Annotated in this window: 230 protein-coding genes, 2 tRNA genes, 1 other RNA gene and 9 pseudogenes (1 of these 242 running past the window's edge); 120 read left to right on the forward strand and 122 right to left on the reverse strand. The window is 71.5% G+C overall.

Annotated elements, in window-relative coordinates; genetic code table 11:
- On the reverse strand, positions 1–99 hold the start of the coding sequence (locus QA634_RS20630) for a GAF domain-containing protein (protein ID WP_050777505.1). The gene continues 546 nt to the left of window position 1, outside the view; the window shows 99 of its 645 coding nt (coding positions 1–99); its start codon is at positions 97–99; its stop codon lies beyond the left edge, outside the window.
- A gap of 151 nt (positions 100–250) precedes the next feature.
- On the reverse strand, positions 251–481 hold the full coding sequence (locus tag QA634_RS20635) for a hypothetical protein (RefSeq protein WP_012333813.1): 231 nt from the start codon (positions 479–481) through the stop codon (positions 251–253).
- 432 nt (positions 482–913) lie between these two features.
- Here QA634_RS20635 and QA634_RS20640 point away from each other — a divergent pair, with 432 nt between their 5' ends.
- From QA634_RS20640 to QA634_RS20655, 4 genes are all read left to right on the forward strand, one after another.
- The gene (locus QA634_RS20640; RefSeq protein ID WP_150108705.1) at positions 914–1,165 is read left to right on the forward strand and encodes a hypothetical protein; all 252 of its coding nucleotides are present in this window, start codon (positions 914–916) and stop codon (positions 1,163–1,165) included.
- 63 nt (positions 1,166–1,228) lie between these two features.
- Positions 1,229–1,396 carry a hypothetical protein gene (locus tag QA634_RS20645; protein WP_157182179.1) on the forward strand — a complete coding sequence of 56 codons (168 nt, stop codon included), beginning with the start codon at positions 1,229–1,231 and terminating at the stop codon, positions 1,394–1,396.
- A 135-nt stretch (positions 1,397–1,531) separates the two neighbouring features.
- Positions 1,532–1,780 (forward strand): hypothetical protein, encoded by a 249-nt coding sequence (locus tag QA634_RS20650; protein WP_150108706.1) that lies wholly within the window; start codon positions 1,532–1,534, stop codon positions 1,778–1,780.
- Between the two features lie 1,024 nt (positions 1,781–2,804).
- Entirely contained in the window at positions 2,805–3,488 is a 684-nt protein-coding gene (locus QA634_RS20655; RefSeq protein ID WP_168169168.1) for an FkbM family methyltransferase, read from the forward strand.
- 568 nt (positions 3,489–4,056) lie between these two features.
- Here the strand turns inward: QA634_RS20655 and QA634_RS20660 are convergent.
- From QA634_RS20660 to QA634_RS20680, 5 genes are all read right to left on the reverse strand, one after another.
- A complete protein-coding gene (locus QA634_RS20660; RefSeq protein WP_012333815.1) occupies positions 4,057–5,241 on the reverse strand; it encodes a tyrosine-type recombinase/integrase in 1,185 nt (394 codons plus the stop codon).
- 190 nt (positions 5,242–5,431) lie between these two features.
- Positions 5,432–6,028, reverse strand: a complete 597-nt coding sequence (locus QA634_RS20665; RefSeq protein ID WP_012333816.1) for a DUF1643 domain-containing protein — start codon at positions 6,026–6,028, stop codon at positions 5,432–5,434.
- Positions 6,018–6,473: a hypothetical protein gene (locus QA634_RS20670; protein ID WP_012333817.1), complete on the reverse strand. Its 456-nt coding sequence runs from the start codon at positions 6,471–6,473 to the stop codon at positions 6,018–6,020. The genes QA634_RS20665 and QA634_RS20670 overlap by 11 nt, the downstream gene beginning before the upstream one ends.
- A complete protein-coding gene (locus QA634_RS20675) occupies positions 6,470–7,165 on the reverse strand; it encodes a hypothetical protein (protein WP_012333818.1) in 696 nt (231 codons plus the stop codon). Before QA634_RS20675 ends, QA634_RS20670 begins: the two co-directional genes overlap by 4 nt.
- The gene (locus QA634_RS20680; RefSeq protein WP_012333819.1) at positions 7,162–7,362 is read right to left on the reverse strand and encodes a hypothetical protein; all 201 of its coding nucleotides are present in this window, start codon (positions 7,360–7,362) and stop codon (positions 7,162–7,164) included. The genes QA634_RS20675 and QA634_RS20680 overlap by 4 nt, the downstream gene beginning before the upstream one ends.
- Before the next feature lie 107 nt (positions 7,363–7,469).
- On the opposite strand from QA634_RS20680, the gene QA634_RS20685 reads away from it, so the two are divergent.
- Positions 7,470–7,712 carry a type II toxin-antitoxin system RelE family toxin gene (locus tag QA634_RS20685; RefSeq protein WP_012333820.1) on the forward strand — a complete coding sequence of 81 codons (243 nt, stop codon included), beginning with the start codon at positions 7,470–7,472 and terminating at the stop codon, positions 7,710–7,712.
- A gap of 12 nt (positions 7,713–7,724) precedes the next feature.
- Positions 7,725–8,096 (forward strand): helix-turn-helix domain-containing protein, encoded by a 372-nt coding sequence (locus QA634_RS20690; protein ID WP_012333821.1) that lies wholly within the window; start codon positions 7,725–7,727, stop codon positions 8,094–8,096.
- Between the two features lie 505 nt (positions 8,097–8,601).
- On the opposite strand, the gene QA634_RS20695 is transcribed toward QA634_RS20690, so the two are convergent.
- The 13 genes and pseudogenes from QA634_RS20695 to QA634_RS20755 all read right to left on the reverse strand — a co-directional run bounded on the left by QA634_RS20695 (position 8,602) and on the right by QA634_RS20755 (position 15,912).
- Positions 8,602–8,844 carry a hypothetical protein gene (locus tag QA634_RS20695; RefSeq protein ID WP_012333822.1) on the reverse strand — a complete coding sequence of 81 codons (243 nt, stop codon included), beginning with the start codon at positions 8,842–8,844 and terminating at the stop codon, positions 8,602–8,604.
- Positions 8,841–9,047, reverse strand: a complete 207-nt coding sequence (locus QA634_RS20700; RefSeq protein WP_012333823.1) for a hypothetical protein — start codon at positions 9,045–9,047, stop codon at positions 8,841–8,843. Before QA634_RS20700 ends, QA634_RS20695 begins: the two co-directional genes overlap by 4 nt.
- On the reverse strand, positions 9,047–9,391 hold the full coding sequence (locus QA634_RS20705) for a hypothetical protein (RefSeq protein WP_043701426.1): 345 nt from the start codon (positions 9,389–9,391) through the stop codon (positions 9,047–9,049). Before QA634_RS20705 ends, QA634_RS20700 begins: the two co-directional genes overlap by 1 nt.
- A gap of 231 nt (positions 9,392–9,622) precedes the next feature.
- A pseudogene (locus QA634_RS35920) lies at positions 9,623–9,727 on the reverse strand (helix-turn-helix domain-containing protein); the annotation flags it as partial.
- 3 nt (positions 9,728–9,730) lie between these two features.
- On the reverse strand, positions 9,731–10,669 hold the full coding sequence (locus QA634_RS20715; RefSeq protein WP_012333825.1) for a recombinase RecT: 939 nt from the start codon (positions 10,667–10,669) through the stop codon (positions 9,731–9,733).
- 19 nt (positions 10,670–10,688) lie between these two features.
- Positions 10,689–11,645 carry a PD-(D/E)XK nuclease-like domain-containing protein gene (locus QA634_RS20720; RefSeq protein WP_012333826.1) on the reverse strand — a complete coding sequence of 319 codons (957 nt, stop codon included), beginning with the start codon at positions 11,643–11,645 and terminating at the stop codon, positions 10,689–10,691.
- A gap of 6 nt (positions 11,646–11,651) precedes the next feature.
- Entirely contained in the window at positions 11,652–12,053 is a 402-nt protein-coding gene (locus QA634_RS20725) for a hypothetical protein (RefSeq protein WP_012333827.1), read from the reverse strand.
- 5 nt (positions 12,054–12,058) lie between these two features.
- A complete protein-coding gene (locus QA634_RS20730; protein WP_265576393.1) occupies positions 12,059–12,205 on the reverse strand; it encodes a hypothetical protein in 147 nt (48 codons plus the stop codon).
- A gap of 152 nt (positions 12,206–12,357) precedes the next feature.
- Positions 12,358–12,756, reverse strand: coding sequence for a hypothetical protein (locus tag QA634_RS20735; protein ID WP_012333829.1), 399 nt, complete (start codon positions 12,754–12,756; stop codon positions 12,358–12,360).
- Complete coding sequence (locus tag QA634_RS20740; protein ID WP_012333830.1) at positions 12,753–13,040, reverse strand: hypothetical protein; 288 nt, start codon at positions 13,038–13,040, stop codon at positions 12,753–12,755. Before QA634_RS20740 ends, QA634_RS20735 begins: the two co-directional genes overlap by 4 nt.
- 424 nt (positions 13,041–13,464) lie before the next feature.
- On the reverse strand, positions 13,465–14,346 hold the full coding sequence (locus tag QA634_RS20745) for a DUF3800 domain-containing protein (RefSeq protein ID WP_012333831.1): 882 nt from the start codon (positions 14,344–14,346) through the stop codon (positions 13,465–13,467).
- An 82-nt stretch (positions 14,347–14,428) separates the two neighbouring features.
- Positions 14,429–15,112, reverse strand: coding sequence for a S24 family peptidase (locus QA634_RS20750; RefSeq protein ID WP_012333832.1), 684 nt, complete (start codon positions 15,110–15,112; stop codon positions 14,429–14,431).
- 521 nt (positions 15,113–15,633) lie between these two features.
- Positions 15,634–15,912 (reverse strand): hypothetical protein, encoded by a 279-nt coding sequence (locus QA634_RS20755; RefSeq protein ID WP_265576394.1) that lies wholly within the window; start codon positions 15,910–15,912, stop codon positions 15,634–15,636.
- A gap of 107 nt (positions 15,913–16,019) precedes the next feature.
- Between QA634_RS20755 and QA634_RS20760 the strand changes: the two genes are divergently transcribed.
- The 25 genes from QA634_RS20760 (at position 16,020) to QA634_RS20880 (ending at position 27,927) form a co-directional block, all read left to right on the forward strand.
- On the forward strand, positions 16,020–16,307 hold the full coding sequence (locus QA634_RS20760) for a hypothetical protein (RefSeq protein ID WP_012333835.1): 288 nt from the start codon (positions 16,020–16,022) through the stop codon (positions 16,305–16,307).
- 1 nt (position 16,308) lies between these two features.
- Positions 16,309–16,458, forward strand: coding sequence for a hypothetical protein (locus tag QA634_RS20765; protein ID WP_012333836.1), 150 nt, complete (start codon positions 16,309–16,311; stop codon positions 16,456–16,458).
- A gap of 585 nt (positions 16,459–17,043) precedes the next feature.
- The gene (locus QA634_RS20770) at positions 17,044–17,457 is read left to right on the forward strand and encodes a hypothetical protein (protein WP_018261559.1); all 414 of its coding nucleotides are present in this window, start codon (positions 17,044–17,046) and stop codon (positions 17,455–17,457) included.
- Positions 17,450–17,725: a hypothetical protein gene (locus QA634_RS20775; protein WP_012333838.1), complete on the forward strand. Its 276-nt coding sequence runs from the start codon at positions 17,450–17,452 to the stop codon at positions 17,723–17,725. The genes QA634_RS20770 and QA634_RS20775 overlap by 8 nt, the downstream gene beginning before the upstream one ends.
- 42 nt (positions 17,726–17,767) lie before the next feature.
- Positions 17,768–18,154 carry a hypothetical protein gene (locus tag QA634_RS20780; RefSeq protein WP_012333839.1) on the forward strand — a complete coding sequence of 129 codons (387 nt, stop codon included), beginning with the start codon at positions 17,768–17,770 and terminating at the stop codon, positions 18,152–18,154.
- Positions 18,155–18,163: 9 nt separating this feature from the next.
- Positions 18,164–18,676, forward strand: coding sequence for a hypothetical protein (locus QA634_RS20785; protein ID WP_012333840.1), 513 nt, complete (start codon positions 18,164–18,166; stop codon positions 18,674–18,676).
- Positions 18,673–18,966: a hypothetical protein gene (locus QA634_RS20790; RefSeq protein ID WP_012333841.1), complete on the forward strand. Its 294-nt coding sequence runs from the start codon at positions 18,673–18,675 to the stop codon at positions 18,964–18,966. The genes QA634_RS20785 and QA634_RS20790 overlap by 4 nt, the downstream gene beginning before the upstream one ends.
- The gene (locus QA634_RS20795; protein WP_012333842.1) at positions 18,963–19,544 is read left to right on the forward strand and encodes an MT-A70 family methyltransferase; all 582 of its coding nucleotides are present in this window, start codon (positions 18,963–18,965) and stop codon (positions 19,542–19,544) included. Before QA634_RS20790 ends, QA634_RS20795 begins: the two co-directional genes overlap by 4 nt.
- A gap of 4 nt (positions 19,545–19,548) precedes the next feature.
- Positions 19,549–19,791, forward strand: coding sequence for a hypothetical protein (locus QA634_RS20800; protein ID WP_012333843.1), 243 nt, complete (start codon positions 19,549–19,551; stop codon positions 19,789–19,791).
- A gap of 2 nt (positions 19,792–19,793) precedes the next feature.
- On the forward strand, positions 19,794–19,982 hold the full coding sequence (locus QA634_RS20805; RefSeq protein WP_012333844.1) for a hypothetical protein: 189 nt from the start codon (positions 19,794–19,796) through the stop codon (positions 19,980–19,982).
- Entirely contained in the window at positions 19,979–21,427 is a 1,449-nt protein-coding gene (locus tag QA634_RS20810) for a replicative DNA helicase (protein WP_012333845.1), read from the forward strand. Before QA634_RS20805 ends, QA634_RS20810 begins: the two co-directional genes overlap by 4 nt.
- A complete protein-coding gene (locus tag QA634_RS20815; protein WP_012333846.1) occupies positions 21,427–22,476 on the forward strand; it encodes a hypothetical protein in 1,050 nt (349 codons plus the stop codon). The genes QA634_RS20810 and QA634_RS20815 overlap by 1 nt, the downstream gene beginning before the upstream one ends.
- A 61-nt stretch (positions 22,477–22,537) precedes the next feature.
- Positions 22,538–22,969: a MucR family transcriptional regulator gene (locus QA634_RS20820; protein WP_012333847.1), complete on the forward strand. Its 432-nt coding sequence runs from the start codon at positions 22,538–22,540 to the stop codon at positions 22,967–22,969.
- 53 nt (positions 22,970–23,022) lie between these two features.
- Positions 23,023–23,217: a hypothetical protein gene (locus tag QA634_RS20825; RefSeq protein ID WP_018261554.1), complete on the forward strand. Its 195-nt coding sequence runs from the start codon at positions 23,023–23,025 to the stop codon at positions 23,215–23,217.
- Between the two features lie 235 nt (positions 23,218–23,452).
- A complete protein-coding gene (locus QA634_RS20830) occupies positions 23,453–23,908 on the forward strand; it encodes a hypothetical protein (protein ID WP_012333850.1) in 456 nt (151 codons plus the stop codon).
- Positions 23,905–24,786: a hypothetical protein gene (locus tag QA634_RS20835; RefSeq protein ID WP_265576395.1), complete on the forward strand. Its 882-nt coding sequence runs from the start codon at positions 23,905–23,907 to the stop codon at positions 24,784–24,786. The genes QA634_RS20830 and QA634_RS20835 overlap by 4 nt, the downstream gene beginning before the upstream one ends.
- 117 nt (positions 24,787–24,903) lie before the next feature.
- On the forward strand, positions 24,904–25,128 hold the full coding sequence (locus QA634_RS20840) for a hypothetical protein (protein WP_150108708.1): 225 nt from the start codon (positions 24,904–24,906) through the stop codon (positions 25,126–25,128).
- A gap of 33 nt (positions 25,129–25,161) precedes the next feature.
- A complete protein-coding gene (locus QA634_RS20845; RefSeq protein ID WP_012333853.1) occupies positions 25,162–25,545 on the forward strand; it encodes a hypothetical protein in 384 nt (127 codons plus the stop codon).
- A gap of 105 nt (positions 25,546–25,650) precedes the next feature.
- Positions 25,651–25,818, forward strand: a complete 168-nt coding sequence (locus tag QA634_RS20850; protein WP_012333854.1) for a hypothetical protein — start codon at positions 25,651–25,653, stop codon at positions 25,816–25,818.
- 2 nt (positions 25,819–25,820) lie between these two features.
- Complete coding sequence (locus QA634_RS20855; RefSeq protein WP_012333855.1) at positions 25,821–26,024, forward strand: hypothetical protein; 204 nt, start codon at positions 25,821–25,823, stop codon at positions 26,022–26,024.
- A gap of 259 nt (positions 26,025–26,283) precedes the next feature.
- On the forward strand, positions 26,284–26,550 hold the full coding sequence (locus QA634_RS20860; RefSeq protein WP_018261548.1) for a hypothetical protein: 267 nt from the start codon (positions 26,284–26,286) through the stop codon (positions 26,548–26,550).
- A gap of 41 nt (positions 26,551–26,591) precedes the next feature.
- Positions 26,592–26,957, forward strand: coding sequence for a hypothetical protein (locus QA634_RS20865; protein ID WP_012333857.1), 366 nt, complete (start codon positions 26,592–26,594; stop codon positions 26,955–26,957).
- A 13-nt stretch (positions 26,958–26,970) separates the two neighbouring features.
- Positions 26,971–27,213 carry a hypothetical protein gene (locus QA634_RS20870; protein WP_012333858.1) on the forward strand — a complete coding sequence of 81 codons (243 nt, stop codon included), beginning with the start codon at positions 26,971–26,973 and terminating at the stop codon, positions 27,211–27,213.
- A 113-nt stretch (positions 27,214–27,326) separates the two neighbouring features.
- On the forward strand, positions 27,327–27,719 hold the full coding sequence (locus QA634_RS20875; RefSeq protein WP_012333859.1) for a hypothetical protein: 393 nt from the start codon (positions 27,327–27,329) through the stop codon (positions 27,717–27,719).
- A gap of 34 nt (positions 27,720–27,753) precedes the next feature.
- Positions 27,754–27,927 carry a hypothetical protein gene (locus QA634_RS20880; protein ID WP_012333860.1) on the forward strand — a complete coding sequence of 58 codons (174 nt, stop codon included), beginning with the start codon at positions 27,754–27,756 and terminating at the stop codon, positions 27,925–27,927.
- Between the two features lie 437 nt (positions 27,928–28,364).
- Here QA634_RS20880 and QA634_RS20885 read toward each other — a convergent pair whose 3' ends face one another.
- The 3 genes from QA634_RS20885 to QA634_RS20895 form a co-directional block, all read right to left on the reverse strand.
- The gene (locus QA634_RS20885) at positions 28,365–28,730 is read right to left on the reverse strand and encodes a hypothetical protein (RefSeq protein ID WP_012333862.1); all 366 of its coding nucleotides are present in this window, start codon (positions 28,728–28,730) and stop codon (positions 28,365–28,367) included.
- Positions 28,720–29,241 carry a hypothetical protein gene (locus QA634_RS20890; RefSeq protein ID WP_265576396.1) on the reverse strand — a complete coding sequence of 174 codons (522 nt, stop codon included), beginning with the start codon at positions 29,239–29,241 and terminating at the stop codon, positions 28,720–28,722. The genes QA634_RS20885 and QA634_RS20890 overlap by 11 nt, the downstream gene beginning before the upstream one ends.
- Positions 29,242–29,327: 86 nt before the next feature.
- Positions 29,328–29,813 carry a hypothetical protein gene (locus QA634_RS20895; protein WP_012333864.1) on the reverse strand — a complete coding sequence of 162 codons (486 nt, stop codon included), beginning with the start codon at positions 29,811–29,813 and terminating at the stop codon, positions 29,328–29,330.
- Between the two features lie 502 nt (positions 29,814–30,315).
- Here QA634_RS20895 and QA634_RS20900 point away from each other — a divergent pair.
- Positions 30,316–30,762, forward strand: a pseudogene (locus QA634_RS20900) (MucR family transcriptional regulator).
- A gap of 237 nt (positions 30,763–30,999) precedes the next feature.
- Positions 31,000–31,422, forward strand: coding sequence for a MucR family transcriptional regulator (locus QA634_RS20905; protein ID WP_012333865.1), 423 nt, complete (start codon positions 31,000–31,002; stop codon positions 31,420–31,422).
- A 208-nt stretch (positions 31,423–31,630) separates the two neighbouring features.
- On the opposite strand, the gene QA634_RS20910 is transcribed toward QA634_RS20905, so the two are convergent.
- The 44 genes from QA634_RS20910 to QA634_RS21125 all read right to left on the reverse strand — a co-directional run bounded on the left by QA634_RS20910 (position 31,631) and on the right by QA634_RS21125 (position 71,138).
- On the reverse strand, positions 31,631–32,233 hold the full coding sequence (locus QA634_RS20910) for a hypothetical protein (RefSeq protein WP_012333866.1): 603 nt from the start codon (positions 32,231–32,233) through the stop codon (positions 31,631–31,633).
- Positions 32,234–32,348: 115 nt separating this feature from the next.
- Complete coding sequence (locus QA634_RS20915; protein ID WP_012333867.1) at positions 32,349–32,576, reverse strand: hypothetical protein; 228 nt, start codon at positions 32,574–32,576, stop codon at positions 32,349–32,351.
- Between the two features lie 73 nt (positions 32,577–32,649).
- Positions 32,650–32,931: a hypothetical protein gene (locus tag QA634_RS20920; protein ID WP_012333868.1), complete on the reverse strand. Its 282-nt coding sequence runs from the start codon at positions 32,929–32,931 to the stop codon at positions 32,650–32,652.
- A complete protein-coding gene (locus tag QA634_RS20925; protein WP_012333869.1) occupies positions 32,928–37,043 on the reverse strand; it encodes a tail fiber domain-containing protein in 4,116 nt (1,371 codons plus the stop codon). Before QA634_RS20925 ends, QA634_RS20920 begins: the two co-directional genes overlap by 4 nt.
- Positions 37,040–37,432: a hypothetical protein gene (locus QA634_RS20930; RefSeq protein ID WP_012333870.1), complete on the reverse strand. Its 393-nt coding sequence runs from the start codon at positions 37,430–37,432 to the stop codon at positions 37,040–37,042. Before QA634_RS20930 ends, QA634_RS20925 begins: the two co-directional genes overlap by 4 nt.
- Before the next feature lie 75 nt (positions 37,433–37,507).
- Positions 37,508–39,472 (reverse strand): hypothetical protein, encoded by a 1,965-nt coding sequence (locus QA634_RS20935; protein ID WP_012333871.1) that lies wholly within the window; start codon positions 39,470–39,472, stop codon positions 37,508–37,510.
- Between the two features lie 7 nt (positions 39,473–39,479).
- Positions 39,480–39,974 carry a hypothetical protein gene (locus QA634_RS20940; protein WP_236728729.1) on the reverse strand — a complete coding sequence of 165 codons (495 nt, stop codon included), beginning with the start codon at positions 39,972–39,974 and terminating at the stop codon, positions 39,480–39,482.
- A 52-nt stretch (positions 39,975–40,026) separates the two neighbouring features.
- Complete coding sequence (locus QA634_RS20945; RefSeq protein WP_012333873.1) at positions 40,027–41,103, reverse strand: phage late control D family protein; 1,077 nt, start codon at positions 41,101–41,103, stop codon at positions 40,027–40,029.
- Positions 41,104–41,116: 13 nt separating this feature from the next.
- Positions 41,117–41,350, reverse strand: a complete 234-nt coding sequence (locus QA634_RS20950) for a tail protein X (RefSeq protein ID WP_012333874.1) — start codon at positions 41,348–41,350, stop codon at positions 41,117–41,119.
- A 4-nt stretch (positions 41,351–41,354) separates the two neighbouring features.
- Positions 41,355–41,780, reverse strand: coding sequence for a phage tail protein (locus tag QA634_RS20955; RefSeq protein WP_012333875.1), 426 nt, complete (start codon positions 41,778–41,780; stop codon positions 41,355–41,357).
- Positions 41,781–41,801: 21 nt separating this feature from the next.
- Complete coding sequence (locus QA634_RS20960; RefSeq protein WP_012333876.1) at positions 41,802–46,046, reverse strand: phage tail tape measure protein; 4,245 nt, start codon at positions 46,044–46,046, stop codon at positions 41,802–41,804.
- Positions 46,047–46,152: 106 nt separating this feature from the next.
- Entirely contained in the window at positions 46,153–46,701 is a 549-nt protein-coding gene (locus tag QA634_RS20965; protein WP_012333877.1) for a phage tail assembly protein, read from the reverse strand.
- A gap of 55 nt (positions 46,702–46,756) precedes the next feature.
- Positions 46,757–47,284 carry a phage major tail tube protein gene (locus QA634_RS20970; RefSeq protein ID WP_012333878.1) on the reverse strand — a complete coding sequence of 176 codons (528 nt, stop codon included), beginning with the start codon at positions 47,282–47,284 and terminating at the stop codon, positions 46,757–46,759.
- A 66-nt stretch (positions 47,285–47,350) separates the two neighbouring features.
- Entirely contained in the window at positions 47,351–48,637 is a 1,287-nt protein-coding gene (locus tag QA634_RS20975; protein WP_012333879.1) for a hypothetical protein, read from the reverse strand.
- Between the two features lie 83 nt (positions 48,638–48,720).
- On the reverse strand, positions 48,721–49,233 hold the full coding sequence (locus tag QA634_RS20980) for a hypothetical protein (RefSeq protein WP_012333880.1): 513 nt from the start codon (positions 49,231–49,233) through the stop codon (positions 48,721–48,723).
- Between the two features lie 36 nt (positions 49,234–49,269).
- Complete coding sequence (locus tag QA634_RS20985; RefSeq protein ID WP_012333881.1) at positions 49,270–50,040, reverse strand: hypothetical protein; 771 nt, start codon at positions 50,038–50,040, stop codon at positions 49,270–49,272.
- Between the two features lie 18 nt (positions 50,041–50,058).
- Positions 50,059–50,622, reverse strand: coding sequence for a phage tail-collar fiber domain-containing protein (locus QA634_RS20990; RefSeq protein ID WP_012333882.1), 564 nt, complete (start codon positions 50,620–50,622; stop codon positions 50,059–50,061).
- Complete coding sequence (locus tag QA634_RS20995) at positions 50,615–51,283, reverse strand: phage tail protein I (RefSeq protein ID WP_012333883.1); 669 nt, start codon at positions 51,281–51,283, stop codon at positions 50,615–50,617. Before QA634_RS20995 ends, QA634_RS20990 begins: the two co-directional genes overlap by 8 nt.
- Positions 51,276–52,271 (reverse strand): baseplate assembly protein, encoded by a 996-nt coding sequence (locus tag QA634_RS21000; RefSeq protein ID WP_012333884.1) that lies wholly within the window; start codon positions 52,269–52,271, stop codon positions 51,276–51,278. The genes QA634_RS20995 and QA634_RS21000 overlap by 8 nt, the downstream gene beginning before the upstream one ends.
- A 23-nt stretch (positions 52,272–52,294) precedes the next feature.
- Positions 52,295–52,714, reverse strand: a complete 420-nt coding sequence (locus tag QA634_RS21005; RefSeq protein WP_012333885.1) for a GPW/gp25 family protein — start codon at positions 52,712–52,714, stop codon at positions 52,295–52,297.
- A 3-nt stretch (positions 52,715–52,717) separates the two neighbouring features.
- Complete coding sequence (locus QA634_RS21010; protein WP_012333886.1) at positions 52,718–53,047, reverse strand: hypothetical protein; 330 nt, start codon at positions 53,045–53,047, stop codon at positions 52,718–52,720.
- A gap of 17 nt (positions 53,048–53,064) precedes the next feature.
- Positions 53,065–53,643, reverse strand: a complete 579-nt coding sequence (locus QA634_RS21015) for a phage baseplate assembly protein V (RefSeq protein WP_063826007.1) — start codon at positions 53,641–53,643, stop codon at positions 53,065–53,067.
- On the reverse strand, positions 53,640–54,434 hold the full coding sequence (locus tag QA634_RS21020; protein WP_012333888.1) for a hypothetical protein: 795 nt from the start codon (positions 54,432–54,434) through the stop codon (positions 53,640–53,642). The genes QA634_RS21015 and QA634_RS21020 overlap by 4 nt, the downstream gene beginning before the upstream one ends.
- Positions 54,431–54,847 carry a hypothetical protein gene (locus tag QA634_RS21025; RefSeq protein ID WP_012333889.1) on the reverse strand — a complete coding sequence of 139 codons (417 nt, stop codon included), beginning with the start codon at positions 54,845–54,847 and terminating at the stop codon, positions 54,431–54,433. Before QA634_RS21025 ends, QA634_RS21020 begins: the two co-directional genes overlap by 4 nt.
- 11 nt (positions 54,848–54,858) lie before the next feature.
- Entirely contained in the window at positions 54,859–55,884 is a 1,026-nt protein-coding gene (locus tag QA634_RS21030; RefSeq protein ID WP_012333890.1) for a major capsid protein, read from the reverse strand.
- Positions 55,885–56,004: 120 nt separating this feature from the next.
- Positions 56,005–56,676 carry a head decoration protein gene (locus tag QA634_RS21035; protein WP_012333891.1) on the reverse strand — a complete coding sequence of 224 codons (672 nt, stop codon included), beginning with the start codon at positions 56,674–56,676 and terminating at the stop codon, positions 56,005–56,007.
- Positions 56,677–56,718: 42 nt separating this feature from the next.
- A complete protein-coding gene (locus QA634_RS21040) occupies positions 56,719–58,164 on the reverse strand; it encodes a S49 family peptidase (RefSeq protein WP_012333892.1) in 1,446 nt (481 codons plus the stop codon).
- 12 nt (positions 58,165–58,176) lie between these two features.
- On the reverse strand, positions 58,177–58,428 hold the full coding sequence (locus QA634_RS21045; protein ID WP_012333893.1) for a hypothetical protein: 252 nt from the start codon (positions 58,426–58,428) through the stop codon (positions 58,177–58,179).
- 2 nt (positions 58,429–58,430) lie between these two features.
- Positions 58,431–60,035, reverse strand: coding sequence for a phage portal protein (locus QA634_RS21050; RefSeq protein WP_012333894.1), 1,605 nt, complete (start codon positions 60,033–60,035; stop codon positions 58,431–58,433).
- A gap of 3 nt (positions 60,036–60,038) precedes the next feature.
- Positions 60,039–62,117 carry a terminase gpA endonuclease subunit gene (locus QA634_RS21055; RefSeq protein ID WP_012333895.1) on the reverse strand — a complete coding sequence of 693 codons (2,079 nt, stop codon included), beginning with the start codon at positions 62,115–62,117 and terminating at the stop codon, positions 60,039–60,041.
- 63 nt (positions 62,118–62,180) lie between these two features.
- Positions 62,181–62,627: a hypothetical protein gene (locus QA634_RS21060; protein ID WP_012333896.1), complete on the reverse strand. Its 447-nt coding sequence runs from the start codon at positions 62,625–62,627 to the stop codon at positions 62,181–62,183.
- Positions 62,628–62,764: 137 nt separating this feature from the next.
- On the reverse strand, positions 62,765–63,445 hold the full coding sequence (locus tag QA634_RS21065) for a hypothetical protein (RefSeq protein ID WP_283026740.1): 681 nt from the start codon (positions 63,443–63,445) through the stop codon (positions 62,765–62,767).
- Positions 63,442–63,594, reverse strand: a complete 153-nt coding sequence (locus QA634_RS21070; protein WP_168169169.1) for a hypothetical protein — start codon at positions 63,592–63,594, stop codon at positions 63,442–63,444. Before QA634_RS21070 ends, QA634_RS21065 begins: the two co-directional genes overlap by 4 nt.
- A gap of 502 nt (positions 63,595–64,096) precedes the next feature.
- On the reverse strand, positions 64,097–64,633 hold the full coding sequence (locus QA634_RS21075; protein WP_012333900.1) for a DUF2493 domain-containing protein: 537 nt from the start codon (positions 64,631–64,633) through the stop codon (positions 64,097–64,099).
- 136 nt (positions 64,634–64,769) lie between these two features.
- Positions 64,770–65,174, reverse strand: coding sequence for a DUF7831 domain-containing protein (locus QA634_RS21080; RefSeq protein ID WP_012333902.1), 405 nt, complete (start codon positions 65,172–65,174; stop codon positions 64,770–64,772).
- Positions 65,175–65,176: 2 nt separating this feature from the next.
- Positions 65,177–65,719 (reverse strand): hypothetical protein, encoded by a 543-nt coding sequence (locus QA634_RS21085; RefSeq protein ID WP_012333903.1) that lies wholly within the window; start codon positions 65,717–65,719, stop codon positions 65,177–65,179.
- A gap of 4 nt (positions 65,720–65,723) precedes the next feature.
- On the reverse strand, positions 65,724–65,969 hold the full coding sequence (locus QA634_RS21090; RefSeq protein ID WP_012333904.1) for a hypothetical protein: 246 nt from the start codon (positions 65,967–65,969) through the stop codon (positions 65,724–65,726).
- Positions 65,966–66,205: a hypothetical protein gene (locus tag QA634_RS21095; RefSeq protein WP_018261519.1), complete on the reverse strand. Its 240-nt coding sequence runs from the start codon at positions 66,203–66,205 to the stop codon at positions 65,966–65,968. The genes QA634_RS21090 and QA634_RS21095 overlap by 4 nt, the downstream gene beginning before the upstream one ends.
- Positions 66,202–66,681, reverse strand: coding sequence for a GNAT family N-acetyltransferase (locus tag QA634_RS21100; protein WP_012333906.1), 480 nt, complete (start codon positions 66,679–66,681; stop codon positions 66,202–66,204). The genes QA634_RS21095 and QA634_RS21100 overlap by 4 nt, the downstream gene beginning before the upstream one ends.
- Entirely contained in the window at positions 66,678–66,959 is a 282-nt protein-coding gene (locus QA634_RS21105; protein ID WP_012333907.1) for a hypothetical protein, read from the reverse strand. Before QA634_RS21105 ends, QA634_RS21100 begins: the two co-directional genes overlap by 4 nt.
- A gap of 578 nt (positions 66,960–67,537) precedes the next feature.
- Positions 67,538–67,816, reverse strand: coding sequence for a hypothetical protein (locus tag QA634_RS21110; RefSeq protein WP_012333909.1), 279 nt, complete (start codon positions 67,814–67,816; stop codon positions 67,538–67,540).
- 257 nt (positions 67,817–68,073) lie between these two features.
- Positions 68,074–68,337: a hypothetical protein gene (locus tag QA634_RS21115; protein ID WP_012333910.1), complete on the reverse strand. Its 264-nt coding sequence runs from the start codon at positions 68,335–68,337 to the stop codon at positions 68,074–68,076.
- Between the two features lie 961 nt (positions 68,338–69,298).
- Positions 69,299–70,242 (reverse strand): IS630 family transposase gene (locus QA634_RS21120; RefSeq protein WP_085984469.1). Its coding sequence is split into 2 segments (ribosomal slippage): positions 69,299–69,906 and positions 69,906–70,242, totalling 945 coding nucleotides; the frame shifts between segments, so codons are not numbered across the junction.
- A gap of 179 nt (positions 70,243–70,421) precedes the next feature.
- Entirely contained in the window at positions 70,422–71,138 is a 717-nt protein-coding gene (locus QA634_RS21125) for a hypothetical protein (RefSeq protein WP_150108709.1), read from the reverse strand.
- 531 nt (positions 71,139–71,669) lie between these two features.
- Between QA634_RS21125 and QA634_RS21130 the strand changes: the two genes are divergently transcribed.
- Together QA634_RS21130 and QA634_RS21135 are read left to right on the forward strand one after the other, a co-directional pair.
- Positions 71,670–72,510, forward strand: a protein-coding gene (locus tag QA634_RS21130; RefSeq protein WP_085984499.1) for an IS5 family transposase whose coding sequence is annotated in 2 segments (ribosomal slippage) — positions 71,670–72,233 and positions 72,235–72,510 — 840 coding nt in all. Because the reading frame shifts where the segments join, the coding sequence is not laid out codon by codon here.
- 19 nt (positions 72,511–72,529) lie between these two features.
- Positions 72,530–73,533, forward strand: a pseudogene (locus tag QA634_RS21135) (IS3 family transposase); the annotation flags it as partial.
- A 253-nt stretch (positions 73,534–73,786) separates the two neighbouring features.
- Here QA634_RS21135 and QA634_RS21140 read toward each other — a convergent pair.
- The gene (locus QA634_RS21140; protein WP_012331380.1) at positions 73,787–74,785 is read right to left on the reverse strand and encodes an IS110-like element ISMtsp7 family transposase; all 999 of its coding nucleotides are present in this window, start codon (positions 74,783–74,785) and stop codon (positions 73,787–73,789) included.
- Between the two features lie 57 nt (positions 74,786–74,842).
- Between QA634_RS21140 and QA634_RS21145 the strand changes: the two are divergent.
- The 4 genes and pseudogenes from QA634_RS21145 to QA634_RS21160 all read left to right on the forward strand — a co-directional run.
- Positions 74,843–75,031: pseudogene (locus QA634_RS21145) on the forward strand (IS3 family transposase); the annotation flags it as partial.
- Positions 75,032–75,215: 184 nt separating this feature from the next.
- Positions 75,216–76,023, forward strand: a pseudogene (locus QA634_RS21150) (IS5-like element ISMtsp14 family transposase).
- An 81-nt stretch (positions 76,024–76,104) separates the two neighbouring features.
- Positions 76,105–77,211: a LacI family DNA-binding transcriptional regulator gene (locus QA634_RS21155; protein ID WP_012333913.1), complete on the forward strand. Its 1,107-nt coding sequence runs from the start codon at positions 76,105–76,107 to the stop codon at positions 77,209–77,211.
- A 224-nt stretch (positions 77,212–77,435) separates the two neighbouring features.
- A pseudogene (locus QA634_RS21160) lies at positions 77,436–78,461 on the forward strand (IS256 family transposase); the annotation flags it as partial.
- A 67-nt stretch (positions 78,462–78,528) separates the two neighbouring features.
- On the opposite strand, the gene QA634_RS21165 reads toward QA634_RS21160, so the two are convergent.
- Positions 78,529–79,746 carry an IS110 family transposase gene (locus QA634_RS21165; RefSeq protein WP_150108864.1) on the reverse strand — a complete coding sequence of 406 codons (1,218 nt, stop codon included), beginning with the start codon at positions 79,744–79,746 and terminating at the stop codon, positions 78,529–78,531.
- A 265-nt stretch (positions 79,747–80,011) separates the two neighbouring features.
- Between QA634_RS21165 and QA634_RS21170 the strand changes: the two are divergent.
- A pseudogene (locus QA634_RS21170) lies at positions 80,012–80,233 on the forward strand (transposase); the annotation flags it as partial.
- A gap of 111 nt (positions 80,234–80,344) precedes the next feature.
- On the opposite strand, the gene trxA reads toward QA634_RS21170, so the two are convergent.
- Positions 80,345–80,668: a thioredoxin gene (gene trxA / locus QA634_RS21175; RefSeq protein WP_012333916.1), complete on the reverse strand. Its 324-nt coding sequence runs from the start codon at positions 80,666–80,668 to the stop codon at positions 80,345–80,347.
- Positions 80,669–80,921: 253 nt separating this feature from the next.
- A pseudogene (locus tag QA634_RS21180) lies at positions 80,922–81,536 on the reverse strand (IS66 family transposase); the annotation flags it as partial.
- A 229-nt stretch (positions 81,537–81,765) separates the two neighbouring features.
- On the opposite strand from QA634_RS21180, the gene QA634_RS21185 reads away from it, so the two are divergent.
- The 3 genes from QA634_RS21185 (at position 81,766) to QA634_RS21195 (ending at position 86,236) form a co-directional block, all read left to right on the forward strand.
- Positions 81,766–83,148, forward strand: a complete 1,383-nt coding sequence (locus QA634_RS21185) for a redoxin domain-containing protein (RefSeq protein WP_265576397.1) — start codon at positions 81,766–81,768, stop codon at positions 83,146–83,148.
- Positions 83,149–83,519: 371 nt separating this feature from the next.
- The gene (locus QA634_RS21190; RefSeq protein ID WP_012333918.1) at positions 83,520–84,899 is read left to right on the forward strand and encodes a M16 family metallopeptidase; all 1,380 of its coding nucleotides are present in this window, start codon (positions 83,520–83,522) and stop codon (positions 84,897–84,899) included.
- Positions 84,900–84,943: 44 nt separating this feature from the next.
- Positions 84,944–86,236 (forward strand): M16 family metallopeptidase, encoded by a 1,293-nt coding sequence (locus QA634_RS21195; protein ID WP_012333919.1) that lies wholly within the window; start codon positions 84,944–84,946, stop codon positions 86,234–86,236.
- A gap of 893 nt (positions 86,237–87,129) precedes the next feature.
- On the opposite strand, the gene QA634_RS21200 is transcribed toward QA634_RS21195, so the two are convergent.
- A tRNA-Gln gene (locus tag QA634_RS21200) sits at positions 87,130–87,204 on the reverse strand.
- Between the two features lie 117 nt (positions 87,205–87,321).
- On the opposite strand from QA634_RS21200, the gene QA634_RS21205 reads away from it, so the two are divergent.
- Both QA634_RS21205 and QA634_RS21210 read left to right on the forward strand, forming a co-directional pair.
- Positions 87,322–88,083, forward strand: a complete 762-nt coding sequence (locus QA634_RS21205; RefSeq protein ID WP_012333920.1) for an SDR family oxidoreductase — start codon at positions 87,322–87,324, stop codon at positions 88,081–88,083.
- Positions 88,084–88,217: 134 nt separating this feature from the next.
- Positions 88,218–89,843, forward strand: a complete 1,626-nt coding sequence (locus QA634_RS21210) for a peptide chain release factor 3 (RefSeq protein WP_026190756.1) — start codon at positions 88,218–88,220, stop codon at positions 89,841–89,843.
- Positions 89,844–89,886: 43 nt separating this feature from the next.
- On the opposite strand, the gene QA634_RS21215 is transcribed toward QA634_RS21210, so the two are convergent.
- Positions 89,887–90,339 (reverse strand): response regulator, encoded by a 453-nt coding sequence (locus QA634_RS21215; protein WP_012333922.1) that lies wholly within the window; start codon positions 90,337–90,339, stop codon positions 89,887–89,889.
- 123 nt (positions 90,340–90,462) lie between these two features.
- Positions 90,463–90,930, reverse strand: coding sequence for a BLUF domain-containing protein (locus QA634_RS21220; protein ID WP_012333923.1), 468 nt, complete (start codon positions 90,928–90,930; stop codon positions 90,463–90,465).
- A gap of 237 nt (positions 90,931–91,167) precedes the next feature.
- Between QA634_RS21220 and QA634_RS21225 the strand changes: the two genes are divergently transcribed.
- From QA634_RS21225 to QA634_RS21240, 4 genes are all read left to right on the forward strand, one after another.
- Entirely contained in the window at positions 91,168–92,538 is a 1,371-nt protein-coding gene (locus tag QA634_RS21225) for a flagellar hook protein FlgE (RefSeq protein ID WP_012333924.1), read from the forward strand.
- Positions 92,539–92,609: 71 nt separating this feature from the next.
- Positions 92,610–94,481, forward strand: a complete 1,872-nt coding sequence (gene flgK, locus QA634_RS21230; protein WP_012333925.1) for a flagellar hook-associated protein FlgK — start codon at positions 92,610–92,612, stop codon at positions 94,479–94,481.
- A gap of 4 nt (positions 94,482–94,485) precedes the next feature.
- Positions 94,486–96,294 (forward strand): hypothetical protein, encoded by a 1,809-nt coding sequence (locus QA634_RS21235; RefSeq protein ID WP_012333926.1) that lies wholly within the window; start codon positions 94,486–94,488, stop codon positions 96,292–96,294.
- 74 nt (positions 96,295–96,368) lie between these two features.
- Positions 96,369–96,692, forward strand: a complete 324-nt coding sequence (locus QA634_RS21240) for a porin (RefSeq protein ID WP_012333927.1) — start codon at positions 96,369–96,371, stop codon at positions 96,690–96,692.
- Between the two features lie 82 nt (positions 96,693–96,774).
- Here QA634_RS21240 and QA634_RS21245 read toward each other — a convergent pair whose 3' ends face one another.
- Genes QA634_RS21245 through QA634_RS21255 form a run of 3 tightly spaced genes read right to left on the reverse strand, consistent with a single transcriptional unit; the run spans position 96,775 to position 98,726 of the window.
- Positions 96,775–97,248 (reverse strand): hypothetical protein, encoded by a 474-nt coding sequence (locus QA634_RS21245; protein WP_012333928.1) that lies wholly within the window; start codon positions 97,246–97,248, stop codon positions 96,775–96,777.
- Positions 97,232–97,582 carry a rod-binding protein gene (locus QA634_RS21250; protein ID WP_012333929.1) on the reverse strand — a complete coding sequence of 117 codons (351 nt, stop codon included), beginning with the start codon at positions 97,580–97,582 and terminating at the stop codon, positions 97,232–97,234. Before QA634_RS21250 ends, QA634_RS21245 begins: the two co-directional genes overlap by 17 nt.
- A 28-nt stretch (positions 97,583–97,610) precedes the next feature.
- Positions 97,611–98,726, reverse strand: coding sequence for a flagellar basal body P-ring protein FlgI (locus tag QA634_RS21255; protein ID WP_012333930.1), 1,116 nt, complete (start codon positions 98,724–98,726; stop codon positions 97,611–97,613).
- Positions 98,727–98,975: 249 nt separating this feature from the next.
- Here QA634_RS21255 and QA634_RS21260 point away from each other — a divergent pair, with 249 nt between their 5' ends.
- From QA634_RS21260 to QA634_RS21275, 4 genes are all read left to right on the forward strand, one after another.
- Positions 98,976–99,392: a flagellar assembly protein FliX gene (locus QA634_RS21260; protein WP_012333931.1), complete on the forward strand. Its 417-nt coding sequence runs from the start codon at positions 98,976–98,978 to the stop codon at positions 99,390–99,392.
- Between the two features lie 57 nt (positions 99,393–99,449).
- Positions 99,450–100,823 (forward strand): MBOAT family O-acyltransferase, encoded by a 1,374-nt coding sequence (locus QA634_RS21265; protein WP_012333932.1) that lies wholly within the window; start codon positions 99,450–99,452, stop codon positions 100,821–100,823.
- Between the two features lie 180 nt (positions 100,824–101,003).
- Positions 101,004–101,423 (forward strand): RNA polymerase-binding protein DksA, encoded by a 420-nt coding sequence (gene dksA, locus QA634_RS21270; RefSeq protein WP_012333933.1) that lies wholly within the window; start codon positions 101,004–101,006, stop codon positions 101,421–101,423.
- 253 nt (positions 101,424–101,676) lie between these two features.
- Positions 101,677–102,069, forward strand: a complete 393-nt coding sequence (locus QA634_RS21275; RefSeq protein ID WP_036270822.1) for a GcrA family cell cycle regulator — start codon at positions 101,677–101,679, stop codon at positions 102,067–102,069.
- Between the two features lie 136 nt (positions 102,070–102,205).
- Here QA634_RS21275 and flgH read toward each other — a convergent pair whose 3' ends face one another.
- The 4 genes from flgH to flgF are packed head-to-tail and all read right to left on the reverse strand — an operon-like array spanning position 102,206 to position 105,565.
- Positions 102,206–102,946, reverse strand: coding sequence for a flagellar basal body L-ring protein FlgH (flgH, locus tag QA634_RS21280; protein WP_012333935.1), 741 nt, complete (start codon positions 102,944–102,946; stop codon positions 102,206–102,208).
- Positions 102,947–102,951: 5 nt separating this feature from the next.
- Entirely contained in the window at positions 102,952–103,995 is a 1,044-nt protein-coding gene (gene flgA / locus QA634_RS21285; protein WP_012333936.1) for a flagellar basal body P-ring formation chaperone FlgA, read from the reverse strand.
- A gap of 18 nt (positions 103,996–104,013) precedes the next feature.
- The gene (gene flgG, locus QA634_RS21290; RefSeq protein WP_012333937.1) at positions 104,014–104,805 is read right to left on the reverse strand and encodes a flagellar basal-body rod protein FlgG; all 792 of its coding nucleotides are present in this window, start codon (positions 104,803–104,805) and stop codon (positions 104,014–104,016) included.
- A gap of 13 nt (positions 104,806–104,818) precedes the next feature.
- Positions 104,819–105,565 (reverse strand): flagellar basal-body rod protein FlgF, encoded by a 747-nt coding sequence (gene flgF, locus QA634_RS21295; RefSeq protein WP_012333938.1) that lies wholly within the window; start codon positions 105,563–105,565, stop codon positions 104,819–104,821.
- 264 nt (positions 105,566–105,829) lie between these two features.
- Between flgF and fliL the strand changes: the two genes are divergently transcribed.
- From fliL to QA634_RS21320, 5 genes are all read left to right on the forward strand, one after another.
- A complete protein-coding gene (fliL, locus tag QA634_RS21300) occupies positions 105,830–106,330 on the forward strand; it encodes a flagellar basal body-associated protein FliL (protein WP_012333939.1) in 501 nt (166 codons plus the stop codon).
- Positions 106,331–106,351: 21 nt separating this feature from the next.
- Complete coding sequence (gene fliM, locus QA634_RS21305; RefSeq protein ID WP_012333940.1) at positions 106,352–107,563, forward strand: flagellar motor switch protein FliM; 1,212 nt, start codon at positions 106,352–106,354, stop codon at positions 107,561–107,563.
- 35 nt (positions 107,564–107,598) lie between these two features.
- Positions 107,599–108,090, forward strand: a complete 492-nt coding sequence (locus QA634_RS21310; protein WP_012333941.1) for a DUF6468 domain-containing protein — start codon at positions 107,599–107,601, stop codon at positions 108,088–108,090.
- On the forward strand, positions 108,087–109,019 hold the full coding sequence (locus QA634_RS21315; protein WP_012333942.1) for a MotE family protein: 933 nt from the start codon (positions 108,087–108,089) through the stop codon (positions 109,017–109,019). Before QA634_RS21310 ends, QA634_RS21315 begins: the two co-directional genes overlap by 4 nt.
- Before the next feature lie 173 nt (positions 109,020–109,192).
- Complete coding sequence (locus QA634_RS21320; RefSeq protein ID WP_012333943.1) at positions 109,193–111,289, forward strand: methyl-accepting chemotaxis protein; 2,097 nt, start codon at positions 109,193–109,195, stop codon at positions 111,287–111,289.
- A 15-nt stretch (positions 111,290–111,304) separates the two neighbouring features.
- On the opposite strand, the gene QA634_RS21325 is transcribed toward QA634_RS21320, so the two are convergent.
- A complete protein-coding gene (locus QA634_RS21325) occupies positions 111,305–113,761 on the reverse strand; it encodes a type IA DNA topoisomerase (protein ID WP_265576399.1) in 2,457 nt (818 codons plus the stop codon).
- Positions 113,762–113,960: 199 nt separating this feature from the next.
- Between QA634_RS21325 and QA634_RS21330 the strand changes: the two genes are divergently transcribed.
- The gene (locus QA634_RS21330) at positions 113,961–114,377 is read left to right on the forward strand and encodes a hypothetical protein (protein ID WP_012333945.1); all 417 of its coding nucleotides are present in this window, start codon (positions 113,961–113,963) and stop codon (positions 114,375–114,377) included.
- 96 nt (positions 114,378–114,473) lie between these two features.
- Here the strand turns inward: QA634_RS21330 and QA634_RS21335 are convergent, their stop codons facing one another.
- On the reverse strand, positions 114,474–114,686 hold the full coding sequence (locus tag QA634_RS21335) for a hypothetical protein (RefSeq protein ID WP_012333946.1): 213 nt from the start codon (positions 114,684–114,686) through the stop codon (positions 114,474–114,476).
- Positions 114,687–114,937: 251 nt separating this feature from the next.
- Between QA634_RS21335 and QA634_RS21340 the strand changes: the two genes are divergently transcribed.
- On the forward strand, positions 114,938–117,298 hold the full coding sequence (locus tag QA634_RS21340) for a putative bifunctional diguanylate cyclase/phosphodiesterase (protein ID WP_043702583.1): 2,361 nt from the start codon (positions 114,938–114,940) through the stop codon (positions 117,296–117,298).
- An 18-nt stretch (positions 117,299–117,316) separates the two neighbouring features.
- Here QA634_RS21340 and QA634_RS21345 read toward each other — a convergent pair whose 3' ends face one another.
- Together QA634_RS21345 and QA634_RS21350 are read right to left on the reverse strand one after the other, a co-directional pair.
- Positions 117,317–118,309, reverse strand: a complete 993-nt coding sequence (locus QA634_RS21345; protein ID WP_012333948.1) for a GNAT family N-acetyltransferase — start codon at positions 118,307–118,309, stop codon at positions 117,317–117,319.
- A 188-nt stretch (positions 118,310–118,497) separates the two neighbouring features.
- Positions 118,498–118,893, reverse strand: coding sequence for a hypothetical protein (locus tag QA634_RS21350; RefSeq protein ID WP_026190752.1), 396 nt, complete (start codon positions 118,891–118,893; stop codon positions 118,498–118,500).
- Between the two features lie 269 nt (positions 118,894–119,162).
- Here QA634_RS21350 and rplU point away from each other — a divergent pair, with 269 nt between their 5' ends.
- From rplU to obgE, 4 genes are all read left to right on the forward strand, one after another.
- Complete coding sequence (gene rplU / locus QA634_RS21355; RefSeq protein ID WP_012333950.1) at positions 119,163–119,480, forward strand: 50S ribosomal protein L21; 318 nt, start codon at positions 119,163–119,165, stop codon at positions 119,478–119,480.
- A gap of 49 nt (positions 119,481–119,529) precedes the next feature.
- Positions 119,530–119,811, forward strand: a complete 282-nt coding sequence (gene rpmA, locus QA634_RS21360; RefSeq protein ID WP_012333951.1) for a 50S ribosomal protein L27 — start codon at positions 119,530–119,532, stop codon at positions 119,809–119,811.
- Between the two features lie 187 nt (positions 119,812–119,998).
- Entirely contained in the window at positions 119,999–120,649 is a 651-nt protein-coding gene (locus QA634_RS21365) for a GNAT family N-acetyltransferase (RefSeq protein ID WP_012333952.1), read from the forward strand.
- Positions 120,650–120,709: 60 nt separating this feature from the next.
- The gene (gene obgE / locus QA634_RS21370) at positions 120,710–121,741 is read left to right on the forward strand and encodes a GTPase ObgE (RefSeq protein ID WP_012333953.1); all 1,032 of its coding nucleotides are present in this window, start codon (positions 120,710–120,712) and stop codon (positions 121,739–121,741) included.
- A gap of 26 nt (positions 121,742–121,767) precedes the next feature.
- Here the strand turns inward: obgE and QA634_RS21375 are convergent, their stop codons facing one another.
- Together QA634_RS21375 and QA634_RS21380 are read right to left on the reverse strand one after the other, a co-directional pair.
- A complete protein-coding gene (locus QA634_RS21375) occupies positions 121,768–122,091 on the reverse strand; it encodes a response regulator (RefSeq protein ID WP_445928391.1) in 324 nt (107 codons plus the stop codon).
- Positions 122,092–122,210: 119 nt separating this feature from the next.
- Complete coding sequence (locus QA634_RS21380) at positions 122,211–123,959, reverse strand: sensor histidine kinase (RefSeq protein WP_012333955.1); 1,749 nt, start codon at positions 123,957–123,959, stop codon at positions 122,211–122,213.
- Positions 123,960–124,277: 318 nt separating this feature from the next.
- Between QA634_RS21380 and proB the strand changes: the two genes are divergently transcribed.
- The 11 genes from proB (at position 124,278) to QA634_RS21435 (ending at position 134,612) form a co-directional block, all read left to right on the forward strand.
- Entirely contained in the window at positions 124,278–125,399 is a 1,122-nt protein-coding gene (gene proB / locus QA634_RS21385; RefSeq protein ID WP_012333956.1) for a glutamate 5-kinase, read from the forward strand.
- 339 nt (positions 125,400–125,738) lie between these two features.
- The gene (locus QA634_RS21390) at positions 125,739–126,272 is read left to right on the forward strand and encodes a DUF3828 domain-containing protein (protein WP_012333957.1); all 534 of its coding nucleotides are present in this window, start codon (positions 125,739–125,741) and stop codon (positions 126,270–126,272) included.
- 118 nt (positions 126,273–126,390) lie between these two features.
- Positions 126,391–127,686 carry a glutamate-5-semialdehyde dehydrogenase gene (locus QA634_RS21395; protein WP_012333958.1) on the forward strand — a complete coding sequence of 432 codons (1,296 nt, stop codon included), beginning with the start codon at positions 126,391–126,393 and terminating at the stop codon, positions 127,684–127,686.
- Positions 127,687–127,692: 6 nt separating this feature from the next.
- Positions 127,693–128,310 (forward strand): nicotinate-nucleotide adenylyltransferase, encoded by a 618-nt coding sequence (locus QA634_RS21400; protein WP_012333959.1) that lies wholly within the window; start codon positions 127,693–127,695, stop codon positions 128,308–128,310.
- A gap of 141 nt (positions 128,311–128,451) precedes the next feature.
- Positions 128,452–128,817 carry a ribosome silencing factor gene (gene rsfS / locus QA634_RS21405; RefSeq protein WP_012333960.1) on the forward strand — a complete coding sequence of 122 codons (366 nt, stop codon included), beginning with the start codon at positions 128,452–128,454 and terminating at the stop codon, positions 128,815–128,817.
- 21 nt (positions 128,818–128,838) lie between these two features.
- On the forward strand, positions 128,839–129,327 hold the full coding sequence (rlmH, locus tag QA634_RS21410) for a 23S rRNA (pseudouridine(1915)-N(3))-methyltransferase RlmH (protein WP_012333961.1): 489 nt from the start codon (positions 128,839–128,841) through the stop codon (positions 129,325–129,327).
- Positions 129,324–130,616, forward strand: coding sequence for a murein hydrolase activator EnvC family protein (locus QA634_RS21415; protein WP_012333962.1), 1,293 nt, complete (start codon positions 129,324–129,326; stop codon positions 130,614–130,616). Before rlmH ends, QA634_RS21415 begins: the two co-directional genes overlap by 4 nt.
- Complete coding sequence (locus QA634_RS21420; protein WP_012333963.1) at positions 130,616–131,938, forward strand: S41 family peptidase; 1,323 nt, start codon at positions 130,616–130,618, stop codon at positions 131,936–131,938. The genes QA634_RS21415 and QA634_RS21420 overlap by 1 nt, the downstream gene beginning before the upstream one ends.
- A 140-nt stretch (positions 131,939–132,078) precedes the next feature.
- Entirely contained in the window at positions 132,079–133,269 is a 1,191-nt protein-coding gene (locus QA634_RS21425) for a divergent polysaccharide deacetylase family protein (RefSeq protein WP_012333964.1), read from the forward strand.
- A gap of 101 nt (positions 133,270–133,370) precedes the next feature.
- Positions 133,371–133,919 carry an RNA pyrophosphohydrolase gene (locus tag QA634_RS21430; protein WP_043701453.1) on the forward strand — a complete coding sequence of 183 codons (549 nt, stop codon included), beginning with the start codon at positions 133,371–133,373 and terminating at the stop codon, positions 133,917–133,919.
- 45 nt (positions 133,920–133,964) lie between these two features.
- Positions 133,965–134,612 (forward strand): DUF2939 domain-containing protein, encoded by a 648-nt coding sequence (locus tag QA634_RS21435; protein WP_012333966.1) that lies wholly within the window; start codon positions 133,965–133,967, stop codon positions 134,610–134,612.
- Here the strand turns inward: QA634_RS21435 and QA634_RS21440 are convergent.
- On the reverse strand, positions 134,606–136,102 hold the full coding sequence (locus tag QA634_RS21440; RefSeq protein WP_012333967.1) for a carbohydrate porin: 1,497 nt from the start codon (positions 136,100–136,102) through the stop codon (positions 134,606–134,608). The genes QA634_RS21435 and QA634_RS21440 overlap by 7 nt on opposite strands.
- Positions 136,103–136,463: 361 nt before the next feature.
- On the opposite strand from QA634_RS21440, the gene QA634_RS21445 reads away from it, so the two are divergent.
- Both QA634_RS21445 and QA634_RS21450 read left to right on the forward strand, forming a co-directional pair.
- Positions 136,464–136,898, forward strand: coding sequence for an Hsp20 family protein (locus QA634_RS21445; RefSeq protein ID WP_012333968.1), 435 nt, complete (start codon positions 136,464–136,466; stop codon positions 136,896–136,898).
- 85 nt (positions 136,899–136,983) lie between these two features.
- The gene (locus QA634_RS21450; RefSeq protein WP_012333969.1) at positions 136,984–137,235 is read left to right on the forward strand and encodes a BQ00720 family protein; all 252 of its coding nucleotides are present in this window, start codon (positions 136,984–136,986) and stop codon (positions 137,233–137,235) included.
- 60 nt (positions 137,236–137,295) lie between these two features.
- Here QA634_RS21450 and QA634_RS21455 read toward each other — a convergent pair whose 3' ends face one another.
- The gene (locus QA634_RS21455) at positions 137,296–138,054 is read right to left on the reverse strand and encodes an alpha/beta hydrolase (RefSeq protein ID WP_012333970.1); all 759 of its coding nucleotides are present in this window, start codon (positions 138,052–138,054) and stop codon (positions 137,296–137,298) included.
- Positions 138,055–138,161: 107 nt separating this feature from the next.
- Here QA634_RS21455 and QA634_RS21460 point away from each other — a divergent pair, with 107 nt between their 5' ends.
- From QA634_RS21460 to QA634_RS21470, 3 genes are all read left to right on the forward strand, one after another.
- The gene (locus tag QA634_RS21460; protein WP_012333971.1) at positions 138,162–139,457 is read left to right on the forward strand and encodes a glycosyltransferase family 4 protein; all 1,296 of its coding nucleotides are present in this window, start codon (positions 138,162–138,164) and stop codon (positions 139,455–139,457) included.
- Between the two features lie 237 nt (positions 139,458–139,694).
- Positions 139,695–140,216 (forward strand): translation initiation factor IF-3, encoded by a 522-nt coding sequence (gene infC, locus QA634_RS21465; RefSeq protein WP_012333972.1) that lies wholly within the window; start codon positions 139,695–139,697, stop codon positions 140,214–140,216.
- Between the two features lie 249 nt (positions 140,217–140,465).
- Positions 140,466–141,947, forward strand: coding sequence for an AMP nucleosidase (locus QA634_RS21470; protein ID WP_012333973.1), 1,482 nt, complete (start codon positions 140,466–140,468; stop codon positions 141,945–141,947).
- On the opposite strand, the gene QA634_RS21475 is transcribed toward QA634_RS21470, so the two are convergent.
- Positions 141,916–142,707: a HesA/MoeB/ThiF family protein gene (locus tag QA634_RS21475; protein WP_012333974.1), complete on the reverse strand. Its 792-nt coding sequence runs from the start codon at positions 142,705–142,707 to the stop codon at positions 141,916–141,918. The two genes, QA634_RS21470 and QA634_RS21475, sit on opposite strands and share 32 nt — an antisense overlap.
- A gap of 152 nt (positions 142,708–142,859) precedes the next feature.
- Here QA634_RS21475 and dapE point away from each other — a divergent pair, with 152 nt between their 5' ends.
- The 3 genes from dapE to QA634_RS21490 all read left to right on the forward strand — a co-directional run bounded on the left by dapE (position 142,860) and on the right by QA634_RS21490 (position 145,771).
- Positions 142,860–144,050: a succinyl-diaminopimelate desuccinylase gene (gene dapE / locus QA634_RS21480; RefSeq protein WP_012333975.1), complete on the forward strand. Its 1,191-nt coding sequence runs from the start codon at positions 142,860–142,862 to the stop codon at positions 144,048–144,050.
- Positions 144,051–144,103: 53 nt separating this feature from the next.
- Positions 144,104–144,685: a hypothetical protein gene (locus tag QA634_RS21485; RefSeq protein WP_012333976.1), complete on the forward strand. Its 582-nt coding sequence runs from the start codon at positions 144,104–144,106 to the stop codon at positions 144,683–144,685.
- A gap of 150 nt (positions 144,686–144,835) precedes the next feature.
- On the forward strand, positions 144,836–145,771 hold the full coding sequence (locus tag QA634_RS21490; RefSeq protein WP_012333977.1) for a class I SAM-dependent methyltransferase: 936 nt from the start codon (positions 144,836–144,838) through the stop codon (positions 145,769–145,771).
- Between the two features lie 140 nt (positions 145,772–145,911).
- On the opposite strand, the gene truA is transcribed toward QA634_RS21490, so the two are convergent.
- The 7 genes from truA to ffs form a co-directional block, all read right to left on the reverse strand.
- Positions 145,912–146,664, reverse strand: coding sequence for a tRNA pseudouridine(38-40) synthase TruA (gene truA / locus QA634_RS21495; protein ID WP_012333978.1), 753 nt, complete (start codon positions 146,662–146,664; stop codon positions 145,912–145,914).
- Between the two features lie 4 nt (positions 146,665–146,668).
- Positions 146,669–147,601 (reverse strand): methionyl-tRNA formyltransferase, encoded by a 933-nt coding sequence (gene fmt, locus QA634_RS21500; RefSeq protein WP_012333979.1) that lies wholly within the window; start codon positions 147,599–147,601, stop codon positions 146,669–146,671.
- Positions 147,602–147,614: 13 nt separating this feature from the next.
- On the reverse strand, positions 147,615–148,136 hold the full coding sequence (gene def / locus QA634_RS21505; protein WP_012333980.1) for a peptide deformylase: 522 nt from the start codon (positions 148,134–148,136) through the stop codon (positions 147,615–147,617).
- Between the two features lie 92 nt (positions 148,137–148,228).
- Positions 148,229–148,834, reverse strand: coding sequence for a recombination mediator RecR (recR, locus tag QA634_RS21510; protein WP_012333981.1), 606 nt, complete (start codon positions 148,832–148,834; stop codon positions 148,229–148,231).
- Between the two features lie 149 nt (positions 148,835–148,983).
- The gene (locus QA634_RS21515; protein WP_012333982.1) at positions 148,984–149,307 is read right to left on the reverse strand and encodes a YbaB/EbfC family nucleoid-associated protein; all 324 of its coding nucleotides are present in this window, start codon (positions 149,305–149,307) and stop codon (positions 148,984–148,986) included.
- A 55-nt stretch (positions 149,308–149,362) separates the two neighbouring features.
- The gene (locus tag QA634_RS21520; RefSeq protein WP_012333983.1) at positions 149,363–151,180 is read right to left on the reverse strand and encodes a DNA polymerase III subunit gamma/tau; all 1,818 of its coding nucleotides are present in this window, start codon (positions 151,178–151,180) and stop codon (positions 149,363–149,365) included.
- Between the two features lie 64 nt (positions 151,181–151,244).
- Positions 151,245–151,341, reverse strand: an RNA gene (ffs, locus tag QA634_RS21525) — signal recognition particle sRNA small type.
- A gap of 136 nt (positions 151,342–151,477) precedes the next feature.
- Between ffs and QA634_RS21530 the strand changes: the two genes are divergently transcribed.
- The 4 genes from QA634_RS21530 (at position 151,478) to recD2 (ending at position 157,644) form a co-directional block, all read left to right on the forward strand.
- Positions 151,478–152,473, forward strand: coding sequence for an alpha/beta fold hydrolase (locus tag QA634_RS21530; protein ID WP_012333984.1), 996 nt, complete (start codon positions 151,478–151,480; stop codon positions 152,471–152,473).
- 100 nt (positions 152,474–152,573) lie between these two features.
- Positions 152,574–154,928, forward strand: coding sequence for a penicillin acylase family protein (locus QA634_RS21535; protein ID WP_012333985.1), 2,355 nt, complete (start codon positions 152,574–152,576; stop codon positions 154,926–154,928).
- Between the two features lie 106 nt (positions 154,929–155,034).
- The gene (locus tag QA634_RS21540; protein ID WP_012333986.1) at positions 155,035–155,388 is read left to right on the forward strand and encodes a hypothetical protein; all 354 of its coding nucleotides are present in this window, start codon (positions 155,035–155,037) and stop codon (positions 155,386–155,388) included.
- A gap of 45 nt (positions 155,389–155,433) precedes the next feature.
- Positions 155,434–157,644: an SF1B family DNA helicase RecD2 gene (gene recD2, locus QA634_RS21545; RefSeq protein WP_012333987.1), complete on the forward strand. Its 2,211-nt coding sequence runs from the start codon at positions 155,434–155,436 to the stop codon at positions 157,642–157,644.
- A gap of 117 nt (positions 157,645–157,761) precedes the next feature.
- On the opposite strand, the gene QA634_RS21550 is transcribed toward recD2, so the two are convergent.
- Complete coding sequence (locus QA634_RS21550; RefSeq protein ID WP_012333988.1) at positions 157,762–158,265, reverse strand: DUF2244 domain-containing protein; 504 nt, start codon at positions 158,263–158,265, stop codon at positions 157,762–157,764.
- A gap of 53 nt (positions 158,266–158,318) precedes the next feature.
- On the opposite strand from QA634_RS21550, the gene nth reads away from it, so the two are divergent.
- The gene (gene nth, locus QA634_RS21555; protein WP_012333989.1) at positions 158,319–159,068 is read left to right on the forward strand and encodes an endonuclease III; all 750 of its coding nucleotides are present in this window, start codon (positions 158,319–158,321) and stop codon (positions 159,066–159,068) included.
- Between the two features lie 147 nt (positions 159,069–159,215).
- Here nth and pdeM read toward each other — a convergent pair whose 3' ends face one another.
- The 3 genes from pdeM to hrcA are packed head-to-tail and all read right to left on the reverse strand — an operon-like array spanning position 159,216 to position 163,609.
- A complete protein-coding gene (pdeM, locus tag QA634_RS21560; RefSeq protein ID WP_012333990.1) occupies positions 159,216–159,929 on the reverse strand; it encodes a ligase-associated DNA damage response endonuclease PdeM in 714 nt (237 codons plus the stop codon).
- 39 nt (positions 159,930–159,968) lie between these two features.
- Positions 159,969–162,509 (reverse strand): ligase-associated DNA damage response DEXH box helicase, encoded by a 2,541-nt coding sequence (locus tag QA634_RS21565; RefSeq protein WP_012333991.1) that lies wholly within the window; start codon positions 162,507–162,509, stop codon positions 159,969–159,971.
- Complete coding sequence (gene hrcA / locus QA634_RS21570) at positions 162,506–163,609, reverse strand: heat-inducible transcriptional repressor HrcA (protein WP_012333992.1); 1,104 nt, start codon at positions 163,607–163,609, stop codon at positions 162,506–162,508. The genes QA634_RS21565 and hrcA overlap by 4 nt, the downstream gene beginning before the upstream one ends.
- A gap of 175 nt (positions 163,610–163,784) precedes the next feature.
- Between hrcA and rph the strand changes: the two genes are divergently transcribed.
- Both rph and rdgB read left to right on the forward strand, forming a co-directional pair.
- Positions 163,785–164,498, forward strand: a complete 714-nt coding sequence (rph, locus tag QA634_RS21575) for a ribonuclease PH (protein ID WP_012333993.1) — start codon at positions 163,785–163,787, stop codon at positions 164,496–164,498.
- 3 nt (positions 164,499–164,501) lie between these two features.
- Positions 164,502–165,134, forward strand: a complete 633-nt coding sequence (rdgB, locus tag QA634_RS21580; protein ID WP_012333994.1) for an RdgB/HAM1 family non-canonical purine NTP pyrophosphatase — start codon at positions 164,502–164,504, stop codon at positions 165,132–165,134.
- A 33-nt stretch (positions 165,135–165,167) separates the two neighbouring features.
- Here the strand turns inward: rdgB and QA634_RS21585 are convergent, their stop codons facing one another.
- The gene (locus QA634_RS21585) at positions 165,168–165,593 is read right to left on the reverse strand and encodes an organic hydroperoxide resistance protein (protein ID WP_012333995.1); all 426 of its coding nucleotides are present in this window, start codon (positions 165,591–165,593) and stop codon (positions 165,168–165,170) included.
- 231 nt (positions 165,594–165,824) lie between these two features.
- On the opposite strand from QA634_RS21585, the gene QA634_RS21590 reads away from it, so the two are divergent.
- The 4 genes from QA634_RS21590 to QA634_RS21605 all read left to right on the forward strand — a co-directional run bounded on the left by QA634_RS21590 (position 165,825) and on the right by QA634_RS21605 (position 168,561).
- Complete coding sequence (locus QA634_RS21590) at positions 165,825–166,325, forward strand: MarR family winged helix-turn-helix transcriptional regulator (RefSeq protein ID WP_012333996.1); 501 nt, start codon at positions 165,825–165,827, stop codon at positions 166,323–166,325.
- A 156-nt stretch (positions 166,326–166,481) separates the two neighbouring features.
- Positions 166,482–167,597, forward strand: a complete 1,116-nt coding sequence (locus tag QA634_RS21595; RefSeq protein ID WP_012333997.1) for an alkene reductase — start codon at positions 166,482–166,484, stop codon at positions 167,595–167,597.
- Positions 167,598–167,676: 79 nt separating this feature from the next.
- A complete protein-coding gene (arfB, locus tag QA634_RS21600; protein WP_012333998.1) occupies positions 167,677–168,102 on the forward strand; it encodes an alternative ribosome rescue aminoacyl-tRNA hydrolase ArfB in 426 nt (141 codons plus the stop codon).
- A 189-nt stretch (positions 168,103–168,291) separates the two neighbouring features.
- Positions 168,292–168,561 carry a hypothetical protein gene (locus QA634_RS21605; RefSeq protein ID WP_012333999.1) on the forward strand — a complete coding sequence of 90 codons (270 nt, stop codon included), beginning with the start codon at positions 168,292–168,294 and terminating at the stop codon, positions 168,559–168,561.
- Here the strand turns inward: QA634_RS21605 and QA634_RS21610 are convergent.
- A complete protein-coding gene (locus tag QA634_RS21610; RefSeq protein ID WP_012334000.1) occupies positions 168,545–169,186 on the reverse strand; it encodes a transglutaminase-like cysteine peptidase in 642 nt (213 codons plus the stop codon). The two genes, QA634_RS21605 and QA634_RS21610, sit on opposite strands and share 17 nt — an antisense overlap.
- A 204-nt stretch (positions 169,187–169,390) precedes the next feature.
- On the opposite strand from QA634_RS21610, the gene QA634_RS21615 reads away from it, so the two are divergent.
- Positions 169,391–170,008 carry a ParB-like protein gene (locus tag QA634_RS21615; RefSeq protein WP_012334001.1) on the forward strand — a complete coding sequence of 206 codons (618 nt, stop codon included), beginning with the start codon at positions 169,391–169,393 and terminating at the stop codon, positions 170,006–170,008.
- 658 nt (positions 170,009–170,666) lie between these two features.
- Here QA634_RS21615 and QA634_RS21620 read toward each other — a convergent pair.
- Together QA634_RS21620 and QA634_RS21625 are read right to left on the reverse strand one after the other, a co-directional pair.
- The gene (locus QA634_RS21620; RefSeq protein ID WP_012334003.1) at positions 170,667–171,377 is read right to left on the reverse strand and encodes a L,D-transpeptidase; all 711 of its coding nucleotides are present in this window, start codon (positions 171,375–171,377) and stop codon (positions 170,667–170,669) included.
- 463 nt (positions 171,378–171,840) lie between these two features.
- A tRNA-Gly gene (locus QA634_RS21625) sits at positions 171,841–171,915 on the reverse strand.
- A gap of 181 nt (positions 171,916–172,096) precedes the next feature.
- Here QA634_RS21625 and QA634_RS21630 point away from each other — a divergent pair.
- The 3 genes from QA634_RS21630 (at position 172,097) to QA634_RS21640 (ending at position 174,729) form a co-directional block, all read left to right on the forward strand.
- Entirely contained in the window at positions 172,097–172,744 is a 648-nt protein-coding gene (locus QA634_RS21630; protein WP_012334044.1) for a Maf-like protein, read from the forward strand.
- Positions 172,745–172,751: 7 nt separating this feature from the next.
- Positions 172,752–172,949 carry a DNA gyrase inhibitor YacG gene (locus QA634_RS21635; RefSeq protein ID WP_012334045.1) on the forward strand — a complete coding sequence of 66 codons (198 nt, stop codon included), beginning with the start codon at positions 172,752–172,754 and terminating at the stop codon, positions 172,947–172,949.
- 64 nt (positions 172,950–173,013) lie between these two features.
- Entirely contained in the window at positions 173,014–174,729 is a 1,716-nt protein-coding gene (locus QA634_RS21640; protein ID WP_012334046.1) for a calcineurin-like phosphoesterase C-terminal domain-containing protein, read from the forward strand.
- Positions 174,730–174,739: 10 nt separating this feature from the next.
- On the opposite strand, the gene QA634_RS21645 is transcribed toward QA634_RS21640, so the two are convergent.
- Positions 174,740–175,531, reverse strand: coding sequence for a hypothetical protein (locus tag QA634_RS21645; protein ID WP_012334047.1), 792 nt, complete (start codon positions 175,529–175,531; stop codon positions 174,740–174,742).
- Positions 175,532–175,718: 187 nt separating this feature from the next.
- Between QA634_RS21645 and recO the strand changes: the two genes are divergently transcribed.
- Together recO and parC are read left to right on the forward strand one after the other, a co-directional pair.
- Entirely contained in the window at positions 175,719–176,459 is a 741-nt protein-coding gene (gene recO / locus QA634_RS21650) for a DNA repair protein RecO (protein WP_043702611.1), read from the forward strand.
- A 66-nt stretch (positions 176,460–176,525) separates the two neighbouring features.
- Positions 176,526–178,772, forward strand: a complete 2,247-nt coding sequence (parC, locus tag QA634_RS21655; RefSeq protein ID WP_012334049.1) for a DNA topoisomerase IV subunit A — start codon at positions 176,526–176,528, stop codon at positions 178,770–178,772.
- Positions 178,773–178,932: 160 nt separating this feature from the next.
- Here the strand turns inward: parC and QA634_RS21660 are convergent, their stop codons facing one another.
- Positions 178,933–180,711 (reverse strand): long-chain-acyl-CoA synthetase, encoded by a 1,779-nt coding sequence (locus tag QA634_RS21660; RefSeq protein ID WP_012334050.1) that lies wholly within the window; start codon positions 180,709–180,711, stop codon positions 178,933–178,935.
- Between the two features lie 308 nt (positions 180,712–181,019).
- Between QA634_RS21660 and QA634_RS21665 the strand changes: the two genes are divergently transcribed.
- The 10 genes and pseudogenes from QA634_RS21665 (at position 181,020) to rcdA (ending at position 190,538) form a co-directional block, all read left to right on the forward strand.
- Positions 181,020–182,318 (forward strand): O-acetylhomoserine aminocarboxypropyltransferase/cysteine synthase family protein, encoded by a 1,299-nt coding sequence (locus tag QA634_RS21665; protein ID WP_012334051.1) that lies wholly within the window; start codon positions 181,020–181,022, stop codon positions 182,316–182,318.
- Between the two features lie 110 nt (positions 182,319–182,428).
- A pseudogene (metA, locus tag QA634_RS21670) lies at positions 182,429–183,112 on the forward strand (homoserine O-succinyltransferase MetA); the annotation flags it as partial.
- Positions 183,113–183,278: 166 nt separating this feature from the next.
- Positions 183,279–184,649: a lipopolysaccharide biosynthesis protein gene (locus QA634_RS21675; protein ID WP_012334053.1), complete on the forward strand. Its 1,371-nt coding sequence runs from the start codon at positions 183,279–183,281 to the stop codon at positions 184,647–184,649.
- Positions 184,650–184,798: 149 nt separating this feature from the next.
- Positions 184,799–185,773 carry an NADPH:quinone oxidoreductase family protein gene (locus QA634_RS21680; RefSeq protein ID WP_012334054.1) on the forward strand — a complete coding sequence of 325 codons (975 nt, stop codon included), beginning with the start codon at positions 184,799–184,801 and terminating at the stop codon, positions 185,771–185,773.
- A 160-nt stretch (positions 185,774–185,933) separates the two neighbouring features.
- Positions 185,934–187,370, forward strand: a complete 1,437-nt coding sequence (locus QA634_RS21685; RefSeq protein ID WP_012334055.1) for a cytochrome ubiquinol oxidase subunit I — start codon at positions 185,934–185,936, stop codon at positions 187,368–187,370.
- A 10-nt stretch (positions 187,371–187,380) separates the two neighbouring features.
- Positions 187,381–188,388, forward strand: a complete 1,008-nt coding sequence (gene cydB / locus QA634_RS21690) for a cytochrome d ubiquinol oxidase subunit II (RefSeq protein ID WP_018261655.1) — start codon at positions 187,381–187,383, stop codon at positions 188,386–188,388.
- Positions 188,384–188,518: a DUF2474 family protein gene (locus tag QA634_RS21695; protein WP_283027521.1), complete on the forward strand. Its 135-nt coding sequence runs from the start codon at positions 188,384–188,386 to the stop codon at positions 188,516–188,518. The genes cydB and QA634_RS21695 overlap by 5 nt, the downstream gene beginning before the upstream one ends.
- A 7-nt stretch (positions 188,519–188,525) precedes the next feature.
- Positions 188,526–189,098, forward strand: a complete 573-nt coding sequence (locus QA634_RS21700) for a GbsR/MarR family transcriptional regulator (RefSeq protein WP_012334058.1) — start codon at positions 188,526–188,528, stop codon at positions 189,096–189,098.
- A 213-nt stretch (positions 189,099–189,311) separates the two neighbouring features.
- Entirely contained in the window at positions 189,312–189,533 is a 222-nt protein-coding gene (locus QA634_RS21705; RefSeq protein ID WP_043701474.1) for a hypothetical protein, read from the forward strand.
- Between the two features lie 474 nt (positions 189,534–190,007).
- On the forward strand, positions 190,008–190,538 hold the full coding sequence (rcdA, locus tag QA634_RS21710; protein ID WP_012334060.1) for a protease adaptor protein RcdA: 531 nt from the start codon (positions 190,008–190,010) through the stop codon (positions 190,536–190,538).
- A gap of 239 nt (positions 190,539–190,777) precedes the next feature.
- Here rcdA and rpmE read toward each other — a convergent pair whose 3' ends face one another.
- Positions 190,778–191,026 (reverse strand): 50S ribosomal protein L31, encoded by a 249-nt coding sequence (rpmE, locus tag QA634_RS21715; protein WP_012334061.1) that lies wholly within the window; start codon positions 191,024–191,026, stop codon positions 190,778–190,780.
- A 140-nt stretch (positions 191,027–191,166) separates the two neighbouring features.
- On the opposite strand from rpmE, the gene QA634_RS21720 reads away from it, so the two are divergent.
- Together QA634_RS21720 and sufA are read left to right on the forward strand one after the other, a co-directional pair.
- Positions 191,167–192,984, forward strand: a complete 1,818-nt coding sequence (locus tag QA634_RS21720) for an ABC transporter transmembrane domain-containing protein (RefSeq protein WP_012334062.1) — start codon at positions 191,167–191,169, stop codon at positions 192,982–192,984.
- Positions 192,985–193,125: 141 nt separating this feature from the next.
- Entirely contained in the window at positions 193,126–193,506 is a 381-nt protein-coding gene (gene sufA, locus QA634_RS21725) for a Fe-S cluster assembly scaffold SufA (RefSeq protein WP_012334063.1), read from the forward strand.
- A gap of 12 nt (positions 193,507–193,518) precedes the next feature.
- Here sufA and QA634_RS21730 read toward each other — a convergent pair whose 3' ends face one another.
- The 3 genes from QA634_RS21730 to QA634_RS21740 form a co-directional block, all read right to left on the reverse strand.
- Positions 193,519–194,580 (reverse strand): GGDEF domain-containing protein, encoded by a 1,062-nt coding sequence (locus QA634_RS21730; protein WP_012334064.1) that lies wholly within the window; start codon positions 194,578–194,580, stop codon positions 193,519–193,521.
- Positions 194,581–194,702: 122 nt separating this feature from the next.
- Positions 194,703–196,151: a DEAD/DEAH box helicase gene (locus tag QA634_RS21735; protein ID WP_012334065.1), complete on the reverse strand. Its 1,449-nt coding sequence runs from the start codon at positions 196,149–196,151 to the stop codon at positions 194,703–194,705.
- Between the two features lie 216 nt (positions 196,152–196,367).
- Positions 196,368–196,604 (reverse strand): hypothetical protein, encoded by a 237-nt coding sequence (locus QA634_RS21740; RefSeq protein ID WP_012334066.1) that lies wholly within the window; start codon positions 196,602–196,604, stop codon positions 196,368–196,370.
- Between the two features lie 219 nt (positions 196,605–196,823).
- Here QA634_RS21740 and QA634_RS21745 point away from each other — a divergent pair, with 219 nt between their 5' ends.
- Positions 196,824–197,708 carry an outer membrane protein gene (locus QA634_RS21745; RefSeq protein WP_012334067.1) on the forward strand — a complete coding sequence of 295 codons (885 nt, stop codon included), beginning with the start codon at positions 196,824–196,826 and terminating at the stop codon, positions 197,706–197,708.
- Positions 197,709–198,043: 335 nt separating this feature from the next.
- On the opposite strand, the gene gatB is transcribed toward QA634_RS21745, so the two are convergent.
- From gatB to gatC, 4 genes are all read right to left on the reverse strand, one after another.
- Positions 198,044–199,516, reverse strand: a complete 1,473-nt coding sequence (gene gatB, locus QA634_RS21750) for an Asp-tRNA(Asn)/Glu-tRNA(Gln) amidotransferase subunit GatB (protein ID WP_012334068.1) — start codon at positions 199,514–199,516, stop codon at positions 198,044–198,046.
- A gap of 293 nt (positions 199,517–199,809) precedes the next feature.
- Positions 199,810–200,109, reverse strand: a complete 300-nt coding sequence (locus tag QA634_RS21755) for a hypothetical protein (protein ID WP_012334069.1) — start codon at positions 200,107–200,109, stop codon at positions 199,810–199,812.
- 4 nt (positions 200,110–200,113) lie between these two features.
- Complete coding sequence (gene gatA, locus QA634_RS21760; protein WP_012334070.1) at positions 200,114–201,607, reverse strand: Asp-tRNA(Asn)/Glu-tRNA(Gln) amidotransferase subunit GatA; 1,494 nt, start codon at positions 201,605–201,607, stop codon at positions 200,114–200,116.
- Positions 201,608–201,643: 36 nt separating this feature from the next.
- On the reverse strand, positions 201,644–201,931 hold the full coding sequence (gatC, locus tag QA634_RS21765) for an Asp-tRNA(Asn)/Glu-tRNA(Gln) amidotransferase subunit GatC (protein WP_012334071.1): 288 nt from the start codon (positions 201,929–201,931) through the stop codon (positions 201,644–201,646).
- A gap of 679 nt (positions 201,932–202,610) precedes the next feature.
- Between gatC and QA634_RS21770 the strand changes: the two genes are divergently transcribed.
- A complete protein-coding gene (locus tag QA634_RS21770) occupies positions 202,611–204,419 on the forward strand; it encodes an ABC transporter permease (RefSeq protein ID WP_012334072.1) in 1,809 nt (602 codons plus the stop codon).
- Positions 204,420–204,517: 98 nt separating this feature from the next.
- The gene (locus QA634_RS21775; RefSeq protein ID WP_012334073.1) at positions 204,518–205,864 is read left to right on the forward strand and encodes an ABC transporter ATP-binding protein; all 1,347 of its coding nucleotides are present in this window, start codon (positions 204,518–204,520) and stop codon (positions 205,862–205,864) included.
- 61 nt (positions 205,865–205,925) lie between these two features.
- Here QA634_RS21775 and QA634_RS21780 read toward each other — a convergent pair whose 3' ends face one another.
- Both QA634_RS21780 and QA634_RS21785 read right to left on the reverse strand, forming a co-directional pair.
- Positions 205,926–206,156 carry a hypothetical protein gene (locus tag QA634_RS21780; RefSeq protein WP_283026755.1) on the reverse strand — a complete coding sequence of 77 codons (231 nt, stop codon included), beginning with the start codon at positions 206,154–206,156 and terminating at the stop codon, positions 205,926–205,928.
- A gap of 465 nt (positions 206,157–206,621) precedes the next feature.
- Complete coding sequence (locus tag QA634_RS21785) at positions 206,622–207,332, reverse strand: metal-dependent hydrolase (RefSeq protein WP_012334075.1); 711 nt, start codon at positions 207,330–207,332, stop codon at positions 206,622–206,624.
- A 50-nt stretch (positions 207,333–207,382) separates the two neighbouring features.
- On the opposite strand from QA634_RS21785, the gene ruvX reads away from it, so the two are divergent.
- A complete protein-coding gene (gene ruvX / locus QA634_RS21790; RefSeq protein ID WP_012334076.1) occupies positions 207,383–207,889 on the forward strand; it encodes a Holliday junction resolvase RuvX in 507 nt (168 codons plus the stop codon).
- Between the two features lie 41 nt (positions 207,890–207,930).
- Here the strand turns inward: ruvX and dprA are convergent, their stop codons facing one another.
- The 4 genes from dprA to QA634_RS21810 all read right to left on the reverse strand — a co-directional run bounded on the left by dprA (position 207,931) and on the right by QA634_RS21810 (position 212,254).
- Positions 207,931–209,106: a DNA-processing protein DprA gene (dprA, locus tag QA634_RS21795; RefSeq protein ID WP_012334077.1), complete on the reverse strand. Its 1,176-nt coding sequence runs from the start codon at positions 209,104–209,106 to the stop codon at positions 207,931–207,933.
- Between the two features lie 34 nt (positions 209,107–209,140).
- A complete protein-coding gene (gene plsY / locus QA634_RS21800) occupies positions 209,141–209,740 on the reverse strand; it encodes a glycerol-3-phosphate 1-O-acyltransferase PlsY (protein WP_012334078.1) in 600 nt (199 codons plus the stop codon).
- Entirely contained in the window at positions 209,740–211,032 is a 1,293-nt protein-coding gene (locus QA634_RS21805) for a dihydroorotase (RefSeq protein ID WP_012334079.1), read from the reverse strand. Before QA634_RS21805 ends, plsY begins: the two co-directional genes overlap by 1 nt.
- A 271-nt stretch (positions 211,033–211,303) precedes the next feature.
- On the reverse strand, positions 211,304–212,254 hold the full coding sequence (locus QA634_RS21810; protein WP_012334081.1) for an aspartate carbamoyltransferase catalytic subunit: 951 nt from the start codon (positions 212,252–212,254) through the stop codon (positions 211,304–211,306).
- Positions 212,255–212,437: 183 nt separating this feature from the next.
- Here QA634_RS21810 and topA point away from each other — a divergent pair, with 183 nt between their 5' ends.
- Positions 212,438–215,179: a type I DNA topoisomerase gene (gene topA, locus QA634_RS21815; protein ID WP_012334082.1), complete on the forward strand. Its 2,742-nt coding sequence runs from the start codon at positions 212,438–212,440 to the stop codon at positions 215,177–215,179.
- A gap of 7 nt (positions 215,180–215,186) precedes the next feature.
- On the opposite strand, the gene QA634_RS21820 is transcribed toward topA, so the two are convergent.
- Complete coding sequence (locus tag QA634_RS21820) at positions 215,187–215,375, reverse strand: hypothetical protein (protein WP_012334083.1); 189 nt, start codon at positions 215,373–215,375, stop codon at positions 215,187–215,189.
- Positions 215,376–215,630: 255 nt separating this feature from the next.
- Between QA634_RS21820 and parE the strand changes: the two genes are divergently transcribed.
- From parE to QA634_RS21835, 3 genes are all read left to right on the forward strand, one after another.
- Positions 215,631–217,679 (forward strand): DNA topoisomerase IV subunit B, encoded by a 2,049-nt coding sequence (gene parE, locus QA634_RS21825; RefSeq protein ID WP_012334084.1) that lies wholly within the window; start codon positions 215,631–215,633, stop codon positions 217,677–217,679.
- A gap of 413 nt (positions 217,680–218,092) precedes the next feature.
- Positions 218,093–219,250 carry a zinc-binding dehydrogenase gene (locus QA634_RS21830; protein WP_012334085.1) on the forward strand — a complete coding sequence of 386 codons (1,158 nt, stop codon included), beginning with the start codon at positions 218,093–218,095 and terminating at the stop codon, positions 219,248–219,250.
- A 73-nt stretch (positions 219,251–219,323) separates the two neighbouring features.
- On the forward strand, positions 219,324–219,728 hold the full coding sequence (locus QA634_RS21835; protein ID WP_012334086.1) for a DUF2147 domain-containing protein: 405 nt from the start codon (positions 219,324–219,326) through the stop codon (positions 219,726–219,728).
- Positions 219,729–219,948: the final 220 nt, after the last annotated feature.

Genomic DNA, 219,948 nt, shown 5'->3' on the forward strand with positions numbered 1-219,948 from the left:
CTCGGTGAGCACTTGGTCGAGATCCTCAGACCTCGGGGCGAACTCGCCGAAAACGGCCAGAACGCGCTGGCGCCCCATCATCTGCTGGTGGTCCGGCATCCTACCGTCCTCGCAGGGCTCGCGCCGACCGAGCGACGGCCCGAGCACGCCGGGAGGCGCGCCCGTCCCGCCGGCCCGAACGCGCCCATGCAATCGGGAAGGCACGAGGGCCGGCTTCGGGCCGGCTCCGGCGCGGCGGCGTCGCGCCGCCTCACCACCGGCCCGGGCCGGCGCGCCCATCCTCGCCGAGGCGGCGGCGCTCGTCGGCGATGACCGCCTCGATGAATTCCAAATCGCGCTGCACGAGCGCCAAGCGGCCGAGGGGCAGATCGCGGTAGCCGGCGCGCACCAGCGCCCGGCAGAGCTGGCGGCGATGGTTGAGGAGGCGGTCACGCGCCGCTTCGGCCTCGCGAAGGAACTGCTCGACGGCCGGTCGCTCCATGGTCCTCCACCCCGTAGCTGACGCGCCCCACCCGCGCGGGCGGCCACAGCCAGAACGCGGGACGCAACGATGGGTGCGACCTCGGCCGCACGCAACATGGGGTGCATGCGCGGCGCGCGCGGCGAGGCGGTCGCGGTCTCCTGCCCCGCGCCGGTCGCGGCCGAGGAGACGGATCCGTTCGAGGCGATGCCGGGGCGCGGGTGGTTCCGACGACGCCGGCGCGTCGCGGCCCTCGTCCAACCGTCAGCGCAGCCCCTCCCGTGACCGGCCGCGCTGCCCCGGACGATGCACGTTCCGACGTCGTGCATGAATGCAGCTGAGTATCCTTACATCACTCTTGCGGCACATGAGCAATTTGTAAGCTTCTTGTATTCTGGCTTGTAAATTGCGGTCGTGTACGAACGACGCTCGGCATAGATACGAGCACGTGCAATGCGTCGCCCGCAGATCACCCGCGACACACTCGAGAAGATTGTTTTGAGATACGTCAGGGGCAAGCATGCCTCGACCGTGGTGCAGGCCGTCGAAATAGGGGTGAAAAGAGGAAGCAATTCTCCTTCGCATTTTGCTCTCGTCATTCCAGACGGATCATCAGAAAATCTTGAGGAGATCGGAATGACTGCGACAGAGTGCATCCGGTGTCTGTACAGGTTTTATGATGTGATCGACGAGAAGCTGAATTAAGTAGGCGGGCAAGACGGGGCGGCCCGGCCATCCGTGAAGCTGACGCCCGCGGATCGGCGAGTCGTGAGTCACTTCGCGCGCGATCCGCCCGGCCTCGCGAAGGCTCCGCCGCCCGGGCCGGCGCTGGTGCTCGGCGCGAAGGGTGCCGGGTCGGAGGGCCGCGACCTGATGGCCGCGGCGGCGGGAGGGCGCGCCCGCGTTCAGCGAATTGCGATTCTGCCCGAAACTTGACGTCTGACAGTTTATCCGGGGCGCAAGTCGGCTTGACTGTATTCAAGGGCGACGCCCACGGCAAGACGCGTCCGTGGTCCGCTGGTCGGCGCCGGGTCCTTCATGATCTCAAGTTTAGGAGTCACGGTTTACATTATGAATGCGGGCATCAAATCGCTGAGAGACATTGAAGGTATGGTGCTTGCCCGTGTAAAGAAAATTCATAATGGGGACAAAGTTGTCGACGTACAGATCTTGCCCGCTGAGGATGGCAGCGATGTTCCAAACGTGATCGTGACGATGAGCGAACCAGAACCTAGTAATTCAGAAGTGATAATCGAGTGGATAAGGAACATTATTGTTGTGTTCTATAATGTTTACGAGATTGTCGATAACAAGCACTGATGACTTGCAAAGGATGAGTGGCGCGGTGCTGGTTGCACGGGTCCGCAGCGTGGAACCCGGTGCAAAACTCGATCGACCGGCGCCACGCCGGCGGGCCATCCGGAAGAGGGAGGGAGGCTGGCTGGGGCGCCCGCATTCGATTCTAGGACTGCCGGCGCCGAAGCACGCCACACTGATGGTCCGGCGCTCTGATTTCGCCCGGTTTCCCGGATCAAGCCGCTGCCCCTGTCCCGGCTCTGTGCAACGAGCGGCTTGCCTGTGACCGGGTCGAGTTGGACCGTCGGCGCCGCGCCGGCCTTGCGCCTCGCGGAGCGCGCAGGCCCCCTTGGTCTGCACGACGCTGCTGTGGCCGATCTGGGCGCGGACCATCTCCGTCGTCAGCGTTGATCCGAGCCCGCCCGTCGCGAGGCGCGCTGAGGCGAGATGCGGACGCCGGTGGTTTGGTCGCTGGGATCGGCACGTCCCTGGCTGCGAGCAGGGGGGCGCGCGCCGGTCGGGGGTGATCAGCGGGGCCGGCGGGTTCAAGGCGGTGATCATCCGGGAGGCCCTCGCGCCGGGGAAGGTGGTCTCGGCCGTGGCGCGCCGTCGCGGTCCGACGCCCCGCAGGTGCTCGGCCGGCGCTGGAAGGCGCGGCTCGCCCCGGAGCGCCCCGCGGCGGTGGCGCGGGCCCACGGCCCCGATGGCCTTCCTGTCGGCGGTCACCGCCGCGGTGCCGTCCCTCCTCGCGCGTCGGGGCGTGGCCCTCGACCGCTCGACCCTGGCCGTGTGTGGGCGCGCCGCACGCTTGCCGCGCTGCCGTGCTCGCCCGCGTCGCCGGGCGGCGTCCCAACCGCCGCCTCGACGAGGTGCTGCCTGGGCCTGCCCCGCCGCGCGAGATCTCTAAGACGTGGCCCGAAACCTCCGTTTACGATATAAGCCGAATCGCACAGCGATCTTACTGACGTGTGATTGATGTGCCAAAGCAGGACTGTGCATTCGCGCGCATTGTTAAATCATGTCGCCTATGCCTGGGGAGGTTTGTTATATGAGCAGCTATCTTCATGATCCGTTTCCTCGCTTTATTGACAGAAATCTGATCAAAACTATATTTGAGGTCGGCTCGCGCGATGCAAAGGACGCGGTAGCGGTTGCTGACTTTTACAATGCGGAAAAAATCTTCATAGTCGAACCAAATCCTGACGCCCTGGAAATTTGTCGTGCCACGATTTCGGGCCGCGGTAATGTGAAGCTGATCGAAGCTGCCGCCAGCGATGTTCCGGGAACTTTATCATTCTATCCTGTTGTCTCGAGTCATCAGCCGGACGGCACCGAGACTCACAACATCGGCGCGTCGAGCCTTTTGAAATCATCCGGTCGCTATGGTGAGACCTACGTCCAGACGGAGATCAAGGTTCCAGCCGTGCGCCTGGATGATCTCTGCCGCGAGCACATGATTCAGAGCATCGACCTGCTCTGCATGGACGTCCAGGGAGTAGAGGTGTCTGTGCTCCGTTCACTGGGAAGCAAACTTTGGGATGTGAAGTATATCATCACTGAAGCGACGGTCGTCAATCAATACGAGGGGCAAGATCAATTCCACCATATAGTTGAATATCTCGTGCATCGAGGATTTCGGCTTGCCGCGGTGAACATGGAAAATGGGTATTGGGGCTTCGGTAACATATTGTTCATTAATAGAGAGATTGAGGTTCCGATCGTCGGATCTTAACGCCCCTGCGATCTGATTGGTTGCCTAGTTCAAACCTCTCTTCGCGCGCGAAGCGGCGCAGTGAGCTCGGCGCCATGGCGCAGCAAGGGCCGTGCTCGGCGAGCACGGCCCTCGCAAACTCATGATTTGCCAAAGCGGCGATTGCGCTCATCGTCGCGCCCGACGCGATCAGGCCAGCCGAACCGCTGCGCGAACTCGCGGCAGCGGCCGCGGGCCGCCCTCGTCCGGCTCGGCGGGCGGGGTACGGATCGTGGTGAAGGCACGCCTCGTGACCGGGTTGGAGGCTGAAGTGCACTGCGCGGGTTCGTCGAGGGGCATGCGGAGCCTGCTGCAGGTCCGACCTCCCAATGGATCAGCGGGGCTCATGCTCCGGGATACGGCTCTGGCGAACGCACCCGCAAGGGCATGAGCCGGTGCGCGGAGGTTGTGCCGGCTTCTGTGGGTCCGATCACACCCTTTGTTCCGTCTTGTCCGCGTTCACGAGGCCCGGAAAACAAAGGAAAAATTGGCTGGGGCGCCAGGATTCGAACCTGGGAATGGCGGTACCAAAACACGCAATACTGATGTTCTAGCGCTTTGATTTCGCTTGTTTTTCCAGATCAAACCGCCGCCCCTGTGCCGGCTTTTGTGCGACGAGGGGCTTTCCGGTGACCGGGTCGAGATCGACCATAGGCGCCGCGCCAGCCCCGTGCGCCGCTGCGCGCCGGGCTTCCACCTCGAGAAACGCGTAGGCCTTCTCCGTCTGCACGACGCTTCGGTGGCCGAGCTGGTCGCGGACCATCTCCATCGACCAGCGCTCCTCCTGCAGGAGCCGGCACCCGTGGGTGCGCCGCAGGTCGTGCCAGCGGAGGTCCTGCACCTTCGCCCGTGCGGCCGCGTTGCGCAGCCCGCGGTCGAGATTGTTAAACCGCTCGCCGTCGTTCCGGTCCGGGCGGGGGAGGGCGGCTCGCCGCGTCGCGCCCCGCGTCGTGGTGGCCGCGCCATGGTGGAAGACGTAGGGGCTGGTCAGGTGCCGCGGCATCCGCTCGAGCACTCCGACAGCCGGGGCCAGCATGATCACGGTCCGCTCGCGCTTCCCTTTCGCCGCCTCGGCCGAGATGGTGAGGTGCTTACGGGCGAGGTCGACCTGCGCCCAAGTGAGGGAGAATTGCTCCTCCATGCGCAGGCCCGTGTAGATCGCGAACAGGATGGCGTCGCGCACGTAGGGCAGGGCGCCGTCGAGCAGGCGCGCCTCCTCGGCCCGGGACAAGTAGCGGGTGCGAGGCGGGCTCTCGCGCAGACCGCGGCGCGCCCGCTGCCTGATGAAGGGCGTGACCGGGTTGAGGTCAGCGTACTCCTTCTCGATCGCGAACGCGAAGATGGTCGAGAGGCAGGCGAGATCGCGCCGAACCGTCGGCGCGGAGGCGCCCGCCGTCCGGCGCGCGGTCTCGAAGGCGCGCAGGTCGGCCGGCTTGATCTCGAGGAGGAGCTTGCCGCGGAAGTGCTCGTCGAGCCAAGCGATGGACACGCCGTAGCGGCGGAGCGTGGATGGGCGCAGCGTCGGGCCGTGCTCGCGGATGAACTCCGCCATCACGGTGTTGAGAGTCAGCCGCGGCTTGGCGCCCCACGCTTGGGCTTCGAGTTCGCCGAGCCAGATTGCAAGACGCTGCCGAGCAACGCCTTCAGATCGTGTTCCGAGGGACGCGCGGAGGTCCTTGCCGTCCTTCTGGACTCGGCCCCACCACGTTTGCCCACGGAGGTAGATGTCGGCCATTCGAGCACCGTCCTCCGGCTCGTTTCCCACCACTGACGCACGGCGCGCAAATCGAACACCCAGCTTGAGCGAGGTCCGAAGGGCTGTCGAGCGCCAGGCACGCGGCCGGCCGCCGCCATTCGAATCCAGTGCCGCTCGGTGAACCCGAACTCTTCGACGAGACGCGCCGCGGTTACGTGCTGAGACACCGCTACACCTCCCCCTTCCACCACAGCGCCAGCGCCGCCCCGTCCGGCACGCGGCAGCGCCCGCGGGCCATCGGGTGGATTGGGCTGCCGTCGGCCGTGGTCCCGAAGCAGTGCAGGTCCGGCCAGGGCGCCTCGCCCGTCGTGATCTCCTCGACGACGTGGTCGGTCCACATCGGGTCCCACGTGCCGGCACCCCAGCACGCCACGACGCGCGCCGCGGCCTTGGCCTCGCGCACGATGGTGCTGAGGTTCTCCTGGATGACGTCCCGGGCGTACCAGTCCGGGCCGTTCTCCTGCCACCGCGACCACGCCCGGCACTCGGCCGGCGAGGGTGATCGGAAGGGGTAGAGATTGACAGCCGTGAACCCGCCGTAGCCCCAGGCGCGGGCGAAGTGGATCCACCGCCGCACGGCCGGATCGTCGACGCGGTGGTCCGCCGTCGAGGGGTTCAGCCCTACGAAGCAGACGTACGCGCCCTCGGCCCAGGTGCGGGTGAGCGTGAAGCGGTAGGCGCCGCAGCGCGAGAGCGTGGCGGAGCGCGCGATGGTGTCGGTGAAGCGAACGCCGAAGAGGTCCTTGGCGTGCAGGTCAGCCTGCATTGTCGGGCTCCGAGCTATGGGCTGCCGGCGCATTCTCGGCCGCGCACGTCGAGCACTGATCGGGGCCCGCCCAGCCGCATCCGCCCGGGCAGGCGTCCTCCTCGGTGCAGCCGCAATCCCGGGACACGTCGCCCAGGAGCGAGGGGATGCGGGCCGTCACGCCGTCCTCGGCTTCGAGCGCGCCGTCCGGCAGCACGTCACCGACCGCGAGGTCGAGCTCGCGCGTCAGCAGCTGGTCGGCGGCCTCGGCGGCCCGGGCGAGAATGTCGCCTAACTGGTCCTCGTAGACCCGGCGCTGTAGCCGCCACGACACGACGAGCTCGACGGCGATGGCGCCGATCTCGTCCTGCTCCTCGCGGGTGAGGCCGGTCCAGATATCGACGCCGTCGAGACGGGGGAAGGCGGGAGTGCCCGCGGCCTGGGCGGTTAGACGGGCGGAAGTCATGACCGCGCCTCCGGGGTAGAATTTTGCCCGAGCAAAAGGCGAATCGCATGCACCGGACCCCCATGGCGCTCAGCCAAGCCGAGGAACAGATCCTCAGCGTGGCCAGAACGATTCCCGGCGGCCAATACGTAACGTCCATCAACCTCACAACGGCGAACCAGGGAGCCAGCTTTTCCGGCGTTCTCATTGACGTTCAGAGAGACAGGGAAGAAGACGCAGCGGATGCGGTCAGAGCAATTCTGCGCCTGGTAGAAATGATCTTGACCACTTATGAGGTCGAGGCAGGCTCGGTTCATTAAGCGGATGCCTGTCATCTTGCAGACATTGTCGGGGATGTATATCACGAATCGACAGCCCGAGCGTGCGCTGGGCCATGCCTTGGAGAGTTTACGGTGCAGCGCTTGTCGATATCGCGAGCGCAATTTGAAGAATTCATATTCGAGGAAGCGCGAGCAATTCCCGGAGGAGAGTGGATTACTGCAGTTAGGGTCGCTCCGAATTCTTACGATGCAGAATTTTTCGGATTCGAAATCGATTTCACGGACGGGTACATCGACGTGGATGACCAAATAGCGCAAATGGTCGCCGAACTGATAATAAAAGCCTTCGAGATTTACGTAATTGGTGGCCATGCGTTTCATTAGATATAGATTACCGCTTGCAAGACTGTCGATCACGAGGGAGCGCGTCATGTCGCCCTCCCGACTGCTGCCCGCCCAGCCTCGGTGAGCGTCAGCAGCCCGAGCCAGCGCTGGTGATGGGGGTCGAGGGTGCCGAGGCCGAGAGCCACGACCTGATCGGCCCGCCGCCAGGACAGGTCGCTCGGCACGAGGCACTGGCCGGTGCGGGTCAGGATGGGAGGCGGGTCCCACGAGAAGGGCCAAGGCATCAGGCGGCGCTCCCCGCGTCGAGCGCTTCGAGGCTCAGGCCAACCGCCGATCGCAAAATATCGCATCCGCACTTGCAAATATCGCAGCACTCTGCGATATTATCGCAATGAAGCCGATCGCCTATACCCTCTCCGCGACCCGCGAACTGTCCCGGCTCCCCAAGCCGGCGCGCCTCGCGATCGTGGAGAAGCTCGCGCGCTACGCGGCAACGGGGGCCGGCGACGTCCGCGCCCTCACCGGGCGCCCGGGCGCGCGACTGCGGGTTGGTGACTACCGGGTAGTGTTCGTCGAGACGGACGCACAGATAGAGGTCCGCGCCATCGGCCACCGCCGTGATATCTACGACTGAGAGGACAACCCCATGACCGTGCAGATCATCACCACGCCCGGCGGCGAGGAGCTCGTGATCCTCCCGCGCCGCGACTACGACGCGCTGCTCGCGCGCCTGGGCGACGAGGCCGCCGAGGATCGCGCAGCCGCTCGCTTGCTCGACGCCCGAGCGGACGAGAAGGCCTCGGTCGAGCACTGGTTCGTCGCCCTGATCGCGGAGCACGGCTCGCCGGTCACGGCCGCGCGCAAGCACCACGGCTGCACCCAGGCCCAGCTGGCCGAGGCGCTCGGAATCTCGCAGGGCCACCTCAGCGACATCGAGCGCGGGCGCCGGCAGCTCACGCCGACGCAGCGCCATCAGATCGCTGCCGAGACGGGGGTTATAGCCGATTGGCTGGAGTGAAGGCGCGGTCATTACCGCCCGCCCTCCGCGTCGACGAGCGCCACCGCCCCCGCCGACGGGACCGCGATCGGCCCAGGCTGCGGCGCAGAAGCTGGGTCCGGCGCGGGCACATCGTTCGCCCAGTCGCCCTCCGCCGCCTTCAGCCGAGCGGTCTCCAGCGGCACCTGGTTGTGCAGGGGTCTGCATCGCGGCAACGGTCTCGACGGTCATCAGGCCGCCCTTCGACTCGTCGATGTTGAAGAAGCGGACGGCGCGGCGAGCGGCCGACAACAGGGTCTCTTCGCTCATCGTGGTGCCCTCTCTCGGTGAGCCCGCGCCTCAGCGATGGTGCGTGCAACGATCTCTTCGGCGGTGAGGACGATGCGGCCCTGGCCCGCGCACTCGTTGCAGCCGCGGCGCGAGCGGCGGCGGATGAAGACGACCGGGGGCCCGCCTGGGAAGCAGCAGGAGCACCAGCGGCCGTTGCCGATCAGGTATGGGTCGAACGGGACGGTGACGCGGAGGCTCATACCGAGTCCTCCGAAGGCGCGCACGCCTCGGCCCAACTCGCCGCCCGCCGCAGGTTGTCCGCCAGCTCGCGCGCCTCGGCGGGGCTGAGCGCCGCCCAGGCGTCGGCCGACATCGACCCGAAGTTGCGCATCACGCCGAGTTCGAGGGTAACCTCGCCGCCGTATGTGCTGACCTGGATGGCGCTGCCCTGCGCGGGGTCCTCGCCGGTGCGGTCGTGGTAGATGCTGGCGGCGCTCACAGCGCACCCCCGAGCAGCCACCGGGTGATGCCCGCGAAGACGAGCGCCGCGACCAGCGCGGGGAAGGTGCAAACGAGCGCGCCGATCCGCTCGCCGCGCGGTCTTGTGTCCTTCGTGGCCTCCAGGAAAAAGGACGCGCCCAGGCACAGGCAGACTGCGGCAAGACCGTAGCCGATCACGGCGACGAGGATGGTCCCGACCATCACCGCCCCTCCGCGCTCTGCATAACGACCATCGGCCCCAGCACCGAGCCGGGCCGGCGCATGGCGAGTGGCGTCGCCCGGGCCGCCTTCACCGCTTGCGGTCGGCCCGACCCTTCATCCGCCAGGAACCGTCCGAGCAGTGCGACGAGCCGCTCCGCCGAGCTCAAAGCCGCAACGGTGACGTCGATGTTCGCCGCAGCTCGCCGGGTCTCCGGGCAGTCCGCCGGGATCGCGATCCGCTCGGCGTGGCGCCGGCAGCGGTCTTGGTGGAGCGAGGCCGTCTGCAGGTCGCGCCCGAGAGCGCCGAGGTCGAAATCCGCGAGCGCGTCGGTGAGCCGGATCATCGGGCGATCCTCCCGGCGGCAGCTTCGACCACGAGGCCACGGACGTAGGCCCGGCCCTCGTCCGGCAGCGCGCGGTAGGCGATGAGGAGATCGTGCTCCTCGCCGGCCGGCGCGATCACGGCGTCGGCGGCGGTCAGGTCCCGCGGGTGAAGCCCGAGCGCTTCGGCGAGGCGCGGGAGCAGGGGGGCCAGGCGCGCGGCCGCCGCGCTCGATAGCAGAGATCGCCTTGGGGCCGAGGCAGACGGCGGCGGCGAGCTCGGCCTGAGTGACGCCGATGCGGCGACGGCGGTGGCTGATGCGCTCGCCGAGCGAGCGGAGAGGGATGTTGGAGTGCATCGCTCAGCCCTCCCGCCTCGCCGACCGGCGGCCTGCGGCGATCGCGTCGTTGCCCGGGAAGTCGTCGGCGGGATCGGGCTGCGCAGCGCCCGGCTTATCCCCGGCCTCGTCCTCGTCGGTGCCCTGCGCCTCCTCCTCGAGATCGGCGGCGACCGTCTCGCCGGACTCGCCAGGCTGGTGTTCGATCGTGTCGGCGAGCGGGTTGGCGACCGGCTGGAAGATCCCGGTCACCTGACCATCTTGCTGCTCGCGCCGCCGGTTGAAATCGTAGAGCTCGTCGTCGCGCCGCATCAGGTCGTCGAGGTCCGACGACAGCGGCAGGACCTTGCTGTGCCGGCGCGCCACTGTCTTGCGTGCCATCTCCTCCCACCACTGCGACCACGGCCCGCCGCTCTTCGCGCGGCTGACCTTCCGGACCTTCTCGATTTCCTCAACGGTCATCACCTCGCGGGAGCGCTCGCCGCTCTTCAATACCGCGATGGAGTAGGCGGCGACCGGCTTGCCGCGGTTCACCAGCACCGGCACGTGGACGATCTTCGGTTCATCGCCGAGCTGATACTCGAAGTGGTCGTTCTCGAAGACGACGTTCGCTTCCCAGGTCGCGATCTCGCCCGAGTTGCGGACCTTCTTACGGATGCCGGCGATCATCGGCATCCACTGCGCACGGCCGCTGAACTCGACGATCGCACCCTCGCGCCCGTCCGGCAGCAGACCATCCTGCGCTGCTCGCATCGCGGCGTTGAAGAACGACCGCCGCTCCAGCTTCAGGAGGTCCGGGTTGTTCTGGACAGCAGTGAGAAGCACGCGCTTGAAGCGCTCGACCGGGATGTGTGCCGGCAGGGCCGCGGCGAACTCGGCCTCCCGGCTCTGGATCTGCTCGCGCACCACGACGAGCGGGTTGGCGTTGTGCGGTCGCTCAGCGACAGCCGTGGATGCAGCCATGGAGTCCTCCTGTCGGGGTTCAGCGGGCCCACCAGCCCGGCATGTCGGAGAGGTCGATCTCGGCGAGCGGCGCGTGGTCGATCCACGGCGCGTCGAGTCCGTGCGTGCGGCGGGCCTGGACGAAGGCCCACAGGGCGGCATCGATCGTCTTCTCGGCGACCGCGACCACCTCGTTGCCCGGCGAGAGCGTGACGCCCCAGGTCAGCGGGGCGTCACCCGTCGACCAGAAGACGAAGACGAAGGCGTAGCTCGTCGCGGCCACGACCCGGGCGAGCCAGGCCGGGTCACGGTCGCCGTGCACGCGTCCCTCGGCGACGAGGCCCGCCAGTTGCGCGCGGGCCTGCAGGTAGGCCGCGGCCTGGACCGGGTAGCCATACTCGGCCATGGCGCGCAGGCAGTTCGCCTGGAACGACGTCGGGCGGCTCGGGCGGGTGCTCTTGAGATCGACCACCGCACGGGGCTTGAGGTAGTCGAACCGCGCCTTTCGGCGCACCTGCTCGCCGTCCACGGCGTCGGTCCAGAACACGGACACCTCGGATGCGCCGCCCGTGAAGGAGGCGGCGAGGTGCGGGTTTGCCAGCACCGCGCCTGCGGCCTGCTGCACCCGGTCGAAGTCCTCGCCAGGCAGCACGTCTTCACCGTTCGGCGCGAGCTTCGCGCGAGCCTTGGCGTCGAGGCGGGCGAGATCGTCGGGTCGGCGCACGAAGCGGGCGGCGAAGGACTGCTGCCCCTCCAGCACCAGCTTGTGCACCGCGCGGCCGATGATCTGCGACGGGGTTGGCTCGTCGGCGGGCCGGTTCGGGTTGAGCACCGAGCCGAACCAGTAGTCCGCGGGCTCGGCGGCGAGGCGCTTCAGGTCGGAGGAGCCGAGGGCCGGGTCCGCGTGATAGTGGGCCTCGTCGAGGCCGAAGTAGATCCCGTCCTCGAAGGAGACGGCGGTCGGGGCCGGCGCGGCGGCGCTGTCGGGGAGGAGCATCGCCGTTCACTCCGCCGCCTGCGAGCCCGGCGCCGCTTCGACCGGACGCGGCTCATCGGCCTCGACCTGCTCCCGGGTGCGAGTGCGCTCGAGCATCCGCCGGCTCTCGACCAGACTCGCCGTGGCGCCGCCGTTGTCGGTCCAGCGCACCCAGACCTCGTCGCCGTCGATCGCGCGGACGATCCCGCGCCGGTCGTGGATGAAGTCCGGGACGGCCACCTCGTCGCCGATCGCGAGCTTCGTCTCGGCGAGATCGGCGGCCGATCGATCGACGATGACGTCGGCGTGGCCGCCCTCGACCCTCGCGAGAATCGGGTCTCGGCTACCCGCCGGATGGCCGTACCCGACGACTGCCCGCACCAGGATCACATCGCCCCGCACCAGGGCCACATCGACCGGGATTGCCATCGCGCTCACTCCGCCGCCCGGGCGCCCACGCGGCGCAGGAAATGCGCGGTCTCGGCCCGCACGGCCTCCTCGTATTCGAGCGCGGTCATGCTCTCGCCCGCGGCCTCGTTGAGGATCCGGCTGATCACCCGCGCGAGAGCGACGTCGTCCACTTCATGACCCGGGCCACCCCAGAGGACTTGAATACGAGGACGCCCGCCGGCGACCGCGATGCACCGGCTGCTCTCTGAGAGCGGCCGGAACGGCGCTGGTGCGCCGAGCATGTAGAGGACGGCCGCGGTGGTGGCCTGGGAGGCGGTGCGGCTCATAGCGCACCCCGCACCTGCAGGTGGTACGCATCCCGACCCTCGGCCAGGAAATCGAGGCCACCGCAGTCCCGCGGCGCATTCTCGGCGCAGGCCTTCACTCCGTGCCGCCGCGCCGCCTCCTGCAGCCCGGCCGGCAGCTCGTTGCGCTCGTCGTCCTGATCGATCATATCGACCACCCGGCCGAGCACGGGCGCCGTCATATTGCGGGCGACTGGCGCAAGCGGGTCGGCGAGGTCGATCTCGTAGACCTCCTCGAGCACGGCGTAGGAGCGCTCGTCGGAGAGGAAGGCTGCGGCCGCGGTGAGCCCGTTGTCGACGAGCGTCTCCTCGATCCAGCCGAGACCGGTGTTGTCGCGGAAGTGCACCAGGTAGGTGCGGGCGGGTTCGCGCGTCACAGCACGCCCCCATCGATCCGGCCGGCCCGCAGGCCGCTCGCCGCCACGAACAGGATCAGCATCGCGATGGCGAGCACCAGGAGCGCCATCCGGAGCCAGTCCCGCTCCCGCGCCACGGGCAGCGGGTCGTTGGCCGGCTCGTCGTCCTCAGGCCACTCGGTCAGGCGCTCCCGCAGCGTGCGCAGGTAGGCCGGCTCGTCGAGGTGGCAGGGGGCGACGCGCTCGCGGCTCGTGAGGGCGCGGCCGTGGATCGCGATCAGGTCGGGTTGGGGGCGGGTGAGCACTGCGGGTCTCCATCGCTTCGGGGAGAGGCGATGGACACAAGGTACTTAGCGTACCCAGCGTGTCAAGTACGATTTGTACCCAACCTGGCCGTACTGGTTGTCGTCACATGTGACCGACACGACACCCACGGCCAAACTCTCGTGGATGGCGTGCTTGGCCGGACGCCACCTAGTGCATTGACGCCTTCAAAAGGTACACCGCGCGGAGCGATTTCCTCTTCAGTCTCAGACGGTTAGCGACCTGGCACCTGATGCGAATGTCGGCGTCTCTGCACTAGCTATTTGGAATTGACGCTCGCGCACGAGCACCAATAATGCATCTCGGTAGGCTCGCTGGAGCGCCTGGTCGCGCACGCGGCACCCGGGAGGACGTCAGCCCTTCGGATGGCTGGCTCTACGCCTTCCGGAACACAGGTCCAGGAGCCTACCGCCTTCTACCTGGTTCCGTTTTGTAGCCGTAGAAGCGGAATATTGCCTTCTGTTCCTCCGTTAATTCGGCAGTCCATAGAGGATAAGGCATAACCTTGAGACCGAAGTCTACAATACTGTTGTCGCGCATTGCCATTCTTGGCTTCAATAACTTTGCATACTCCGGCCTACAGGAGCCGTCCGGCTTTGGAGTGACGCTTTGAAAAAACGCGCTTGCCACGACGTCAGCAAGCATGAGGCCCGCGCGGGTTTTATGAGGGTAAGACTCAACAAGATCTATATCTACGACGCTCCAGTCTAAATCTCCCCTGTCAAGATATAAAGATTTTCCGATACTCTGAAGCCTCAGCCAATGCAGATATGCTCTGAACTGGCTGTAAGACATTCTATGACTCTCTGAGAACACAAATTTGACTTTGGCCCGAGGAGTGTCCTCTTTTAGATTGCGCAGCCCACAATAAGCAGTAACTCTTTCTAGCAACAGACGAGATGCCCAGCAATAGAACCAGTTCCTGGAAGGGATTTTTCCAGCCCTTTGATTTGTATGCTGGCGTATGTTTTTCTTGTTGCATGCAACTATAAACAAGCGCGCCGGCAAATCAGCAATGTTCTTACAAACGGTTTCTCTATCCCTATCCGAGCGCAGTCGGTTAAAATGCAGGTCTCTTTGCCCGGTAAAATCAAGCTGACTTAGAATATGGCGGACCCAAAGCGGAGGTGAAGCTTCACAGTCGGCACGGATCAGAACCGCCGATAATATGAACCACTCTGTGCCACCGTCGGGATCAATAGGTCGGACTGATCTCAACCCATCGTCGCCGGCCTCATCTATGAATGCTACATAACGATAGGAGTGCTCTGGGCTCTCAAAATCCATTCTAAATTCGGCATAATGCCGCCTCGGAAAGCACTACGCCCGGGTTGTCTGGATGCCCAATTCCCATTCAAGAATTTTCTATTCATTCGGCTGCCCTCATTGGCTTCTGCTTTGTCCTTCTTTCTATTTCTTTGCCATTAGGCACGCGCTGAACTTGCTTTCCCGGTACTATAAGGTGAATCATCCCGACTTCGCGGATGCGGACGTCTTTCATAGTCGGCGCGTTAAAGCTCTCCAGATCATAGGTGTCTGTCGTACTGCCGCGCAGTACCCGTTTCAGGTACCGCTTCCAGTCCGCCGTTACGACGAGCGCCACGTCGCCGAGCACCATCTCGACGGGCACAGCCATCTTCCGTACCAAGATCACGTCGCCTGGGTCGTACTTTGGCAGCATAGAGTTGCCGAGCACCTCGTAAGCCGCCACGTCGTCAGGCAATGGATAGTCAACCTCTACAACCGCTAGCTCGTCGTTGAAGTACTGCGCCACGTTGGTGTCGATCTCACCGCCGGCTCCGATCATGCCTTCAATGCGCACTCGACTGGTGCGTTGCAGGCCGCCTTCGCCGCTGACAAGCCATATCCAGGAAATATTGAAGGCGCGACCGTATTCTTTCGCCTCTTCGACTCCGTAGTCGCGAATACCGCCCTCCCGTGACTTATATGTGTTTTCATTCCAGCGGAAGTGCTTTGCGGCAGCTCGAGGGCTGTCGAACCCAGCGCGCTCGCGTGCTGATTTGAGTCGGGAGGCTCGGTCGGTTGCATCCATGAACAACTCGTACCCTGGATGCTGGGTACGTTTCGTCTTGCTATCGAATGGGTACTTATGGTACCCAGTGAGCATGGATAGCTTCCGTGCCCTCATCGTCGCTTATGGCCTCAGCGAGTTTGCTGCTGACATTGGCGTTCACGAGAACACCGCTAAGCAGATGCGGAAGCGGGATTCCGTGGCTCCCGAGTACTGGGATGCGTGGGTGCGTGGCGCCCGCGTTCGTGGGGTCGGCGGGGTGACGCTGGAACGCCTCGCGAGCATTGCCGCACAGAGGCGCGTTCGCGCAGCTCCCACCACCCCCGAACTGGCGGAGGCGCGGCCGTGATCGCTCGCCTCCTACTCGCTTGGCTGGACCGGCGGATCGATGCGCGCATTGAGGCGCGCAAGGCCGAGCGTCAGGCTGCCGCCGATGCCACCCGGTCGTTCATGATCGCAGAGATCGACCGAATTCGCTCCGCCGGCGGGCGCCCAGGCACCTGCCTGGAGACTGGCCGTGTCCGCGACCTCGGGCCCCGGCGCTACAGCAAGGAATCGAACGCCGCCCCGAACGTGTCGTCGAGGAACCCCTCGGCGTCCGACGAGACCTGTTTGGTGACCTCGGCCTCCCGCCAGTCGCGATCCTCGCAGGACATCCGATGAATTGCGGCGTCTACTCGCTCGTCCGTTGCAGTGCGGAGGCGCCTCAGGGCCGCCTCGCCCTGCTCGCGTCCTATCTTGGAAAGAAGTGTCTGCAGAAGACTGCGGATCGCGATGAGCGATCCTCGCGCCATCTCCGAATCCACTTCGCGGCCGCTCATGATCGCCTCCCTCGGCATGGGCAGTTGCGAGAGGGGCCGGGCCGCTACCCGGCCCCTCACCTGACTATGCTCGCGTCATCTCAGGCCACCCGCAAGGGAGACGCCGCATGACCCGCCCAGTGCAGGACATCGGACCCATCCGACTCTCCTGGGCCGGCAACACGCCGGTCCTCGCCATCCCCGAGGCAGGCCCCGCCGCCACGGTCGTGCTCACGCCTGAGCAGAAGGCGCAGCTGATCGCCGCGCTCGCGACCGGCCCCGGCGACGGCGCGCCGCTCTCGCACGGCATCCGTCCCGGTCCCCGTCCGCTCCGCGGCATGGCCGCCGTCCACGCGCCCGGCGAGCGGAGGCTCTCCGCCGACGGCGACCGCCCGCGCCTCGTCGAGGTGCCCTGACATGCGCGCCTCCGACCTCCCGCCCATCCTCGCCGCCCACATCGTCGTGTTCGCTGCGCTCGGCTGGTTCGTCATGGCCGTCCGGCCCGAGATGGTCGTCCCGGTCGAGCGGCACGGGCCGAGCGTGATCCTGTTCCGGGTGGCGCCATGACTGCCGCCGCTCACAATGGGGCCAGCCTCACGCCAGCTGGATATGCGCACCTGCGCGTCCGCGGCGTGGCGGGCATTGCCGTCGCCACCATGAATCGCCGGTCCAGCAATCCTGGCCCATCCGGCGGTGCGCCCGGTCCGGCAGCGACCGGCCCCTATCCGCTCCGGACCGGGCGCAACACCGCCGACTCCTGCGATCTTGGTTCGACCTTTCGCGCTGGCATGGCCGGCGCTGCGAAGCCCTGCCCGGCATGCAACTCCCCGGGCGGAGCACTGCCCTCCTTGGGCGTCGTCCCAGCGACTGCCCCCTCTCTCAACCGGGAGAGGGGGCTTCTTGGGACCGATTTCCACGCTCGCCCGCTCCGGCCGGCCCGAAGCGCGGCCGAGGCGCCCCGCTGGTCGAGCCTGCATGTCTCCCAGCGGGATCTGCTGTTCCTGCGCGACCGTCATCAGCCGGCAAGCAAAGCCGGTCGCGCCGTAGTATCTGCGTATCCGATCCACCTCCATCTACAAGCTCCTCTCACCTGTTCCAAGATGAACAGGAACGGATTTGCAGATGTGCAAAACATGTTCACGGGTTAGGCCAATGTCGACTGCGCAGGTCGCAGAAGCCCGGACTTGGCTGGACCGCATGGTCCAGTGGGAGAGCCGCGGGCCGGGCGACACGGACAACGCCCTCCGCCGCGTCGCGCGGCTTGCGGGCGTCAACTACGGCTCGGTGTGGTCGCTCCGCTACCGCGCCCCGAAGCGGATCTGGGCGGACGTCTACGTGTCGCTCGCCGCCGCCTACGAGACCGCCCGGCACCGTCAGCTTCAGGCGCTCCAGCATGACATCGAGATCACCGCGGCGATCACCGGGCCTCGCCACCCTGTTGTTGTGGCGGCTCGCTCTGCTGCTGGTGCGGCTGATCCCGATCCCGCGGGAGTGGTGGCCGAGGCTCTGGGAGCGCGAGAGGCGGCCGGACCGCGTCGACCCGCGGGGGCGATGAGCCGTGACTGACCTCGCCGCCATCCCGCTCGCCGATGTCGGGGCCGTCGGCGCCGGCCTGAGGATCACCACCGCCGGCGGCACCGCGACCGTGTCGCTCGGAGCCGAGGCCGGCGCCGTCGTGCTGGCGGTGGCCGCCCCGCGGCTCGGCGAGGACTGGCGCCTTCCGCTCTGGGCCGTCGAGCACCTCGCGCAGCAGTGCGCGCGGGCGCGGGCGGAAGCCGCCGAAATGGCGGCCGGCTGCGCGGCCCTGCCCGTCGATGCCCTCACCGATCCCTGACTAACCTCGGCGGCCCGGCGCCGCCCAACGTGGAGCAGTGCTGTGGCCGAGAAGATGGGCAAGGCGAGTCGGGGGGACACCGGCATCAATCCGAAGGTCCTCGATTCGCTCGTGCGCAAGTGCGAGGGCATCAAGGGCGAGATGGACGAGTGCCGGGGCGAGCTCGGCGCCGCCATCAAGGATGCGGAGGAGGCGCACGGCGTCCACCGCAAGGCCTTCAAGCAGATGATCGCTCTGCGGAAGATGGACGAGGCCGCCCGGGCCGACTACCTGCGCGCGTTCGACGACTACCGCGAGAAGCTCGGGCTGAACGCCCAGGCCGACATGTTCGACGAGCCGCCGCGGGCTTCGGCGGATCCGGGCGCGAAGCAGGCCGCCGAGAACGTCGAGCGGCTTAAGGGGATGAAAACGGCCGAGCCGGTGCACTGAGGCCGGCCGATGCGCAAGATCCTGGCCCTCGACCTCGCGACGCGCTGCGGCTGGGCCTGCGGCGCGCCCGGGTCCGAGCCGACCTACGGGACGAAGGTCCTTCCCTCGACGGGCGAGGACATCGGCCGCTTCGCCGACGCCTTCAACACCTGGCTCCTCGACATGATCACGCTGGAGGATCCCGGCGTGGTCGTCTTCGAGGCGCCGGTGATGAGCGGCACCACCTCGCTCGCGGCGGCGCGCAAGCTCTACGGCCTCGCCTGGCACACCGAGTTCGCCTGCCGGCTGCGGCAGGTGCGCGTGATGGAGCACCACCTGCAGTCGGTGAAGAAGTTCTTCGCCGGCAGCGGCCGCGCCGACAAGGCGGCGATGATCGCCGCGGCGGAGCGACAGGGCTGGGCGCCGAAGGACGACAACGCGGCTGACGCGCTGGGTCTGTGGGCCTGCGCAGTGCACCAGCTCGCGCCGCAGCATGCTGGTCGCTTCCAGCTCGGTCCGCTCGGGGCGGGGAGGGCCGCATGATCGCCGCCCGCCTCCACCCGCTCACCCCGGCCGAGGAGGGGCCCTGCCTGCGGCGCCTGGCGGCCGCGGGCTACCTGCTCGTCGCGAAGGCCGGGCGCGCCGGAATCGGCTTCGTGTGGCCGTCCCCGCCCGAGCCGCCGCCCGGCGTGCCGGCCGAGCGCGCCGTGTCGATCGAGCGGGTGCAGGCGGCGGAGGCGGCGGGCGTCATCGTGCCGTGCACGGTCATGATGGGCGCGGATCTGCTCGGGCCGCAGCCGGTGCCGGCGTGGCGGGCGCGGGGGCGGTCATGAGCTGGCCGTTCGACCCTCTGCCGCCCCTGTCGTTCGACCTGATCATGGGCGATCCGCCTTGGGCCTTCTCCCTGCGGTCGGCGAAGGGCGAGGCGAAGAGCGCGCAGGCGCAGTACGGCTGCATGTCGCTCGACGCGATCAAGGCTCTGCCGGTGGCGCACCTCGCCCGGCAGGACGCGCTTCTGTGGCTCTGGGCGACGCATCCGATGCTGCCGCAAGCTCTCGCCGTCATGGCGGCCTGGGGCTTCTCCTTCACCACCTCCGGCGTGTGGGTGAAGACCACCCCCGGCGGCAAGCTCGCGTTTGGCACCGGCTACGTGCTGCGCTCGGCCTCCGAGCCCTTCCTGATCGGCAAGTTCGGGCGGCCCCGCACGGCGCGCGATGTCCGCACCGTCATCGTGGCGCCTGCCCGGGAGCAAAGCCGCAAGCCCGACCAGCCGTACGAAGCGGCCGAGGCGCTGGCGACCGGCGCGACGCGGCGGGCAGACCTGTTCTCCCGGGAGACGCGGGCCGGATGGGAGGCCTGGGGCGCGGAGGCAGGACTCTTCGACCCGCCGGCCGTGCAGGCCGCGGAGTAGCGCCATGGCGAGCTTCCGCAGCCTCCCCGTCTTCTCTCCCGCGATCATCGGCGTGTTCCGCCGCGGCGAGGACGCCTTCCGGCTGACGCACGCGATCGGCGCCGTGCCGGACGCGGCGGCCGCCGCGCGGGCGCTCGGCGATCCCTTCAATCGCGAGCGGCACGCCCAGGCGCTCGCATTCCTCGAAGGCCTGCAGCCGCGCCAGCAGGAGCGGATCCTGGCCGCCTACGACCGGGAGGCTCGCTGATCATGGGTGACCTGGTCCACCTCCGTCCCCCACCCGACCAACGCGAGATCGTTGCGTTCGAGGCCTTCCGGTCCGCGCTCCTGATCGCGCGCGGCACGGGGCGCCTCAGCGACATGCGCACCGCCGTCGAGGCCTACGACGCCTGGGTGGCGCTGAGCCGGCAGCTTGAGTGCGAGCGGGGGCGCCGATGAGCGGACGCGTCGTTCCCTTCGCGGCGCCGGCCCTCGATGAGACGCTGCCGCACAGCGTGGAGACCGAGCAGGCCCTGCTCGGCGCCATCTTGAACAACAACGATGCGCTGTCGCTCGTCACGGCGCTCGTCGCCCCCGAGCACTTCTTCGTGCCGGAGCACGCCACGATCTTCCAGCAGATCGCGGCGATGGTCGGCGCAGGGCTGCAGGCCAGCCCGATCACGCTGAAGCCCTACCTAGGCGACGCCGACCTCGGCGGACTGACGGTGGGCGAGTACCTCGCCCGGCTCGCCGCGGAAGCGACCACAGTATCGGGTGCGCCCGGCTACGCGCAGATCATCCGCTCGCTCGCCACGCGTCGCGACCTAATCAGGGCCGCGCATCGGCTGCAGGAGCGCGCCCGCTTCAGCGGCGCCGAGGTCACCTCCGACGAGATCATCGACGGGATCGAGGGCGACCTTCTCGACGCGCGCGCCGCATCGCCGAAGGCCCACCTCGCCGGCATGTCGGCCGGGGAGGGCGCCGCGTGGATGCTGGAGCGCATCGAGGCAATGCGGGCCGGCCAGCTGGCGGTTCCGGCCATCTCGACCGGGATCCCAGACCTCGACCGCGCCACGGCGGGCGGCTTCGGACGCGGCCAGCTCTGGCTCCTCGCTGGTCGCCCGGGCATGGGCAAGACGGTCTCGATGACCGCGCTGTCGCGCTACGCCGCGCGCAACGACGGGGTGCTGGTGTTCCAGCTGGAGGTCACCCGCGACCAGATGATGGCGCGGTACTTCGCGGACCTCGCCTACGCCTCGCACAAGCCGCTGACCTTCGGCGCGATCATGCACGCCGTCGACCTCGACGACGAGGACATGTGGCGGTTGCGCGATGCGCAGAAGCGGTTGGACCGGCTGCACCTGCGGATCGAGTGCGAGCCCAGCATATCGCTCGCTCAGATCGCCGCCTCGGTGAAGGCGCAGAAGAAGCGCCTGGAGCGTGTCGGCCAGCGGCTCGGCGTGGTGTTCATCGACTATCTCAAGTTCATCAAGACGACCGACCGCTACAAGAGCAACCGCGTGCTCGAGATCGGCGAGATCTCCGGCGGCCTGAAAACGCTCGCCAAGGCCGAGGACATCTGCGTGGTGCTGCTCACGCAGCTGAACCGCGGCGTCGAGGCTGAGGGACGCGCCGATCGCCGCCCGTCGCTCGCCGACCTGCGCGATTCCGGCGAGCTCGAACAGGATGCCGACGTCGTCCTCTTCCTCTACCGCGAGGCCTACTACCTCGAGAAGAAGCTCAAGGCCTCCTCCGATCCCGAGATCGGCGCCCGATTCATCGAGAAGCGCAACGCGCTCGAGATGGCGCTGGGTAAGAACCGCATGGGGCCGACGCCCACGCTCGACCTGTGGGTCGACGTCGCCTCCTCCACCATCGCATCTCACGCCAGGGGGCCGGCCTGATGGCTCGCATTCGCACGATCAAGCCGGAGTTCTGGACCTCCGCCCAGGTGATGGAGTGTTCGCCGAACGCTCGCCTCCTGTTCATCGGCCTCTGGAACTTCGCCGACGACGCCGGCCGGATGGCGCTCTCGCCGAAGCGCATCAAGGCGCAGATCTACCCGTCCGACGATTTCACGGCTGCGGACGTTCGTCGAATGATCGACGAATTGGCGGCGAACGACCTCGTCAGCGTCTATGTTGTTGACGATGAAGAGTTTCTAGCCATCACGGGGTGGCATCATCAGAAGATCGATCGGCCGCAGGATCCCCGAACGCCCGAACCGCCAGACGGTCATTCGCCGAATGGACGTCGAACGTTCGGCGTAGGAAGGGAAGGGAAGGGAGAGGATAGGAAGGGAAAGGATCTTAAGGCGGCGGCCAATGGCGCACACCCCCCGCGCGAGGGTCGGACGCTCAACGCCGTGGCACCCCCGGTGCCGGGCCCGCAACCCGCCGATGCGCGGCGCCAGCCGCCTGCCGAGCCCGATCACGGTCACGCCGCCCCGCCACCCGCCAGCCGGCCGGCCACGCCGACCCGAGAGTGCGACACCGCCGCGGGCTTCGACCGGATCGCCGGCCGCTGCCGCGAGGTGCTGCCCGAGACCTGGGGTCTGCGCGTCGAGGCCGACGCCCGGCCCGTAGTGCAGCTCGTCCGGGAGGGCCTCGACCTCGAGTCCGAGATCGTGCCGGCACTGCGCGAAGTCGCCTGCCGCCGCACGCCAATCCGCACCTGGCCGCTGCTCGCCAACGCCGTCGCCGAGCGGGTGATGGCGCAGCGCTCCGCCCGCACTGCGCAGGGCCTTTCGCCGAAGCCGCCCGCGCCGCCGAGGCCGGAGGAGATGATCGACCTCGGTTCGCCCTACGGCGCCTACGGCGAGGCCGTGCTGAGGGTGTTCGTCGAGAAGTTTCGAGCCGACCCGACAGCCTGGATCGAGCACCTCGTCGGCCCGGCGCCTGGCCGCCCCGGCTGCCGCATCCCCGCCCGCCTGCTGCTCACCGAGGCCGCCTGATCCCGAATCCCGCCCCGCGGGCCACCCGCGGCCGCCGTGCCGCCCCACCCGGAGATCCCCGATGCCCGACCTCAAGACCCGAGACCTCGTCGCCCTGACCGCCCAGACGGTCGCCGCCTACGTCGCCCACAACCCCATCCGGCCGGCCGACCTGCCGGGGCTGATCCGCGACACCCACGCGGCGCTGGTAGCGCTCACGGCCCCGGCGCCGGCACCCGAGGCCGGGAGGCCCGTCCCGCCGGTGCCGATCCGCAAGACCGTGACCCCGGACGCGATCTTCAGCCTGGAGGACGGCAAGCCCTACAAGTCGCTGAAACGGCACCTGAATTCGCGCGGGCTGACCCCCGAGGCCTACCGCGCGAAATGGGGCCTGCCGGCCGACTACCCGATGACCTGCGCGTCCTACTCGGCGGCCCGGTCCGAGCTCGCCAAAGTGCTTGGGCTCGGACGCAAGGCGGCGCCGCGGCTCGTGGATGGGACCGAGGCGGCGTAACGAACCCGGCCGGCGCTGCGGTGCCGGCCTTGATCCACCTGGCGGGATGCGACATGAGCCGACCCTCACGCAAGCAGCGGACCCGGGCGAAGAAGCACCGCAAGGACGACCGGAAGGCCGTGCCGGAGGGACTGATCCGACCCGAGGAGATCGAGACGGCGGCCCAGCGCAAGGCCCTGGAGCCGGCCGAGCGCGCGGCGCAGATCGCCGACCCGACCTTCCTTGAAGTGCAGGGGAGGGTGGCGTGAAGGCCCACACTGAGAGGACCCGCCAGCGCGGGACCGCCCTCCACGACCCCTGTCTCGTCGGCAACGGTGCGTGGTGCTCGTCCTACTGTGAGGGCAAACCACCGCCGATTCTCGATCTCGAGCGCTTTCGCCGGGGCCGCAACGAGTGCGGCGGCAATGGGCGAGTCGTGTTCGCGGCCGAAACAATCGTTGCGAACGCGATCACCGAAGCACGGGTGCTGCGGAGGCGCTCACGGTGAACGCACCGGCCGCCATGCCCTTGACGTGCGCCGCACGTGAAGCCCCGGACCGGTCCGGGCCGGCAGGGGCCGGCACCGCGCGACCGTCCCGCCGCCTCGTCCGCCGGGCGAAAATGCCGTCCGGCCGGCGCATCACCGTCGACACGCGGTCCGGCCTCGTCTCGGTCGGCGCTGAGGCCGCGCGTGTCTCCCCTCTCCAGGCCAAGCTCCTCGTGATCCTGATCAAAGCTTCCCCACGCCCGGTTGACCGTAGCCGGGCCATCGAACTGTTGTTCAAGGGGCGGCGCTTGCAGGATCGCACCGACTATTTCCGCCGGATCCTCCACGAGACGCGCGCCGTCCTGCAGGGGCTCGGCGCCACCATCCTCTACGAACCGAACCCGGCGGGCTCAGACCTGCCCGGTTACCTGTCGCTCCTTGAGGCGCGGGCCGCGACCCGGGGGCGGTCATGAAGCATGCCGTGACCCGCCTTGCGCTCCCCCTCGACGCCAGGGCCGCCCTTGTGGCGGCCCGCCGCGTGCCCCAGCACCTGCTTGAGGATCCGATCGGCCGGGCATGGCTCGCCGTCCACATGCTGGATCACCCGACCCGCGGGTGGGACAGTGCCGATGTCGATTTCGCGCTGGAGCACGCGCACGAAATCCTGCGCGCGATCGGCGGCCGGATCGGCCCACGCAGCGACCGTGGGTTCTGGCCGGTGATGAGCTCCGATGCCGTCGCCCGCGGTCGGGTGACAGCGGAGCAGGTATCGTTCGTCGAGGCCGCGCTCTCGTGGCTGTCGCTCTACGTCGACAGGGAGCCCGAGGCCCGGGCGCTGCAGCTTTGGTGCGAGTGCGTCGAGCAGCGCCGGAGCTTCAGCGGCGCCTGCAAACGCCTTGGGCGGAACATCAATACCGAGAAGACGCGCCGTCGTCGGGGCTCGCTGCTGATTGCCGCCGGCCTGTGTCGCGACGACGTGCCGATCCCCGCCCACGTGATAGATGCCCGTAAGGCCCAGGAAGGCGCCGAGCGTCTCGCGGAGACAGAAGCCGCCCTCGCTCGCGCGCCGGCAGGGCAGGGGGTGCCGCAGGCTCCTCGTGAGCCTGCGGCCGCTCCCGTCCTCGACCCGGCCACCACCGAAGCCCCGCCTGAACTTTGGGACCGGATCCGTGCCGCCCTTTCCCAGCGCCGTCGCGGCGAGAGCCTGCGGGGGATCGTGAGGGCGATCCTCTTCGCGCACGTGAGGGTCGAGTTCGCCGGTCAGAGCACGGCCGTCGCTGAGAAGCGCCGCCAGTACCTTTTCCGGCTCGCCCGGCGCGAGGGGATGCTGGACGACGGGGGGCCGCGTTGATGTGCCCCGAGGCCCGCGCCGACATCGCGAAGCTGATCTCTCTCCTGGGCTCGGACCATGACGGCGAGGCGCTGGGCGCCGCCCGGGCGATCGGGCGCAAGCTCGCGCGGTTCGGCCTTGGCTTCTCGGACCTCGCGCTGGCGATCCGCCCCGCGGTGGTCGTCCCGGCAGGCCAAGCCGGCCCCGGAGGCCGCCGCGATCGAAACCGCCCGCCTGCGGGGCGCGGACGCGGCGCGCAAGGGCAAGCTCCGCATGGCGGTCCCCGTCTCCTACCGGCCCGAGAGCCCGAACGGGCACCCGGAGCTGGTGACCGCCTACCTCGACGAATCCGACGCGACCTAGGCCGAGCTGGCCGGTGGAGAGGAGCACTGACCTATGAGCAACGCGACGACCTCGACCCTGGTCGAAGGGGACATTATCACCATCGAGGCTGAAGTCCGCTGGCTGCACCAGGCGGATCAGAACCAGATCGCCGTCAGGCTCGGCGGGCAGGCCAACTACATCAACCGGAGCGCCATCGTCGGCGTCCGCCCCGCCCTCCGGGACGGTGATCTGGTCCGGCACCTCGACCACCCCGCCGAGGGGATCATCCGGGGCGTCTACGGCCGGCAGGCGTGGGTGTCCTGGCGCGATCACGAGCCGGACACGATCGTCACCACCGACCGCGTGGTCAGGCTTAAGACCGCCGTAGAGCTGGCCGTCGGCGCCCTTGCGGCCAGCCTCGTCGGGGACGCCCCCGCCGACCCGGCCGAGGGCTGATCCGATGACGGGTCTACCCATCACCAGCTCGACCCCCGACAGGTCTATGACGCGCACACGCTGGAGCTGGCCGTCTGCGGCTGAAAGGAGCCGGCCTGCCGGCAGATGTACTTCCTGCTCGGAGACGCCCAGGGGCGGATCTTCGCCCGCGTGCCGCTGATGGCCGCGGCTCTGGGCGACTGGACCATCGAATCCTCCGCGACGGTCGCGGAGGTCATGGAGCGCAGCCGCGGCGCGATGCTCGCGCGCGGCCCAGCCGCGGGGAGGACGTAGCCATGTCCCGCGCCCGGAAGCGCGTCGCGATCGGCGGGGACCGGCCGCCGAGCCACCAGACCTACCGCGTCGTCCGCGGCGAGTGCGGCGACACGGCCGACGTCGGTAAGCAGGACTATTCCCCCGATGCCGCGGCCGAGATCGCCCCCCAGAGGCCGCGAGGCGGCCCCACGGCTCCGGCCACGAGCCCCGCCGACGCCGCCTGATGGCCCGCGAGGGCATCCTGTTCGAGACGCTCGGCGTCCCCAGGAGGCGCTGCGGGGGAAGTCCTCATCCCGGGTGATCCGCGAGCCCGTCTGTGAGGAGTGCCGCGCGCCAGCGCCCTTCGGCTACGGCCCGCCCGGCCCCGACCAGCTCCACGAGCCTCGGCGCTGGTTCTGCCGTGAGCACCGAGCCGAGGGAATCGCTGCCTGGAAGTCGATGGGCGGCCGATCCGCCGCCGCGCGAGCCTGGAGGAGCTGTGAGATGACGACGATCCGCACCTGCGCCGGCATGGACGAGGACTGCCCGCCGGAGCGCCGGTGGATCGCCCGGCTGGGGAAGGAGATCCCGGCGGTGGCCGGCAGGGCGTTCGCGCCGTCCGCCATCGTCGTGTTCGCCGCCGACCCGGAGGAGCTGCTCGCCAAGGCGCGGGCGGCCGTTGCTGAGGAGGCGATGCTGGCCCGCCGGCAGGCTGCCCGCGAGGCGGCGAAATTCCCTCCCAGGCTTCCGCCCGGGCAACTGCCAAGCTAAAGCCAGCCCCGTCTGACCCCGCGCTACCCAAGGAGATTCGCGTGAACCCTACCGTACCCTGCTCGGACTGCGACGGCACAGGCGACACGACCGGCATCTTGCTCACCAGCATGCCGCCTCAGCCCAAGCCGAGCGCGCCGTGCTCCGGCACCGCGCGGGCGACGGCCGCGACCGGCGACGACCGGGAGGCCGCCCCTGTCCCTCCGGCGAGCCATTGGGACAAGCCACCGCCGATCACCCCCGAGCTGATCGAGGAGCTGCGCCACCGCGCCCGCACCTTCATCCGCCAGAAGTACCCGCTGACCTACGAGCGAGGCCTGATCGAGCTGATATCCACGCCCGAGTGGAAGGCGGCCTGGATCCTGGCCGAGATCCTCAAGGCCGACGCCGCCCCGCGTGCCGACTGAGCGGGACGTGACGATGACCGACGCGGAACGCGACGCGCGCGATCAGGCGCTGGCGGAGATCTTGACCTTTGAGATGCTGGCGGCCGGCGTCGAGGAATTCAAGCGCGCGCAGGTCGCGATCGCGGACGCGGACAAGACCGGCAATGTCGCAATCGGCTGCATCTGCGCCCGCGTGTACCTCGCGATGCGCGCGGCCGAGCCGAACGGGCCGGAGGCGTCGCTGCCGGCCCATGGTCTAACGCCGGGCTGCCAGTAGGCCGCCAATCCAGCGTTTGACGGATCGGCACAGGTTCCTCGGCCGCCCCGAGATTACGGACGGCAAGCCGGACGATCTGATTGGTGGCCGAGTAAAACAGACAAGAGGAAGTGATGAGCGAAGCATTTTGGAAGATCGTTGACGGTCATGGGCTCGATTGCATCCCGAGCGACGAGCACGAGGCACTGTTGACGATCTGCACCCGCCTCGTGCGCGCCGAGGCCGAGCGCGCCGCAGATCACCGCCGCGTCACGAGTGCCCTGGAACGCTCGAATGCGTGGCGCGAGCGGGCCGAAGCTGCGGAGGCCGAGCGCAACAGGCTGCGGGGGGCGCTGGAGAACAGCAACGCCCTCCTGGCGGCCATGCTGCACGAGAAGCCCGACGATGCGGAGATCTCGGCGCAGATCACCGAGAACCGGACGGCGATCCTTGGCCGCGCCGCCGTGGATCCGCCTTCGCGGCGGCGCGGGTTCGCGGTGAAAGACTCGTACTTTACGGACGACTGATCGCAGCGGCCCGGACAGTGGGACGGAGGATGAGATGTGGCTCGCGCATGCCTTCTACGCCGATGAGCACGGCAAGAAGTGGCAGGTGATCGACGCCGCTTTGACCCCTGATCAGGTTGACGGTGCGATCCGCCGGCACAAGCAGGAGGGCGGCTGCCATCTCGTGGAGCTGTGGCAGCACGCCGGTTGCTTCCACGCAATCGGGTGAGGCGGAGGCGGTTCCGCCCAGGAGAAAGGCCCCGGCTTGCGCCAGGGCCGATCCCGTCTCCGCTGCGAGCGCAGCCGCCGTTTCAATCCGCGCCCCGGAGGGCGATCCCCGCGCTGGCGGGGGAGAACGAGCCGCATCATGGCACTGCCGGCAAGGATCGCAAGGGAGAAGAAGATGCCACACTGCCTGTACGACACCGCCTGGGTCGTGGACGACGACCAGCGCGAGCTGGCCCGGAGTCACCTCCGGGCGCAGCCCTGAAACGCCCGAAAAGCCCCCTGCCGGTCAGGGCAGGGGGCCAGGGGCCTCGAAGGCCAGATGTCGCACGGGGCGCCCCCTTACGGGGCGCCCCTTTCCCGTTCGCCAGGATGCCCTTGGACGGCCCAGATTTGGCCCAGGGCGGCCGCGGATGAGCCAGAGAAGGGCCTGGGCGCCCCTTAAGGGGCGCCCCAGCCGCCGGACGGCTGGCCCCCGCCATTGCGGCCCTGCATCTCCCGAAATCGACGCTCGAGCTTGCGATCCTCGTAGTCGGCCCGGATCAGGGCCAGCAGCGCTTCGACGGCTTCCGCCTGGGTCTTGGTGCTCTCGGCAATCGCGACCAGCGCCTCGACCAGCGCCTTGACGGGCGCCGCGGCCAGCAGCTCGGCCGGGTCGATCGGGTGGGGGGGGACGTCCGCCTCCTTGCCCCCGCGCCGGTAAGCGGAGAGCCAGATGGCGATCACGACGACGAACATCACGGCGCTGGCGATCCCCTGGAGCCAGGGCGGCAGCGCCGCGATGGCAGTCTGGACTTCAGGCGGCATCGAGTGCGCGTCTCCGCTCGGCATAGCCAACGTCGAGTCCGGAACTCCAGACGTTCCACAGCTCCATGAGCAGGATCAGCCTGTAGATCCCGCAGGCGGCGCCGGGGACCGGGGAACTCCACGCCGAGAGCGTGACCTGAAGCCAGAGACCGCAGGCGAGGAACGCTGTCAGCGCGCGGATGTGGGGCGAGAACCGGAACCCTCGGTAGGTCCCGTTCACCGTCAGGGCTGCGATCCGCAGGCCGGCGACCGCCAGCATGAGAGCCCCCCAGGTTCCCTCGGGGGCGAGGCGGGCGAGGAGCGCCCAAGTCGGCTGGCACGGGAAGATGTCGGGCGGCGTCCCGAACGTCCAGCCGAGCTGAAGCAGCAGGGCCGCGGCGAACCACTCCGTCGCCCGGAGCCGGAAATGCCCCCAGATCCCGACCAGGAACCGGAGCAGCGCCGCCCGGCGCCGTTCCGCGCGCGCCCAGCGGGCGAGCGACGGGTCGAGCTGGGACAGCGCCCGGATCACCGCCCGCTCCGTCTCGCGACGGGACGGGCGCGCGGCGATCCCACCGGGGAGCGGAGCCGCCGGGGGGATCTGCCAGGGCATCTCGATCATGCCGCCGAGAGCTGCCGCTTCACGGCGTCGAGCACCGCCGCCTCGCTGGCCGAGGCGTCGAAGGGCAGGGCGCGGAACAGGAGAGGCACGAGGGCGTCGGGCCCGCCCGCCGCCCTGATGATCGCCGCGGGCGCGTGGGCCTGGAGGTAGCGGACGCCGGATGCGATGACCTGGGAGCCGAGGTCGACCGTCAGGGGCTTGCTTGGGGCGGCGCCCGCGACGGCGTTGGTCCCGTAGGCGATCCCGTTCCGAACCATCGTCTCGATCCGCGCCTGGGTGAAGATCAGGCCCAGGACCGGCGCGTACTGCGCGATGGCCTTGGCCAGGACGCCGGTCAGGATCGGGACCAGGAAGGCGGTCGCGATGTCGCTGCCGGCCTTGATCCAGCTGGACACGTCGAAGCTGACGGTCGTGTCGGCCGCCAGGGCCGGGGCGGTGAGGGCGAGCGCGAACAGCGCCGCGAGCAGGGGCAGGCGGATCATGGGGGATCTCTGGGCTGGAGGGGTGTGCCGCATCACCCGGCGGCGCGGGATGCCAGAAGGTCAGGATCGAGCAGGTCTAGCTGAGTTGATCCTGAGTTTATCGGCCTGACTGCCTCGTCTCTTCATGCCCATCGTGGGTCAAAATTCAATGGACTTGGTCATTCTAGGGGCCGCTTTCGAGCAGAGCCCGGTGAATACGCCGAAGATTCGGATCATCATAGGATGTTATTTTTCGAATCGGTTGTCGCCCGCCGATCACAGGCCACTTTTCTGCCTTCAGCGCCATTGTAACACGCCCGACATGGAAGGTTGTTCTACGGCCGACCGCCCAGAGCGAGCTGGCGCTGACGCCGGAGAGCGGCGGCACGAAGGCGCTGAAGGTGCCAACGACCCTCTCGACGACCCCGTCGACCTCGGTCCAGTCCTTGCGGAACGACTTGACGCTAACGTCCTTGATGACGCGCTGCGGAGAAAGCCAGTGGAAAGAATTCAGGACAATTACATGAACGTCAACTCGGAGTCTGCCGATGCTGGAGTCAAAGAAACTATAATTGTAGTTGTTGGTATTGTAATTGCCTGTGGGTCTAACAATTTGGTTTGACCAGACGATCTGCCAAACCTAATCGCTTCCGTCGGGGCCACTCTCGGTGATCTCGGAAAGCCTGAGGCGCCCCCAGTTGAGGAGACGCCGAAGGTGACCCCGGCCCAGGTCAGAAGGTCCATCACGCCGGACGCTCTGATCAGCTTCATCGACGCAAAGTCGTACAAATCGATGAAGCAGCACCTCACGAGGCAAGGTTTGACGTCAGCCGAGTATCGACAGAGGTACGATTTGCCCAGAGACTACCCAATGGTAGCGCCAAATTACGCGGCCCAGCGCTCTGAACTCGCCAAGAGCATAGGCCTTGGGGTCCGTCGTCGAGGAGGAGCAAAGGATAAGCCTAAGTAGTTCGTGCACCCCGATACGCTCGCCCCTCCCGCCAGCGCGAGCGCGGGAGGAGAAAGATGGCCGAGAGTGATCGATCCCTGCTCTGCGTACCAAAAGAAGTCCAAAGATAGAGAGAGAACATAACGGCTACATGCCGCAGTCGTGTGGCAACGATTGCTATCGCACTTGACTTTTCCAACTCGATTGCCGATCCAGCGCGCTTACATGCCGTTCAAAGCTACAACAGAGGTAGCCGATATGAGAGAGAAGGTTTGCGGCGCTGACGCGGTCGAGCTGACAGCTGCGATCGTCGCCGCCTACGTGTCGAAAAACGCGACCCCGGTCGCCGACCTGCCGGGGCTGATCGCCTCCGTGAACGGCGCGCTAAACCAGCTCTCCGCGCCGCCAGCCGCTGAGCCCGCGCCGCTGGTCCCGCCGGTGCCGATCAAGAAGACGGTGACGCCGGACTACATCATCAGCCTTGAGGACGGTAAACCCTACAAGTCGCTCAAGCGACACCTCGGCATCCGCGGTCTAACCCCGGACGAATACCGGAAGAAGTGGGGCCTTCCGCACGGCTACCCGATGGTAGCCGCGAACTACGCCGCTAAGCGCTCTGAACTCGCCAAGAGCCTCGCCCTCGGCCAGTCTCGCCGCCCCGCGAGCAGCGAGGGCAGGTAGCGCCGCGCCCGCCTGCTCGTTGGCGGTGCCGCGGTCCGCCTCCGGGGCTGTCGGCCGGATCGGCGAAGTCACCGTGACCTCGACGCCGTCTTCCTTCCGCGAGCAAGGCGTGAAAACCGTACTGCAGAGCCCCATCTGCGGCCCGCACGACAATCGACCAATGACATAGTGTAGACGTACTTCGATGCCGGGGCGCGCTCGCGGGATCTCAGCCCGCCAAGGCCTTGCCGCACGCGGGGCAGAGGTTCGGCGTGACCCGGGCGTCGGTCGCGCCCGGCTTCGGCGCCGCACGGGCGGCGACCAGCGCAGCCTCGACCGCCTCGGCGGAGATGAGCGCCTTGTTCAGCCCGTCCCCCGCGTAGAAGGACTGGCCGCGTGCAACGTCGCGCTTGAAGCCGGTCGTCGGGGCGAGGACCGGGAAGCTCGCCCACTCCTGGGCGAGCGCCAGCCCGAAGGCGACGTCGGTCAGCTTGCCGGCCGCCCACTTCTCGTAGCCGCGCCGCTTCAGCAAGTGGAACCCCAGCTGATCCTGAAGATCAGGCGAGAACTGTTCCTTGCCGGAGAGGCCAAGTTCCCTGACGAGCCCCTGAAGGGTCGCCTTCATGAACTGGTATCTGCCGGCTGCACTGGAGCCGAAGCGGTTCGTCCAGGCCGTTCCGCTCGCGATCACGTCCGCGATCGTCATCTGAACCAGCGGCGTCGGGAGTTTGCGCTGGTTATTGCCGTAGATGGTGCCGTACCCCTCCGGCGCCTCCTTCGAGGCGATGAAGTCGAGCAGGCGCGCCGCGGGGGCGGGGATGGACTGGTCCATGGACAGCCTCGGGATCAGGGGGCCGGGAGGGCGGGGAGGCCCGGCCGAGAGCGCCGGGCCGATCGAAAGGGGGCGCCCGCCAGCAGCACCGCGAGCGCCAGGGCGGGCGCGGTCATCACCGGGCGCCCTTGCCGCGCTGGACGGTCACGAAGCGGACGGTCAGGCCCCTCAGGGCCTTGGGGTCCGCGCTCGCCAGCAGCGTCTCCCCCTCGCCCAGGCAGACGGCCGGGCTCGCGGCCCCGCAGGGACGGGAGAGCTGGTCAAGGGCGACCTCGGGGGTGCAGGCATCGATCGGCGTCCCGGCCGCGCAGACCAGGGCGACCAGAAGAAGGGCTGACGGCATGGGGACCTCCGGGCAGCGGGCAGCAAAAAGCCGCCCGGAGGCGGCTGTGAGGGCGGGGGGATGGGACGGGCGGTTAGCTCGCGAAGAGGGCGGCGAGGTCAGCCTCGGCGTCGGACGCCACCCGGGCGCGGATCGGCGCCAGGGCCGCCTCGACCTGGGCGAAGAGGGCGTCGGCCTTGGCCGCCTCGGCCGGCTGGTAGACGGCGAGCGTCCCCATCCCGCCGACGCGGACCTCGATCGGGACGTCCGTGACGCCGGGGCCGGGGTAGCCCGCCGTGGCCTTGACCACGGTCAGGCCGGAGATGATCTGCTGCGCCCGCTGCTGGATGGCGGTCGCCTGCTCGAACTTGGTCATGGTCCTCTCTCCTTAGGTTGGCGGGTTTCGAGGGCGGCGAGGCGCGCTTCGAGGGCTGCGATGTGCGCCACCTGCCCCCCGATGAGGAGCAGGGCGAGCTGGTCGGGGCGGAAGCCGAAGCGGTCCCCGCCCTCCCATTCGTCGTGACAGACGAGGCCGTAGGCCCGCGGGTCGAGCCCGCGGGCCTCCGCCAGCGCGATCGCCCTCTGGACGGTCAGGCCGACGTGATGGCGCGCCCCGCCCCCCTTCTCTGCGACGGAGGAGAGGAAGCGGAAGGTTCCGATCTCGGACGCGAGATCCTGCGCCCACGCGACCTCGGCCGGGGCGAGCGGGGCGACCTCGGTCTTTTCCCGGGCGTCGGACGTGTTGATCGACCCGACCTGGGCGTAGACCGTGCTCCAGGGGTTCGCGCTGCTGCCGAGGGTCAGCCCCCCGGCAGTGTTCGGGGTCAGGGCGGTCGTGGAGAGCCACAGCCGGTCCTGGGACCCGTCGTACCAGCGGAAAATCCCGCTGCTGCCGTACTGCGTCCAATTGATCGAGCCGCCGCCGCGGTCCTGCAGGTAGACGCCGGCCGTCGTGCCGAGTGCCGAGAGCAGGCCGGTCGCGCTGACCGCGCCGGCAAACGACGCGCCCGTAAGATCAGCCTTCGTCGGGTCGCGATAACCCTCGTGAAATACCTTGTAAGCGACGGCACCCGCGGACCATCCTCCGACTTTCCAATAGTTATCGGCGTCGATCCCGAAGTAAGCGGCATAGTAACCGGAGCGGTGAAACTGCATATACGCCGCATCGGTCGATGCGCCGTTGCTCTTGATTTCAAGGCGGGCGAGGCTCCCGCTCGAAGTCGCCATCGCGCCGGTCGTGCCCTGGAAGCTCGCCGTGCCGCCCGTGAAGTTGGCGGACGTGCTGAAGGTCACGAGGCCGGAGAACGAGGCCACCGCCGCCGACAACGCCGGGACAGCGAACGTCGAGCCGTTCCAGGACCAGACGCTTCCGTTGGTGGTATCCCAGACACCTACGGCAGTCGCGGTCGCGTACTGGTAGATAATCCGCGAGGTGCCAACCTGGGCGTTCCACGGGTGTTTCTCCGCGGAGCGCGCATCGAGAGCGATGATGTCCGACGCGCTGGACGAGATCGCCGCGGAGAGCGTGAGCCCGGTGAAGGTCGGGCTGCTCCCGGTGGTCAGGCCGGAGATGTCGGCCTGGGCCAGGGCGACCGCTCCAGTCTTCCCGGCCACGGACGTGACCGGGAAGGCGATCGAGGCGGTCCCGACCGCCGTCACCAAGCCCTTGGCGTTGGCCGTGATGACCGGCACGACGGTCGTTGAGCCGAACGAGCCGACGTTGCTGTTGACGGTCGCCAGGGTCGTGGCGGCGGTCGCGTTCGCGGAGCCGTCGAAGCTGACCGACCAGGAGAGGTCCCCGGTCGCGGAGATGGACCGGGCCGCGGCCAGCTTGGTCGCCGTCGCGGCGTTGCCCGAGAGGGTGGCGACCAGCGTTCCGGCGACCGTGAACAGGCTGCCGTCCCAGGACCAGATGTTCCCCGAGGTCGAGTCGTAGACGCCGACCCCGCTCGCGGAAGCGTACTGGTAGACCTGCCTGCCGGCCGCGGTGGTCGCGAGCCAGAGGTTCTTGGCCGCCGCGGAGGCGTCGACCGAGAGGACGTTCGTGGCCGCCGTCGTCAGGGTCGCGCCGACCGTGAACGTGCTCCCGTTCCAGGCCCACACGGTCCCGGCCAGAGAGTCGTAGACCCCGGTCCCCGACGAGGACACGAAGGCATAGACGTTGCGCGAGGTGCCGGTCTGCGCGACCCAGGGGTGCTTCTCGGCGCTCCGGGCGTCGAGGGTCATCAGGTCGACCGCCGTGGTCGCGATCGAGGCGGACAGGGACAGGCCCGTGAAGGTCGGGCTGTTGCCGGTGCCCAGCCCCAGGACCGTCGCGCCGGCCGCCGCGGAGGCGGCGGTCAGGACGGCCCGCCCGGGCGTGCTGCTATCCGTGATCGCCGTCGAGCCGATGGCGATGGCGGTGGCGCTCGCGGCCGTGACCAAGCCCTTGCCGTTCACGGTCAGGGCGACGGAGGTCGAGGCCGAGCCGAAGCTCCCCGGGGCGCTGTTGACCGTCGCGAGGGTCGCCGCCGCGGAGGCGGCGGCCGACCCGTCGAACGACACGGACCAGGAGAGGTCCCCCGAGGCCGCGATCGAGCGCGGGGTGGCGAGCTTCGAGGCGGTGCTGGCGTTGCCCGAGAGGCTGCCGGTGATCGCGCCGCTCGCGGTCAGGCTCGTGACTGACACCGTCCCGGCGAGCGTGAAGGTGGTCCCGTCGTAGCCCCAGACGTTGCCGGAGGCGCTGTCGAAAACGCCGACGCCCGAGGCCGAGGCGTACTGGTAGACCTGTCGACCCGTGCCCGTGGTGGCGAGCCAGAGATTCTTCGCGGTCGCGGAGGCGTCCACGGACAGGACATTGACCGCGCTCGTGGTCAGCGTGCCGTTGACCGTGAAGGTCGAGCCGTTCCAGAACCAGACCGCCCCGGCAAGGCTGTCGTAGACGCCCGTGCCGGCGGAGCTGACGGTCGCGTAGATGTCCCGGCCGGTGGCGATCTGGGCCGTCCAGGGATGCCGCTCCGCGCTCCGGGCGTCCATTTGGAGCCCGTCCACGTAGCTGCTGACCAGCGGCCCGGACAGGTAGGCCCCCTGGAAGGAGGGCGCGTCCGTGGCCCCCAGGCCGAGCGCAGAGGCCCCCGCGGCCGCGCTGGCCGCGGTCAGGACAGCCCGGCCCGGGGCCGTGCTGTCCGTCACCTGCACCGCCGGGATCGCGACCGTGGCCGCGGCGGTGGCGTTCCCGGCCCCGTCGAAGGAGATGGACCAGGAGACATGCCCGGTGGCACTGATCGTGCGCGCGGTGGCGAGCTTGGTCGCGGTGTTCGCGTTTCCGGCGAGCGACCCGGAGAAGCTCCCGCTGATCGTCCCGGACGCGACGAGGTTGACGACCGAGACGGTTCCCGCGAGCGCGAAGGTGGAGCCGTTCCAGCCCCAGACGCTGCCGGTCAGGGAGTCGTAGACGCCGACCCCGGCCGGGCCGGCATACTGGTAGACCTGTCGACCCGTCGCGGTCTGGGCGAGCCACAGGTTGACCGTCCGGCCCTGCGCGTCCGCCTTCAGCACGTCGACGGCGGGAGAGACGATGGTCGCGCCGACGTGGAACCCGGTCGCCGGGGTCCAGTACCAGACGTCGCCGTAGGTCGAGTCGTAGACCCCGACCGATGCCGCGCTGGCGAAGGCGTAGGTGTCCCGGCCCGCCGCGACGGTGACGACCCAGGGGTGGACCTCGTGCGCGGTCGCGTCCGCGCGGATGATGTCGACCGCACTCGAAGTGAGCGGGCCGGCCGCGCTGACCGCGTTCGCGGTCAGGACGCCGCCGACGATGAACTGGGTCCCGTTCCAGCCCCAGACGTTGCCCTGGAGGCTGTCGTAGATCCCGACGCCGCTCGCGCCAACGTACTGGTAGGTATTCCGCCCGGCCGCGACGGTGGCGAGCCAGGGGTTCTTCGCGAGCGCGCTGGCGTCGATCGAGAGGACGTTGACCGCGGGCGTCGTGAGGGAGCCCGTGACCGCGAAGGTCGAGCCGTCCCAGGCGTAGACGTTGCCCGCGAGGCTGTCGTAGACGCCCGTCCCGGTCGAGGCGACCCAGGCATAGATGTTCCGCCCGGTTCCGGTCTGCGCGACCCAGGGGTGACGCTCTCCGGTCCGCGCGTCGAACTCGAAGCCGTCGACGTAGGACGACACCAGGGGGCCCGAGAGGTAGGCGCCCCGGAATGCGGGCGCGTCCTCCGGGCCCAGGCCGAGGGCCGCCGCGCCGGCCGCCGCGTCCCCGGTCAGGACCGCGAGGCCGGACGGAGAGGCGTCCGCGATGTCGGCCGCGCGGGTCATGCCGGGCGGGCCGATCGGCCCGCGCTCGCCCGTGTCGCCCTTCTCGCCCCGCTCGCCAGGAGCGCCGGGCGGGCCGATCGGGCCCTGCTCCCCCTGTGGCCCGACCGGGCCGACGAAGCCGGGCGCGAACGGCTGCCCCGCCGCCCGGCCGGGAGCCGGGCGCGTGACAATGATCTCGGTGATCACCTGTCGACGCCCCGCTCGATCGTGGCAGTGCCGTTGACGCAGCGGCGGGTCACCCCGTCGGCGAAGGCGCGAATGTCGAAGATGTAGGTCCCGGCCCGGCCCGAGCGCATCCGCGTGACGGGGCAGACGATCCCGAGCACGGTCCCGTCCCCGACGACCAGGAGGTCGACCCGCGGCACGCCGGTCGGGGTCGGGACGCCCGAGCTGGCAAGGTAGAAGTAGGCGGCCCCGTCGACCGACTCGCGCAAGGTCCCGCGGAAGGCCATCCCGGCGAGCGGGATCGGGGTGTTGTCGGCGTCGGGGAACTGAAGCGCGTCCCGCCAGTCCTCGTTGAGCGCCGTCGTGATCTTCGTGGTCAGAAGCGGCAGCTCAAGGATGCGGGTCGTCATGCTGGCCTCGTCGCGTGCGGATGGGCGCGCCGCCCGAGGGGCGGCGCGCGGGGTGCGGTGGCGGTCATGGCGGGGTCAGGGCGCGGCGGTGCCGACGTAGAGCCACGTTCCGTTGAGGTAGATCCAGAGCTTGTTGCCGGAGCTGTCGGCCTGGATGGGCGCGAACCCGGCCGGGATGCCGGTAGGCGTGCCAACGGGTGCCCCGGCGGTGACCGGGATCGCCGGCCAGCCGTCCGTCGAGGCCGGGGACATGCCCGAGCGCCCGAGGGCGACCGCGCCGCCGTTGGGGTTGACCATCAGGGGGCGCGTCCCGGTCCCGGGCTTGGCGGCCTGGATCCAGGCATACGAGCCGGAGAGGACGCCCGCGAAGATCGCGTCGTCGGTGCTCGCCCCGGACCCGACCCCGAACTGCGCGCAGGCCCCGCCGGCCTGCGCGTCGGAGAAGGGACGGGGCGAGCAGGCGACCGTCAGGTTGTTCGCCGGGCTCCGGGTGCCGAAGCCCGCGTTGCCGCCCATGTACGTCCAGTGCGCCCCCATGGCGTTGACGATCTGGTGCGAGCCCGTGGCCTGATTGGAGATCGGTCCGGTCACGTTGCCCGAGAGGTCGGCTTCGACCGAGAAGAAATCGCTCGCTCCCGGAGCGATTTCGACCCCGTATTTCTGCGTCTCGACGTTCGCGCTCATGCCGTAGACCGGCCCGACGCGGCCGCCCTTCAGGCTCCAATTGGAGACGCCGGGGGCGACGTAGAAACCGGAGTAAGTGTTCTCCGTCTTCCTTGAGTTGAAGCCGATCTGCATACTAGCCACGTCGACGTAGATACCGCCTTCGAGGCGGAACCCTTCGCCGCCGTTATTGATCGAGCGCCCGCCGAAGAAGCTGATCCCGCTCGTCTGTTGCGCGGTCCCCTTGACCCTGATGCCGGGGTATCCGGTCTGCTGACCGTTGGTCGCCACCCAGACGCCGTTGAACATGAAGGTGGCGGCGACCCCGGTTCCCTGTGGGTCGATCAGGATACCTTCGTAGGAATTGGTGTCGATGTACGTATTGACGACATGAACGGCCTGTATGTTCTGCCCGTTCTGTGGGGTAATGAGGATGCCCCGCCCGTTGGACAGAACATCGCCGCCCGTGATCTGGACCCCGCCGCTGTGGCGGATCTCGACGCCGGCCCGGGACATCGACCCGATGGTCGGCCGGGTGACCATTACGTCGGCGGCGTAGGTGCCGAGGTCGTTGTATCCGATCCGAATGCCGACGTAGCCGCCGCCCGCCACGAGGTCCGTGATGCGGGTCAGGAAGGCGTTCGGGCCGCCGTAGATGTCCACACAGACGTAGACGTTGACCGCGCAGGCCACGTTCTCGATCTGCGTGTTGTAGCTGTTACGGAGAGCAATGTTCGCGCCGCTCGTCCGAGCAATGGACGACGTGAAGTTGATATTCCTGATCCGCGTATGCGCGGGAACGATCGATGGAGTGCCATCCCCCACCTTAATGACATCGCCGTCGAAGGTCGAATTGATGCACGAAGGGTTCATTCCCTCGCCATCTAGCGTGATATTGCTCTTGAGGATCGAGAACGGCGCGGATAGCGCGTAGCAGTTCGTCTGGGACGGGAAGATGATCCGCCCGCCGTTGTTGCTGAACTTGGCGACCGCGCGGGCGAGCGCATTGTCGATCGTCGTCTCGCCCGGGAGGATGAAGTCGGAGATGTAGGTCGCCCGGCCCAGCAGCGTCTCGATGGTGTTGATCGCGGTGGCGCCGGCCGGCTTGGCGGAGAGGCCCGAGCAGTCGCCCGTCTCGATGCAGGTCTTGGCGGGCGCGATCGGGCGCAGCAGGGTCCCGTCCGCGAGGGAGCCGTCCGCGTTGCGATAATAAAGCTTCCGGTCCGCGACGTTGATCGCGACCTCGGCCGTCCCGAGCGGATAGGCCCCGGTCAGGGCCGGGATCGCGCCCGGGGCCGTGTAGCGCCGCAGATCGGCCGCGTGCGCGGGCAGGCCCGCCGCGAGCGCGACGAGCGCCAGGAGAAGACGACGGAGCATGGAGCCCTCAGATGGCCGGGGGGTTCAGGACGAAGGTGGTCAGGACGCCGCCGCTCCGGGCGGCGAGCGTGAAGGTCGCCGGGGTGGTCGAGCTGTCCGCGATCAGCGCCCACTGCCCGTCCGCGAGGTCCGCGGGGGCCGGGGGCGCGGTCTTGGCGAGGACCTTGATGATCGGCGGCATCTGGTTGGCGAGGGCCTGGGCCAGACCCGCCTCGAAGACGGCCAGCGCCGCGGCGAGCGCGCCTCCGGGCCGCACCAGCCAGTTCTCGAAGGAGGTGGCCACCACGTCCCGGTTGTTCGCGCCCCGGATGGTGCGGATCAGGTCGCCGTCCTGCATGACCGGGACGGGCGGCGGCTGGGGCGGCTCGCGCCCGGTGGGCGCCACCGCCCCGAAGTCGACCTCGTACCGCGCCTCCTCGTCGGTCAGCGCGATCTCCGAGCCGATCACTACCTCCTGGCCCGCGACCCAGCCGCCCGAGGCCGCCAGAACAGTGTAAAGCATCGTCGCCATCGGAAACCCGTCAGGTAAGAGGCAGAGAGGCGCCCGGCGCGCCCTACGGCGAGCCGGAGCCGGTGTTCCCCGAGGACGAGCTGTCGGACTCCCCGTCCGACGAGCGCTCGTCGCTCCCGGCCGAGCCCTGCGGTTGCTTCAGGGAGAGGGTCGTCTCGGCGCCGGACCGGCTGACCTTGTGGGTCACGCTCTCGATCCGGTAGGTGCCGTCGACCCCGGAGCGGCAGCCGCTCACGACGCAGGTGCCCTCGGCCTTGGCGGCGACCTCCAGCAGGATCGTGACCTCGCCCGACCCGCCCTCGCGCTCGCTCTCGGCCTTGCGGCCCTTGCCCGCGTCGGTCGCGTGATCCTTGGTCGCCCGGGGCGCCGTCGGCAAATCGAAGACCTCGGGAGCGCCGGGCGAGGCCCCGATCTCCACGTCCTCCTGCTTCCACTTGCCTTCCTTCCGGTCGTACCAGCGGACGCGGGCCTTCGCGTAGCGGGGCCTCGTCTCCTTCGGGGTGATCTTCCAGGAGATGAGGTTCCCGGGCCGGGTCGCCTCGACGCTCGGCATCGTGCCGCCGCCGGGCGTCGCGCCGCCCCCGCGGGCGGCGAAGACCGCCTGGTTGCCTTGGATCTTGAAGGTCGCGCCGAACTCCTCGGCCAGCTCCTGCCCGAGCTGGAGGAAGGAGCGCCCCTCGGTTGACCAGTAGGGGCGCTTGATCGCGCCCAAAGTCTTGTCGGCCTTGATCCCGGAGAGGCCGGCGTCCTTCGCCGCCTGCTCCAAAAACTCCTTTAAGGTTGCGTCGTCCTTGTGCTTGTGCTGCTTCTGCTTGGTCTTGCCGCGCTTGTCGACCGACTTGCAGGAGACGGACAGAGTCATGCCGCCGCCGCGCGCGCCGCTCGACTCGGCCTCGTCCACCACGCCCTTGAACACGATCACGCCCTGAAGCGCGATCTCGACCGGGTTGCCCTTGGACGGGAGGCGCACCTGCCCGTCCGTGTCATCGAATTCGAGGGTCGCGCTGTCGGACGAGCCCCCCGCCTTGTCCACGACCTCGATCGCCGTGATGTAGGGGTTCATCGCGTCCGAGGCGTCGTTTCCGTTGACGGTCACCCGCCACGCGGTTGCCAGCACCATCGGTGCGCTCCGGTCAGTCGTCGAAGAGGTTCACGACCTTGCGGGTCGTGGCGGCGGAGGCCGCGGGGAGGTCCGGCAGGACGACGGGCGTCAGCAGCGGGATCTCCGGGCCCCGGGCGGCGAGGCCCGGGTTCAGCTTCAGGGCGGCGGCGAGCATGGCCGAGGTGTCCCCGGCCCGGCCGTGCTCGCGCCACAGCAGGAGGTCCAGGACCGCCCGGCGGTCCTTGACGATGACGGTCTGGGACATGGGCTCACCCGAACAGCGAGAGCACGGCGTCGATCAGGTCGGCGCCGGTCGACTGGCCCGGGTCATCGACCCGCTCCAGCTTGAGGTCGTGCTTGACCTTGTAGGCGATGCCGTTCGGCGCGACGGCGTCCGCGTGGCTCTCCTTGACGGAGGTGATCACGAACCAGCCGACGACGTAGCCGTCGCCGCGCATCACGAACTGTTCGGAGCCGCTGTCCTTCAGGGCGCGGGCGGTTTCGAGCTGCGAGAGGCCCCCGATATGGAAGGGCAGGAACTCGCCCGAGAGGGTCAGGGTGTCGTCCCCGGCCCCCGCGCGCTCGTAGCCTTTCCGCCGGGACATTAGGTCATGCTTGGCGTAATCGTAGGCATCTTCCCGCTCGACGCCAGTCACGCTGAACGGGAACGTGTCGAAGATCAGGCTGCCCACCATATACTGCACGGCGCGCCTCCGTTAAGCGAAGTTGTCAGAGAGCGCGCCGCGCACGTTGACTGAGCCCGATCCACTCTCGCCGCCGCCCTTGCCGCCGGCCGCCGCGTTGACGCTCCCGAGCGAGGCGTTGGCCGAGGCCACCGCGCCGGGGATGCGCTGGAGCGCCGCGAGGGCCTGGTTGGCCTTGGCGATCAGGCCGTCGAGCCCGCCGGTCGACACCTGAGGGGAGACGGTGACGCCGGACAGGCCCGAGAGCTTGTCCTTCGCCGCGTCCGCCTTGGTCCCCAGGCTGTCGAGGCCGGACGTGTCGCCCTTGGGGGCGATCGCCGGCACGCCCGAGCCGGTCAGTCCGGGCTGCGCCTCCGGCGAGGCAGGCCTGGGCGTGTACCGGGATTGGATGCGCTGGCGCGCCGCCTCGATCTGGGCGGGCGTCAGGTCGCCCGATGCCGCCGGGGCGGAGGTGCGGGGGCGCCCGATCCCCTGCCAGGGGCCGATCCCGACCCGCTTGGCCCCGTGCCACGGGGTCCAGCCCCCCTTGGCCGCCTCGCGCATCGCGAAGTCGATCTGCTCCCTCCAGGTGTTCGGGTCGCGGACGTTGATGCCCTCGCGCAGGGCCTTGTTGCCGAGGCCCCCGCCCGTAAAGAGCTGGAAGTCCCCGAACGACCGGCCCTGGTCGCCCGTGTACTCGTTGAAGCCCTCGCTCTGCGCGACGCGCAGCGCGACCTCCGGGTCGATCCCGTTCCGGCGCGCCGCCTCGCGGATGTAGGCGGCCCGGTCGGCCTTCGAGGCGACGTGCCCGATCCCGGCGCCGCCCCCGACCGCGAGCGCCCGCCCGAAGAAGGAGCCGCCGCCGCCGCCCGACAAAGAGACGTAGGTCGAGCGGGCCCGGCCGGTCGCCGCCCCGGTGTCGAGGTCGAAGGAAATTTTGATGGGCTCGGAGAAAATCTCCTTGATCTTCTCCCAGAGGCTCTTGGCCTTCTCCTCGATCTTGGGGGCCTCCTTCGCGCCCCCCTTGGCGACGCCCTGCCCGGCGCTGCTGCCGGCCTCCTGGCCCGCGCTGCCGGCCTCAGGGGCCTTGGCCCGGATGCCGTCCGCGATGGCCTGCCCAGCCTCCTGGCCCGCCTTGGCGCCCGACTCCGCGCTCCCGGCCGCCGCCTTGGATGCCAAGGCCTCCCGGGCCGCCTCGCCGAGCTTCAGGCCCGCCCGCTGGCGCTCCTCGCCGGCCCTGATCCGGTTGTCGAGCGTCTGGACCTCGCGCTGGAGGCGGTCGAGGTCCGCGTTCGGCTGGCCGCGCATCGAGGGGCGGATCCACCCCTCGATGCCGGTCATCTCGGCCCGCTTGGCGTCGCGCTGCTGGCGCAGCTCGGCCACCTCCTCGCTGTCCTTCGGGGTCCAGTGCTTGCCGGCCGCGATGGCGCCGACCTCGTTGATCCCCTCGGCGATCCGCTCGCCCGCGCTCTGGCCGGCATCGCTGCCGGCCTCGGCCGCGTCGCGCCGCAGCATTTCCCAGCCGCGCTTGGCCTCCGGGGCCTTGGCCCGAACGCCGTCCGCGATGGCCTGCCCGGCCTGCTCACCCGCCTTGTCCGCGCCCTTCTCGACCCCCTTGGCGACCGCCTTGCCGGCGTCCTGGCCGGCGCTGGCGGCGTCGGGGACCTTGACCTCCGGGGGCTTGACCGGTGGAGCCGCGGGGGCGGCCTTGGCCGCTGCGCGGGCGTCCAGGGCCTCCCGGGCGGCCTCGCCGATCGGCAGCCCGGCGCGCTTCGTCTCCTCGCCCGACCGGATGCGGTTCTCCAGGACGCTGATGTCCTTCTGGAGCCGGTCGCTCTCGGGGTCGAACTCCCCGCGCCGTGAGGGGTGGAACTTCGCCTGCCGCGCCTCGATCTGGCCGCGCTTCTCGTCGCGCTGCCGCCGGAGGTCGGCCAGCTCCTCCTCGTCCTTGGGGGTCCAGTACTTGCCCCCCGCGATGGCGCCGACCTCGTTGATCCCCTCGCCGATCGCCTGCCCGGTCTTGGCGCCCGCGTAGGCCGCCGCGATGAAGGGGGTGATCTTGCTCAGGATCGCGCCCAGCCCCTCGGCCGCCCTGACCCCGAACATGCCGAGCGCGGAGAGCGTCCCCTTCAGGGTCAGGAACGCCGTCGTCGCGGTCGCGAGGTCGGTCGCCGTGCGGATCGAGCTGTCGGAGAGGTCCGAGAACTTGTCGGCCAGATCGCCGATGGCCTTCCACATCCCGCGCAGTCGCTCGTCGTTCGCCTGGGCGGCGCGCATGTAGGCGGTCTCGAAGGACCCCTTCATCTGGTTGTACTCGCCGTAGGCGCCCGCGTTGACGTCCTTGCCGAACTGCGAGGCGCGGTCCTTCGGCGTGTGCTCGAACGCCTTGCGGTCCTTCTCCAGCATCTCGGGGCGCAGGCCGAGCGCCCGGCCGCCGTGCTCCTGGCCGAACAGGTACTTGGCGAGCGCGGGCGTCAGCCCCTGCTTCAGGATGTCCATGAGCAGGCGCTCGCTGTCGACCGCGCCAGAGGTCATGTTCATGTAGTCGTTGACCGCCTTGGCGATCTTCTGGGCGTCCTGGGCGTTGACCTTGCCCTTCTTCCCCTTCTTCGCCAGCGTCTCCTGAAGGATCTCGGAGACTTGCGGCACGAACTCCGCCCGGTCCCCGACCACGTCCTCGTCGTTCAGCAGCTCGCCGATGCGCTTCAGCTGAGAGGCGTTCAGGCCCTTGCCGAACTGGAGGCGGACCAGATTGTCGAGGTTGTCCGCCGACATCTTCTTGCCGGGGGAGACGTAGTCGTCGTGGTCGAAGCCGGCCGCCGCCAGGGCGTTGCGGCCCTTGTTCGTCGGCACGGTCAGCTTGGTCGCCGCCGCCCGGACGAAAGTGCCGGCCATCGCGCCGTCGTAGCCCAGGCGCTTGAGCTGGGCGGCCAGCGAGTCCGAGAACTCCTCGGAGAAGCCCATCACCTGCCCGGGCGCGGCGCCGAACTTGGTGTAGCCCATGATGTCGTGGTGGCTCGCGCCCGAGGACTTGCCGAACTGGACCAGCCGGTTCGCCGCGTGCTTGGCGCTCGTCGCCGCAGCATCCGGGGAGGACAGGTCGTACTGCCGGCCCTTGATCCGCGAGATGATCGCCTCGGCGCCCTCGTCCATGGTGGTTCCCATGGCGAGCGCGTAGTCCTTGGTGTTCTCGGTGATGGCCGAGATGACCGCCACGGTCTTGAGGTGATCCGGCAGCGAGGACGCGACGAGGGTCTGCGCCTTCACGACGTCCGAGTTCGTGAACCGGGTGTCCTTGCCGATCTGGAGCGCCTGCGTGGTCAGCGGCCTCTGCGTGTCCTCGCTGATTCCCATGACCGCGCGCTGCCGGCGCGTCGCCTCGTCGAAGTCCAGGTAGACATCCCGGGCCTTCTCGTAGGTCCGCTTCGCCAGCTCGGCGGCGCCCAGCCCCTCCAGGGCCTCGACCGCGCCCCCGGCGATGGAGGTGCCGCCCTCCGCGCCGCCCTTCCGGGCCGCGCCGCCCGCCATCGAGCCGGTCGAGTAGCGCCGGCCCGCCTGATAGGTCGCGGCCAGCTCGGCCTGCCTCTGGGCCGCCTTCTGCGCCCGAGCGGCGCGCGCGGGGGAGCTCATGCCGTCGATCATGCGGCGGCTGGCGGCCTGCTGGGCCGCCGACTGCCGCCCGGCCGCGGCCATCCCGGCCGCGACGTCCCTGTACGCCTTGGCGGCGCTGGCCGCGCGCTGGGAGATGGTCGAGAACAGGTTGCCCTGCGTCCGCAGCGCCGCGTTGGCGCCGTTGGTCGCGCCGGCGATCGCGCCCTCGGCCGACGTGACCTGCTTCAGCCCCCCGGCCGCGGAGGCCAGGGTGGCGGTGAGCCCGCGGACCACGGCCTTCTGGCCGTCGAAGGTGGTCTTGAGCCCTTCGAGGGTGCGCTGGGAGGCCGCGAACTGCGCCTTCGCGGCGCGCAGCCGCGCCTGGGCCGCGTCGACCTCGCCGCTGGCCTTGAAGGCCGCGTAGTTCGAGCTGCCCGACGCCTTGGAGCGCGCGAAGAAGGCGACCTTCCTCTCGGCCGCGGCCAGCTCCCGCGACGCGCGCTCGACCTCGCCCTTAGCGCGCCGGAGCTTGCCGCCCAGCTCGTCCAGGCCCGAGGCCGCGTTCTTCAGCTTGTTGAGGCCGTCGCCGGCCTTGGAGAGCCCCTGGAGCGCCTTCGACGCCTGCCCGGCCGGACCCGTGACCTGATCGGTCAAGCGGATGATGAGCGAGGCGGTCTTGCTGGCCATCTGGGGGCTCTCTCATGCTATAGGCGCGCCATGCGCTGGGCGCAGCGCCACTCGCGGACGAAGTCGTCCCAAGGCAGCGCGTCCAATTCGGCGCGCGTCCCGCCGATCACGCGGAGGATGTCGGCCCGGTAGTCTCGCCAGAGGCGGGGGTCGACTCGCTGCCGTCGGTCACGGCGGGCGGCAGCATCCGGCGCGGCAAAAAATCCATGATCCGCGCGCCGATCCTGTCGTCGTCGTCCGGGTCCAGGCGCTCGATCACCTTGTAGGGGATCGGTGTTCCGTCCGGGGTGTAGAACACCGGGAAGCCCCGGAAGCCGCTCTCGGCCAGGGCGTCGAAGAACGCCGCGACCTCCGCCGCGGTCGGGCGGCGCAGGACCACGGTGTCGTAGACCCGGCCCTGGTAGGCGATCGGGCACTCCAGCGGGAACTCGGCCGAGCGGGGCTTGCCGCCCACGAACACCGGCTCCTCATCCGGCTCCGCCGGGGGCGGGGCGGGCTCCGCGGCCCGAGGTTTGACCGCCAGCGGGCGTTTGCCCCGGCGCCGGCCCTTCCCCGCCTCCGGGGCCGAAACGGCTGCCTGCGGGGCTGCCTGGGGCGCGGGCGCGGCCTTGCCGGCCGGCTCGTAGTCGCGGACGAGCGTCTCGAAGCTTTCCATCTGGTCCACCTGTTCCGTTGAGGCGGGCGGCGCCCCGGAGGCGCCGCCCGCCCGATCAGACGCCGAGGGCCGCGCGGTACTCGGCGAACACGTCCGTCCCGCCGTGGATCCACTCGCGGGTGTAGAACGACCACTTGAAGATCTGCTCGTTGTTCACGACCAGCTCATAGTAAGTCACTTCCATCAGCGAGTGATCGCAGTCGATCAGCTCGCCCGGGGTGTGCTCACCCGGCGACCACTCGCAGACGACGCCCTGGATCGTGGCGCGGACCGGCAGAAGACGATTGGTCTTCTTGTTGCGGAGCGTCGAGGCGTACGTCCACTTGTCGTTCGTGCCGGCCGAGAAGCCGAATTTCCTCAGCACGTCCAGGTCGACGCCCTTCACCGAGAACTTCGGCTCCAGCGCGTCGATCATCGGTAGCGCGAAGTTGACCGTGCCGGTACCACCGCCCGGGGTGTGCTCGGAGGTTTTGCGCTTGATCCCGGGCAGCGCCATCTTGTTGATCGTGAAGACGCGGGTGTCGTCGCTGTCGTCCGCACGACGAACGTCGACCTCCTCCATGATGAGAATGTCCTGGGCCACGGCGGGCTATCCTTCTGTCGAGAGGGGGCGGGGACCCGCGCCGGGCCGCGGCGCGGGTTGCTGGGGTCAGACCGTGGCGGTCAGGTTCCCGGTATTGGCGATGACGGTCGCCACCAGGGCGTCCAGCGCTGGGCGGTACTTCCGCACGTCGTTCTGCGCGACGAGGAAGATCGGCGCCTGCTGGATATAGCTCTGGATGTGAAGCATCCCCAGCTCGACCTGATTGGCCGAGTTAAGATCCTTCGAGAACACGATCTTGTACCCGAGGATGTCCGGCGGATCCGCCTTGACGTGGTCGAGCATGGCGAAGTCGAGGGACTTCAGCCAGCTCTCGACCACGCGCGGGGTGATGCGCTTGCCGAGGTACTTGCGAGTGATCTTCTGCTCCTCGACATCGATATAGTCCTGGCCGCGGACCTGATGGGCCTGCCGCCAGTTCTCGCTGATGTCGCACGTCTCCCAGCCGAGGAAGACGAAGCCGCCTTCCGCGATGGCATCGACGTTCGCGGACTGGCCCGAGACGATGATCGAGACGTCGGAGGCCAGCATCGTCTGGCCCTCGGTCGAGCCGTCGATGAGGCTGAACGCGATCGGGCGGCTGACGTCGGCGATGCCGTAGACCGGCTGGTTGCAGATCGTGTCGAAGGGCTTGCCGCCCAGGTTGTTGTCCTGGCGCACGAACAGGCCCGCCACGATCGGGCTCGCCGGCATCGTGGTCAGGGTCGTGACGTTGCTCACGGTCTTGTACGCGCGGACCGCCACGCCCACCGGCATCATCCGCATGGACGACATGGTTTCGCGCCCGGCGATCGCCGCGTCCGCGGAGCCCGGGGCGACGTCGTAGGGCATGAACGCCCGGAGGGTGTCGAGCACCGGCCCGATCGCCGCCATGACCGGGTTGGCGACGCCCGTGCCGTCCGGCTGCTGGGCGGTGTAGCCCGGGACGATGATCAGCCGCGGGACCGCCTTGACCACCTCGGCGGCGGTCAGGAAGGCGTAGAGGCCGGTGTTGCTGCCAGCGCTGCCGACGCAGTTCGCGAGCGTCTGGGAGAGCTTGGTCGTCGGGTCGGAGCTGGCGCCCTCGGCCACGCGGACCACGATCACGTCGGCGGCGAGCCCCTTCAGCTGCGCGTTGAGCAGCTGAAGGGCGTCAGCGAGGTAGCCGGTCCCGATCTTCGAGAGGTACGCGGGGTCCGTGCTGCTGAAGCGGATGGGCGTGTTGAGCGGGAAGACATCGGCGTCGGCGTCCGCCGAGGTCGAGAGGATGCCGACCTTCGAGAAGTCGGTCCCCGCGACGACGATCGGATCGTCGTCCGGCCGGGTCGCGATGTAGCCGAGGGTGGGTGCGGTCACGGGCGTGCTCCAAACAGAAACGCCGCCATGGAGGCGGCGTGCGGGGTGGGAGGGGCGCCCGGATCACCCGGGCAGGGGGAGGCTCAGAGGGCGGGCCAGCTCGCCGCCTCGAAGGCGGCCACCGCCGCCTCGGGTGTCGCCGCCGCGGCGATCGCGGCCTTCGCGGTCAGGCGGGCGCCCCGGATCGCGGCCGCGGCCGCGATCCAGGCCGCGGCCGCGGCGACGACCGCGCGGGCGACGCCCTTGACGTCCGAGGCTGGCGCGCCGGTCTGCGGGTCGACGTCGAGGCCGACCGTGGCGGCCAGGAGCGGGTAGTCGCCCGGGACGGGAGTCCCGGACATGGCGAGCGCCGCGCGGGCCTGGGCCAGCGTCTCCTGATATTCCATGGCCTGCCCGGCGCCGGGCGTGACCAGGGCGAGCCGCAGGGCCTCCGCCTTGGCGTCGACCAGCGCGGCGAGCTTGGCGCGCACGGCCGGGACGATCACGGCGTCGGGCACGCCGCGGGCGCGCAGAAAGGCGACGGGTGCGTCGCGGAAGCTCTCGGCCCCGTGATCGAGACTGAGCGCGGCGAGGACATCGGCGGAGGTCTGCGGCATGAGCGCGGGATCCTGTCGGAGGGCGAGGGCGGGGGCTTACGCCGCCGTGAGGCTCGACGTGTAAACGCTGTAGTTGTTCGGGTTGGCGCCGGCCGCCACGCCGGAAAAGACCCGGCCCGCGGCGTTCGCGCCGAGCGACCCGCTGAAGTAGAACGAGGAGTGGAAGCCCGCTTCGGTGCGGATCAGCGTGGCAAGACTTCCGGACGGGGCCGCGATGGTGACGTTGTTCGCGTTGATCTGCCCGGAGGTCTGGATGCAGTACGGGAACGTCACGTCCGATGACGGGTTCGGCAGCATGATGTCCAGGTAGCCGAAGGTGATATTGGCCGTGCCGGCGATGAACCCGCCCGGAACCCGGCCGTAGAACGGCAGCGGCGAGTTCAGCGCCTCGTTGCGGAAGGTCAACTGGCGCTGAGCCGACGCGTAGGGGGTCGAGTTGTCGGGCGTGTCCAGGGTCGCGCCGACGATGGTGATGTCCGAGTACAGTGCGCGGTAATAATTGAGCTGCACATCGCCGAGGCAGATGATTTCGGTCTTGCCGTCCAGGTAAAGGTTCTCGATCGCCTTGTCGAGGCTACGGTAGGGCGCTTGCAGTGCGCCGGACCCGGTCGTATCGGACCCGTTCGACGGGTCAACGAAGATCTGAAGCGACCGCGGGCGGTTCTGAAAATTGTTGATGATGTTTGTGATGTTGGTCACGTTGGTCGCGCCCTGGGCCACGACCTGATTGTAGAGCGTCTGCCACTGCGCGAGCGCGGCGTTGAGCGCGGTCGTCGAATCGGTCAGGGCGTCAACTACCGTCGTCATGTGCGGAGTTCCTTCGGATCAGAGGTTGAAGTCGCGCCGCAGGACGAAGCGCATGCTGTCGCGCCAGGACCCGGCCTCGGCGCCCAGCAGCTCGGCGATCGCCGCGGCCCACTCGGGGATCTCGGGCTCCAGGACGGCCAGCGTGAGCGCGTTGGTGGGGATCTGGTCGAGGACGAGATCCATCGAAAAGGCGACGTCCGCGAGCGCGGTCTTCGAGGCCAGCACGAACCCCGGCGTCGGATCCGACCAGAGCGCGAGCAGCGTGCCGTCGCTCAGGAAGAACCCGACCTCCCGGATCGCGTACTCGGAGGGGCTCGACGTTTTCGGGACCTCGGCCAGGACCCGGAAGCGCGCCTGGCCGGGGGCGCCGAGCTTGGCGCCGGAGATCACCGGGACCCGGATCACCTCGGTCTGGAGCGCCGTCGCATCCTTACTGGGCGTATACCCCACGTAGGAGATGCCGGACGGCACGCCGCGGCCGACCGCGACGCGGTCCACGACGGCCTGGAGGCCGTCGCCCTGCGCGCGCACGCACGCCGCCAGACCGGGCCGCGTGAGGGTGAGGACAAGAGGGTCAGACATCGGAGCTCACCAGCGAGAGGCGGAGGACGGAGCGGGCGACGAGGACGCCCACGGCGCCGATCGTGGCGGTGCAGCGCTCCAGGTTGTCGGCGTAGGCGGCGACTCGGACCCGGGAGCGCGCGACCGCGACGGCGGCGGCGCCGAGCCGCGAGTCCAGGCCGGCGGCCAGAACGAGGTCGAAGGCGCGGGACACCGGCTTGACCCGCATCACCGTCCCGAAGACCACCTTGACGGTCCGGGGGTCGATCAGCTCCCCGCCCTCGTAGAGCCGCGAGTGGACGTGGGCGGTCAGCTTGAAGGTGTAGGGGCGGCCCGGGGGGCTGGTCTGCCACCACTCCACGATCTCGGCGTCGATCCCGAAGGCCGAGAGGGCGATCCTCATCGCCCGGGGCGTGCCCTTGTAGGCGTGGACCTCCGGTGCGGCCTTGATCGCCGCGCGCCGGATCGGGGCCAGCCAAGGCGGGTCCCAGACGTCGACCGACTTCTCCCAGGCGACGTAGGGCTCGATCGCCTCTGGAGTGTTGTCCGGGTCCTTCAGGGCAACGATCTGCGCGGCCTCGGCGGCGCGGTCGTCCAGGCGCCCGTCCGTATCGGCGTGGGCCCGCTCCCGCGGGGTCGCGTTGCTCGGCAGGAGGTTCGGCCGCTTGACCGGATCAGTCACCGACCACCTCCACCGTCACGGCGACGTCCGTGCAGTAGGGGGCGCAGTAGGCAGGGTCGGGCGTGTCCGGGCTGATCGGGTTGCCGTTCACGTCGGCCAGCGGCGAGATCAGGTCCACCTGCTCGACCAGGATGGCCCCGGAGGCGTCGGGCACGTAGGCGGCCCCGTAGAGCATCTGGAGGAGCTGCGCCGCCCCAGGGCGGTGCTGGCGCTTGGCCTGGGCCGCGAACCGCTTCGCGGCCTCGGCCTGAACCACGCCGCGGTCCGCGCCGCCGCCGACGTAGAGGACCGCCTCGATCCGGTACGGGATGATGTTCGCGCTGGAGACGGTCACGAAGTCCGCGAGCGGGCGGCGGTCCTCCGCCCGCAGCGCGGCCTGGACGGTCGCGATCAGGTCGTCGGCGGCGGTCCCGTCGCCCGTGTTCGCGACGATCGGGACGTGAACGTGCCCGAGGGGCGCGAAGGGCGCCTCGGGCGTGCCGCCGTAGCTCATGGGCCCGTAGGCCGCCGCCGCCTTGACCCCGGCGACCCCGAGGGCGAACGAGATGTAGGCGCCCTCCGGGCCGGCGCCGGAGAGGCTTTCGGGCGCGAGCTGGATCCGGGCCCGGAAGTCGTCGTCGGACTCCCAGTCCGCCGCCGCGTCAGTCTCGAAGACGTAGGTCCGAGGGTTGGCGACCAGCGGCAGGCGGGCAACCGCGGGGGTCTGCGTCGCGCCGAGGTGGTCGAGGTAGGGCCCCCAGGAGGTCGCGAGCAGGACGGCGCGGGTCGCGTCGTCGTAGGCCGTGTAGACCAGCGTCTCGCGATAGGCGCCCGTCTCCTGGAGGATCGCGACCGTGTCGGTCGCGAGCGCCCCGACGTCGTAGGGGATGCCCGCCTTGTTGAGGCGGGCGGCCACGTCGGCCATCCGGGCCGCATAGATCGCGTCGAAGGTCGGCAGCGCCGGCAACGGGGGCAGGCGCGAGAGGTCGATGTCCGTAAAGCGGGTCACGCGCGGCTCCGGGGGTTAGACGATCAGGCGACGCGCGGCAGCTCTACGGCCAGAGAGCCGTTGACCGCGTAGATGTCGAGGGCGCGCGGTCCTCCCTCGACTGTATAGTCTCCGAGATGACCGCGCGGGCGGTAGTAGCAGATGACCGAGAACTTGAGCTGGCCCAGCTCGACGGCGTTGACCGTGTTGCCGGTGGCCGAGATCCGCACGACCTTCAGCCGCGGCTCCCAGGTCGAGATCGCCAGGACCAGCAGCATACGGTAGGCCGACAGCAGGGTCGGCGTGATGCGCCGCCCCAGCAGCTCGGTCAGACCGCCGCCGAACCAGCGGTGCATGACCCGCTCGCCCAGGCGGGTCGAGAAGATCGTCTGGACCGCCTGGGCGACGTGGGCGAGGTCCCGCGAGGGCTCGCCCGTCCAGCGGTCGAGCCCGCAGGAGGCCATCGGTCAGCCCTCGGCGCTCGGGGCTGCGGGGGCCGGCCCCTGGTCGGCGCCCGCGCGGAACGAGAACGCGGCCGGCTCCGCGCGCAAGCGCGCTGGCGCCGGGGTCTCATCGGCGGCGACCGGATCCAGCGGCGGCAGCGCCGCCCGCTCGGCCTCCGAGAGGCCGGCGATCGGCTGCGCCTCGGCCTCGACGGTGGTCGCGACGAGGTGGCCGAGATCGACCTCGTAGGCGACGGCGGCCGGGCGCGCGCGCACCAGATCGCCGGGCTCGACGCGCCGGCCGAGCAGGTGCGCGGGCGCGGCGTCGGTGACGCGGTAGAGGGTCGAGGTCATGCGGGCTCTCCTGGCGGTCAGGCTTGCGGAACGTCGGTGGTCTGGCTTCCCGCGACCACTCCACCGTGGCGATGGTCCTTGCCGATATTCTTGTCGTCGTGTTTGACCTTGGCGCCCTGGAAGACGTGCTCGCTTCCATCGAAGCTGTAGGTCTTGCCGTTGACGTCCCAAGTCACCTTGGCCTTCGCCGTAATGTGAATGGTCCCGTTCTTGATCGAGATGTTCACGTCATCTCGGTTGAACAGGACCGTCGTGTCCGCGTCCGGTGCGGGGTCCGGCCTGTCCTTGGAATGGGCGAAGGGTACGAAGGCGCCCTGCTCCTGGTCGCCGTTGGGCGAGAGCACCCAGCCCTGCTCGCCGACCTTGGCGCGGTAGGAGGTGACGCCCGTCGCGTCGAGGTTCTGGAGCCACGTCGACTTGTGCGGCTGCCCGTCCGAGCCGCCGTCCAGCTCGACCCTGACCCCCTTGCCGTGCTCGCTGTCGCTGACCTTGCCGGGGCGGATCAGGTTGGCGACCCGAGTCTTCAGCGCCTCGTGCTCGCGGCGCAGCTCCAAGTGCGCGTCGAGAAGATCCCTAATGGCGGCTTCGAGGCTCATGGGATCGGGGACTCCTGGCCGGCCACCTCGACGAGGTCGCCGCGCACGGTCTCGATCGTGATCTGGCTCGCCGGCGGCTCGGCCTCGGCGCCCGGGACGGCGCCCAGGCCGACCCCGCTCATCACCCCGCGGGTCTGCTGAAGGAGCGCCTGGGCCCGCTGCCAGGGCAGCAGGGTCGAGCCGGTCAGCAGGGACTCCAGGAGGTCCCCGTAGCGCGCGAGCGCGGGGTCCGTGCGCAGCAGGGCCACGAAGGCGTCCCAGGGCTCCGGGATCGCGTCCGCGCCGCGCTCCGGCTCCTGCATGGGGTCGATGGTGACGATGTTCTGCCGGACGGCGTACTTCACGCCGCGCTCGGCCGACCCGCCGCGCCGGCTGGTCAGCCGCTTGGGCCGGGGCGGGCCGCGGAAGACCCGGAACATCTCGGCCCAGGGGTCGGTCGGGTCCTTGAGCGCCTGCTCGACCTGCCACGCCATCACGTCGAGAGTCGCCTCCAGGCCCGCGTCCGTGTGCGGGATCTCGACCTCGAACTCCCCGGCCCGGACCTGGACCTGACCGGCGAGGGTCATCTCGATCACCACGTCGAGGTCGCGCGTCATGGCGCGCGAGGACTCCTTGTCCGGCTCCGCGTCGTCCTGGTCGGTGGAGACGATCAGGACCGGCTGCGGGCCGGTTTCCTGGGCGACCTGATCCCAGGGGACGATCAGCGAGTCGAAGACCCGGTTCTCGGCCAGGGTACGCCCGGACAGCGCCTTGACGAGGCAGAGGCGCAGGGCGAGGCAGACGAGGCTCACGGGGCCCTCTCCGCGGTCAGCATCAGGAGCAGGCCCCCCGCGTCGTTGGCGCGGGAGACAGCGACCGCGTAGGCCGCGCCGCCGCGCTCCAGCAGCTCCACGAGGTCGCCCTTGCGGACGGTCCAGGGGATCAGGGCCGCCTGCTCCGTCCCGATCACGACGCAGGTCTCCGCTCCGGCGACCCGGATCACGCCTTGGAAGCGGGCGCCGATGCCGTGGGCCGCGCCGCGGTCGTCATCGATCTGCGAGCGGCGAGTGTAGCGGCCGATGACCTCGACCGGCGTCCCCCGGTCCGGGTCGGGCCCCGGGCCGGTGTACTGGTTCTCGGCCCGCGGGGTGAGGCGCACGGCCTCCCCCCACTGCCGGTCCACGGCGGCCGCCACGCGGGCGCGACGCCGTGCGGCGAGCGACATGGCGGCGATCCTTACGCCGCGACGCCGCGCTGGAGCGCCTGCGGCATCGTGCAGACGTACAGGGGATAGCTGTACATCTCCAGATCGAAGTAGGTGTCGCGCTCCAGATCGGGCACCATCCACGAGTATTCGGCCTGACCGAGCGTGTTCACGAACTCGAATTTCTCGGCCGGGGCGAGTGCCCGCTGGAAGATGCCGGCGCCAACCGGGAAGAACTTCGCGGTCATGTCCGGTACCGCCACGGTCGAGCTATCGTCCGTGCCGCGGTAGTTGTGCCACATGATGTTGCCGTACTTGAAGCTGCTGAACGCCTTCATGAAGTCGTTCTGCAACTGCAGGGCCTGCATCGCGTACTTGTACGTCTCGCGGACCTCCGGGAGCTTGGTCATGGCGTCCCACCAGTTATCGTCCACGACCGCGTGGACGATAACGTTCGTCCCGCCGACGCCCTGAAGGCGGCGCAGGACTTGGCGGTTCACCTTGTTGCACTGCTCCAGGAACGCACCGTCCTCCGCGCCGGACCCGAACTGGAACGCGAACGGCGCGTCCTGGCTCTGCCCCAGCTCGTCGTACCAGTCGGTGATGGTCGAGCCGTCCGCGTCCACGACGAGCCCCTGGATCACGCCCAGGCGCATGTGCTCGTGCGTCAGGTCGAAGTCCTGCTTTATCTTGAGCTGACGGCGGGCGACCTCGCCCTGGAGCTGCTTCAACTCAGTCTCGCTGCCGTAGGCGCGGATGTTCTGAAGCTCGTCCGCGTAGATCCGGCTGGAGTCGGCCAGACGCACGGTGCGGAACGACCGGGCCTTGCGGCGGTCGCCGCCCTTCTGGGCCGGCGGCGCGCCGCGCGGGCTGGTCTGGATGAGCGCAGGGGCGTTCAGACGCTCCTCGATCCACACGTCCGTCGTGCGGATCGGGGTGTCCACCATCAGGCCCGGGATGCTGCCGAGGAAGCCGGGGACGTAGCCCATCCGGTCGACGGCGGCGGTGAGGGACACGGCGGAGAACGCATCGCCGCGGAAGACGTCCATGGTCAGCATGAGAGCAGTGCCCTTCAAACAAAAAGGGCGCCGCTGCTGCGCGCGCCCATGGGGCTACGGGGGAGGGTGGACTTTTGCGGAGGGTGGAAGGCGCGCCGGCCCGGAGGCCGGCGCCCGGGATCAGCGGACCTTGATGTTCAGGCGGCGAAGCTGCTCGATGCCCTCGGCCTTCTGGGCCGCGGTGATGCCGGCAGGCCAGATCAGGTCGACTCCGCGGACCTCGGCGGGGCCGGAGGTGATCGCGGTCGTCACCTGCTCGTCGGCCGCGTTGGAGATGACGCGGTAACCCGCGATGCCGGTGACGTTCTGGCTGCCGTCCGTGGCCGAGAGGTTCAGGGGCACGAAGCGGCGGTCGCTGGTGCTGCTCTCGACTCCGACCGAGACGGTGAGGGCGTCGCCGGCCACGTAGGCGGTGCCGCCGGCCGTGATCGTGAACTTGATGTCCTTGGAAAACGCCGCGCCGGTCGCGCCCTTGCCGATGTTCTTCCCCTTCGGGTTGATGACCTCGAAGGTGGTCGCGGTCAGGAAGACGATCCGGTAGTCGCCGTCGATCGCGGAGGCCAGGACGGGCGTCGTGCCGTCCATCGCGATCGTGCCGTTTCCGGTGTTGCCGGCATCGGCCGCGGCGGCGGCGGTCGCCTGGGCACCGACCGTGTAGGCGCCGAGGACGGTCCCGGGCAGGAGCGCGGTGTTGACCGGGACCTTCACGGCGTCGCGGGTCTGGAACGGGCCCTCGCTCTCGCTGACCAGGAAGGTCAGCGAAGCGGGGGTCTCGGTCTGGGTGTAGGCCATTGGTGCGGACCTTCCGATGAGAGTGAGGGGCGGGGTGAGGGGTTAGCGGACGCCCGGGATGCGGGCCGCTGCCGGCAGGCGCGCGTTCATCCCGGCCACGATCTCGTCCCAGGACGCCGCGGCGTCCGCCTTGGGGTCCGTCTGAGCGGCCGGGGGCGTGTCGGGGTCGAGGTTCAGGTCGGCGCGCCCGGCCATCCGGGCGTCGAGGCTGGGGCCCGCCGGGGCCGCAGCCTGGAGCCCCGAGAGGACGCCCTTGGCCGCGTCCAGCGACAGGTCGGTGGAGAGCGCCAGGTGGCGGGCGCTCGCCTCGCGGCCCTTGGCCTCGTCGCTGCCGAGGATCGCGCCGATGCGCTCCCGCTCGGTACTGGCACCGGCCTTGGTGCCCTCGGTCAGGCCCTCGGCCTTGCCGGCCGCGAAGCTCTCGGCGCGGGCGGTGTCGAGATCGGACTGGGTGAAGCCCGCAGAGGCGCCGGGCGTGGGGGTGTTGTCGGACATGGAAGCTCCAGTGGGTCGCGACGGGAAGGAGCGCCCGGCTGCGGGCGCGGCGGAAAGGTCGGCCAGCACCGCGTCGAAGGTGCCGATCGCATCGACGAGGCCCGCCTTGATGGCCTCCTCGCCCATGAAGGTGCGGGCCTCGGTGTCCCGGATCGCCTGCTCGCTGAGGCCCGGCCGCCCGGCCGCGACCGTCGTGACGAACTTCGCGTAGAAGCCTTCAACCTCCTTCTGGAGGTCGGCGCGGACCGCGTCGGGCAAGGGTTCGAAGGGGTTCCAGTCGACCTTGTGGTCGCCCGCGAAGATCAGGGTCGGCTTCATCCCCTCGGCCCGCAGGTACTCGCTGATGTCGAGGTGCATCAGGACGACGCCGATCGAGCCGGCGAGGCCGGTCGGGATCGAGACGATCCGGCTGGCGCCGGAGGCGATCGCGTAGGCAGCCGAGGAGGCCATGCCGTTGACGAGCGCGGTCACGGACTTCTGGGACGCCACTTGCCGGACGAGCTCGGCCGCCTCGAAGGCGCCGACCGCCTCGCCGCCGGGGCTCTCCAGGTCGAGCAGGATCGCCTTCGTCCGCGGGTCCGCGGCGGCCATCCGCATCTGGTAGGCGAAGCCCTCGTAGGAGATGAGCCCCGAGGACGCGCCGACCCAGCCGCCCCGGTTCACCCACTCGCCCACGAGGGTGAGGATGGCGACGCCCTCGGCGGTCCGGCGGAAGGGGAGCGGGCGCTTCGAACCATCCTCGGCCAGGGGGTAATCGCCGTAGAAGCGGCTGGCGCGCGGGGTGTGGACCTCGACCGAGCCGTCCGCGCGCTCGTGCCCGCGGAAGATCTGCAGGCTCTCGCCCGCGTCGTGCTCGATCCCGCCGACGTTGCCGCCCGCGGCCGGGCCGGCGGACATGCGCGAGAGGAGGAAGGCCGAGATCGTCTCGGCGGTCGCGGGCGCGACGAGAAGCGGCCGGTTGTAGAACCGGCCGGCGATGCGGTGATAGTGCATGATGCCTCGCGATCAGCCCGCGGTCGCGCAGAAGCGCGGCGAGCGGCCGGAAGTCTTCGCCGCACAAAGCTGCTGCTGGCGCAGCATCTCCATGCGGAGCGTCTGAAGGTTCGCTTGCGAGAACCAGACGTCTTCTTCGACGTCTCCCTCGCGGAAGCGGATGCGAAGCTCCTGCTGGCCGGCGACCAGGGCGAGGTAGGCGGTGCTCAGCGCCGCCGCGACCGCACAAGAATCGGTCGGGTCCACGGTCGTGATGTCGGCCACGGCTAGTTGTCCTCCTGCACGACCAGCTTGTCGGCCACCGGGTCGGGCGTCGGCGCCGGCCCGTTCTCCGGGAGCCCGTACTTCGCGCGCAGGCGCATCTCACGGGCGCGCTGCTTGTAGACGTCGTGGACGTCCCCGAGCCCCTGGTCGGCGCAGATCGCCTCGTCGGTCGCGACGCCCATGTCCCGGTAGGTCTGCCACGTCTTGGCGGTCTTCAGGTTGTCCGCCTCGGGCTTGGGCGTGCCAGTCCACCGCAGCGTCAGGGCGGGGCGCTTGGCGAGGAAGCCGGCGACCCCGTCCGGGAACGGCGTGCCGCCGCGCTCGATGTCCTCCTCCAGCCACGCCAGGAAGTGCGGCGTCGAGAAGGGCCCGACGATGTTCTCGCGCCGGTAGAGCGTGATCTGGAAGATCTCGCTCGTCGCCATACGGACCGACGAGTAGGTCGCGCCGGAATAGTCGCCGGTGCCGCTCTCGTAGGTCAGGCCGAGGCAGCGCAGGATCTCGCGCAGAAGGAACAGCGCCAAGTCCTTGAAGTCCGCGCTGCTCTGCGAGGTCGAGTGGAATTCCAGCTCCTGACCCGGGAAGAGGTGAGCAAAGCGCCCGTTGATCCCGAGGTCGATGTTGGTGCTCTTGTACCAGCCCTCGTTCATCGCCGCCCAGGCGTCGAAGGCGCTCATGCCGTCGCTCGCCATCCGGGCCTGCTCCTGAGGGGTCAGCAGCCCCTTCAGGATCTCCTCGGTCGGCTCGTCGCTCTTGATCGTCGCGGCGAAGACCGCCTGGATCAGGTTCGCGGTCAGCTTGCTCTCGGTGAGCTGGTCGAAGCGCCGGGCGGTCGCGAGCGCCGCCACCAGGGGCGAGATGCCCCGATACTGCCCGGGCACGCCGTCGAAGACGTGGACGATCCGGGGGCGCCCATAGCGGTCCCGGGCCTCGACCTCGATCTCCTGCTCGGTCCCGGTCGGGGTATTGCGCCGCCAGAACCAGTAGCTCGTCGGCATCCAGTCTTCGTCCATCTGGACGCCCTGGACGAGGCGCGGATAGGCCGTGCGCTGCGAGAGCCGGTGCGCCGGGATCAGCCGGACCTTCGAGCCGTATGCGCCGCCGGGGCGCCGCTTCCAGGCACACTCGCTGACGATCTCCCCCGGGCCGAACCAGGAGCGGAAGGCCGCGGCCTGCATCTGCGCGAAGGTGCGCCGCCCCTCGATGTCGCACTCGTAGGAGTTCGTGGCCCAGAGGTTAAGGAACCGGGCCTCGGCGCGCGCGCACCAGTCGGTGGCCTGATCCTCGTCCCAGCCCATGACCTCGGCGTCGAGGGTCAGGCGAGGGCGCAGGCCGACCCCGACCGTGTTCGCGACCGCTTGGTCGATGGCGCCCGAGATCCAGCCCGAGTTGTGGATGATGTCAAGCGCGCGCCCGGCCGCCCGGGTCCAGGCGGACCGGACGGTGTCGGCCGGATCCCGCGGCATCGGGTTCCAGCCGCGAAACACCGGGGACGCCTCCCCGCGCATGTAGCCGGGCCACCAGCCGCTCGATGCTTTCGGCCGAGGGCGATCCCCGGACGTCGCGGGCAGAACGCCGCCCTGCTTGATCCGGGGTACGATCGACATGGGCTATCTCCGATTGAAGCCGGCCGCGCGGGCCGCCATGCGAGACGAGAGGCTGTCCCGGAGGGATTTTTGGGCCACCGCCGCCTTCGCCGCCTGGAGCGGGGCCGCGGCGGGCGGGACGTCGTCCCCCACCGCCGGGAGCGGCGGGGGCGCCGTCTCGTCCCAATCGCGCATCACCCCATCGGGGATGCGCAGGACGTTGAGTAGGTAGCCAGCCGCCGCCGCCAATGCCTCGGAGTCGAGCCAGTGGTTGTCGCGGCTGACCTGGGTCCAGACCGGCTTGCCGGCGACGATCTCGCGGACCTCCGAGATCAGGTGCCGGCAGTAGCGCTCGGAGATGTCGAGCGGGAGGTGGAAGGAGCCCGGGCGTCCGACCGGCGTCTGGATCCGGCTCGACACCAGCGACTTGAAGTAGTCCGAGTCGAGGGTCGCCAGATCGACCGAGAACCGCGCCGCCTTCCCCTTCGTGTCGACTTCGTGCTTGCGGATCGTCATCGGCTGCGCCCGGGTCGGCATGCCCTTGGTCGGCACGACCAGCCAGTCGTAGCGGCGGGCGAAGGCGTAGACCCGGTGGACGTCCCCGGCATCCGGCTTGTCCGGCCGGAAGCCCGAGTCGATGAAGGCTTTCTCGACCCTCAGGCCGCCGTAGGGGGAGGTGAGCGCGTCCGCGAGGTCGTCCCAGACGTCCTCGCCGTCCGTGAGCCCCTGCAGCTCCTCCGCCTGGAGCAGCCAGGAGGCGCCGCGCGCGCCCCAGCCGCGGACGACGTAGAAGATCGACCGCTTCTGGACGTCGACCCCGGCGGTAAGGCGCATGACTTCGCGCGGCACGTCGCCCAGGCGATACGGGACGATCTTCGCCTTGATCGACTCGATCTTGGGGGCGTTCAGGGGCGCTTCGTTGTAGCATTCCCCGAAGCCGGCGTTGACGACCGTCTGGATGTTGGCGCTGTCCCCGCCCTGGACCGCCTCGACGTAGGCCGCGGCGCGGTCCCCGAGAGAGCGGAAGGGCGAGCAGAGGCCGGATACCCAGAAGCTGATCGTGTCGCTGGCGGGCGGCTCGCCCGTCACCGTCCCGTCCGCCGCGATCGCCTGCCCGGGCGCGACGTAGACGCCCGAGGCGTTCATGTCCGGCTTGTCCGCCTCGGTCAGGATGCAGCCGTTGCGGGGGCAGACGATGTGCGCCGTCTCGCGGGCCCGGGCCGGCGTCGTGTGCCGCTCGTCGCCCTTGCCCTCGTAGCCGAGGCACGAGAAGCGGGGGATGAAGCGCTCCTGACACTCCGGGCACCGCCACGTCCAGTGATACCGCGTGCCCGCCTGAAAGAGGCGCCAGACCTTCGACTCGAAGTCGTCGGCCGGCATCACCTTCCAGAATTCGAGACCCGAGACGGGGTCGATCTCCGCCTCCTTGGGGCCGCGCGAGGGCGTCGAGACGATCGCGTGCACGAAGTCCGCGTAGGTGTCGCCGCGGGCGTCGATCAGGCCGAAGGGGTCGCCCTGGCCGCGCACGTTCGCCAACATCTCGTCCGCCTCGTCCGTGACCGCGAGCGAGGCCGGGTCGGCCTTCAGGGCCGTCGAGGAGCCCGCGTGCGCGAGGCGCAGCGGGACGCCGCCGATGACCTTCCTCGTCTTCGTCATCCGCTTGCCGCGGCTGACCTTGTTGGCGAGCGTCGGGGCCTCGTCCAGCAGCCGCATGATCCGCGGCTCAAGCTGCTCCGTCAGAAACTGCCGGTTCGGGCCGACGTAGAGGATCGGGGCCGGATCCTGGTCGAGCCGGTGCCCGATCACGTCCAGCAGCGTCTCGGACTTGCCGCTCTGGGCGCCCATGACGCCGACCACCCGGCGGGCGCGGCGCTCCGCAATCGCCCGGCCGATCGGGACCGCGTAGGGCGTCAAGTACGGGTCGCGGGGGCCGGGATGGCCCGAGCTGGCGGGATACGCCCTGTTCTGCGCGCCCCAGGCGTCCGGGGTCAGCCGGGGGGTCGGGCGGACGAAGAGGGCGATCCGCTCCAGAAGCGCAGGAAGGTTCTTTCGCGCGTGCGCCCACCAGGTCGGCGCCGCGGCGGGCTGGTCACTGTCTGCCATCAGGGTGCCACGGGCCGGCGCGCGCGGAGCGCGCCGACCTTGCGAGGGAGGGAGCAGCGCCGGCTACCCGCGCAACGCGCGCGCTTCCCCGGCCGCTGCCTGCATCTTGTCCGCGACCAGGGTCAGCACCTCGTCGACGTGGGGCTGGAGCCGTTCCCGCTGCGCGATGTCCCGGGAGAACCGGCTCGGCATGTTCTTGAGCGCCGTCACCACCGCCCCGGTGAACTCGTCCATGACGCCCATCACGTCGAGGAGCGGGATCAGCTCGCCCTCGTCCTTGGCGATCCGCAGCTCGACCTCACGCTGCCGGGCCTGCTTGAGGCCGCTTTCGGCGGCGGTCTTGGAGCTGCGGCGGTCCTCGTCCCGGAGGAATTTGATGTAGCCCTGGACTGTCAGGATCAACGAGACTTTCCCCCGCACCGGAGGCGGGAACCAGCCCTCTTTGGCGAGCTGCCGGAGCCTCATCGTGCTCAACAGAAGCAGCCGCGCGGCCTGCTCCAGCGGGATCATCCCGGCATCTGACGGCTTTGAGTCTTCAGCCATTTGGACAGCCATTTCATGCAGTAAAGCCGGGATCGAAAAATCCCGAAAACGCGCCAAGAGCGCGAGCCTGGGACCCGCAACTTCCTGTACCAGCCAGACGGTCCCTAAGCCCTTCGGCCAGACTCGCCAGCCACCCCACCAGCCGAGCCAGCGAGCCCGTGGCGGTCGTCAGGGCCTTCCCGACAGGGGGAGGTACCGGGCGGAGGCGGACGCCCGCCAGCGACGCTCCTACGACGCGAGCGCGGGGAGCGGGGCGGGGGCGGCGGGCTCTCCCCCGGGAGGCCTGGGAAGGGGAGGCGGAAGCCGGCGGGGAGGCCGACCGCGCCGTACCGGGCCCGGGGCTGGGCGAAGACTGGGGAGGCGGCGGCCACCAGGGCGGTCCCGACCCCGAGGGCTGCGCCGCCGAGGGCGAGCACCCGGCGGTTGGGCGCCGCCTTGGGGTGGGCCGCGCTCATCCGCCGGCAGGCGTCCTCCGGGGTCAGGGCGACGGCGGCGACGAGGGCGAGGGCAGGGGAGCGCGAGAGCCCCTGGGTGCAGTGGATGAGCAGGCGCCCCGGGCGGAGGCCGAGGACGTCCAGGAAGACGCCCAGGTGGCGCGGGCTCGGCCCATCCATGCGCCCGTCGAACGCCGCCTCGATGTCGTGGAAGGCGAGGGGGAGGACGGGGACGGTGGGGATGAGGAGGGTGCCCCGGCCCGGGGAGCGGACCGAGACGACGAGGTCGGGCTTCCAGGCGTCGATGCTCTCGGCCAGGGCGTCGAGCGAGGTCGTGGCGATGGCGGTCACGGCGTCTCCTGGCGGGGCAGGCGCCAGTCCATGGCGACCCGGCCGCTGTCGGCGAGGAGCGGGAGCGCCCAGAGGGCGAGGGTCACGCCCACAACCCAGAGGGCGAGGGCGAGCATGTCGAGGGCGGCCTCCCGGGGGGGGGCACCCACGGAAGGCGCCCTTCAGGACGCCGCCCGGGACGGCGGCCCGCGCGGACTGGACCGCGGCTTGGTGGCTCCCCGGGGGGGCCCCGGGCGCCGGGGGCGCTAGGAGGGGCGTCCGGGGCTGCGCCCGGAAGGCCGGGGGGGGCGATCACATAGAGGGTCACCCCGTCCTCCCCGTAGGTGTGGGGGGCAGGCTCGCGCAGCTTGGGGACGTGCACCAGCTCCGGGGGCAGGTCGACCCGGAGCATGTGGCGTCCGCCGAGCGGCGTCCGGCACGCCTCGAAGCGCCCCTGAGCGTCGGCCCGGATCCTCAAGGCCATCTGCTTCGGCGACCATGCGACCGCGAAGCGGGGCCAGCCGTCGAGGCGGGCGATGGCCTCCGGGGCGAAGGTCAGCGTGACCTTCTCGGTGCCGCCGCGGACGCAGCAGGTCCCGAAAGCCACGGGGGAGGAGACGGTCGCCTTGGCTCGCGGCGCCAGCTCCTCGAAGTCGTCGTCGTCGAAGCCGGTCATCGCGTGCCCCTCCCGAAGCGGCCCGAGCGCGGGACGGGCCGCGGGGCGCTGGTGCGCGCGCTGCCCTCGGCGGCCGGGGCGGGATCGGCCCCCTGCGGGGCTTCAGTCCCCTGCGGGGCGTCCGCCCCCGTCTCCCCCACGACGTCCGGGAATAGCAGGGGGTTGTCCTCCAGCGGGGGCTCGTCCTCCTCCGGGACCTGGATGACCCGGACCTTCGCCGCCCGGGCTTGCCGCAGCAGGTCCGCCGTGCCGGCGCCTCCCTCGAAGGCGACCACCAGATCGGGGCGGACGAGGCGGAGCATCAGCCCGTTGCGGTCCGGGCCGGCGAGCTTGCTGCGCCCGACCCAGTTGGCGGGGCAGATCACCCGGTCGATCCCCCGGGCCTCGGCCCAGCGGTCCGCCAGCGTGTCCGCGCCGGTCGCCCCGCCCGTGACGACGAGGGTGAACTTGTGCTCCGCTGCGAGGGCGTCCAGCCGCTCGCGCAGATGGCGGGCCCGGGCGTAGTCGCGCCCGCCGCAGATGAGAACTCGCATGTCCGGTCTGGTCCCCGGGGCTGGTCAGTGGATCGTGCCGCCGGGCGGCGCGCCCTTCGGGGCGCGGGCCATCCGCGCCGCCATCGCCAGGAGGACGACGGCGGCGAGCGCATTCGAGAGGAAGCGCGGCATGGGTCTACCTGTCTGCCGGTTGAGGGGTGGGAGGGTCTAGAGCCGCCCGCAGGCGCTCCAGCGCCGCCCAGACCGCGGGGGCGCGGGCCGGCAGCTCCGCCCGTCCCGTCCCGATGTTGCGCTTCGGCCAGACGACGTCCCCGCCCGCGGCGAGGTGGTCCCGCAGGCGGCGGTAGGGCGCGACCCAGAGGCGGCGAACCGTCTCCAGGTCGTCGTCCGAGAGGTAGGCGGCGGGGTAGGTGGCCGGCGCCCGCTTGGTCACGAGGCCGACCGCGTTGGGCTCGCCCCGCATCTCCTTCGCCTGCCCGCCGAGGCCGACCCCGGCGCTGTTGTCGCCGTAGACGTAGAGGGTCGCTCGGTTGGCGCGCAGCGTCGCCCGGGTGATCCCGGCCTCGTAGCGCACCGGCACGGTCAGAAGCCGATCTTCCCGGCCATGCCGTTCAGGACTTCGACGTCGAGGTGGCCGACCTCGCCCTGGAAGGCGCCGTAAGCGGCCTTCGAGATCATCTCGTCCGGGATGAACAGCCCCGAGCGCTGGACCGCGATCGGGAGCCGCTTGCTCCCGGCCCGGGCGTAGACGTGCCCCCCGAGGTTGAGCGGGACGCGCGCCGGGAAGCGCCCGCCGCGGGTGAACGTCCCCGGGAAGACGTGCCGCTGGTTCCACGGGGCGGCGCTGACGCCCGCCCGCGTCTCTCGCGCGCCAAAGTATTTCAGGCGGATATTGCCGCCGGCCGACTTGATTTCGTAGGTCGGCGAGCCGGAGCTTGCCCGCTTCTTCTTCAGCGCCTTGCTAACCGTCCGCTTCTTCAGGCCGGTCTGCCCCGGCATGACTTGCTTGACGTGGGCGTGCGCGCGGTCGCCGATCTGGTTGAGCGCCTGGGTCGCGCCGGAGAGCGCGGCCTTCGGATCGACCTTCCAGCCGCCCCAGCCCTGCTTCGCGACGTTGATGCCCATCGGTCTACTCCTCAGCCGGTTGATCCGTCAGCGCGCGGAGGTGCGCGAGGACGAGCGCGGCGCCCATCGCGATCCCGGCCTCGAGCTGGCCGGCGCCCCAGGGGACGCGCTGCTGGGACGCGCGGATCGCGTCGAGCGGGTGCGGCGCCCCGGCGGCGAGCGCCGCGTTGAGGCCGGTGGCGAACGGGTCGGCCGCGGGCCGCTCCGCCGCCCAGGCGGCGAGCGCGGCTTCGAGATCGCGGGGGGTCACAGGACGTCTCCGAATTCCAGGCGCGGCCGATAGGCCGGGCGGCCGACGAAGATCGCCGGCAGGGTTTTGGTCTGGCTCAGGCCGTCCTCTCCGACCCAGTACCAAGTGAGGGACTTGCCGTCCCAGCAGCGGTAGGGGCCGGGCTCGAAGGGGCGCTTCGCGTGGAGCGAGGCCGGGAGGGCGTCGTATGCCTCCCGGGTGAACATCCGGTCCCACTCGTTCATCCGGGGCTTCACGACGGCCTCCGCATCAGGACCGCGCCGGGGACGTAGGTCGCGCTGCAATCGAGCACCGGCCGGAAGCCGCGGCGGCCCCAGAAGCGGGCGGCGACCGGGTCGAGGGCGACGAGCGAGCCGGACCGGAACAGGGCCGCCCAGGCGAGGAAACGCCGGATCGCGACGTCGGCCAGCCCGCGCCCGCGGGCCTCCGGGACGAGGGCGAGGTCGTGAAGCCACAGCGTCTCAGGCTGCGGCGGGGCGTCCAGCTCCGCGGTCAGGGGCGGCGCGGAGAGGTCCCAGGGGTGCGCGAGCAGGTAGCCGTAGACCCGGGCGCCCGGGGGGGCGACCAGGACGAGGCCCGTCCCGATCTGCCGGCGCGCCGCGAGGGCGTCGATGTCCTCCCAGAGCTGGGAGGGGTAGACTTCGGCCGCGAGCGCGGCGACTGCGGGGACGTCGGCGTGAAGCATCCCGCGCCAGTAGAAGGAGGCGGTCACTCGCCCGCCTCCCCGTCTTTGGGAACGAGCGACAGGTGCGGCCGCTTCCTGGCCGGGGTCAGGGCGTCCGCCTCGTAGACCGCGAAAGCCGGTATCGGGCCCGGCCGCGGGCCGGTCAGGATGCCGATCGCCTCCGCGAGTGCGGACAGGACCAGCCCCCGCTCCTCTGTCCCCGGGCAGAGAACGCATCCCATGCCCTGATCGTCCAGGGGGCCCAGGACCATCGCATCCTTGCCCTCGACCTGAACGGTGACGGTTACGGCGGTGTAGAGGCCCACGGGCTGGTCCCTCGTGATGGCGCCGCTGTTCGCCCGGCCCGCCCGAGGGCGATCCGTGGACGGGCGGGGCTTCGCGACGGGCCGGCGCCATGCGCCTTCCGCCGCTCGCGGCTCTCCCCGCTGGTATCTCGTTAGACGCTGGTCCGGGTGCCCCGGCGCCGCCCCTTCAAGGGGCGCGCCGCGTCGAGGTGGCCCGGGCGGACGCTATAGTCGCCGCTCGCGTGGCGCTGGAGCGTGTCCCCCGGGTGAAGGACAAGGCGCCGGTCGAGCAGGTGGACGATCAGCTGCCGGCCCTCGCTGCCGGCCCAATTGAGGGCGCAGACCCAGGGGTCGCGCTCCCGTTCGGGCAGCCGGCCGGTGAACGTCCAGGCGCCTACGACATCGGCACCGAGAGGGCGAGGCGGAGGAGGAGCGCAATCGCGGCCCCGGCCGAGACGAGAGCGAGGCTGACGATCAGCAGGCATGACGTGGCGTCGTCCATCTCGGGCATGGCGCCTCCGGGCGATCGTTCGCGAGGCCCGGCCGCGGCACCGCTGCTCATGGCCGGGCCTCGCTGGCGGGTGGAACGGCCCGCCGTCTCAGGGGGCCGCGAGGATCAGCGCTTGCACGCGCCGGTACTCGGTGGCCGCGTTCACGAACAGGACCCCGATCAGGCCGAGCCAGACGACGGTCGCAGCCACCAGGAGCGAGTAGAGCAGCCTGGCGCGGAGCGCGCGGTCCCAGGACGGGCGCCGGGCGACGCCGTAGTGGGTCACCGACTGCCCGTCTCCGAGGTAGGTGTCCCGGGCGTGGAGCCCGAGGCCGATACAGCCGAGGGCGTCGTGGATCAGGAAGGCAACGGCGAGGGGGAGACGCACGGGGCAACCTCCGGGGGGACGTAGGCCGGCGCCCGGGCGGCGAGCGGCTCGCCGCGCGCCAGGGCGAGGGTCGCGCGGAGCGCGCGGACCTCTTCGAGGACGACGGTGAGCTGGGCGTGCTGCGGGGACGCGGGAGGGAGGTGAGGCGCGCGGTCAGCAGGCGCTCCGTCATCTCCCCGAGCTGCATGATGACCTCGGTCAGGCCGTCCGCGTCCAGCTCGACCTCCTGCGCCCCGGGCGCGTCGTCGTCCGTAAGGTCAACCATCGTGCGGCGCATTGGCGATGTCCTCCCCGGAGACGAGCGGCTTGTACCGGCGGTCGTGGACCGAGACCTCGATCGCGGAATGCCCGCGGACGAGGAAGCGCCGGAACTCCAGGACCGCCTTCCCGTGGACGCGGCTCGCGTGAAGGACGACCTCGCCGCTCCGGGTCAGGGACACCTCGACCTCCAGCTCGCTCCCGGCCGCCTCGGCGGCACGAAGGAACAGCTCGAAGGCGCTCAGGGCGAAAGGGGCGGTCATGGCTGGTCCGGGTCCTCTGATCCTGGTCTGGTGCGCCCCGGTGCTGTGCGGGGAGGCCGGGGCGCACCTACTCGCGATCTGCCGGGACCAGACAGCGGGGCGAGGTCTCAGTCCGCGAGGGCGGCGACGAGCAGGATTGAGCCGTCGACCGCGATGGCGGCGAGGGCGATGGCGTAACCTGCGACCAGCGCGCCAGCCGTGAGGACGGTCAGGAGCGCGGATCGCAGGAGGCGCAGCGGCTATCTCATCGGCGGCTGGTGCATCAGCCCTTGGCGGGTAGAGGCTTCGGCAGCCGGGTTGAGAAGCGACCGACGAGGCACTCGTCGAGGTCGGGCGCGGACCGCTCGGCAGGGATACGGGACTTGAGACGGTCTCGAGCCAGTTGGGATATCGAGACGCGCGGGCTCACACCCTGGCTGAGCGCTTGGTGTTTCATCAGGGCACCGAGGAAAGAAGGAAGCCGTCCCGAGCGATGCCATGGGTGGCCGCATCGCATGCTCGCGCGCTCCTCAAGGGAGCGCGATCACGGCGATCCTGACCTGGGGCATCTGGTCGGAAGTGGTGGGAAGGCGCTGGCGATTTCGCACAAGCCGAGCCGTAACTCGGGCGGGAGAAAGCCCAAAAATGGGTCGGGCGGCAAGAGCTACGTTTTTGGAAATGCCGAAATTTGCGTTATGAAATTTTGTAACGCCGTACATCGCTGATTTTGTCAATTTTCTCAGAGGTTTGAACGCGATTGCGGACGCGATTTCCATAAAGGCAAATGCACAGAAAGTCGTTACGTCGATTTGTAACGCAGTATGTTTTTTGGCGCGGCGGCAGCGGTTTCGCGGGGGGGGGCGGCATACGGCTTGATTCGGCTTGGGCTCGGCGTCGGCACATCGCATGGTGCGCGCATGACTCACTTGCCCGGCCGCGCCTGAGCGGCCGGGCTTTTTCTTCAGCTTAGAGCATTTTCGGTTTAATCTGGATCATAGCCTGCCGCGGCGAAGAAGTTGGCGCACTCGTCGGGCGTGACGGTGTCGACGAGCCTCCCGATGGCCGACCAGAGCCCCTCGACGGTGCGCTCGGCGGCCTTGCGCAGGAGCGCCTTGAGCTTGGAGAAGGCCATCTCGATCGGGTTGAACTCGGGCGAGTAGGGCGGAAGGAAAAGCAACCGCGCACCCGCCGCTTCGATGGCGGCGCGCACGGCTGGCCCTTTGTGGCTGCCCAGGTTGTCCATCACGACGATGTCGCCGGGCTCGAGTTCAGGCACCAGCACGTGCGCGACATAAGCCTGGAAGGCGTCGCGGTTGATCGGACCGTCCAGCACGAAGGGTGCGGTGATCCCAGACAGGCGCAGACCCGCCACGAAGGTGGTCGTTTTCCAGTGACCGAGTGGCACGGGCGAGCGCAGTCGCTCGCCGCGCGGCGCGCGCCCACGCAGGCGGGCCATGTTGGTCGAGATCCAGGTCTCGTCGAGGAGCACGAGGCGCGCCGGGTCGAGATCGGGCTGGCCCTCGAACCACGCCTCGCGCGCCTCTCTCACGTCCGGGCGATCCTGCTCGGCGGCGTGGGCTGTCTTTTTCTGTACGTCAGGTCACGCTCATCGAGAAAGCTCCACAGCGTGCCCAGCCCCACCGTGAGATCCCGCTCATCCCACAGCCGGGCGCGCATCTCTTCCAGCGTGATGTCGTCGGTCTGTGCGATCAGGGCGCGCAGAAAGGCCTCGTGCGGATCAAGCTTCGAGCGGCGCGCCCGGCCCTGCGGACGCGCCGCCACCGTTCCGGTGGCCGTGAGGGCGGCCATCCAGCGGATCGAGGTCGCGATCCCGACCCCGAAGCGCGCCGCCGCCTGCCGACAGGAGGCCGCCGCAGCGGCATCCACCACGCGCTCACGCAGGTCCTGGCTGTAGGGTCGGCCCATGCATCGCTCCTCGTTCAGAGCGGTCAGTGAATCACCCCGAACTCGATCCGCAAACCCCGCGGTGACTCAGACCAAACCGAAAAAGCTCTAGCGTTACAGTTGCATTTTCTGGCGTGTCGACCGGCGCTTTGTGTGGCTGGGCTTATCGCGTCCCGCGCTCCACCTCGTCGCCGACAAGGTCAGCGGGCTCGTGCACCGCCCCGAACCCCCTGGGTAATTACGAGGGCGCGGTTGTTTCCTTCGTTGACCGACCCGTCCAGGAGGGCGATCTTTCGATCGAACAGCGCGACCAGAGTATCGATTGCCGCAGCGCGTTCGTCGTTGGCAAGCTGTGCGGCCAAGCGCTTCACGACGTCAATGATCGTCCCTTGGTCTTTGGTTCGTTCGAGACCGAGCTCACGAATATATGCCGTATGGTCGCAAAACAGTTCATTATGCCGGACAAGTTTGCGATTTTCGGACATGCGCGCAATTCGTCCATAGACATTCTCAATGAACCGTGCACTGGACTGTGTTGCTTCGGCTTCTCCGGTGGATTCGGGTGCGTCGAACAGAGAGGGCGGGTCGAGCCCTTCGCCCGCAAAGGGCAAAGCACCCGACTCGATCGCATATTTCAGGTGAAGCAACTCCAGATTATAGTGGTCCATGAAATTAGAGGTCGTCAGTACTCTGGTGAAGTAGCCAATATTTGGAGTATAGTCGATAAAATCTTGTTGATTGAGCTTGATCAACGCATCTCGGATAGGCGTTATCCCGAGGGAGTGGTGCTTCCGGCGAAGCTCGTCAGTTTTGAGCTGACTGCACACACCAAAACGATTGTAGATGATTTCGCGTTTAATAGTTGCATAAGCTCTTTCTGCGGCCGAGCCGTCTCTTGCGTCCATCTTGTCATCCACGCTGTTCGTGCACTTGAGCCAACCGTCACTGAAACCCGCTCGCGGGGACAGTTCGACGGGTCCGTAGATCAGTCCCGCTCTTCATCAGGCGATGGCGCACCCGCCGGGTCGGCGGGGTCCATCTTTTCGCGATCTGCGCAGGCCCTCGGCACCGGCGCCTCTTGAGCAGAGGCAGGACCGCACGACAGGCCGATGGCATTTCCGGCAGGCTTCATGGCTATCTCCGGTCATGGGAGGAGGCCCTGATTGGTGGACGTTGGATGCGCTAATTTAGTTAACAAAAAATTGCGAGTCACAATTCTCTCTCAAACCCCCTCGTGCTCGGCCGCGGCGTTGCAAGGGGGGAATGAAAGCCTCATTCAAACGGAAGAACCGAGTGCCCGCCTGCCCTTGCCGCTTTTTCCGTCTGCGGCAAAATGATATAATCTGTCAAAGTGGAGAGCCGAAAATGAAAGATTCGGTCAAACTGGAGAGCCAGGGCGTCTCTGAAAAGGGGTTCACAGGGGCGGTGTGAGCGCCCATGTGGTCGGGATGCGACACTTTGAACTGACCGATGCGCAGTGGGAGCGGATCGCCCCGCTGCTACCGCCGCAGAAGCCGCGGACGGGCCGGCCTGCCGAGGATCACCGTCGGGTGCTCAACGGGCTTCTCTGGATCCTGCGCACGGGCGCCCCCTGGGAAGGTCTGCCGACCCGCTACGGGCCTGTCGGCACGGTGTCGAGCCGGTTGTACCGCTGGCGCAAGGCGGGTGTGTTCGACCGCGTGCTCCGGCGCTTGAAGGCGCAGGCGGATGCTCGCGGCGAACTCGACTGGGACCTGCACTTTGTGGACGCGACGGTGGTGCGCGCCCACCAGCACGCTGCCGGCGCACGCCGGCTTGGCGCCCTCGGGGGTGAGGGCACGGTCGAGGGCATGGGCGAGGCGCTCGGGTGCAGCCAGGGCGGGTTCTCGACCAAGCTGCATCTGCGCGCTGAGGGGCATGGCAAGCCGATAGCGGCGGTCCTGACGGCTGGCGAACGCCACGAGCAGTTTGCGCTGGACGCGCTGGACGCGCTGATGGACAAGGGTGCTGTGCGGCGTCGGGGATGTAGCCGCCCCGCGCCTGCGTCCGCGCCGGGCGGCGGGAGACCGAGGCTACTCCAGCCCACCCGCCCGCCGCCGGCTCAAGCAGCGGCGGGTCGAGCCAGTCATCCCGACCCGCAGGGACCGGCCGCGTCAGCCCCACTTCGACACGGCCGCCTACCGGGAGCGCAACAAGGTCGAGCGGCTGATCAACCGGCTCAAGCAGTATCGCCGCATCGCGACCCGCTACGAGAAGCGGGCCGCCAATGGTACTCCCCCGGTTTCACGGACACCTCTGATACGCTCTTAACGGGCGGGGATGGCGCCGGATGGCGGAGACGAGACGGGAGTTACGCCCGAGTTCAAACGCGAAGCGGTCGCCTTGCTGGAGAGCAGTGGCCGATCGCAGATGCAGATCGCGGCCGAACTCGGGATCCAACCCTCCATGTTGCGGCAGTGGCGCACGGCGCTGCGCGAGGTCTCGCCTCGACCGCGGTCGGCAGGATCGGCGGGAGCGTCGCCCACGAGCCCCGTCGCATCCCCGGCAGATCAGGCGGCCGAGATCGCCCGCCTGCGGCGTGAGCTCGACCGGATGCCCATGGAGCGCGATGTCCAAAAAAGCGATCGGCACCTTCGCGGAGATGCCCAAGTGACGTTCGCCTTCGTCGAGCAGCATGCGCGCACCTGGCCGGTGCGTCTCATGTGCCGCGTGCTCGGAGTTCCCCCCAGCGGCTACTACGGCTGGCGATCACGCCCCGAGAGCGCCCGGTCGGCGTTCAACCGCCAGCTCCTAGAGGATATTCGGCGCATTCATGTCGGGCACCACAGGCGCAACGGCGCGCCTCGGATCCATGCTGCGCTGCGGGCCGAACGCCGATCGGCCAGCCGCGGGTGTGAGCGGGCGGGTAGAGCGCCTAATGCGCCGTTACGGCATCCGGGCCCTGGCGGGCCGCCGGTTCCGGCCCTGCACGACCGACAGCCGTCACGAGCTGCCGATCGCCCCGAACCTCCTGAAGCACGACTTCTCGGCGGTGGGGCTCAACACGGTCTGGCTGGCGGACATCACCTACTTGCCGACCAGGGAAGGCTGGCTCTCCCTGGCTGCCGTGCTCGATCTCGCCACGCGCAAGATCGTCGGCTGGTCCATGCGCGATCACATGCGGACCGAGCTGACCTTGGCTGCTCTGCTGATGGCGGGCCAGCGACAGCGGCCAGCTGTCGGGCTCATCTGTCACTCGGACTGCGGCGCCAATACGCAGCCGAGGCCTATCGCAAGCAGCTCGCCGGCATGGGGGCGAGGCCATCCATGAGCCGGACCGGCTGCTGTTACGACATCTATGGACGCCTCCCGCGGCAAGGTATTCCTCAGCGACGACCACGACCTTGGGTGCGTGAATCTATCCGGCCTGTCGGTGGAGCGATCACGCCCCTGGCCTCGATGGGGTCCGCTTCTTCCGTCCTCATAACGCTAGCGGCCTCGAAGGCCGTGTCGTAGGTCAGGATCGGAAGCGGCGGCCCACGCCGTGTCGCCATCGTCGGTCACCTCGCACGCATCGCCGCTCGCGCGACGATCTCGGTCGCCCGCGTCAGGCGCGGGCGTAATCCTCCTCGCGCCTCAGCATCGCCCAGGCTATCCGCGCGGTCTTGTTGGCCATCGCCACGATCCCCTTGTTGAACCCGCGCCGGTCGATCACCGCCTGGAACCAGCGTGAGCGCGGATCGGTCTTCGTGGCCAGGCGCAAGGCGACCGCGCGGGCGCCGTGCACGAGTTGGCGCCGCAGATAGTGGTTGGCCCGGCGTCCGACGCCCCCGAGGTGCGGCTTGCCGCCGGTGGAGTACTGTCGCGGCACCAAGCCGATCCAGGCCGCGAGTTCGCGCCCTGAGCGGAACTGGCGGGCATCGCCGACGCTGGCCTTGAGGGCGGTGGCGACGACCGGGCCCACGCCAGGCAACGTCATCAGGCGGCGGCAGACGACGTCTTCGCGGCAGATCGCCCGAAGTTGATCGTCGAGCCGCTCAAGCCGCGTCTCCAGGGTCTCCAACTCGTCGAGCAGGGCCGCGAAGGTGGCTCGCGCCATCGGCGACAGTCCCGCCTCGGAAAGTTCCGCCCGCACACGCGCTGGAAAGCGGGCCGCACCCTTCGGGTAGATGAGGCCGTACTCAGCCAGGAGCCCACGGGTATGATTGATCAGGTTCGTGCGTTGCGAGACCAGCCGATCGCGGACGCGATGAAGCGACTGCAGGTCTTGCTGCTCGGTCGACTTCACAGGCACAAACCGCATCGTGGGACGTGAGGCGGCGTCGAAGATCGCCTCGGCGTCGACGGCATCGTTCTTCGAGCCGCGCACGAACGGCTTGACGAAGCGCGGGTTGATCAGCCGAACCTCATGCCCGGCCGCGAGGAAAGCTCGCGCCCAATGATGGGCCGTGGCGCAAGCCTCCATGGCGATCACCTTCGGGGCGAGGCTGGCCACCAGCGCCGGAAGTTTGGTGCGCCCGACGCGCCGGGAGATCACCTGACCATCGGCATCGACGCCGTGAACGTGAAACGACTGCTTGGCCAGATCGATCGCGAGCATCTGCATGGCTCTTCTCCCTCTCGGTCTCGCCCAACCTGGGCGCGGAGCGGGAGGCGTCCATCCCATAACGCGCCGATGGAGAGCTTCTTCCACACGCTCAAGGTGGAACTGGTCCACCAGCGACGATCGGCGACCCGGGATGAGGCGCGGCGCGACCTGTTCGCCTACATCGAGGGCTACAACGACAGGCAGCGCATCCATTCGGCTCTTGGCTACGTCACACCCGAGCAAGCCGAGCGGAACGCGAGCTAACACCTGTGTCCGCGAAATCTGGGGAGGATCACCAACTATCTCGCCATAATCACGCTTCGCATTAACCATACTCTGACTCGCATGAGCTTGCGGAGACGCCCTAGAGCGTGTTATGAACCTACGATGTAGCGTGAGCGTTGCAAGGGCATGAGCACCGATGATGTAGCGTGAGCGTTGCAAGGGCATGAGCACCGATCGCGCCGCCTACCCGTCCGACGTGTCCGATGAGGAGTGGGCGCTGGTGGCGCCCTACCTGACGCTGCTGCGCGAGGACTCGGGCCAGCGTGACCACGATCTGCGCGAGGTGTTCAACGGCTTGCGCTACATCGTCAAGACCGGCGCGCCGTGGCGGTTCATGCCCCACGACCTGCCGCCGTGGGCAGCGGTCTACCAGCCGACCCAGCGCTGGTTGGCCGCCGAGTGCTTCGCCGATGTGGCCGGCGACCTGCGTGCTGTGCTGCGGCAGGCGGCCGGGCGTGAGCCGGAGCCCTCGGCGGTGATCCTGGACAGCCGGACCCAGCGCTCCTCGCCCGAGAGCGGCGAGCGGGCCGGCTACGACGGGGCCAAGCGCATGCGCGGGTCGAAGGTGCATCTGGCGGTCGACGCCCGGTCACGGGGTGGCGCTGCACGTCACGCCGGCGGATGTCGATGACCGCAGTCAGGTCGGCACGCTGACCTGCGTGGTCCAGGCGGAGACGGACGGGGGCGTGGAGAAGGCATTCGTCGACCAGGGCTACACAGGTGAGAAGGCAGCGACCGCAGCGCAGGCGAACGGGATCGCGTTGGAGGTGGTCAAGGCCCCGGAGGCCAAGCGCGGCTTCGTGTTGCTGCCGCGGCGTTGGGTGGTGGAGCGCTCGCTGGCCTGGGCGGTGCGCTGCCGCCGGCTGGTCAAGGACTACGAGCGTTATGCGAGCACACTGGCTGGAATGTACATGGTCGCCTTCGTCTGTGACATGCTCAGCAAGCTGGGACGCATAGTAGAAAGTTCATAACACGCTCTAGGGTGCGCTGCGGTACAGTTGCCGATTTTTCCGCCGGTGCTAGATAAAAATTTCATCAAACTGGAGAGCTAAGTGCGCCGCCCTACTATTGCCGATGTGGCCAAGGCTGCCAATGTCAGCGTATCAACAGTCGATCGTGTCCTGAAGCGCCGCCATCCCGTGCGGGAGGAAACCGCCGAGCTGGTACAACGTGCCGCGGAGGCCGTCGGCTATCATCTCGCTCAGACGGTCCGTCGCAGCGGCGAACAGGATCGGCCTGTCCGCACCCTCGGCTTCCTTCTCCAGCGGAGAAACGAGTTTTACGACACACTGGGGAAGCTCCTGCAGGAGACAACGGCTGCCTCGACGACCATCAGAGGCCGGTCGATGCTGAAGTTCCGGGACTACCAGGAGGAGGAGGTCGTCGCGGAACGCCTCGTCCAGCTTGGGCGGACATGCGATGCCGTGGCTGTCGTCGCCGCAGATCACCCACAGCTGACCGAGGCCATCGACATTTTGCACGAGAAAGGCGTGCCTGTATTCGCGTTAATTTCCGAGCTCACGGCGCCGAATCGTGCCGGCTACATAGGACTGGACTATTGGATGGTCGGCAAAACCGCGGCCTGGTTCCTCTCCAATATGTGCAGGACGCCGGGAAAGATCGCCATTTATGTAGGGAATCATCGCTTCCAGAGCGAAATTGCCAGCGAAATGAGTTTACGTTCGTATTTCCGTGAATATGCGAGGGATTTTCAGTTACTCGAGTCGGTGGTAACCCTCGATGAAGACGACATAGCTTATAAATATACAATTAATTTATTAAGAGAGACGCAGGATCTAGTTGGCATTTACGTCGCTGGCGGCGGCATCAACGGCGTCATCCGGGCGTGCCGTGAGGACCCGAGCACCTCGTCCCGAAACCTCATGATTATTGTAATGGAAGGGACTCAAGAGGCGGCTAAAGCACTCCTTACCGGTGAGATCAAAGTGATCCTGGCGCACCCAAAGAAATTGTTAGCTGACACCCTGGTCGAAGCGATGGCGAAATCAACGATGATTAACCAAGGCGCCTACTACGTGCATCCTAGAATTCAGTTCGATATACGGACACAAGCAAATTGGATTCCTGAATCTGAGTTGCTGAAGCCGTATAAGCCCGGGCTTCCATGGCGGAGGGACATACCACGGAACCCGACATAGAGGGGCGTATCGCCGCTGCCGTCATCAGACGGGAACTTGAGCGTCTGAGCAAACAGAAGCTGATCGAACTACGAATAATTTGAACCATTCGAGTATTTGGGAAAGGGGTAGCGTCCACGGACGAGGTGTAATTTTCAGGGGGTCCGGGGTGGGGCTTGGAGTGGCCATCGGAGCTGGCGGCTAAGGTGGAGTTTGCGGACTTCAACCCGAGCCGGGAGCACCCGATGACCGACGACAGAGTGGCACTGATCGAGGCCCTGCAGAAGGCCGACGACGGCAACTTCCTGCGCAGCCTCGCCGAGACCGTCCTGCAGATCCTGATGGAGGCCGACGTGGAGGGCCTGATTGGGGCGGGCCGCTACGAGCGCACGGGCGAGCGCAGCACCTACCGCAACGGCTACCGCGAGCGCAGCCTCGACACGCGGCTTGGCTCGCTCAACCTCAGGATCCCCAAGCTGCGCACCGGCAGCTACTTCCCAGGCTTCCTGGAGCCGAGGAAGACGGTCGAGAAGGCGCTGGTGGCGGTGATCCAGGAGGCGTGGATCGCCGGCGTCTCGACCCGGCGCGTGGACGAGCTGGTGCAGGCCATGGGCCTGTCAGGCATCTCGAAGTCGAGCGTGTCCAAGCTGTGCAAGGATATTGACGAGCGCGTCACGGCGTTCCTGACGCGTCCGCTCTCTGGCGCGTGGCCCTATCTGTGGCTCGACGCCACCTACCTGAAGGTGCGCGAGGGCGGGCGCATCGTGTCGGTGGCCGCCATAGTCGCCGTGGCGGTGGACACCGAGGGCCGGCGAGAGATCGTCGGGCTGCACATCGGCCCGTCCGAAGCCGAGGTGTTCTGGACCGACTTCCTGCGCAGCCTGGTCAAGCGCGGGCTCTCGGGCGTGCAGCTCGTGATCTCGGATGCCCACGAGGGTCTCAAGGCCGCGATCCGCCGGGTGCTCAAGGCGACGTGGCAGCGGTGTCGTGTTCATTGGACCCGCAATGCCCTGGCCTACGTGCCGCGCGCCCAGCAGACGATGGTCGCGGCGGGCCTGCGTCACGCCTTCCAGCAGACGGATCAGGCCGCGGCCCGCGCTGCGCTCCACCACCTCGCCGAGCAGCTGCACACCCGCTGGCCGAAGCTTCACGGCTTCATCGCCGAAACCTGCGAGGACGTTCTGGCCTACATGACCTTCCCGGCTCAGCATCGCACTAAATTGCATTCGACGGATGTGATGGACAAGACCGCCCGCACCTTTCGTGGTAGGTTTCTTGTCGCGCGGGCGACCTCGTGGCGAAGAGTGGAGCCTCGGCTGCAAGCTCCGTCGGGCCGCCTCATCCGAGCCCTGCCGGCTTGAGGCGTCCGCGCGCCGCCTTTGAGGGACGCGGCGTCCAGTGCGCCACGACCTGCTCGTAAGCCGTCTCCGCCCGCCGGGCGATCTCCATCTCCTGCTCGCGTAACGCCTTGACGTTGTAGGCGTAGGCTGGACCGCGCCGGTTGCCCTTCTTCTGCGGCAGACCGGCCTGCAGTTCGAGACCGCGCACCTTGGTGGCCACGAGGGCAGGGCGAGCCCAGAGATAGTCCGCCTCCTTGGTCAGCAGGTGCCAGCAGAGCACGGCGAGCTTGCGCGCCGTGGCCACCGCCGCGATCTGGTGACCGCGCCGGGCGCGCACCCGCACGAAGAACGCGTGCAGCGGCCCTGGGGCCTTGGCGGCGGCCCAGGCCGCCTCGACCAGCATCGCTCGGGCATGGCTTCGCCCCGCCTTGCTGATGCGGCCGTGCTGGGCGAGCCCGAGGCCGGATTGGCGCACGCGCGGGTTCAGCCCGAAGTAGCTCACCAACTTCTGCGGGCTGGGGAAGCGGCGCACGTCGCCGATCGCGGCGGCGAGCCCGGCGGCCACCGTCACGTTGATGCCGGTGACGGTGAGCAGGCGGCGCACCACGGGACTGTCGACCGTCGCTTCGCCGATCGCTCGATCGAGGACGGCAAGGTCCTCGCCCAGAGCATCGAACTCGCGCAGGTGCCGCCGCACCGCCGCGTGCTCGTCGTCGGGCAACGCCTGCCGTTCCAGCCAGGCTCGGCCGACCCGGCTGAACAGGTCGGCGTGCGGGCATGGCGGCACGAGGTGAGCGTGCAGGATCGCGTGGGTCTCGTTCTTGAGGCACGTGCGATGGCGCACGACCTGATTGCGCCGCGCCACGAGCCGGCGCAGCCGCTCGGTGGCCGCGTCCGGCGTCCAGACCTCCGGCAGGTAGCCCGCCGCATAGAGGTTGGCGAGCACGCCCGCGTCGATCTTGTCGGTCTTCACGTGCGCATGGGCGATCGCCTTCACCTGCAGCGGGTTGGCGATCACCACCCGCGCCACGTGCGGTTTTAGCAGATGCGAGACGGCCATCGCGTTGCCGGTCGCCTCGATCACCACCTCATCGCTGGCCTGCAGGGTGCGGGCAAAGCCCTCCAGTCCGCTGCGGGTCATGTCGACCCGGCCGGCATGCCTGAGCCGGCCGTCCTCCCACACCACCACCTCGGCGAAGGTGCGGTGGAGGTCCATTCCGATCACGCGTCGCATGCGCGCTCCTCCTGGTCAGGTTGCGAGGGGGAGCGGCGGGCGACACGACACCTACGGATCCGCGCTCACGGCGCAACCGGGCGAGTCGCAGAGGCGGCCAGCTACTAACACGAGCTCTCAGCTCATCGTATGCATCGGCCTGCCCGCACCTTCGTGCTCCCGGTGCCTCTGTCCCGGATGGTCGCACCATACGCCAAGCCCAGCAGGAGCTCAGCCGAACCGCGGCACCGCCATCCTCATACCGGTTACAAACCCGCTTGAACGCCTGAACAAGGAGATCAAGCGACGCGCTGATGTGGTTGGGATCTTTCCCAACACCGACTCGATCCAGCGCCTCATCGGCGCGGTGTTGCTGGAAGCCAACGACGAGTGGCAGCTGCAGCACCGCTACATGCAGGTCGAGGGCATGACCGGCCTCACGTCGGCGTTGATCGAGGAGGCGATCACTCTTCCACCGCAGGCCGCCTGACCGATGGCCGCTCCAACTCCACCCCCAAAGTCCACCTCGTTGACGGACGTGACCTGGAAAGGGGAGCCGGGCCGCAAGGCCCGGCTCTGGCGCAGCACCACGGCAGCACGGTCAGGCGATCGCGGACTGGATCCAGCGCAACAGGTCGCCCTTCGGCGCCGCCCCGACCTTCTGGCTGGCGAGCTTGCCGTCCTTGAAGATCATCAGGGTCGGGATCGGGCGGATGCCGTATTCCGAGACGATGCCGGGGTTCTCGTCCACGTTCACCTTGGCGATCTTCACCCGGCCCTGCATCTCGCTCGAGATCTCCTCGAGCACCGGCCCGATCGCCTGACAGGGACCGCACCACTCGGCCCAGAAATCGACGACGACGGGCTCGGAGGCCTCGAGGACATCCTGCCTGAAGCTCGCGTCGGTCACCTTCACGGTTGCCATCGCAAAACCCTCCTATGTCCGGGACGCCGCAAACCCGGCTTCACCGCGGCGTGAGTGCCGCTTAGCAAGCTGCGAGAGCCCGATCAAGCTGGATAACTAATGCAATTGAGAATATATGAACTCCAATATCCCAAGATATATTCTATGAAGGTTCTTGAGTTCGTTATTGCCCGCGCCCCTTGCGCGACGTAGGTTTCCCTGATTTCCTTGAGGGATGGGCCGCAGGTAAGCAACCACGCCCGCGGCAGCGGGCTCAGGCGCGGATGGTCTTGAGGATGTTCGCGAAGGTGCCGGCACCTGAGGGGCGAGCGGTGTCGACGACCGTACGGTCGTCCGCCTCGCCCGCGGGCGCCCACATGGCCCGACAGCCGTTCGTCACCTTCCGCTGCACCACCGCCGGGCGCAGGGCTCGCTCGCAGCCGTTGTTAGTGACCGCCACACGGTCGGGATGGCCGAGGAAGACCAGAAGCTGATCGCGAGCCCGGCCGATTTTAGCCTGCAGAGCGCGGGTCAGATCGCAACGGCTTGGTACGTGCAGGATGGCGGACAGACGCCGCTCCAGCGCCCGGCGCTTGGCCGCGAGCGTCGAGGCCGCCAGGCCGGTGACGCGCTCGGCCAGGCTGAACACCGACCCGAGCCAGAGTTGCAGGCGGAGCGGCACCGGGTCGTCGCTCACCTCGACCGTATAAGCGACCTCGCGCGCCAGATGCGCCAGGCAGGTCTGGTGACGCTCGCCGTGGCCCTGCTGGGCGGTGGAGCGGTCCGACAGCCGCACCGCGGGCCGGTGCCCGTCCATCATCGCGTGCACCACCGCGGCGGCTCGGGTCGGGGCAGCGTGATGCACCACCGCCTCGTCCGAGCGGAAGACCCCTCGCGCCGCTCCTTGCGATCAGTGGAGGGCGGCTTGGAGTAGGTGCGCGAGGTCTTCTCCGGCCGCTGCAGCCGCAGCACCGGCTCGATCAGCTCCTACTTGCTCAGGCGCTCCAGCTCGCTGCGGCTCATCCCACGAGGGAATCAGCGAAATCCACGCCGCGCGAGGGGCGTGGGCAATACCGAATTCAAGGCCATGCATGAAATATACTTTGGGATATATGATCGTGTATATTCCTGGTGATAAAACAATCTGTCCGATTGGCGACATTATAATCTATATTTTGGTATATGGTCTGCAATATGGAACTAAATATAATTCTATGACATCTTTGCAAGCTTCACGAACAAGCGCATACGGGTCGAGCACCGTGAGTGCTTCACTTGGAGCGACCGCCATGCCCCTGAAGGAACGACTGATCGGCGACCCCGCCGCGGAGATCTGCGTCCAGACCTTCCTGAAGGGCGAGCCGATCACGACCCTCGCGAAAGGCCGCGTCTATGTGGTCGTGTTCTGGGCGATCTGGTGCGCCCCATGCAAGGCGGCCATCCCGCATCTCACCGCCCTGCAGCTCCGGCATCCGCAGGTTCCGGTCATCGGCGTCGCCGTCGACTGGACGGATCTCGGCGAGATCGCGGCCTTCGTGCGCGATCAGGGCGACGCGATCGGCTACCGGATCGCGGCCGATCTGCCGCTCTCGCCCGGCGAGCGTCAGGGCACGATGGGCCGGACCTGGTGCCGGGCGGCCTATAATACCGCCGTCCCAACCGCCTTCATCATCGATTGCGACGGCCGGATCGCCTGGATCGGCGATCCCCTGGAGAGCGACGACCCGCTCGCCGCGGTGGTCGAGGGGCGCTGGGACCTCGCGGCGGCCCGAGAGAAACTGGAGGCGGTCCTGCAGCGCGACAAGGTGCGGGAGCTCCGGAGACTGGAGGAGACAGTCGAGCGCCATCTCGCCGCGGGAGACCGCACCGGCCTCCTGCAGGCCTACGACGCGGCGTTCGCGGCCGATCCCGGCCTCGAGCCACTCCGAGGTCTGGACAAGTTCGCGCTGCTGCTGGCCACCCGCCATGCGGCGGCCCTGGATTACGCGCGGCACCTGATCGGGGCGGTCGTCGTGGACCAGATTGAACCGCTCATCCGCCTCGGCACCATGCTGGCCAAGGCGGCCGAGCAGGGCACGCCGGCGCCGGACAGGCCTCCGGCCGCCGCTTTCTCCACACTCGTTCCGCTCATCTACCGCTTCAGCACCATGCTGGCCGAGGCGGCCGAGCAGGGCACGGCGTCGCCGGACTGGCCTCCGGCCGCCGCGAACCTGGCGCTGTCGGCGTTCACCCGGGCGGAGGCCTTGTTCGGCGAAGGGACCGACACCATCACGCGGGTGATTCTCGCGGACACCGCCGCCCGGGCCCTGCTCGTCGTCGGCCGGACCGCCGAGGCCGCCGACCGCGCCCGGGCGGCCCGTGCCCTCGCGCCCGCCGCCTTCGCCCTCGAGCCCGACATAGACCTGGCGGCGACCATCTCCCAACTCGACCAGCTCGTCGCGCACTGCGATGCGGCCGCCGGGCGCCGCGATGGAGCGACCTGCCGGCTCGACGAGGCGTGACCCGCGGGCGGGAAGCCGACGCGCGACATCCGCGCCGGTTCGACCGTGGGAGCCTCCCGGTCTCGTTCGACAAGGCAGACGAGGCGCTCCGGCCGGGCCGCGGCCGGCGCGCCGCGATCAGGAACGGTGCAGGTCCGGCATGATCCTCGGGCGAGGCTCTGGGCGCATGCAGGCCGCCCCGGCCCGGAGCGCTCCCGGGGATGCGGCGGATCAGCCAGGCCCCGAGGTCAGTACGACAACCAAGACGTGATGGACCGCCTTTCATCCGGATCGTGCCCGGCGGAGCACATCGATCCGAGAGGCTTCCGTTCACACGGACGCTCCTCGCTCATTACGGGCCGTTGCGAAGGCCCCTCTTCAAGGAAATCAGCATGAAACCGCGGAAGCACTCTCTCCCCCACCCGACCGGCAGACCCGGCCCCGCCCTGCGCCTCGATGCGGCGCCGCACGGGCGGGCCGAGGCGGGCGGGCCCGAGGTCGCGTCCTTCACCCTCGACAACGGCCTCGACGTGGTCGTCATCCCCGACCACCGGGCGCCCGTCGCCACCCACATGATCTGGTACCGCAACGGCTCGGCCGATGATCCGCTCGGCCAGTCCGGCATCGCGCATTTCCTCGAGCACCTGATGTTCAAGGGCACCGCGAAGCACCCGGCGGGCGCCTTCTCGAAGACGGTGTCGAGCCTGGGCGGGCAGGAGAACGCCGGCACCTCCTTCGACTTGACGAACTACTACCAGCGCATCGCCCGCGACAACCTGAAGACCATGATGGAGTTCGAGGCCGACCGGATGACCGGCCTCGTCCTCGACGAGTCCGTCGTCGCGCCGGAGCGGGACGTGGTGCTGGAGGAGCGCCGCATGCGGGTCGAGACCGACCCGAGCGCGCAGCTCTCCGAGGCGATGGCGGCCTCGCTCTTCGTCCACCACCCCTACGGCATCCCGATCATCGGCTGGATGCATGAGATCGAGGAGCTCAACCGCGCCCACGCGCTCGCCTATTACCGGCGATTCTACACGCCCGAGAACGCGATCCTGGTCGTGGCAGGCGACGTGACCGCCGACGAGGTGCGCCGCCTCGCCGAGGCCACCTACGGGCAGGTGGCGCCCCGCGGCGAGCGCCCGGTGCGCCTGCGCCCGCGCGAGCCCGAGCCCCGCGCCGCCCGACGCCTCAGCGTCGCGGATCCGAAGGTCGAGCAGCCCACGCTGCAGCGCTACTACCTCGCGCCCTCCTGCATCACCGCCCGGGAGGGAGAGGAGCACGCCCTCGAACTCCTCGCCGAGGTGATGGGCGGCGGGCCGACCTCCTACCTCTACCGCTCGCTGGTGATGGAGCAGGGCGTCGCCGTGAGTGCCCACGCCTGGTACGTGGGCGCGGCCAAGGACGACACCCGCTTCTCGGTCTACGCGGTGCCGGCCGAGGGCGTCTCCCTGGAGAAGCTGGAGGAGGCGGTCGACACGGCCCTCCGGCGCCTGCCCTCTCAGGCTCTCGCCCCCGAGGCGGTGGAGCGGGCCAAGACCCGGCTCGTCGCCTCGATGGTCTATTCCTCGGACAACCAGTTCAACCTCGCCAGGATCTACGGCACGGTGCTCGCCATCGGCAAGAGCATCGAGGAGGTGCGCCGCTGGCCCGCCGACATCGAGGCCGTGGAGGCGGACCGGCTCGCGACTGCGGCCGAGCGCTACCTCACCCCGGCTCGCTCCGTGACCGGCTACCTGATCAAGGCCCACGAGGCCGATGCGGCCGTCGCCTGACGGCTGCCGCCCGCCCCCGACCTGAACCAAGACAAGAGGTCCCCATGGCCGACCCCAGCATCCAGACTGCCGCCCTCGCCACCCCCTCTTCCCCGGTCAAGGCCAGGTCCGTGATCGCCGCAAGCGGTGTCGAGGCGTGGCACGTCGAGTCCCCCGTCGTCCCGCTGGTCGCGCTCGCCTTCACCTTCGAGGGCGGCGCCGCCCAGGACCCGGAGGGCAAGTCCGGCGCGGTGCAGATGCTGTCGTGGCTTCTCGACGAGGGCGCCGGCCCCTACGGCTCGGACGCCTTCCAGGAGCGGCTCGCCGCCCGGGCGATCGAACTGAACTTCCACGCCAGGCCGGACGCCATCGGCGGCTCGCTCAGGATGCTGGTCAAGCACGCGGACGAAGCGATCGAGCTTCTGGCACTCGCCCTCGCCGAGCCCCGCTTCGACGAGGCGGCGGTCGAGCGCGCGCGCGCGCAGATGCTGATGAGGATCCGCCGCCAGCAGAACGACCCGGGCGTGATGGCCTCGCGCCGCTTCTTCGCCGAGGCCTATCCGGGCCATCCCTATGGCCGCCCCTCCGGGGGCACGCTCGAGAGCGTGGCGAGCATCACCCGCGGCGACCTCGTGGCGCTGCACCGCCGGCTGATCAGCCGCGCGCGGGTCAAGGTCGCGGCAGTGGGCGCGATCGGCGAGGCGGCGCTGCAGCGGGCCCTCGACGCGGCCTTCGGCCGCCTCTCCGAGGGCGGACCGCTCGCCGAGGTGCCGCCGACGCGGATCGCCGGCCTCGGCCGCCGGGTCGTGGTGGATCTCGACGTGCCGCAATCGGTGATCCGCTTCGGCACCGACGGCGTGCCGTGGCGCGACCCGGACTACTTCCCGGCCTGCGTGCTCAACCACATCCTGGGCGGCGGCGCCTTCACGTCGCGGCTGTTCCAGGCGGTGCGCGAGAAGCGCGGCCTTGCCTATTCGGTAGGCACTTCCCTGGTGAGCCACCGGGCCGCCTCGATGACCTGGGGCTACACTGCCACTAAGAACGAGCGCGTGGGCGAGGCTCTGTCGGTGATCGGCGAGGAGATCGCGCGGCTCACCCGTGACGGGCCCTCCGACGAGGAGCTGCAGAAGGCCAAGGACAACCTCACCGGCTCCTACGCGCTCGGCTTCGGCACCTCGACGGAGATCGCCGGCCGGCTCGTCCAGGTAGCCTTCGAGGGGCTCGGCATCGACTATATCAGCCGCCGCAACGGCCTGATCGCCGCAGTGACCCAGGACGACATCCGCCGCGCCGCCGCCCGCACCCTCGGCGACGGCCGCCTTCTGGTGGTGGCCGCGGGGCGCCCGACCGAGATCTAGCTGTTGTTGCTATGGAGGTTGTCCATCCGAGGGTTGGGAGCGAGGCTGTGGTTGCCACACCTGCAGCCCGGCTCGCGGAGCCTCGGATGGACGCCCACCAGAATGCCCCCTCCGTAGTCGATAGCTCATCGTACCGCGGCTGGCGCAGGGCTGGACGGTGAGTGCGCTGGCGCTTGGGATCAGCAACGCTTCAGGCGCGCGGGCGCACGCTCGCGGCAGGGTCGGCCGGCAGGGCCATCGACGAACGTTGATGGAGGTCGTGAGGAGCTTGAGCGTACTTGCAATGGCTGCCGCGATGCTCGGCGGCCCCACTTTGCGGGTGCTGCACAGGCCGCGCCGGTCTCACCCCTGCTGAGCGCGGCTGTGGAGAGCGACACCGTCCAGAAGGTGGATTGGGCCTGCGGGCCGGACTTCCACCTCAACCCGTGGGGCCACTGCAGTCCGAATTGGTTGCTGATCATAGACCCCGAACAGGGTGCTGGTGTCCCAGCCGAGCCGATCGGCCTCGGGCCCGAACTCGTCCACGAAGCGGCGGCAGTTCTCCAGGGTGGTCGCCCAATCCTCCGGGAGGAATCCGGGGCAGGGCGCCTGGCCGGGCGAGAGGCTGGCGAGGCCGCGGGACCATTCGAGGACGGTGGGGGGAGGACGAATCAGCGGGGCTCATGCTCCCGGGTAAGGCCCTGCCGGAAGGTACCCGCAAGGGCCAGAACTGGTGCACTGAGGCTGTGCCGACAATTGTGCCGGCCTCGTCCAGGTGCAGCCGGCGCTACCCGGCAGTCGGCAGAGCGAAGCCTGTGCCGACCTGTGCCGGCTTCTGTGCGTCCGAAAACACCCTTTGTTCCGTCTTGTCCGCGATGTCCGCGCTCGCAAGCACAGGAAAACAAAGGAAAATTTGGCTGGGGCGCCAGGATTCGAACCTGGGAATGGCGGTACCAAAAACCGCTGCCTTACCGCTTGGCGACGCCCCACCGCGGGGATGCGGCTTCCATAGCGGCGCGCGCGGGGCGTGGCAACCACCCGGTGGAGCCGCGCCGCGCCCGGTGCTAAGCCCCGGGAGAGGGCCGCGAAGCCCAGGGAGGACGCCGATGAGCAACGGGCCGCAGAAGATCGCGCTGGTGACGGGGGCCGGGTCGGGCGTCGGGCGGGCGGTGGCCCTCGGCCTCGCCGGGGCCGGCTACGACGTCGTGCTCTCCGGGCGCCGGCCCGAACCCCTCGCGGCCGTCCAGGCCGAGATCGAGGCGAAGGGCCGCCGCGCCCTCGCCCATCCGACCGATGTCGGGGACGAGGCCTCGGTCGCCGGCCTGTTCTCCGCCCTCGTCGAGACCTTCGGCCGGCTCGACCTCCTGTTCAACAATGCCGGGATCGGCGCGCCGCCCGTGCCCATCGACGAATTGCCCGTCGCCACGTGGCGCGCGGTGGTCGATACCAACCTCACCGGCGCCTTCCTGTGCACGCGCGAGGCCTTCCGGCTGATGAAGGCGCAGTCGCCCCGCGGCGGGCGCATCGTCAACAACGGCTCGATCTCCGCCTACGCGCCGCGCCCGAACTCGGCGCCCTACACCGCGACCAAGCACGCGATCAGCGGGCTCACCCGCTCCAGCTCCCTCGACGGCCGCGCCTTCGACATCGCCTGCGGGCAGATCGACATCGGCAATGCCGGGACCGAGATGACCGCCCGGATGCAGAGCGGCGTGCTGCAGGCGGACGGCTCGACCCGGAGCGAGCCCGTGATGGACGTGCGCCACGTCGCCGATGCCGTCGTCTACATGGCGGGCCTGCCCCTCGACGCCAACGTGCAGTTCATGACCGTCATGGCGACGAAGATGCCCTATATCGGCCGCGGCTGAGGCGGCACCCGCCATGGAACGGGCGCCGCCCATGCGCTATGGGGAGGGGGAGCGGGGGCGCTGACGCGGCGCCCGCGGCACCCCATCTCCCGCTCACCACCCCGCCGCCCGCAGCCCCAGCCTGTCCCGTTCCGATGTTGATGCAGACCAATCCCACGACCGCGCCGACGCGGCCCGCCGACCCGGTCGCGCGCCGCCGCACCTTCGCGATCATCTCCCACCCGGATGCCGGCAAGACCACGCTCACCGAGAAGCTGCTGCTCTTCGGCGGCGCGATCCAGCTCGCCGGCGAGGTCAAGGCCAAGCGCAACCGCATCGCCACGCGCTCCGACTGGATGGGCATCGAGAAGGAGCGCGGCATCTCGGTCGTGACCTCGGTCATGACCTTCGAGTACGGCGATTGCGTCTTCAACCTGCTCGACACTCCCGGCCACGAGGACTTCTCGGAGGACACGTACCGCACCCTCACTGCGGTCGATTCCGCCGTGATGGTGATCGACGCCGCCAAGGGCATCGAGGCGCGCACCCGCAAGCTGTTCGAGGTCTGCCGCCTGCGCGACATCCCGATCGTCACCTTCGTCAACAAGCTCGACCGGGAGGCCCGCGACCCGTTCGACCTCCTCGACGAGATCGAGAAGACGCTCGCCCTCGACGTCGCCCCGGTGACCTGGCCGATCGGGCGCGGGCGCAGCTTCGCGGGCACCTACGACCTCGCCGCCCGCCGCGTGCGCCGCCTCGACGCGGCCGACGAGGCCGGGACCGTGCCGGTCTCCGGCTTCGACGACCCGCTCTTCGACGCGCTCCTCCCCGAGCCCGGCGCCGCGCAGGCCTGGCGCGAGGAGGCCGAACTCGCCGCGGCCGGCTGCAAGCCCTTCGACCTCGCGGCCTTCCGGGAGGGGCACCTCACCCCGGTCTTCTTCGGCTCGGCGCTGCGCAATTTCGGGGTGCGCGACCTGATCGACGGGCTCGCCAGCGTCGCGCCCCCGCCGCGCGGCCAATCGGCCGACCGGCGCGAGGTCGAGCCCGGCGAGCCCAAGATGACCGGCTTCGTCTTCAAGATCCAGGCGAACATGGACCCCAACCACCGGGACCGGATCGCCTTCCTGCGGGTCTGCTCGGGCCGGCTGTCGCGGGGCATGAAGGCGCGGCTGGTGCGCACCGGCAAGCCGATCTCGCTCTCCGCCCCGCAATTCTTCTTCGCCCAGGACCGCGCCATCGCGGACGAGGCCTATGCGGGCGACGTGGTCGGCATCCCCAATCACGGCACCCTGCGCATCGGCGACACCCTCACCGAGGGCGAGGACCTCGTCTTCCGCGGCGTGCCGAGCTTCGCGCCCGAGATCCTGCGGCGCATCAAGCTCACCGACGCCATGAAGGCCAAGAAGCTGCGCGAGGCCCTGCAGCAGATGGGCGAGGAGGGGGTGGTGCAGCTCTTCCTGCCCCATGACGGCTCGGCCGCCATCGTGGGCGTGGTCGGCGCGCTGCAGCTCGACGTGCTGAAGGAGCGGCTCCAGGCCGAGTACGGGCTGCCCATCGACTACGAGGCGACGCGCTTCACCATCTGCCGCTGGATCGAGGCCGCGAACCCCGCCGAGCTCGACAAGTTCGTGGGCGCGCACGGCTCCTCCATGGCCGCCGACCTCGACGGAGCCCCCGTCTTCATGGCGACCACCGCCTTCTCGCTGCGCTACGAGCAGGAGCGCTGGACCGAGATCCGCTTCTCCGACGTGAAGGATTACCAGAAGCGCGCCGCGGCCTGACCGGCCGGGGCGCCGCGTTCGGCGCCGGCGGCGCCCGCGCGGCTCAGACCTTGCCGAGCATCGGGAACTCGCTCGTGAGCGGCGAATCCGACGGCGGAACGCGCTCGCGCTTGCGCGGGCGGCGGTTCAGCACCTGCTTGAGCTTCGCCTTCAGCAGGGCGAGGTCGAAGGGCTTGAGGATGAAGGCGTCGGCCCCCGCGAGGTGCGCCACGTTGATGTCCTCGAACCCGAAGGCCGTCTCGGTGAGGATGAAGGGCGTGTTCACCAGGGTGTCGTCGGCGCGGATCTCGCGCAGGAGCTGGATCCCGTCCATCGGCTCCATGTCGAGGTCCGAGATCACGAGGCCGTACTTGCGCGCGCGGAGCATCTCGAGCGCCTGAGGCCCGTCCGTCGCCCCGTCGACCTCCGGAAAGCCGAGCCGGTTCATCAGTTCGGTGACGAGGCGAAGGAGCTTCACCTGATCGTCGACGATGAGGATCGGAGGAGCGTCGCTCATGCGGACCAACCAGACCTGTTTGCGGTGACGCGCCGGCCGAGGGCGGCGCGTGCGATGGGCGAACACCACCGCAAAATGATTGAGGAAGCGCTACGCCGATCCGTCACCTCTCCCCGTCGAGCCTCAGACGAAGAGGTGATCGATGCCCTGCTTGGCCATCGAGTCGGCCTGCAACGCCCGCGCGAGATTGTGGACGATTCCCGCCTTCGGCGTTCCGCGCTGGAGCATCGGCAGGATGTTGGCCTTCTGAAACAGGGCATCATTCGCCGCGTTGCGCTGGACGATGTTGAACGAGGTGAAGAACTCGCGCTTGACGATCTCGCGCCACTCGATGATCTGGACGTCGCGGTGGCGCCGGTCGTTGGCGATGCGCGCGAAGGTGTCCTGCACGGATTGGCGCTCGCCCTCCAGCACCTGGATGAAGTAGCCCTGCTCCAGGAGCAGGAAGCTCGTGATGACCGAGAACTCGTTGCGCTTCTGCGCGTGGCGGGCGATCTCGCCGAGTTCCCGCGCGCGCGTCCCCGGCTCGGCGGAGAGCAGCGCGCGCGAGAAGTAGATCAGGTGGATGAGGTTGTTCCGCTTGCTGCGCATGCGTCGAGCCCGCCGGGGTTGCCCCCCTGCATAGCCGGCCCGCGCTCAACGGCGGGTAAAGACGCCCTCCTGCATTGTGCCGTTGCGGAAAAGTCCCGGCAAAATGTGCCCGCCATCCGGCCCGGCTGGGCAGGATCTGCCGCCCTGCGGGCGGTCGAGCCCTAGCAATATCAATGACTTGGCTTTGGCACCGGGCTTGCGGCAATCCCCGCACCGACGCGGCCAGGAAGTGCGGTGATGGACGTTTTCAGCGCGATGCAGACCGCGGTCTCGGGCCTCCAGGCCCAGGCCTTCTCGCTCAACAACATCTCGGGCAACATCGCGAATGCCCAGACCACGGGCTATCGCCGCATCGACACGACCTTCGCCGACCTGCTGGCGGAGCAGCCGAACGACCGGCAGACCAGCGGCTCGGTGGCGGCCTCGTCCCAGTTCACCAACACGCTGCAGGGCAACATCGCCTCGACCGGCATCACCACCAACATGGCGCTCAACGGGGGCGGCTTCTTCGTGGTGCGCACCCCGAGCGCGACGAGCGGCGGGCAGCCGAGCTTCACGAGCCAGGACCTCTACACCCGCCGCGGCGACTTCGCCGTCGACAAGGACGGCTACCTCGTGAACGGGGCCGGCTCCTACCTGGTGGGCCAGAGCCTCGATCCCCGGACCGGCCAGGCGACCGGGAACGGGGTCATCCGGATCGGGAACCAAGCGCTGCCGGCCCAGGCCACCACCACCATCAGCTACGCGGCCAACCTGCCGAGCACGCCCGGCACCACGGGACCGGCCGTGCTCGGCGCCCTCGCGGGGGGCGACGTGCGGGTGATGTCGGGCACCAGCGCGAGCCCCGCCACGGTGGCGGCCTCCGACAGCGGCAGCTTCCTCGCCTCCAGCCTCTCGGGCGGGTCGCTCACCGCCTATTCGGCGGCCGGCGGGCCCGTGAACCTGCAGCTGCGCTGGGCCAAGGTCGCCGCCGCGGACAGCGCCGCGGGCACCGGCGACACCTGGAACCTGTTCTACGCCAAGCAGAACGGCACGGACTCGACCGCCACCGCCTGGACCAATGCGGGGACCGCCTTCACGTTCAACGCCAGCGGCCAGCTCACGACGCCGGCCGGCGGTTCGGCCACGATCCCGAACGTCACGGTCGACGGCGTCCCGCTCGGCACGCTCACGCTGAACACGGCGTCGGGCGGCCTCACCCAGTACGGCGCGGCGGGCGGCCAGGTGACGACCAATACCCTGCAGCAGAACGGCTCCGCCTCCGGCACGCTCAGGAGCTTGGCGGTGACCAGCGACGGCCGCGTCACCGGCACCTACTCGAACGGCACCACCGCCACCCTCGCGCAGGTCGGCATCGCCCGGTTCAACGCCCCCGACGCGCTCAAGGCCGAGTCGCTCGGCAACTACGCCCAGACGGTGGAATCGGGCGGCCCGGTCTCGGGCCTCGCCGGCACCACCGTCGTGGGCGGCAACGTCGAGCAGTCGAACACCGACACGGCCAACGAGTTCTCGAAGCTCATCATCACGCAGCAGGCCTATTCGGCCAACACGCGGGTGATGTCGACCGCCCAGCAGATGATGTCCGACCTCGTCAACATCATCCGGTGACGGGGCCGGCGCGGCAGCCCTCCGGACCGGCCCCGCGCTGACCCTGCGATGCTCCCGCCCGAGGTGCGCCCATGGCCCTGAACGCGCTCAACACCGCCGCGGCCGGCCTGCAGGTCACGCAGGCCGCGATCGGGATCGTCTCGCAGAACGTCGCCAACCAGGGCACGCCCGGCTACGTCCGGCGCACGCTCACGCCGGTCTCGCAGCCCGGGAATTCGGGCGTCGCGACCGGGACGGTGACGCGCGCCCTCGACGCCTCGGCCCTGCGGCAGCTCCGCCTGGAGACGGCGGGGGCGGCCTACACGGACCTCGTCTCCTCGGTGCACGCGCAGATCGACGCGCTGTACGGCCCGCCCGGCAGCGATTCCGCCCTCGACGGCATCACCAACGCGTTCGCGGCCTCGCTCCGGACCCTGGCGAGCGACCCCGCCTCGGCGGCGAACCGCTCCGCGGCGGTGACCGCCGCCGGGCGCCTCGCCGGCAAGGTCGCGGACGCGGCGAACGGGGTGCAGCAGCTGCGCAGCGGGCTGGAGACGCAGCTCGGCGCGGACGTGGCCTCGGCCAGCACCCTCCTGTCGCGGATCGCCGACCTCAACCTGCGGATCGCCGCGGCGGGCGGCGGGGCAGGGGACTCGCGCGCGGCCGACCTCGCCGACCAGCGCGACCAGGCCATCACCGACCTCGCCAAGTACATGGACGTGCAGACGAGTCCGGCGGCGGACGGCACGGTCTCCGTGCAGACCGGCTCCGGCGTCACCCTCGTCGACCACGGGGCGGCGGCCAGCCTGCGCTTCGACGGGCGCGGCGCGCTCGGCCCCTCATCGCGCTACGGCACGGACGCGACGGCGCGGGGCGTCGGCACCATCACGGCGGTGACGCCCTCCGGCGCCCGCATCGACCTCCTGGCCGATCAGGGCATCCGCTCCGGCGCGATCGCCGCGGCGGTGTCGCTGCGCGACGACACGCTGGTCCAGGCGCAGCGGCAGCTCGACGACCTCGCGGCCGGCCTGTCGCGGGCGATGAGCGACCGGCAGGCCACCGGCACGCCCGCCACGGGCGCGGCCGGCAGCGGCTTCGACATTGACCTCACCGGCCTCCAGGCCGGCAACGCGGTGACGCTCGGCCTGCGCAGCGCCGCGGGGGTGAACCGCAACGTCATCCTGGTGCCGACGGGCGGGAACGCCCCCAGCCCGATCGACCCGGCCCTGACCGACGACCCGACCGCCCTCGTGGTGCCCTTCGACATCTCGGGCGGTTCCTCGACCTACGCCGGCGCCATCGCGGCGGCCCTCGGCCCCGGCTTCACGGTGAGCGCCGTCCCCTCCGGCGCCGCGGGCGCCGTGCGCATCCTGGCGAGCGGCGTCGCGCTGACCTCCGCCTCGGCCTCGATCACCGTGCCGACGAGCCCGACCGACACGCGCAACGGGGCGCCGCAGATCCCGCTCTTCGTCGATTCGGGCCACGGCGGCAGCGTCTACACGGGCTCGTTCGAGGGCGGCGCGCACCTCACCGGCCTCGCCCAGCGGCTCGCGGTCAACGGGGCGATCGCCGCCGACACCTCGCGCCTCGTCGCCTCCGCGGACGGGACCCAGGACGCGGACGCGGCGCGCCCGAGCTTCCTCGCCGACGCGCTCACCCGCGAGAGCCGCACCTTCTCGGCGGCGAGCGGCATCGGCGGCGTGCAGGCGCCCGCCCGCGCCAGCGTGCAGGCCTTCGCGCAGGCGGTCATCGCCGCGCAGGGCGCCGCCGCCGCGCAGGCGGGCCAGCTCGACGAGGGGCAGAAGATCGCCCTCTCGACGGCCCAGGGCCGCTTCAGCGAGACGTCCGGCGTCACCATCGACGAGGAGCTCTCCCGGCTGATCCAGCTCCAATCCGCCTACAGCGCCAATGCCCGGGTGCTGACGGCGGCCCGGGACGTCCTGGACACGCTGATGCGGATCTGACGCGATGACGATCTCTCCCTACGCGGCCGGCACCTACGCGGGCGACCTCAACGCCCGCAGGCTCATCGGCCTCAAGAGCCAGCTCGACGGGCTCTCGACGCAGCTCAGCACCGGCAAGGTGGCGCAGACCTACGGGGCGCTCGGCACGGCGCGGAGCACCAGCCTGTCCGCGCACGCGCAGGTCTCCGCCCTCGACGCCTCCGACGCCGCGATCGACCTCGCGAAGACGCGCCTCGACCTCGCCGGGGCCAGCGTCCAGCAGGCGGGCAAGCTCGCCTCCGACACCTGGAGCCAATTCGCCAATCCCGGCACCCAGACCGGAGGCGTCGCGCGCGCCAACCTCAAGGCGATCGCGGCCGGGCGGCTGGGGGGCCTCGTCGACGCGCTCAACCAGCAGACCGGCAACCAGTACCTGTTCGGGGGGCGCACCACCGGCACCGCCCCGGTCGCGACCGCGGACGCGATCCTGAACGGCGATGCGGCGGCGCATCGCGACGGGCTCGGCGCGGTGATCGCCGAGCGCCGCAGCGCCGATCTCGGCACCGGCACGCCCCGGACCGGCCGGCTCTCGCTCGCGCGGAGCGGGAGCGCCGTGACCCTGGCCGAGAGCCAGGACCCGTCCGTGCGGGCGAATTTCGGCTTCACCCTGGCGGGCGCCACCAGCTCCAACCCCTCGGCGATCGCCGTCACCGCGGTGGCCGGCACCGCGGCGAGCGCGAGTCTCGCCTTCGCGAGCCAGCCGAAGGAGGGCGACATCGTGCGGGTCACGGTTCAGAACCCGGACGGCAGCCAGGGCTTCGTCGACCTCACGGCCCGCAGCGGGCCTGCGGGCGGCGACGGCTTCGCCATCGGCGCCAACGCGGCGGCGAGCGCGGCGAATCTCTCCGCGGCGCTGGCGGGCCGCCAAGTGGCCGGCGTGCAAGTGATCGGCGTGCAGAGCGCCGCCCCGCCCGGGGCGAGCGCCGCGCTCGGCGGGGGCAGCCCCGCCTCGGTCTCCGTCGCCGTGAACGCCCAGCCGAGCCCGGGCGACACGGTGCGGGTCACGGTGGGGCTGCGCGACGGCACCAGCAAGGTCATCGTGCTGACGGCCGCGGCGGCGGGCGCGACCGCGCCCGGCAGTTTCGCGATCGGCGCGACGGCGGCGGACACGGCGAAGAACCTCTCGGACGCCCTCGGGAGCGCCCTCGACACCGCCGCGACCACGGACCTCGCCGCGAGTTCGGCGGTGCGGGCCTCCTCGGACTTCTTCGCCGCGTCCGCCTCGCCCGGGCTCGCGCCGCGCCGGGTCGCCCTCGACGCCGCCGGCAACGCCGCCGGCTACCTCGCCGATCCGAGCGGCCGGACGGTGATCTGGTACCGGGGCGACGACACCTCGGCGGATCCGCGCGAGACGGCTCAGGTGCGGATCTCGGACAACGAGACGGTGGGGATCGGCGTGCAGGCGAACGAGGCGCCGCTCCGCGACGCGATGGCGGGCCTCGCGGTGGCGGCGAGCCTGAGCTTCCAGGAAGCATCGAGCGACGACGCGCGCTACGCGGCCTTCTCGGACCGGCTGAAGAGCCTGCTCAGCCCGGATCACGGCCCGACCATCAAGGACATCAGCACGGATCTGACCCTGGCCTCCGGGCGGATCACCGCCCAGAAGACGCAGAACGGCCAGACCCGCCTCGTCCTGCAGAACGCCCTCGCCGGGGTCGAGAATGCCGACACGCAGGAGGTCGCGACCAAGCTCCTCGCCCTGCAGACGCAGCTCCAGGCGAGCTATCAGACCACCGCCACCTTGGCGAAGCTGTCGCTCACGAACTACCTTTAGCCGGGAGCACGGCGGGGAGCGGCCGCTCTCCGCCGCGCTCGCGTCCGAGCCGGCAGCCGGGAAGGATCAGCGACATGAGCCGTGCGATCGCGACGCTGGCGGCGGCCTGCTTCCTCGCCGCACCGGCCCGGGCGCTCGACCTCGACCTGCCCCGCACGCCGACGCCCTGCCTCGCCGAAGGGCCCCGCTTCGCCGCGCTGCCGGGCAGCGGGACCTGCCTGCGGATCGGCGGTCGGGTCGCCGCCGAGGCCGGGACGGCCGGCGGGCGGGGTCCGGCCGCCCGCGAGGCCGCGCGCACCGGCGCGGGCGGGCGCCTCGACCTCGACGCCCGCACCGAGACGGAGGTCGGCCCGGCGCGGGCCTTCATTCGCCTGCGCGCCGGGTCCCCGATGCGCTGAGCGGTCGAGGACGTGGCGATGTCCGGCCCGGGCGCTCCGCCCGATATCGCGGGTTGCGGCGAGGTCGCGGACCGTCACGGCCCTACAGGCTGCGCGACAGGACCAGCGGCGTCGCCCGGGCCGCCCCGTAGGGCGAGGGCATCGGCCGGGCGCGGCCGTAGCCCTGGGGCTGGTCCGCCCGGGCGAGATCCGCCGAGAGCGATTTCAGCAGCCCCTCGGAGACGCTGCGGGCCGTGGCGAGCACCGCCTGGTTGCGCTCCAGCACCGCCGCGAAGCGGCGATGCGCCTCGCGCAGCGCCGCGATCCCGGCCGGGGCGAAGCGCGCCAGCGCCACCGCATTCGCCTTCACCTCCTCCAGCCCGGTCAGGTAGGCGCCGGCCAGGGCCGCCTTCGCGGCCTCGCCCGCCAATCCCTCGCGCAGGCGGCCCGCGCGCACATGCGCGCTCTCCGCCTCCAGGGCGGCTTCGAGGGCGCTCATCCGTCCGAGCGTCTCGGCGACGAGGCGCTCGGCCGCGGCCGCATCCGCGACCCGCACGGGCTCAGGCCGCGGCGGCATTCCCCGCCTCCTGCATGCGCAGCATCTCGCGCATCACCTGGTCGCCGATGCCGACGCCGCCGCTCTTCACGATGCTCTGCGCGTATTCCTTGTTCAGCATCGAGCGGTAGACGCCGCCGCCGGTGCCGTTCTCGCCGAGCGGGCCGTCGGACCCGGTCGACCCGTTCAGCTTGTCGAGGGTCGTCTCCAGGAACATCGACTCGAAGTCCTGCGCGGTCTTCCTGATCTTGGCGGTTCCGCCGGTCGCGGTGCCGAGCGCGGCGCCGGCGACGCCCGCGAGGGCCCGGCCGGCGGCGATCGCCGTGGTGGCGGCGAGAGGAGCGAGGGGGAGCATGGCGGGAATCTCCTTTGCGGCGGGGCCGTCACATCACCTCGATGTCGGCCTGGAGGGCGCCCGAGGCCTTGATGGCCTGCAGGATCGAGATCAGGTCGCGCGGGCCGATGCCGAGCGCGTTGAGGCCGTCCACGAGCTCGCGCAGGCTCACGCCCTCCTTGACGAGGGCGAGCTTGTTGCGGTCGCCGGTCTCGACCTTGATGGCGGTGCGCGGCACCACCACGGTCTGGCCCTGGGACAGGGGTTCGGGCTGGCTGACCTGCGGCTGCTCGGTGATCGTGACGGTGAGGTTGCCCTGCGCCACCGCCACCGTGGAGACGCGCACGTCGCGGCCCATCACGATGATGCCGGAGCGCTCGTCGATCACGACGCGGGCGGTCTGGTCGGGCTCGACCTTGAGCTGCTCGATCTCGGTGAGCAGCCGGATCATGTTGCCCTGGTAGCGCGGCGGCACCTGCAGGGTGACGGTGGAGGGGTCGGTGGGCTCGGCCGTGTCGGCCCCCATGAAGTCGTTGATCGCCGCGGCGATCCGCTTCGAGGTGGTGAGGTCCGGGTTGCGCAGCGAGAGCCGCAGCGCCCGCTGCTGGCCGAGCTTGAACTCGATCTCGCGCTCGATCATGGCGCCGTTGGCGATGCGCCCGTTCGTCGGCACGCCGCGGGTGACCTTGGCGGCGTCGCCCTCGGCCTGGAACCCCGCGATGGCGAGCGACCCCTGCGCCAGGGCGTAGACCTCGCCGTCCGCGCCGAGGAGCGGCGTGACCAGGAGCGTGCCGCCCTGCAGGGACTTGGCGTCCCCCAGCGAGGAGACCGTGACGTCGATCCGGGTGCCCTGGGCGGCGAAGGGCGGCAGGTTCGCCGTCACCATGACGGCGGCGAGGTTCGCCGTGCGCATGGTGGCGCCGCGGGTATTGACCCCGAGGCGCTCCAGCATCGCCTGCACCGATTGCTTGGTGAAGGGCACGTTGTTGAGCGTGTCGCCGGTGCCGTTGAGCCCGACCACGATGCCGTAGCCGACGAGCTGGTTGGGGCGCACGCCCTCGATCGTGGCGAGATCCTTCACCCGCGACAGGGCGCGGGCCGGGCCCGCCGCCAGGGGCGCGGCGAGGCAGAGGAGGAGGATCGGAACGAGGCGGGAGAGACGCATCACGCATCCTGACGGAACGGCCGAGGATCCGGGTGCCAGGACCGTGCCAGCCGCCGCGTCCCGCGAAGTCTCTGAGAATCAAGGATGTTCCTGGCCGGCGAGCGGCCCGGCCGGCCCCGCGCGCCCGGCGGAATCGGCCGGCCCGGCAGCTTTTGCCGGCGCCTTTACGTTTCGTTCACCATGCTGGCGCAGGCTCCCCGTCGATCCCGGCCCTCGCGGAGGCGCTTCGGAGGAGCGCCAAGGAGCGTCATGCGCGTCGATCCCCGCATCGTGACCGCCGCCCCGGGCGGCGGCGTCAGGCGCCCGGCTGAGGGCCCGCAGGCATTCGCGGTCGCGCCCGAGGCCGCGCCGCGCGGCCCCACCAGCGCGGGCGGCGCCGCGACGCTGGCGGGGCTCGACGCGATCCTCACCCTCCAGAGCCAGCCCGACGATCCCGGCGAGCGCCGCCGCCGCAGCGCCCGGCGCGGCCACGACCTGCTCGACGCCCTCGACCGGCTCAAGGCGGCCCTGCTCGGCGGGCGGGTCAGCACCCAGGACCTGAAGGCGATCGCCGCGCGCCTCGCCGAGCGCGGCGGCGCGTCGGGCGATCCGCGCCTCGACGACCTGATCGGGCAGATCGAACTCAGGGCCGAGGTCGAGCTGGCCAAGCTCGGCCTCTCGGGCTGACCGCGTTGACGCCCCGGATCCGATCGCCCAGAAGGGCGCCCGCCCGGACCGGCCGCGATGCTGTTCAACTCCTTCCCGTTCCTCCTCGGCTTCCTGCCGCTGGCCCTGGCCCTGCACGCCCTGGTGCTGCGGTTGCGGCCCGGCTGGCGCCTGCCGTTGCTGGTCCTGCTGTCCTTCGCCTTCTACGGCTGGTGGGATCCGCGCTTCGTGCCCCTGCTCGCCGGCTCGATCGGCCTCAACTGGCTCGTGGCGCGTCGGGCCGGCCCGGGCGGGGGGCGCCGGGCGATCCCGGCGGCGATCGTCGCCAACCTCGCGCTCCTCGCCCTGTTCAAGTACGCGGGCTGGCTGACGGACCTCGCGAACCTCGTGCCGGGTCTCGACCTGACGCGGCCGAGCCTCGCCCTGCCGCTCGGCATCTCGTTCTTCACCTTCCACCACATCATGTACCTCGTCGATCTGCGGGCGGGCCGCGCCCCGCCGGTCGATCTCACCCGCTACGCCCTCTACCTCGCCTTCTTCCCGCAGGTGCTGGCGGGGCCGCTGGTGCGCTGGAGCGAGATCCTCCACCAATTCGACGCGCCCCCCTCGGCGGGCCCGGAGGCCGCCCCGCGGCTCGCCCGGGGGCTGATGCTGCTCTGCCTGGGCCTTGCCAAGAAGGTCTTCCTCGGCGATCCGCTCGCGGCCTACGCCAATCCGGTCTTCGAGGCGGCGGCGCAGGGCCAGGCCGTCGCGGTGGCGCAGGCCTGGCAGGCCACGCTCGCCTTCACGTTCCAGATCTACTTCGACTTCTCGGGCTACACCGACATGGCGCTCGGCCTCGCGCTCCTGTTCGGGATCGTCCTGCCGCAGAACTTCGACGCTCCCTACCGGGCGACCTCCCTGCGGGACTTCTGGCGGCGCTGGCACATGACCCTGTCGCGCTTCCTGCGCGACTACCTCTACGTGCCGCTCGGGGGCAACCGGCGCGGGCTCGCGGTGCAGCTCGGGGCGCTCCTCGCCACGATGACGCTCGGCGGCCTCTGGCACGGGGCGGGGCTCACCTTCGTGGCCTGGGGCGCGGCGCACGGGCTCGGGCTCGGCGCCGGGCTGCTGTGGCGGCGGGCCGGATGGCCCATGCCGGCTCTCCTCGGCTGGGCGCTGACCTTCGGCTTCGTGACGCTGACCTGGGTGCTGTTCCGCGCCCCCTCCTTCGACGCGGCGGTCGCGATCTACAAGGGGCTCGCCGGCTTCGGGCCGGCCGGGGAGGGGCTGAAGTGGCGCGCCTTCCTGCCGGCCCTGGTCGCGGCGCTCGCCGGGCCGACCGCCTGGGCGGCGGTGCACCGGATCCCGCCCCGGCCCGCCGCCGCCGCCGCCTTCGGCCTCCTGCTCGCCGCCGCGCTGCTGCGGATCGGCGACGAGGCGAACTACACCTTCATCTACTTCCAGTTCTGAGGGCAGCGGCCGCGCCGCGCCGGGCGGCGCGCCGCCGTGGCGCGCGGGCAGCAGGGGGCGGGCCGGGGCGGTCCGAACCTCGCGTGACGAGGAAGCCACGTTGTCGGGCCATCCTGGCTCGATTATACGCCTGCACCGAACGGCGCCGGCCGCGTAAACTGCGATGTATCGAGGGGCGTGATGGCGAAGGTCGTGATCGAGGACGGTTATGCCCCCAGCGATGCCGAGCCTTTCATGAATGAACGGCAGCGCGAGTATTTCCGCCGTAAGTTGCTGAGCTGGAAGCAGGACATCCTGCGGGAGGCCCAGGACACCCTGGTCGCCCTGCAGACCGAGAACGAGAATCACCCGGACCTGACCGACCGCGCATCATCCGAGACCGATCGGGCGATCGAGCTCCGCGCCCGCGACCGGCAGCGCAAACTGATCGCCAAGATCGACGCGGCGCTCGCCCGGATCGAGGACGGCTCCTACGGCTATTGCGAGGAGACGGGCGAGCCGATCTCCCTCAAGCGCCTGGAGGCGCGGCCGATCGCGACCCTGTCCCTGGAGGCTCAGGAGCGCCACGAGCGCCGCGAGCGCGTCTACCGCGACGATTGATCCGACATCCGATGGATTGCGTCGCGATACGGATGTCGGCGTCGCTCACGCGCCGCGCGGGCGTGTCATCCGCTGTCCGGACGTGATTGTCCCGACAGCGTCTGACCGGGGCCTCCCATGTGGCGCGTCGCCGCGGACGCGCCGGTGCGGCGGCGGCGCGCGATTCGCGGTGGATAGTCTTCGCCGCAGCGCGGCAGCCGCTGGTGTCGGGGCATCGGATCGTCAACATCTCGCTCGGCGAGTGATCGACGGGATGGCGATGTCGACCTGGACGGACGAGCGGATCGAGGAACTGAAGCGGCTCTGGAGCCAGAGCCTGACCGGCACCGAGATCGCCAAGCGCCTCGGGCTGAAGGACCGCAACGCGGTGATGGGCAAGATCCATCGGCTCGGTCTCGCCCGCAAGAACATCGCGGCGGAGGCGAATCCGCCCGCGAACGACACGCGGCCGGCCGAGCCCGAGATGCCGCTGCACCCGATCCTGCTGCTCAAGGAATGGTCCTGCCGCTTCCCGGTCGGCGATCCCCTCGGCAGCGAGTTCCGCTTCTGCGGCGCCAAGCGCCAGCCGGGCCTGCCCTATTGCGAGGCCCATGCGCGCATCGCCTACACGCCGGTCGAGCGCTCGCAGCGCGCGGCGCGGCGCTGAGCATTCCGCGCCGAACCGGTCACCGCTTCGGCGGCGAAGATGATGCGAGACCAAGGGACTTGAGCGGAATGGCCGGGGCCGTTCGGCTCAGCCGGGGGCGGCCGGCGCGGCGCGCCGCGGCCCCCGCCGAGCGGGTTCAGAAGGGCAGCATCACGTCGAGGAATTGCTGCCCGTAGCGGGGCTGCTGCACGTCGGTGATCTGGCCGCGACCGCCATAGGCGATGCGCGCCTCCGCGATCTTGGCCGAATCGATCGTGTTGTCCGATTCGATGTCCTCCGGGCGGATCACCCCGGCGACGACGAGTTCGCGCACCTCGAAATTGACCCGGATCTCCTGCTTGCCCTCGACCACGAGGTTGCCGTTCGGGAGCACCTGCGTGACGATCGCCGCCACGTTGGTGGTTACGGTCTCGGCCCGCTGGATCGAGCCCGCCCCGTCGTTGCTCATGGTGGACGCGGTGTCGAGCAGGTTCTTGGGATCGGCCGCGCCGATGAGCTTGGCGCTCTTCTCCAGCCCGAACGCGTTCGGGACGCCGAAAGCCTCGGTATTCGCCCGCGAGCGCTTGGTCTCGTTATTGAGGTTGGCCTTGTCGGTGACGTTGACCTTCACGGTGACGAGATCGCCGACCTTGGCGGCGCGCTGATCCTTGAAGAAGGCGCGCGAGCCGGTGCGCCAGAGGGAGTTCGGCGCGTAGGAGACCGGTTGAACCTCCGGCATCGGCAGGCGCACCGGCTTGTAGCCGGCCTGGGCGGTCGGGTCCTCGATGGCCGAGAGGGGCGGCCGCGCACCGATCTGGCTCAGCCGGTCGACCGTGTTGCAGGCCGAGAGGCCGGCCCCGAGCAGGCAGGCGAGGGCGAGGCGGGAGGCGAGGGGCATGGCGGTCACGGGCGGGCGGGGAGCGCGGCGGCGAGGCTGGCGGGGCGCGGGGCGGGGCCGACGCTGACCCGGCCGGGGCCGACCACCGTGCCCTGCAGCACCTTCTTGGAGACGGGGTTGACGACCGAGACCGTCGCGCCGAGCGGACCGCCCTCGCGGGCCAGCCCGCCCAGGGCGAGGCTCACTCCCGGCCCCTCGTAGAGGATCGTCACCGCCTCGCCCCGCTGGACGAGGTCGGGTCGGGCGAGGTCGGCGCTCCGCAGGGGCTGACCGGGGGCGAGGGCGCGCTGGGCGACCTGGCCCACCAGGGACGCGGCGTCCGCCACGCCGTCGGGCGGCGCGGCGTCCCGGGGGCGCCGCTCCAGCGTCACGTCCTGCGGCCCGACCGTCTCGCCCCGGGCCAGCGGCCGGGCGAGCACCGCGACCTCGACCATCTCGATGACCTGCCCGGATACCCGCAGGGAGGCTTGGCGCTCGCCCACCGTGACGAGGCCCGAGACCCGGCGGCTGCGCGGATCGTAGGTCACCTCCGCGGCGTGGGCCGGGGCGTCGAGATCCACCGGCACGGTCAGCACCGGCGCCTCGCCGTCGAAGGCCACCGAGAGGCTCGCCGCGTCGAGGCCCCGCAGGCGGGCCAGGGCCTCGCGCAGGGCGGCCTCGATCTCGGGGGCGGCGATGCGGCGCGCCGCCCGCTGCACGGTGACCTGGAGGCGGCCGCCGCTCTCCGGCGGCTCGACCCCGAGATGGGCCGCCGCCTCCATGATGCGGCGCACCTGGATCGTCCCGGTGGCGCCGAGGGCCGGCGCCCGGAACAGGGGCCGCTCCGCGAGCTCCGCGGGCGCGCCGGACACGAGGTCGCCGAGGGTGATCACGTCGCGGCGGGCCGTGATGTCCCCCCGCAGCACCGGGCGCTCGGGCCCGGCCGCGAGCACCGGCAGGGTCAGGAAGCCGAGCGCGACGAGGGCGAGGGCCGTGCGGCCGAGGATGCCGGCGCTGAGCAGCGCGCAGGTCCTCGCGCGCACCGGCGGCTCATGGGGATCGAAGCTCATCTGGGCTGACCTCGGAGGCTACCCGCGGAACATCTGCGAGGTGGTGGAGAGCATCTGGTCGGCGGCGGTGACGACCTTCGAGTTCATCTCGTAGGCGCGCTGCGCGGCGATCAGGGACGAGATCTCGGTGACGGCGTTGACGTTCGCCTCCTCGAGGTAGCTCTGCTGGAGGCTCCCGAAGCCCTCGGTCCCGGGATTGCCCTGAATCGCCGGCCCGGAGGCCTGGGTCTCGATGAAGAGGTTGTCGCCGATCGATTCGAGCCCGACCTTGTTGACGAAGCGCGCGAGCTGGATCTGGCCGAGATTCTGCGGCGCGGTCTGGCCCGGCAGCGTGGCCTGCACCAGCCCCGAGGCGCTGATCGTCACGGCGGTGGCGTTGTTCGGCACCGTGATCGCCGGGTTGAGCAGGTAGCCGTCGCGGCTGACGATCTGGCCCTGCGCGTCGAGGTCGAACGAGCCGTCCCGCGTGTAGGCGGTGCGCCCGTCCGGCATCGTGATCTGGAACAGGCCCTCGCCGCGGATCGCGACGTCGTAGGTCTTCTCCGTGGAGGAGAGCGTGCCCTGGCTCATCACCCGGGCGGTCGAGGTGGTCTTGACGCCCGAGCCGAGGGCGAGGCCGGCGGGCAGCTGGTTGCCCTGGTCGGAGGTCGCCGTCCCGGCCCGGCGCAGGTTCTGGTAGAGCAGGTCCTGGAAATGCGCCTGCTGGCGCTTGTAGCCGGTGGTGCGCAGGTTCGCGATGTTGTTGGAGATGACCTGGACGTTGAGTTCCTGGGCCGCCATCCCGGTGGCGGCGGCGTAGAGGGCGCGCATCGCGGCTCACTCCTCAGGCGTTGCCGACATCGGCGAGGCGCTGGATGGCGCTGCCGCGCAGGGAATCCATGCGCGCGATCGTGTCGGCGACGAGCGCGTAGACGCGGTTGACCTCCATCATGCGGGTCATGGTGAGCACCGGGCTGACGTTGGAGCGTTCGAGGGCGCCGGGCTCGATCCGCGCCAGGGGGCCGGCGGGCCGCGGCGGCGCCGAGGCGGCGTAGAGGTTCGCCCCCGCATTGGTGAGCTGGCGCGGATCCGCGAAGGCCACGAGGCGGATCCGGCCCCGGTTGCCCTGGCTGGTCGAGACGGTGCCGTCCGCCCCGATCGCCAGCCCCGTCTCCTGCGGGTTGATCTGGATCGGCCCGCCCTCGCCGAGGACGAGGTTGCCGTCGCTCGTGACCAGCTGGCCCTGCGCGTTGAGCTCGAAGGCGCCGTTGCGGGTGTAGCGCTCGCCCTGCGGCGTCTGCACGGCGAAGAAGGCGTCGCCCCGGATCGCCGCGTTGAGCGGGTTGCCGGTCGACTCGATCGGCCCCTGCGCGAGGTCGAGGGGCGTGCCCGCGTCGATGACGTAGGACAGGCGCCGGTCCGGCATCCGGAAGGTCTCGGCCCGGGCCTTGGGCATCAGGTATTCCTGGAAATGCGTCGTGCGGCCCTTGAAGCCCGTCGTCGAGACGTTCGCCATGTTGTTGGCGATCACCTCGAGTTCGCGCCCGAGCGCCATCTGGGCCGAGAGACCGATCAACTGCGCGTTCTGCATCGTCCCTGCGCTCCGCGAACCCTTCCCCGCCGGGTCGGCAGGGAGAGGGGATCGCAGGGGCCGTGCCAGGTCGCGCCGGCGGGGAAAATCCTTGCGCGACAGCAGCTTGGACGAATGCCCGGCGCTCCCGGCCGCGAGCCGGGAGCGCCGGGCGGCAGCTTCGACCCGGCAGGATCTGCCGCCTTAACGGCGGATTAACCATGCTCCTTTACCGTTTGTGCCGCACGCCCCGCCGGTCGGGCGGGTTGCGGGACGCGGTCAGCCATGGCGAAGAAGCCGAAGAAGGCGCCCGAGGGCGAGGAGGGCGAGGAGGGCGGGGGCCCGGAGGCGAAGCGCGGGAAGACGCTCGCCCTGGTCGCGGGCGCGCTCGTCGTCCTGCTCCTGGCGGGCGGCGGCTACGGCTTCGTGAAGTACCGCGCCGGAAAGACCGAGGAGGTGGCCGAGGCCAAGCCCGCCATCACCTTCCTGGACGTGCGCGACCTCGTGATGAACCTCACCCCGGATGTCGGGCAGCCGAACGTGCGCTTCATCAAGCTGAAGGTCGCCCTGGAGGTCCACGACCCGAAGACGGCGGCCGAGATCCAGCCGCTGATGCCGCGCATCGAGGACGCCTTCCAGGTCTACATCCGCGAGATGCGCCCGGCCGATTTCGACGGCTCGATCGGCACCTACCGGTTGCGGGAGGAATTGCTGCGGCGCGTCAACGTCGCGGTCTACCCGGCCCGGGTGGACGCCGTGCTGTTCAAGGAATTCGTGATCCAGTAGCCGCGGGAAGGGACCAGCACCTTGGCCGGACCGGACGACGAGATCCTGGACGACGACTGGGCGGCGGCGCTCGCCGAGCAGAATGCCGGCGGCGACGCCTCCCTGGCGGAGGAATGGGGCGCGGCCCTCGCCGAGCAGGGCACGACCCTGTCGAGCGACATGGCGGCCGAATGGGCCAACATGATCGACGAGGGCGAGGCCGAGAACCTCCCCGAACTCGCCGGGAACGACCGGATCCTCAACCAGGAGGAGATTGACCAAGTCCTCGGCTTCTCGCTGAGGGAACTCTCGGCCTCGGGCGCGGGCGGCATCCGCGCGATCGTCGATTCGGGCGTCGTCTCCTACGAACGCCTGCCGATGCTGGAGATCATCTTCGACCGGATGATCCGGTTGTTGTCGACCTCCCTGCGCAACTTCTTCCAGGACAACGTCGAGGTCACGCTCGACAACATCACCTCGGTGCGCTTCGGCGACTACCTCAACGCGATTCCGCTACCGACGCTGCTCGGCGTGTTCAAGGCCGACCTGTGGGAGAATTCCGGCCTCGTCACGGTCGATTCGAACCTCGCCTACGCGACGCTCGACCTGCTGCTCGGCGGCAAGCGCGGCACGACGACGATCCGCCTCGACGGGCGGCCCTTCACCAGCATCGAGATGTCGCTGGTGCGGCGCATGCTGGAGATCATCCTCGGCGACCTCGAAGCCTCCTTCCAGCCCCTCTCGCCGGTGCGCTTCCAGATCGACCGGCTCGAATCGAACCCGCGCTTCGCCACCATCACCCGGCCGGCCAACGCCGCCATCCTGATCGACCTCAAGCTCGACATGGAGGGCCGCGGCGGCCTGCTGCAGATCCTGTTCCCCTACGCCACGATCGAGCCGATCCGCGACCTGCTGCTGCAGAGCTTCATGGGCGAGAAGCTCGGGCGGGACCACGTCTGGGAGGGGCACCTCGCCACCGAGATCTGGCAGGCCGAGGTCGAGGTGGAGGCGGTGCTCCACCAGATGACCCTGCCGCTCAAGCGCGTCCTCGCCCTCGAAGTGGGCGACACGATCCTGTTCGACGCCAAGCCCACGGACCTCATCACCCTGCGCTGCGGCGACTGGGCGCTGAGCCAGGGGCGGATCGGGCGGCTGGAGGACAGCATCGCGGTCCAGGTCACCCGCCCGCTCCGGCGCGCCCGCACCACCTTCGCGGCCTTCGAGGCCTCGATGAAGAACCAGAAGGACGGCTGAACCGTGTCCCACGCCCTCGCGCAAGCGGCTTCGCCATGACAGCCCTGGTCGGATTGCTGGCCGACGGGCTCGTCGCCGTGCTCCTCGTCGCGAGCATCGTCTCGTCGGTGACGCTGAGCCGCCGCATCGTGCGGCTCAAGGCCGACGAATCCGCCATGCGCCGCACCATCGGCGACCTCATGATCGCGACCGAATCGGCCGAGCGGGCCATCACCGGGCTTCGCGCGACGCTCGGCGCCTGCGAGCGCACCCTGGCCGAGCGCCTCACCGTGGCGGAGGCGACGACGGCGGGGCTCGCCGAGCAGGTCCGGGCCGGCGAGGAGGTGGTGGAGCGCATCGCCCGCATCGTCGCCCAGGCACGCCCGGCCGCGGCCGCGGCCGCGCCCGCCGTGATGTCCGCCGCCCCGGCCCGGGCGCCCGCCGCCCCGCCCGAGCCCTCGACCGCCGAGCGCCTCGGCGCCGCCGCCGCCGCCGCCCGCGCGCTCAGCGAGCGGGCCCTCAACCGCCTCCAGAGCCAGGCCGCATGAGCGGAACCCTGCGGCGGCTGGCCGCGCGGCTCGCCGGGACGCGGCCCACCCATCGCCCGTCCGGGCCAGAGGCCAGGCCAGGCGTCAAGCCAGACGTCAAGCCAGACGCCAAGCCCCGCGCCGGACGCGGGCGGCCCTCGCCCGGCAAGCTCGTCAAGAAGCCCTCCTGGCGGGGGCCGAGCCCGCGCCTGCGGCTCGTGGATGCGGTCGCGCTCGCGGCGGGCGGCCTGCTGATCCTCAAGCTCCTCAGCCTCGCGGCGGAGGACGGCCCGGCGCGCCGCACGGATTTCGCCCGCGTGCTCTCGCATGCCCGCGCGGGGGCCGAGCTGCCGGACCCCTCGGTGACCGGCTCGGTCGGGTCGAAGGAGGAGGCCGAGCGGGAGACCAGGGAGGCGGGCAGGGAGCCGCCCGCGTCCCGGCCCGCCCCCAGGGCCGCGCCCGAGGGCGCCTCCAGCGAGCGGGCGATCCTCGAGAAGCTCGGCGCCCGCCGCGACGCGCTGCAGCAGCGCAACCGCGACCTCGACACCCGCGAGCAGCTCCTCGAGAACGCCGAGCGCCGGCTGGAGACGCGCATCCGCGACCTGAAATCCCTGGAGGACAAGGCCGAGGGCGCCGCCGTGGCCAAGCGCGGCGAGAGCGAGGCGGCGGGGTTGAAGCCCCTCGTCACCATGTACGAGACCATGAAGCCGAAGGAGGCGGCGCGCGTCTTCGACCGGCTCTCCCTCGACGTGCTGGTGCCGGTCGTGGTGGCGATGAACCCGCGCAAGATGGCCGAGGTGCTGGCGGTGATGCAGCCGGAGGCCGCCGAGAAGCTGACGGTCGCCCTGGCGATGCGCGCCCGCGGCGCCCCCGTCCCGCCGCCCGCGCCGAGCGCCGCCGCGCTGCCCCCGAACGAGTTGCCGGCGATCGAGCCTCCGCCCGGGCGGTGACGCCCCGGCCTCGCCGGACCGGCATCCCGGGGCCCGAGTGCTCCGGCTTCCGACGCGACCACGCGCTACAGCCCGGATAGGCCTTTGGTCCAGATCGGAGGGCCGCTTTCCTTAGGGAAGAATACAGACTTGCCGCCGATCATCCGGCGGATTCGAGCAATCGGGAGCTCCCCATGCGGTCCCTGTCGATCCGCGTCGTCGTCATGTCACTGTCGCTAGGGCTCGGGCTCGCCGCGGTCGCGCTCGCGGCGTTCCAGCTCGCCGGGCTGATCGACCGCAGGGAGGTCGCCGACCGGGTCGCGACCTACGTGGCGGCCGACCGGGCGCTCTTCCTCGGGCTGACCGGGACGCGCCTGGAGCGCGGTTACGGCTTCACCGCCCTGATGCAGGACCTCGAGACCGGTCGCTGGAACCGGGAGAAGTCGCTCGAGGCCCGGCCCGCCCTGGATCAGGCCGTCGCGCGGGCGGTGGGGGAGATGCGCCGCGTGGCGAGCCCCGCCCTGCGCGACAAGGGCGCCGAGATCGACGCGCTCTACGAGGAGTGGAAGCGGCTGCGCCCGTCCGTGACGGCGGCCTACGGCCAGGAGCTCCCGGCGCGCGATCCCGCGCTGGGCAAGCGGATGATGGAACTCGGAACCCGCCTCGTCACGCTCCTCGAAGCGGCCTCCGACGCCGTCGAGACCGAGATCCGCGCGCTGGATCCCGCGCTCTCGGGACATCTCGACGCGCGCATGACGACCTGGCTGGCCCGGACCTCGATCGGGCAGCACGCCTTCGTCACCAACAACCTGATGGCGGCGGGGCGGCCGGCCACGCCGGCCGAGGCGATCGAGCTCGGCCAGGCGGACACCCAGAACCGCAGCGCCTGGCAGCTCGTCGGCCGCATGATCAAGGCCGGCGGCTTCGAGGCCGCGGTGCGCGACGCCTACGCGCGCGCCCAGGACCTGAACTACGCCGGGAGCATGGCGCGGATGCGCGACTCCGCCACCGCCGCGGTGCATGACGGCCGCCCGATCCAGCTGCCGCGCCGGGAATGGGATATGAGCGTCTTCGAGGGCCAGGCCGCCATCGTCGACGTGGCGGTCGCCCTGCTGGACGCGGCCGTCGCCGAGGCCCAGGCCCGCTCGGCGCAGGCCGGCCGGGCGGTGTCCCTCTGCGCGGCGCTGATCGTCGCGCTGGTGCTCCTCACCGGGGCGGCGCTCGTGATCGTGCAGGTCAGGGTGGTGCGCGGCATCCTGAACCTCTCGGTCGCGATGCAGGACCTCGCGGCCGGGCGCATGGACGTCGAGGTGCCGGGGGCGGGACGCCGGGACGAGCTCGGCGCGATGGCGGCGGCCGTGCAGGTTTTCCGCACGAACCTGGTCCACGCCAGGGCGATGGAGGAGCAGGCCTCCCGCGAGCGCCTCTCGGCCCAGGAGCAGCGGCGGGCCGGCCGCCGCCAGCTGGCCGACGCCTTCGAGGCGGCGGTGAGCGGCATCATCACGGTCGTCTCCTCGTCGGCCGACGCGCTGCAGAGTGCCGCCGGCGCGATGACCAGCACCGCGGCCGAGACGGCGGACCGCTCCGCGCGGGTCGCGTCCTCGGCCGAGCGGGCCGCGTCCAACGTCGCGGCGGTGGCGGCCGCGACCGAGGAGCTCGGCGCCTCGGCCCAGGAGATCGGCCGGCAGGTCTCCGGCTCGGCGGATCTCGCCCGCGTGGCGGTCGGCGAGGCGGACCAGACCGCCTCGCTCGTCCACGAACTGAGCGGCGCGGTCGCCCGGATCGGCGACGTGGTGTCGATCATCTCCTCGATCGCGAGCCAGACCAACCTGCTGGCCTTGAACGCCACGATCGAGGCGGCGCGGGCCGGCGAGGCGGGGCGCGGCTTCGCCGTGGTCGCCGCCGAGGTGAAGGCCCTGGCCGACCAGACCGCCAAGGCCACCGACGAGATCGCCCGGCAGATTGGGCAGGTCCAGGGCGCGACCGGCAACGCCGTGGCGGCGATCGGCGGCATCGCGGCGCGGATTCGGGAGATCAGCGGCCTCGCGGTCGCCACCGCCTCGGCGGTCGAGGAGCAGGGCGCGGTCACGCAGGAGATCCTGCGCAACGTCACGCAGGCGGCGGACGGCGCGGGCGAGGTCAGGAACACCATCGCGGGCGTCGCGGGGGCGGCGGAGCGGACCGGCACCACCGCCGGCCAGGTGCTGTCCTCGGCCTCCGACCTCTCGCGCGAGGCGCAGCACCTCTCGGAGGAGGTGACGCGCTTCCTCTCGGGCCTGCGCGCCGCCTGAGCGCGCGGGCCCGGATCAGGCCGGCTCCCCGAGGGCGGTCCCCGCCGTCCGGGCGCGGGGTGAGCGCGCGGGCCTCCGTCGCGGGCGCCCCGCGCCGGGCCGGCGGGGGCCGGCGCGCTCCCGCGCCTCCGCGGGCGCCGGCCGGGCATGCGCGTCGAGGAAGGCCCGGCAGGCCGCGAACTCCGTCCGCGCCTCCTCGGGCAGGTCGGGCAGGCCCGCCTCCCGCGCGAGGGATTCGGCGTAGCGCAGCATGGCGGGCGTGGGCGGGCGCGGGGCGCCCGGCGCGGTCGGCTCCCGCTTCTCCGCGTGCGCGTCGAGGAAGCGCCGGCAGACCGCGGCGTCGCGCGCGACGCCGCGGGGCAGGGGCAGGTTCTTCCGGGCGGCGAGCGCCGTCGCGAAGGCCACCATCGCGTCGCTCGGCGGCCGCCCGGCCGGCGCGGCGGCCGGGCCCTCGACGGCGGCCCGTTCCAGCCCGGCCACTGCGGCGATCAGCGCGTCGAGGCGCGCCCGGGTCCGCTGCCGAAACGTCTCGGCCCGGCTCACCGCCTCGGCGCGCGTCGCGGCCCGGCCGATCTCGGCGAGGTCCGCCTCGAACACCGCGCGCCCGACCGGGTCGCCGTAGGCCGGGAAGACCCGCCGGACGGCGTCGATGAAGGCGAGGCCCGCCTCCGTCACGGTGATCGTGGGGTCGCGGCCCCTGGCGCCGCCCCCGCCCCGGTCGGCGCGGCCGGGGGTGTCGCGCCGGCGCCGCGGGGCGTTGCCCCCCGCACCGGCCCGCGCATCGGCGGGGAGAGCGCCGCCGAGGACGACGTAGCCGCTCTTCTCCAGCTTCGGCAGCACCGCGTCGCGGGTCGCGGCCGTCCCGAGGCCGCGGGGCTCGTTCGGGTTCGCCGGGTTCTCCAGGGCGCGCTTGAGCGCCGGATCCTCCACCTGGTCGATGAGCCGGCCCATCACCACCGGCAGCTCGCCGCGGGTGATCCGGCGCGGCGGCTCGGTCATCGCGCCCTCGACCCGCGCCTCGCCGGCGCGGGCCGCCTCGCCCGGTGCGACCGGCGGCAGGCGCCCGGCCGAGGGCTCGTCCTCCCGCTTCGCCTTGCCGGGCACGGGCTCCTCGTCCTCGGCCTCGGCGCCGTAGACCGCCCGCCAGCCGGGCGCGCGCACGACGCTGCCGGTCACCGCGAAGCGCTTGGGCCCGAGCGCGGTCGCGACCTCGGCCGAGACCGTGGTCCGGGCGTCGATCCCGTCCGGCAGGTGGGCGGCCAGGAAGGCCTTGGCCACCAGCTCCCAGAGCCGCCACGCCTCCGGCCCGACCTCGCCCGGCCGCGGCACCTTGCGCAGCGGCACGATGGCGTGGTGCTCGCCCGGATCCTTGACGTAGTGGCCGCGCGGACCGCGGCGGAGCACGACCGCCCCGGGCGCCGGGACGAGCCCGGCGAGGTCGGGCAGGCTCGCGCCGAGCGCCGCGAGCACGGCCGGCGCGTCGCCGCTCTGGCTCTCCGGCAAGTGCTCGGATTCGGTGCGCGGGTAGCTCAGGAAGCCGCGGTCGTAGAGGTCCTGGGCCAGGGAGGCGGTGCGCTGCGGGTCGAAGCCGAAGCTCTTGGCGCAGCGCCGGGCCAGGGTGTCCTTCGAGAACAGCCGCGGCGGCGGGCGCCGCACGTCCCGCTCGGCGACCGCGAGGGGCCCGGCCCAGCCGCGCGCCGCGGCCGCGATCGCCTCCGCCTCCTCGCGGGCGAAGATCCGCTCCTTCGGCGCGTGCCACAGCGTCAACTCCGCCCCGCTCACCGTTGCGACCGGCAGCGCGATCCGGAAGAATTCCCGCGGCACGAAGTCCCGGATGCGCCGCTCCAGATCGGCCAGCAGCGCGAGGGTCGGCGTCTGCACGCCGCCGAAGCGCCAGGGCTCCCGGAAGGCCGCCGGGCGCAGGCGCAGCGACACCGCCCGGGTGCCGTTGAGTCCGAGATGCCAATCCTCGTAGCGGCGGCAGAGCGCCTCCTGGTAGGCGGCGTAGTCCCGCTCGCCCGAATCCGGGTCGCGCCCCAGGGCCGCGAAGGCGCGCCGGATCGAGACCTCGTCGAGGGCGCCGAGGCGCAGCCGGTCGACCCGGCCGCGATAGCCCAGGTGCTCCAGCACCTCCCAGGCGATCATCGAGCCCTCGCGGCCCGGATCGGTGGCGATGATCACCCGCTCGACCCCGTCGAGGGCCCGGCGGATCGCCGCGATCCGAGCGGCGTGCGAGGCCCCGGACCGGCTCTGCCCGCAGCAGAGCGGGATCTCGTCGACGGCGATCGGCAGGTCCTCGAACCGCCACGCCTTCCAGGCCGGCCTGATCTCGGCGGGTTCCTGCGCGGCGAGCAGGTGCCCCTCGGCGGCGATGCAGACCGTCGTCGGCGCGCGGAAGAAGCGCTGCAGCTCGCGCATCGCCGAGGGCTTCTCGAAGAAGAACAACGTCCTTCCGGCCTGGCCACGGGCCATGGCGCCAGATCCTCAGCGGCAGAATGCGAACGGATCAGGAACATATCGGCCGGGCGGGCGCCCGTCAACGCGGGTCCGCGCCGGCTCCCGGCGCATCGCCTCGGCGCGCCCCTGCCTCAGTCATCATCCCCAGCTTGCCCCGTCGAGGGCGGATGTCATCTTGGATGACGAGGGGAAACTTGCCGAGAGGACCAGTACCATGGATATACGGAACAGCGTTCTGGCCGCCGCAATCCTGACATTCGTGGGTGTTGGTCTTGCGGGTCAGGCGCGCGCGCAGGGCCTGCTGGTGGAGCCGCCGGGTCTTCCGGGCGTGGTGCTGCCGCGGCTGGCGCCGGGCGCGAATCCGCTGGTCGACGGCTCCCTGGTCTTCCACGGGAATTACTGCGGCCCCGGCGACCGCGGCCCGGGCCGCCCTCCGGTCGACGCGCTCGACCGGGCCTGCATGCACCACGATGCCTGCACGCCGGCGGGGGGCGTGCCGTCCTGCGCCTGCAACGCCCGCCTGCAGCGGGAGGCCACCGCCGTGGCGCGCAGCCGGCGCCAGCCCGCGGACCTGCGCGACCTCGCCGCCCTCGTGGCCCAGGGCGCGGCCGCGATGCCCTGCAATCCCTGACCCGAGATCGTTCGCCGACGCATCACCGCTTCCGCGGCGGGCGTGAGCCGCGATCCTGATCCTCGGCGCAGCGGCGGCCCGCGCTCCTGCCGGGCGTCACGGGGCGCGGCGGGGCGTCCCCTCCTGATCCCGCCGCGCCACCACGCGCAGCGCGGGGAAGGCGGGGCGGCGCTGCGCGGGCCACCCCGCGCGGCAGGCCGCGTTGTCGTTGGCCGGCCGATTCTCGCACGGCATGTAGGCGTCGAGCACGTCGACCGCGTACAGGATCCTGCGGACCGGCGTCGCGGCGCGGCGCCTGCCGCGGCTCATCCGGTGACCAGCCCCCCATTGTCTCGATCGCCCGCTCATCTCGCCCGCCTCGCCTGTCACGCCCGGTCGGTTGCCGGGTCACAACGATCTAGCCGCGGGATGCGATCCGGCGTGGTGCTCGGGCGCACGCGAGCGGACGCGGTCCCGCCCGGGCCGCGGACGGCGCGGCCGACGCGCGCGGCGCGTTAACGCCTCCGCAACGTGACCTAAGGGAAAGTCGCCGGGAGGGTGGCCGGCGACGGGTGCGCGGGGTGACGACGAGCCTTCAATCCCTGTCCGGGTCACAGGAGCTCAGGCTGCTCGGCCTCGCCGCGCTCCTCGCCCTGATGGCGACGGTCACGACCATCGACCTCCTGCAGCACGCGAAGGGCGGCGGCGGGCGGGCCCGGCGCGTGTGGCTCGCGACCGCCGCCGCGGCGGGCGGCTTCGCCCTCTGGGCGGCGCAGGTGGTCGCCCTCCTGGCCGACGACGCGGCGGTGCCGCTCGGCGCGGTGCCGGTCGTCCTGTCGCTGGCCGCCTCCGTCGTGACCCTCGCGGCCGCTCTCCGGCTGGCGCTCGATCCGCGCCCGGCCCTGCGGATGACCGGGGGCGCGCTCCTGGGCCTCGGCGTGCTGGCGCCGCACGATCTCGACCTGATCGGCGGGGCGACGTCCCTGGGCGACCTCGCGCGAGTCGGCGCCGGAGCCGGGGCGGCGGCGCTGATCGGTGCCCTCGGCATGCGGCTCGCCGCCGGGGAGGCGCCCGGGCGGCAGAGCGCGGGCAGCCTCGTCCTCGTCTGCGCCGGGCTCGCGCGCTACCTCGGGCAGCGCAACCTCGTTCATCAGGACCTGCCCCATCAGGGCCTCGCCGCGCTGTCCGACGACGGCATCGCTCCGGTGGTCGGCGTCGCCAGCCTGATGCTGCTGGCCGTCGTCCTGGCGACCCTCGCGGTGGACCGGCAGGCGCGGCGCCGGCGCGAGCAGCAGGACCTCGCGCGCAGTCTCGCGGACGCCTCGATCGAGGGCATCGCCCTCTGCGACGGCGACCGGATCGTGACCGCGAATACCAGCCTCGCCGCCCTGCTCGGCTGCCCGGCCGAGCGCCTGCGCGGCCGCCGGCTCGGCGACCTGCTCGAGGGGGAGGGCCAGGCGCGCCTCGACGCGGCGGAGGGGCGCGCCGTCGCGGTGACCCTGGTGGGAGGGCGGGGCGAGCGCGTCGCCGCCGAGGCCGCGCTCCGCCCGATCACCGTCGCGGGGCGGCCCCACCGGGCCCTGGCCGTGCGCGACGTCACGGCGCGCCTCGAGGCGGAGCGGCACATCCAGTACCTCGTCCACCACGACGCCCTGACCGGCCTGCCGAACCGGGCGCGGTTCAACGAGCGGCTGGAGGGCGCGGTCGCGGAAGCCGCGCGCGGCGCGCGCGGTCTGGCGGTCCTCTGCCTCGACGTCGACCGCTTCAAGGAGGTGAACGACACCTGCGGCGAGGCGGCCGGCGACGCGGGCCTGCGCCTGATCGTGCGCTGGGTGGAGCGCGCCCTGGCGGAGGATCAGGTGCTGGCCCGCCTCGGCGCCGACGAGTTCGCCGTCCTGGCGCCGGGCCTGGAGCGGGAGCACGAGGTTTCCGGGCTCGCCGAGCGCGTCCTGGCCGCCTTGCGGCCCGAGATCTGGCGGGAGAGCGGGCTGCCCGCGCTCACCCTGAGCATCGGGGCGGCCCTGTTCCCGCGCGACGCCCAGGACGCGGCCGGCCTGATGAGCCGCGCCGAGGCCGCGCTGGCGGCCGTCAAGGCGCAGGGCGGGGACGGGTTCCGGATCTTCAAGGTCGGGCTCGGCGCCGAGCTGCGCGAGCGCCGCGGCCTCGAGCACGACCTCCGCCAGGCGGCGCGCAGGGGCGAGTTCGCGCTCGTCTACCAGCCCCAGATCGACGTCGCCTCCGGGCGGGTGGTGGGTTTCGAGGCGCTGCTGCGCTGGACCCATCCGGAGCGCGGGCAGGTCCCGCCGGACCGCTTCATCCCGATCGCCGAGGAGACCGGGTCGATCCTGGCGATCGGCGAGTGGGTGCTGCGCCAGGTCTGCCGCGAGGCCGCGGGCTGGGAGAGCCCGCTGCGGGTGGCCGTGAACGTCTCGCCGGTCCAGCTCCACCACCCGGACTTCGCGCAGGTGGTGCAGGAGGTGCTCCACGAGACCGGCCTCGACCCGGCGCGGCTGGAACTGGAGATCACCGAGACCGCCCTGGTGCGCGAGCCCGCCCGCGCCCTGGTCACCCTGCGGCGCCTGAAGGCGCTCGGCCTGCGGATCGCCATGGACGATTTCGGGACGGGCTACTCGTCCCTGTCGAACCTGCGCGTCTTCCCCTTCGACAAGATCAAGATCGACCGCTCGCTGGTCCGCGCCGTGGACGAGAACCGCGAGGCGGCGGCGATCCTGCGGGCGGTGCTGGGCCTCGGGCGCGGCCTCGGGCTCCCGGTCGTGGCCGAGGGAGTCGAGACCCTGGCCGAGCTCGCCTTCCTCGACACGGAGGCCTGCCAGGAGGCGCAGGGCTACCTGATCGGCAAGCCCCTGCCGATCGAGGCCTTCGGGGAGCTCACCCGGCTCGGCGCGGCGGCGCAGGCGCGCGGGGCCCGCGACGCCCCGTGATCCGCCGGCCCGCGCGGCTCAGGCCGCGTGGCGCTCCGCGCCGGCCCCGAAATGGCCGATGTAGCGGGGCGCGATCGCCGCGACCGGCAGCACCACGAACACGTCGGTCGTGCCGAATTGCCGGTCCACCACCGCGCCGTCCCCGAAGGTCGCGCCGAGCCGCAGGTAGCCCTTGATCAGCGGCGGCAGGGCCTGGAGCGCCGCCTTGGGGTCGATGGCCTCGCGGCTCAGCCGGTCCATCGCCACGTGCCGGCCCGGCAGGGCGCGCGCGCGCCAGCGCTCGGGCGCCCGGGCGAAGTGGTGCAGGAAGCTCAGCGGCAGGGCGAGCCGGTCCGGATCGGTGCCGTCGAGGCTCGCGCAGCCCAGCATCGCGTCGACGCGGTGGTGCAGGACGTAGGTCCAGATCCCGTGCCACAGGAGCTCCACCGTCCGCTTGGTCCGGTAGGGCTTGAGCACGCAGGAGCGGCCGAGTTCGAGGAAGCGCAGGCCCGGATTCGCGCTCAGGACCGGCGCGATGTCGTACTCGCCGGCCGTGTAGAAGCCGAAATGCCGCTCGGCCTGGTCCTGACGGAGCAGCCGGTAGGTGCCCACCACCCGCGGCCGCGGCTTGCGGAACGGCTTCGCCTCGGTCGCCGCGTGGTCGATCACCAGGAGGTGGTCGCAGATCGCGTCGTACTCGTCCGCGTCCCGCCGCTTGAGGCCGGCGAGCCCGCTCGGCAGCGCCGACATCTCCTCGTAGAACACGCAGTAGCGCAGGCGCTGGGCCCGGCGGACATCCTTCGGCCGGGTGGCGAGCCGCACCTCCAGCGTGCCGATCCGGCCCAGCACCGGGTCGAGCCCGTGGGTGGGCAGCCGCTTCAGCGGCGGGAACAGCCGCGAGGGCGCCACCACGTCGCGCAGGTCGATGCCCGGCCGCCCCTCGCCCATGCCGGCCCGCCGCATGAGGCGCGCGAGGGGCATCCGGGCGTCGCGCGGGTCCGGCCGCGGGCCGGGGGAGAGGAAGGCAACCATGGTCGTGATGTCCCGTGCGGCTCGATCCGGCGGCGGCCGGGCGCCGCGCCGCCTTGAGGCGTGACAACAACACGAAGCGCGCACGGTTTTGTGACACAGGAACGCAAGCGCGGACAATCGCTTGCGTGAATACGCCGGGAGGCGCCGCGGGGCCGCCCCGGCGGCCCCGGACCTTAGCCGCCGAAGGGTCAGATGAACTGGCTGAGACCCGGCACCGCCCCGACGATCGGGCCGATCACGTCCTCGCCCGCCTTCTCGCGCCCGTAGGCGAAGAGTTCGCGCCCGAGCGGCTGCATCTGGCCCATCGAGACGCCCTCCGCCATCAGCTTCTGGCCGAGCGCCATCACGCCCCCGCCCATCATCCCGCCGAGCATGCCCATCAGGCCGCCGCCGCCCTGGCCGGGGCCGCCGTCGCCCGCCTGGGCCACCGCGCCGTCGGCGCCCGGGATCGCCGCGATCAGCTGGTTGACCTCGTCGGTCGGCCCCTCCTTCTGCAGGAAGGTGAGGATGAGCCCGATCGCCGTCTGGGCCGTGGTCGCGTCCAGTCCCGTGGCCTGCGTCACCCGTGCAACAAGCTCTTCCATCATCGTCTCCTGACACCGTCGAGAGGTCATCGGCGAAGCGTCCCCGGAAATCAACCGCGCGACGGGGAGGCGCAAACCCGGACCAGGACGGCCGGAAACCCGTTGACAGCGCGAGCGCCGCACCGCTAGTAAGCCACCCTTGGCGCGCGGACCGTCCGGTCCGCGCGCCGTCGCGTTCGGCGGCCCTCGCGGGCGGACCGAGCGTCAACTGCCAAGAAGACGGTGCCCGGTCGCGTGCCGGAGCCCGGATGGAACACGAGACCAGAACGATGTTCGCAGTGATCAAGACGGGCGGCAAGCAGTACCGCGTTGCCGCCAACGACGTTATCACGATCGGCAAGCTCGAGGGCGATGCCGGGACGGCGGTGACCTTCGGCGAGGTGCTCCTCTACGCCGACGGCGACGGCGCCACCAAGGTGGGCGCGCCGACCGTGGCGGGGGTGAGCGTCGCGGGCGAGATCGTCGCGCAGACGCGCGGCCCCAAGGTCATCGCCTTCAAGAAGCGCCGCCGGCAGAACTCGCGCCGCAAGCGCGGTCACCGCCAGGACTTCACCGTGGTGCGCGTCACGGGCATCAGCGCCGCCTGATCCGGGCCGGACGCGAGACAGCCCTTCAGAGAGATTCAGGAGTAGCCCGATGGCTCACAAGAAAGCAGGCGGTTCGTCCCGCAACGGCCGCGATTCCGAAGGCCGCCGCCTCGGCGTGAAGAAGTTCGGCAACGAGGCCGTGATCGCCGGCAACATCATCGTGCGTCAGCGCGGCACGCGCTGGCATCCCGGCACCAATGTCGGGATCGGCCGCGACCATACCCTCTTCGCGCTCACCGACGGCCGGGTTCAGTTTGCCACCAAACAAGGCCGAGCTTACGTAACGGTCGTCCCGGCCCAGGATGCCCCGGCCCGCGAGGCCGCCGAATAAACCGACGGAGCCAGTGACGAAGGAGCTCCGCCGGTGTCCCCACCGACCCGGCGGATCCTCGATCCTGGCCCTCAAAGGCCGCGCTTCGATCGAGACCAGGGGGAGGGTGGGGCACCACTCTCCCCTTCGTCGTTCTCGTGGCCGCGTGAGGGCGCCTCGCCCTTCCCGGTCGGATCGGAGTCAGGCGATGTTCCCCGACCTCACCCGCGACGACGTGTTTCGGCTTGAGACCCGCAGGCTGTGGCTGCGCTGGCCGCGCCAGGCCGACGCCCAAGCCATCGTGCGTCTCGCCGGGGAGAAAGCCGTCGCCGAGATGACGGCCGGGATTCCGCATCCCCTGGCGCCGGCCGACGCGGAGGCGTTCATCCTGCGGGCGCGGCGGGACAATGCGGAGGGGCGGGCGCTCACCATGGCGATCACGCCCCGGCGCCAGCCGCAGGCGCTGATCGGGATGGTGGGGATCGAGCCCGACCACGACCAGGCGGGACCGCATCTCGGCTACTGGATCGGCCCGCCGCACTGGGGCCAGGGCCTCGCCACCGAGGCGGCCCGGGCGATGATCGACGCCTTCTTCGCCTATACCGAGGGGGAGGAGCTGACCTCCTCCGCCCGGGTGATCAACCCGGCCTCCCGGCGGGTCCTGGAGAAGTGCGGCTTCGCGGCGGTGGGCTCGGGGCTGCGGCCCTTCCCGGCCCGGGGCGGCGTGTTCCCGGTCGACCATTTCCGGCTCGACCGCCGGGCCTGGGACAGCCTCAAGACCTGGCACGCCTCCGGGCTGGTCTTCGACCGGCATCGGGCGGCGGAGCCGCTCGGGGCGGAGGCGTGCCTGGAGGCGTGACGAGACCGGCCGGGGGCACGCCCCCGGCCCCTGCGCGTTGACGGTCAGGAGGACGAGGCCGTGAAGTTCCTCGACGAAGCCAAGGTCTACGTGCGCTCCGGCGACGGCGGGGCCGGCTGCGTGTCGTTCCGGCGCGAGAAGTTCATCGAGTTCGGCGGGCCCGACGGGGGCGACGGCGGGCGCGGCGGCGATGTCTGGGCCGAGTGCGTCGAGGGACTCAACACCCTGATCGACTACCGCTACCAGCAGCATTTCAAGGCCAAGAAGGGCGAGCACGGCTCGGGCCGCAACCGGGCCGGCGCCAAGGGCGGCGACGTGGTGCTGAAGGTTCCGGCCGGCACCCAGATCCTCGCCGAGGACCGCGAGACCCTGGTGGCCGACCTGACGCGGGTGGGCCAGCGCGTGCTGCTCGCCCGCGGCGGCAATGGCGGCTTCGGCAACGCCTACTTCACCACCTCGACCAACCGGGCGCCCCGCCACGCCAATCCGGGCCAGGAGGGCCAGGAGCACTGGCTCTGGCTGCGGCTCAAGCTCATCGCGGATGCGGGCCTGGTCGGGCTGCCGAATGCCGGCAAGTCGACCTTCCTCGCCACCGTGACGGCGGCCAAGCCGAAGATCGCCGATTACCCCTTCACCACCCTGCATCCGGGTCTCGGAGTGGTGCGGGTCGACACGCGCGAATTCGTGCTCGCCGACATTCCGGGCCTGATCGAGGGCGCGCACGAGGGCGTGGGCCTCGGCGACCGCTTCCTCGCCCACGTGGAGCGCTGCCGGGTCCTGCTCCACCTCGTCGAGGGGACGAGCGAGGATGCGGGCGCCGCCTACCGCCTCGTGCGGGCGGAGCTGGAGGCCTACGGCCACGGCCTCGCCGACAAGCCCGAGATCGTCGCCCTCTCGAAGGCCGACATCCTCGATCCGGAGAGGCTGGAGGCCCAGGTCGCCAGCCTGGAGGCGGCCTGCGGCCGGCGGCCGCTCGTGATCTCGGCCGCGACGCGCCGGGGCGTGCCGGAGGCCCTGCGCGCCCTCCTCGCCGCGATGGACCGGGCCCAGGCCGAGGCCGCGCCGGAGAAGGCGGAGGCGTGGCAGCCGTGAGAGGCTGATCATCCGCCGCGGCCGGCTCAGCAGTGCTTCTGGCCGCCCGCGCTCGCGAAGGCGTCGAGGAGCTGCTCCATCAGGTAGGGCTTGGGCACGAATTGCCCGGAATCCGGCACGTCCTCGTTCGAGGGGCGGATCCGGCCCGAGGTGATGACCAGCCGCACGTGCGGCCGCATCTCGGCGACGCGCTGGGCGAGGGCGAAGCCGTCCATCGAGCCCGGCATGTCCACGTCGGTGAACAGCGCGCCGATATCGTCGCGCTGCGCGAGGATCGCCATGGCCTCGTCGGCGTCGGAGGCTTCCAGCACGACGAAGCCGGCCTCCTCCAGCATCTCGGTCGCCATCATCCGCACCAAGCCCTCGTCCTCGACCACGAGGACCACCGTCGGGGAGGGGGAGCGGGCGGGCGGGACATCGGCCAATCAACGGCGCGGCACCGATCAGGTTTCGGTCCCGGTCCCGCGCCTCACGCGGGTGCCCGCCACGGCTCCTGCAGGGCGCTCAGGGGGGCTTCCAGCGTACAGACCAGCCCGGAGGGCGCGAAGGTGAGCGTCACCGCGCCGCCCACCTCCGCGGCGAAGCTGCGCTCCAGCAGCCGCGTGCCGAAGCCCCTGCGGAGGGGCGGCCGGTCGATCGGCGGGCCGCCGCGCTCGGTCCAAGTCAGGCGCAGGCGCGACCCGCCGGGGGCCGGCTCGACCGTCCAGGCGAGATCGACGCGGCCCGCCGGTGTCGCGAGCGCCCCGTATTTCGCGGCGTTGGTCGCGAGTTCGTGCAGGGCCATGGCGAGGGCGAGGGCGGGTTTCGCCGCGAGCGTCAGGTCGGGGCCGCGGGCGCGGATCCGCACCGCGTCCGCCGCCTCGTGGGCGCCGCGGGCGGCCTCGATGATCTCGGAGATCGGGGCGGCCTTCCAATGCGCCTCGGTCAGGATGTCGTGCGCCCGCCCGAGGGAGATCAGCCGCCCGGCGAGGGCCTCCCGCGCCTCGTCGAGCCCGCTCACCCCGCGCAGGGTCTGGGCCGCGATGGCCTGCACCATGGCGAGGGTGTTCTTCACCCGGTGCTGCAATTCGTGGGTGAGGAGCCGCTGGTGCTCCTCGGCCTCCTTGCGGTCCTGGATGTCGAGGTCGTTGCCGAGCCAGCCGATGATCGCGCCCCGCTCGTCCCGCACCGGCGCGGCGCGGATCAGGAACCAGCGGTAGGTGCCGTCGTGCCGGCGCAGCCGCGCCTCGGTGTCGTACTGGATTCCCTCCCGGCGCGCCCGCGCCCAGGCCACCTCCAGCCCCGGCAGGTCGTCCGGATGGACCGCGCGGGCCCAGCCGTCCGGCAGCGCCTCCTCGGGGCTCTGGCCGGTGTAGCGGTACCAGAAGGCGTTGAGGTAGCTGAGCGACCCGTCCGGCCGGCCCTCCCAGACGATGCCCGGGGCGAGTTCGGTCAGCTGCCGAAAGCGGGTCTCGCTCTCGCGGGCGCGCTGCGCGGTCTGCTTCTGCTCGGTGATGTCGACGCTCGCCCCGGCGAAGCGCGAGGCCGCGCCGTCCTCGTCGCGCATCAGGCGGCCGCGGGCGAGGAGCCAGCGCCAGGACCCGTCCGGCTGGCGCACCCGGTACTCCGCCGAGAACGCGTCCCGGCGCCCCGACAGCACCCGGTCGAGCTCTGCCTCGAAGGCCGGCACGTCGTCGGGGTGGAAGGTCCGGGTGAAGGCCGCGAGCGGGGCGCCGCGGGCGGCGTGCTCCGGGTCGACCGAGTAGATCCGGGCGAAGTTCGCGTCCGCGAAGACGAGGTCGCGGCGCAGGTCCCACTCCCAGATGCCGACCATGCCGGCGGCGCCGAGGGCGAGGTTCAGCCGATCCTCGCTCTGGCGCAGCCGCTCCTCCTGGTCGCGCTGGGCGGTGCGGTCGCGCAGGATCTTCAGGTAGCCCAGGTGATGGCCCGCCTCATCGCGCAGTGGCTGCATCTCGCCGCTCGCCCAGAAGCGGCTGCCGTCCTTGCGCAGGTGCCAGCGCTCGTCCGGCCCGGTGCCGGTGAGGCGCGCGTTGCGCATCTCCTCCTCGGGGACGCCGCGGCGGACGTCCGGCTCGGTGAAGAAGCGGGCGGCCGGCTGGCCCAGCATCTCCTCCTCGCTCCAGCCGAGGATGCGCCGCGCGCCCTCGTTCCAGCTGGTGACGGACCCGCTCTCGTCGAGGGTGATGATGGCGTAGTCGGTGGCGCTCTCCAGGATCATCCGCTGGAGCTGCTGATCGCGATGCGCGCGCCGGTGCGCGACCTCATCACCGGGTGCGATGGGGCAGTTCATGATCGTGTGAGGCGGGAGGTGGAATCAAGGATCCCTCCTGCGCCGGCTTCCCGGCGACAATGAGGATCCTTGGCCGTTGAAGACCTTGGCCGTTAAAGACCTTGGCCGTTAAAGACCTTGGCCGTTGGCCACCTCGGCCGCGCGCATCCTCGCCCGTCGGCCTCCGCAGGTCCGGCGGGGGCTGTCCACGGGCCCCGTCAGCGGCTATGCGCGGCGAGGCTCCGCTCACCCTCACCCGGCCCCTCCATGACCCCCGCCCTCGACCAGTTCCGCCGCGTCGTCCTGAAGGTCGGCTCCGCCCTCCTCGTCGACCGGGCGCGCGGGCGCCTGCGGCACGCCTGGCTCGCCGCCCTCGCCGAGGACATCGCCGACCTGCACGGGCGCGGCGTCGACGTGCTGGTGGTCTCCTCGGGCTCGATCGCCCTCGGGCGGACCGTGCTGGGCTTCCCGCCCGGGGCGCTGCGCCTGGAGGAGAGCCAGGCCGCGGCCGCGGTGGGGCAGATCGCGCTCGCCCGCCACTGGTCGGAGGCGCTCGCGCATCACGGCATCGTCGCCGGCCAGATCCTGGTGACGCCGCACGACACCGAGGAGCGCCGCCGCTACCTCAACGCCCGCGCCACGACGCTGAAGCTCCTCGACATGCGGGCGGTCCCGGTCGTGAACGAGAACGACACGGTCGCCACCTCGGAGATCCGCTACGGCGACAACGACCGGCTCGCCGCCCGCGTGGCGACGATGATCGGGGCGGATCTCCTGGTGCTGTTCTCCGACATCGACGGGCTCTACACGGCGCCGCCGGCCAGCGACCCGTCCGCGCGCCACCTCCCGGTGATCCCGCGCATCACCCCGGAGATCGAGGCCATGGCCGGCGGACCGGCCTCGGAGCTGTCGCGCGGCGGCATGCGCACCAAGATCGAGGCGGGCAAGATCGCCGCCGGCGGCGGCACCCACATGCTGATCGCGGACGGGCGCGGCAAGAACCCGCTGCGGGCGGTGGCGGCGGGCGCGCGGGCCTCGTGGTTCCTCTCCGCCTCGACCCCGACGGCGGCGCGCAAGACCTGGATCGCCGGCTCGCTCGAACCCCGCGGCAGTTTGGTGATCGACGCGGGCGCCGAGCGGGCGCTGCAGGGCGGGGCGAGCCTGCTGCCGGTCGGCGTCGCCCGGATCGAGGGCGCCTTCGCCCGCGGCGACGCGGTGGTGATCCGCTCCCTGGGCGGGGCCGTGCTCGGGCGCGGCCTGGTGGCCTATGACAGCGACGACGCGGCCCGCATCATCGGCCGGTCGAGCCGCGAGATCGAGGCGGTCCTGGGCTATCCCGGCCGCGCCGAGATGATCCATCGCGACGACATGGCGCTCGTCGGCGAGTAGGGGCGGCGATCGCGCCCGCCCCGACTCCGACCGGGCTTCCCCTGCGTCGCGCCGCGCTCTATAGCATTGTCCGACGAAGGGGTGCCGGTCCGTCGAAGACAAGGCGGCACGATCCACGACCTGGAGCAGCGCGCGATTGCACCGTGATCGGGCGCCGCTCTAAGCAGAATTGCATCGGGAATTCTGCTTAGTCTCTTGCTCTCGCATCATTTTCCGCCGACGCGGTCCTTCGGTTCGCCGGCGAACCGGTGACTGCTTCGGCGCCGGCCGGTCCCGGCCGGCGCAATGATGCTTTGGATCTCGGCGCCCCCCGTGCGGCCGCTTCCTGGACACGAATGCATGACGACGCGACGGATCCCTCCCGCCCTCGCCCTCGCGCTGGCCCTCGCGGCCGGCCCCGCCCTCGCGCAGGCGGCGCCGGACGCGCCGGTTCGCGAGGCCTACCGGATCACGGTCCGCTCCCTCGCGGCGCCGGGACCGGCGAGCGTGCCCCCCTGGCGGCCGCCGCACCGGCGGACCTTGTTCAGCAAGCGCCTCGCCGCCCTCTTCGCCCGGGACGACCTCTACCAGAAGGAGAGCGGCGATATCGGTCACCTCGACGCCGACCCGTTCCTGAGCGGCCAGGACGGCGAGGTGAAGGACCTGCGCGTCACGGTCGAGACCGGGCCCGCCGAGGGCCGGGCCGAGGTGGCCGCGCGCTTCGTCAGCTTCGGGACGCCGGTCACCGTCCGCTTCCGGGTGGTCGAGGAGGCGGGCGCGTGGCGCATCGACGACATCCTCGACACCGTCGAGGGCAGGGAGGTCCCGGTGAGCGCGCGCCTTACCGCGCCCTACCCGTGCGGCAGCTTCGTCGGAAAACGCTGCCGGCGCTGAGCTCTCCGCCGCCCTGCGCCGGCTCAGCTTGTCGCGGGTGGGGGCCCGTGGCATGGAGAGCCGCGCGGCGACCCGACCCATCGGACCGAACGCCCGCGCGCATCGCAGGAACAGTGCCGTGTCCGTGCTCAGCCTGAAGCCCCGCGCCGGGGCCGACGACGTCGACGCCCTCATGCGGGAGATCGGCCGCAGGGCGCGCGCCGCCTCCCGGCGCATGGCGCTCGTCCCGGCCCGGGCCAAGGACATGGCCCTGCGGGCCGCCGCGGCCGCCATCCGCGACGCCGCCCCGGTCATCCTGGAGGCGAACGCCGCCGACCTCGCCGAGGCGCGGGGCGCGAACCTGCCCGCCGCGACCCTCGACCGGCTCGCACTGACCCCGGGCCGGGTCGAGGCCATCGCCGCCGCGGTCGAGGCCATCGCGGGCCTGCCCGATCCGGTCGGCCGCCAGCTCGCGGCCTTCGAGCGCCCGAACGGCCTCGCCATCGAGCGGATCTCCACCCCCCTCGGCGTGGTCGGGGTGATCTACGAGAGCCGGCCCAACGTCACGGCCGATGCGGGGGCGCTCTGCCTCAAGGCCGGCAACGCCGCCGTGCTGCGCGCCGGCTCCGAGAGCCTGCGCAGCGCCGCCGCCATCGCGCGGGCCATGGCGGACGGCCTCGCCGCGCAGGGCCTGCCCGCCGAGGCGATCCAGCTCGTGCCCACCCGGGACCGCGCGGCGGTCGGCGCCATGCTGGCGGGCCTCGACGGCTGCATCGACGTCATCGTGCCCCGCGGCGGCAAGAGCCTGGTCGCGCGCGTGCAGAGCGAGGCCCGGGTGCCGGTCTTCGCCCATCTCGAAGGCATCTGCCACGTCTTCGTGCACGCGCGGGCCGACCTCGCCATGGCGCGCGAGATCCTGCGCAACAGCAAGCTGCGCCGCACCGGGATCTGCGGCGCGGCCGAGACGCTGCTGGTCGACCGCGCCTGCGCCGGCACCCACCTGGCGCCCCTCGTCGCCGACCTCCTGGAGGCCGGCTGCGCCGTGCGCGGCGACGCCGAGACCCAGGCGGTCGACCCGCGGGTCACGCCGGCGACCGAGGCCGATTGGCGGACCGAGTACCTCGACGCGGTCATCGCCGTGCGGGTGGTGGACGGGCTCGACGCCGCCATCGACCACGTCGAGACCTACGGCTCGCACCACACGGACGCGATCGTCACGGCCGACGAGGCGGCGGCCGAGCGCTTCCTCGCCGAGGTCGATTCGGCGATCGTGGTGCACAACGCCTCGACGCAATTCGCGGATGGCGGAGAGTTCGGCTTCGGCGCCGAGATCGGCATCGCCACCGGGCGGATGCATGCGCGCGGCCCGGTCGGCGTCGAGCAGCTCACGACCTTCAAGTACCGCGTGCACGGCTCCGGTCAGGTCCGGCCCTGAAGCCAGGTGGGCGTGCGTCTCCCGCCGAGCGCGCCGGGCCTGCGCATCGGGCTCTACGGCGGTTCCTTCAACCCGGCCCATGCCGGCCACCTGCATGTCAGCCAGCTGGCGCTGCGGCGGCTCGCCCTCGACCGGGTCTGGTGGCTCGTGAGCCCGGGCAACCCGCTCAAGGACCGGACGATCCTGGCGCCCCTGGCGGAGCGCGTCGCCGGGGCCGCCGCGATCGCGCGCGACCCGCGCGTCGCCGTGACCGCCTTCGAGAGCGCGATCGGCGCCCGCTTCACCCGCGACTCCCTGGCCTGGCTGCGCCGCCACCGGCCCTTCCCGCTTTTCGTCTGGATCATGGGGGCCGACAGCCTCGCGAGTTTCCACCGCTGGCAGGGCTGGCGCGAGATCGTCCGGTCGATGCCGATCGCGGTGATCGACCGGCCGGGCTTCACCCTCGGGGCCGCCGCGTCCCCGGCGGCGCGGGCGATGGCGCGCCACCGGATCGACGAGCGCGACGCGGCCCGCCTCGCCGGGATGGCGCCGCCGGCCTGGGTGTTCCTGCACGGACCCCGCTCCGACCTCTCCTCGACCGCGCTGCGGCGGGCGTCGTCGGGTGACAGAGATCACGCGCCGTGACACGCGCGTATTGAAAGGCGGGGCCCGGCGCCCTTATCTTGATGCAACGGCGCCGTGTGGCGCGAACGACAGGGGTCGGCACTGAACCAACCACTTTCCCGCGAGGCTCACATCCACGAGCTTCCTGCTCGGCCCGAGGCGGTGCCGCCGGCGGCCGAGGATCGGCCCGACGGGCTCCTGGCGATCGCCCGGCGCTGCCTTGAGGACATGAAGGCCGAGGACACGGTCGAGATCGACCTTGCCGGCAAGACCTCGATCGCCGACGCGATGATCATCACCTCCGGCCGCTCGCACCGCCACGTCGGCTCCATCGCCGAGAAGCTGGTGCAGGAGCTGAAGGCCTCCGGCCACGGCAACGCCCGCATCGAGGGCCTGCCGGCCTGCGACTGGGTGCTGATCGATGCCGGCGATCTCCTGGTGCACATCTTCCGGCCCGAGGTCCGCCACTTCTACAATCTGGAGAAGATGTGGGGGGCCGACCGGCCGGGCGACCGCCTGGCCGGCTGACCCGGTGCGGGCGGCGCAGGGGTGCGCCTCGCCCTCGTGGCCGTCGGCCGCCTGAAGCGCGGCCCGGAGCGGGACCTCGCCGAGGGCTACCGCGCGCGGGCCGACGCGCTGGCGCGGGGCCTCGGCCTGTCCGCGGTCCAGCTCACCGAATTGCCGGAGAGCCGCGCCCGCCGCGCCCCGGACCGCTGCGCCGAGGAGGGCGCGGCGATCCTCGCCTGCCTGCCGGCCGGGAGCGCCGTCATCGTGATGGACGAGGGCGGCAGGGCGGTGACGAGCGCCGGGCTGGCCGAGCAGGTGGCCGCGTGGCGCGACGGCGGCCGGCCCGGTCTCACGATCGTGATTGGCGGGGCCGACGGGCTGTGCGAGAGCGTGCGGCACCGGGCCGACCTCGTCTTCGCCTTCGGGGCCGCCACGCTCCCGCACGGCCTGGTCAGGGTGTTGGTGCTTGAGCAACTATATCGCGTCATGACCATCCTGGCCGGCCACCCCTATCACCGCGGCGCCCCGTGATCCGCCCCCTCCCGCTCCTCGGCTTCCTGCTCGCCTGCGCCGGTGCCGCCGCGCAGGAGCGCGCCTCCGTCCGGCCCGACCCGATCGACCAGGCCCAGGCCGAGAAGGAGCAGAAGGCCCAGAGCCTCAAGGCCCTGGAGGCGGCGCTGGCGGCGAGCGCGGAGGCCCGCGGCCGCCTCGAGAAGGAGGTGGAGGAGCTGAAGGGCGACCGCGCGCGCCTGAGCCAAGCGCTCCTCGACGGAACCCGCCGGGCGCAAGAGGCCGAGGAGCGCATCGGCGTCCTGGAGACGCGCCTGGAGACCATGACGGCGAGCCAGACGGCGATCCGGCGCTCCCTCGAGGCGCGCCGCGGCGTCATCGCCGAGGTGCTGGCGGCGCTCCAGCGGATGGGGCGGCGCCCGCCCCCCGCCGTGCTGGTCCAGCCCGAGGACATGCTGGCGGCGATCCGCACCTCGATGCTGCTCGGCGCCGTCGTGCCCGAATTGCAGGGCGAGGCCGAGACGCTCGCGGGCGACCTCGCCGAACTCGAGCGCCTGCGCGGCCTGATCGCGGCCGACCGGGAGAGCCTGCGCAGGGACCTCGCCGGCTGGGCGGGGGAGCGCCAGCGCCTCGACGCCCTCGTCGCCGCCCGCCAGACCCGCCTCGGCGAGGCCGAGACCGGGCTCGCGGGCGAGCGGGAGCGCGCCGCCGGGCTCGCCGGCCAGGCGCGCAGCCTCAAGGACCTCGTCGACAAGCTCGATGGCGAGATCTCGGCCGCCCGCCGGGCCGCGGAGGCGGAGAGCCGCGAGACCCGCGAGCGCTTCGCCGCCGCGGCCCTGCGCGACCCGGTCCGGTTGGCACCGAAGCTGCCTTTCTCCCAGGTGAGGGGGGTCGTCCCCCGACCGGCGACCGGGGAGGTGGTCAAGGCCTTCGGGGCGGCCGACGGAAACGGCGGAACGACGCGCGGCATTTCGCTCGCGACCCGTCCCCGCGCCGTCGTGTCATCCCCGGCCGACGGGTGGGTCGCCTATGCGGGGCCTTTCCGGAGCTATGGACGTCTCTTGATCATCAACGCGGGCGACGGCTACTATCTCCTTCTGGCGGGCATGGATCAGATCAACGTGGACGTCGGTCAGTTCGTGCTCGCCGGAGAGCCGGTCGCCGCGATGGGGGACTCGGGCTTGGCGCCTTCGGCGGGAGGCGGCGGGCGGAACGATCCCGTCCTGTACGTCGAGTTCAGAAAAGACGGTAGCTCCATCGACCCGGAGCCATGGTGGGCGAAGGCGGCAAGCGAGAAGGTCCGCGGATAATGCGCAAAGTTTCCCTCGTCCTGTTGGGTGCGATCCTGGGCGCCGGGACCGCCACGGTGGCGACCCAGACCCACTTCCTCTCGGGCACCAGCGCGGTAGCGGCCTCCGCCGAAACGTACCGTCAGCTCAGCCTGTTCGGCGACGTCTTCGAGAAGATTCGCACCGACTACATCGAGAAGCCCGAGGAATCGAAGCTGATCGAGGCGGCCGTCAACGGCATGCTGACCTCGCTCGACCCGCATTCGAGCTACATGGATGCGAAGAGCTTCCGCGACATGCAGGTGCAGACCCGCGGCGAGTTCGGCGGCCTCGGGATCGAGGTGACGATGGAGGACGGCCTCATCAAGGTCGTCACGCCGATCGACGACACGCCCGCCGCCCGCGCCGGCCTGCTCGCCAACGACATCATCACCCAGATCGACAACGAGCAGGTCCAGGGCCTGACCCTCAACCAGGCCGTCGAGAAGATGCGCGGCCCGGTCAACTCGCCGGTGAAGCTCAAGGTCACCCGCAAGGAGGTCAAGGAGCCGCTCGAGATCACGCTGAACCGCGACCTCATCCGCATCAAGCCGGTGCGCTCGCGGGTCGAGGGCGGCGACGTCGGCTACATCCGGCTGACCCAGTTCAACGAGCAGACCTTCGACGGGCTGAAGGCGGCGATCGACAAGATCTCCACCGACGTGCCGAGCGACAAGCTCAAGGGCTACGTCCTCGACCTGCGCAACAACCCGGGGGGCCTGCTCGATCAGGCCGTGATGGTCTCGGACGCGTTCCTCGACCGCGGCGAGATCGTCTCCACCCGCGGCCGCAACCCGGACGAGACGCAGCGCTTCTCGGCCAAGTCCGGCGACCTGACCAAGGGCAAGCCGATCGTGGTGCTGGTCAACGGCGGCTCGGCCTCGGCCTCCGAGATCGTCGCCGGCGCCCTGCAGGACCACAAGCGCGCGACCGTGCTCGGCACGCGCTCCTTCGGCAAGGGCTCGGTGCAGTCGATCATCCCGCTCGGCGGGAACGGCGCCCTGCGCCTGACCACGGCGCGCTACTACACGCCGTCCGGCCGCTCGATCCAGGCCAAGGGCATCGAGCCGGACCAGGAGGTGCTGCAGGAGGTGCCCGACGACCTGAAGGGCAAGGACGAGACCAAGGGCGAGGCCGGCCTGAAGGGCCACCTCAAGCAGAAGGACCAGGAAGAGCGCGGCGGCTCCTCGGCCTACGTCCCGCCGGATCCGGCCAAGGACAAGCAGCTCACCGCCGCGGTCGACCTGCTGCACGGCGTGCAGAAGGGCGCCGCCAACACCGCCAAGAACGGCGTCCCGAACTGACCGGGGTGTCCCGAACCGGCCGGCGGTCTTCTCGCCGGCCGTTAGGGCAGCGTTAACCACGAGGGCCCGCAATGGCGGTCAGGCGACCGTCGCTGCGGGCCTTGTCGTCTGCGGCCGGTCCGAGAGCCGGATGCGCCGCCGTGATCCTCGCCAACGATGCCCTCACCCGACCCCTCGGGATGCGGGACGAGACCCCCTCCCGCCTCGCGCGCCTGCGGGCCGCCATCCCGCTGCGGGCGATCCTGTCGGCCGCGGCGGCCGTCCTGGTCGGGGCCGTCGCCGGGTTCGTCGCCCTGACGGAGGATCCCCTCGGCGGCGAGCCGCACGCCCTGGTGACGATCACCCGGCGCGAGGCCCCGCCCGGCCCGCCGAGCCCGCGCCCGCCCGCCCCGGCGGAGGCCGGGAGCCGCAGCGCGAGCGAGGTCGAGCGCGCCTCGGGCGTTGCGGTGCTGCGGCCGGAGGGCAGTGCCGTGCCGGATTCGGTGGTGATCCGCGTGCCGGGGCCGACCGAGATCCGCCTCGCCCCCGCGCCCGATCCGGCCCTCTCCGAGAAGGGCCGCTACGGGCTGCTGCCGCGCCTCGGCCCGGACGGCGCCCGCGCCGTCGACGTCTACGCCCGGCCGGAGGCGCCCGCCCTGCCGAGCGGCGCGGCGCCGGCCGGCCGGATCGCCCTGGTGGTGACCGGCCTCGGGATCGGGGCGGCGGTGACGCAGGACGCGGTGACCCGGCTGCCGCCCGCCGTCACCCTCGCCTTCGCCCCCTACGGCGCCGACGTGGGCCGGCAGGCGGCCCGCGCCCGCGAGGCCGGCCACGAGGTGATGGTGCAGGCCCCGATGGAGCCCTTCGACTACCCGGACAACGATCCCGGGCCGCAGACGCTGCTCGCGGGCGCCAAGCCCGCCGAGAACGCGGACCGCCTCGGCTTCGTGCTCTCCCGCATCCCGGGCGCGATCGGGGTGGTGAACTACATGGGGGCGCGGCTCACCGCCGAGGCCGGGGCCCTCGACCCGATCCTGCGCGAGATCGGGGCCCGCGGCCTCGGCTTCGTCGACGACGGCACCTCGCCGCGCTCGCTCGCGCTCGACATCGGGCGGCGCGCCCGCGCGCCGGTGGCCCGCGCCGACGTGGTCGTGGACGCGGCGCCGCTCCCCGACGCGGTCGACCGCGAACTCGCCCGGCTGGAGGAGACGGCGCGGCGCAAGGGCTTCGCGATGGGTTCGGCCATGGCGCTGCCGCTCACCATCGACCGGATCGCCCGCTGGAGCCGCGACCTGGAGGCGCGGGGCATCCTGCTCGTCCCGGCGAGCCGCGCCCTCCGGGCGCGTCGGTAGACGCGCCCCCGCGTCGCCAGACGCGCCCCGCAGCCTTGTGGCGCCGCGACTTCTCTCGCACAAGGGCGCCAGGATTCCGAAGCGAGCCCGTGCAGGCCCCGATGGCAGACCGCGACACCCGACCGGCCGGCTCCGCCCTGGCCGATCTTCCCTACCGGCCCTGCGTCGGCATCGCCCTGTTCAACCGCGACGGCCTCGTCTTCGCCGGGCGGCGGGCCAGGGAAGCCGGGCTGGTGGCCGAGGCGCCCGCCCATAGCTGGCAGATGCCGCAGGGCGGCATCGACCCGGGCGAGACCCCCGAGGGGGCGGCCCTGCGCGAGCTCTACGAGGAGACGAGCGTGCGGCCGGATTCCGTGCGTCTCCTGGCCGAGGCGCCCGGCTGGTACAGCTACGACCTGCCGAGCGTCGCGGCCGGCCAGCTCTGGAAGGGGCGCTACCGGGGTCAGACCCAGAAGTGGTTCGCCTTCGCCTTCGAGGGGGCCGACAGCGAGATCGACATCCTCCGCCCGGGCGGCGGCGCCCACAAGGCCGAGTTCGACGCGTGGCGCTGGGAACCCCTCGCCAACCTCGCGGAGCTGATCATCCCGTTCAAGCGGCCGGTCTACCAGCAGGTGATCGCCGCCTTCGCACCCTTCGCGCGCCCGGCATGAGGCGGGTTCCGGCCCCGCTGCCCCGGCCGGCGGCGGACTGACCCCATGCGCTGGTGGTGCCTGTTCCTCGCCCTCGTGCTGCTCTGGCTGGGCTACTCGCTCTCGCCCTACCTGGCGCTCTACCGGCTGAGCGAGGCGGTGCGGACCAACGACCTCCCGGCGGTGACCCAGCGGGTGAATTTCCGCACCCTGCGCCTGTCCCTCAGCCGGCAGGCGACGGCCGCCGCCCTGGAGGCGATCGAGGCCCGCCCCGACCTCTCGCCCCGCGACCGCCAGATGCTCACCGACGCGGTGGCGGGGCTGGTCGAGCCCGTGGTCGGCAGCCTGGTGACGCCCGAGATGCTGATGGACCTGCTCGATGACGGCTGGCCCGAGCGCCTCGGCATCGCCCGTCCGGACGGGGCGGCGGGGCCGGGCCGGGGATCGCAGGATCGCGGCCTGCCCGGGCGGCGCGTCTCGGACCTCCTCGCCCTCGCGCGCACCGCCGAGATGCGGGGCTTCCGCGGCGTCGTGTTCAGCTTCCCGCCCGACCGGCCGCGGGCGAGCCAGTACCGGCTGCGGCTGCGCCTGCGCGGCTTCACCTGGCGGGTGGTGGATCTCGAACTCCCGGCCGACCTGCGCGACCGCATCAGCCAGAAGCTCGTCCGCCTGCCCCTGCCGGGCCGGGCCGAGCCGCGCCCCGCCGCTCAGTAGCGGATCGTCGAGCGGATCCCCAGGATCGCCGCGTTGCGCAGCCGCTCGCCGGTGGGCGAGCGCGGGTTCACGCCGTTGCCGCCCGGGTGGAAGACGTACTGGAAGTCCGGCTGCACGGTGATGCCGGGCGCGATCAGCGCCTGGTAGGTCAGTTCGAGCTGCGCCTCGAAGGCGCGCACCGGCCGCGCGACGCCGGTCGCCAGGATCGTGTCGAGGTCGAGGCCGCGGATCGATTGCGAGATCCGCGAATAGGACATGCTGAGGCCGACCGTGTCGTCGGAGCGGCCCGGCAGCAGGCCCTTATAGGCGATGCCGGCATCGACGTAGAAGTCGACGAGGTTGCGGTCGCCGGGCGAGCCGGAGACGCGCACGAAGGCGCTGGCGCCCTCGTCGTTCTTGTCGGGCTCGCGGAACAGCGTCTGGTCGATGATGCCGTAGATGCCGTCATTGCCGCGGAAGCGCCGGGCGATGCCGGTCGTCGAGGGGTCGGCGAGGGGCCGGCCCGAATCGTCGAAGCGCGGGCTGTTGAAGCGGCCGAAATGGTACCAGCCGCCCAGCGTGACCGTGCCGGGCTCGTCGATGACCGGGCGCCCGCGATGGCGGCTGTCGAGGTTGTAGGCGTAGGCCGCCTCGGCGATCAGGAGCGGCGGGTCGCCGAGGCGGAAATTCGTGCCGTACCGGTTGCGCCGCTGCGGGTCGGGGTCGAGGCCGGGCCGGGCCGGGCCGGCCGGGTCGCCGTCGAAGAGGCCGACCTGAAGCGAGAAGTTCTTGTTCGGCGTGTATTTCGCCCGCACCGCGGGGGTCGCCAGCGGGTAGGCCGGCCCGCCGCTCGGCAGGTTGATGCCGGTGATGTCCGGCCAGCCATAGGTCGAGTTGACGAACAGGGTCGCGGTCTGGCTGACCAGGAACTCCGTGTCGGCGGCGATCTGGCCGACCTTGAGGCCCAACTGATCGTCGAACAGCTTCTGCTCGATCCAGAGTTCGTAGAGGCGCGAGGAGGGCAGCGCCTCGATGCCGCTGACCACGTCGAGGTTGCCGACGTAGTAGCGGGACAGGCCGGTGCCGTGGATCTGGTAGAAGTTGGTGTGGAAGGCGGCGCCCTTCCAGCCCGCGAGCGTCTCCAGGTCGGCGTCGACCTGGAGATCGAGGCGGCCCTCGTAGATCGCCCCGCGCTTGATCCCGCCCGAGAGGTTGCCCAGCACCTCTCCGACATAGGTGAGGCTGTACTCGATGCCGCGCTTGGCGAGGAAGCTGCGGATCCCGCCCGGATCGGCGGCGGGTCCGAGCAGCCCCTGGATCGAGGTCGTGACGTTGGCCGAGGGCTTGGACGAGGTCTCGGGCTGGGCCACCGACGTCTGCGGGTCGCCGCCCGCGCCCTCGGGCAGGGTCGGCGAGGGCTGCATGGCCGGCGTCGCGACGGACTGGGCAGCGGCACCCGAGCCGAGAGCGGCGCTGGCGAGCAGGGCGGTGAGCCAGGACAGGCGGCGCATCGGAGATCTAACCGGGAGTTGGACCGCCGCGATCGTGGATCGACTGCGACCGGATCAGTTCGGCAGAGCGGTAGCTTGCCCACGGCGCGCTCGCCAGCCTTTCGCGATTGATCGTGACGGAGGGAATGGCAGATTCCGAGCCGCGTGGCCGCCGCGATACTGCCGCGCTCGGGGGCGCCCGCGCCCCTTGCCCGCGCCCCTTGCCCGCGCCCCTTGACCGCGCCCCTTGCCCACGCCCCTTGATGGGGCCGGGGCCCCCCGCCATATTGAGGCGGCCGGCGGGGTCCCGCCGGTCGCCTGAGCGCTGCATCCGCGGGCTCACGTCTCGAAGTGCCTCGTCGCAGAAGGGCTTCGTTCGTCCATGTCGCGTCCCTCGCCCTTCGGGCACCCGTTTCTCCTCGGCTTCGACGAGATCGAGCAGGCGCTCGACCGCGTCGCCAAGGCCGCCAACGACGGGTACCCGCCCTACAACATCGAGCGGCTCGCCCGCACCGAGCGGCAGCCGGAGCGCCTGCGCATCACCCTCGCGGTGGCGGGCTTCACGCGCGACCAGCTCGACGTGACGCTGGAGGAGAGCCAGCTCATCGTCCGCGGTCGCCAGACCGACGACAAGAGCCGCACCTTCCTGCATCGCGGCATCGCCGCGCGGCAGTTCCAGCGCGCCTTCCTCCTCGCCGACGGCATGGAGGTGCTGGGCGCGGACCTGTCGAACGGGCTGCTCTCGATCGATCTCGTCCGGCCGGAGCCGGAGCGGATCGTGCGACGGATCGACATCGCCTCGCGCGACGTTGAGTGAGCCGCGTCCTCACCCCTGGTCGCCGGGCTGCCGCGGGGCCCGCGCCGAACCCCACGCTCTGCCACGTCCCGAAGGAGGGCGAACCATGACCGACCGGAACCCGACCATCGATCCCACCGCGCTCGCCGCCCTCGGCGAGGGCCACGTCGCCTACGTGCGGCCGATGACCGCCGACGACGTGAAGCGCCTGTTTCCCCAGGCGCCCGACCTCACCCCCGGCCTGAACCTGTTCGCGCTCCTGTCCGCGAGCGGGGCGCCGATCCTGCTCACCGACAGCCGCGACGCCGCGATCGCCAATGCCTGGGCGCACGACCTCCAGGCGGTGAGCGTGCACTGAGCGGCGGGCCGGCCGGCGGCTCCCGGGACCGGCCTCCCGGTCCCGGAGCGCCGCCTGCCCTCAGGCGATCCCCTCCACCGCCGCGATCAGCCGCGCGAGGCTCGCCGGGTCGGAGAGCCTGTGGTCGCCCTCCTTGATGAGGGTCAGCACCACGCCCCGCTCCGGCAGCGCCTCCACGAGCCGCATCGCGTGCGCCCAGGGGACGTCCGGGTCGGCCATGCCCTGCAGGATGTGGACCGGGCAGCCCGGGTCGATCGGGCCGCCGAGCAGCAGGTGGCGGCGGCCATCCTCGATCAGGGCGCGGGTCACCGGCGTCGGCTCGGGCGAGTAGGCGGAGTCGCGCCGCCACACGCCCTCGCGCGTGATCCGCGCGCGGATCTCCTCCGGCAGCCGCTCCCAGATCAGCGCCTCGGTGAAGTCGGTCGCCGGCGCGATCAGCACGAGCCCGGCCGGCCGGACCCGCTTCGCCGCGAGCAGCGCGACCCAGCCGCCCATCGAGGAGCCGACCAGGATCGGCCGCTCGGGCGCGAAGCGGGCGATCGCCGCCTCCGCGTCGGCGAGCCAGTCGGAGATGGTGAAGGCGGCGAAATCCCCTTCCGATTCCCCGTGGCCGCCGTAATCGAACCGCAGGAAGGCCCGGCCCGTCCGCGCCGCCCAGGCGTCGATCGCCTCGGCCTTGGTGGCCCGCATGTCGGAGCGGAACCCGCCGAGCCAGACGACCGGCGGCCCCTTGCCGTCGCGCGGGATCGTCGCGATCTGGCGGGTGGCGCCGTTCCGAACGACCGGGATCAGGGTGGCGGCGGGGGAGGGAAGGGTCATCGCGGGGCGGTCTCTCCGGGGGCGAGCGTTTACAGATCCGAAATACGATCGGGAGAAGGTCTCGGACCATGCTCGGCGTGACCGAACCTCTAGATCAGGGAGCGCGAATGGGCGCAACGGCCGCGCACAGGGAGGCGGACATCGGAGGATCGCGAGCCAGGACCTGGAGCCCCGCGCCGCCGAGCCAGGCCGCCTCCTTCCGGGCCTCCACGCAGCACCCGCTCGCGGGGGCGACCATCCTGCAGATCATCCCCGAACTCGACGCCGGGGGCGCGGAGCGCACCACGGTCGACGTGGCGGCGGCCCTGGCGGCGATCGGCGCGCGGGCGCTGGTCGCCACCGAGGGCGGGCGGCTCGTCGGGGAGCTGCAGGCGAAGGGCGGGATCTGGGTGCCGTTCCCGGCCCGCACCAAGAACCCCTTCGCGATGGCGGTGAATGTCGGGCGCCTCGTCCGGCTCTGCCGGGCCGAGGGCGTGCGCATCGTCCATGCCCGCTCCCGCGCCCCGGCCTGGGTCGCCCTCGGCGCCCGGCGGCGACTCGGCCTGCCGCTGGTCACGACCTATCACGGCAGCTACTCGGGCCGCACGCCGGTCAAGCAATTCTACAACTCGGTGATGGCCCGCGGCGACGCCGTCATCGCCAACTCGCACTACACGGCGGAGTTGATCCGCTCGGCGCATCCGCAGGCGCGCCCGGAGCGGATCCGGGTGATCCACCGCGGCACCGACCTCGCGGCCTTCTCGGCGGCGCAGGTCGGGCCCGGGCGGGTCGAGGCCCTGCGCCGGGCCTGGGGCGTCGCCCCGCACGAGCGGATCGTGCTGCTGGCCGCCCGGCTCACCGCCTGGAAGGGCCAGCGCGTCCTGATCGAGGCGGCGGCCGCCCTGCGCGCCAGGGGCATGAGGGACTTCGCCGTGGTCCTGGCGGGCGACGCGCAGGGCCGGGCCGCCTACGAGCGCGAACTCGACGCGCTCGTCGCCGCGCACAACCTCGGCAGCGTCGTCCGGCGGGTCGGCCACTGCGCCGACATGCCGGCGGCGTTGCGGGCGGCCTCCGTGGTGGCGGTGCCCTCGACGGCGCCCGAGGCCTTCGGCCGCGCCGCCGTCGAGGCCCAGGCGATCGGCACGCCGGTGGTGGTCTCGGATCTCGGCGCGGTGCGCGAGACCGTGCTGGCGCCGCCCGAAGTCGCCGCCGCCGAGCGGACCGGCTGGCGCGTGCCGGCCGGGGAGGTGGAGCCCCTCGCGGAGGCGATCGCCGAGATGCTCCAGCTCGGCGCCAGCGCCCGCGACGCGCTCGCCCGCCGCGCCCGCCGCCACGTGGAGCAGAATTTCTCGCTCGAGCGCATGACCGCCGCCACGCTGGAAGTCTATGCCGCTCTCCTGGCCGCGCCGGAGGCCCCGGTCTAGGCCGGAGGACGGATCGACCGCGGCTTCCTCGGACCGACGATGCTTCGGAATCACCCGATCGCAACCAAGTTCCCTTCCGGCGAGTTGACATCTCGCGCGGTTTAGCCAAGGTGCCGCAGTTCACACGAGTGTGTCCGCGCCTCGCCCCACCGTCTCCCCTGGATGTCAGGGCCGGGCCGGCGAGCCGACCGCTGCAGCAATGAGGAGATACCAGCCATTCGCAGACCTATGAGAGCCATGCCGGCCCCGCAGAAGGACGGGCCGCGCGCCAACCGGGACATCCGCGGCGTTCGTGAAGTTCAGCTCATCGACGAGACCGGACAGAATCGCGGAGTCATGGGCTTCTTCGACGCGCTGCAGGTCGCGGAGGAAGCGGGGCTCGACCTCGTCGAGATCGCCCCGAACTCCACCCCGCCGGTCTGCAAGCTCCTCGACTATGGCCGCTACCGCTTCAACGAACAGAAGAAGCAGGCCGAGGCGCGCAAGCGTCAGAAGACGGTCGAGGTCAAGGAGATCAAGCTCCGGCCCGGCATCGACAAGCACGACTACGACGTCAAGATGAAGGCCGTGCAACGGTTCTTCGAGGAAGGCGACAAGGTCAAGGTGACGCTGCGGTTCCGCGGGCGCGAGATGGCGCACCAGGATCTCGGCCTGCGCCTGCTCGAACGCGTCAAGGCGGAGACGCAGGAGATCGCCAAGGTCGAGAGCGAGCCGCAACTCGAAGGTCGCCAGATGATCATGATCCTGGCGCCGCGCTGAGCGCGGGCGCTTGGCCGCGCCGAGCGCGGATGCCGGCCGCGCCGGGCGTGGACGCCTGATCGCCCGCCTTCGCAGGGCACCCGGGAGGCTCGCCTCGCCGGGTTTTTCGGCGTGGGCCTCCGACGACCGCCTTCCGGCCACCGGGCGGCCTTGCCTTCGGGCCGGGGCTGCCGCAACACGGGGGCGGGGACCGGCGGCCCCGGGCCCCCGGGAGGCCGCCCGGCCTGCGCAGCGGAGGGCCGCACGATCGTGTTCGCCGACGAACTGAGACCGATGGAGACGGTGGCCGAGCCGGAAACGGCCGTCGACCGCCTCGCCGCCCTGCACGCCTCCGCGGTGGAGAGCCTCAAGGCCGCCCTCGGGCGCTTCCTGAAGGACGGGGTGCCGCCCCACGCCGCCGAGCGCCTGAGCTTCCGCTACCCGGAACTGCGCCTGACCTACCGGCCGACCGGCCCGATGCCGCGGATCAAGCGGGCCACCGCCAAGTTTCAGGGGCCGGGCATCTACGCCACCACGGTGACGCAGCCCGCCCATTTCCGCGCCTACCTGCTGGAGCAGCTGCGCCCCCTCGTGGCCGATTACGGCGCCACGATCGAGGTCGGCCTGAGCGCCCAGGAGATCCCCTACCCGTACGTCGTCGAGCCCGGGGCCGAGCTGAGCCGGGGCGAGCAGACCTCGAGCGAGCTCGCCCGCGCCTTCCCGACCCCGATGCTCTCCACGGTCGGCGACGAGATCGCGGACGGGCTCTGGCTGGAGGCCGGCGACGAGCCGCGGCCGCTGGCTCTGTTCGACGGGCCGCGCGTCGACTACTCGCTGCGGCGCCTCGTCCACTATACCGGGGCGGATTGGCGGGCGATCCAGCCCTGGATCCTCCTCACCAACTACCACCGCTACGTCGATCAGTTCGTCCGCGTCGGGCTGCGCACGCTCGCCGAGGCGCCCGAGCGCTACGAGCGGCTGGTCCTGCCCGGGGGCGTGTCGGTCACCGCCGAGGAGGCGAGGGAGGCCGATCCGGGCGCGCTCATCGCGGCCTCCCCCTGGCACCGGTTCCAGATGCCCGCCTACCATCTCGTGGCCCGCGACGGGCAGGGCACCACGCTCGTCAATATCGGGGTCGGTCCCTCGAACGCGAAGACCATCACCGACCACCTCGCCGTCCTGCGCCCGCATTGCTGGCTCATGGTCGGCCATTGCGGCGGGTTGCGGCAGTCGCAGACCATCGGCGACTACGTGCTGGCGCACGGCTACCTGCGCCGCGACCGCATCCTCGACGAGCTCGTGCCGCCGGACGTGCCGATCCCGGCCCTGGCGGAGGTGCAGGTGGCGCTCCAGGAGGCCGCCGCCGCCGTGACCGGCGAGCGCGTCGAGGCGCTCAAGCGCCGGCTGCGCACCGGCACCGTCGTGACCTACGACGACCGGAACTGGGAGTTGCGCTGGTCGCAGGAGCGGCGGCGCATCAACCTCTCGCGGGCGATCGGCGTCGACATGGAGAGCGGCACCATCGCGGCCCAGGGCTACCGGCTGCGCGTGCCCTACGGGACGCTGCTCTGCATCTCCGACAAGCCGCTCCACGGGGAGATCAAGCTCCCGGGGGCCGCCAACGCCTTCTACGAGCGGGCGGTGGGCGAGCACCTGCTGATCGGCCTCGCCACCCTCGACCTGCTGCGCCGCGACCGCGGCCGGCTCCACTCGCGCAAGCTCAGGAGCTTCGACGAGCCGCCGTTCCGCTGAGCGGGTTGTCCGGGTCGTAGGCGTAGGACAGGGTCTCGAAGCGCAGCGAGCGGGCATCGACCATGAGCAGGCGCCCGACCAGCCCCTCGCCGAAGCCCGTCACCTCCCGGATCACCTCGAGCGCCATCATCGAGCCCATCAGCCCGGCGAGCGCCCCGATCACGCCGGCCTCGGCGCAGGTCGGCACCGCGCCCGCGGGCGGCGGCTCGGGGAAGAGGCAGCGATAGGTCGGGTTCGGGCGCCCGTCCGGCCCGGTCTCGTGGGCCCGGATCGTGGTGAGCGACCCGTCGAACTGCCCGAGCGCCGCCGTGACGAGGGGCTTCCCCTGGCGGAAACAGGCGTCCGAGACCGCGTAGCGGGTCGCGAAATTGTCCGACCCGTCCGCCACGAGGTCGTAGGCGCCGACGAGGCGATCGGAATTGTCGGTGCTCAGCCGCGTCGCATGCGTCTCGACCCGCACGTGCGGGTTGAGGCGCGCCACCGCAGCGGCGGCGCTCTCGACTTTCGGGCGCCCGAGGTCGGGCGTGCCGTGGATCACCTGCCGCTGCAGGTTGGAGAGCGACACCGCGTCGTCGTCCACGATCCCGATCGTGCCGAGGCCGGCCGCGGCGAGGTACTGGATCAGCGGCGCGCCGAGCCCGCCCGCGCCGACCACCAGCACCCGCGCGGCCTTCAGCCGCGCCTGGCCCGGCCCGCCGACGTCGCGCAGCACGATGTGGCGCGCGTAGCGCTCGATCTCGTCGGGGCTGAGGCTGGTCATCTGCGCGCGTCGCTCCCGGGCCGTCCCTCGGCCGGACCCGCACCGGCTCTCTCCCGAGCACTAACCCCTTGCCGGCCGCCCCGGAAGGTCCGCGTTTGCATCCCGGTCCCGCGCCGCTTAAGGGGCGGCCTTCGCCACCGACGGGGCCGCCCGTGCCGACGACACCCTCACCGCTCGCCCTCGCCCAGGGCCTGATCCGCTGCCCCTCCGTCACGCCCGAGGAGGGCGGCGCCCTCGCCTACCTCGCCGGGCTGCTGGCGGCGGCGGGCTTCTCGGTCGAGCGCCCGGTCTTCTCCGCGCCCGGCACGCCCGACGTCGAGAACCTCTACGCCCGCATCGGCGCGGACGGGCCCTGCCTGCTGCTGGCCGGGCATACCGACGTCGTGCCGCCCGGGGAGCCCGCCCTGTGGCGCCACGATCCCTTCGCGGGCGTCGTCGAGGGCGGCGAGCTCCACGGCCGCGGCGCCGTCGACATGAAGGGCGGCATCGCCTGCCTCGCCGCCGCGTCCCTGGCCTTCCTGGCCGAGCGCGGGCCGGCCTTCGGCGGCTCGATCGCCTTCCTGGTCACCGGCGACGAGGAGGGGCCGGCGGTGAACGGGACCGTGAAGCTCCTCGCCTGGGCGCGGGCGCGGGGCGAGCGCTTCGACCATTGCATCCTGGCCGAGCCGACCAACCCCGACGCGCTCGGCGACATGATCAAGATCGGCCGGCGCGGCTCCCTCACCGCCACGCTCACCGTGCTGGGCGCGCAGGGCCACGTCGCCTATCCGCACCGGGCCGAGAACCCGATCCCGGGCCTGATCCGCCTCGCGGGCGCGCTCCTCGCCGCCCCCCTCGACGAGGGCACGGCGCATTTCGACGCCTCCAACCTCGAATTCACCACGATCGACGTCGGCAACCCGGCCTCGAACGTCATCCCGGCGCAGGCCCGCGCCGTGCTCAACATCCGCTTCAACGACCTCTGGAATCCGGCCAGCCTCGAGGCCGAGCTGCGGCGGCGCCTCGACGCGGCGGCCGGGAACGCGGTGCGCTACCGCCTCGACGTGCAGCCGACCAACGCGGTCGCCTTCCTGACCCAGCCCGACGCCTTCGTGGACCTCGTCACCGCCGCGATCGAGGCCGAGACCGGGCGCCGCCCGGCCCTCTCCACCACGGGGGGAACCTCGGACGCGCGCTTCATCAAGGAGGCCTGCCCGGTGATCGAGTTCGGCCTCGTCGGCCAGACCATGCACCAGGTCGACGAGCGCGTCGCGGTGGCGGATCTCGATCGCCTCGCCGCCATCTTCCGCCGCATCCTGGATGCCTATTTTCCGGCCAGCCCGCCGCCCGCCGAACGGGCTTGACCCGTATTAGACGAAAGTTGAATCTCGCGCGGTGCGGATTGGCGGGGCGCACCATGCTGGTGAGCGCGGACGAGATCGGACGATCGCTGCGGGGGACGGCGGAGCTCCTCGACCGGCACCCGGGGGCCCTGCGGCGGTTCGACCTGAGCGAGCGCGGCTTCTGGCGCTCCTTCGGCGCGATGGCCCTGACGGCGCCGGCCGCCGTGGTCGCGCTGGCCCTGGAGCGCGGACCGGTCGACCTCGCGCGGGCGCCGCTGCTGCGGCCCGACCACGTGACGCTGGCCGTGATGGGCGGCGTGGTCGCCTGTTTCCTGGCGGTGCCGCTCGGCATGATCGTGCCGGCGCGGCGCCTGGGACTGACCGCCCTCTACGTGCCCTTCGTGGTCGTGACGAACTGGATCCTGGTCCTGGCCTTCCTGGTCCTGTCCCTGCCCGCGCTCCTGCTGGCGCTCGGGCTCTCGACCCCGGGCTTGGCGACGCTCCAATCCGGCGCCTTCGCGGTGATCCTGCTGCGCCTGCACGCCACGGCCGTGCGCCTGACCCTCGGCCTGACCGGGCCGGCGGCGGCCCTCACCAGCCTGGCCTGCGCGGCGGCGGTGGCGGCGGTGGCGAGCGGCGCGCACGCCCTGATTTAACGGGCCGCCGACGCGTCCCGCCGGGCGATTGCCGGCGCGGGGTCCTCGGCGCTATGCCACGGCATCGGCGCGCCGGCGCCGCGGTCGGGATGCGGGGAGGTCCGCCCCGCGCCGCGGCACGGCGCTCGCCGACTCTCGCGAGACGTTGCGATGTTGTTCCGAAAGCGTGCGCCGGCGCTTCACCACGGCTTCCTCGACAAGGTCCAGATCCTGCACCGCGCCGTGTACATCGAGGGCTGGGCGAACGCCCTCGCGCCGAGCCTGCGCTACGAGGGCCGCGACGTCGCCCTGCAGGTCGGCCGGGTGGCGCGTCCCGATCTCGTGCCGATCTTCGGACCGGACGCGCTGATGTGGGGCTTCGTCGCGGTCGGGCTGCTGCCGACCGACCAGATCGACGGGGAGAAGCTGCGCTTCGAGGTCAGTCCGGGGGTGTCCTACGACAATCCGGCCACGCACTTCCCCTGGTCGGGCGACGCGGCCTTCGACGCGATGCAGGACCGCTTCCGCGCCGAGGTCGCCTCCCGCAAGGGCCGGTTCCTGGAGATCGGCAGCCGGGCGCGCAGCGGGACGGTCTACCGCGACGCCTTCCCGCAGGACATCGCGTATGTCGGGCTCGACATCACCGCGGGTCCGAACGTCGACGTGGTCGGGGACGCGCACCACCTCTCCCGCTGCGTCGAGGGGCCCTTCGACTTCGTGTTCTCGATCGCGGTCTTCGAGCACATCCTGATGCCCTGGAAGGTCGCCCTCGAGATGAACAAGGTCATGAGGCCCGGCGGCCTCGCCCTGATCATCTCGCACGGCGCCTGGCCGCTGCACGAGGAGCCGTGGGATTTCTGGCGCTACTCCAAGGAGGCGTGGCGGGGCGTGTTCAACCGGCACACGGGGTTCGAGATGCTGGAGGCGCAGTACAAGCACCCGGGCAGCATCGTCCCGCACCAAGCCGGCAACGCGCATTTCTACCGGATGAGCCTCAGCATGACCTACCTGCTCAGCGGCTGCCTGGTGCGCAAGGTGGCCGATCCGCTGGTGGCCTGGGAGGCCGAGACGGGCGAGGTCTACGACCTCGCCTACGCGCACGCCTGATCCGGGATCGGCTTGATCGAAGCGGATCCCGGATCCCAAGCCCGCGCGGCGCCTGAGCGAAGCCGACATCCGCATGGCCGAAATGGGAGATGCGAAGCCATCAACCGGATGTCGTATGACCCGAGGCGGACCGGCCGCCGCTACGGGCCGGGCTCCGGGTAGTCGACGCCGGTCAGGGTCAGGCCGGCGGCCGGGGCGAGCGGGCCGCAGCGGGTCCGATCCCGGGAGTCGAGCACTGCCCGCACCCCGGCGGCGTCGAGCCGGCCGCACCCGGCCAGCATCAGGGTGCCGACCATCCCGCGCACCTGGTGATGCAGGAAGGAGCGGGCCGAGGTGGCGACCAGGATCTCGTCGCCGATCCGCGCCACGTCGAGCTGGTCGAGGGTGCGCACCGGGCTGTTCGCCTGGCACTCGGCGGCCCGGAAGGCGGAGAAATCGTGCCGGCCGAGCAGGGTCTGCGCCGCCGCGTGCATGGCGTGCGCGTCCAGGGACCAGGGCACGTGCCAGAGATAGGCCCGGCCGAGGGCCGGCGGGCTGCGGCGGTTCAGGATCCGGTAGCGGTAGTGGCGCCTCAGCGCCGAGTGGCGGGCGTCGAAGTCGGGGCGCACCCGCTCCGCGCTCACGACCGCGACCGGCTCCGGCCGCAGATGGGCGTTGGACGCGTCGCGCACCGTGTCGGTGCGCCAATCGCGGTCGAGGTCGAGGTGGACGACCTGGTGGGTGGCGTGCACGCCCGCATCGGTGCGGCCCGCGCAATGCACCCGCACCGGCGCGCCGGCGAAGCGCGCGATCGCCTCCTCCAGGGCCTGCTGCACCGTCCGGTCGGCGGCTTGGCGCTGCCAGCCGGCGAAGCCGCTGCCGTCGTACTCGACCACGAGCTTGTAGCGGGGCATCGGATCAGGCGAGGCGGGTGCCCGGCTCCAGGCGCCGGCCGCGCAGGAAGTCGGCCGCCTCCATCGCCGCCTTGCCGGCGGGCTGCACCCGCAGGAGCCGCAGCGCGCCCTCGCCGCAGGCGACCGTGCCGGCCTCGTCGAGCAGCGTGCCCGGCGCCCCCGAACCCTCGGCGCTGCGCGCGCGCAGCACCTTCACGCGCTCCGGCCCGCGCCCGAGATCGGCGAGGAAGAAGGCGCCCGGGAAGGGCGAGAGCCCGCGGACCCGGTCGTGCAGGCGGGCGGCCGGCGCGGTCCAGTCGAGCCGCGCCTCCTCGTTGGTGATCTTGTGCGCGTAGACGACGCCCTCGGCGGGCTGGGGCGTGAAGGTGAGTCCGCCGCGCTCGAGCGCCCCGAGCGCCCGGTGCATCAGGTCGGCGCCGAGCGGCATCAGCCGGTCGTGGAGGTCGCCCGCGGTCATTTCGGGGGAGATGGCGACGCGCTCCAGCATGGCGACCGGGCCGGTATCGAGGCCCGGCTCCATGCGCATCACGGCGACGCCGGTCTCCGCGTCGCCCGCCATCACGGCCCGCTGGATCGGCGCCGCGCCGCGCCAGCGCGGCAGGATCGAGGCGTGGAGGTTGAGGCAGCCGAGGGGCGGCGCGTCCAGGATCGCCGGCGGCAGGATCATCCCGTAGGCGACCACCACGGCGACGTCCGCCCCGTGGGCCCGGAAGGTCTCGGCGGCCTCGGGGCCGCGCAGGGTCGAGGGCGTCAGCACGGGCAGGCCGAAGCGCTCGGCGAGGGCCTGGACGGGCGAGGGCCTGAGCGCCATGCCGCGGCCGGCCGGAGCCGGCGCGCGCGTGTAGACCGCCACGACCTCGTGCCCGCCCCCCACGATCTCGGCGAGCGTCGGCACCGCGAAGTCCGGGGTGCCCATGAAGACGACCTTGAGGGACATGCCGGCGACCGCGTCAGGCCGCTTCCTGGCCGCGCTTGGCCGCCTTGGCGAATTTCTTCATCACCCGGTCGCGCTTCAGCTTCGAGATGTGGTCGATGAAGAGCACCCCGTTGAGGTGGTCGAGCTCGTGCTGGAGGCAGGTGGCGAGGAGCCCGTCCGCCTCCTGCTCCACGGTCTCGCCGTCGAGGGTGCGGAAGCGGACCCGCACCCGGTCGGGCCGCACCACCTCGGCGTAGTATTCGGGGATCGACAGGCAGCCCTCCTCGTAGGCGCGGGTCTCCTCGGAGGACCAGACGATCTCCGGGTCGATCAGCACGAGGGGGGTGCGCGCCTCCTTGTCCTTCGAGGTATCGATGGTCACGATGCGGGTCGGCTCGCCGACCTGGATCGCCGCGAGGCCGACGCCCGGGGCGTCGTACATCGTCTCCAGCATGTCGGCCGCGAGCTTGCGCACCTCGCCCGTGATCGTGCCGACCGGTGAGGAGGTCACGCGCAGGCGCGCGTCCGGAAGGATGACGAGGGGGCGGATGGTCATGGGGTAAACCGGGTCAGGGCGCCGACGGGCGCCGCGCATGTCCCGTCGAGATAGGGATTCGGGCTGCCCGGGTCAAATCCGCGCGACGGCCCTCAGAAGGCGGTGCGCTGACGGATCGCCGCGGAGAGCGTGCCCTCGTCGAGATAGTCTAGCTCGCCGCCGACCGGCACGCCGTGGGCGAGCTTCGTGACCTTCACGGGCAGGTGCGCCAGGAGTTCGGTGACGTAGTGGGCCGTGGTCTGCCCGTCCACCGTGGCGCTGAGGGCGAGGATGATCTCGCGCATCTCCGGCACGCTCGCCCGCTCGACGAGCCGCGCGAGGTTGAGGTTCTCCGGGCGGATGCCGTCGAGGGCCGAGAGGATGCCGCCGAGCACGTGGTAGCGGGCCGTGACCGCGCCCGAGCGTTCCAGCGCCCAGAGATCCGAGACGTCCTCGACCACGACGAGCATCGAGGGATCGCGGCCGTGGTCGCGGCAGATCGTGCAGGGGTCGCAGGTGTCGACGTTGCCGCATTCGCGGCAGGTGACGATGCGCTCGGAGGCGACCCGCATCGCCTCGGCGAGGGGGCCGAGCAGGGTGTCGCGCTTCTTGATCAGCTGCAGGGCGGCCCGCCGCGCGGAGCGCGGGCCGAGGCCGGGCATGCGGGCCAGGAGCTGGATCAGGCGCTCGATCTCCGGACCGGCGACGGCTTGCGGCATGGACCATCCCTGGACGCTGGGCGCGGGCTCCCCGGGCCCGCACGGGTTTCGACGGGAACGGGCCGCGTCGCCGGCGCGCGGGGGACCCGCCCGGCGCGAGGAGCGCCGCGAGGCTGCGAGCGACGGTCCGGAGCCCGCCCTCGCCGGAATCAGAACGGCAGCTTCATGCCGGGCGGGAGCGGCAGGCCCTTGGTGAGTTCCTGCATCCGCTCCTGGGCAGCGCGCTCGCCCTTGGCGCGGGCGTCGTTCACCGCCGCCACGATCAGGTCCTCCAGGATCTCCTTGTCCTCCCGCACCAGGAGCGAGGGGTCGAGGGTCACGCCCTTCATGACGCCCTTGGCGGTCATCGTCACCGTGACGGCCCCGCCGCCGGCCGCGCCCGAGACCTCGACCGCGTCGAGTTCGTTCTGCAGGTCGGCCATCTTCTGCTGCATGGCCTGGGCCTGCTTCATCAGGCCCATGATGTCGCGCATGACGAGTCCTCCGGCGGTCGCATCCGCCCAATGTGGGGCAGGGGAGCCGCGGCCGCTACTGGTCCGCCTCCGGCTCCTCCGGGGCGCTGAATTCCTCGGGGCTGAATTCCTCGGCGGGTGCCTCGGGCGGCCTCTCCCGCACATCCACGATCTGGGCGCCCGGGAAGCGCTTCAGCACCTCCTGCACCAGGGGATGCGCCGCCGCGCCCTGGTGGCGGCTCTCGCGGGCGGCCTCGGCCCGGGCCGCCAGCGTCGCCTCGCCGGTCTCCCGCGACAGGGCCACCACCCAGCGCCGCCCCGTCCAGAGGTCGAGGGCGCGGGCGAGGTCGTTGGCGAGGCTCGGGCGGCCCGCCTCGGCGAGGCGGAACTCGATGCGGCCCTCCTCGAAGCGCACGAGGTGCACGTCGCGCTCCAGGGCGGCCTTGAGGCCGATGTCGCGCTTGGCCTCCGCGAGCGCCACCACGTCCTCGAAGCGCCGCAGCCGCAGGGCCGGCTCGGCCGCGTGCTGCGCCTGCGCCGGGGCGGCGGCCGGGCGGGCCGCCGCGGCGGATTGCGCGGGGCGGGCGTCCGGCAGGGCGCGCAGGGCGGGGCCGGGCGGGGCGGCGGGCAGAGGGCGGCCGGCGGGCGGGACCGCCGCGCCGCCGCCTTCCCGCACCTGCCGCAGGGCCTCGTCCGGGGTCGGCAGGTCGGCGGCGTAGATCAGGCGCACCAGCGCCATCTCGGCCGCCGCGAGGGGACGGGGCGCCGCCTGCACCTCGGGAATCGCCCTGAGCAGGATCTGCCACGCCCGCGACAGGGCCCGCACCGAGAGCCGGTCCGCGAAGTCGCTGCCGCGGCCCCGCTCGGCCTCGCTCAGGGCGGTGTCGGCGCGGGCGGTCTCGGGCGCGACCTTCAGGCGGGTGACGAGGTGCGTGAAGCCGGCGAGGTCCTGCAGCACCACCGCGGGATCGGCGCCGGCCTCGTACTGACCGTGCAGTTCCGCGAAGGCCGCGGGCGCGTCGCCCCGCATGGCGGCCTCGAACAGGTCGATGATCCGCGCCCGGTCGGCGAGGCCGAGCATGTCGCGCACGGTCTCGGCCGTGACCCGGCCCGCGCCGTGCGCGATCGCCTGGTCGAGGAGGGAGAGCGAATCGCGCACCGAGCCCTCCGCCGCCCGCGCGATGGCGGCGAGCGCCTCGGGCTCCACCGCCACGCCCTCGGCGTCGCAGATCCTGTGCAGGTGGGCGACGAGCGTGCCCGCCTCGACCCGGCGCAGGTCGAAGCGCTGGCAGCGCGACAGGATCGTCACCGGAACCTTGCGGATCTCGGTGGTGGCGAAGACGAATTTCGCGTGCGGCGGGGGCTCCTCCAGCGTCTTCAGGAAGGCGTTGAACGCCTTCTCGGACAGCATGTGGACCTCGTCGACGATGTAGACCTTGTAGCGCGCCGAGACCGGGGCGTAGCGGATGCCGTCGATGATCTGGCGGACGTCGTCGATGCCGGTATGGGAGGCGGCGTCCATCTCCAGCACGTCGATGTGCCGGGATTCCATGATCGCCGCGCAATGCAGGCCGAGCGTCGGCATCCGGATCGTCGGGCCGGCCTTCGCGTCCCCGGCGAGGGCGTAGTTGAGCCCGCGCGCCAGGATGCGGGCGGTGGTGGTCTTGCCCACCCCGCGCACGCCGGTGAGCATCCAGGCCTGCGGGATGCGCCCGGCCTCGAAGGCGTTCGCCAGGGTGCGCACCATGGCACCCTGGCCGATCAGGTCGTCGAAGCTCTGGGGGCGGTACTTGCGCGCCAGCACCCGGTAGGGCGCGGCGGCCGGCGCCGCCGGCGGGGCCAAACCCGGGAAACCCGGCTCGTCGGTCGAGGGCGTGCCGGTGGTCTCGTCCATGCGCCGCGGTCGCGGAGGGCGGCGGAGGCGGGGGCTGCCTCGCGCGCGCGCTCGGGGAGATGAGGGTGGGAGGCTGGACGAGAACCCGCTCGTTCTCGTTAGGGCTGCTTCCTTCCGGACCTGACCCGGTTGGCGAGTGAAACGTCCCCCGCCAACCTCCCGGCGCCTATATGAGCGGCCGGCGGCGGAAACGCAAGCGCGGCTCCGCGCGGTCCTCGTGCCCCAACCTCGGCCCCGCCGCGCGTTGTCATTCCCCGGAGCGCGGCCCGCCGCGCGTCCACCCGCCCGGAGACATCGATGTCGCACCTCGTCCGCGCCGGCCTCCTCGTCCTCGCCCTCGGCGGTCCCGGACAGGCGGCCGGGCCCTACGGGCCGGAACTCGAAGGCTTCGCCTACCCGCACGAGGTCCGTCGCCACGCCTTCTCGTCGCAGGGGCAGGGGCTGACGATGGCCTACATGGACGTGGCGCCCGCCACGCCGAACGGCCGCACCGCCGTACTGCTCCACGGCAAGAACTTCTGCGCCGCCACCTGGGAGCGGACCATCGCGGTGCTGAGCGAGGCCGGGTTCCGGGTGATCGCCCCCGACCAGGTCGGCTTCTGCAAATCGACCAAGCCCGCGGGCTACCAGTTCAGCTTCGAGCAGCTCGCGACCAACACCAGGGCGCTGCTCGACTCCCTCGGCATCGCCAAGGCGACGATCATCGGCCACTCGATGGGCGGCATGCTGGCGGCCCGGTACGCGCTGATGTTCCCCGACTCCGTCGACCAGCTCGTCATGGTCGATCCGCTCGGCCTGGAGGATTGGCGCGAGAAGGGAGTACCCTATACACCGATCGACGTCCTTTACGCCCAGGAGCGCAAGACCAGCGCCGAGAGCATCAAGGCCTACCAGCTGAAATTCTACTACAATAACCAGTGGAAGCCAGAATACGATCGCTGGGTCGAGATGCAGGCCGGTCTCTACGCGGGCCCGGGCGGGGACCGGGTGGCGTGGAATCAGGCGCAGCTGTCGGACATGATCTTCACGCAGCCGGTGGTGCACGAGTTCGAGCGCCTGCGCGTGCCGACCATCCTGATCGTCGGCGGCAAGGACCGCACCGCGCAGGGCGCCAACCGGGTCCATCCCGACCTCGCCGCCACCCTCGGGCGCTATGACCAGCTCGGCCCCGACGTGGCCAAGCGCATCCCGGACGCCAAGCTCGTGGAATTCTCCGAACTCGGCCACGCGCCGCAGGTCCAGGCGCCGGACGAGTTCCACGAGGCCCTGCTCAAGGAACTGGCGGGGCGCTGAGCGCGGGCGGGTGCCCGCCGAGCACCGGGCGCAGACCTGACCCGATTGGACAGGGAAGGCCGCGCTGCCGACACTGGCCGCGCGGCACGAAGGAGCAGCGATGGCGCCGGCAACCCTGACCCTCGACGTCCCGGGGCTGGAGCACCCGGCCGAGATCCGCATCGACCGCTGGGGCGTCCCGCACATCCGGGCGCTTTCCCGCCGCGACGCCTTCCTGGTCCAGGGCTTCAACGCGGCGCGGGACCGGCTGTGGCAGATCGATCTCTGGCGCAAGCGCGGGCTCGGCCTGCTCGCGGGGGATTTCGGGCCGGGCTACCTCGCGCAGGACCGCGCCGCGCGGCTGTTCCTCTATCGCGGCGACGAGGCTGCCGAGTGGGCCGCCTACGGCACCTCGGAGGCGCGCGCCGTCGCGGAGGCCTTCGTCGGCGGGATCAACGCCTTCGTCGGCCTGACCGAGGCGGATCCCGCCTGGCTGCCGCCGGAATTCACCCGGATGGGCACCCGGCCGGCGCGCTGGCAGGCCCTGGACGTCGCGCGCATCCGCAGCCACGCGCTCACCCGCAACGCCCCCTCGGAGGTCGCCCGCGCCCGGCTCGCGGCGCAAGGCGGCCTGGCCCTCGACCGCTTCCGCAAGATCCTGGCGCCGGACCACCGGCCGGCCGTCCCGGAGGGGCTCGACCCGGCGCAGGTGCCCCCGGAGGTCATCGACGCCGTGCGCCTCGCGACCGCCGGCGTTGGCTTCCGGCCCGACCGGCTGCTGGCGGGGCGGGACGAGGCCGAGACCTGGACCTTCGTGGACGAGTTCGGCGCGGTCGGCCCGGCCCGGCGCCCGCCGGAGGACGGGCCGCCCGACGGCTCGAACAACTGGGCCGTGGCGCCCTCCCGCACGGCGACCGGGCGGCCGATCCTGGCGAGCGACCCGCACCGGGCGATCACGCTCCCGTCGCTGCGCTACGTCGTGCACCTCAGCGCGCCGGGCCTCGACGTGATCGGGGCGGGCGAGCCGGCCCTGCCGGGGATCTCGATCGGCCATAACGGCCGGGCGGCCTTCAGCCTGACCATCGCGCCGATCGACCAGGAGGATCTCCTGGTCTACGAGACCCACCAAGACGACCCCGACCTCTACCGCTACGGCGAGGGCTGGGAGCGGATGCGGATCGTGACCGAGACCGCCCCGGTCCGGGGCGGGCCGGAGGCGCAGCACCGCCTCGCCTTCACCCGCCACGGTCCGGTCGTGCACGAGGACCGGGTGGGGCGCCGGGCCTTCGCGCTGCGCACGGTCTGGACCGAGCCCGGCACCGCGGCCTATCTCGGCAGCCTCGCCTATCTCGACGCGGACAGCCCGGAGGCGTTCGGCGCTGCCCTGCGCCACTGGTCGGCGCCGAGCGTCAACCACCTTTACGCGGACGTGTCCGGGCGGATCGGCTGGTTCGTGGCCGGCAAGGCGCCGCGCCGCCCGAACTGGGACGGCCTGATGCCGGTGCCGGGCGACGGCCGCTACGAGTGGGACGGCTTCGTCGCGCCCGAGGATCTGCCGCGCCGCATCGACCCGCCGGAGGGATTCGTGGCGAGCGCCAACGAGATGAACCTGCCGGAGGGCTACCCCCACCGCCTCGGTCACGAGTGGCACGAGCCCTGGCGGGCGCGGCGCATCCGGGCGGTGCTGGCGGGGCAGCCGCGGCACGGCCTCGCCGATTCGGCGGCCCTCCAGGGCGACGATCATTCGCACCCGGCCCTGGCGCTCGCCGGGCTCGCCCGCGAGGCGCTCGGCGGGGAGGCGGGCCCGCTGCTGCGCGAGCCCCTGGCGCTGCTCGCCGGCTTCGACGGGCGCCTGCGCGAGGAATCCGCGGCGGCGGCGCTGCTCGAGATCTGGTGGGTGCACCATCTGCGCCCGGCGCTCCTCGCGGCGCTCGCGCCCGACCGGGCCACGGCGGAACTCCTCGCCCCCGGCGACACCGAGGCGCTGCTCGGGCTTCTCGGCGCGCCCGCGCCGCCCCTCGACCGCGCCGCGCGCGACCGGATTCTCGGCCGGACTCTCGCGGAGGCCTTCCGCGACGCCGCCGCCCGCCTCGGCGCGGATCCGGCCGGCTGGGCCTGGGGGCGCCTGCACCACGCCCACCTCGTCCACCCGCTCGCGCCGCTCGGCTTCTCGGGCCACGACGTCCCGCGCCTGCCGCTCGGCGGCTCGGGCGTCACGGTGATGTATGCCGGCTACCGCCCGGACACGTTCCGGGTCACCCACGGCGCCTCCTTCCGCATGGTGCTGGATGTCGGGGAGTGGGACGCGAGCCTGTTCGTCAACGGGCCGGGCCAGTCGGGCGACCCGCGCTCGCCCCACTACGCCGACCACGCCGAGACCTGGGCCGGGCGGGGCCACCTGCCGCTCCTCTATTCCCGGGCGGCGGTGGACGGGGCGACGCGGCAGCTGATCCGGCTCGTGCCGGGGCGGGCGTGAGCCCGTCCCTGTACGCCGGCCGAACGCGTCCCTCAGGCCGGCTTCATCCGGCCCACACCATGATCCGGACCGTGACAGCCCCCCGGCTGCCCCGGAGTCCCCGGCCATGACACGTCTCCTCCGCCTGGGCGCCTGCGCCGCCCTGGTCCTCCTTGCCGCCCCCGCTCTCGCGGCCGATCTCGACGGGCCGCCGATCGCCCATGGCGGCCGCCCGGATTGGGCCCCGCCTCCGCCTCTCGCGGAGGGCGGGGAGACCTGCCGGGTCTTCGTGCGCCGCCGCATCGGCCCGGACGGCGAGGAGCGCATCCGCCGGGTGCGCGTCTGCGAGGAGGCCGCGGAGGCCCGCCCGCACTGGCACCACCGGCCGTGGCGCGAGGAGGGAGAGCCCGGCGACCGCTTCCCGTCGCGCGCGCCGGGCGCGGCGCCGATCCCGCCGGAGGAGGTGCCCGAGCGCTGGTAGAGGGTTGCGCCGGGCCCGGGCCGCCCCGATCTTGGCCCTGACCCGATGCTTGGATCCTCCACCTCGCGCCGGCCGGCCCGGGCCGGCGCCGCCGACGCGCCCCGCGACGCCCTCGCGGGGTCGATCGAGCGCGTCACCTTCCACAGCGCCGAGACGGGCTTCTGCGTCCTCAAGGTGAAGGCCCGCGGGCGGCGCGACCTCGTCGCGGTGGTGGGCCACGCGCCGGCGGTCGCGGCCGGGGAGTGGATCGCCGCCACCGGCGCCTGGGTCAGCGACCGCCAGCACGGGCTGCAGTTCCGCGCCGACACCCTGGCCTGCACGCCCCCGACCGGGTCGGAGGGAATCGCCCGCTACCTCGCCTCCGGCCAGATGCGCGGCATCGGCCCGCAGATGGCCAAGCGCATCGTCGCGGCCTTCGGCAGCGAGACCTTCGCGGTGATCGAGGCGAACCCTGAGCGCCTCACCGAGGTGCCGGGGATCGGCCCGACCCGGGCGGCGCGGCTGGTGGCGGCCTGGGCCGAGCACCGCGTGGTGCGGGAGATCATGGTGTTCCTGCACGCGCACGGCGTCGGCACCGCGCGGGCCGTGCGCATCCACAAGACCTACGGCGCCGAGTCGATCGCCGTGATGAGCGAGGATCCCTACCGCCTCGCCCGCGACGTGCGCGGCATCGGCTTCCGGACCGCCGACGCCATCGCCGCCAGGCTCGGCCTGCCGCCGACCGCCCCGGCGCGGCTCCGGGCCGGCCTCGCCCACGCGCTGCAGGCCGCGATGGACGAGGGCCATTGCGCCCTGCCGGTGCCGGACCTCGTGGCGCGGGCGGCCGACCTCCTCGGCGTCGACCCGGGCCTCACCCGCACGGCGCTCGCGGAGGAGCTGGGCGGCGACGCGATCGTGGCGGACACGATCGGCGGCGAGACCCACGTCTTCCTGCGCGGGCTGCACGCGGCCGAGCGGGCGATCGGCGAGCGCCTCGCCGCCCTCGACGCCGCGCCGCTGCCCTGGGGCGAGATCGCGGTCGACCCGGCCCTCGACGCCGTCGAGGCCGAGACCGGGCGCCGCCTCTCGCCCTCGCAGCGCGAGGCGGCCCGCACGGTGCTCTCCGCCAAGGTCGCGGTGATCACCGGGGGGCCCGGCGTCGGCAAGACCAGCACGCTCGACGCGCTGCTGCGCCTGCTCGGCGGCGTCGAGGCCGAGGTGCTGCTCGCGGCGCCGACCGGGCGCGCCGCCAAGCGGATGAGCGAGCAGACCGGCCGGCCCGCCAAGACTCTGCACCGGCTCCTCGAAGTCGATCCCGTCCGCGGCGGATTCCAGCGCTCCGAGCACGATCCCCTGCGCTGCGACCTCCTCGTGGTGGACGAGGCCTCGATGATCGACGTGCCGCTGATGAACGCGCTCACCCGGGCGCTGCCCCGGCACGCGGCGCTCTGGCTCGTCGGCGACGTGGACCAGCTGCCCTCCGTCGGGCCGGGGCAGGTCCTGGCCGACGTGATCGCCTCGGGCGCCGTCGCGGTGGCGCGGCTCACCGAGGTGTTCCGGCAGGCGGCGGAGAGCCGGATCATCGTCAACGCCCACCGCATCCGGGCCGGGCGGATGCCGGAGGGCAGCGCCGATGCGTCCGGGGACTTCTTCCTGGTCGAGATCGAGGACCCCGAGGTCGGGGCGGAGCGGCTCGTCGAGATCGTGACGCGGCGCATCCCCCGCCGCTTCGGTCTCGATCCGGTGCGCGACGTGCAGGTGCTCTGCCCGATGACCCGCGGGGCGCTCGGCAGCCGCCACCTCAATCACGCCCTGCAGCAGGTGCTCAATCCGAACCCGCCGCTCGCCGTCGAGCGCTTCGGCTGGCGCTTCGCGCCGGGCGACCGGGTGATGGTGGTGCAGAACGACTACGACCGCGACGTCTTCAACGGCGATCTCGGCGTGGTGGCGCGGCTCGATCCCGAGGAGGGGGTGCTGATCGGGAGCTTCGACGGGCGCGAGGTGGCGTGGCCCTTCGACGAGCTCGACGCCCTCGCGCCGGCCTACGCGATCACGATCCACAAGGCGCAAGGGTCGGAATACCCGGCCGTGGTGATCCCGGTGGCGCTGCAGCACTACACGATGCTCGCCCGCAACCTCCTCTACACGGGCGTGACCCGCGGCAAGCAGCTCGTGGTGCTGGTGGCGCAGAGGAGGGCGGTGGCGATCGCCGTGCGGGGAGGGACGATGCGGCCGCGCTTCACGAAGCTGCGGGAGTGGCTGCGCCGAAAGACCTGATGCGGGTGGAACGAGGCCTGCCGCAGCATCGGCGCGCGCTGCGTGTCCGGGCGGCCCTCCGGGCGGATCGGCCGCTCGCTCGGAACCCCCTCTTCACGTCATAATCCCTTTTTCACGTCATAATCCCTTTTTCACCTGGGCCAGCGCCCGGGTCATGCCCTCCGCGATGGTCTCGCGCTCGGGCGGGGAGGCGTCGCGGGCGACCAGCACCCGCTGGCCGCGGGAGACGATCGCCAGAATCTGCAGCCCGTACTCGTCGTCCTCGACCTTGTGCAGGCGGCTCCACAGGGGATTGAAGCGCCACTCGGCCCGCTCGCCCCGGGGGCTGACCCGGGCCAGCAGGATCTCGATCGGGCTGATGATCACCTGCTCGAAGGAGCGCCCGCGCCGCATGCTGACGCTGAGCGCGACCCACAGGGCCAGCATGTCGAGGCCGAAGAAGCCCGCGATCGGCCAGAAGCCCTGGCGCAGGAAGACGAGGCTCGTCACCAGCGACACGAGACAGCACCCCGCCATCACGGCCTGGAACCCGGCCCGGCCGAGCGAGCAATGGGGCCGGATCACCGCCGAGAAGACCGGGCGCTCGAACGAGTCCGGATCGCGCCCGTCGGGATGGCGCATGGACGGCCCCTCCTGTCCCTTGCCGCTCTGCATCGGCTCAATATAAGGCGGCTATGACGCGACGAAAGCGCGACGCTCCCACGAAAGTGAAGGCGGCGGGGGCGGCCCTGGTCGCGCCCCCGACCGTGCCCCCGACCGCGCCCGCGCGGGCGCCCGAGCCGGTGGACGCGGCGACCCTGGCCGAGATCTTCGCGCGGCTGAGCGCCGCCAACCCGTCGCCGCGCTCGGACCTGGAATACCTCAACCCCTACACGCTCCTCGTCGCGGTGGTCCTGTCCGCCCAGGCGACGGACCGGAGCGTCAACCTCGCCACCCGCGACCTGTTCGCGAAGGCGGATCATCCGGCCGCGATGCTGGCGCTGGGCGAGGAGGTGGTGCGCGCGCATATCCGCACCATCGGGCTGTTCAACACCAAGGCCAGGAACGTCATCGCGCTCTCGGCGATCCTGGTCGCGGAGCATGGCGGGGCGGTGCCGCGGCGGCGCGAGGACCTGGAGGTGCTGCCGGGGGTCGGCCGCAAGACCGCGAGCGTGGTGCTCAACGTCGCCTTCGGCGAGCCGACCATCGCGGTGGACACCCACATCTTCCGGGTCTCGAACCGGATCCCGCTGGCGCCCGGCACCACGACCGACAAGGTGCAGGAGGGGCTCGAGGCGATCGTGCCCGAGCCCTACCGGCTCAACGCCCATCACTGGCTCATCCTGCACGGGCGCTACACCTGCAAGGCGCGCAAGCCGGAATGCTGGCGCTGCGTCATCGCGGACCTGTGCCGCTACCCGGACAAGACGGCGGCCGGGGCGTGACGCGCGCGGGGCGGCGCCGGGGGCCGGGCTCCCCGGCGCGGTTCCGCGGCCGGCGTCCATCGCCGGTGCCGGATCGGCTCTCGCGCCGGTCCGCTCGTGCCGGTCCGAACCCCGGAGCGGGACGGGCGCGGCCCGCGCGGCCGCCGCTCACTCCCGGACCAGCATCGCCCGCCCGATCGCGAACAGGCGGCCGTCGCCGAGGAGATGCGCCGTGAGCCCGGTCGGGAACAGCGCGTCGAAGGCGGGGCTGCGCACGTTGAGCCCGCCCGTATAGGCGCCGAAGGCCGGCATCACGAGGCGGGTCGCGTCGGTCGCGAAGCAGCGGCGGCGCACCGCCCGCCCGCGCATCACCACCTTGCCGACCGGGTGCAGGTGGCCCGCCACCTCGCCCGGCGCGGCCCCGTCCCGCGGCTCGTGGCGCAGCACCAGCCCGCCGAGCGCCAGCGCGTCGGCGAAGCGCCCGCCGATGCCGTCCTGCACGGCGCGGTCGTGGTTGCCGTTGATCCAGACCCAGTCGCGCCCTTCCTGCAGGGCGGCGATCAGGGCGTGGTCGCCCGGATCCATCCGGCCCGGGCCGCCCGCATCGTGGAACGAGTCGCCGAGCGCCACCACGCGGGCCGGGTCGAACCGCGCCACCACCTCGTGCAGGGCCGCCAGCGTCTCGCGGGTGTCGTAGGGCGGCAGGAACTGGCCCGAGCGCGCCGCGAAGGAGGAGCCCTTCTCCAGGTGCAGGTCCGAGACCACCAGGGTGCGGTGCGCGTCGAGCCAGAGGGCGCCGCTCAGATCGAGGGTGAGGGCTTCGCCGGCGAGGGTCAGGGCAGGGGTCTTGCGCGTCTTGTCGAGCTTCAGGGCCGGCGTCACTGCGTCTCTTCCTTGGAGCCGGGGCCGGGCTCGTCGCGGTCAGGACAGCGCCTCGTCGAGCAGCGCCGCCTCGGCCTCGGCCAGAATCTCGTCGGCCCCCTCCCCGTAGACCCGCTCCCGCCCGATCTCGAGCATCACGTTCACGGAGAGGGGCGAGACGCGGTCGAGCGCCTTGTGGATGATTCGCCCCTGGATGCGCGACAGCATCATGCCGAGGCGGCGCACGTCGAGGAGTCCGGTTGCCGCATCCTGGCGCGCCGCCCGCAGCAGCAGGTGGTCGGGCTCGTGCTTGCGCAACACGTCGTAGATCAGGTCGGTCGAGATCGTGACCTGCCGGCCGGTCTTGCGCAGGCCCGGATGGTGGCGCTCGATCAGCCCGGCGATGACCGCGCATTGCCGGAAGGTGCGCTTCATCATGGCGGATTCGTCGAGCCAGGCTTCGAGGTCGTCGCCGAGCATGTCCTGCGCGAAGAGCGCGTCGAGGAAGCCGGGCTCGCGACCGATCCGCTCGGCCACGTCGCGGCTGCCGAAGATCGCCAGCCCGTAATCGTTGGCCGCGAAGCCGAGGGGGCGCAGCCCCGCCCGCTCGAGGCGGCGGGTCAGCAGCATGCCGAGCGTCTGGTGGGCCAGGCGGCCCTCGAACGGGAAGCAGGTCAGGTAGTGGCGGGACCCGCGCGGAAAGGTCTCGACCAGGAGGTCGCGCGGGCCGGGCAGGATCGAGCGGCGGCGCTGCAGCAGCAGGTAGTCGGCGACCTGGGCGGGCAGCCGGTCCCACTCGAACGGGTCGGCGATGAGCTGGCGCACCCGGGCGGCGAGGAAGGTCGAGAGCGGGAATTTCGCGCCCGCGTAGCTCGGGATGGCCGGGTCGGTGCCCGGCGCGCCGCGGGTGACCAGCGCCTCGTCCTCGTGCAGGCCCTCGAAGCGCAGGATCTCGCCCGCGAACAGGAAGGTGTCGCCGACCGTCAGGGTCTCGGCGAAATCCTCCTCGATCTCCCCGAGCACCCGGCCGCCCCGGGGCAGGATCGTGCCGGGCTTGCCCCGCACGCCCCGGGCGAGCCGCACCTTGACGTGGGTCGATTCGATGATCGTGCCGACATTCATCCGGTAGGCCTGCGCCGCGCGGGCGTCGCGCACGCGCCACAGCCCGTCCGGACCGCGCAGGATCTTGGCGAAGCGCTCGTAGGCGCGCAGGGCGTAGCCGCCGGTGGCGACGAAATCGACCACCTGCTCGAAGTCCTCGTAGGCGAGGTCCGCATAGGGCGCGGCCGCGCGCACCTCCTCGTACAGGTCATCGACCGCGAAGCCGCCCGCGCAGGCCATGCCGAGCACGTGCTGGGCGAGCACGTCGGGGGCGCCGAGGCGCGGGTCGGGCGTGTCCTGGGCGGCCTCCTCCACGGCGTCGAGGGCGGCGCGGCACTCCAGGATCTCGAAGCGGTTCGCCGGCACCAGGTAGGCCCGGGAGGGCTCGTCCATGCGATGGTTGGCGCGGCCGATCCGCTGCATGATCCGGCTCGCGCCCTTCGGCGCCCCGACATTGACCACGAGGTCGACGTCGCCCCAGTCGATGCCGAGGTCGAGGGTGGCGGTGCAGACGACGGCGCGCAGCCGCCCCTCCGCCATCGCGGCCTCGACGCGGCGGCGCTGCGTGGCGTCGAGGGAGCCGTGGTGGAGCGCGATCGGCAGCGCGTCCTCGTTGAGCTTCCAGAGTTCCTGGAAGGTGTACTCCGCCTGCAGCCGCGTGTTGACGAAGACGAGCACCATCCGGTGCTGCCGGATCAGGTCGTAGATCGCCGGCATCGCCTGCCAGGCGGTGTGCCCGGCGAGCGGCAGGGCGCGGCTCGCCTCCAGCAGGCGCAGGTCGGGCCTCGCCCCGCCCGAGACCGTGATCAGCTCGGCGAGGCGCGGTTCGGGCGCCTGCGGGACGAGGTAGCGCTGCAGCGCCTCCGGCTCGCGCACGGTGGCCGACAGGCCGGTGGCGGCGAGGCCCGGCGCGAGGCGGTGCAGGCGGGCGAGGCCCAGCGCCAGGAGGTCGCCGCGCTTCGAGGTCACCAGCGCGTGCAGCTCGTCGAGGATGACCCGCTTCAGGCCGGCGAACAGGGTCTCGGCCTCCCGGTGGGCGATCAGCAGCGCGAGCTGCTCGGGCGTGGTCAGCAGGATGTCGGGCGGGCGCTCGATCTGGCGGGCGCGCTTGTGGGCGGGCGTGTCGCCGGTGCGGGTCTCGACGCGGATCGGCAGGCCGATCTCCGCGACCGGCGCGTCGAGGTTGCGGGCGATGTCGACGGCGAGCGCCTTCAGGGGCGAGACGTAGAGCGTGTGGAGGCCGCGCGCGCCGGGCGGCCGCTCCGCGAGCTCGACCAGGGTCGGCAGGAAGCCCGCCAGGGTCTTGCCGGCCCCCGTCGGCGCCACGAGCAGCGCCGAGCGGCCCGCCCGGGCGGCGGCGAGCAGCGCGAGCTGGTGCGGCCGCGGCGACCAGCCCCGCGCCGAGAACCAGGCCAGGAAGGCGGGCGGCAGCGCGGCCGCGTCGGCGGCCGGTGCGGGCGGGCGCGTCCCGCGCCGGGGCCGCCCCCGCGCGGCGCTCACGCCCGGCCGCTCTCCAGCATCCGGGAGACGAGCCGGGCGGTGAAGTCCACCATCGGCACGATGCGGGCGTAGTTGAGCCGGGTCGGACCGATCACGCCGACGACCCCGACGATCTTCTGGCGGCCGTCCCGGAACGGCGCGGCGATCATCGAGGAGCCGGAGAGCGAGAACAGCTTGTTCTCCGAGCCGATGAAGATGCGCACGCCCTCGCCGCCCTCGGCGCGCGTGAGGAGGTCGATGACGTCCTTCTGGCTCTCCAGGTCGCTGAACAGCAGGCGGATCCGCTCCAGATCCTCGGCGGCGCGCAGATCCTCCAGCAGGTTGGCCTGCCCGCGGACGATCAGCTGGCGCTCGTCGGAGGGCCCGACCGAGCGGGCGAGCCCCGCCTCGACGAGCCGCTCGGTGAGGGCGTCGAGTTCCCGCTTCATCGCCTCGCGCCCGGTCTCGATCTCGGCGCGCACCTCGCCGAGCGTCCGGCCCCGGATGCGGGCGTTGAGGAAGTTCGACGCCTCCTGCAGGGCGCCGGACGGGAGCCCGAGGGGCAGGTCGACGAGGCGGTTCTCCACCGAGCCGTCCTCGGAGACGAGCACCACCAGGGCGCGCCCGGGATCGAGCCGCACGAACTCGATGTGGCGCAGGTTGGCGTTCTGCTTCGTCGTGACCACGACCCCCGCCCCCCGCGAGATGCCCGACAGCATCACGGTCGCCTCCGTGAGCGCGGTCTCGAAGGTGTGGCGGGAGGCGGCGGCGCGCATCTGCGCCTCGATCCGCCCCTGCTCCTCCTGGCCGACATCCCCGAGTTCGAGCAGCGCGTCGACGAAGAAGCGCAGGCCCGTCTCGGTCGGCAGACGCCCCGCGCTGGTGTGCGGGGCGTAGATCAGGCCCGCCTGTTCGAGGTCCGCCATGACGTTGCGCACGGAGGCCGGCGACAGCGTCATCGGCAGGATGCGGGCGAGGTTGCGCGAGCCCACCGGCTCGCCCGTCGCCAGGTAGCTCTCGACGATCTGGCGGAAGATCTCGCGCGAGCGCTCGTTCAACTCGGCGAGGCTGCGGGCTTGGCCTGAGCCGGCAGGCAGGGGAGGAGGATCTCGCGTGTTCATCAAAAGGTTGAAAGCCGAGGCACTCTAATGTGAGGCGGACCGCAGCCATTCGCAAGCGCACGAGAAGCCGCGGCGCGGCGCGTCCCGGCCGCCGCGCGGCTCGGGCGAGCGGCTTGCCGGACTCTGCGCCACCGCCTAAGAGCGCGTGCCCGTCCCGGTCCCCAAGGAGAGCCCGATGCGTCCATCCAAGCGTGCGCCCGACGAACTGCGCAAGGTCACGCTGGAGAAGGGTGTCGCCCGCTACGCCGAAGGCTCCTGCCTCGTCACCTTCGGGGAGACCAAGGTGCTGTGCACGGCGTCCCTGGAGGAGCGCGGCCCGCCCTGGCTGCGCGGCTCGGGCAAGGGCTGGGTCACGGCCGAGTACGCCATGCTCCCGCGCGCCACGCACGAGCGCAACCGGCGCGAGGTCACGGCCGGCAAGCCCTCCGGCCGCACCCAGGAGATCCAGCGCCTGATCGGCCGCTCGCTGCGGGCCGTGGTCAACCTGCCCGCCATCGGCGAGCGTCAGATCGTCGTCGATTGCGACGTGCTGCAGGCGGATGGCGGCACCCGCACCGCCTCGATCACCGGCGCCTGGGTCGCCCTGCACGAGTGCTTCACCTGGATGCGCGGGCGCTCGATCATCTCGGTCGACCCGATGCGCGACCACGTGGCGGCGATCTCCTGCGGCATCCACAAGGGGATTCCGATCCTCGACCTCGACTATGACGAGGATTCGGCCGCCGACACGGACGCCAATTTCGTGATCACCGGCTCGGGCGGCATCGTCGAGGTGCAGGGCACCGCCGAGATCGCGCCGTTCTCGGAGGAGCAGTTCCTCGGGCTGCTGCGGCTCGCCAAGGCGGGCGTGGCGCAGCTCGTCGCGCTCCAGAAGCAGGCGGTGGGCTAGGCGATGGGGCGGCGCCTCACCGGCCGGGTCGTGATCGCGACCCACAACGGCGGCAAGCTGCGCGAGATGCGCGAATTGCTCGCCCCCTTCGGCGTCGAGGCGGTCTCGGCCGGCGAACTCGGCCTCGCCGAGCCCGAGGAGACCGGCGTGATGTTCGCCGAGAACGCCGCCATCAAGGCCCGGGCCGCCGCGTCCGCCGCCGGCCTGCCGGCCTTCGCGGACGATTCCGGCCTCTGCGTCGACGCCCTCGACGGCGCCCCCGGCCTGTTCTCCGCCCGCTGGGCGGGGCCGTCGAAGGATTTCGGGCAGGCGATGGAGCGGGTCGAGCGCGAACTCGCCCTGCGCGGGGCGACGAACCGGCGGGCGCATTTCGTCTCGGCCCTCGTCCTGGCCTGGCCGGACGGGCACGAGGAGCTGTTCGAGGGACGGGTCTTCGGCGAACTGGTCTGGCCGCCCCGCGGCAGCCGCGGCTTCGGCTACGACCCGATGTTCAAGCCCGACGAGAGCCCGCTCAGCTTCGGCGAACTCGGCGCCGAGGAGAAGCACGGGATCGACTGGGCGAACGGCCGCGCCCTGTCCCACAGGGCGCGCGCCTTCCTGAGCCTCGCGGCCTCCTGCCTCGGCCCCCGGGCCTGACCGGTCGGGGGCCGGGCCGGCCGCCGGCGCGGATCAGACCACGTCGAGCCCGACGTCGACGTTGCCGCGGGTGGCGTTCGAGTAGGGGCAGACCTGGTGCGCCTTCTCGACCAGCCCCTGGGCGGTCGCGCGGTCGAGGCCCGGCAGCGCGACCTTCAGGTTGGCGGTGATGCCGAAGCCGCCCTCCGAGCGCGGGCCGATCCCCACCGTCGCGGTCACGGTCGCGTCGGCCGGCACCTTGATCTTCTCCTGACCGGCGACGAACTTGATCGCGCCGAGGAAGCAGGCCGAGTAGCCGGCCGCGAAGAGCTGCTCGGGATTGTTGCCCTCGCCCCCGCCGCCGCCGAGCTCCTTCGGAGTCGTCAGCTTGACGTCGAGGCTGCCGTCGGCGGTCTTGGCGCGGCCGTCGCGGCCCCCGGTGGCGGTGGCCTGAGTGGTGTACTTCACGTCGACGGACATGGATGCCCTCCATGGATGCGCGGGCGCAACGGCCCGGTGGGTCCGGCCAACCCTCGCGAGCCGGCGGATTTCATATAGAGCGCTAATTCATAGCGTGCAATTTGTTTTCTCGGCGGCGAAAGCGTATCGTTCCACATGCAACCTGCCGTGACAGGAAGTGGGACCCGCACGTTCCCGCTGCGCCGCGGCGGAGGCACCGAGCGGGCCGGCGCCGGGTCGATGGAGGCGGACATGTCGGGTTCACCTGCCGAGGTCGCGGCGACGCGCGGCGCGCCGGCCACCGGCGACCTGCATCTCGCGCAGCAGATCTGCTTCGCGGTCTATTCGGCGGCGCATGCCTTCAACCGCATCTACAAGCCTCTCCTCGACGGCCTCGGCCTGACCTACCCGCAATATCTCGCCCTGCTGGTCCTCTGGGAAGAGGACGGGCAGACGATGAAGGCGATCGGGCAGCGGCTCTACCTCGATTCGGGGACGCTGACGCCGCTGATGAAGCGACTGGAGGCCGGCGGATTGGTGAAGCGGGCCCGCGACGGCGCCGACGAGCGGCTGATGCGGATCACGCTGACGGAGGCCGGGAGGGCTCTCCGCCAGAAGGCGCTGCCCTTTCCGCACGAGATCGTCTGCGCCACCGGGCGCACGCCGGCGCATCTGGAGGCGCTGCGCGACGAGATCGTCGCTTTGCGCGACGCGCTCCACGCCCACGCCGCCCCCGAGCGCGACCTGTCCTGACCGGCCGGCATGTGCGCCAGCGCACCGGCCCGCCCGGCGGGGCGGCCCGGGAACCTTTGCGCGCGGGCGGGACTGACCATCTCAGGGCGGTCCGGCCAGCCCGGACGCAACGGTGGGGGCCGCGCTGAGGCCCCTTCGCGGAGTTCGCACGCAAGCATGACCACCGACATCCTCTTCCGCCCGCTGACCCTCGGCGCGGTCCACCTCCAGCACCGGGTCGTGATGGCGCCGCTGACGCGCATGCGCTCGCGCCAGCCCGGCGACGTCCCGCAGCCCCTGAACGCCGAGTATTACGGCCAGCGCGCCAGCCGCGGCGGCCTCGTGATCGCCGAGGCGACCGACATCACCGCGCAGGCCCGCGGCTATCCGGGCGCCCCCGGCATCTACACGCCGGAGCAGGTCGAAGGCTGGCGGGCGGTCGCCGACGCGATCCACGCCAAGGGCGGCTTCCTGTTCATCCAGATCTGGCACACGGGCCGGATCTCGCATTCCTCGATGCAGCCGGGCGGGGCCCTGCCCGTGGCGCCCTCGCCGGTGCCGGCCCCGGGCCAGCACATGGACGCCCGCTTCAACCCGGTGCCGTTCGAGACGCCGCGCGAACTCGCCGAGGCCGAGATCGCCGAGATCGTCGGCCAATTCGCAGAGGCCGCCCGCAACGCCCGCGCGGCGGGCGCGGACGGGGTCGAGATCCACTCGGCGAACGGCTACCTGATCGACCAGTTCCTGCAGGACTCGACCAACCGCCGGACCGACCGCTACGGCGGCGCGATCGCGAACCGGGCCCGCTTCCAGCTCGAGATCGTCGACGCCGTGACGGCGGCGATCGGCGCGGACCGGGTCGGCATCCGCATCTCGCCCTGGGGCAGCTTCAACGGCATGAGGGACAGCGATCCCGGCGCCCTGTTCGACCACGTCACGGCCGAACTCGGCCGGCGCGGCCTCGCCTACCTGCACGTGGTCGAGCCGCGGGCGGACCAGACCAGCGACGTGAACGCCCTCGACCCGAACGCGCCGGACGCGGCCGCGCGCTTCAAGCGCCGCTTCGGCGGGCCGCTGATCGCCGCGGGCGGCTTCACGCCCGCGACCGCCGCCGCCGCGGTGGCGGGCGGGGACGTGGACGCGGTCGCCTTCGGCCGGCTGTTCATCGCCAATCCGGACCTGCCCGAGCGCATCCGGCGCGGGGCCGGCTTCAACCGCTACGACCGCGCGACCTTCTACGGCGGCGACGCGCGGGGCTACACCGACTACCCGGCCCTGTCCTCGGCCGCCTGACCGCTCGGTTGGGGGCGCCGGCTTGTGCCGGGCGCCCCCGCGCGGCAAGTCTCGCCCGACCTCACGTCGGAGACCTGCCGTGGCCCTCGATTGCACGCCCTCGATCAGCATCGACGAGTCGGAGCTGGAGGAGAGCTTCGTGCGCGCCTCGGGGCCGGGGGGGCAGAACGTCAACAAGGTGGCGACCGCGGTGCAGCTGCGCTTCGACGTGCGCCGCTCGCCCTCGCTGCCGAACGCGGTCGCGATCCGCCTCATGAAGCTCGCCGGCCGGCGGCTCACCGCCGAGGGCGTCCTCGTCATCACCGCGCAGGAGCACCGGACGCAGGACCGCAACCGGGCCGAGGCGCGCGAGCGGCTGGCGGAGCTGGTGCGCGAGGCCGCGATCCCGCCCAAGCCGCGGCGCCCGACCCGTCCGACCCGCGCCTCGAAGACTCGCCGCCTCGACGCCAAGTCCCATCGCGGCGGCGTCAAGCGCCTGCGCGCCGCCAAGCCCGGCGCCGACTAGAGGCTGTGTCGCATCATCCGCGAGCCGTGTCCCGAAATGACGAAGGATTCAGCACGGCGTCGGATTCCGCCGGAGGCTCGACCTCGTCCGGCCCGGATGTGGGGCCGCATTAAGGGGCGTGGCGGACCCTGATCCCGACGCGAGCGCCGATCCACAACAAGGCCGCCGCGCGCAGGGCGAGGGGATCCGATGGCTGGACGGTGGCGGAGATGGGGCCTGCAGGGCGCGGGGGTCGCGGCCGCGTGGCTCGGGCTGCTCGCGCTCGCGGGCGGGGACGGCGCGGCGGCGCTCGCCCTGCGGCCGGGGCTCGACCCGGTCGATCCGGTGCGCCCCGCCGTGGCGCCGGCCGCGCCCGCCGTGCGGGTGATCCTGGCGGCGCCGTGGGCGCACGGCACCGCCTTCTTCGCCGAGGAGGCGCGCCAGGTCGCGCGGGCCGAGGCGCTCAGCGGTTCGCGGTGACGACCGGGCCGATCGCCCGCCCGAGGGAGACCCAGGCCACCGCGCTCTGGGACTCGCGCTTGATGAAGGTGTAGCCGGTCCGGTGCCAGGGGAGCACCGCGCTGGTCTTGTTGTCGAGCACGAGGTCGCCGCGGTCGGTACGCAGCATCAGCACCGCGTGGCCCTCGCCCTTCTCGTCGATCACCACCGTCATGCGCATCGCCCGGCGCGGCAGGCCGCCCTCGGCGAGCAGCTTGCGCTTGAGCAGCTGGAAGTCCTCGCAATCGCCCGTGCCGTCCTCGGCGAGGTCCCAGCGGTCGGGCACGCCCCAATGCTCCTGGTCGGTGATCGGGCGGATGCGGCCGTTCACGCCGCGGTTGACCGTGAGGATGGTCTGCCAGACGCGCGGGCTCAGCGTGATCGTCTCGGGCTCGGAGGGGTCGACCGCGCATTCCGCCGCGGAGCGCCGGCAGAACTCGACCCAGGCCGGGATCGGCTTCGCCTCGCCGCTCGCCACCGGCAGGGGCCCGGCGGGGGGGAGGGCGGCGAGGGTCTGGCCCGTCGCCTGCGAGGCCGTCAGGAGGCCGGCGAGGAGCAGGCCCGTCCGCAGCAGGCTCCGGCTCCCCCTGTGATCCCCGCTCCGCATCCGTCCGCCCCGTTAAGCTTCCGTTAAGCTTTCGTGGCACGAGCGGCGGGTGCGGGCAACGGATCGGTGAAGAATTAGTTAACGGCGCCGGCCGCGCCGGGCGGCCTTGACGCGCCCCGGCCGCGATGGCCTGCTGCGGCGAAGATCGGCGGGCCGGGCCCCCCTCGTTCCGGGCCCGACCCGCCCCGTCGGGGGCGACGCCGCATGGCACTTCCGGAACCCTTGCTGAAGCAGGTGCGCGTGAAGGACCTGCGGCCGACCCAGATCACGGTCGGCTTCCGGGAGGTGGAGGCCAAGCGGGAGCACTGGCGCGGCCAGGACCCGGACGAGCGGGCGAAGTTCCTCGGCTCGCACATGATCCCGACCCTGATCGGGCCGAAGGCGCACCACTACATCCTGGACCACCACCACCTCGCCAGGGCGCTGTTCCTCGAGCAGGTCGAGACCGTGATGGTGACCGAGGTCGCGGACCTGCACCACCTCGACAAGGCGGATTTCTGGACCGTCTGCGACCACAAGGCCTGGGTCCACCCCTACGACGCCGAGGGCGTCCGGGTCGGGTTCAAGGCCATCCCGAAATCCCTCGCGGATCTGGAGGACGATCCCTATCGCAGCCTCGCCGGGGCGTTGCGCCGGAAGGGCGGCTTCGCCAAGGAGACGACGCCGTTCAGCGAGTTCCTGTGGGCGGATTTCCTGCGCCGCCGGATCGAGAAGCGGAGGCTGCGCGAGGATTTCGGCGCGGCGCTGGGGGAGGCGATGGCCTGCGCCAAGTCGCCGGAGGCCCACTACCTGCCGGGCTGGTGCGGGCCCTCCGAGACCTGAGCCGGCCGGTCGGGAGGCGGCGGGGCGGGCCCCGCGTCGGTCCGCACGCCCGTTCTCACCCCTTCTCACCGACGCGACGAACCGACATCCGTGCGTTTCGCGCGAACTCACGCCGATTCGCGGCGCTCACGGGACGTTGCGTATCCAGATTACCTCAGTGCACGCGAGGACCGCGCTGACGAGAGGGGCGGACATCTCGCGCGCCTGCTCGCTCGCGACCGTATCCAAGGGTTCGTGCTCTTGCCGATCGCGTGAGGACCGCGTTCTCGTCCTGCAACGCCGCAGCGGCAGGCGTAAGCCGGGTTCGCGCGCGCTCCTTCTCATCTCCGCCCGGGCACCTGCCCGATGCCGGCAGCCGCGCTGCCGTCACCGGCGCGGCCACGACGCGGCCCGCCATCTCTGCCGCCGGGGGGCGGGACCTGCGCCACCGAACCCCGCCCGCCGCCCGGCATCGACGAAGCCGCGCCCGCGCCGCGTGCGACGCTGCGCGCCGGCAACGCCCCCTGCGGGACCGCGGCGGACGAGGCCCTGTCCGCCGCGCTCGACCGGGCCCCTCGACTGGCCGGTGGCCCTCGGCACCTTCGCGGGCCTCGTCGACGGCCAGATCAAGAATCCGAGCCGTGCCGATCGCTGACCGAAACAGGGCCGCCGCCTCTCCCTACGCCGGCAGGACGATCACCTTCGTCTTGACCGGCGTCCGCGCGTAGAGGTGGATCATGTCCTGACTCAGCAGGCCGACGCAGCCGCTCGTGATGCCCTTGCCGATCGATTCGGGCTCGCTGCTGGCGTAGATCGTGTAGAGCGTGTAGGCGCCGTTCTGGTAGAGGTGGAGGGTGCGGGCACCGAGCGGGTTGTCGAGGCCGCCCGGCATGCCGCGGGCGTATTTGGCGGCCTCGGGCTGGCGCCGGATCATCTCCTTGGGCGGTGTCCACGTCGCCCATTCGGATTTGCGGCCGACATAGGCGTCACCGCTCCACAGGAACCCGTCGCGGCCGACATTGGCCCCGTAACGCGTGGCAGACCCGTCGCCCTCGATGCGGTAGACATAGAAATTGCTGGGATCGACGACGATCGTTCCGGGCGCTTCTTTGGACTCGTAACGAACTGTTCTGCGGTAGTACTTTGGATCGACCTTGCTGATGTCGACCGCCGGGATCGGGAATTTCTCCTCCGGCAGCGGTCCGTAGATCTTCGTCGCCTCGGCAAGGAGCAGGCTGTCGGACGCCGCGCAGCCGGCGAGCCCGAGCGCGCCGACGCCGACGGTCGAGCCGACCAGGAACGACCGGCGCGTGAGAAGCCGCGCCTGACGCCGCACCAGAGCGGTCTCGTCGCTCCCGCCGGCCCCGGCCTTCCTACCGTCGATCATCATGATTTGGGACTTCCCGTCTCTTGCGGCCCGATGAGAGAACGCTCCGGCGACCCGTGACGCCTACGGCCCAGCTTAGATTGCCGGTACCGGGTGCGGCTGACAAGCACGGCCTCCGCCGCGCGGCGCTCGCCATTGGCCGAAGCCGGCAACGTTCATGCGATCTTGCGGCCTCGCTCGCGCTGGCGTTGAAGCAACGGCGCAGTTCGCGCCATCAAATGCGTCGTGAGTGTGGCCAGCGCCACTCGCGGCCGGGCGTGGTCGGCGACAGCCCCTGCTGAATGGCCTTGCCGCGGAGGCGCGCGTCCGGGCCGCGCACCGACCTCGGCCGACGGCGCGAGCCCGCACGCCCCTGCCGGCCAGACCCGGCCGAACCCTGAACGGGCAAGAGGAACGGCGGGGACCACCATGGGGAATCCCCGACCAGCGAGGCCGATCAAAGCGACAGCGGAAGCCAGAAATCAGTTGGAGCGGGCGATCGGGATCGAACCGACGACATTCAGCTTGGGAAGCTGACGTTCTACCACTGAACTACGCCCGCGCGGCCGCCGTGCGGCGCCGCCCGACCACGGAGCGCCCGAGGCGCCGTGCCGGATTGGTCGGGACCCTAAGCAAACTCGGCGGCTTTGTCCACGGGGGTTTTCGCCGTGGCTGGACGGCGGGCGCGAGATAGGGCAGGTGCGGCGCCGAGACGACCACCTTCACCGGAACCAGGGCGCGCCATGATCGAGTCTCCCCCCCCTGCGCCGGGCACGCGGCCGAAGCTCGTGCTCGCCTCGGGATCGCCGCGGCGCCTCGCGCTGCTGCAGCAGGCGGGCATCGAGCCGGACGCGCTGCTCCCCGCCGACCTCGACGAGACGCCCCTCAAGGGCGAGCGCCCGCGCGAACTGGTGCGCCGCCTCGCCCGCGCCAAGCTCGACGTGGCCCTCACGGCCGCCCGGCACGGGGAGGATCTGCGCGGCGCCTACGTGGTCTCGGCCGACACCGTGGTGGCGGTCGGGCGGCGCATCCTGCCCAAGACCGAGGTCTCGGACGAGGCCGAGGCCTGCCTGCGGCTGCTGTCCGGGCGCACCCACCGCGTCTACACCGCCGTCTGCATCGCGGGGCCGCGCGACCGCACCCGCGAGCGCCTCGTCGAGACCCGCGTGCGCTTCAAGCGCCTGAACGCCCGCGAGATCGAGGCTTACGTCGCGAGCGGCGAGTGGCGCGGCAAGGCCGGCGGCTACGCCATCCAGGGGCTCGCCGGCAGCTTCGTGGTCAAGCTCGTCGGCTCCTACAGCGCCGTAGTCGGGCTCCCGCTCTACGAGACGGTCGGCCTCCTCGAAGGGGAGGGATTCCCGGTGCGCGCCGCCTGGCGCGCCGCCGCCTGAGGCCCGCATGGGAGCCGACCCGCCCGCCCCCGAGGCGAAGCGCCCGCCCTGCCCGATCTGCGGCAGGCCGGCGGCGGAGCCGTTCCGGCCCTTCTGCTCGAAGCGCTGCGCCGATGTCGACCTGCAGCGCTGGCTGAGCGGCCGCTACGCCATTCCCGCCCGCGAGGACGAGGGGCCCGGCGAGGAGGACAGCGGCGAATCCTGACCGTACCGTCATCCGCGCTTCAAGCGCCGGTGCTTGAAACCCCGGCGCGGCACGGGAGGGGCGGATGACGGAGCGAATCACTCTGACGCGGCGGGAGACCGTGGCGGGCGCGGCGGCCCTCGCCCTGGCGCCGCGCGGCGCCGGCGCCCAGGGGGCGGAGGTCGGTGCGGAGGTCACCGGGGTCGTCTACGAGGACCGCGCCGGACGCGGCCGGCGCGGGCCCGACGATCCGGGCCTCCCGGACGTGCTGGTCTCGAACGGCCGCGAGGTCGTCCGCACCGACGCGCAGGGCCGCTACCGCCTCCCGCTCTCCGACGAGGGCGTGGTCTTCGTCATCAAGCCCAGCGGCTACGCGCTGCCGCGGGACGCGGACAACATTCCCCGCTTCGCCTACCTGCACCAGCCGAACGGCAGCCCCGCCGCGCTGAACCTGCGCTATCCCGGCATCGCCCCGACCGGGCCCCTGCCGGCCTCCGTCGATTTCGGCCTCACCCGGGCGGAGGAGGGCGGCGATTTCGACGTGATCCTGTTCACCGACCCGCAGCCCGAGAGCCAGACCGAACTCGACTACGTGCGCGACACGGCCGTGACCCGGGCCATGGGGATCGAGGCGGCCTTCGGCATCACCGCCGGCGACGTGCTGTTCGACGACCTCTCCCTCTACGGCCGGCACAACCGCATCATGGGCCGGATCGGCCTGCCGTGGTTCCACATCGGCGGCAACCACGACCTCAACTTCGAGGCGACGGACGCGCGCCACAGCCGCGAGACCTTCAAGCGGGTCTACGGCGCGCCCTACTACGCCCTCCACCACGGCGGCGTGCTGTTCCTGCTCCTCGACAACGTCCACTACCTCGGCGCCGCGACAGGCACGCCGGAGCGGGGCGGGCGCTACGAGGGCCGGTTCGGCGAGGCGCAGCTCGCCTTCGTGGAGGCGGTGCTGCGCGAGACGCCCCGCGAAAGCCTCGTGGTCGTGGCGATGCACATCCCGCTCGCGACCGATCTCGGGCCGGACGACCCGTCGCTGAGCACCGTCGACCGGCAGGCCCTGCTGCGGCTGCTCGCGGGCCGCCCCTGCTTCAGCGTCTCGGGCCACACTCACACGACCGAGCACCACTACCTCGACGCGGCCGGCCGCCCCGGCGCCACCGGGCCCGACGCCCATCATCACCACGTGCTGACCGCGGTATCGGGCTCCTGGTGGAGCGGCCCGCCCGACCGCCGCGGCATCGCCACCGCGGACAGCCGCGACGGCACGCCGCACGGCTTCCACGTCCTCAGCATCCGGGGCGGGCGCCACTACACGACCCGCTACGTCCCGGCGAGCGAGGATGCCGGGCGCCAGATGCGCATCGTGCTGGAGAGCCAGTTCCACAGCGACGACCTCGCGCGGCTGCCCGACACGCGGCTTTACGCCCTGTTCGGCTCGCCGGTCCCGGCCGAGAGCGCGGCGGCCTCCCTGCTCGTCGTCAACGTCTTCGACGGCGGTCCGCGGACCAGCGTGCGCTTCCGCATCGGCGACGGCGCGCCGCTGCCCATGACCCGCACAAGGCGGCCCGACCCGTTCGTGGCCGCCCTCTACGCGCGCTTCTCGGCCGCGCGGAAATCCTGGGTGAAGGCCGAGCCGTCCTCGCATGTCTGGACCGCGCGGCTGCCGCGGGACATCGCCCCCGGCACCCACCGCCTCAGCGTCGAGGCGACCGACGAGTACGGCCGCCTCCACCGGGACGGGATCGTGCTCGAAGTGGTCGCCGGCGAGGGCCGCCCGCGCGGCATCTGACGGCCTGCCGTCAGAGCCGGCTCGGCAGGCTGATGACCGCGTCCACCGTGTCCTTGATCGCCTTGCCGGCGGGCGCGAAGTCCGGGATCGGCACGCCCAGGAAGGTCCTCTCCTCCGGGGCCGCGGGCGCGGCCTCCGGGGCGGCGGGCGCCGGCTTGGCCGCGGCCACGCGCGCGGACTCGGTCCTCTCGCGCTTGGCCGCCTGCTTCGGCACCGGCTTCGCGGGCTTCGCGGCGGCCTTGGCCGGAATGGGTGCGGGCTTGACCGGGTCGGGCGCGGCCTCGCGCATCGCCTCGGCCTTGGGCGGCGCCGGAGGCGACGCGGGCGCCTCCCTGGGCGGGGCGGCCGGTTCGGGTGCCGGGCGCTCGAAGCGCTGGGGCGGGTTGAGCGTCCCCGTGATGAGACTTTCGGCCCGGGCCGGGGCGGGCGCGGCCAGGGCGGGCGCGGCCAGGGCGGCCGCGAGCGGCGCCGGCGAGGGGGCCGCGGGCGCTTCGGCGGGCTTGGGCGTCGCGGCCGGCGCGAGCGCGACGACGCGCGCGGGCGGCGCCTCCGGCGCGATCGCCGGCGTCTCGGCGCGCAGGGCCGGCACGCCGTCCTTGATCTCCGGCATCTCCCGGATCGGCCCGACCCGGATCCCGCTCGGGCGCGGGGCGGTGAGCGCCGACAGGGCCGGGTAGGCGAGGGCGCCCAGGGTGGCGAGGCCCAGGAGGCCGGCCGCGCCGAGCATCAGCGGCCCGCGCAGCCGGGAGCGCGCCGCCGCCTGCGGGCGCCGATCCGAGGGATCGATCTCGACGGACATCATGCTCACTCGACTCCGACTTTTCCGTCTTTCCCCGCTTGACAGCATCACGGCGAATCAGGCGCGAAGATGTCGGGCGGTGACCGACCTTCGCGAAATAGCGGTGACGCCTCACGAATCGGTTAGCGTGGCGGTTCGCCGCCCGCGGGCCGGCGTACTGTTTCGCGACATCGCGGCCTATCTCGGGTTCATGCAGTGGAGCGATGAGGGCCTCGTCCTCGGGGCACGGCGGCTGGGCGAGACGGGCGTGGTGCTCGAACTGATGACGGCCGCGCACGGGCGCCACCTCGGCCTCGTCCATGGCGGGCGCTCGCGCCGGATGCAGCCGGTGCTCCAGCCCGGCAACCGGGTGCGCGCGGTCTGGCGGGCGCGGCTCGACGACGGCCTCGGCAGCTTCGCGGTCGAGCCGCTGGACAGCGCGGCCGGCCGCCTGATCGGGTCGCGCCTCGCCCTCTACGGCCTCGCCCACGCCGCCGCGCTCCTGCGGCTCCTGCCGGAGCGCGACCCGCATCCGGGACTCTACGAGGCCGCCCGGGTGCTGATCGACCACCTCGCCGACGCGGCGATCGCGCCACCCCTGATGGTGCGGTTCGAACTCGCCGTGCTCGCCGAACTCGGCTTCGGCCTCGATCTCTCGGCCTGCGCGGCGACCGGCTCCAACGCCTACCTCGCCTATGTCTCGCCCAAGAGCGGCCGGGCGGTGAGCGCCGCCGCCGGCGAGCCCTGGCGCGACAGGCTGCTCGCCCTGCCGGACTTCCTGGTGGCGCGCGAGGCCGGCGGCACCGGCGCCACGCCCACCGCCCGGGACGTTCGCCAGGGATTTACCTTGACGGGATATTTCCTCGACCAGCACGTCTGGGCGCCGCGCGGCCTCGCGCCGCCCGAGGCGCGCGAGCGATTCGTCGCACTCGGCACCGCGGATGCGGGCTGATGTTCGTGTTATGTTCCGCGCTTCCGAGCCGGACATCGTAGAGCTGTGGGGGGACAAGCGGGAGTCATGGGCAAGCCGTTCGAGCCGCCATCCGACCGCGACGGGATCGAGAACGTCGAGCTGAAAACGGCGCTGGAGGAGCGCTACCTCGCCTACGCGCTCTCGACGATCATGCACCGCGCGCTGCCGGACGCGCGCGACGGGCTCAAGCCCGTCCACCGGCGCATCCTCTACGCGATGCGGATGCTGCGCCTCGACCCGGGCACCGCGCACAAGAAGTGCGCCCGCGTGGTCGGCGACGTGATCGGCAAGTACCACCCGCACGGCGACACGGCGGTCTACGACGCGCTGGTGCGCCTCGCGCAGGATTTCGCGCAGCGCTACCCGCTGGTCGACGGCCAGGGCAATTTCGGCAACATCGACGGCGACAACCCGGCGGCCCAGCGCTACACCGAGTGCCGGATGACCGAGGTGGCGCGGCTCCTCCTGGACGGGATGGAGGAGGACGCGGTCGATTTCCGGCCGAACTACGACGGCCAGGAGGAGGAGCCGGTCGTGCTCCCGGCCGCCTTCCCGAACCTGCTCGCCAACGGCGCCCAGGGCATTGCGGTCGGCATGGCGACCTCGATCCCGCCCCACAACGCCGCCGAACTCTGCGACGCGGCGCTCTACCTCATTACCCACCCGACCGCGACCTCCGCGCAGCTGACGAGCTTCGTGAAGGGCCCGGACTTCCCGACCGGGGGCGTGGTGATCGACTCGGCCGAGGCCATCGCGGAGGCCTACCGGACCGGCCGCGGCGCCTTCCGGGTCCGCGCCCGCTGGACGCGGGAGGATCTCGGCCGCGGCCTCTGGCAGGTGGTGGTCACCGAGATCCCCTACGGCGTGCCGAAGGCGCGGCTCATCGAGAAGATGGCCGAGCTCCTGACCGAGAAGAAGCTGCCGCTCCTCGCCGATGTCCGGGACGAATCGGCGGAGGATGTCCGCATCGTGCTGGAGCCGCGCTCGCGCACGGTGGATCCGGTCGTGCTGATGGAATCGCTGTTCCGGCTCACCGAACTGGAGAGCCGCTTCTCCCTCAACATGAACGTGCTGATGAGCGGGCAGGTGCCCCGGGTCGTCGGCCTCGCCGAGGTGCTGCGCGAGTGGCTCGACCACCGCCGCACCGTGCTGCAGCGCCGCTCGCGCCACCGCCTCGGCCAGATCGAGCGGCGCCTGGAGATCCTGGGCGGCCTGCTCATCGTCTATCTCGACCTCGACCAGGTGATCCGCATCATCCGCGAGGAGGACGAGCCCAAGGCCGAGCTGATGCGCCACTTCCAGCTCACCGAGGTGCAGGCGAACGCGATCCTCGACACCCGCCTGCGCAGCCTGCGCAAGCTGGAGGAGATGGAGCTCAAGCGCGAGCAGGCCGCCCTGACCGCCGAGAAGGCGGATCTCGACGCGCTGCTCGACTCCGAGCCGCTGCAGTGGAAGTCGATCGCCGGCCAGGTGCGGGCGGTGAAGAAGACCTTCGGGCCCGAGACGGCGCTCGGCCGCCGCCGCACCACCCTGGAGAACCCGCCCGACACCTCCGACCTCGACCTCGCCGAGGCGATGATCGAGCGCGAGCCGATCACCGTGATCGTGTCGCAGAAGGGCTGGATCCGGGCGCTCAAGGGCCACGTCGCCGATCTCTCGACCGTGCAGTTCAAGGGCGACGACGCGCTCAAGCTGAGCTTCCCGACCGAGACGACCGCGAAGCTCCTGGTTCTCGCCACCAACGGCAAGGTCTTCACCCTGGACGCGGCCAAGCTCCCGGGCGGGCGCGGCTTCGGCGACCCGATCCGCCTGATGGCCGATCTCGACGAGGGCAGCGACATCGTCACGGTCTTCCCCTTCCGGGCGGGGGCGAAGCTCTTGTTCGGCACGAGCGACGGGCGCGGCTTCACCACGCTCGCGGACGGGCTGGTGGCGAATACCCGCAAGGGCAAGCAGGTCGTGGCCCTCGACGGCGCCGCCACGGTGACCCACTGCGTCGAGGCCGGGGCGGGCGACCACGTGGCGGTCTGCGGCGAGAACCGCCTGCTGGTGGTCTTCCCGCTCACCGAGATCCCCGACATGGCCCGCGGCAAGGGCGTCCGGCTGCAGCGCTACCGGGAGAGCACGCTCGCCTATCTGAGCGTCTTCAGGCTCGCCGAGGGCCTGAGCTGGCCCGACAGCGCTGGGCGCACGCGCACCGTCGTCGGCGAGGAACTGGCGAAGTGGGTGGGCCACCGCGGCACCGTCGGCGCGATGGCGCCGCGGGGCTTCCCGCGCAGCAACCGGCCGTAGCCGAGACGGAACCAGCGGTCATGGGACATGACCGCTGGGATCATCCGACATCCGGTTGATGGCTTCGCCATCTCCCATTTCGGCAAGGCGGATGTTGTCTTCGCTCAGGCGCCGTGCGGGCTCGTGATCCGGGATCCGCTTCGATCAAGCGGATCCCGGATCAGACCCGCACGTCCCCGCCCACGATGCGCCCGTGCAGCTCCGCGTCGAGCGGCACGTAGGCCCCCTGCGCGGCGTCGTCGAAATAGAGCGGGTCGCCCGTCCGCGCCGGATCGAACCCCGCCTCGACCAGCGCCTGCTTCTTCTGCTTGAAGGTCTCGGTGATCTCGAAATCCCGGCACAGCCGCAGGAAGAGCGGGCGCGCGTAGGCGGGCAGTTCGGCGGCGAGATGCGCCCGCAGGCCGGCGAGCTCGAAGCCCTCCGCCACGGTCAGCGCCGCCATGCCGGCGCGCCCCTCCGTGCCCGGGACGGCGACCCCGTACACCACCGCCTCGGTCACGCCCGGCGCCCGCGCGAGCGCCGCCGCCACCTCCGTCGTCGCCACGTTCTCGCCCTTCCAGCGGAAGGTGTCCCCGACCCGGTCCACGAAGCTGTAGAAGCCCTGCCGGTCGACCCGCATCAGGTCCCCGGTGCGGAACCACGCGTCGCCGGGGGCGAACACGTCGCGCAGGACCTTGGCCTCGCTCGCCGCCTTGCTGGTATAGCCCTCGAAGCGCTGGCTGCCGACCTCGCGCGCGAGGCGCCCGATCAGCTCCCCGGCCTCGCCCGGCGGGCAGCGCAGACAGAGCCCGTCCGGGCCGCGGGCCGGCGCGCCGGTCTCCGGATCGTGCCGGACGAGGGCGGCCGGGGAGGAATGCGCCAGGAAGGGCGGCACCCGCCCGACCGCACCAACCCGGCCCTCGACGTTGCAGAGAGAGAGGGTGCCCTCGGTCGCGGCGTAGAATTCGAGGATGCGGGGGATCGCGAACCGCGCCTGGAACGCCTCCCAGATCTCGGGGCGCAGCCCGTTGCCGGTGGCGAGGCGCAGCGCGTGGGCGCGCTCCAGCGGGTGGGCGGGCGCGTTCAGCAGGTAGCGGCAGAGTTCGCCGATGTACTGGATGATGGTGCAGCGTTCCGCGACCACGTCGTCCCAGAAGCGACGGGCCGAGAAGCGCTCGCGCAGCACGGCGGCGCCGCCGCCCACGATCACGCTCCCGGGCGCCACCACGCCGCCGACGCTGTGGTACATCGGCAGGCAGCTGTAGAGCCGGTCCGTCGCTCCGGTCGCGTTGAGGCCCGCGAACCAGTGGCTCCAGGTCATCACCCGGTGGTGGCTCACCCGGGCGGCCTTCGGCAGGCCGGTCGTGCCCGAGGTGTAGATGTAGAGGGCGGTGTCCGCCAGCGTGACGCCGCGCTCCTCGGCCGCCGCGAAGGGGCCCGGGTCGAGCGCCTCGAGGGCTCCCGCGAGGTCGTCCGCCCAGAGCAGGCGCGGCCGCTCGGCGAGGTGCGGCGCGGCGCCCTCGCAGGCGGCCCGCAGCTCCGGCCCGACGATCAGGTGCGAGGGCGAGGCCGCCGCGATGCAATGGGCGAGGCCCGCCCCGGTGAGGTGGGTGTTGAGCAGGGCGACCCGCACGCCGACCCGGCTCAGCCCGAGCCAGGCCGCCATCGTGTCGGGCCCGTTCGGCAGCATCAGGCCGACCGCGGCGCCGGGCCCGAGACCCTGCGCCAGGGCCCAGCGGGCGTAGCGCCGGCACAGCGCGGCGAGGCCCGCGTGGCTGAGGCGCCCCCGCTCGCCGATCAGGGCCGGGGCCTCGCCGTGGCGCTCGCCGAGTTCGTCGATCACCCGCGGCAGGGTGCGCCAGGGCTGCTGGCCGATGCGCGCCGTGCGCTCCAGCGCCCCGAGCCACCCGCCCGCGGCGGATGAGCCCGCCCGGGCCACGGCCGCACCTGCGCTCATCATCCGCCGAACTCCCCGCTCGCACCCGCTGCCCCGACCCTGCGGCGCAAGGCTTAAGCAAGGCTTGCGGCGCGTGCGACGCCGCGCGCTCCCGCGCTCCGAGCGATCTGCGAAAGACATTCTTCAGCATGCGGCCGGTTCCCGCCCGACGAGCCCGGTTTTCCGCGCGGGCGGGAAGCAAGCCGCAAGGATATGGCGGTCAGTCTTCTGCCCGCGACGGCCTGCACCGGAGCGATCGTCCGATTCTGAGACATCCGGGTCGGTTCGGCGCTTGCAGGGCGGGGCGCACGAGGTTTCCCAAGGACGACGCCATGCGGCCTGAGACGATCGCGATCCATGCCGGCTACGAGGACGATCCGACGACCAAGGCCGTCGCCGTCCCGATCTACCAGACCGCCGCCTACGCCTTCGACAGCGCGGAGCACGGCGCCGCGCTGTTCAACCTGGAAATGCCGGGCTACCGCTACAGCCGGATCGCCAACCCGACCAACGCGGTGCTGGAGCGCCGGGTGGCCGAACTGGAGGGCGGGGTGGCGGCGCTCAGCGTCGCGACCGGCCAGGCGGCCCTGCACTACGCCATCGCGACGCTGGCCGATTGCGGCGGCAACATCGTCTCGGTGCCGCAGCTCTACGGCACCACCCACACCCTCTTCGCGCATGTCCTGCCCCGCCAGGGCATCCACACGCGCTTCGCCGCGAGCGACGCGCCCGAGGCGGTCGCCCGCCTGATCGATGCCGACACCCGCGCGGTCTATTGCGAGAGCATCGGCAACCCGGCCGGCAACATCTGCGACATCGCCGCCCTCGCCGAGGTGGCGCACGCCCACGGCGTGCCCCTGGTGGTCGACAACACGGTCGCGACGCCGATCCTGATGCGGCCCCTCGACCACGGGGCCGACATCGTGATCGCCTCGCTCACCAAGTTCATGGGCGGGCACGGCACCACGCTCGGCGGCATCATCGTGGATGGCGGGCGCTTCCCGTGGCTCGCCCATCCCGAGCGGTTCCCGATGTTCTGCAAGCCGGACGCGTCCTATCACGGCCTCGTATACGCGGAGAGGTTCGGGGCGAGCGCCTTCGCCGAGCGGGCGCGCAGCGTCTACCAGCGCACGACCGGCGCGGTGCTGGCCCCCTTCAGCGCCTTCCTGCTGCTGCAGGGCATCGAGACCGTGGCCCTGCGGGTCGAGCGCCACGTGGAGAATGCCCGCAAGGTCGCCGAATTCCTGCGCGACGATCCGCGGGTCGCCTGGGTGAACTACGCCGGCTTCCCCGACAGCCCGCACTACCCGATGGCGCGCAAGTACCTCGGCGGGCGGGCCTCCTCGCTCCTCACCTTCGGGGTGCAGGGGGGCTACGCGGGCGGGGCGGCCTTCTACGACGCCCTCACGCTGGTCAAGCGGCTCGTCAATATCGGGGACGCGAAGTCGCTCGCCTGCCACCCGGCCTCGACCACCCACCGGCAGATGTCGCCCGAGGAGCAGCGCCACGCGGGGGTGCTGCCGGAGGCGATCCGGCTCTCGGTCGGCATCGAGCACAGCGACGACATCCTGGCCGACCTCGACCAGGCGCTCGAGGCCGCGGGCCGCAGCCTGCTGCGCGCCGCCGAGTGAGCGGGAGCCGCCGCGCGATGCTCAAGCCCGCCACCCCGCCGCTCGCCCGGGCGGGCCGGCCGCGGCCGGCCGCGCCCCGCGACCGCCTAACGGTCGGTCTCCTCAACAACATGCCGGACGCCGCGCTCGCCGCGACGGACCGCCAATTCTCCGCCCTGCTCGGGCGCGAGGTGCGCCTGCTGCGCTTCCACCTGCCGGAGATCGCCCGCGGGCCCGAGGCCCGGGACATGCTGGCGCCCCTCTCGGCGCCGGCCGACGCCCTGGAGGGCGCCGGGCTCGACGCGCTCATCGTCACGGGCTGCGAGCCGCGCGCGGCCGACCTGCGCGACGAGCCCTACTGGCCGGCCCTGGCCGGCGTGATCGACTGGGCGCGCGACCACACGGTCTCGACGCTGTTCTCGTGCCTCGCGGCCCACGCGGCGGTGCTGCACCTCGACGGCATCGCCCGGCGGCGCATGGCGCGCAAGCGCTCCGGGATCTTCGCCTGCCGGCCGGTGGCGGCCCACCCGCTCCTCGCCGGGATGCCCGCGGTGCTGCCGGTGCCGCATTCCCGCTGGAACGACCTCGCCGAGGCGGATCTCGCCGCGTCCGGCTACCACGTGCTGACGCGCTCGGACGAGGCGGGGGTCGACCTGTTCGTGAAGCCCGAGCGCAGCCTGCTGGTCTTCCTGCAGGGCCACCCCGAATACGACCCGGACAGCCTCGCCCGCGAGTACCGGCGCGACCTCAAGCGCTTCGGGCGCGGCGAGCGGGCCGAGCCCCCGGACCGCCCCGTCCACTACTTCGACCCTGAGATCGAGGCGGCGCTCGACGACCACGCCCGGGGCGGGTGGGCGGGGAGCCGTCCTGCGCGCCGCCCGCCGCGCCGGCCTGGCCGCCGGTGGCCGCGCAGCTGTTCCGGAACTGGCTCTCCCTCGTGGCGACCCGCCGGGGCGCCCGGGCCGGCGCCGCGGCGGCGCCGTGACCGTCCGGCCACCCGCCCGGCTCGCCCGGCTGCTCACCGGCTCGGCGGCCCTCGCGGCCATCCGCCTCGGCGGCGCGGGCTTCGGCTTCGTCGCCCAGGCCTTCCTCGCCCGTTTCGTGGGCGCCCACGACCTCGGCCTGTTCTACGCGGCGACGAGCCTCGCGATCGTGGCCGGTCTCCTCGCGACCCAGGGCTACACGCAGATCGCCTCGCGCTTCGCGGCCCGCTACCGGTCGCCGGCCCGCCGGCGCCTGTTCGCCGCCTTCGTGGCGACGGCGCGCCGGGACAGCCTCGCGGCCGCCGCCCTGTTCTCGGGGCTGATCGCCGGGGCGAGCCTGCTCGCGCCGGGCCTCGACGCCACGACGCGCCATTGCGGGCTGCTGGCGGGCCTGCTCGTCCTGGCGACGACGAGCCTGACCCTGTTCACCAATCTCGCCGGCGCGATCCGGCTGTTCGGCCTGTGCTACGTGCCCGAGGGGATCGTGCGGCCGGCCGTCTTCCTGGTCCTCGTGGTCGGGCTGCGCCTCGCCTGGCCGGGAGCGACGGGCGACGCCGTCACGGCCCTGTTCACGGGACTGACCGTCCTGATCGCCGTGGTGCAGCTCCGGCTGCTCCTGCCCCACCTGCCGCCCCGGCGCGCGCCGGGACGGAGCGCGCGCCGGCTCAGGCGGCGCTGGCGGCGCGAGGCGCATTCCCTGATGCTGCTCTCGATCTACACCAACATCTTCGCGGATCTCGGCATCCTCTGCGTGACGCCGTTCCTGCCGAAGGCCGAGGTGGCGGTGTTCGGCCTCTGCCTCAAGCTCGCGCTCCTGGTCGGCTACGTCGTCCAGGTGACGCAGCAGATGGCGGTGCCGGACCTCGCCGATGCCCGCCGGGCGGGCGACCACGCGGCGATGCGCCGGATCGTGTGCCGCTCGCTCGCCCTGCCCGGCGCCGCGACGCTGGCGGCCCTCGCCGCGGTCCTGGTCGCGGGCGCGCCGCTCCTCTCGCTGTTCGGCCCCGAATTCCCGCACGGCGCCGCGGCGCTCGCCATCCTGGTCGGCAGCCAGCTCCTGCGCGCCCTCGCCGGACCGAGCGCCCACCTGGTGACCCTCACGGGCGCGCAGGGGCTCAACGCGCGGCTCTGCGTTCTCGCCCTGCTGGTCCTGGTGGCGGCCAATCTCGCGCTGACGCCCGCCTTCGGCGTGACCGGCGCCGCCGGCGCGGTCCTCGCGAGCTACGCCGCCTGGATCCTCGCCACCGCGCTCGTCCTGCGCCGGCTCGGGGAGATCCGCACCGACGCGCTCTCGCTCCTGCCGGGCGCGCGGAGGGCCGCGCCGACGCGGGAGGGAGCCCGGGGCCGCGCCGTCCTGAGCGGGGGGTGAGGGCCGGACGCGCCCGCGCGGCCGGCACCTCCGGGCGCGGCGCGCCGCCGCGCGCCGGGGACAGCGGATCACGCCCGCCCTTGCCAGCCGGCCGCGCCTGCCTCACGCAGGGGCCGAGGCCGCCGGTCCGGCGGCGGGGAGGGACGGTGATGAAGGCGCTCCTGTGCAAGACGCTCGGCGGGCCGGAGGATCTGGTCATCGCGGATCTGCCGGATCCCGTGCCGGGGCCGGGCGAGGTGCGCGTCCGGGTGACCGTGGCGGCCCTGAACTTCTTCGACACGCTGATCATCGCCGGCCGCTACCAGGTCAAGCCGGACCTGCCCTTCTCGCCGGGCGCGGAGGCCGCCGGGATCGTCGAGGCGATCGGGCCGGGCGTCGAGGGCCTGCGGGTCGGCGAGCGCGTCATCGCCCATCTCGGCCACGGCACCTGCCGGGAGACGATCCTGGCCCGCCGCGAGGCCCTGAGCCCCATCCCCGACGGGGTCGGCGACGAGCAGGCCGCGGGCCTCACGGTCACCTACGGCACCTCCCTGCATGCCCTGCAGGACCGCGCCGCCCTGCGGGCGGGCGAGACCCTCGTCGTCCTCGGGGCCTCCGGCGGGGTCGGGCTCGCGGCGGTCGAGCTCGGCCACGCCATGGGCGCGCGCGTCATCGCCTGCGCCTCCTCGGCGGACAAGCTGGAGGCGGCCAGGGCCCACGGCGCCGACCTCGTCCTCGACTATTCCGAGGAGAACCTGCGCGAGGGCCTGCGCCGGCTCGGCGGCGCGGCCGGGATCGACGTGGTCTACGATCCCGTCGGCGGCGACTTCTCGGAGCCGGCCCTGCGCTCCCTCAACTGGAAGGGCCGGTTCCTGGTGATCGGGTTCGCGGCCGGGCCGATCCCCAAGATCCCGCTCAACCTCGTGCTCCTCAAGGGCATCGACGTGCAGGGCGTGCACTGGGGCGCCTTCGTGAGGAACGAGCCCGAGGCCCACGCCCGCAACCAGGCCCGCCTCCTCGCCCTGGTGGCCGAGGGCCGCCTCACCGCGAAGGTGCACGGCGTCTACCCGCTGGAGCGCGCCGCGGAAGCCCTAGGCGTGCTCTCGCGCCGCGAGGCGGTCGGCAAGGTGCTGCTGCGACCCTGAGCGGGCGCCCGCGCGGCGTCCGGCCGGGCCCCGCGCGGGCCCCGCGCCGCGCGGCTGCCGCCGGGCCGTCGCGGCGATGCGCCGCGGCGCTTCGGGACTTTCGGAAATTCCTGAAATGGCGAGATAGGACGCAGGTGTCGGCCTCGAACGGGGATACGTCATGCTGTCGACCTTGGACGCCCTGCTGCTCGCCCGGATCCAGTTCGGGTTCACGGTGGCGTTCCACATCATCTTCCCGGCCTTCTCGATCGGGCTCGCGAGCTACCTCGCCGTGCTCGAAGGCCTCTGGCTCGCCACCGGGCGCTCCGTCTACCTCGACCTCTTCAAGTACTGGGTGAAGATCTTCGCCGTCGCCTTCGCGATGGGCGTCGTCTCGGGGCTGGTCATGTCGTACCAGTTCGGGACGAACTGGTCGGTCTTCTCGGACAAGGCCGGGCCGGTGCTGGGGCCGCTGATGGCCTACGAGGTGCTGTCGGCCTTCTTCCTGGAGGCGGGCTTCCTCGGCGTGATGCTGTTCGGGATGAGCAAGGTCGGGCCGCGCCTGCACTTCCTGGCGACGCTGGCGGTGGCGGTCGGCACCTTCTTCTCGGCCTTCTGGATCCTGTCGGTGAATTCCTGGATGCAGACGCCGCAGGGCTACGGCAGCAACGCGGCCGGCCAGCTGATCCCGCTGGATTGGTGGGCGATCATCTTCAACCCGTCCTTCCCGTACCGGCTCGTGCACATGGTGCTGGCCGCCTACCTGACCACCGCCCTGGTGGTCGGGGCGGTGGGCGCCTGGCACCTGCTGCGCGACTGCCGCCGCGCCGTCGGCGGCCCGAGCGAGGGCGCCCGCACCATGTTCTCGATGGCGATGTGGATGGCGGCCCTGGTGGCGCCGGTCCAGATCGCGGCGGGCGACGCGCACGGGCTCAACACGCTGGAGCACCAGCCCGCCAAGGTGATGGCGATGGAGGGCCATTTCGAGAGCCACCCGGCCGGCGCTCCCCTGATCCTGTTCGGCCTGCCGAACCAGGCGGCGGGCCGCGTCGACTACGCCTTGGAGATCCCGCGGCTCTCCTCGCTCATCCTCAAGCACGATCTCGACGCGCCGCTGAAGGGCCTCGACACGGTGCCGCGCGAGAACTGGCCGCCGGTCCCGGTGGTGTTCTGGTCCTTCCGGGTGATGGTGGGGCTCGGCTTCCTGATCCTGTTCCTCGGCCTGCTCAGCCTGCTCGCGCGGCTGCGCGGCCGGCTCTACGAGTGGCCCCCCCTGCACCGCTTCGCGGTGGCGATGGGGCCGGCGGGCTTCGTCGCCGTGGTGGCGGGCTGGATCACCACCGAGGTCGGCCGCCAGCCCTTCACGGTCTACGGCCTGCTGCGCACGGCCGACTCCGCCTCGCCGCTCTCGGCGCCCGCCGTCGCGGGCTCCCTGATCGCCTTCGTGCTGATCTATTTCGCGGTGTTCTCGATGGGCGTGCTCTACATCCTGCGCCTGATGAGCAAGCCGCCCTCCTACGGCGAGCCCGGCGTCGAGGCCGGCAAGCCGATCCGCACGGCCGGCATCACGCCGGCCCCCTCGGTCGATCCCGACCGCGCCATGCAGCCGGCCGAGTGAGGAGGAATCCGTGGTGGAGCATCTCGACCTGACGGTCGTCTGGGCCTTCGTGATCGCCTTCGCGGTGTTCGCCTACATCGTGATGGACGGGTTCGACCTCGGCATCGGCATCCTGTTCCCGGCCTTCCGGCCGGGCGAGGAGCGCGACACCGCCATGAACTCGGTCGCCCCGGTCTGGGACGGCAACGAGACGTGGCTGGTGCTCGGGGGAGGGGGCCTGTTCGCGGCCTTCCCGCTCGCCTACGCGGTGCTGCTGCCGGCGCTCTACGCGCCGGTCATCGCCATGCTGCTCGGCCTGATCTTCCGGGGCGTCGCCTTCGAGTTCCGCTGGCGCGATCCGGGCCACCGGGCCTTCTGGGACCTCGCCTTCACGGGGGGCTCGCTGGTCGCGGCGCTGGCCCAGGGCATCGCCCTCGGGGCCATGCTCCAGGGCATCGCGGTCGAGGGCCGCGCCTATGCGGGCGGCTGGTGGGACTGGCTGTCGCCCTTCAGCCTCCTGGTCGGGCTCGGCCTCCTCTGCGGCTACGCCCTGCTCGGCGCCACTTGGCTGGTGATGCGCACGCGGGGGCCGCTGCAGGAGCGGGCGCGCCGCCTCTCGGCCCGGCTCGGCGCCGCCACCATCGCGGCGATCTTCCTGGTCAGCGCGGTGACGCCGTTCCTGGAGGGCCAGTACTGGCAGCGCTGGTTCGCGATGCCGCACGTGCTCCTGACCGCGCAGGTGCCGCTCCTCGTCGGCCTCGCGGCCTTCGCATTCTTCCGCGCCCTGCGGCAGGGGGCGGAGCGGGCGCCCTTCCTGATCGCCCTCGGCCTGTTCCTGCTCTCCTTCGTGGGGCTCGGCATCAGCATCTACCCGGACGTGGTGCCGGGCCGGATCTCGATCTGGGACGCCGCCGCGCCGCGCGCCAGCCAAGTGTTCATGCTGGCCGGGGCCTCCGTGCTGATCCCGATCATCCTGGCCTACACCGCCTACGCGTACTGGGTGTTCCGGGGCAAGGTCGACGCGACGGGGTACCATTGATGGCGGCGCCCCCGACGCGCCGGCGCCGCTCTGGCGCCGGCTCCTCTGGTTCGCCACCCTTTACGGCGCAAGCCTCCTCGCCCTCGGCCTCGTCGCCTCGGTGCTGCGGGCCTGGCTCAGGGCCGGGTGAGGACGCCATGCAGCTGCCGCCCCTCGTCCAGACCTTCGTCCTGCATTTCGGCGAGATGGGCTCGCGCTGGGGCATCAACCGGACGGTGGGCCAGATCTACGCGCTCCTGTTCGTCGCGGAGCGCGCCCTCAACGCCGACGAGATCGTCGAGCGCCTCGGCCTGTCGCGCTCGAACGTCAGCATGGGCCTGAAGGAGCTGCAGGCCTGGAACCTCGTGCGGCTGCTGCACCGGCCGGGCGACCGGCGCGACTACTTCTCGACGCCCGAGGACATCTGGCAGATCGTCCGAACCCTGGTCGAGGAGCGCAAGAAGCGCGAGGTCGACCCGACGCTCACCATGCTGCGCGAGATCCTGATGCAGGAGCCGCGCAGCCCGGAGGAGCGGCACGCGCAAGGACGCCTCGCCGAGATGCACGACCTCTTCGAACTCTTCGCGAACTGGTACGGCGAGGTGCGGCGCCTGGAGACGGAGAGGCTCGTGCAGCTCCTGCGGCTCGGTGCCCGGGTCCAGAAGGTGCTGGAGGCCAAGGACCGCGTGCTCGGCGCGGTGCCGCGCCGCCGCAAGCCCGACCCGGCCTGACCGCTGCGTCATCCGCCATCCGGTTGATGGATTCGCCATCTCCCATGTCGGCCATGCGGATGTCGGTGTCGCTCAGGCGCCGCGCGGGCTGGTGATCCGGGATCCGCGTCGATCGAGCGGATCCCGGATCACGCCGCACCCGCGAAACCCGTGCAGCGCGGGCTTGGCTGTGGCATGATCCGGCCATCCTTCCACGCCTGGATGCGAACGGGCATGTCGCCGATCGAACACGCTTTCTCGGACCCGAACAGCCTCGCGGCGGCCGGCGAGGCCGCGCTCAACGAGGCCCTGAGCCGCCTGCCGCAGGCGGAGCGCGAGGCCTACTGGGCCTCGGTGCGCCGCTGCTACAACGCCCCCTACAACGACGCCCCCGGCAAGGGCTCGGCCCCGCTCCTGGTGCCGGCGCGGCCCGGCGCGGAGATGCGCGCGGGCTGAGCGCGCCGCCCTCGCGCGACCCACGCCCCCTCCGGCCCCGGAGGGGGCTTTTGCCGACGCCCCCTCCGGCCCCGGAGGGGGTTTTCGTTTGCGCGCCCCCGCGCCGGCGCCCGCTGCCAAGCCGCGCCGGATTCGACTGTTTCGCGATTGCGCTTACACCGCGTTAACCATTTTTTAAGCTTTCTGGACGATAACCGGAGCTGTCCAGCCTTCTGGATGTCGAGTGGTCTCTGTCCACTCTGTTTGATGCCTCCCTGTACGACTCATCGCCGCCCTCCGGGGCGGCTTTCTTTTTGTGCCCGGGCCCGCCCCGCCGGCGCGGGAGCCGGGCGGGGTCTCGCGCGTTCCGATTAAGGTTAATCCTTCGTTACCGGGGCGGGACCGCCCGCGCGGCGCTATTGTTGCGACGGTCGGGACCGAGACAGGGCGCTGTCCCGCAGCGGGACGCGCGACGCCGAGGGCGGAGGAGGGATCATGGTCGGGATGGACGTGATGTTTCGGGACCCGCGCGACACCGTGAATTTCGGCGAGACCTTCGTGTCCTCCGAGGCCTTCCGCACCCTGTTCCGGGAGGGCATGACGCTGGTGGAGGAGACCGCGGCCTACCTGGACGGTCCCGGCCGCGACGAGTCGCGGCTGCTGTCGCGGCACGCCGCCCTGACCTACGCGAGCGAGAGCATGCGGCTGACGACGCGGCTGATGCAGATCGCCTCCTGGCTGCTGGTCCAGCGCGCCGTGGCGGAGGGGGAACTGACCCTGAGCGAGGCCCAGCAGGAGAAGACCCGCGTGCGCCTGGGCGCGAGCGAGAGCCAGGACCTGCCGGCCGCGGCCGTCGCGGAGCTGCCGCTGACCCTCCAGGCGCTGATCGGGCACGCGAAGCGGCTCCACGCGCGCATCCGCCACCTCGACAGCCTGATCTCGGACGACCGTCCCACCCCGGCCCCCCGCGAGAGCCCGGTCTTCGCCCAGCAGGACCTCCTGCGCGCCGCCTTCCGCTCGGCGTGACGCGACGCGCGGGGAGGGGCCCGGCCGCCTTCCCGCCGGAACGGCGGCCCAACGAAAAACCCCGGCCGCTGGACCGGGGTTCTCTCGTTCCGGGGGTTCGGCCCGCCCGGACCTTACACCAACGGCTCAGGGTGCCGACGCGTCGGGCCGTTGCTCCATCTCGAATTTTCGATTTCAAGCCAAAGGCTTGGCGAAAATTCGAGAGCACCGCCACCGGTCATGAGAAACGAGCGGTGGGATTACTTCTTGCCGAAGGTCAGGTTGCCGAAGCGCGAGTTGAAGCGCGAGACGCGGCCGCCGCGATCCATCAGCTTCTGCTCGCCGCCGGTCCAGGCCGGGTGGGTGGTCGGGTCGATGTCGAGGTTGAGGGTGTCGCCCTCCTTCCCCCAGGTCGACCGGGTGGTGTACTCGGTGCCGTCCGTCATCACCACCTTGATGAAGTGGTAGTCGGGGTGCTCGGTCGGCTTCTTGGCAGCGGTCTTCGCCATGACGTGTTCCTCGATGCGGCCCACCCGCAAACGCTCCGCTGCGGGCCGCGGCCATTGATCGCGCGTAATCGGATGAGCGGCGGCCTATACCTCACCCGACGGCGCCAAACAAGCGCAGCTACCGGATTCACACACGTCCCATGGCTTCCGACGACACAGCCCGCTCCCGGGCCACGCTTCCCCGGGCCTCTCTCGGCGCGCTGAAACCGCTCATCCCCTTCGCCCTGCGCTACCGCGGCCGCATCGCCGCGGCCCTCGTCGCCCTGGTGGCGGCCGCCGGCGCCACCCTGGTCGTGCCGATCGCGATCCGCCGGGTCGTCGATCTCGGCTTCGCGCACCAGGGTGCCGCGATGATCGACGCCTATTTCGGCGCGCTGATCGGCGTCGTCGGTCTCCTCGCGCTGGCGAGCGCGGGCCGCTACTACTTCGTCGTGACGCTCGGCGAGCGGGTGATCGCGGACCTGCGGGCGGCGGTGTTCGCGCGGCTGACGGTGCTCGACCCCGCCTTCTTCGACCAGGCCCGCAGCGGCGAACTGGTCTCGCGCCTCACGGCCGACGCCGCGCAGGTGAAGTCGGTCTTCGGGGTCTCCCTGTCGATCCTCCTGCGCAACGCCTTCCTGTTCCTGGGCGCGGTCGCCATGATGGTGTGGACGAGCCCGCGCCTCTCGGTCCTGGTCCTGGCCGCGATCCCGGTCATCGTCTTCCCGCTCATCCTCTCGGGGCGGGGCGTGCGGCGCCGCTCGCGGGCCGCGCAGGACCGGCTCGCCGACGCCTCCGCCTACGCGACCGAGGCGGTCGGGGCCGTGCGCACCATGCAGGCCTTCGGGATGGGGCCGGCGACGGCGGCGCGCTTCGCGGCCGCCTCGGAGCAGGCCTTCCTCGCCGCCCGCGGCTCGGCGCGGGCGCGGGCGCTCCTCACCGGCGTCGCCATCTTCCTGGTCTCGGCGAGCGTGGTCGGGGTGCTGTGGTACGGGGCGCAGGGCGTCGCGCGCGGCACGATGACGGCGGGCCAGCTCTCGCAATTCGTCCTCTACGCGGTGTTCGGGGCGAGCGCCCTCGGCCAGCTCTCCGAGGTCTACGGGGAGCTCACCCTGGCGGCCGGCGCCGCCGAGCGCCTGGGCGAGATCCTGCGCACGGAGCCGGCCATCACCGCCCCGGCGGATCCCCTGGCCCTGCCGGAGCCGCCCCGCGGCGAGGTCGCCTTCGAGCGGGTGCGCTTCGCCTACCCGGCGCGGCCGGACCGCAGCGCCCTCCACGACGTCAGCTTCACGGTGGCGCCCGGCGAGCGCGTCGCCATCGTGGGCCCGTCCGGCGCGGGCAAGAGCACGGTGCTGCAGCTGCTCCTGCGCTTCTACGATCCCGATTCGGGACAGGTGCGGGTGGACGGCATCCCGGTGAACCGGGCCGATCCGGACGCGCTGCGGCGGCGCCTGTCCCTGGTGCCGCAGGATCCGACCGTGTTCAGCGGCAGCGTCCTCGACAACATCCGCTACGGCCGCCCGCAGGCCAGCGAGGCCGAGGTGACCGCCGCCGCCGCCCAGGCCCACGCGGACGGGTTCATCCGCGCCCTGCCGGAGGGCTACGCCACGCTGGTGGGCGAGCGGGGCGTCACCCTGTCGGGCGGGCAGCGCCAGCGCATCGCCATCGCCCGGGCGATCCTCAAGGACGCGCCGATCCTGCTCCTCGACGAGGCGACCTCGGCCCTCGACGCGGAGAGCGAGCGCGCGGTCCAGGCGGGCCTCGACGAGCTGATGCGCGGGCGCACCACCCTGGTGATCGCCCACCGCCTCGCGACCATCCGGGCCGCCAACCGGATCCTCGTCCTCGACGACGGCCGCGTGGTGGAAGAGGGCACACACGACGGGCTGCTCGCCCGGGGCGGCCTCTACGCCCAGCTCGCCGCCCTCCAGTTCGGCGATGCCGGGGGAGAGGGCCGGGCGCGGCTCGTGGCGGTGTAGCGGGCGTCGCCCCCCTCGCGCGCTCCCGGCCGCCGCGGGCCCCGCCGCGGTGGACCCTGGCCGGGCCGATGCTTATCTTGGGGGAGCGAGGATGAAGCCTCAACCGCCCGGGCCTTGAACCCGGCTGCCGGAGAGAACCGAATGCCCACCAGTTTCAAGGTGATGTCGCTCACCGAGGCCGCCGCGGAGCGCGTCAGGCGGATCATCGCCGACGCCGACCGCCCGATCGCGGGGATCCGCGTCGGCGTGAAGAACGGCGGCTGCGCCGGGATGAGCTACACGATGGAATACGCCGAGGAGCGCCGCCCGGGCGAGGACGTCGTCGAGGATCGCGGCGTGCGCGTCTTCATCGATCCGAAGGCGGTGCTGTTCCTGCTCGGGACCGAGATGGACTTCCAGACCACGAAGCTGTCGTCGCAGTTCGTGTTCCACAATCCGAATCAGACCTCGGCCTGCGGCTGCGGCGAATCGGTCGCGATCACGCCGGCCAAGCCGGAGGCCCTGCAGGAAGCCGGGGCCTGAGCGGCCCGGACCTCACGCCACCTGCGTGAGGTCCGGCACCGCCGTGTCCACGACGACGCGGTTGCGCCCGCTGCGCTTGGCCGCGAACATGCACTGATCGGCCCGCTCCAGCAGCGACACGGCCGTGTCGCCGGGCCGGTGAGTCGCGACGCCGACCGAGATGGTCACGCGACCGAGCGACTCCCCGCTGGAGCGCTTGACGAGTTCCCGGCCCATGACGCTCGTGCGGATGCGCTCGGCCAGGGCGACGGCGTCGCCCTCGCTGCCGCAGGGCATGATCACGCCGAATTCCTCGCCGCCGAAGCGCGCGATGGTGGCGCGGCCGTCGACCATCTCGCGCATCGTCAGGGCGACGAGGCGCAGGACGCGGTCGCCGGTGAGATGGCCGTAGACGTCGTTGAACCGCTTGAAATGGTCGATGTCGAGGATGATGAGGGCGGTGGGTGCCGCGTTGGCGGCCGCCTCCTCCACCGACTTGCGCAGCACCTGCTCGAACAGCTTGCGATTGCCCAGGCCGGTGAGCGGATCGGTGAGCGATTCGACCCGCACCGCCTCCAGGGTCTCGTGCAGCGCCTGGATCTCCTCGCGGCTCTCGCGCATCCGCGCCTCGAGGGTGCGGTTGTTGGCGGAGACGTCCCGCGTCGCCACGATCAGCGAGGTCACGAGTTCCCGCAGCCGGCCGCGATTGACGGTCGGCGCGACGATGTCCTGGCTGAAGGCCTGCAGCGAGGCGCCGTAGCGGGCGGTGGAGCCGAGCGCCACGTCGAGCATCTCCAGCACCTGCTCCATCTCGCCGAGCAGGCTCGCGCCCGCGCGCTCCGTCTCGATCAGGTGGCGGCGCGGATCGATGTAGGTGTCGTAGAGGATGCTGATCGCGTCGTCGCGCAGGTGGCCGTGCTCCGCCGTCAGGCGCTTCACCGCCTCATTGAGCAGCGGCTGCTGACCGGACACGTAGGTGTACCAGACGGCGTAGCTGCGCGGGCAGGCCGAAGACCCGTAGGCCTTCATGAGCTCCAACGCCCGCTGGCCTATCGCGAAACTCCGGTCCGTGTCGGGTCGGGACACGTCGCTCATCCGGCTCCTCCGTGCACCGCACCGGACCCGAGGTCCGATTGGCCCAGAGGGTCTACGACGCGCGAGTGGAGAGACGGTTAAAGGTCGCGCGATCGGAGACGCGCCGTGCCCGACGTCTTCGTCTACTCCCGCTCCTTGCGCTTCTTCAAAACAACCGGCCGAAGCAGGAAGGCGGGAACATGGGCGCCGAGCCCGATCTCGGCCTCCGGCATTGCGTCGTCTTCGTCGCGGCGGCGGGCGGCGGCGCGGCGCGGATCCTTCGGGCGCTCCTCCGGCCGGGCAGCGCGCGGGCGCTCCTCCGCGCGGGGCGGGCGGGCGCGCTCCTCAGGGCGCGCCTCGCGGCTCCGCTCGGGCCGGCGGCCGCGCTCGCCGCGCTTGGAGCGGCCCTCGCGCTCGCGCGTGCGCCGCTCCCGCGGAGCGCCCTCCTCCTCCTCGGGCAGGGAGGCGAGGTCGCCGTCCGCCCAGGGGATCGGCTGGCCGATCAGCGACTCGATGGCGGCCAGCGCCTTCTCGTCGCCGCGGCCCACCAGCGTGAAGGCGGCGCCGCTGCGCCCGGCCCGCCCGGTGCGCCCGATCCGGTGGACGTAGTCCTCGGCGTGGTGCGGCACGTCGAAGTTGAAGACGTGGCTCACCGCCGGGATGTCGAGGCCGCGCGCCGCCACGTCGCTGGCGACGAGGAGCGGGACCTCGCCGGACCGGAACGCGTCCAGGGCCGCCATGCGGGCGCGCTGGTCCATGTCGCCGTGCAGGGCCGCGACGTTGAAGCCGTGATTGGCCAGCGAGCGTTGCAGCTGCGCCACGTCCCGCTTGCGATTGCAGAAGATGAGGCCGTTGCGCAGCTCCACCGCGCCGCGGATCAGCCCGCGCAGGGTCTTGCGCTTCTCGTGGCCCTCGCCGCCGGTCGCGACGAGGCGCTGCGCGATGGTCGAGGCGGTCGAGGCCGGGCGCGCCACCTCGATCCGCACCGGGTTGTGGAGAAAGTCGTCGGCCAGCCGCTGGATCTCCGGCGGCATCGTCGCGGAGAAGAACAGGGTCTGGCGCGTGAACGGCACCAGCTTCACGATTCGCTCGATGTCCGGGATGAAGCCCATGTCGAGCATCCGGTCGGCCTCGTCGATGACCAGGAGCTCGACCCCGGTGAGCAGCAGCTTGCCGCGCTCGAAATGGTCGAGCAGGCGGCCGGGCGTCGCGATCAGCACGTCGACGCCGCGGGTGATCTTGGCGTCCTGGTCGGCGAAGGAGACGCCGCCGATCAGCAGCGCGACGTTGAGCTTGTGGTTCGTGCCGTAGCGCTCGAAATTCTCCACGACCTGCGCGGCGAGTTCGCGCGTCGGTTCGAGGATCAGCGTGCGCGGCATGCGGGCGCGGGCCCGGCCCTGCTCAAGCCGGGTCAGCATCGGCAGGGTGAAGGCGGCCGTCTTGCCGGTCCCGGTCTGCGCGACGCCGAGCACGTCGCGGCGGGCGAGGACGTGCGGGATCGCCTGGGCCTGGATCGGGGTCGGCGTCGTGTAGCCGGCCGCCGAGACCGCCTGCAGGACCTTTTCGCTCAGACCGAGTTCAGCGAATGACATCAGGAGTGAGAACCGTTGCGCGCGGGCCGGGCAACCGGCGCGAGGAATGTCCGTCGCGGCAACGGCCTGGACGAAAGGAAGTTTCGCGCCCGGTGCGCGCGTCGGACGCGCGCCTGCCATTGCTGCAGCGCGGGGGATCGCGCCGGCGGGTGCGACACGCCCGATGGAGCCGGCTTTGTCAAGGGGTTGAGATGCCACACGGCCGGCGCGAGCCGGTCAGCGGCCGCTCCGCTCGCCGCAGGGATCGAGGCGCCAGTCGCTCCTGAGGCCGATCGCGCCGGTCACCTCCGGCTCGCCCGGCAGCGCGGCGGTCGCGACCGCCGGCGCACCGGCCCTGCGCGGCGCGGCCATGTAGTGCGTGAGCGCCACCGAGAGGATCGTCACCAGGGCGGCGGCCTGCCCGGTCCGGACCAGCAGCGTGCGGGTGGGGGAGCGGGCGTCGGACCTCTTCATGCCGGTCGATCTCTCCGTGGACGATCGCGTCACCTTGAAGCATTAAGGTTAATCTCGCGTGATCGGCGCAATCGAAGATCTCCGGAGCGCGCGAACCCTCGCTTCATCATTTGTTGACGGTTGTCGATCTATTGGTGAGTCACGTTGCGGGACAGCGACGGACCGGACGTGAGGCCGGGAACGGAAGCCGTGCCGGCGCTCGCCAACAGGACCATGGCAATGAAGAAGATCCTCCTCTCCACCGCGGCCCTCGCGGGCCTGACCGCCGCCGCCTCCGCGGCCGACCTGCCGCGTCGCGCGGCGCCGCCGCCGGTCTTCACGCCGGTGCCGGTCTTCACCTGGACCGGTTTCTACGCCGGTTTCAACGCCGGGTACGGGTTCGGCACCAGCGACAACAACAACTCGACCCTGATCGGCGTGAACGCCGCGACCGGCCTCGTGCCCCCCGGCACGACCGCGGTCCTCGGCTTCCGCAACCGCGACAACAACGACGGCTTCGTCGGCGGCGGTCAGGTCGGCTACAACTACCAGTTCACGCCGGGCGCCGGCTTCGTGATCGGCATCGAGGCGGACGCCCAGTACGCCGATTTCGGCCGTGAGCGGAACCGCTTCAGCCTCGTCACCAACAACCCGGCGGTGACCGGGCTGGCCGCCCAGCAGGTCTTCAACCCGAACGGCCTGTCGGGTCTGGACTACTTCGGCACGGTGCGCGGCCGGCTCGGCTACGCCTTCGACCGCACCCTCGTCTACGCCACCGGCGGCTTCGCCTACGGCGGCGGCGGCGGCACCAGCTTCGGCCTGCCCAACCGCGACGACTTCCAGACCGGCTGGACGGTCGGCGGCGGCGTCGAGTACGCCCTGCCCACCGACTCGTTCCTGAACTTCTTCAAGTCGAACGCGGTGACCCTGAAGGTCGAAGGTCTCTACGTGAACCTCGACCGCGGCAACGGCCTCAACGGCGCCTTCGCGGTCAACAACGCCGGCACCCTGATCACCGTGACCAGCCCCGGCGTGGTGCTGGTCCCGGGCAGCGGCCTGGTGCGTCGCGACACCGAGTTCGCGGTGGTGCGCGCCGGCCTGAACTACAAGTTCGGCACCTACTGAGCCTCGGCTCGGTCACCGGCCGGACTTGCCCCGGCCGGACTTGCCCCGGCCGAACCTGCCCCGATCGAACCCGAAGCCCGGCCCACAGGCCGGGCTTCTCGATTCGGGGGCAGCGGGGCCGCCTCCAGGGCCGGCCCGAAGGCCGGCACTGTCCGCGAGGCGTCCCGCTCATCCCAAATCCGCTTGATCCCTTCGGGATGGCGGATTTGGGCTTCGCTCAAGCGCCGCGCGGGCTCCTGATCCGCTTGATCCCTTCGGGATGGCGGATATGGGCTTCGCTCAGGCGCCGCGCAGGCTTTTGATCCGGGATCCGCTTCGATCAAGCGGATCCCGGATCACTCGATCCCGAGCTTCGTCTTCAGCAGGGCGTTGACGGCCGCCGGGTTCGCCTTGCCGCCGGTCGCCTTCATGGTCTGACCGACGAACCAGCCGAGCAGCGTCGGCTTGGCCTTGGCCTGCGCCACCTTGTCGGGGTTGGCCGCGATGATCTGGTCGACCGCCGCCTCGATCGCGCCGGTGTCGGTCACCTGCTTGAGGCCGCGGCTCTCGACGATCGCGCGCGGGTCGCCGCCCTCGCCCCACACGATCTCGAACAGGTCCTTGGCGATCTTGCCCGAGATGGTGCCGTCGGCGATGAGGTCGATGATCGCCCCGAGCTGCGCGGCCGAGACGGGCGAGCCCTCGATCCCGTGGCCCTCCTTGTTCAGGCGGCCGAACAGCTCGTTGATGACCCAGTTCGCCGCCGCCTTCCCGTCCCGGCCCTTCGCCACCGCCTCGAAGTAATCGGCGGAGGCGCGCTCGGCGACCAGCACCGTCGCGTCGTAGGCCGAGAGCCCGTACTCCGCCACGAAGCGCGCCTTCTTGGCGTCGGGCAGTTCCGGCAGTTCGGTCCTGAGCCCGTCGATGAAGGCCTGCTCGATCTCCAGGGGCAGCAGGTCAGGATCCGGGAAGTAGCGGTAATCGTGCGCCTCCTCCTTGGAGCGCATCGAGCGCGTCTCGTTCCGGTTCGGATCGTAGAGCCGGGTCTCCTGCTCGATCCAGCCGCCATCCTCCAGGATCGCGATCTGGCGACGGGCCTCGGTCTCGATCGCCTGGCCGATGAAGCGGATCGAGTTGACGTTCTTGATCTCGCAGCGGGTGCCGAAGGGCTCGCCCGGCCGGCGCACCGAGACATTCACATCGGCGCGCAGGTTGCCCTTCTCCATGTCGCCGTCGCAGGTGCCGAGGTAGCGCAGGATGGTGCGCAGCTTCGTCACGTAGGCCTTGGCCTCCTCCGACGAGCGCAGGTCCGGCTTCGACACGATCTCCATCAGCGCCACGCCCGAGCGGTTGAGGTCGACGAAGCTCAGGGAGGGGTGCTGGTCGTGCAGCGACTTGCCGGCGTCCTGCTCCAGGTGCAGGCGCTCGATGCCGACCCGGATGGTCTCGCCGTCGGGGAGGTCCACCAGCACCTCGCCCTCGCCGACGATCGGGCTCTTGTACTGGCTGATCTGGTAGCCCTGGGGCAGATCAGGATAGAAGTAGTTCTTGCGGTCGAACACCGAGCGGTGGTTGATCTGCGCCTTGAGGCCGAGGCCGGTGCGCACCGCCTGCGCCACGCATTCCCGGTTGATCACCGGCAGCATGCCGGGCATAGCGGCGTCCACCAGCGAGACGTGCGCGTTCGGCTCGGCGCCGAAGGCGGTCGAGGCGCCGGAGAACAGCTTCGAGCGGCTCGTCACCTGGGCGTGGATCTCCATCCCGATCACCACTTCCCAGTCGCCCAAGGCGCCCTTGATCAGCTTCTTGGGGGTCACGGGAGCGTTCATGGGCGGGGCCTCCGAGTGTCGCGCGATCCCGCTTCCGGGGAGGGGTTCATGCGCGCCTGAGCATCATCCGCCGAGGGGGTCACCGGTCCGGCGGCGGGACGGATGCGGAATCACGACGCGGGGCAGGATTGCCCCGCGCGATCCCGCTTACTAAGCAGAGTGGCGCGGGGCAACTCTGCTTAGCTCTTGGTCTTGCATCATTTTCGCTGACGCGGTCCTACGGTTCGCCGCCGAACCGGTGACCCCTTCGGCGAATGATGCTGAGGAATCCGCCATCCGCGCGGTCAAGCGCGTCAGGTCCGGCCCGCGAGGAGGCGCCGCGCCGCGTAGGCGGCAAGGGCCCACAGGAAGGCCGCGACGCTGCGCACCGGGAAGAAGGTCGGCAGGTCGTGGCCGATCGGCGCCGGCCAGGGCAGCCCGATCCCGGTCAGCACCCAGGAGACCAGCACCGAGACGGCGAGCGCCACGATGGCGACGAGGAAGAGCTTGCCGAACTGGTCCGCCTTCCACCCCAGATAGAGCGCGAGGCCGATCAGCACCGGGTCGAGCCCGGCCATCAGCCAGACCGAGGGCGGGTAATACGGGACGGTCACCCGCTCAGGCCCACCAGCGCGGCGGGAGCGCGATCCGGCCGGCCGCCTCCTCGATGACCTGCCCGGCGGCGAACAGCGTCTCCTCGTCGAAGGGCCGGCCGATCAGCTGCAGGCCGAGCGGGAGGCCCTGGCCGTCGAGGCCCGCCGGCACCGCGATGCCCGGCAGCCCCGCCATGTTCACCGTCACGGTGAAGACGTCGTTGAGGTACATCTCGACCGGGTCGGCGTTCTGCTTCTCGCCGAGGCCGAAGGCCGCCGAGGGCGTCGCCGGGGTCAGGATCGCGTCGACCCCGTTCGCGTAGACGGTCTCGAAGTCGCGCTTGATCAGGGTGCGGATCTTCTGGGCGCGGACGTAGTAGGCGTCGTAGTAGCCCGCCGACAGCACGTAGGTGCCGATCATGATGCGGCGCTTGACCTCGCGGCCGAAGCCGGCCGCGCGGGTCTGCTCGTACATCCCGACGATGTCCTTGCCCGGCACGCGCAGCCCGTAGCGCACGCCGTCGTAGCGGGCGAGGTTCGAGGAGGCCTCGGCCGGCGCCACGATGTAGTAGGCCGGCAGCGCGTACCGGGTGTGCGGCAGCGAGACCTCGACGATCCGCGCCCCCGCGGCCCGCAGCCACTCGGCGCCCTGGTGCCAGAGCCGCTCGATCTCGGCGGGCATCCCGTCGACGCGGTACTCCTTGGGGATGCCGATGGTGAGCCCCTTCACCCCGCGGGACACCGCCGCCTCGTAATCCGGCACCGGCCGGTCGACGCAGGTCGTGTCCTTGGGGTCGTGACCCGCCATCGAGGCGAGCATGATCGCGCTGTCGCGCACCGTGCGGGTGATCGGCCCCGCCTGGTCGAGGGAGGAGGCGAAGGCGACGATGCCCCAGCGCGAGCAGCGCCCGTAGGTGGGCTTGATGCCGACCGTGCCGGTGAAGGCCGCGGGCTGGCGGATCGAGCCGCCCGTGTCGGTGGCGGTGGCCCCAAGGCAGAGCCGGGCCGCCACGGCCGCGGCCGAGCCGCCGGAGGAGCCGCCCGGCACCAGGGGCGCCTCCGAGTCCCGGCGGCGCCAGGGCGAGACCACCGGCCCGTAGGCGCTGGTCTCGTTCGAGGAGCCCATGGCGAACTCGTCGAGGTTGAGCTTGCCCAGCATCACGGCGCCGTCGCGCCAGAGATTGTGGCTCACCGTCGATTCGTAGTGCGGGCGGAAGCCCTCGAGGATCCGCGATCCCGCCGTCGTCGGCACGTCGTGGGTGCAGAACAGGTCCTTGATGCCGAGCGGCAGCCCTTCGAGGGGGCGCGCCTCCCCGGCCGCGATCTTGCGGTCCGCCACCTCGGCCATGGCCAGCGCCCGCTCGGGCGTCTCGATCAGGTAGGCGTTCAGCGCGCGGGCCCGCGCCACCGCGTCGAGATGCGCCTGCGCGATCTCGCGGGCCGAGAACGCCTTCCGCCGCAGCCCGTCGCGGGCCTCCGCCAGGGTGAGTTCGGTCAGGTCTGCCGGAATCGTGCTCACGTCGAAAATCCTCGCCGCCCGGGGCGCTGCCAGCCGCTACTCGACGACCTTCGGGACCAGGAAGTAGTTGTCCTCGGAGAGCGGCGCGTTGAAGACGATCTCGCGGGCGTAGCCGCCATCCGTGACGGCGTCATCGCGCTGCTTCATGGCCATCGGGGTGACGGAGGTCATCGGCTCGACCCCCGAGACGTCGACCGCGCCGAGCTGCTCGACGAAGGCCAGGATGGCGTTGAGCTCGTCCTGGAGCGGCGGCACCTCCGCGTCGCTCACCGCGATCCGCGCCAGATGCGCGATGCGCCGAACCGTCTGCGCGTCGACCGACATGACACCCCGCTTCGCGTGGAGGATCCGGCCCGTCCGGCCGTCCGCGGGGCGCTATAGCACCGGCTTTCGCGCCGTCGCAACGGCAGCGGGTCCGGAGCGGAGCGTGCCCGCCCGGTCGCAGCGCCGCCGGGCCGCCGCGCGCCCCGGCGAAGGGCGGGCGCCGCCCGCGCCACGCCCGGACAGCTCATTCGTCGAGACGCACAGCAAACGGCAACGATAAACCGGCTCCTCGGACGTCGAGCGACCTGGCGCCGAGGTCGAAAACGGCCGCTTCCGCTGCGGCGATCAAGCATTGCCCAGTTCGTGGTGACTGTTGACAGCGCCGCGATGACGAGTCAGTGGACGGCGTAGCCGGAGCGGCTGGCCCGCCCGGCCGCACTCATCCGCGAACCACCACCGACGATGCCAAGCGACAGTCACAGTCGATCGACCGCGCCGCGTGCGCCGGTTCCCGCTCGCTCGGCCGCCTGATCGAGGCGCTCTTGGCTGGCGTGATCGGCGAAGCGGCCGGTCGACACCAGATGCGCGATGACAGATCCGAACTCGTTCCCCGCCGGTCCCGGCGGAACCGCAGCGGCGCGCCCCGCCGGTCGCGCGCGTCGGCAGCCCTGCGCGGCGCGCCGCTCGGCCCGGCCGGTCCGCCGCCGGCCGCTCTCCCGCTCCCATCCGTGAGGTCGCGATGCTCGATGCGCGTTCGATCGTCGATGCCACGCGCCGCGCGCCCCTCGGCGTCGGCCGCGTCGGCGCCATGCTGATTCCCAACGGCTACGATGTCGCGGCCTTCCTGGTCGTCATCGGCGGCCTGATCGCGACGCTGCACGGCGTGCACGAGATGCGCGCGCCGCTCGCCGCGCTCGACGGCGAGCCGGTGCGCCTCGATCCCTGGCTGCTGCCCGACTACGCCCTGCGCACGACCTTGCGCCTCTTCGCCGCCATGGCGGCCTCCCTCGTCTTCACCGTCCTGGTCGCCCCGCTGGCGGCCAAGAGCCGGAAGGCCGAACTCGTCATCGTTCCGGCCCTCGACATCCTGCAGTCGGTTCCGGTGCTCGGGTTCCTGAGCTTCACGGTCGCCTTCTTCCTCGGGCTGTTCCCGGGCCGGCAGCTCGGGGCGGAATGCGCGGCGATCTTCGCGGTATTCACCGCCCAGGCCTGGAACATGGCCTTCTCGTTCTACCAGTCGCTCAGGAACCTCCCGCGCGACCTTACCGAGGTCACCCGCCACTTCCGGCTCTCGCCCTGGCAGCGCTTCGTCCGCCTCGAGGCACCCTTCGCGGTGCCGGGGCTGGTCTGGAACGCGATGATGTCGATGTCGGGGAGCTGGTTCTTCATCGTCGCGTCCGAGGCGATCTCGGTGGGGGACACCAGGATCACCCTGCCGGGGATCGGGGCGTGGCTCGCCCTCGCCATCGACCGCAAGGACCTCGCCGCCATCGCCTGGGCGGTGGCCGCCATCGCGGCGGTGATCCTGCTCTACGATCAGCTGGTATTCCGGCCGATCGTCGCCTGGGCCGACAAGTTCCGCTTCGAGCAGACCGCCGCGCAGGCGCGGCCGCGCTCCTTCGTCTACGATCTCCTGCGGCGCACCCGCGCCCTGCGCGGAATCGCGGCGCTGGTCGGCGCCGCGGCGGCGCTCCTCGGCAGCGTGATCCGGGCAGCCGCGCCGTTCCGGCGCGCCTCGTCCCTTCTCCCCGCGACGCGCAAGCTTCGCCTGGCCAAGCCTCTTCTGGCCAAGCCTCTTCTGGCGACGCTCGCCGACCGGGCGTGGCTCGTCGCGGTCGTCGCGCTCGCCGCCTCCGCGCTCTGGATCGCGGCGGACTTCGTGAGGGCGACGCTCGGCCTCGGCGACCTCGTCGAGGCCGTCGCACTCGGCGCCCTGACGCTGCTGCGGGTCGTCGTGCTGATCGCCGTCGCCTCGGTCATCTGGGTCCCGATCGGGGTGTGGATCGGCCTGCGCCCGGCCGTCGCCGAGGCGACCCAGCCGCTCGCGCAGTTCCTCGCCGCCTTCCCGGCCAACATCCTGTTCCCCTTCGCGGTGGTCGCCATCGTGGCGACGGGCGCCGATCCGAACATCTGGCTCTCGCCCCTGATGGTGCTCGGGACGCAATGTTACATCCTGTTCAACGTGGTGGCGGGGGCGAGCGCGTTCCCGACCGACCTGCGCGAGGCCGCGACCCTGTACCGGATGCGCTCCTGGCAATGGTGGCGCGACGCGATCCTGCCGGGGATCTTCCCCTACTACGTGACCGGCGCGCTCACCGCCTCCGGCGGGTCGTGGAACGCCAGCATCGTGGCCGAGGTGGCGAGCTGGGGCGACACCAAGCTCAAGGCCGCCGGGCTCGGCGCCTACATCGCCCAGGCGACGGATGCGGGCGACTACCCGCGCGTCGTCCTCGGCGTGGCGGTGATGAGCCTGTTCGTCGTCGTCTTCAACCGCCTCGTCTGGCGCCCCCTCTACGCCTACGGGGAGCGCCGCTTCCGGCTCGCCTGATCGCGGCCGCGGATGTCCCGCGCGGCGCTTGAGCGACGCCGACATCCGCATGGCCACGCAATCCGTCGGATTTCCTATCAATCCGAAAGGTCTCCAGCATGGACGCCCACACCCCGGTTCCCCGCCCGCGCAGCTCCGACGCGCCGCTCGTCTCCGTCGCGGGCGTCCAGCACCATTACCGCAAGGGCAACGCGTCCGACCTTCTGGTTCTCGACGAAGTCAACGTCGACCTGCGGGCGGGCGAGATCGTCTCCCTGCTCGGCCGCTCGGGATCGGGCAAGTCGACCCTGCTGCGCATCATCGCCGGCTTGATGCCGCCGAGCCGGGGACGGGCGCTGATCAACGGCCGGCCGGTGACCGGTCCGGCCCCCGAAGTCGCCATGGTGTTCCAGTCCTTCGCGCTGTTTCCCTGGCTGACCGTGCTGCAGAACGTGGAGGTCGGCCTCGAGGCGCAGGGCGTGGCGCCGGCCGAGCGGCGCAAGCGCGCGCTCGCGGCGATCGACCTCATCGGCCTCGACGGGTTCGAGAGCGCCTATCCGAAGGAATTGTCCGGCGGGATGCGCCAGCGGGTCGGGCTGGCGCGCGCCCTCGTCGTCCATCCCGAGATCCTGCTGATGGACGAGCCCTTCTCGGCCCTCGACGTGCTCACGGCCGAGACCCTGCGCACCGACCTGCTCGACCTCTGGATCGAGGCCCGCATCCCGACCCGCTCGATCCTGCTCGTGACGCACAACATCGAGGAGGCCGTCCTGATGAGCGACCGCATCCTGGTCTTCTCGTCGAATCCCGGCCGGGTGGTGGGGGATATCCGGGTCGACCTCCCGCAGCCGCGCAACCGCCTCGATCCGGCCTTCCGGGCGCTGGTGGACGACATCTACGCCCGCATGACCATGCGCCCGCCCCAGCCGGCCGGGCCGGGCGGGCACGGCAAGCCCGAAGGGTTCCCGGGCACCGGCATCGGCATGGTCCTGCCGCGCGTCTCGACCAACCTGCTGGCGGGCCTGATCGAGGCGGTGGCCGGCGAGCCCTACCGGGGCACGGCCGACCTGCCGGCGCTCGCGAGCACGCTGCAACTCGAAGTCGACGAGCTCTTCCCGATCGCCGAGACCCTGCAACTGCTGCGCTTCGCCGAGCTGGAGGGCGGCGACATCACGCTGACACCGGCGGGGCGCCGCTTCGCGGAGAGCGCCGTCGACGAGCGCAAGCAGCTCTTCGCCCAGCACCTGATCGCGTACGTGCCGCTGGCCGCCCATGTCCGGCGCGTGCTCGACGACCGAGCCTCGCATGCGGCCCCGCGCCGCCGGTTCCAGGACGAGCTGGAGGATCACATGTCGGCCCAGTACGCGCAGCAGACCCTGCAGGCCGTGATCTCCTGGGGGCGCTACGCCGAGGCCTTCGCGTATCACGAGGCGAGCGACACGTTCAGCCTGGAGGATCCCGCGTGATCCGACATCCGAGGGATTGCGTCGCCATCTCCCCTTTCGGCCATGCGGATATCGGCGTCGCTCAGGCGCCGCGCGGGCTTGGCAGACGCTGTCCGGACGTGATCGTCCGGACAGCGGATGAGGCCCCTCGCTCACCGGTGCTCCCGGTCCCCCGGCCCAGGTCCACCGGCGCGAGCTGCGCGATCTTCCGATCGTCGCGGCCGAGATCCTCGACCTCGATCGCGGGCGGGCGGAAATTCTGCCGGGCGCGGGCGGTCCCGGCGAGCAGCACCTCCGCGGCGAGGGCGAGCATGAGCTTGTGCCGGCGCGGCATCGCCCGGCGCCGGGCCGGGGCCAGGACGATGCGGGGCAGGGCCTCGCGGATCGGGTGGGGACGGGCGACCCCCGCGGCCCGGACCGGGATGATCGCCGCGGCCGGGACGCGCTCGCGCGGGGAGGGGATGGCGGGGGCCGGTTGGCGGGCCGGTCCCGGCGCGGCCCGCCCACCGCCTCGATCGCCCCGTGCGGCACCCGCCGGCGCCCCTCGGGGTCCGGGAAGCGGCCCGCCGCCGGCGGGAGGGGCCCGCGCAGCGGCTCGACGCGGCCGTCGAGGTCGATCGCCTGCCAAGCCCCGGGGCCGGCGGCACCGACCAGGAGCGACGTCGCGAGGGAGTAGCGGGACAAGGGCGGCCTCGATGCGCTGAGGATTAATGCCGGGTTAACGCCCCGCGCCCGCCCCCGCCACGGTAACCTTCCGTTAACGTTAAGATCTGCCCGATCAGGCGATGGTGACGGCCGTGCCCTTGTGCGGCACGACGACCTGGACGCCGCTGCCGTCGAGGGCCGCCACGAAGGCGTCGGCCGAGGCCGCGATGATCGGGAAGGAGCCGTAATGGCAGGGGATCACCGCCCGCGGCGCGAAGAACTTGCGCACCGCCAGGGCCGCCGTCTCGGCCCCCATGGTGAAGCGGTCGCCGATCGGGACGATCAGCACGTCCGGCCGGTAGATCTCCTGGATCAGGGCCATGTCGCCGAAGATGTCGGTGTCGCCCATGTGGTAGACCGTCGGCTCGCCCGGCGCCCGCACGACGACGCCGTTCGGCAGGCCGAGCGGCACGGTGACGCCCGCCTCGCTCATCCCGGCCGAGTGGTCGGCGCGCACCAGCGTGACCTTGAATCCGCCCTGGTCGGTGGTGCCGCCGGTGTTCATCGGGTCGAAATTGGTCAGGCCCTTGGAGCCGAGCCACATGCAGAGGTCGTAATTGGTCACAACCTTGGCGCCGGTCTCGGCCGCCACCGCCAGGGTGTCGCCGACATGGTCGCCGTGGCCGTGGGTGATCAGGATGTGGGTCGCGCCCTCGACCGCCCTGGCGCGGGCCGCGTCGCCGCCCTCGAAGGCCGGGTTGCCGGTGAAGAAGGGATCGATCAGGACGTGGCTCTCGCCGAAATCGAGGCGGAAGGCCGAGTGGCCGAACCAGGTGATGCGCATGAGGAGGACTCCCGGATGAACGCCCCCTACTTAAAGCCCAGGCCGCGGCCGTGAACCGGGAGAGTGTCGCGGCCTTCGCGGAATCCTCGCGGGAGGCGGGGAGGCGGCTGCTCGGCCTCGACCTCGGCACGAAGACGATCGGGCTCGCCCTCTCGGATGTGGGCCGGCGCATCGCCTCGCCGCTGGAGACGATCCGGCGGGTGAAGTTCACGCCCGATGCCCGGCGCCTGGCCGCGATCGCGGCCGAGCACGGCGTCGGCGGGCTGGTGGTCGGGCACCCCCTCAACATGGACGGCAGCGAGGGCCCCCGGGCCCAGTCGACCCGGGCCTTCGTGCGCAACCTCGCGCCGATCCTGCCGCTGCCGGTGCTGCTCTTCGACGAGCGGCTGTCGACGGCGGCGGTCACCCGCACCCTCCTGGAGGCCGACGCGTCGCGGGCGCGGCGGGGGAAGCTCGTGGACAAGCTCGCCGCCGCCTATATCCTGCAGGGCTGCCTCGACGTGCTCGCCGGGCTGGAGCCGGAGGAGCCGGACGGGGTGATGATCCCGCCGGAGTGATGCCGCCGGTCACCGAGAGATGACCGCCGGCATCGGGTGCCTCAGCGCAGCGACACGCTCCCGCCCCCGTGCCGGGTGACCAGCCCGTCGAGTTCGAGTTCGAGCAGCAGGCCCTGGACGCTGCGCGCCGACAGGCCGGCCTGCCGGCCCAGCGCGTCGACCGCCACCGGCGAGGGGCCGAGCAGGGCGAGCAGCCGGGCGCGGTCGTCGGGCGGAGGCGGCTCCTCCGCCTCCTCGTACAGGCCCTCGGGCGCGGCCGGCTCGGGGTCCTGGGCGAAGAAATCCGTCTCGTCCCAGTAGAGGGCGGGCTCGGCCGCGCGCTCGCCGTCCTCGGCGCCGCCGGGCGGCCGCCCGCCCGCCACCAGCGGCATCAGCACGGACAGGACGTGGTCCGGGTCGCCGCACAGGGTCGCGCCCTGGCGGATGAGGTCGTTGGTGCCCTCCGCGCGCGGGTCGAGGGGCGAGCCCGGCACCGCGAAGACCTCGCGGCCCTGCTCCAGGGCGAAGCGCGCGGTGATGAGCGAGCCCGAGCGGCGGGCGGCCTCCACCACCACCGTGCCGAGGCACAGCCCCGAGATGATGCGGTTGCGGCGCGGGAAGTCGCGCCCGCGCGGCTCCCAGCCGAGGGGCATCTCGGCCACGATCGCCCCGCCCTGGGCCAGGATGCGGGCGGCGAGCGCCTCGTGCTCGGCCGGGTAGATGCGGTCCTGGCCGCCGGCCAGCACGGCGGCGGTGCCGGTCGCCAGGGACGCCGCGTGGGCGCGGGCGTCGATGCCGCGGGCGAGGCCCGAGACGACGCAGAAGCCCGCCGCCCCGAAGGCCTGCGCGAGGCGCTCGGCGAAGGTCATCCCGGCCGCCGAGGCGTTGCGGGATCCGACCACGGCGATGCAGGGGCGGGCCAGGACCGCGGCCTCGCCGCGAAGGGCGATGAGGGGAGGGGCGTCGTCGGTGGCCCGCAGCGGCGCCGGGTAGGCCTCCTCGCCGAGGGCGACGAAGCGCACGCCGAGCTTCGCGGCGGCGGCGACCTCGCGCTCGGCCTCCGCCCGGCTGGGGATCCGGATCGGCTTCCGGCGCGCGCGGGCGAGGTCCGGCAGCGCCTCCAGGGCGGCGCCCGCCCCGCCGAAGCGGTTCACGAGGCCGCGGAAGGTGCGCGGCCCGATCCCCTCCGCGCGGATCAGGCGCAGCCAGTCGAGGCGCTGAGCGTCCGTGAGTTGCAACGACGGCTCCCCTGCGGCAGGGCAGGGGATCGTCTCAGCCCTTCTGCCCGATCCGCCCCTCCGTGCCCGCCATGAGGCGGCGGATATTGGGGGCGTGCTTCCACCATAGCAGCAGGGCGAGCCCCACGAACAGGAGCGCGACGCGGTTCTGGCCCATCGCCCAGAGCATCAGCGGGGTGGTGGCGCTCGCCGCGAGCGCCGAGGCCGAGGAGTAGCGCAGCAGGAATGCGAGGCCGAGCCAGATCACCGCGAAGCCGAGGACGGCCAGGGGCGCGAGCGCGAGGAGCACGCCGATGAAGGTCGCCACGCCCTTGCCGCCCTTGAAGCCGAGCCAGACCGGGAAGAGGTGGCCGAGGAAGGCGCCGAGCCCCGCCGCCAGGGCGGCGTCCGGCCCGAACAGCCCGGCGGCGACCAGCACCGCGGCGGTGCCCTTGAGGGCGTCTCCCACCAGCGTGGCGGCGGCGAGCCCCTTGCGGCCGGTGCGCAGGACGTTGGTGGCGCCGATATTGCCCGAGCCGATCGCCCGCACGTCGCCGAGCCCGGCGAGGCGGGTGAGGATGAGCCCGAAGGGGATCGCGCCGAACAGGTAGCCGAGCCCGAGGGCGGCGAGGAGCGGCCAGAGCGGGACCCCCATCACGCGGCCGCCGCGTGCCGGTAGGCGACCGCGCCGCCGACCAGGGTGAGCAGGGCGCGCCCCTGCAGCCGCGCCTCGTCGAAGGGCGAGTTCTTGGAGCGCGACTTCAGCTGCCGCTTGTCGAGCCGGTAGGGCTCGTCGGGGTCGAACAGGACGAGGTCGGCCGGGGCGCCCTTGGCCAGGGATCCGCCGTCGCGGCCGAGGACCCGCGCGGGCTCGCGCGCCAGGGCGGCGAGGAGGCGCGGGAGCGCGACGTCGCCCGCGTGGACGAGGCGCAGGGCGGCCGCCAGCAGGGTCTCGATCCCGAGCGCCCCGTCCGCCGCCTCCGCGAAGGGCAGGCGCTTCGTCTCCACGTCCTGCGGGTTGTGGTCGGAGACGATCACGTCGATGACCCCCTCGTTCAGGGCCTCCACCACCGCTCTGCGGTCCTCCTCGGTGCGCAGGGGCGGGGAGAGCTTGCAGAAGGTGCGGTAGTGGCCGATGTCGTTCTCGTTGAGGACGAGGTTGTTGATCGAGACGCCGCAGGTGACCGGCAGGCCCGCCTCCTTGGCCCTGCGCACGATCTCGACCGAATCGGCGCAGGAGATCATGGCCGCGTGATAGCGGGCCCGGGTCAGGCGCACGAGGCGCAGGTCGCGCTCCAGCAGGATCGTCTCGGCCTCGCGCGGAATGCCGTGCAGGCCGAGCCGCGAGGCCATCTCGCCCTCGTTCATCACCCCGTCGCCGACGAGGTCCGGCTCCTCGACGTGCTGCATCAGCAGGGCGCCGAAATCCCGCGCGTAGGTGAGGGCGCGGCGCATCACCTGCGCGTTCGTCACCGCCCGCAGACCGTCCGTGAAGGCGACGGCGCCGGCCTCGCCGAGGAGCCCGAACTCGGTCATCTCGCGCCCGGCGAGGTGCTTGGTGATCGCGGCGGCGGGCAGGACGTTCACGCTCGCGGTGTCGCGGGCGCGGCGCAGCACGAAGTCGACGATGGCGGGCTCGTCGATCACCGGGTTGGTGTCGGGCATGCAGACCAGGGTGGTGACCCCGCCGGCGGCGGCGGCGGCGCTGGCGCTGGCGAGGGTCTCCCGGTGCTCGGCGCCGGGCTCGCCCACGAAGGCGCGCAGGTCGGTGAGGCCGGGGGCGAGGACGTGGCCGCCGCCGTCGATCACCTCCGCGCCCTCCGGCGCGGCCGGGACGGCGCCCCGCTGGACGTCCGCGATGCGGCCGTCGCGGATCAGGACGGCGCCGGGCTCCTCGCGTCCGGCGACCGGATCGAGGAGGCGGGCATTGGTGATGACGAGTGTCATGGGTCGGACAGCTCCGCTGCGGGCGCGCGCACGGCGGCGAGGAGGGCGTCGAGAGCGAGCCGGATGCTCCCGAGAGCCAGATCGGTGGGGACGGGGAGCGCGGTGGGGCCTCGGTGTCTCGGCCGGGATTCCCGCTCGGCACGCCGCACGGCGACCTCCATCCATCCGCGCAAGGGCACCCCCTCTCCCGGCTCACCGGGTTCGCCGCCCTTCCCCTCCGGCGCGGGAGGGGCGGGGCCGCCGATACCGAAGGTTCACCCCTCAACCCCTGTCAAGCGTTCGGCAGATGCGTCGCCAGCGCCTCCAGCACCGCCATCCGCACCGCCACGCCCATCTCCACCTGTTCGCGGATCAGCGACTGCGCCCCGTCCGCCACGTCGGAGGCGATCTCGACCCCCCGGTTCATCGGGCCGGGATGCATCACCAGCGCGTCGGGCGCGGCGAGGCTCAGCTTCTCGCCGTCGAGGCCGAAATAGCGGAAATACTCCTTCACCGAGGGCACGAAGGAGCCGTTCATGCGCTCGCGCTGCAGGCGCAGCATCATCACGATGTCGGCGCCCGCGAGGCCCCGGCGCATGTCGGTGAAGACCTCGACGCCCATCCGGGCGATGCCGGGCGGCAGCAGCGTCGAGGGGCCGATCACCCGCACCCGGGCGCCCAGGGCCTGCAGCAGGATGATGTTCGAGCGCGCGACCCGCGAGTGCAGGACGTCGCCGCAGATCGCCACCCGCAGCCCCTCGATCCGGCCCTTGTTGCGCCGGATGGTCAGCGCGTCGAGGAGCGCCTGGGTCGGGTGCTCGTGGGCGCCGTCGCCGGCATTGACCACCGCGCAATCGACCTTGCGGGCGAGGAGGTGCACCGCGCCGGCCTGATGGTGGCGCACCACGATGATGTCCGGCCGCATCGCGTTCAGGGTCGCGGCGGTGTCGATCAGCGTCTCGCCCTTCTTCACCGAGGAGGAGGCGACCGACATGTTCATCACGTCCGCCCCGAGCCGCTTGCCGGCGAGCTCGAAGGAGGATTGCGTGCGCGTCGAGGGCTCGAAGAACAGGTTGATCTGGGTGCGCCCGCGCAGGGTCGCGCGCTTCTTCTCGACCTGCCGGCTGATCTCGACCGCCTCATCGGCCCGATCGAGCAGCGCGACGATGTCGAGCGGGCTCAGCCCCTCGATGCCGAGCAGGTGACGGTGCGGGAATCCCGGGCGGGTCGGCGGCGTGCTCATGCTGGCCCTGGCCTATAGGAGCAGGGCGGAAGCGCCGCAAGCAGGGCAGGCCCGTCCTTCCGGGCATTTGACAATGGCCGCACCTTCACCCACTTCTCGGGCCCGAGGCGCCTCCCCCGAGCGCCGGCGTCCGCCACATCGAGAAAGACCGCAGCGGTCTGCTTGGGAAGAGGCAAGCCGTTCATGAAAGTCGTCGTCGTCGAGTCGCCCGCGAAGGCCAAGACGATCAACAAGTATCTCGGCCACGACTACGAGGTCCTGGCCTCGTTCGGGCACGTGCGCGACCTGCCGGCGAAGGACGGCTCGGTCGATCCCGAGCAGGACTTCAAGATGCTCTGGGAGCTGGAGGAGCGCGGCGCCAAGCGGGTCTCCGAGATCGCCCGGGCGGTCAAGGGCGCCGACACGCTGATCCTCGCCACCGACCCGGACCGCGAGGGCGAGGCGATCTCCTGGCACGTGCTGGAGGCGCTGCAGGCCAAGCGGGTGCTGAAGGACGTGGCGGTCGAGCGCGTCACCTTCAACGCCATCACCAAGGACGCGGTGCAGACCGCGATGGCCAACCCGCGCCAGATCGACCAGGCGCTGGTGGACGCCTACCTGGCCCGGCGGGCCCTCGACTACCTCGTCGGCTTCAACCTCTCGCCGGTCCTGTGGCGCAAGCTGCCCGGCGCACGCTCGGCCGGCCGGGTGCAGTCGGTGGCGTTGCGGCTCGTCTGCGACCGCGAGGCGGAGATCGAGGCGTTCAAGCCGCGGGAATACTGGTCGCTGGTGGCGACGCTGGCGACCGCCAAGGGCGCCACGTTCGAGGCCCGGCTCGTCGGGGCCGACGGCAAGCGCATCCAGCGCCTCGACGTCGGCACCGCCGAGGAGGCGGAGGCGTTCCGGCGCGACCTCGAACTCGCCACCTTCGCGGTCGCGAGCGTCGAGTCGAAGCCCGCCAAGCGGCACCCGCAGCCGCCCTTCACCACCTCGACCCTGCAGCAGGAAGCCTCCCGCAAGCTCGGCCTCGCCCCGGCCCAGACCATGCGCATCGCGCAGCGGCTCTACGAGGGCGTCGAGATCGGCGGCGAGACGGTCGGCCTCATCACCTACATGCGGACCGACGGCGTCGACATGGCGCCCGAGGCGATCCGCGACGCGCGCCGCGTCATCGGCGCCGAGTTCGGCGACGCCTACCTGCCGGGGGCCCCGCGCAGCTACAGCGTGAAGGCCAAGAACGCGCAGGAGGCCCACGAGGCCGTGCGCCCGACCGATCTCGGCCGGCTGCCCAAGGAGGTCGCCCGCTTCCTCGAACCCGAGCAGGCCAAGCTCTACGAGCTGATCTGGATCCGCACCATCGCGAGCCAGATGGAATCGGCGGAGCTCGAACGCACCGTCGTCGAGATCGCCGCCCAGGTCGGGCCGCGCCGCCTCGACCTGCGGGCGACCGGGCAGGTGGTGCGGTTCGACGGCTTCCTCACCCTCTACCAGGAGGGCAAGGACGACGAGGAGGACGAGGAATCCCGCCGCCTGCCGCCGATGCAGGCGGGCGATCCGCTGCGGCGCGAGCGCGTCGCCGCGACCCAGCACTTCACCGAGCCGCCGCCGCGCTACTCCGAGGCGAGCCTCGTCAAGCGGATGGAGGAGCTCGGCATCGGCCGTCCCTCCACCTACGCGGCCGTGCTGCAGGTGCTGCGCGACCGGGAATACGTCCGCCTCGACAAGAAGCGCCTCGTGCCGGAGGACAAGGGCCGCCTCGTCACCGGCTTCCTGGAGAGCTTCTTCCAGCGCTACGTCGAGTACGACTTCACCGCCGACCTGGAGGAGCAGCTCGACCGGATCTCGAACGCCGAGATCGACTGGCGCGAGGTGCTGCGCGACTTCTGGCGCGACTTCTCCGCGGCGCTGGCCGGGACCAAGGAGCTGCGCACCGCCGAGGTGCTGGAGGCGCTCAACCAACTGCTCGGCCCGCACATCTTCCCGCCGCGGGCGGACGGCGCGAATCCCCGCGCCTGCCCGAACTGCGCGGGCGGCACGCTCTCGCTCAAGCTCGGCAAGTTCGGTGCCTTCGTGGGCTGCTCGAACTACCCGGAATGCAAGTACACGCGGCAGCTCTCGGCCGCCGGCCTCGACGGGGACGGGGAGGGAAGCGCCGGCGAGGGCGGCCAGCCCGGCGTGCGGGTGCTCGGCGAGGATCCGGCGACGGGCCTGCCGGTGACGCTGCGCGACGGCCGCTTCGGTCCCTTCGTGCAACTCGGCGAGGCCTCGGCCGAGAAGGGGGCCGAGAAGCCCAAGCGCTCGTCCCTGCCACGGGGCCTGACGCCCGCGGACGTGACCCTGGAGACCGCCCTCAAGCTCCTCGCCCTGCCGCGGGAAGTGGCCCGGCACCCCGAGAGCGGCGAGCCGATCCTGGTCAATCTCGGCCGCTTCGGCCCCTACGTCCAGCACGGCAAGACCTACGCCAATCTCGGCAAGGACGACGACCTGCTGGAGATCGGCGCGAACCGGGCGATCGACCTCATCGTCGCCAAGGAGCAGGGTGGGGGACGGCCGGCGGCCGATCCGGGCCGGGTTCTCGGCAACGACCCGGAGGGGCGCGCCGTCACGGTCAAGGCCGGCCGCTACGGCCCCTACGTCACGGATGGCGAGGTCAACGCGACCCTGCCGAAGGGGGCCGACAAGGAGGCTCTCACCCTCGAGGAGGCGCTGCGCCTGATCGTGGCCCGCCGCGAGGCGGGCGGCGGCACCAAGAAGAAGACGTCCGGCCGGGCCCGCGCGGCGCGCAAGACGGAGGCGAAGCCGGCCGCCAAGGCCAAGGCGGAGAAGGCCGCGAAGCCGGCCGCCGCGGGCAAGAGCGCGTCGGCGGGCAAGAGCGCGTCGGCGGCCAAGAGCGCAACGGCGCCCGAGAAGGCGCCCGCGCGCAAGAAGGCGGCGGCCGCCGAGTAGCGCGCGCTCAGAGCGCCCAGGCGAGGGTGGCGGCGAAGACCACCGCGAAGGCCGCTCCCGTCGCCGTGGCGGCGAAGCGGTGCGCGGAGGCGTGGGTCGCCACGGCGGCCTCGTCGAGGTAGCCGAAGGCCTGTCCGGCCGCGCGCTCGGCGCGCGCGAGGGCGATGTGGTGCGCGTGGCGGGTGGCGGCCGTCATCGGGGGCGACTCCTCGACAGAACGGGGACAGCGTAGCCGTAACGCGTTGACGCCTTCTTTGTTCCAGCCCGGGAGGGACGGGTGAAGCAATCTTAACGTAACCTGTTTACCATCTGGGGCCGGCTGGGGGCGCCGCGCGCTCCCGCCCCACCCCGGATCCGCCTTTGGACCCTTTCTGTTTCCGGTTTGTTCCGGTATAGGGAGAGGATGAGTGCGAATGCTGCCAGAGCCGTCCCCCCGTCGCGAGGCCGCCGCGTGAGCGATCCTGCGCGCGATCTGTTCGCTCCGGGCGCCAAGCCGGCGCCCGGCGACCCCGAATCCGGCGCGAAGCGCCCGCGCCCCGTGGCGGTGCCATCCCCCGCCGCGGAGGCCGGCTACGACGCCTCGGCGATCGAGGTGCTGGAGGGGCTGGAGCCGGTGCGGCGCCGGCCGGGCATGTATATCGGCGGCACCGACGAGAAGGCGCTCCACCACCTCTTCGCCGAGGTGATCGACAACTCGATGGACGAGGCGGTGGCCGGGCACGCCACCTTCATCGAGGTGGAGCTGGAGGAGGGCGGCATCCTCAGCGTCACCGACAACGGTCGCGGGATCCCGGTCGATCCGCACCCGAAATTCCCGGGCAGGTCGGCCCTCGAAGTGATCATGACCACCCTGCACGCGGGCGGCAAGTTCGATTCCAAGGTCTACGAGACCTCGGGCGGCCTGCACGGCGTCGGCGTCTCGGTGGTGAACGCGCTCTCCGACCGGCTGGAGGTCGAGGTCGCCCGCAACCAGACCCTCTACCGCCAGCACTTCTCGCGCGGGGTCCCGCAGGGCGGGCTGGAGCAGGTCGGCCGGGTGCAGAACCGGCGCGGCACGAAGGTGCGCTTCCATCCCGACCCGCAGATCTTCGGGGCGCTCGCCTTCGACCCGCGCCGCCTGTTCAAGATGGCGCGCTCGAAGGCCTACCTGTTCGGCGGGGTCGAGATCCGCTGGCGCTGCGCGCCCGCCCTGGTGGAGGGCATTGAGGGCGTTCCGGCCGAGGCGGTGCACCGTTTCCCGGCGGGCCTGCGCGACTACCTCGCCCAGGAGATCGACGGCAAGGAACTCGTCACCGACGCGCTGTTCACCGGCAAGGTCACGAGGCCGGGCAGCCACGGCTCCCTCGAATGGGCGGTGGCGTGGCTCACCCACGACGACGGGTTCTCCTCCTCCTACTGCAACACGGTGCCGACGCCGGAGGGCGGCACGCACGAGAGCGGGCTGCGCATCGCGCTGCTGCGGGCCCTGCGCGACCACGCCGAGCGGGTCGGGCAGGTCAAGCGCGTGCAGGCGGTGACGACCGACGACGTGATGGCGACCTGCGCGTCGATGCTGTCGGTGTTCATCCGCGAGCCCGAGTTCCAGGGCCAGACCAAGGACAAGCTCGCGACGCTCGAAGCCTCGCGCATCGTCGAGGCGGCGGTGCGCGACGCGTTCGACCACTGGCTCGCGGCGTCGCCGACGCAGGCCAACAAGCTCCTCGACTGGGTGATCGACCGCGCCGAGGAGCGGCTGCGCCGCCGCCAGGAGAAGGAGGTCGCCCGCAAGACCGCGACCCGCAAGCTGCGCCTGCCGGGCAAGCTCGCCGATTGCTCGAAGGCCGGGGCGGCCGGCTCGGAGATCTTCATCGTCGAGGGTGACTCGGCCGGCGGCTCGGCCAAGCAGGCCCGCGACCGCGCCAGCCAGGCGGTGCTGCCCCTGCGCGGCAAGATCCTCAACGTCGCCTCGGCGAGCCGCGACAAGCTCGGGGCGAACCAGCTCCTCTCCGACCTGACCCAGGCGCTCGGCTGCGGCACCGGCTCGCATTACCGCGACGACGACCTTCGCTACGAGAAGGTCATCATCATGACGGACGCCGACGTCGACGGCGCCCACATCGCCTCGCTGCTGATCACCTTCTTCTACCGGCAGATGCCGAAGCTGATCGAGAAGGGGCACCTCTACCTCGCGGTGCCGCCGCTCTACCGGCTGAGCCAGGGCGCGAAGACCGCCTACGCGCGCGACGACCGCCACAAGGAGCAGTTGATCAAGACCGTGTTCAAGAACGGCAAGGTCGAGATCGGGCGCTTCAAGGGCCTGGGCGAGATGATGCCGGGGCAGCTCAAGGAGACCACCATGGACCCGTCGAAGCGCACGCTGCTGCGGGTCGAGGTGCTGGACGAGGCGCGGGAGGCGACGGGCGACGCGGTCGAGCGCCTGATGGGCAACAAGCCCGAGGCCCGCTTCGCCTTCATCTCCGAGCGGGCGGTCTTCGCGGACGAGGCGGAACTCGACATCTGATCGGGGGCCCCGCGACGGCTGCGGGGCGTCCCGGCGCGGCCGCGGGCCCGGGCGAACGGCCCTGTCGTGGGCCGGGCCGGCAGGACGGAAGCGGCGGAGATGGGGCCTCGGTGTCGGTGAGCCGCGCGCCTTGCCGTGGGCTCGCGCCCCGGGCGCCGCTTCCACCCGTCATCCGCGTGTCGCCGCTACGCGCCGGACCGGACGAGTTCCGGGGCGATCCTCGCGGCACGTCTCATCGGCGGCGGCATGCCTCCCTCCGATCGTGCCTCCGGCCACCGCGTCGGGCGTCGGAGCAGGGGCAGCGTGATCCCGCGGCGACGGCAGGTCAAGGGAGATTCGCCGCGCCATCGGCTGCTACACTCCCGGGCGCGGACGGCTCGACCCGCCCGCCGCCAGACGAGGAGGAGACGCCGATGACAGGTTCCGAGATCCGGGTCGCGACCTTCGCGGGGCCTGGCGCCGCGCCGGAGATCCGCACCGTGCCCTGGCCCGCCGTGCCCCGGAAGGCCGCCCTCATCAAGATCGGCGCCTGCGGCGTCTGCGGCACCGACCAGCACATCCTGAAGGGCCACTGGCCCAAGCCCCTGCCCTGGCCCTTCACCCTCGGCCACGAGATCGGCGGCGTCATCGTCGAGAAGGGCGAGGACTTCACCGCCGATTTCATGGAGAAGCCGCTGCAGGTCGGCTCCAAGGTGATGATCCCGCCGCTGATGCCCTGCGGCCACTGCTACTACTGCGTCCACTATCCGGAGCAGGCCAACAAGTGCCTGACGCCGGTCTATTACGGGCGCTACCTGGGCTTCGACAAGGCGCCGCACCTGTGGGGCGGCTTCGCCGAGTACGTCTACGTCGACCTCGACATGCTGCCCGGGACCAAGGTCTACAAGCTGCCGGACGACATGAACCTGCGGCTCGGGGCGCTCGCCGAGCCGCTGACCTCCTGCATCCGGGCCTTCAACCGGGCCGTCCGGGCGGGCGGCTTCAAGTGGGGCGACACGGTCGTGATTCAGGGATCGGGTCCGATCGGCATCCTGGCGGTGGCCGCCGCCCAGGAGATGGGGGCGGGCCGGGTGATCTGCGTGGGCGCGCCCGAGGAGCCGCGCCTCGCCCTCGCCCGCCGCTTCGGGGCCGAGGCGACGGTGGACATCACGGAGATCCGCACGCCGCAGGAGCGCATCGCGCGCGTGCGCGAGATCGTCGGCGGGTTCGGGGCGGACCTCGTGATGGATTGCTCGGGCCATCCCTCGGCCGGGCCGGAGGGCATCGAGTTCCTGCGCGACGGCGGCACCTACGTGGAGATGGGCCAGTTCACGGATGCGGGCGCGATCGAGACCTCGTGGCACCGGATCTGCGCCAAGGACCTGACCGTGCTGGGCTCCTGGGCCTTCACGGGCAACGACTTGCCCCTCGGCGTGGACATGCTCTATCGGGCGCGGGCGAAGTACCCGTGGCTGGAGATGCAGACGCTCTACCCCTTCACCCGGGAGGGCGTGAGCGCCGCCGTCGCCGACGCCATGGCGATGCGGACCGTCAAGTCCACGATCGTGCCCTTCCCCGATCTCGTGGCCTGACGGGCCGGACGGCGCACGGGCCGAACGGGCGCCGCCGACCGGCGGCTCCGACCGTACTCATGAGGAGCACCCCTTGTATCGTGGACTGATCGCCCTTCTGGCCCTGACGATGCCGGCGCTGGCGCAGCCGAGACTCGACCCGTCCGGGACCTGGCTGACGGCGGGCGGCGACGCCCATATCCGGATCACGCGCTGCGGCCAGGGCTATTGCAGCACCGTCGCCAAGGTGCTGACCGGCGAGGCGAAGGACGTGCACAACCCCGATCCGGCCCTGCGCGCGCGCAGCATGGTCGGCGTCGCCCTGTCGACCGACATGCGCCCGACCGGCGAGGGCTGGGAGGGCTCGCTCTACAATTTCCGCGACGGGAAGACCTATACCGGCAAGCTCGCCGTGAAGGGCCCGAACGCGCTCGAACTCGCCGGCTGCGTGCTCGGCGGGCTGATCTGCAAGCGCCAGATCTGGTCGCGGGTCAATTGACGCGGAACCCGCGCGGGGCCTTCCCGTCCCGCGCGGCCGCCGCTCCGCAGCGGCGGACGGGCCGCAGCCGGCAGCATCATTCGGCATGACTTGCGAAAGAAACCATCCGCAATTGGCCGCACCATCGCTGCATGTTCGGGACCGAATTTGAGGCGACGTGCCACAACAGGATCCCGAAGATCGTTCGCGATGATGTGAATATGTCATTGTGCCCCTGGGT

The organism is Methylobacterium sp. CB376 (assembly GCF_029714205.1).
GTDB lineage: Bacteria > Pseudomonadota > Alphaproteobacteria > Rhizobiales > Beijerinckiaceae > Methylobacterium.

Excerpts from the sequence above, each read along its gene's own strand:
- QA634_RS20635 (WP_012333813.1), bottom strand. The coding sequence starts at position 481 with ATGGAGCGACCGGCCGTCGAGCAGTTCCTTCGCGAGGCCGAAGCGGCG.
- QA634_RS20640 (WP_150108705.1), top strand. The coding sequence starts at position 914 with ATGCGTCGCCCGCAGATCACCCGCGACACACTCGAGAAGATTGTTTTG.
- QA634_RS20650 (WP_150108706.1), top strand. The coding sequence starts at position 1,532 with ATGAATGCGGGCATCAAATCGCTGAGAGACATTGAAGGTATGGTGCTT.
- QA634_RS20655 (WP_168169168.1), top strand. The coding sequence starts at position 2,805 with ATGAGCAGCTATCTTCATGATCCGTTTCCTCGCTTTATTGACAGAAAT.
- QA634_RS20660 (WP_012333815.1), bottom strand. The coding sequence starts at position 5,241 with ATGGCCGACATCTACCTCCGTGGGCAAACGTGGTGGGGCCGAGTCCAG.
- QA634_RS20665 (WP_012333816.1), bottom strand. The coding sequence starts at position 6,028 with ATGCAGGCTGACCTGCACGCCAAGGACCTCTTCGGCGTTCGCTTCACC.
- QA634_RS20670 (WP_012333817.1), bottom strand. The coding sequence starts at position 6,473 with ATGACTTCCGCCCGTCTAACCGCCCAGGCCGCGGGCACTCCCGCCTTC.
- QA634_RS20675 (WP_012333818.1), bottom strand. The coding sequence starts at position 7,165 with ATGACGCGCTCCCTCGTGATCGACAGTCTTGCAAGCGGTAATCTATAT.
- QA634_RS20680 (WP_012333819.1), bottom strand. The coding sequence starts at position 7,362 with ATGCCTTGGCCCTTCTCGTGGGACCCGCCTCCCATCCTGACCCGCACC.
- QA634_RS20685 (WP_012333820.1), top strand. The coding sequence starts at position 7,470 with ATGAAGCCGATCGCCTATACCCTCTCCGCGACCCGCGAACTGTCCCGG.
- QA634_RS20690 (WP_012333821.1), top strand. The coding sequence starts at position 7,725 with ATGACCGTGCAGATCATCACCACGCCCGGCGGCGAGGAGCTCGTGATC.
- QA634_RS20700 (WP_012333823.1), bottom strand. The coding sequence starts at position 9,047 with ATGGTCGGGACCATCCTCGTCGCCGTGATCGGCTACGGTCTTGCCGCA.
- QA634_RS20705 (WP_043701426.1), bottom strand. The coding sequence starts at position 9,391 with ATGATCCGGCTCACCGACGCGCTCGCGGATTTCGACCTCGGCGCTCTC.
- QA634_RS20715 (WP_012333825.1), bottom strand. The coding sequence starts at position 10,669 with ATGGCTGCATCCACGGCTGTCGCTGAGCGACCGCACAACGCCAACCCG.
- QA634_RS20720 (WP_012333826.1), bottom strand. The coding sequence starts at position 11,645 with ATGCTCCTCCCCGACAGCGCCGCCGCGCCGGCCCCGACCGCCGTCTCC.
- QA634_RS20725 (WP_012333827.1), bottom strand. The coding sequence starts at position 12,053 with ATGGCAATCCCGGTCGATGTGGCCCTGGTGCGGGGCGATGTGATCCTG.
- QA634_RS20745 (WP_012333831.1), bottom strand. The coding sequence starts at position 14,346 with ATGGATTTTGAGAGCCCAGAGCACTCCTATCGTTATGTAGCATTCATA.
- QA634_RS20750 (WP_012333832.1), bottom strand. The coding sequence starts at position 15,112 with ATGGATGCAACCGACCGAGCCTCCCGACTCAAATCAGCACGCGAGCGC.
- QA634_RS20755 (WP_265576394.1), bottom strand. The coding sequence starts at position 15,912 with ATGAGCGGCCGCGAAGTGGATTCGGAGATGGCGCGAGGATCGCTCATC.
- QA634_RS20760 (WP_012333835.1), top strand. The coding sequence starts at position 16,020 with ATGACCCGCCCAGTGCAGGACATCGGACCCATCCGACTCTCCTGGGCC.
- QA634_RS20765 (WP_012333836.1), top strand. The coding sequence starts at position 16,309 with ATGCGCGCCTCCGACCTCCCGCCCATCCTCGCCGCCCACATCGTCGTG.
- QA634_RS20770 (WP_018261559.1), top strand. The coding sequence starts at position 17,044 with ATGTCGACTGCGCAGGTCGCAGAAGCCCGGACTTGGCTGGACCGCATG.
- QA634_RS20785 (WP_012333840.1), top strand. The coding sequence starts at position 18,164 with ATGCGCAAGATCCTGGCCCTCGACCTCGCGACGCGCTGCGGCTGGGCC.
- QA634_RS20790 (WP_012333841.1), top strand. The coding sequence starts at position 18,673 with ATGATCGCCGCCCGCCTCCACCCGCTCACCCCGGCCGAGGAGGGGCCC.
- QA634_RS20795 (WP_012333842.1), top strand. The coding sequence starts at position 18,963 with ATGAGCTGGCCGTTCGACCCTCTGCCGCCCCTGTCGTTCGACCTGATC.
- QA634_RS20800 (WP_012333843.1), top strand. The coding sequence starts at position 19,549 with ATGGCGAGCTTCCGCAGCCTCCCCGTCTTCTCTCCCGCGATCATCGGC.
- QA634_RS20805 (WP_012333844.1), top strand. The coding sequence starts at position 19,794 with ATGGGTGACCTGGTCCACCTCCGTCCCCCACCCGACCAACGCGAGATC.
- QA634_RS20810 (WP_012333845.1), top strand. The coding sequence starts at position 19,979 with ATGAGCGGACGCGTCGTTCCCTTCGCGGCGCCGGCCCTCGATGAGACG.
- QA634_RS20815 (WP_012333846.1), top strand. The coding sequence starts at position 21,427 with ATGGCTCGCATTCGCACGATCAAGCCGGAGTTCTGGACCTCCGCCCAG.
- QA634_RS20820 (WP_012333847.1), top strand. The coding sequence starts at position 22,538 with ATGCCCGACCTCAAGACCCGAGACCTCGTCGCCCTGACCGCCCAGACG.
- QA634_RS20825 (WP_018261554.1), top strand. The coding sequence starts at position 23,023 with ATGAGCCGACCCTCACGCAAGCAGCGGACCCGGGCGAAGAAGCACCGC.
- QA634_RS20835 (WP_265576395.1), top strand. The coding sequence starts at position 23,905 with ATGAAGCATGCCGTGACCCGCCTTGCGCTCCCCCTCGACGCCAGGGCC.
- QA634_RS20845 (WP_012333853.1), top strand. The coding sequence starts at position 25,162 with ATGAGCAACGCGACGACCTCGACCCTGGTCGAAGGGGACATTATCACC.
- QA634_RS20850 (WP_012333854.1), top strand. The coding sequence starts at position 25,651 with ATGTACTTCCTGCTCGGAGACGCCCAGGGGCGGATCTTCGCCCGCGTG.
- QA634_RS20855 (WP_012333855.1), top strand. The coding sequence starts at position 25,821 with ATGTCCCGCGCCCGGAAGCGCGTCGCGATCGGCGGGGACCGGCCGCCG.
- QA634_RS20860 (WP_018261548.1), top strand. The coding sequence starts at position 26,284 with ATGACGACGATCCGCACCTGCGCCGGCATGGACGAGGACTGCCCGCCG.
- QA634_RS20870 (WP_012333858.1), top strand. The coding sequence starts at position 26,971 with ATGACCGACGCGGAACGCGACGCGCGCGATCAGGCGCTGGCGGAGATC.
- QA634_RS20875 (WP_012333859.1), top strand. The coding sequence starts at position 27,327 with ATGAGCGAAGCATTTTGGAAGATCGTTGACGGTCATGGGCTCGATTGC.
- QA634_RS20880 (WP_012333860.1), top strand. The coding sequence starts at position 27,754 with ATGTGGCTCGCGCATGCCTTCTACGCCGATGAGCACGGCAAGAAGTGG.
- QA634_RS20885 (WP_012333862.1), bottom strand. The coding sequence starts at position 28,730 with ATGCCGCCTGAAGTCCAGACTGCCATCGCGGCGCTGCCGCCCTGGCTC.
- QA634_RS20895 (WP_012333864.1), bottom strand. The coding sequence starts at position 29,813 with ATGATCCGCCTGCCCCTGCTCGCGGCGCTGTTCGCGCTCGCCCTCACC.
- QA634_RS20905 (WP_012333865.1), top strand. The coding sequence starts at position 31,000 with ATGAGAGAGAAGGTTTGCGGCGCTGACGCGGTCGAGCTGACAGCTGCG.
- QA634_RS20910 (WP_012333866.1), bottom strand. The coding sequence starts at position 32,233 with ATGGACCAGTCCATCCCCGCCCCCGCGGCGCGCCTGCTCGACTTCATC.
- QA634_RS20915 (WP_012333867.1), bottom strand. The coding sequence starts at position 32,576 with ATGCCGTCAGCCCTTCTTCTGGTCGCCCTGGTCTGCGCGGCCGGGACG.
- QA634_RS20920 (WP_012333868.1), bottom strand. The coding sequence starts at position 32,931 with ATGACCAAGTTCGAGCAGGCGACCGCCATCCAGCAGCGGGCGCAGCAG.
- QA634_RS20930 (WP_012333870.1), bottom strand. The coding sequence starts at position 37,432 with ATGACGACCCGCATCCTTGAGCTGCCGCTTCTGACCACGAAGATCACG.
- QA634_RS20935 (WP_012333871.1), bottom strand. The coding sequence starts at position 39,472 with ATGCTCCGTCGTCTTCTCCTGGCGCTCGTCGCGCTCGCGGCGGGCCTG.
- QA634_RS20940 (WP_236728729.1), bottom strand. The coding sequence starts at position 39,974 with ATGCTTTACACTGTTCTGGCGGCCTCGGGCGGCTGGGTCGCGGGCCAG.
- QA634_RS20945 (WP_012333873.1), bottom strand. The coding sequence starts at position 41,103 with ATGGTGCTGGCAACCGCGTGGCGGGTGACCGTCAACGGAAACGACGCC.
- QA634_RS20950 (WP_012333874.1), bottom strand. The coding sequence starts at position 41,350 with ATGTCCCAGACCGTCATCGTCAAGGACCGCCGGGCGGTCCTGGACCTC.
- QA634_RS20955 (WP_012333875.1), bottom strand. The coding sequence starts at position 41,780 with ATGGTGGGCAGCCTGATCTTCGACACGTTCCCGTTCAGCGTGACTGGC.
- QA634_RS20960 (WP_012333876.1), bottom strand. The coding sequence starts at position 46,046 with ATGGCCAGCAAGACCGCCTCGCTCATCATCCGCTTGACCGATCAGGTC.
- QA634_RS20965 (WP_012333877.1), bottom strand. The coding sequence starts at position 46,701 with ATGGAAAGCTTCGAGACGCTCGTCCGCGACTACGAGCCGGCCGGCAAG.
- QA634_RS20980 (WP_012333880.1), bottom strand. The coding sequence starts at position 49,233 with ATGCCGCAGACCTCCGCCGATGTCCTCGCCGCGCTCAGTCTCGATCAC.
- QA634_RS20985 (WP_012333881.1), bottom strand. The coding sequence starts at position 50,040 with ATGACGACGGTAGTTGACGCCCTGACCGATTCGACGACCGCGCTCAAC.
- QA634_RS20990 (WP_012333882.1), bottom strand. The coding sequence starts at position 50,622 with ATGTCTGACCCTCTTGTCCTCACCCTCACGCGGCCCGGTCTGGCGGCG.
- QA634_RS21005 (WP_012333885.1), bottom strand. The coding sequence starts at position 52,714 with ATGGCCTCCTGCGGGCTCGACCGCTGGACGGGCGAGCCCTCGCGGGAC.
- QA634_RS21010 (WP_012333886.1), bottom strand. The coding sequence starts at position 53,047 with ATGACCTCGACCCTCTACCGCGTCACCGACGCCGCGCCCGCGCACCTG.
- QA634_RS21015 (WP_063826007.1), bottom strand. The coding sequence starts at position 53,643 with ATGAGCCTCGAAGCCGCCATTAGGGATCTTCTCGACGCGCACTTGGAG.
- QA634_RS21025 (WP_012333889.1), bottom strand. The coding sequence starts at position 54,847 with ATGTCGCTCGCCGCACGGCGTCGCGCCCGCGTGGCGGCCGCCGTGGAC.
- QA634_RS21030 (WP_012333890.1), bottom strand. The coding sequence starts at position 55,884 with ATGCTGACCATGGACGTCTTCCGCGGCGATGCGTTCTCCGCCGTGTCC.
- QA634_RS21035 (WP_012333891.1), bottom strand. The coding sequence starts at position 56,676 with ATGGCCTACACCCAGACCGAGACCCCCGCTTCGCTGACCTTCCTGGTC.
- QA634_RS21040 (WP_012333892.1), bottom strand. The coding sequence starts at position 58,164 with ATGCACTATCACCGCATCGCCGGCCGGTTCTACAACCGGCCGCTTCTC.
- QA634_RS21050 (WP_012333894.1), bottom strand. The coding sequence starts at position 60,035 with ATGTCGATCGTACCCCGGATCAAGCAGGGCGGCGTTCTGCCCGCGACG.
- QA634_RS21055 (WP_012333895.1), bottom strand. The coding sequence starts at position 62,117 with ATGGCAGACAGTGACCAGCCCGCCGCGGCGCCGACCTGGTGGGCGCAC.
- QA634_RS21060 (WP_012333896.1), bottom strand. The coding sequence starts at position 62,627 with ATGATCCCGCTGGAGCAGGCCGCGCGGCTGCTTCTGTTGAGCACGATG.
- QA634_RS21075 (WP_012333900.1), bottom strand. The coding sequence starts at position 64,633 with ATGCGAGTTCTCATCTGCGGCGGGCGCGACTACGCCCGGGCCCGCCAT.
- QA634_RS21085 (WP_012333903.1), bottom strand. The coding sequence starts at position 65,719 with ATGGGCATCAACGTCGCGAAGCAGGGCTGGGGCGGCTGGAAGGTCGAT.
- QA634_RS21115 (WP_012333910.1), bottom strand. The coding sequence starts at position 68,337 with ATGACCGCCCCTTTCGCCCTGAGCGCCTTCGAGCTGTTCCTTCGTGCC.
- QA634_RS21140 (WP_012331380.1), bottom strand. The coding sequence starts at position 74,785 with ATGCAGATGCTCGCGATCGATCTGGCCAAGCAGTCGTTTCACGTTCAC.
- QA634_RS21165 (WP_150108864.1), bottom strand. The coding sequence starts at position 79,746 with ATGGACCTCCACCGCACCTTCGCCGAGGTGGTGGTGTGGGAGGACGGC.
- trxA (WP_012333916.1), bottom strand. The coding sequence starts at position 80,668 with ATGGCAACCGTGAAGGTGACCGACGCGAGCTTCAGGCAGGATGTCCTC.
- QA634_RS21190 (WP_012333918.1), top strand. The coding sequence starts at position 83,520 with ATGAAACCGCGGAAGCACTCTCTCCCCCACCCGACCGGCAGACCCGGC.
- QA634_RS21195 (WP_012333919.1), top strand. The coding sequence starts at position 84,944 with ATGGCCGACCCCAGCATCCAGACTGCCGCCCTCGCCACCCCCTCTTCC.
- QA634_RS21205 (WP_012333920.1), top strand. The coding sequence starts at position 87,322 with ATGAGCAACGGGCCGCAGAAGATCGCGCTGGTGACGGGGGCCGGGTCG.
- QA634_RS21210 (WP_026190756.1), top strand. The coding sequence starts at position 88,218 with ATGTTGATGCAGACCAATCCCACGACCGCGCCGACGCGGCCCGCCGAC.
- QA634_RS21215 (WP_012333922.1), bottom strand. The coding sequence starts at position 90,339 with ATGAGCGACGCTCCTCCGATCCTCATCGTCGACGATCAGGTGAAGCTC.
- QA634_RS21220 (WP_012333923.1), bottom strand. The coding sequence starts at position 90,930 with ATGCGCAGCAAGCGGAACAACCTCATCCACCTGATCTACTTCTCGCGC.
- QA634_RS21225 (WP_012333924.1), top strand. The coding sequence starts at position 91,168 with ATGGACGTTTTCAGCGCGATGCAGACCGCGGTCTCGGGCCTCCAGGCC.
- flgK (WP_012333925.1), top strand. The coding sequence starts at position 92,610 with ATGGCCCTGAACGCGCTCAACACCGCCGCGGCCGGCCTGCAGGTCACG.
- QA634_RS21235 (WP_012333926.1), top strand. The coding sequence starts at position 94,486 with ATGACGATCTCTCCCTACGCGGCCGGCACCTACGCGGGCGACCTCAAC.
- QA634_RS21240 (WP_012333927.1), top strand. The coding sequence starts at position 96,369 with ATGAGCCGTGCGATCGCGACGCTGGCGGCGGCCTGCTTCCTCGCCGCA.
- QA634_RS21245 (WP_012333928.1), bottom strand. The coding sequence starts at position 97,248 with ATGCCGCCGCGGCCTGAGCCCGTGCGGGTCGCGGATGCGGCCGCGGCC.
- QA634_RS21250 (WP_012333929.1), bottom strand. The coding sequence starts at position 97,582 with ATGCTCCCCCTCGCTCCTCTCGCCGCCACCACGGCGATCGCCGCCGGC.
- QA634_RS21255 (WP_012333930.1), bottom strand. The coding sequence starts at position 98,726 with ATGCGTCTCTCCCGCCTCGTTCCGATCCTCCTCCTCTGCCTCGCCGCG.
- QA634_RS21260 (WP_012333931.1), top strand. The coding sequence starts at position 98,976 with ATGCGCGTCGATCCCCGCATCGTGACCGCCGCCCCGGGCGGCGGCGTC.
- QA634_RS21265 (WP_012333932.1), top strand. The coding sequence starts at position 99,450 with ATGCTGTTCAACTCCTTCCCGTTCCTCCTCGGCTTCCTGCCGCTGGCC.
- dksA (WP_012333933.1), top strand. The coding sequence starts at position 101,004 with ATGGCGAAGGTCGTGATCGAGGACGGTTATGCCCCCAGCGATGCCGAG.
- QA634_RS21275 (WP_036270822.1), top strand. The coding sequence starts at position 101,677 with ATGGCGATGTCGACCTGGACGGACGAGCGGATCGAGGAACTGAAGCGG.
- flgH (WP_012333935.1), bottom strand. The coding sequence starts at position 102,946 with ATGCCCCTCGCCTCCCGCCTCGCCCTCGCCTGCCTGCTCGGGGCCGGC.
- flgA (WP_012333936.1), bottom strand. The coding sequence starts at position 103,995 with ATGAGCTTCGATCCCCATGAGCCGCCGGTGCGCGCGAGGACCTGCGCG.
- flgG (WP_012333937.1), bottom strand. The coding sequence starts at position 104,805 with ATGCGCGCCCTCTACGCCGCCGCCACCGGGATGGCGGCCCAGGAACTC.
- flgF (WP_012333938.1), bottom strand. The coding sequence starts at position 105,565 with ATGCAGAACGCGCAGTTGATCGGTCTCTCGGCCCAGATGGCGCTCGGG.
- fliL (WP_012333939.1), top strand. The coding sequence starts at position 105,830 with ATGGCGAAGAAGCCGAAGAAGGCGCCCGAGGGCGAGGAGGGCGAGGAG.
- QA634_RS21310 (WP_012333941.1), top strand. The coding sequence starts at position 107,599 with ATGACAGCCCTGGTCGGATTGCTGGCCGACGGGCTCGTCGCCGTGCTC.
- QA634_RS21315 (WP_012333942.1), top strand. The coding sequence starts at position 108,087 with ATGAGCGGAACCCTGCGGCGGCTGGCCGCGCGGCTCGCCGGGACGCGG.
- QA634_RS21320 (WP_012333943.1), top strand. The coding sequence starts at position 109,193 with ATGCGGTCCCTGTCGATCCGCGTCGTCGTCATGTCACTGTCGCTAGGG.
- QA634_RS21325 (WP_265576399.1), bottom strand. The coding sequence starts at position 113,761 with ATGGCCCGTGGCCAGGCCGGAAGGACGTTGTTCTTCTTCGAGAAGCCC.
- QA634_RS21330 (WP_012333945.1), top strand. The coding sequence starts at position 113,961 with ATGGATATACGGAACAGCGTTCTGGCCGCCGCAATCCTGACATTCGTG.
- QA634_RS21335 (WP_012333946.1), bottom strand. The coding sequence starts at position 114,686 with ATGAGCCGCGGCAGGCGCCGCGCCGCGACGCCGGTCCGCAGGATCCTG.
- QA634_RS21345 (WP_012333948.1), bottom strand. The coding sequence starts at position 118,309 with ATGGTTGCCTTCCTCTCCCCCGGCCCGCGGCCGGACCCGCGCGACGCC.
- QA634_RS21350 (WP_026190752.1), bottom strand. The coding sequence starts at position 118,893 with ATGGAAGAGCTTGTTGCACGGGTGACGCAGGCCACGGGACTGGACGCG.
- rplU (WP_012333950.1), top strand. The coding sequence starts at position 119,163 with ATGTTCGCAGTGATCAAGACGGGCGGCAAGCAGTACCGCGTTGCCGCC.
- rpmA (WP_012333951.1), top strand. The coding sequence starts at position 119,530 with ATGGCTCACAAGAAAGCAGGCGGTTCGTCCCGCAACGGCCGCGATTCC.
- QA634_RS21365 (WP_012333952.1), top strand. The coding sequence starts at position 119,999 with ATGTTCCCCGACCTCACCCGCGACGACGTGTTTCGGCTTGAGACCCGC.
- QA634_RS21375 (WP_445928391.1), bottom strand. The coding sequence starts at position 122,091 with ATGATGGCGACCGAGATGCTGGAGGAGGCCGGCTTCGTCGTGCTGGAA.
- QA634_RS21380 (WP_012333955.1), bottom strand. The coding sequence starts at position 123,959 with ATGATCCTGGAGAGCGCCACCGACTACGCCATCATCACCCTCGACGAG.
- proB (WP_012333956.1), top strand. The coding sequence starts at position 124,278 with ATGACCCCCGCCCTCGACCAGTTCCGCCGCGTCGTCCTGAAGGTCGGC.
- QA634_RS21390 (WP_012333957.1), top strand. The coding sequence starts at position 125,739 with ATGACGACGCGACGGATCCCTCCCGCCCTCGCCCTCGCGCTGGCCCTC.
- QA634_RS21420 (WP_012333963.1), top strand. The coding sequence starts at position 130,616 with ATGCGCAAAGTTTCCCTCGTCCTGTTGGGTGCGATCCTGGGCGCCGGG.
- QA634_RS21430 (WP_043701453.1), top strand. The coding sequence starts at position 133,371 with ATGGCAGACCGCGACACCCGACCGGCCGGCTCCGCCCTGGCCGATCTT.
- QA634_RS21435 (WP_012333966.1), top strand. The coding sequence starts at position 133,965 with ATGCGCTGGTGGTGCCTGTTCCTCGCCCTCGTGCTGCTCTGGCTGGGC.
- QA634_RS21440 (WP_012333967.1), bottom strand. The coding sequence starts at position 136,102 with ATGCGCCGCCTGTCCTGGCTCACCGCCCTGCTCGCCAGCGCCGCTCTC.
- QA634_RS21445 (WP_012333968.1), top strand. The coding sequence starts at position 136,464 with ATGTCGCGTCCCTCGCCCTTCGGGCACCCGTTTCTCCTCGGCTTCGAC.
- QA634_RS21450 (WP_012333969.1), top strand. The coding sequence starts at position 136,984 with ATGACCGACCGGAACCCGACCATCGATCCCACCGCGCTCGCCGCCCTC.
- QA634_RS21455 (WP_012333970.1), bottom strand. The coding sequence starts at position 138,054 with ATGACCCTTCCCTCCCCCGCCGCCACCCTGATCCCGGTCGTTCGGAAC.
- QA634_RS21460 (WP_012333971.1), top strand. The coding sequence starts at position 138,162 with ATGGGCGCAACGGCCGCGCACAGGGAGGCGGACATCGGAGGATCGCGA.
- infC (WP_012333972.1), top strand. The coding sequence starts at position 139,695 with ATGCCGGCCCCGCAGAAGGACGGGCCGCGCGCCAACCGGGACATCCGC.
- QA634_RS21475 (WP_012333974.1), bottom strand. The coding sequence starts at position 142,707 with ATGACCAGCCTCAGCCCCGACGAGATCGAGCGCTACGCGCGCCACATC.
- QA634_RS21485 (WP_012333976.1), top strand. The coding sequence starts at position 144,104 with ATGCTGGTGAGCGCGGACGAGATCGGACGATCGCTGCGGGGGACGGCG.
- QA634_RS21490 (WP_012333977.1), top strand. The coding sequence starts at position 144,836 with ATGTTGTTCCGAAAGCGTGCGCCGGCGCTTCACCACGGCTTCCTCGAC.
- truA (WP_012333978.1), bottom strand. The coding sequence starts at position 146,664 with ATGCCCCGCTACAAGCTCGTGGTCGAGTACGACGGCAGCGGCTTCGCC.
- fmt (WP_012333979.1), bottom strand. The coding sequence starts at position 147,601 with ATGTCCCTCAAGGTCGTCTTCATGGGCACCCCGGACTTCGCGGTGCCG.
- def (WP_012333980.1), bottom strand. The coding sequence starts at position 148,136 with ATGACCATCCGCCCCCTCGTCATCCTTCCGGACGCGCGCCTGCGCGTG.
- recR (WP_012333981.1), bottom strand. The coding sequence starts at position 148,834 with ATGCCGCAAGCCGTCGCCGGTCCGGAGATCGAGCGCCTGATCCAGCTC.
- QA634_RS21515 (WP_012333982.1), bottom strand. The coding sequence starts at position 149,307 with ATGCGCGACATCATGGGCCTGATGAAGCAGGCCCAGGCCATGCAGCAG.
- QA634_RS21520 (WP_012333983.1), bottom strand. The coding sequence starts at position 151,180 with ATGGACGAGACCACCGGCACGCCCTCGACCGACGAGCCGGGTTTCCCG.
- QA634_RS21530 (WP_012333984.1), top strand. The coding sequence starts at position 151,478 with ATGTCGCACCTCGTCCGCGCCGGCCTCCTCGTCCTCGCCCTCGGCGGT.
- QA634_RS21535 (WP_012333985.1), top strand. The coding sequence starts at position 152,574 with ATGGCGCCGGCAACCCTGACCCTCGACGTCCCGGGGCTGGAGCACCCG.
- QA634_RS21540 (WP_012333986.1), top strand. The coding sequence starts at position 155,035 with ATGACACGTCTCCTCCGCCTGGGCGCCTGCGCCGCCCTGGTCCTCCTT.
- recD2 (WP_012333987.1), top strand. The coding sequence starts at position 155,434 with ATGCTTGGATCCTCCACCTCGCGCCGGCCGGCCCGGGCCGGCGCCGCC.
- QA634_RS21550 (WP_012333988.1), bottom strand. The coding sequence starts at position 158,265 with ATGCGCCATCCCGACGGGCGCGATCCGGACTCGTTCGAGCGCCCGGTC.
- nth (WP_012333989.1), top strand. The coding sequence starts at position 158,319 with ATGACGCGACGAAAGCGCGACGCTCCCACGAAAGTGAAGGCGGCGGGG.
- hrcA (WP_012333992.1), bottom strand. The coding sequence starts at position 163,609 with ATGAACACGCGAGATCCTCCTCCCCTGCCTGCCGGCTCAGGCCAAGCC.
- rph (WP_012333993.1), top strand. The coding sequence starts at position 163,785 with ATGCGTCCATCCAAGCGTGCGCCCGACGAACTGCGCAAGGTCACGCTG.
- rdgB (WP_012333994.1), top strand. The coding sequence starts at position 164,502 with ATGGGGCGGCGCCTCACCGGCCGGGTCGTGATCGCGACCCACAACGGC.
- QA634_RS21585 (WP_012333995.1), bottom strand. The coding sequence starts at position 165,593 with ATGTCCGTCGACGTGAAGTACACCACTCAGGCCACCGCCACCGGGGGC.
- QA634_RS21590 (WP_012333996.1), top strand. The coding sequence starts at position 165,825 with ATGTCGGGTTCACCTGCCGAGGTCGCGGCGACGCGCGGCGCGCCGGCC.
- QA634_RS21595 (WP_012333997.1), top strand. The coding sequence starts at position 166,482 with ATGACCACCGACATCCTCTTCCGCCCGCTGACCCTCGGCGCGGTCCAC.
- QA634_RS21605 (WP_012333999.1), top strand. The coding sequence starts at position 168,292 with ATGGCTGGACGGTGGCGGAGATGGGGCCTGCAGGGCGCGGGGGTCGCG.
- QA634_RS21610 (WP_012334000.1), bottom strand. The coding sequence starts at position 169,186 with ATGCGGAGCGGGGATCACAGGGGGAGCCGGAGCCTGCTGCGGACGGGC.
- QA634_RS21615 (WP_012334001.1), top strand. The coding sequence starts at position 169,391 with ATGGCACTTCCGGAACCCTTGCTGAAGCAGGTGCGCGTGAAGGACCTG.
- QA634_RS21620 (WP_012334003.1), bottom strand. The coding sequence starts at position 171,377 with ATGATGATCGACGGTAGGAAGGCCGGGGCCGGCGGGAGCGACGAGACC.
- QA634_RS21630 (WP_012334044.1), top strand. The coding sequence starts at position 172,097 with ATGATCGAGTCTCCCCCCCCTGCGCCGGGCACGCGGCCGAAGCTCGTG.
- QA634_RS21635 (WP_012334045.1), top strand. The coding sequence starts at position 172,752 with ATGGGAGCCGACCCGCCCGCCCCCGAGGCGAAGCGCCCGCCCTGCCCG.
- QA634_RS21640 (WP_012334046.1), top strand. The coding sequence starts at position 173,014 with ATGACGGAGCGAATCACTCTGACGCGGCGGGAGACCGTGGCGGGCGCG.
- QA634_RS21645 (WP_012334047.1), bottom strand. The coding sequence starts at position 175,531 with ATGATGTCCGTCGAGATCGATCCCTCGGATCGGCGCCCGCAGGCGGCG.
- recO (WP_043702611.1), top strand. The coding sequence starts at position 175,719 with ATGCAGTGGAGCGATGAGGGCCTCGTCCTCGGGGCACGGCGGCTGGGC.
- parC (WP_012334049.1), top strand. The coding sequence starts at position 176,526 with ATGGGCAAGCCGTTCGAGCCGCCATCCGACCGCGACGGGATCGAGAAC.
- QA634_RS21660 (WP_012334050.1), bottom strand. The coding sequence starts at position 180,711 with ATGATGAGCGCAGGTGCGGCCGTGGCCCGGGCGGGCTCATCCGCCGCG.
- QA634_RS21665 (WP_012334051.1), top strand. The coding sequence starts at position 181,020 with ATGCGGCCTGAGACGATCGCGATCCATGCCGGCTACGAGGACGATCCG.
- QA634_RS21680 (WP_012334054.1), top strand. The coding sequence starts at position 184,799 with ATGAAGGCGCTCCTGTGCAAGACGCTCGGCGGGCCGGAGGATCTGGTC.
- QA634_RS21685 (WP_012334055.1), top strand. The coding sequence starts at position 185,934 with ATGCTGTCGACCTTGGACGCCCTGCTGCTCGCCCGGATCCAGTTCGGG.
- QA634_RS21700 (WP_012334058.1), top strand. The coding sequence starts at position 188,526 with ATGCAGCTGCCGCCCCTCGTCCAGACCTTCGTCCTGCATTTCGGCGAG.
- QA634_RS21705 (WP_043701474.1), top strand. The coding sequence starts at position 189,312 with ATGTCGCCGATCGAACACGCTTTCTCGGACCCGAACAGCCTCGCGGCG.
- rcdA (WP_012334060.1), top strand. The coding sequence starts at position 190,008 with ATGGTCGGGATGGACGTGATGTTTCGGGACCCGCGCGACACCGTGAAT.
- rpmE (WP_012334061.1), bottom strand. The coding sequence starts at position 191,026 with ATGGCGAAGACCGCTGCCAAGAAGCCGACCGAGCACCCCGACTACCAC.
- QA634_RS21720 (WP_012334062.1), top strand. The coding sequence starts at position 191,167 with ATGGCTTCCGACGACACAGCCCGCTCCCGGGCCACGCTTCCCCGGGCC.
- sufA (WP_012334063.1), top strand. The coding sequence starts at position 193,126 with ATGCCCACCAGTTTCAAGGTGATGTCGCTCACCGAGGCCGCCGCGGAG.
- QA634_RS21730 (WP_012334064.1), bottom strand. The coding sequence starts at position 194,580 with ATGAGCGACGTGTCCCGACCCGACACGGACCGGAGTTTCGCGATAGGC.
- QA634_RS21735 (WP_012334065.1), bottom strand. The coding sequence starts at position 196,151 with ATGTCATTCGCTGAACTCGGTCTGAGCGAAAAGGTCCTGCAGGCGGTC.
- QA634_RS21740 (WP_012334066.1), bottom strand. The coding sequence starts at position 196,604 with ATGAAGAGGTCCGACGCCCGCTCCCCCACCCGCACGCTGCTGGTCCGG.
- QA634_RS21745 (WP_012334067.1), top strand. The coding sequence starts at position 196,824 with ATGAAGAAGATCCTCCTCTCCACCGCGGCCCTCGCGGGCCTGACCGCC.
- gatB (WP_012334068.1), bottom strand. The coding sequence starts at position 199,516 with ATGAACGCTCCCGTGACCCCCAAGAAGCTGATCAAGGGCGCCTTGGGC.
- gatC (WP_012334071.1), bottom strand. The coding sequence starts at position 201,931 with ATGTCGGTCGACGCGCAGACGGTTCGGCGCATCGCGCATCTGGCGCGG.
- QA634_RS21770 (WP_012334072.1), top strand. The coding sequence starts at position 202,611 with ATGCTCGATGCGCGTTCGATCGTCGATGCCACGCGCCGCGCGCCCCTC.
- QA634_RS21775 (WP_012334073.1), top strand. The coding sequence starts at position 204,518 with ATGGACGCCCACACCCCGGTTCCCCGCCCGCGCAGCTCCGACGCGCCG.
- QA634_RS21780 (WP_283026755.1), bottom strand. The coding sequence starts at position 206,156 with ATGCTCGCCCTCGCCGCGGAGGTGCTGCTCGCCGGGACCGCCCGCGCC.
- QA634_RS21785 (WP_012334075.1), bottom strand. The coding sequence starts at position 207,332 with ATGCGCATCACCTGGTTCGGCCACTCGGCCTTCCGCCTCGATTTCGGC.
- plsY (WP_012334078.1), bottom strand. The coding sequence starts at position 209,740 with ATGGGGGTCCCGCTCTGGCCGCTCCTCGCCGCCCTCGGGCTCGGCTAC.
- QA634_RS21805 (WP_012334079.1), bottom strand. The coding sequence starts at position 211,032 with ATGACACTCGTCATCACCAATGCCCGCCTCCTCGATCCGGTCGCCGGA.
- QA634_RS21810 (WP_012334081.1), bottom strand. The coding sequence starts at position 212,254 with ATGAGCACGCCGCCGACCCGCCCGGGATTCCCGCACCGTCACCTGCTC.
- topA (WP_012334082.1), top strand. The coding sequence starts at position 212,438 with ATGAAAGTCGTCGTCGTCGAGTCGCCCGCGAAGGCCAAGACGATCAAC.
- QA634_RS21820 (WP_012334083.1), bottom strand. The coding sequence starts at position 215,375 with ATGACGGCCGCCACCCGCCACGCGCACCACATCGCCCTCGCGCGCGCC.
- QA634_RS21830 (WP_012334085.1), top strand. The coding sequence starts at position 218,093 with ATGACAGGTTCCGAGATCCGGGTCGCGACCTTCGCGGGGCCTGGCGCC.